The organism is Kibdelosporangium banguiense (genome assembly GCF_017876405.1).
Classification (GTDB): Bacteria; Actinomycetota; Actinomycetes; order Mycobacteriales; family Pseudonocardiaceae; genus Kibdelosporangium; species Kibdelosporangium banguiense.
In genome coordinates this window covers 228,841-459,526 of record NZ_JAGINW010000001.1, presented here as the reverse complement: position 1 = coordinate 459,526, position 230,686 = coordinate 228,841, and the positions used below count along the sequence as shown (strand labels likewise).

Genomic DNA, 230,686 nt, shown 5'->3' with positions numbered 1-230,686 from the left:
ACCCGCACGCCCGGAACAGCGAGCAGCGAGGCGACCAACTCATGCACCGGTGCGGTATCCGACTCCAGATCGGCCTCGATGTCCAGTTCACCGCGGGCAAGCATCACGGTCACGCCGTGCTCACCGATCGGCCCGGAAACCAGAACGGCGTCGCCCGGCTGGACCTCGGACATGCCGAGCCTGCCGGGATACGAGATCACGCCGACTCCGGCGGTGTTGATGTAACAGCCGTCGGCTTTGCCGCGCTGGACCACCTTCGTATCGCCGGTCACGATCTGGACGCCCGCCGCCTGCGCGGCCGCCTTCATCGAGCTGACGATCCTGACCAGGTCCGCGACTGGAAAACCTTCCTCCAGAATGAAACCCGCGGTCAGGTACAACGGCTTCGCGCCGGACACGGCCAGGTCGTTCACGGTCCCGTTGACCGCCAGGTCACCGATGTCGCCACCGGGGAAGAACAATGGCGAGACGACGAACGAGTCTGTGGTCAGTGCCAGCCGCGAGCCGTTGACCGAGAAGGATGCCGCGTCGTCGAGCTGGTCGAGCATCGGATTGCTGAACGCGTCAAGGAAAACGGCTTCGATCAACGTCTGGGTGGCCTTGCCGCCGGAGCCGTGCGCCAGCGTGATCCGATCCTGCGTGACCTTCGGCCGACGCCGTCTGGCACGCTCGATCCGGTCAAGGACCTGTTGCTCCCTGGTGGACACTTCGGTCATGACAGGCTCGCCTCACGCACTCGGGTCCGGGTGAACCGCCCGAAGTTGTAGTAGGCCGCGCACGCGCCTTCGGGCGAGACCATGCATGTGCCGATCGGTGTCTCCGGTGTGCAGGCGGTCCCGAAGACCTTGCATTCCCAGGGTTTCAGCACTCCCTTGAGGACTTCGCCGCACTGGCAGGCTTTCGGGTCGGCCACGCGCACACCCGGGACCTCGTAAGCGAGTTCGGCGTCGAACTTCGCGTACTGCGAGCGGACTTGCAGCGCCGAGTGCGAGATGAATCCGAGGCCACGCCATTCGAAGTACGGCCGCAGCTGCATCGTCTCGCCGATCGCCCGCAGCGCGGTGATATTGCCGTCCCACGGCACCACCCGGGAGTACTGGTTCTCCACTTCGGAGCGACCTTCTTTGAGCTGCAGCATCAGCATGTAGATCGACTGCAGGATGTCCAGCGGCTCGAACCCGGCCACCACGATCGGCTTGTTGTACTGGCCCGCGATGAACTCGTACGGCCGGCAACCGATCACAGTGGACACGTGCCCCGGCCCGATGAACCCGTCCAGCCGTAGATCGGGCGAGTCCAGAATGGCCTTGATGGCCGGGATGATGGTGATGTGGTTGCAGAACACCGAGAAGTTCTCGATGCCTTCCTTGGCCGCACGCAGGATCGTCATCGCGGTGGACGGGGCGGTGGTCTCGAAGCCGATCGCCATGAACACGACCTGCTGGTCCGGGTTCTGCCGGGCGATCTTGAGCGAGTCCAGCGGTGAGTAGACCATCCGGATGTTGGTGCCCTCGGCGTTGGAGTCGAAGAAGTTCCCGTCACTGCCGGGAACCCGCATCATGTCGCCGAACGAGGTCATCAGCACACCGGGCTGGCGCGCGATGTGGATCGCGTCGTCGATGCGGCCCATCGGGATGACGCACACCGGGCAGCCCGGGCCGTGCACAAGCGTGATGTTCTCCGGCAGGTAGTCCTCAAGGCCGTGTTTGTAGATCGTGTGCGTGTGACCGCCGCACACCTCCATGAACTTGTACTCACGGCCGGGCTCGCACAGCCGGGCGATCTTCGCGGCCAACGCCCGTGCGGTGTCGGCGTCACGGAACTCGTCGACGAAACGCATGACACACCCCTTAGATGATCTGGGAATCCCGTAGTGCGGCCATCTCGTCCTCGTAGGCCTTGCCGATGCTCTCCAGGAACTCCATCGCGGCCCTGGCCTCCGCCTCGTCGATCTTCGACAGCGCGAAGCCGACATGGATCAGCACCCAGTCGCCGGGGCCGACCTCCTCCTCGGCCAGCAGCCCGATGTTGATCGCCCGCTTCACCCCGATGACGTCCACTTTGGCCAGATCGGGCCGGTCGGCGATGATCTCGATCACCTCTCCGGGGATGCCAAGGCACATGTCAGCTCCTTCTCCTGCTTGGTGATCAGGGCCCGTACCGTGTCGGTGGCCGGGCTGACGGCGGCGGCCACCGCCGGGCTCAGCCCCATGTGCTCGGCCAGCGAACCGGGCTCGCACCCGACCAGCAGGACGCGTCCGTGCCGTCCGCCCAGCAGGCTGACGATCCGCATCACCGCGTCAGGTTCCATGCCGTGCCCGTCGAGCAGACCAGCATCCGGGTCGCCAGAGGTGTCCAGCTCGATCACCGAGATGGTGCCGGGCGGGTCGTGCAGGGACACCGCGTCCACGATGATCGTCAGGTCGTACCCGGTGTTGGCCAGGTCGTGGGCCAGGTGCATGCCGCGGATGCCGTAGTCGGCTACCCGGACCCACTCCGGCATGTCCTGCTCGCACAGCTTGCGGGCGACTTCGACGCCGAACCCGTCGTCGCCAAGGAAGATGTTGCCGACACCCGCGATCAGTGCCTGGAAACTCATAACGGTTCCACCTCGTCCGGCGTGAAATACCGGTACCGGCCGTGCGCCGCGTACAGCTCGGCACCGGGGTCGTCCTTGAGTGTCACTGCCAGGTGGCAGCCGTCGTCGACGTCCGTCAGCACCGCTTCGACGACAGCCACTCGCCCGGCGAGGAACATGTCATGCGCGTCAGCACGTTTGCGGCCCGGCCGCAGTACTACCCGTGAACCTTTGGTCACGGCGACTCCGGCGACCGTGACGCTGTCGGTCTCCGGTGACACCGATTCGTCGGCGCCGGGATCCCACCACGGAGTGCTGGGCTCGGTCGTGGCTTTGACGTACCGGAGTGTGCCGTGCAGACGTTCGACGAGCTCTGCAGGCAAGTGGTCGACACGGTCGATCACCTCGGCCGCGCGCTCGTCGGTCGCGCGGGCCTCGCGCTTCTCCTCGTCGGTCAACGTCATCGTGCGCAACGTCAGGATCTCGTCGATCTCGGTGCCGTCGAACAGGTTCCCGGCGCTTTCCGGCGCGATCTCGGGCTGGTCGTAGAGGATGATCGGCGAACACAACACTGTGTCGTTCCCGCCGACGAGCACCGGCCATATGCCGTCGTTGACGCACTCGTTCGTCGCCACCGAGGCCCACTCCGGCGGGTCGAGCTGCGACAGGAAGTGCCCATCGGTGATCGACAGCAGCAGGTGTGCCGCGATCATCGCGTGCCGTAACGCCTCCGGCCGCGTGTCGTCGACCTCGTCGGATGTGTTGACGACTTTGACGGTGATCTTGGTGCCGCCGAACGGCCCGGGTAGCGGCATCGCCTTCAGGACGATCTTGCCGTTCAAGGGAAAGCGTTTGCGGACGAGCCGGCCGCCGTCGAGCGGCTCGATGTCCTCGCCCGCGTCGATCGTGAACGGAACGGTCGCTCCGGCAGCCAGATCGGCCACCGGGACGACCGCATCCACCTCGCGCTCGACGGCTTCGTCCCAGGTGGTGAACTCGGTGTCGCCGATCATGACCGACGGCACGTCCCGGAATCCGTCGCCCTCGGCGATCTGCACGACACGGGCCTGCAGCTGCAGGAAGCGCAGACGCACATGCACCGCGGCATCGTCGGCGGGTTCGGCGAGGAGTTCGCTCTGTGCCTGGAAACGCTCGCCGGTGCCACCCGAGGCGAATGCGAGCGGCATCAGCACGCCCCACTGCCAGCGGACCTTGTTCTTGGCGGCGGAGGCCCGGTAGGGATACAGCAGATACCCCTCGTAGAGGACAGCGTCCGCGATCGCCCGGGCCTGATCAGTCATGACTTGGTCTCTCGGCGAGCAATTCGACGGTCAGCTCCCAGAGGGCGTGGTACATCGTGGTCTGTGCTTCCTGGATCCGGTGCACTGACGGTGAGGGAACAACGAACAGGTAGTCGATACTGTCCAGTTCGGACATCCTGCCGCCGTTGTAGCCGGCGATGCCCACGGTGAACATGCCCCGGCGGGCGGCCTCGTCGAAGGCGCGCAGCAGGTTCGTGGAGTCCCCGCTGGTGGACAGGCCCACCGCGATGTCCTTGGCCCGGCCGAACGCGGCGATCTGCCGGGCGAACACCACGTCGAAGCCGACGTCGTTGCACAGTGCGGTGATCACCGCGATGTCGTTGGTCAGCCCGAAGGCGGGCAACGGGCGCGCGTCGCCCGCCGGGCTGAGGAACAGGCTCGCCAGATCCTGGGCATCAGTCGAGCTGCCGCCGTTGCCGAAGGCCATCAGCCGGCCTCCGTCGGCGAACCGTTCGGCCATCTTGCCGGCGCACTCCAGCAGCCGGTCGGCGTCACGTTCCAGCACGCTGGCCCGCAAGTCGATGATCTCCCTGGCCTTGTCCACTGTGGACTGCCGGACGAGTTCCAGTACAGCGTCCATGTTGGATGTATCCGCGTACAGGAACGGGTACAGCGACTCGATGTCGTGGTTCACGACCGGTCACCTACCAGCGCGATCGCCTCACCGGCGTGTACCAGGACGGTATCGCCGACCTGGGCCCGCACCAGCGCCACACTGACTTCCTCCTGGCCCGCGGCCGTCTGGACGATCGCCAGTTCGTCGTCCAGCAAACGAACCACGGTCACCTGGACCGCCGTGTCGGAGCAGGTGATACAGACGTCGCCGTGACACGGCTCAGACATCGAGGACTCCGGGTTGTTCGAAGAAGACGTGCACCAGCTCCCACAGGATGTGGTACATCGTCACGTGCACCTCTTTGATCACACGGGGATCGGTGGACGCCGCGATGAGCACGTGGTCGGCCACCTTGCTCGCGGCGATCTGCCCGCCGTCCCCGCCGACCAGCGCCACCCGCAGCATTCCCATGTCACGCGCGGCTTCCAGGCCGCGCAGCACGTTCTCGCACTGGCCGTCGGCGGACAGGCCCAGTGCGATGTCCGTGGGCTCGGCCAGGAATCTGACCTGGTGGGCGAATGTCTCCGACAGCCCGGCCCGGTTGGCCACGGCGGTCAGCGTCGCCACGTCGGAGGTCAGCGAAATGGCTGGCAGCGCGCGCTTTCCCACGATCACCGGGTGTACGAACTCCACGGCGACGTGCTGTGCGTCGGTGCTCGGACCGCCGTTGCCGAAGACGACCAGCTTGCCCCCGCGATGAAACCGTACGGCCATCGCATGACAGGTCCTTGCCACGTCGGTCGCGTGATCGGCGAGGTCGTTCAACGGCGCGGTCCGGCGTCGCACGAGATCGCCGACCCGCCCGGACGGTGACACCCTTGTCACGTCCACACTTCCTCTGGTGTCGTCGGGCCAGCTCTGTGGTGGGAGAGCAGTCAGTGTTGTGGTGGGACTGACTTTTCTACTGCCTCTTGCGTGCCCATGTGGCGGGCACGTCAGGGCCCAGGATCCCGGACCCCTGGATCGATACCTCTCGCGGTGCGGGTAGTTGCCGTACGGTTGTCGCGTCGACGCCCTTGGTATCCGCGGGATCCCAGGCCGCCGGGTTGGCGGTCAGGCCCAGCAGATAGGTGACTGTGCAGTGCAAGGCTTCCGCGAGCTCCGGCAGCAGGCCCAGATCCAGGCCGCGGCCGTTCTCCATCGAGCTCAGCCCGCGGTTGGTGGTCGAGTTGCCACGCCGTCCGAGCCGGGCCACGACCTCGCGCTGGGTCAGCCCCAGTGCCAGCCTGCGTTCACGTATCCGTTGCGCACACACCCAATGGCGTTCGCGCGCGGGGTTCATGTGTGTGGCCGTCACCTTCGAGGTCGTGTTCGAAACAGTCACCGGACACCTCTGTCCGCCGGGGAGCGACACAAGTGTCCGCTCGTGGAGCGCCCGCGTCAAACACCGCGGGAAAGAATCATGGATTCAACGGATCCGGCATCTCGGCAAGCGGATGAATCTTGTAACGCGCGAAGTTGTACACCGGTGACATCGCGAGCAGCCGCTCGAGTTCCTCATTGGACGCCACTTCGTAGATCCACGCACCACCGTGCTGGCCGACGAGGTGATAACGCGCGATGACCTTGCCGCTCTGTTCCAAAGGGCCTGCGTACTTGGGCATCCGGGCCACCGCCGCGGCCATCTCGGCCGACAGCAGCGACAGTTCCATCCGCCACAGCACGAGGAACTTCACCGCTGGATCCCGGCCAGTTCGACCTCAGCTTCGACAGTCACCGAATCAGTCAGCTTCAGCGCGCCGAGCATCGCGGTGTAGGGCCGGATCCCGTATTCCGACTGGTTGACCGTCCCGGTCGCACGAAAGATTTTTTCACTCGGATGGTGGACAGTCAGATGGAATGGGCGGTCCTGTCCGCGCACGGTCAGTGTGCCGTCCACGGCACCGCTTTCGTCGTTTCCGGTGACCTTGGTGGAGGTGAACGTCGCCTGCGGCTGCCGGTCGGTGTCCAGCAGCCGGCGCGCGGTCAGCCCGATCTCTCGTTTGTCCCGTTCGGACAGTGGCTTGAGCCCGCCGGTGCCTTCCAGCACCCGCAACGAGCCTGTCTCGACAGTCACATGGAGCGTGCTCTCAGTGAGCACGTCGGCGAGCACCAATTCACCCGACCATCGGGTCATCTCGATCGTCAGGTCGTGACCTGCCTGTGCGGCAACGCCTTGCCGCCCGGTGCGGAGCAGCAGCCGGCCGTGCTCCGGTCCGATACGCACACTTGTCGACATGTACGCACGGTAGGACTCCCGGCACTCGTCACGCCAGAGGCAGGTCCCCGAACCGTTCCTGCAGCCTGCGCAGGTCACGCATCCTGGGCTCGGTCTCGCCGCCGACCCACCTGCTCACCGTGCGTACCGAGACGCCCAGTTGCTTGGCGACGTCCTGCGGCGTCAGGCCTTCGCGGCGCAGGACCTCGGTCATCCATTCGGCGAAATTGTTGCTGTCAGCGGTGCGCTGGCCGTTGCCGTCGGTGGTCGGGTCCCTTGGCAGGCCCGAATGCGAGTGCAGGACGTCGATCTCGACATGCTCGGGAAAGATCCGGAACGAGATCTGAATCGTGCCCACCGGGCCGGCCGCGTCCAGCAGCGCGCGAAACACCGTTTGCGTGACTTCGCGGTTGCCTTCTTCGGTCAGCGGTGACTCGTTCAAACTGCCGCGGACGAATTCCTGGATTTCTGGAATCGACGACGGCCGGGCGGGAAATGTTTTGGACACGACAACGAGGGGGAGCACCTCAACCGTCGGTCGGATGGGCTCGGTCAAGTGCATCAACCCCTTTCAAGCTGAGGTAAGACTATGTCTTGCTGCCGCACCCGGCCAGGGCTAACGTTTGTCCGGTCAGCTGGAATTTCTCCCCGGACGCATTTCTGGAGCTCATGATGAGCGGCGACGCGGAAGAACCTGTGGTCCATATCCTGTGGATGAACGGTGGATTGGGATGTGATGGCGATTCGGTCGCACTGACCGCCGCGACCCAGCCGAGCATCGAGGAGATCGTACTCGGCGCGCTGCCCGGACTGCCGAAGGTCGCGGTGCACTGGCCGCTGATCGACTTCGAGTGCGGCCCGGAACAGGGCGCGGACACGTTCATCGAGTGGTGGCACAAGGCCGACCGCGACGAGCTCGATCCGTTCGTCCTGGTGGTGGAGGGTTCGATCCCCAACGAGGAGATCAAGGACGAGGGCTACTGGTGCGGGTTCGGCAACAACCCGGAGACCGGCCAACCGATGACCACCAACGAGTGGCTGGACCGGTTGGCGCCCAAGGCGTTGGCGATTCTCGCGGTGGGCACGTGCGCGACGTACGGTGGCATCCACGCGATGGCCGGCAACCCGACCGGTGCGATGGGCGTGCCCGACTACCTGGGCTGGGACTGGCAGTCCAAGGCAGGTATCCCCATCGTGTGCGTACCCGGCTGCCCGACGCACCCGGACAATCTCTCCGAGACGATCCTGTACCTGCTCTTCCAGGCGGCAGGCCAGGCACCGATGATCCCGTTGGACGAGGCGTTGCGTCCACAGTGGCTGTTCGCGGCGACCGTGCACGAGGGCTGCGACCGCGCCGGCTACTACGAGCAAGGTGAGTTCGCCAAGGAGTACGGTTCGCAGAAGTGCCTGGTCAAACTCGGCTGCTGGGGGCCGGTGGTCAAGTGCAACGTGCCCAAGCGCGGCTGGATCAACGGTGTCGGCGGCTGTCCCAACGTCGGCGGCATCTGCATCGCCTGCACCATGCCGGGATTCCCGGACAAGTTCATGCCGTTCATGGACGAGCCGCTCGGCGCAAGGGTTTCCGCCGCGGCCAGCAGCATGTACGGCACGGTCATCCGCGCGCTGCGCAACTTCACGATGAAAACGGTGGACGAGGAGCCCAAGTGGCGCCAGAAGGGGCAGCAATTGCTGACCGGATACAAAAGCACCTGGTGAGAGGAAGCCATGACCAGCACCAAACGCCAGGAGACCGATCCGACCGAAGGCCGCGAACTCACCGAGATGGCGTGGGACCCGGTCACCAGGATCGTGGGCAGCCTGGGCATCTACACGAAGATCGACTTCAAGGCGAAGGAAGTCGTGGAGTGCCACAGCACCTCGTCGATCTTCCGTGGCTACAGCATCTTCATGAAGGGCAAGGACCCGCGCGACGCGCACTTCATCACCAGCCGGATCTGCGGGATCTGCGGTGACAACCACGCGACGTGCTCGGTCTACAACCAGAACATGGCCTACGGCGTGCGCCCGCCGCACCTCGGCGAGTGGATCATCAACCTCGGTGAGGCCGCCGAGTACATGTTCGACCACAACATCTTCCAGGAGAACCTGGTCGGCGTCGACTACTGCGAGAAGATGGTCGCCGAGACCAATCCCGGTGTGCTGGAACTGGCCAACCGCACCGAGGCCCCGCACGCGGGCGAGCACGGTTTCCGGACGATCGGCGACATCATGCGGTCGCTCAACCCGCTGGAAGGCGAGTTCTACCGCGAGGCACTGCACGTCAGCCGGTACACCCGGGAGATGTTCTGCCTGATGGAAGGCAGGCACGTCCATCCGTCCACTTTGTACCCCGGCGGTGTCGGCACGGTCGCGACCGTCCAGCTGTTCACCGACTACCTGACCAGGCTGATGCGGTACGTGGAGTTCATGAAGCGGGTCGTGCCGATGCACGACGACCTCTTCGACTTCTTCTACGAGGCCCTGCCCGGCTACGAGAAGGTCGGCCAGCGCCGCATCCTGCTGGGCTGCTGGGGCAGTCTCAACAACCCGGAGTACTGCGACTTCACCTACGAGAACATGCAGGCGTGGGGCCGCAAGATGTTCGTCACGCCCGGTGTGGTCGTCGACGGCAAACTCGTGACCACCAGCCTCGTGGACATCAACCTGGGCATCCGGATCCTGTTGGGGCACTCGTTCTACGAGGACTGGGAAGACCAGGAGATGTTCGTGACCCGCGACCCGCTGGGCAACCAGGTGGACCGCAGGCACCCGTGGAACCAGCACACCATCCCGCGGCCGGCCAAGCGCGACTTCGACGACAAGTACTCGTGGACGATGTCGCCGCGCTGGTTCGACGGCAAGGATTACCTGCCGCTGGACACCGGTGGCGGCCCGATCGCGCGCCTGTGGACGACCGCGCTGGCCGGCCTGGTGGACACGCCGAACGTCAAGGCGACCGGCCACAGTGTACTGATCAACCTGCCGCGCACGGCCACCAAGCCGGAAGTGACCTTCGAGTGGAAGATCCCGCAATGGAGCAACGCGCTCGAGCGCAACCGTGCGCGGACGTACTTCCAGGCGTACTCGGCTGCACTGGCATTGCACTTCTGTCAGCAAGCACTCAGTGAGATCCGTGGTGGCAACACCAAGACCTGGGAGCAGTTCAAGGTTCCTGACGAGTCGGTCAGTTGTGGCTTCACCGAGGCGGTCCGCGGTGTGCTGTCGCACCACATGGTGATCCGTGGCGGCAAGATCGCCAACTATCACCCGTACCCGCCGACGCCGTGGAACGGCAGCGTCCGCGATGTCTACGGAACACCAGGGCCGTACGAGGACGCGGTGCAGAACACCCCGATCTTCGAGGAGAACACCCCGGAGAACTTCAAAGGCATCGACATCATGCGGGCTGTGCGCAGCTTCGACCCGTGTCTGCCCTGCGGTGTGCACATGTCCCTCGGAACCGGAAAGGTGCTCAAGAAGCTGCACACACCGCACGCCTTCAACGGCGAGTACGAGTAAGCCATGGCGACCAACCCGCAAGGTGTCGGTGATCAGATCGAGCATCTGCTCGAGTCGTTGCGGCCCGGCAAGGACAAGGAGATCGCCGAGGAACTGGTCCGTCTGCTCGTGCAGATGTATGGCGAAGGGCTGACCAGGATCGCCGGGATGATCTCCGACGAGAAGGACCTGATGGCCAGGCTCGTCAAGGACGACCTGGTGGAGAGTCTGTTCTTGCTGCACGATCTGCATCCGGTCGACGTGGACACCCGGATCCAGCAGGCACTGGACGGCGTGCGGCCGTTTCTCGGTTCGCACGCCGGCGGTGTGGAGTTCCTCGGTGTGGACGACGAAGGCATCGCTCAGCTTCGGCTGGAAGGAAGCTGCGAGGGATGCCCGTCGTCCACGTTGACCGTCAAGACGGCCATCGAGACCGCGATCAGGCAGGCGGCGCCGGATCTCAACGGCATCGAGGTGGCCGGTGCGGTTTCTGATGAGCCGGGCCTGTTGCAGGTACGGATGGGCCCGCCGCCGGACTGGCACGCACCAGGAGTCGTGTGTCCCGCTACCAAGGCAGAGGTGTCGTGACGTCCCGTCTGCGGAGATTCGTCGGCGCTCAGCCTGCTGCGGCTGAACCCGTTGCGGTTCAGCAACAGGTTGAGCGCTGTGAGATGTGCACGGCGCAGGTCGCACCCGAGCACGGGCATGTGGTCGACGTCGAGCACAGGTCCCTGATGTGCGCCTGCCGCCCTTGCTATCTGCTGTTCGTCAAGGGCGACAACGGAAGATACCGTGCTGTGCCTGACCGGTATCTCGTCGGACCAGGCCTGACACCGCAGGAATGGCAGGGCCTCGGCCTGCCGATCAGTACGGCTTTCTTTCTGCGCGGCGATTCCGGGCTCGGAGTGTTCTACCCGAGCCCGGCCGGGGCCACCGAGTGCCTGCTGGACCTGGATGTGTGGAGCGGGCTCACGCGGGCACACCCGATGCTGGGCCAAGCCCGGCCGGAAGTGGAGGCGATCCTGATCCGCCAGGTCGAGTCTGATGTGGAGTGCTACTTGGTCCCGATCGACGCGTGTTATCAACTGGTCGGCACGGTCCGGCTGTACTGGAAGGGATTTGACGGCGGCGAGGAGGCGCGGGAGCGGATAGACGCCTTCTTCGCCGATATCCGGTCCAAGGCGAAGCCGTTCGGACTGGAGGCGTGACGTGACTGATCTGGTCTTCGACTGCGTCGGCGCGCGCGTCGAGCGGTATTCCGCATCGCCCTCGATGACGTTGGAACTGCGTATCACCGAGACCGAGGGCCAGCGCGTGGAAGCGATCGCGTTGCGCTGCCAGATCAGGATCGAGCCGAACCGCAGGCGCTATTCGGCGCAAGAGGCGGAGAATCTCAACGACCTGTTCGGCGAGACGGCCCGCTGGGCGGACACGTTGAAGCCGTTGCAGCTGGCCAACCTGTCGCTGATGGTGCCGGGCTTCTCCGGGAGCACCACGGTCGATCTCCCGCTGCCGGTGACCTACGACCTGGAGATAGCGTCCACAAAGTACTTTCACGGTCTGCAGGACGGCGTTGTCCCGATGCTGTTGCTGTTCAGTGGCACGGTGTTCGGCACGACGGACGGCAAACTCCAGGTGCAACAAGTGCCGTGGCACAAGGAGACGTCGTATCCGCTGCCGGCGAAGGTGTGGCGGGAGACGATCGACGTGCACTTCCCGAACGCGGCCTGGCTTCTGGTGCACCGGGAGACCATGGACGATCTGCGCCGGTTCAAGACCCGCAACGCCTTGCCCACATGGGAAAGCGCTCTTACCGAGCTGCTGAAACGGGCAGGAGAGGACGTGAAGGAGGAGTAAATGGTCATTCGAATGGTCAAGGCAGTCGCGATCGCCATGCTGGTGGCCGCTGTCGTCCAGTCACTGCCGGACATCAAGCGATACCTCGAGATCCGCGAGATGTGACATGGAGACCGTGATCGGGTTCGCGATCGGATTCGTGGTGGGCACGCAACAGGGCCGTGACGGCCTGGCGAAGCTGCGTGACTCATGGAACGCTGTCAGCACCTCCCCAGAAGTCCGTCAGGCGGTCTCTGTCGGGGTGTCGATGGCCGGCAAGGCCGCCCGTCAGCTGATGAACGGCGGTGCCGGGAAAGTACTGAGCGGTGTCTTCGACCGGATCGCCGCGCAGCAGGAACAACAGGCAGCCTGAGAACTCATTTGACGGTGGCGGCGATTACGGCCTGACCGAGACTGATGCCGCCATCGTTGGTGGGTACCCTGGAATGCGTCAGAACCCGGAAACCCTTGCGTGTCAGCAGGTCTACCGCGCGGTCGCGTAGCAGCATGTTCTGGAACACCCCGCCGGACAAGGCCACCGTCGACACGTCGTGCTCGTCACGTGCTCGTGCACACGACTCGGCGATAATTCTGGCGACGGAGTTGTGGAACCTTCCTGCGATCACCGCGGGTGGAACATCGGCGAGCAAATCCTCGGCCACTGACCGGATGATGTCCACACCGGACACCACGCCGTCGAGAATCGCAGCCTGATAGGCCCCTTGTTCTCCCGGGTCTGCGAGCTGTTCGAACTCGATCGCGGCCTGTCCTTCGTAGTTCACCGTGTCCCGGACGCCGACCAGTGCCGCCGCCGCGTCGAACAGCCGCCCCGCACTTGACGTGAGTGGCGAGTTTATTCCGCTGCGGGCCAACGAGATCATCTGTTGTGAGTCCGGGCCCATGAGCCTCTCCGGCGGATTGCCGGAGTACGCGGCATCCAGGTAGGCGGCTGCCATTCGCCAGGGCTGTTTGATCGCCGCTGTCCCGCCGGGCATCGGAATCGGTGCCAGATGCCCGATGCGCTGGAACGAAGTCCGGTCGGCGAGCAGGAACTCACCGCCCCAGATCGTGCCGTCGGTCCCGTAACCCAGGCCGTCGAAGGCGACTCCGATGACAGTTGTGTCAATCCCGTTGTCCGCCAGGCAGGAAACGATATGCGCGTGGTGGTGCTGGACGCCGATCAGATCCACGCCGATGAGCTCCAGCGCGTACTTGGTCGAGAGATACTCCGGATGCAGGTCATGGGCGACCACTTGCGGCCGGATGTCGAACAGCCGGGAGAAGTGCTCGATCCCGCTGGTGAACGACCGGAGTGTCTCGTAGTTCTCCAGATCCCCGATGTGGTGCGACACGAACGCGTGCTGCTCTTTCAACAGGCAGAACGTGTTCTTCAGCTCGGCCCCGCACGCCAGCACCGAACGGTCGGCACGCCAGGGCAGGCTCACTGGCTCTGGCGCGAACCCACGGGACCGCCGGACCACACCCGACGGCCGGATCACGGAGTCGTCGGTACGGATGTGGATCGCCCGGTCGTGGGTCAGGAACGCGTCCGCGATGCCTGCCAATCGGTCGAAGGCGTCGTCGTCCTCGTAGGCGATCGGTTCGTCGGAGACGTTCCCGCTCGTGAGCACGATCGGTGCGGCCACGGCTTCGAGCAGCAGGTGATGCAGCGGGGTGTACGCGAGCATGATCCCGAGATGGCGGTTGCCGGGTGCGACGGCGGCCGCTAGCTCGGTTCGCTTGGGCAGCAGGACAATCGGCCGGGCCCGCTGGGTGAGCAACGCGGGATCGTCCACCTCGCACAGTCGGCGAGCCTCATCCACACTGGACACCATCACCGCGAAAGGCTTGTCCTCACGGTGTTTACGCCGTCTCAACTCGGCTGTCGCGGTCTCGTCGGTGGCCAGTGCGGACAGGTGGTAGCCGCCGAGACCTTTGATCGCCACGATCTTCCCGGCTAGGAGCAACTCGGCGCAGCCGGTGATCGGATCGCCGTTTCGCGGCACCAGGCTCAGCTGTGGACCGCATGCGGGACAACAGGTCGGCTGTGCGTGGAACCGGCGATTGCCGGGGTCGTGGTACTCCTCGGCGCACGCGGCGCACATCTCGAACCCGGCCATTGTCGTGAATGGACGGTCGTAGGGGACGTCCTGGATGATCGTGAACCGGGGGCCGCAGTTGGTGCAGTTGATGAACGCGTACCCGAATCGCCGGTCGCTGGGATCATGTAGTTCCCGTAAGCAGTCAGCGCAGGTCGCGGTGTCCGCGGAGACCAGGGTCCGGCGAACTCCGCCCGCCTCGCTGGGTGCGATCGTGAATCCGGCGGTGCCGCTGACCTCGGCCGTCGCCACTGTGATCCGTTCGATCTCGGCCAGTGGCGGCGCGTCGCGGCGCAGGGCGACCAGGAACGCGTCCACCTGCGGACCGGGGCCCTCGATCTCCACGAACACGCCGTCGACGTCGTTGCCGACCCGTCCGGCCAGGCCGAGACCGGTGGCAAGCGAGTAGACGAACGGCCGGAAGCCGACGCCCTGCACCACGCCTTCGACACGCACATCCCGCCGGATCTGCCGGGTCATCCCCACAGTCTCCTCCGTGGGGCAAGAGGTGGTAACTTGACGCTGACAAGTTGTCGGTGTCAAGGTAGGTCATGGGCAACTTCAAAGAGGCCACGGCCATCCACGCGGCCGGGCCGGGGGAGTTCACGATCGCGCTGGACGCTCAGTGGAGCATCGGCACGAAACTTCACGGCGGCTACCTGCTCGCAGTCGTTGCCCGTGCCGCCGCCGAGCTGGCCGGCCACCCGCACCTGACGGCGATCAGTGCGAGCTTCCCGGCCGCGCCTGAACCGGGTCCGGCGACGCTGCAGGTCGAGGCGCTCAAGGCGGGCCGCAGCATGACCCAGCTGCGCAGCCGGTTGACGCAGAACGGCGTGGTCTGTGTGGAGTCCCTGGTCACGCAGGGAACGCTGACCGAGGACGACGCGTGGTGGACCGGCCCTGCGCACGCGCCACTGCCGCGCGAGGAGGACTGCCTGCGTGTGCCGGTCGAGGCGCCGGGCTTCAAGGTGCCGCTGATGGAGGTGGTCGACAACCGGATCGATCCGGCGGTGGTCGGCTTCACCGTCGCCCAGCCGTCCAGGCAAGGTGCCATCGCGACCTGGCAGCGACTGGCCGACGGCTCCGACTGGGATCCGTTGAGCCTGCTCGTGGCACTGGACCCGGCCCCGCCGGTGAGCTTCGACCTCGGTGTGCCGGGCTGGGCGCCGACCCTGCAGATGTCCGCCTACATCCGCAGGCTGCCCATGCCGGGCTCAGTCGCTGTGCGGATGCACGCCAACGAGCTCGGTGGTGACCGCATGGACGAGACCGCGTTCGCATGGGACAGCAGCGGGCGGCTCGTCGCACAGGCCACCCAGTTCGCTGCCGTCCGCCTTCCCCGGGGCTGATTCTTCCCTGGTCTAGCGGCCGATGTTGATGCCGCCGGTGATGGTCTGAGTCTGGATGACGGGGCCCGAGGCGGTGCCTGACACGGAGTTGATGGTCGTGTTGGTGCTGTGGTCGACGTTCTGCACGGAAGCCCAGCGTTCCCGCAGCTCGGTGCCGAACTCGGGGTCCTCGGCCACGATGGTGGCCAGTTCGCCCGCCAGCGCCTGGACCTCGGGCGACTCCTTGGCCTTGCCGTCGGCCGCCTCCAGCGCGGCCACGGCCTGACGGCGTCCGCTGATCTTGTTGCGGACGAAGTCGTAGAACGATGTGACCGCCTTGCCGGCGAGTGCGGCGGAGATGGCGACCAGGACCGGCTCAGGCATTCGATGTCCCCTTGGGCTGGAAACTGCGACCTCTCGCCATCCTTGTCGCAGGGCTGTTCACGGTCTATTGACAAAATAGATTTGTACGTACAAACTCATTTTTGCGATGAGAGACGTGATCTTCTTGGACCAGGTCGAGCAGGCCGAGACCCTGCTCAAGCCGCAGCGCATCGACGTCCTGCGGCAACTGGCGGAGCCCAGGTCGTGCACCGAGGTGGCCAAAGTGCTGGACCAGACCCCGCAGCGGGTCTACTACCACGTGAAACGCCTGGTGGAAGCCGGTCTGGTGACGCAGGTGAGCGAGCGCAGGGTGCGTGGCATCAACGAAGGCGTCTACCAGGCGAGCGCCCGCTCGTACTGGTTCTCGCCGGGTGTTGTCGGTCGCATCGGGCTGCGCAGGCACACCGACGAGCTGAGCCTCGGCTACCTGCTCGACCTGATGGAGGAGGTACAGGCGGACGTCGCCGCGCTGGACCGGACCCGGCCCGAGCTGCCGTCGATCGGGGTGTCGGGCGAGATCCGGGTCCCGCCGGAGCGCCGCGCGGATTTCATCGCCGACCTCAGGACCGCGTTGCAGGACCTCTTCACCCGCTATGGCGGTGCCGAAGGTGATGCCTTCAAGCTCGCTGTGGCGTGTTACCCGAAAGACATCCCAGGAGCGTAGATGTCAAGCGGCAAGCGACTCGATGTGATGAGACCAGGCGGTTGTTTCGTCGTAGAGGGTGCCGGTTTTGAGGCAGCCGTGGAGGATGCCGACGAGTCGGTTGGCGAGTTGGCGCAGGGCGGCGTTGTGCTCGCAGCCACGGGCTCGTTGCCGGTCGTAGTAGGCGCGGGCGCCGGGAGAGTGTCTCAGTGCGCTGAAGGCTTGGGTCATGAGAGCGTCGATGAGCCGGTCGTTGTGGATGAAGCGGGCCAGGGCGACCTTCTTTTTGCCGGACGCGCGGGTGATCGGGGAGGTGCCGGCGTAGTTCTTGCGGGCTTTGGCGGTGGTGTAGCGGTGCGGGTCGTCGCCGAACTCTGCGAGCACCCGGGCGCCGAGCACCTGTCCCAGGCCGGGCTGGGAGGTGATGATCTCAACGGCCGGGTGCTGGCCAAAATAGGCCTCGACCTGCCCTTGCATGGCGTTGATCTGGGTGTTGAGTACGGTCAGGACCGCGATCAGTGCCTGGACGGAGGCGGCGTAGGCGGCGGTGACGACCTCGGGCTGGCCGAGGTGCTCAGCGCGCAGCGCGGCCTGGATCGCGGCTGCTTTGTCGGCGATGTTCTTGCGGCGGGCGCGTGTGAGCGCGGCGCTGATCTGCGCGGTGGTCAGCCGGGCGGCCTGCGCCGGGGTCGGGGCCTTGGCCAGCAACTGCAGGGTGTCGGCGGCGTCCAAGTCGGTGAACGCGACCAGCGCGGCCGGGAAATAGTCGCGCAACGCGTGACGCAGACGCTGGGTGTGCCGGGTCCGTTCCCAGATCAGGGTTTTGTGGGTGCGGGTCACGACTTTGACGGCCTCGCCCTGCGCGGTGTCCCCGGCGATCGGCCGCAGCTCGTGGGCGTGGGTGCGGACCATGTCGGCCAGCACGTGTGCGTCCCCCGGGTCGCTTTTGGCTCCGGAGACCCCGAGCCGGTCACGAAACCTGGCCGCCTGCAGCGGGTTGACCGCCAGCACGGTGTATCCGGCGGCCACCAGCGCCCGCACCCAGGGGCCGCGGTCGGTCTCGATGCCCACCAGCACCTCGACCTCGTCGGCCTCGTCTCCGGCCAGCCCGCCCAGGATGGTGTGCAGCCGGGCCATTCCCGCCACGCCCTCGGGCAGCCGGGCTTTGGCCAGCCGGCGGCCGGAACTGTCCATCACCTCCACATCGTGATGATCCTCAGCCCAGTCATCACCTACGAACAACCTCAACAAGCTCTCCCGTCTCCACACTGTCGATCACCCGGTGCAGCCTGCGAGAGAACCATCAGCGACCTAATCAAGCAGTGCTCACGCCAACCAGCAGCAGGCACGACATCCCATCAGCGATCAACTCTCTCGGCCATCCGGCAGGGGCACGATCTTTCGTCAGGACTCATACGTCCAGGAGCACAAAGTGCTCACCTGCCGGCGGCTACCACCAGGAGTCTGCCGGATGGCAACTCCCAGAACTGATTAGGAACTCCCGATGACCGAGCCGATGCAGCTGCGAGCGGCGCGGATAGCCGCCACAGCTGACACCGTATGGAATGCACTGACCGATCCCCAGGCATTGCACGTCTGGTTCGCAGAACACGTCGACGTGCACTTGCCGGAGCAATACCAGTTCTGGGGCCGCTACACGATCGAAGGCACCGAGCCGCGGCAACGGCTGTTGCACGCCGACGACCACCTGCTGCGATTCGAATGGCTGGACACCACGGTCGAGATCGAGGTGACCGAGCAGGCGGGGACGGCGTCGGTCACCGTGCGGCAGACAAACCTGCCCAGCATGGCGGACATGCTCGCGCAGGATCACCCGTTGGCGCTGATGCACACCTTCTGGGCGCTGGCCGTGGCCAACCTCGTCGACTACGCCGAAGGCCGCGAGATCGCCTGCCGGGTCGACTACACCGCCACTGACCTGCGTCAGGAGCTGGTGATCGAGGACTCGCCGCAAGCGGTCTTCCACTCGCTGACCGACGAGGACGCGCTGGCCCGATGGTTCGGCGCCAAGATCCAGATGGACCACCACGCCGGCGGGCGCTGGGCGATGGGCGGCTTCGAGGCGGACTCCGCGCCAGCGGAGATCATCACGCTGGAACCTGGTCGTGAGCTGGCCATCAAGTGGCCCGACGGGATCGTCAACACGTGGGAACTCGCAGGCAGCCAGGGCAAGACCCGGTTGACGTTCGTGCAGAGCGGGTTCATGGCCAACGGCGAACGCGGCTACGGCTCGTGGGCCGGCTGGCTGGCCGGATTCGTCGAGCTGTGCCGGATGCACGAAGTCACGGGCTGGCGACCGATGTGGACCCAGGTGCATGTGGACGGCCTGGATCACGACCTGCTGCGGATCGAGAAGCAGGAGGCCTGACCGGCCGGGGGCATCGGCCGGTCAGGCGGGCAGCCACACCAGGGACAAGCCCTAACGTGGCACGACCAGGCAGGACGAGCCGGACTTCTCGATCCGGCGGGCGATCGCCCTGGCGTAGCGGTCCTGGAACGGCACGACCACCGCGTGCACGTCCGTGGTGGCCACGGCTTCCAGCAGGGCCGACATCCCCGGCCCGAAGCCGGGATGCTCGTCGTGGAACACCTTGCTGAGCAACCACCCCTGTTCCCAGGTCCAGCTGGTCAGCAGATCCTGGTGATCGCTCTGGGTGGGACCCCACACGTATCCGTAGACACGGAGTTTGCCGGGGTTCTTGATGGCGCTGGAGAGGACATGAACCCGCAAAGTCTGCCCGACGGGAACAACACGGTCACGGATGGTCACGGGGACTCCAGTACTAGCACTGACAGTGTTGTGGTGACGTCGCGGTCGCGGGCTCATGACGCTGGTCACAAGAAATTTGCACACCGGGATTTGAAGGGGTCGGACGAGCGGCCCGGCTAAGGTTGTGGGTCGTGCCGGTTGTCGGGGAGGTCACGCGGTGAGCATGGGATTCGTCGGGGTGAGTACCGCCGAGTCGTCGATCATGCGGATCTTCCCGCGCTGGGCTGAGATCCTCGGCCTGCCGGCCCGCTCGCTGACCGGCTTCGACCTGCCGCTGGACGCTCGCGCCGAGGACTACCGGCACGTGATCGGGCGGATCGCCGCCGACGAGGACATCCGCGGGGCGTTGATCACCACCCACAAGATCGGCGTCTACCAGGCGGCTGCCGACATGTTCGCCGAGCTGGACGACTTCTCCGCACTGTGCGGCGAGATCTCCTCACTGTCCAAAAGGGACGGCCGGCTGATCGGGCACGCGCTCGACCCGGTCACCGCGGGCCTGGCCATCGAGGAGTTCCTGCCGGACAACCACTTTTCGTCCACCGGCGGTGAGCTGCTGTGCCTGGGCGCGGGTGGCGCGGGGACCGCGATCGTCTGGTACCTCGCGCACCGGGCCGACTCGCCCAGGCGGATCTTCTGCACCGACATCTCCAAGAAACGCCTGACAGCTTTACGTTTCCTGCTGCGTAAGGGCAGCGTGCCCACGCACGTGGACACAGTGCAGGTGCTCGGCCCGGTCGACACCCTCATGTCGCAACTCCCGCCGGGCAGTGTCGTGGTCAACGCGACCGGTCTGGGCAAGGACAAACCCGGCTCGCCGGTTACCGAGGACGCTTGTTTCCCGCGCGGGGGCGTGGCGTGGGAGGTCAACTACCGGGGCAGGCTGGAATTCCTGGCCACCGCCGGTAAACGCCAGGCAGTCGACGACCTCACGGTCGTCGACGGCTGGCGGTATTTCATCCACGGCTGGTCCAAGGTGATCGCGACCGTGTACCGGATCGAGCTGACCCCGGCTCTGCTCGGCGAACTCTCCACGGCCGCCGACGAGTTCCGGCCGCGTCTTTGACCAGGTCACATGCATTGGGCGCACCCGGTGTGGACTCACTGTGCGTGATTTCGTAATCTTGCCGAGATCTTGGCCGCCCGTGTCCGGCCAGCTTGGTGTGCTCGATCGACGACGAAGGAGACACGCACGCCGTGTCGCACAGACTCAAGCGCGGGGCGCTGACCGCCTCCGCGGTGATCACGCTGCTGGCCGCACTCCTGCCGATGCCCGCCTCGGCGCAGCAGGAATCGCCGGCCCTGCAGAAATTCCGTGAACTCAACACGCAGGCCAAAGAGCTCAACGAGGACTTCCTGCAGGCCGAGGAGGACCGCAAGGCCCGCCAGGCCGAAATCGACAAGGCCGGCGTGGACATGGTCGCGGCCAACGCTTCCAAAGCCGAGGCGAAGGTCAAAGAGGACGCCTTCCGCGGCCAGGTGGAGCGGCTGTCGACCGCCGCCTTCCACGGCGCCCGCTTCGACAAGCTGTCGGCGCTGCTCACCGGCACCTCGCCGGAGGACTTCCTGGCCCGTTCGTCGGCCCTCAACGTCCTGGCCACGGACAACAACACAGCGCTGAAGGAACTCACCGGCGCGGTGAACCAGGCCGCGAGCGCGGAGAAGAACGCCTCCGACGCCCAGCGCCGCGCGACCGAAGCCCGTGACGCCGCGGTGAAACTGGGCGAGCAGATCAAGGCCAAGCGGGCCGAGCTGGACAAACAGATCAACGAGATCACGTCCTCGCTCGACAAGCTGTCCGCGGCCGACCGTGCCGCCCTGCAAGGCGAGATCGACAAGGGCGTCTACTTCCCCGGCAACAGCATCGCCGGCAAGGCCGTGACGTCAGCCCTCAGCCGCCGCGGCGACCGCTACGCCCTCGGTGGTACGAAACCGCCGGTCTTCGACTGCTCGGGCCTGATGATGTGGGCATACGCCCAGCACGGCTACAAACTGCCGCGCACAAGCCGTGAGCAGTACAAGGTGGGCCGTCCGGTCTCCAAGAGCGAACTGCAGCCCGGCGACCTGCTCTTCTACGGAAACAGCGCCGCAAGCATCCACCACGTCAGCATGTACATCGGCAACGGCATGATCGTGCACGCCTCGGACTACGGCATCCCGGTCCTGTCCGCGCCGATGGCCAAGGGCGGCAGCGACTTCTTCGGAGCCAAGCGCCCCATCGGCTGAGAACCAGCCCTCGAAAATCCGCACTGCGGACCAGTTCTGTGAACAGGCCCCGGCACCCGCCGGGGCCTGTTTTGTGTCTGCGCGGCCTCCGGCCCCCCGATTTCCACGCTACTCGGTGGGTCTGACAGTTCTGGGGGAGAAGCGTGCCTGTGGGGGTGGGTTGTCCACAGGCAGCCGGTTGTCCACAGCCGGGCGCTGGCTGCGGCGCTGCTGCTAGGGTGACTCTTTACGATGTAAGCTATTGAGGAGAGGCACATGGGGGACCACAAGGCGGATAGTCACGACGTGATCCAGGTTCGCGGTGCGCGGGAGAACAACCTGGCGAACGTGTCTGTCGACATTCCCAAGCGCAGGCTCAGTGTGTTCACCGGGGTGTCGGGCTCGGGCAAGTCGTCGCTTGTCTTCGGGACCATCGCTTCGGAGTCGCAGCGGCTGATCAACGAGACCTACACGGCATTCATCCAGTCGTTCATGCCGAGTCTCGGGCGGCCGGATGTGGACGCGTTGCACAACCTCAGTGCGGCGATCGTGGTCGATCAGGAGCGGATGGGCGCCAACTCGCGGTCCACGGTGGGGACCGCGACCGATGCGTACACAATGCTCCGGATTGTCTTCAGCCGGCTCGGTGAACCCCACGTGGGGACTTCCGGTGCATTCAGCTTCAATCTGCCTGAGGGCATGTGCCCGGAGTGTGAGGGGCTCGGCCGGGTCTCCGCGGTGGATGTGGACGAGCTTGTCGACCGGAACCTGACGTTGCGGGAGGGCGCCGTCACGGTTCCCGGGTTCAATGTGGATGGGTGGTACTGGCAGACGCTCGCGCTCGCCGGTTTTGCCGACCCGGACACCAAACTGAAGGACTTCACCCCGCAGCAGTGGCACGACTTCCTGTACAAACCGGCGACCAAGGTCAAGATCGGCACGATGAACACCACCTATGAGGGCCTGGTGGTGAAGGTGCAGCGGGTCTATCTGGCCAAGGACCGCGAGTCGATGCAGGCACACATTCGGTCCTTCGTGGACCGCGCAGTCACGTTCGACACCTGTGGACTGTGCGGCGGTACGCGGCTCACACAGGCGGCGCTGTCGTCCAAGATTGCCGGTCGGAACATCGCGGATTGCTCCTCGATGCAAATCAATGAGCTCGCTGAGTTCGTTCGGAGCATTACCGACGAGTCGGTGGCGCCCCTGCTCAGTACATTGCGCGAGACGCTGGACTCGCTGGTGGAGATCGGCCTGGGCTACCTGAGCCTGGACCGGGAGTCCGCGACCCTGTCCGGTGGGGAGGCGCAGCGCGTGAAGATGGTGCGGCATCTGGGATCCAGCCTCACCGACGTCACGTACGTCTTCGACGAGCCCACAGTCGGCCTGCACCCGCATGACATCCAGCGGATGAACGACCTGCTGATCCGTCTGCGCGACAAGGGGAACACCGTCCTGGTCGTCGAGCACAAGCCGGAGGTCATCGAGGTCGCCGACCACGTGGTCGACCTGGGTCCCGGCGCGGGCACGTCCGGCGGCACCATCTGTTACTCGGGCGACCTGGCCGGACTGCGCACTTCCGGCACACTGACCGGCCGATACCTGGACCACAAGGCAAAGCTGCGCGACACGGTACGCACGCCCACCGGCCAGCTGTCGATCACCGGCGCGAACCTGCACAACCTCAAGAACGTCGACGTGGACATCCCGCTCGGTGTGCTGACTGTGGTCACCGGCGTCGCCGGATCCGGCAAGAGTTCGCTTGTCCACGGATCGGTCTCGACGCGCAAAGACGTGAGTGTGGCCGATCAGTCCCCGATCCGGGGCTCACGTCGGAGCAATCCGGCGACATACACCGGATTGCTTGACCCGATTCGCACCGAGTTCGCCAAGGCCAACGGAGTCAAAGCGGCGCTTTTCAGCGCCAACTCCGAGGGCGCCTGCCCGAACTGCAAGGGGATCGGCCTGGTTTACACCGACCTCGCGATGATGGCGGGCGTCGCTTCGATCTGCGAGGAATGCGAAGGCAAGCGCTTCACCCCCAAGGTGCTGACATACAAGTTGCGCGGCAAGGACATCAGCGAGGTCCTGGCCATGTCGGTGACCGAGGCGCGGGAGTTCTTCCCGACCGGGCAGGCACGTTCGATCCTTGACCGTCTGGCCGACGTCGGCCTGGGCTACCTCGGCCTCGGCCAACCTCTCACGACCCTGTCGGGCGGCGAACGCCAACGCGTGAAACTCGCCATCTACATGGGGGAGAAGGCAAGCACGTACGTCCTGGACGAGCCCACCACGGGCCTGCACCTCGCCGATGTGGACCAGTTGCTCGGCCTGCTCGACCGGATTGTCGACGACGGCAACACAGTTATCGTGATCGAGCACCACCAGGCGGTGATGGCGCACGCCGACTGGATCATCGACCTCGGCCCTGGTGCCGGCCACGACGGCGGCGAGATCGTCTTCACCGGCACGCCCGCCGAGCTGGTCACCAAAAGCGAGTCACTGACCGCGCAGCACCTGAGGGCCTATGTAGGCTGAGGTCCGAGCGTTGGGACGTACATGACTGATCACTACACGCAGTGGCTCAAGTCCACTGGCCGGGTCGCAGCCGGCATCATGCTGATGCTCGTGGCCGGAATCGCGGTTTTCGGCACGAAACAGTGGGCCGGCCTGGTTTTTGTGGTGATCGGCGCGGTGAGCGTCGGGATGGGCGTCCGAGCAATCCGCCTACGCAGGCGAGACCTGCCCACGGACAGTAAGGGCGCGGACAAGCAAGGCGCGAACAGTCAGCCGGGTCCGTAGCGGGACCACTCGATGGCCGGGCAGCGATCCATCACCATGCGCAGCCCGGCCTCTCCTGCCCGGCCGAAGGCGGCCTCATCGATGACGTCGAGCTGGAACCAGACGGCTTTCGCGCCGATGGCGACTGCTTGGTCGGCGAATGGGCCGGCTTCGGCGGCGCGGCGGAAGACGTCCACACAGTCGACCTCGAAGGGGATGTCGGCGAGGGTGGCGTAGCCCTGCTCGCCCCAGACAGTCTCGGCCAGGGGATGCACCGGCACGATTCGTTTGCCGTGTTGTTTGAGGAACCGGGCCACGCCGTGCGCGGCGCGGCTGGGATTGTCGGCCAGACCGACGATGGCCCAGGTCTGGCAGTTCTCCAGGATCCACCGGATGTCGCCCGGCTCCGCCCACGATCGCATGACCCCGATCATGCCTCAGGACAGTTGTGCTGCGCGCGAGGTCAGGTAGCGTTGTTCGGGCTCGCTGAGTGTTCGGCGCGCGGCGAGTTCGTATTGCGTGCGCGCTGCGGCGGTGTCGCCGGAGATGTCAAGCAAATGTGCGCGGACCGCGTGCACACGGTGGTGACCGGCGAGTGCGGGGTCGGATTCGGCCGCGGACAATTGCGTCAGACCTGTCTCGGCGCCGTGCACCATTGCCACGGCCACAATTCGGTTCAATGCGACCATTGGCCCCGGTGCAATCCGGTGCAATACGTCGTAGAGCCCTAGGATCTGGGGCCAGTCGGTGTCCTCGGTGCACTGAGCCTCGTCGTGCACCGCGGCGATGGCGGCCTGCAGTTGATACGGCCCGATCGGAGCGGTCGGGAGTGTTGAGCTGATCAGTGCGATTCCATCGGCAATAGCCTGGTGGTCCCACAGATTCCGGTCCTGCTCGGCGAGCGGGACCAAAGCGCCGTCCGAACGGGTGCGCGCGGGACGGCGGGCGTCAGTCAACAGCATCAGTGCAAGCAGCCCGGTGACCTCACCATCGTCGGGCAATTGTGCGTGCAATTGATGCGTCAGCCGGATTGCCTCGCTGCTGAGCTCCACGCGATGCAGCGACGAACCGGAACTCGCGGTGTATCCCTCGTTGAACACGAGGTACAACACCTTCAGCACGGCGTCGAAGTCCGACGGCATCTGGAACTCCGCGCCACCGGCCTTGATCTTCTGCTTCGCCCGGCTGATGCGTTGCGCCACAGTCGCCTCCGGCACCAGGAACGCCCGGGCGATCTCCGCCGTCGTCAGCCCGCCAACAGCCCGCAACGTCAGCGCGACCTGCGATGACTCGGTCAGCGACGGGTGACAGCACAGCAAGAACAGGGTGAGCGTGTCGTCGACTCCGGTCACCAACTCGGGATCAGGCGGCGGCAGAGACGCGACGGTTTCCTCTCGCCGCAAGCGCGCTGTCTCGCTGCGCCAGACCTCGATCCGCCGTCGGGAGGCGACCGTGATCAGCCAGCTCTTGGGGTTGTCCGGCGTGCCCTCGACAGGCCATTGCACTGTGGCCGCGAGCAGCGCCTCCTGCACTGCGTCCTCACACGCGTCGAAGTCGCCGTAGCGCCGGACGAGCGCCGCGAGCACTTGCGGCGCGAGTTCCCTGAGCAGGGTGTTCACGTCAGGTCCAGCACCGGCCGCACCTCGATCAGACCATGCTCGGCCTCGGGCAGCCGGGCCGCGTGCTCGATCGCCCGGTCGATGTTCTCGCAGTCGACCAGGTAGAACCCGGCCAGGTACTCCTTGACCTCGGCGAACGGCCCGTCAGTGGTCATCACTGTGCCGTCCTTCACCGTGATCCGCTTGCTGAGCGACACATCGGCCAGTGCCTCGCCCACGATCAGCTCGCCGGACGCGGCCATGGCCTCCCGCACCACCCCATGCTCCTGATAGCCCGCCGCCTGCTCTTCAGCCGACATGCTGTCCCACATCTGCTTGGCCGTCGGGTTGATCTGGATCATGATCAAGTACTTCACGATGCCCCTCCCGGAAAAATTCTCACCGAAGATGTCGAGAACGCCGCACCGGTCTCTACGTCCCGGGTGCAAGGTACCCATCTTTCCGGAGGACAACATCATGACCAGTCAGGGCGAGACACGCATCCGCGAGATCATGGCCGCGAAGGCCGCGGCGATGATCGACGGCGACGCCAAGCGGATCGTCGCGCAGTACGCGCCGGACATCGTGAAGTACGACCTCGCCCCGCCGTTGCGCAACGTCGCACCCCTGGACGCCGAGGCCTTGGCGAGCTGGTTCGCGGCGTTCGACGGACCGGTCGACTACGAGATCCGGGACCTCGAGGTGTTCGCGGGCGAGGACCTGGCCTACTGCCACAGCCTCAACCGGCTCTCGGCAACACCGCACGGCAGCCCCGAGCAGTTCGACCTATGGTTTCGCGTGACGGTCTGCCTGCGCAAGATCGACGGCGACTGGCTGACCGCGCACGAGCACAGCTCCACGCCGTTCTACATGGACGGATCGTTCGGCGCCGCACTCGACCTTCAGCCGTGAAGGAGATGACCATGTTCGCGAACACCAAGGCATTCAGCGGGTTCTCGGTCGACGACATCCCAGCCGCCAAACAGTTCTACGGCGACACCCTGGGCATCCGGGTCTCCGAGGCGAACGGGATGCTCACTCTGCACCTAGCGGGCGACCGGGACACCCTGGTCTATCCCAAGAAGGACCACACACCCGCGACATTCACCATCCTCAACTTCCCAGTCGAGGACATCGACTCTGTTGTGGACGAACTGACCGCAAGGGGAGTCACCTTCGAGAAGTACCCGAACACGGACCCGAAGGGCATCTTCCGGGAAATGGGCCCGCCGATCGCATGGTTCACCGACCCAGCCGGAAACATCCTGTCAGTTCTGCAAAACTGAACAATTCTCGCCTCTTGCGGGCGACCGGTAGACGGTCGCTCACAAGAGGGGCAAGATCGGTCAGAAATGGACAGAGTTTCACTCTTTCGGGCAGATGATCACGCACTGGTGGGGTCGAAACTACTGACTGTGTAGCAAAAGCGCCTCGATAGAGCGGGTGAAGGCGACCCTTAGTGAAAGCGAGTCGTGGGAGGTCTGACAAGATCCTCCATATTCTCGAAGTGTCTCTCGCTAAGGAGGAAACCCGGCATGCGTGGTTTGTCCAAATGGAACCGCGTGGTTGTTCGTGTTGCTTGGGCGGTCGGCATTCTGTGGTATGGGATGACGGCCATGGCCGGAACCATTCCGGCGTAGCGGGGCCGGGGGAGGCGCGGTCGGGTCGCCTCCCTGCTAGTTCTCTTGTGTTGTAGGGATTTCTGCTTCGTCCGGCCGTGGGCCCGGGATGCCGCTCATGGCTCGCCGTAGGTTCTGGATACGAAGTTCGACATCCGCTGTGCGTGGATCACCGAGTGTGTCCAAGCTTCTGAGTGCGAGGTACCAGGTGTCGAGGGCGTTGCCGAGTTCGCCGACCGCCTCATAAGCAGAGGCCAGTACTGTCAACGCGTGCGTGTGCTCATAGGGATCGCTCAGCTCGCGATAGATGACCACGGCCGCGTTGGCTTGGGCGACGGCCTGGTGCGGTGATTGCCGGATGAGGGCGGAAGCCAATGTGCACAGTGCTTTCGCGGTATTGCCCTGATCGGCGGTCTGCCGGTGGATGTTCAGACTCGCCTGGCAGAAGTCCACGGCCGCGGCGATATTGTCCTGCTCCAGGTGCAATTGACCGAGCGCGGTCAGAGTGATCCCACGGCCGCGCTGGTCATTGATCGCGGTTCGCAGCGCCAGTGCCAGCTGGTAGGACTTGTCTGCTGCCGATGCATTGCGGAGATTGCGGTAGCAATCACCCAGGCGGTGATGCACATGCGCCTCGGACCAATCGTGCCCGATTTGGACGAACCGAGCCAATGCCTGTTGGTAGGCGTCAATTGCTCGGTGCGGGTCACCGCGTTCCAGGTAGACAGTGCCAAGATTGTGCCGGCAGACGGCCGCTCCGAAAACGTCGCCGACCTCTTCGAAGATGGGCAGTGCCAGGTCGAGGAATTGCTCCGCCTTGTCGTAGAGGTGCAACCGGATGAACGCCTTGCCCAGATTGTTCAGGCAGCCCGCTGTGGCCTGCCGGTTGTCCAGCCGGGCGGCGGCGTTCCAGCCTGACTGGTGGATCTGGACCTGTACGTGGGTGTCGCCTGACCGGTCCAGCAAGTCCCCGAGACACCCGGCGAACCGCCACACATGTTCATCCAGGCCGTGCTGTGCGGCGAGATGTGTCATGGCGGTCAGGTTCGCGCGTTCGGCCATGCACCACTGCAGAGCTTGGTTCTCCGAGGTGAAGGTCAAGGGGGTGGTGTCTGTCGCGGATGGCAGTTCAGGCACCGGGTGGTCGTCATGGACCAGCAGCTGGTGAGTGTTGCTCAGACTCCGCAGGTACCAGTCGGCCATGCGGGTGACCGCACCTGGTTCGTCGGCGAGGTCGGCGGCGAACGCGTGCAGGGTGTCGTGGATCGAGTACCGGTCAGCCTCATCTTGCTGAACCAGGTGCGCACCGATCAGGCCGTCGAGAGCATGGAGGGTGGCTTCGAGGCTGTACCCAGTGACTGCGGCCGCCGCATGTGAACTGAAGCGTGGTGTCGGGTGCAGGCCGAGTAATCGCAGTAGCCGGGCCTCACTCGGCGACAGAGCGCGGTAGGACCAGGAGAACACCGACCGGAGGCTGACCGTGAGGTCGTCGCCGAGCTGCCCTGCATCGAGCAGGCGAGAGGTCTGCCTGAGGTCGTTGACGAGGTGCGCGATGGGCACCGATGAACGAGCATGCACGTGCTCACCGACGATCAGCAACGCCATCGGAAGCCGGTCGCACAGTTCCGCCAGCTCCGCGATCGCCGCCTCCGGCCGGTCACCGATTCGCTTGCGCAGCAGGGTTTGGGCGTCATCGGCAGGCAGCACCGGGACAGTGATCCGTTCGGCGCCATGGCCGTACGTGAGCTTTGTCAGCTGACGGCGGCTGGTGACGATGACTGGGCAAGGGGAGACCGCGGGCAACAAGGGCAGGACATGCGCCGAGTCGAGAACGTTGTCCAGCACGACGAGCAGTTTCCGTTCGGTGAGCAATTGGCGCAGCGCTGCCGTTCGATGCTCGATGGTGTTCGGGATGTGCTCGGCCGATGTGCCGAGTGCGTTGAGGAATGTGTTCATGACAATCGTCGGCTCGGTCGGCGCGCCCACCGCGTATCCCTGGAGGTTCGCGTACAAAACGCCGTCCGGGAAACGATTTGCCCTGGTGCGTGCCCAATGCGTGACGAGTGCCGTCTTGCCGACGCCGGGATGGCCGTCGACCGTCACAACAGGCGTTCCGGCCAGTTTGGTCCAGCTGTGCCAGCAGATCTTCCCGGCCGGTGAAATAAGGCGTGTCGGCGGGCAGATCCCAGTTGCCGATCACCCGGGGCGCGGGCAGGCCGATGGTTTCCCGCCGGATGGTCAGCTCGTGGTAGAGCTGGACCAGTTCGTCTCTGGGCGGTGTACCGAGCTCGGCTTGCAGGCGGCGGGTGAAGTCCTTGAAGAACGAGTGGATCTCCGCTGACCGGTTCACCGCCGCCAGCGCGCGCATCCATTGCTGGGCAAGCGTCTCGTCATGGCTGTGTTCGCCGAGCAGGGAATGCAGCTTGGTCAGTACGAACTCGTGGTCGCCCAGCTCCAGCTTCGCCTCGAACAGCGTGCTCCACGCGGGTAACAGCTCCCGGGTCGTGAGGGTCTCACGCTGCCGCTCCGCCCAGGATGTCTTCAAGGTCGCCAACGGCGGCCGTCGCCAGAGATCGACTGCGGCCTCGAAGCATTCGGCAGCGCGGGCGTGCTCCGACTGGCTGGATGCCGCGTGGCCTGACCGCACGAGGTCGAGGAACCGGTGGTAGTCGATCGTCCCGGGGTCGACTTCGAGTCGGTAGCCGTCGTCCTCGGTGATCACTGTGGCCGGGTTGCCTGCCTTCTTGAGCACCAGGCGCAGCCTGGAGGCATAGACCTGCAGGGTGCTTTTGGGCACAGGTGGCGGCGCGTCGTCCCACAGTCCGTCCGACAGCAGGCCCGTGCCAACGACTTTGTTGGCCTTCAACAGCAGGATTCCCAGCAGGCCGCGCACCTTCACCGAGCGCAGGTCGACGGCACGGCCGTTGGCGCACATGCCAACCGGTCCGAGAATGTGGAACTCCACCAGCACCACCCCTGGCTGGTTCGGCTGCTCTACACCAGAAAAGTGTGGGCGCCCGGGACGGCGACTTTCGCCATGATCACTCACTGATGCCACATCGTTACCTGGAGTGTTCGCCAGGGTGCAAGCCGATTGCAAGCGAGATGTCCGGTGGGGCCGGGACTCTTCCAGCCGCGGGGGTGCTGTCGGCTGAGGGGAGTCAGGGACAGTGAAGGCATTGCCAATCGGTATCGACGCCGAGAAATGGATCACTCGAGCGGGTTGCCGCAACGTACTGGTCGCCGTGCACACGGTTGTCGCGGGACAGCGGCTGATGGACGTCGTCGACCTGGTCGAGTCCGACCCGAGGGTGCAGCTGGTCTACACCCAGGCACCGGACATGTTCACCCAGGGCGTCAGCGGGTTTCTGCGCTCGGCAGGAGCGCTGGAGATCCCGTGGGCCGACGCCCGGCGCGAACGCTTCGACCTCGCGCTGGCGGCGGCCTACGGCGGGCTCGACCAGTTACACGCGCCCGTGATCGTCATGCCACATGGGGCGGGATACGGAAAACGGGCAGCGGGCCGTGGCGGGGTGTACGGCCTCGATGCCCAGCGACTGATGAAGGACGGCCGGGTGCTGGCCGCCACAATCGTGCTGGCGCACGAATGGGAACGCGAAGTCCTGGCACTGCAATGTCCCGAAGCGCTTCCGGCGGCACTGGTGGCCGGAGATCCGTGTTTCGATCGAATGCTTGTCAGTCAACGGATGCGGGCGGCCTACCGGGAGGCGTTGGGCGTCCCTTCTGGACATCAGCTGCTTGTGGTCACGTCGACCTGGGGCCCGGCGTCCCTGTTCGGCAGGAACATCCAGTTCCTGCAGTCGTTGACCAACGAACTGCGGCGAAGCCAGGTGCACGTCGCGGCGCTGATCCATCCCCAGGTGTGGTGGTGCCACGGCCGGCGGCAGGTCCTGGCGTGGCTGACCGAGCCGAGGGCGGCCGGGATGATTCTGGCCGAACCGGAGATGGACTGGCGAGCGGCGGTGATCGCGGCGGACTTCGTGATCGGCGATCACGGATCGCTGTCGGTGTACGCGGCCGCCCTGGGAAAGCCGGTGGTGTGCACGGATTCCCCGATTGATCAGCTCAATGGCACGTCGGCGCAGGCATTGCTGGCAGCCGATGCACCGAGGTTGCACCGGGAAATGCCGGTATTGCCGCAGATTCGGGCTGCCGTCCCGGTGGATGACAAGGACATGGTGGATCGGCTGACGTCACGGCCGGGGCACGCGCATCGGCTGCTGCGGGCGGAGATCTACCGGCTGCTCAACCTGGACGTGCCGGGACGCCACCGCGCGCCGGAGCCGATCCCGGCACTCGCACCGCAATGGGGGTACCGATATGCGTGACGACACCATGCTGCAGATCGCGGATGTGATTGTGGCTGAACACGTTGACACGGCGGGTGCGGCGCAGTGGACGGCCCGGATCCTGGTGCAATACCCGGGATGTCTCGCGGCTGTGGCTGTCGCGGCCGATCACAGCTGGGTTCTGATCCGGATCCGAGGTGCGGCATGACCCGGGTGGTGGTCGCCGGCGTGGTGAACATTCGCAGCGCTCTTGCGGTGGAACGGTTCCCGGTATCCTTCGTGTCGAGCAGGCGACAGCCGGAGGCGATCAGTGTCCAGCTGTCGGGGTCGGGTTTCGGGGTCGCGCGGACCCTGAAGAACCTGGGCACCGATGTGTCGTTCGCGACCTATGTGGGCATGGATTCCTTGGGGCTGCTCGCAGTCAGCGGACTGCGGGAAGCCGGGATGTACGGGCCGGGTGTGCTCGTTGCCGGTACCCAGCCGCGTTCTGTTGTTCTGTACGACAAACAGGGAACCCGTGCGAACACGACCGATCTCCGGACCGTGCCGTCGTTACGATATCCGCCGGAGATCTTCGAAGGTCTCCTCGCCGGTGGGTGCGATCTGGCAGTACTCACGAACATCGGGTTCACCCGGCCGTTGATCTCGTCCGTTGTGGACAGAGGAATTCCCGTTGCCACCGATCTGCATGTCGTAGCCGACATGGCCAAGCCGCACAACCAGGACTGGATGCGGGTCGCGCACATCCTGGCCTGCTCGCACGAGGAACTTCCGGTGCCACCCGAGCAATGGGTGCGGATGCTCCACTCGGCATATGGCACCGAGTTGTGCCTGGTCGGATGTGGTCCGGCCGGTGCGGTGCTCGGAGTTCGCGGATCGGTCTGGCGGGTTCGCGCCGTTACTCCGCGAGGCGTTCGGTACACGAGTGGTGCGGGCGACACGCTGCTCGGATCGTTTGTGCACCACTACCTGTCGCTGGGTGATCCCGTCGCGGCGGTGCGGCACGCTGTGCTCACGGCGGGCTGGAAGGTCGGCCGCTCGCCGGACGATCCGGATGATCTGTCCAGTGCTGTGATCGCTGGACTGGTCGAAGGGCACGGCCTGCCGGAGATCAGTCGTCTTCGTTAGGTGACGGCGAACGGGTCAGCAATCGGGCGGCGCTGTCGCGGTGATTCTGTGCTTCGGCAGCGTTGCCCATGCTGGCGTGAAGCTCCGCGAGTGCCTGGTGGGTACGGCCCCGGTCGACGTCGAAACCGAGTTCGGTGAGTGCTTCGAGCGCGGTGTGCAGTTCCTGTTGCGCCCGTGTGTGATCGCCGAGATGGACATGGACCAGGCCGAGTGCGGTCGCGGCCCGTGCGGCGTTCAGCCGGTCCGATGTGGACGAATCGGCGAGCAGTCCGTGCGCCTCGCTGAGGTGACGCTCGGCTTCCTCCAGTCGACCGGCTTCCAGCAGTGCGGTACCGAGTTCGATCAGCATCAGGCCTTGTTCCCGGCTGGTTCCCAGCTCGCGCAGGATCTCCAGGGCCGGATGGAAGTACTCGACCGCCCGCTCGAAATGCCCGGTCCTCGCGTGCAGCATGGCCAGGCTCTTCAACCCGCTTGCCTCGGCCCGCCGGTTGCCGTTCGCGCGTGCGTTCTCGAGCACCGAGCTGATCTGCTGGTGTGCTTCCTCGACCCGGCCGAGCTGGATGTACGTGCGGGCCAGACTTTTGCGGACGCTGTTCTCGCCTGCCGGGTTCCCGGTCGCCCGCGCGGATCGCAGTCCGATCGTGCCGATCTCGATCGCGTCCTGATAGTTCTTGTACACCAGGAAAAGCGGCTGCAACGCGTCGGCGAGCAGGTAGGCCAGGTCCGGCCAGCCGTGTTCTTCGGCGGCCCGGACCGCGGCCAGCACATCGACCCGCTGGCGTTCCATCCAGCGCAGTGCCGTCTGCGGGTCGTCCAGCCCGGTGGTCGCGGTGGGTTCGGCGGACGGCTCGAAGGACAGGACGCGTCTGGCCGGTAGTACCGTTCTCCCGGCTGTTTGCATGGCCACCAGGTACCACTCGATCATTCGCCGCCGGATGACGGCCGGGTCGATCTGATCGCTTGTCCCGGCAAGAGTATTCGCGTGGGCTTGGACGAGATCTTGCAGACGGAAGTATCCGTCGCCGAGTTCGTCGACCAGGCTGGCGTCCAGGAGGTGGTCGCCGGCCTGACTTGCCTGGCTGACAGGGGTGTTCGTGGCCGCGGCGACCAGGTCGAGCCGGAACACGGCACCGTGGTGCAGGCCAAGCGCTTGGTACGTGACAGCGGCCGCGGGCGGAAGATCCCGGTACGACAGGTCGAATGTCGATCTCACGGACAGGTCCTCTTCCACCGAAAGCACTTCCAGCCTGCGCTCCTCGTTGACCAGTTCACGTGCCATCCAGGTCAGCGAACGTGTCGGCCGTGACACTGTGAGCGCGGCTGCCACACACAATGCCAACGGTAGGCCCCCGCACAACCGGGCAAGTTGTTGTGCCGGGCCTCGTTCCGTGGCGACGCGCTCGGCGCCGACGTGCCGTTCAAGCAGTTCGATCGCGCCCGCGTCGGTCAACGGGCTGACAGGAATGGTCGTCGCGCCTGCTGCCAGCAGACCGATCAACGGTCGACGGCTGGTGACGACCACGAGGCTGTCCGGAGAAGCAGGTACCAGAACCCGTACTTGTGCGGCAGTCACCGCGTTGTCCAGCAGGACAGCGAGTTTCCGCTCAGCGGTCATCGACCGGAACAGGGCGGTGCGCTCGGCCAGGCTGACCGGAACCTGGTTGGGCGCAATGCCCAGCGCGCGCAGGAACTGACCGAGAATCTCGTCCGGCGCAACGGGTTCGCCCGTTGGATGGCTGAGTTCCGCGTGCAGCTGGCCGTCGGGAAAGCGTTCACGCGCCTGGTCCAGCCAGCGCAAGGCAAGTGCGGTCTTGCCGACCCCGCCTTGCCCCTTGAGCAGCACCACTGCGGGCACGCGCCGATCGGATTGCGTTGCCGCGCTTTCCAGATCTGCCAGTTCCTGATGCCGGTTGGCGAAATGCGCGGGTGGTGCGACAAGCTGACGGGGGATCAGCGCGGCGAGGTCAGGCGAATGAAAGTGCACGTCACCGTGGACCGCACCGGCCTGGAAGACCGGTCCGGTCACAGCGGACGAGACCTCGTTGCGTGTGTCAGCCAACGGCTTCTCCGGATGTCACATAAAACGACCATACGGATTGCCGGCTGGCAAGAGTAGCCCCTGACCAGGGGCACTCACTATTTGTCCACTACATCTGGCTAGCGTCCGGCTAATGAGAGCCGAGGTGCAGCTGCTGGGGCCGGTCCGGATTCTGCGGGACGGCCGTGAGCAGGCGGTGGGATCTGCCCGGCAGCGGGCGGTTCTGGCGGTTCTGGCGATCAACGCGGGCCGGGTGGTCGGCAAGGACGAGTTGTTGTGGGCAGTGTGGGGACAGCCTCGGCCGGCGAGTGCGATGAGCAACTTGTACAGCTATATCGCGGGATTGCGGCGGGTGCTGGATGTGGAGACCGCGCCGGCCGGGTATGTGCTGGGGATTGAGCGGGCCCAGGTGGATGCCCGGCGGTTCGAGCAGTTGTACTGGCGGGGCCAAGTTGCCAAGGACGACCGTCAGGCTGAAGAAACGCTGGTACGGGCGTTGGAGTTGTGGCGGGGCGACGCGCTGTCGAAGGTGCCGGGGCCGTTTGCCGAGGGGGAACGGCCCCGGCTGGCCGAGCGGCGGCTGAAGACGATGGAGGAGCTTTCACGAGTCCGGCTGCGTCGTGGTGCGGCACCGGTTGCCGAGCTCGAGCACATGGTGACCTGCCATCCGCAGCGACCGGTTTTCCGGGAGCTGCTGATGAAGGCGTTGGCGTTGAGCGGCCGCCGCGCTGAGGCGTTGCGGCTGTTCCGCGACACGATGCATCCAGGCCCGGCGCTGCGCCGCATCCAGGCCCAGGTGCTTGCCGGAGAGGACGTCTACGACGAGTCGGCTTGAAGGGAGACAAGTGTGGGAGTCCGTGTGATCAACGGTGTGACGAGCGGAGAGGACAGCTGGCCGGAGTCAGTCGACGGGGACTGCGCCGCCGAGGGGGAGGCGGAGTTCTTCGAAGATGGTCCGGGCTGAGCGCCCGGGTGTCTTGAGTTTGGCGACGACCGCGCTCAGTGGGAAGTGCGGGTTTGCCGCGGCGCGTGCGGCGACGATGGCCAAAGCGAGCGGCAGACGGCGGCACAGCGCGATGATCTCCGCGACCGCGTCCGGCTCGGCGTCCACCTTTTCCTGGCCCAGCCTGCGAACCAGGATCTCCCGAGCGTCCGCATAGGACAGTGTGGTCAGGGTGACGTGGTGCGCGGTCAGGCCGGTCATCCGGTCGCGGCTGGTCACGACCACATGGCAGCCCGCCGTGTGAGGCAGCAAGGGCTGGACTGAAGCCGCATCCCGGACGTTGTCGATCAGTACCAGCACTTGGCGGCCGGACAGCAGACGCCGGTACAAGGCCACCTGATCATCCACAGTGGACGGTATCTGGCCCGGCTGGATGCCCAGTGCGTCAAGGAAACCACGCAATGCCTCGGCTGGTGAAATCTCGGAACCGCGCATGTTCACGTACAGCTGGCCGTCCGGGAACCGATCGGCCACCGAATGCGCCCAGTGCACCGCCAATGTCGTTTTGCCTGTGCCGGGCATCCCGTCGATCGCCACTGTGACCTGGCCTTCTGACGCCAGGGATTTCAGTTCCGCACGCCGTCCAGCGAACGTGGGCAAGTCCGGTGGCAGCTGTGCGGGCAGGACAGCGGGGTCCGGCGGTGCGAGGACCGTCTGGAACGCAGACGCCAGCTCAGGACCAGGAGCAATGCCGAGTTCGTCGGCCAGCCTGTCCCGGATCGTCTCGTAGGTCTTCAACGCCGCAGCCTGATTGCCCGATGCGGCCAGCGCCAGCATCAGCCGTGCCTGCATCGCCTCGTTGAGCTCGTCCATCGCGACGGCCTGACGTGCGTACGGCACCAGATCGGCGGCCAATCCGCAGGTCAGCGCCAGGTCCAAGGCCTCAAGGGTGACCTCGGCACCTTCGCGGTCGATATCGGTGAAAGCCGCTCGGGCGCGGGCAGGCGCGGCGACGCCCTCGACGACGCGACCCTGCCACAGCTGCAACCCGGTGACGTACACGCCGACCGCGCCGGCCGGCTCGCCCGAGCCGGCCAGCTTGCGGGCCTGACTTGTCAGTTCCCGGAATTCGGCCAGGTCACAAGACTGCGGCGGGACGGCCAGCCGGTACGCCCCGCCTTCGCCGAACAGCCACGATCCGGTTGCCCGGGCCGGCAGCGAAGGTTCGAAGATCCGGCGCAACGCCCCGACATACCGGCGCACGACATTGACCGCGCTGCTGGGCGGGTTGTCCTCCCAGAGGACGTCGACCAGCGTGTCCAGGCCGACCGGGCGTCCGGCCTGGGCCAGCAGGACCGCCAGCAGCAGGCGTTGCTGCGGCGGGCCCAGCTCCACCTCGGCCCCGTCACGCCATGCCCGCAAGGGCCCGAGCAGCGTGACCCGGACGGCTGGCCTCACCAGCGCTCTCCCTGCTCCCCAGCGGACGGCTCTGATTTGGCATCATCATGCCATCGAACCGTCCGCGAGCGAGCGTCAGGGAGTCGCGACCTGCGCCTGGGCGCGGCTGAAAGTGTTGCGCAGCACGGCAAGCAACGCGTCACGCACGGAAAGCTTCTCCCGGGCGTCGAACGTCACCAGCGGCACCTCGTCGGAGACCGCCAGCGCCCAGCGCACGTCGTTGAGATCGTGGCTGAGCATGCCGTCGAACTTGTTGACCGCCACCACGAACGGCACGCCCGCCTTCTCGAAGTAGTCGACCGCCGGGTAGCAGTCGTCGAGCCTGCGGGTGTCCACGATGACCAACGCGCCCAGCGCGCCGACCACCAGGTCGTGCCACATGAAGCCGAAGCGGTCCTGGCCGGGCGTGCCGAACAGGTACAGCTTGACGTCGTCGTCGATGGTGATGCAGCCGAAGTCCATCGCCACGGTGGTGGTGGTCTTGGCCGGGGTGTGGCCGGTGCGGTCGATCTCGGCACCGACCGAGGTGATCGCCGCCTCGGTGCGCAGCGGCGGGATCTCGGAGATGGACGCGACCGCGGTGGTCTTGCCGACTCCGAACCCGCCCGCGATGACGATCTTTACCGGTGTGGGCGGCTTCTTGGCACCCGGCTCAGCGGAGGGATTCGAGTCCACGGATGACCCTTTCGATCATGCGGAGGTCTTGGGGCAGTTCGGCTTCCGGACGGCGGATGACGACATAGCCGAGCGCGGCCAGGTCGGCCACCAGCACCCGGGCCACCCCGATGTGCAGCTTGAGCATGGCGGCCACCTCGGCGACCGACATCGTCTTGCGGCACAACGAGATGATGTCGCGCCGCTCGAAGGTGAGATTCGGGTGTGAGGCCGCGCCAAGCTTGCTGGTCATGACCTGTGCCTCGATCTCGAGGGTGTGGTCGACCGGTTTGGTGCGGCCGGACGTCATGAGATATGGCCGCAACAGCGTGACGTCGGGATCGTCGCCTCTGCCGGACATCTCTCCTCCTCACTACCTACTGGCCGACAGAGTTCTTGAGTTCCTCGATCAGCTGCGGGGTCAGCACGGCGCTCGCCCGGTTGGCGAACATCGCCATCTCGTAGGCGATCGTGCCGAGGCTGGCCTGCTTGGAGGCCAGCACACCCAGCGAGCAGCCGATGCTGATCGTGCAGACGAGCAGGTAGCCGCGCTCCAGCTCGATGATGATCTTGTCGGGCTGGCCGAGCGGGTGCGTGTCGGACACACCGTTGGCCAGCCCCAGCATCGCCGAGGAGATCGCCGCCAGCCGGTCCGCGTTCTGCCTGGCCAGATCCGACGACATCGCGATCAGCAGTCCGTCGGCGGACACCGCGATCGCCGCGATCGCACCGGCGGTGCCCTGGGCGAAGCGGCTCACGAGCCAGTTGAAGTTCTGGGCCTCCGTGCTGACTCCGGGGGGCGACATCATGCTCTGCTCTCTTTCATCGGATCAGTGTCAACGGCTTCCTCCGGGACGAGGGCGCGCGCCAGCCCGGTTGCGAACGCGTCGAGGGAAGCCCGTTCGGCTTCCGGGTCGCGCGCCTTGTACTTCTTGGGCGCGGACCTCAGCAGCGGCGGACTCGACGACTTGGTGTTGCGCAGGCCGGGAGCGAGGTTGGCGCCCGGGACCCGCCGGGTCAGGCCGTCTCGCGACAGGGGCGCTGGCAGGGACCCGGAAACCGAAGTAGTGACCGGTTGGGCCGGCTTGGGTGCTGGTTGCTGTGCCTGTGGCTGCTGTACGGCTGGTGGCGCGTCCGGCAGTGGCGGCGGAGGTGTCGCCGACGCCTTGGCGAAGGCACTCTGGAAGCCGTCCATCGCCGCACGGGCCGCAGCCGCGTCGTGCTTCGGTGGGGCAGCCGGTGGCGGAGGCGGAGCCACCGGCCGGGGAGTGACAGCCGCGGGCACACCGAGCTTGTTGGGCGGTGGAATGGAAGCGCCACCCGGAAGCTGAGCACCGGCCACGCGTCGCTTGAGCCCGGCCCGGCTTTCGGATGCGACCTCAGGCGCGGCAGCGGCCTGGGCCGGAGCGGGCTCCTGGACCGGCGGCGGAGTAGGCGCCGGGGGAGCCGGAGCCGGTGTCTCGGTGATCGGAGCGTCCGAACTCGCCACCGCGGCCAGATCATCGGGGAACCAGGAGAATCCCGCGTTGTGCTGGGCCGGCGGGATGCGCATCTCCGGCATGCCGGGCATCTGGACCCGGGGCTGCGCCTGGGCCTGTGCCTGGACCGGTGCCTGTGGCTGGGCCACGGGCCGGGCCGCAGGCGGCGGTACGGCCGGCATCGGACGGCTGAACAGCGCGGGCGGGATCGCCAGCCGCGCGGTGATTCCGCCGCCGTGGGTCGGGATCAGGTCGACGCCGAGCGAGTGCCTGCGGGCCAGGCGGCCGACCACGAACAGACCGAGCACGCTGGTCGGTGCGACGTCCAGGCGTTCACGGTCGACCAGACGCCGGTTCTCCTCAAGCAGCTGCGCGGGTTTCATCCCGATGCCGTGGTCGACGATGCTGACCACGCACGCGCCCTCGTTGGTGAACGTGGTGCTGACTTCGACGAACGAGTCCGGCGGGGAGAACGACGTGGCGTTCTCCATCAGCTCGGCGAACACCAGGATCAGATCCGAGCCGAGCGAGGACGGCAGCGTGACCTCGGGCATGTCGCCCAGCCGGACTCGTTGGTAGTCCTCGATCTCCGCCAGTGCCGACCGCATCGCGTTGGCCAGCAGGGACGGCCCGCCCAGACCCGCGTCGGTCCGGGTACCGGAGACCACCAGCAGGTTGTCGGCGTTACGGCGCAGGCGGGTGGAGAGGTGGTCGAGCTGGTAGAGCCGTTCCAGCAGGCGCGAGTCCTGCTCGTTGCGCTCCAGCTCGTCGACCAGGGCGAGCTGCCGGCCGACCAGGTTCTGCGTGCGCTGGGCGACGTTGGCGAACATCAGACTGACGTTGTGCCGGGTGACGGCCTGACGTTCGACCAGCCGCGCCGCGGTGGACTGCACCTGGTTGAACGCGACCGCCAGCTGGCCGATCTCGTCGCTGGAGGTCACGTTGATCTCGGTCAGTCGTGGCACCTGCTGCTCGACGACCTCGGTGTCGCTGACTCGGACCAGTTCGGACTCGGCCAGCTGGGCGACGTCCGTCGCGGCTTCGGTCAGCTTCTTCAGCGGGTTGGCGATCGAGCGGCTCACGACCACGGTCAGCGCGGCGACCAGAGCGAACAGCGCGGCCGCACCGCCACCGACCAGCCACGCCACACTCTGCGCGCTGTCGGCACGAGCCGTTGCGGCGTCGGTGATCTGGCTGGTGACCCGGTCCTGGACTGTGCGCCGCAGGCCCGACTGGGCACCGACGGTGTTGAGGGCCTCGTTGGCGAACGACTCGACCGCGGTGGTGTTGCGTGAATCGGTGGGCATCTTGGCCGAGAGTGCCTCCACCGCGAGCGCCGACGGGCCTTCAGCCACCTGCACGACCAGACCGGCGTGCTCGAGGTCTGCCTGCTGCACGAAACGCTCGGTGAACATCTTGGCTTGCTGGGTGGCGTCCTCCAGCACGATCTGGCCGGTCGTGCGGTTGACTGCCGTGGCGATCAGGGCCATGCCCTCGAGCTCGCCGTACTCGTTGGACAGCAGCAGCGCCTCGAGAGCGGTCAGCTGCCGGGTGCCCTCGGCGTCACTCGTGAGCTGCGGCACGAGCCGCAGCGAGTCGATGACCGCTTCGACCACGGCGTGATACGTACGCGCCACGGAGTCCACGGAAACGCCTCGTGCCAGGGCACCTTGCCGTAACTCGTTCAGCGAACCGACCCGGACCAGCGCGGACGCCAGTTCCTCGGTCAGGTCGTCACCGAGCGAGGACCGGACCTGGCTGACGGTGTCGTCCACCTTGCGCTGCTGGCGTTCCATCGCCTGGCTGTCGCTGCGCGGGGACGCGAGATAGGCCGCGGTGAGCAGCCGTTCCCGCTGCAGCTCCCAGACCAGGCCACCGACTTCCCTCGTGTAGCGGGCGGAGTCCGCGGTCGATCCCGCGGACGCCGCGCTGTTGGCCTGCACCACCACGAACGGTGTCGCGACCAGCAGCACCGCTGCGAGCGGAAGCAGGAGGAGCAGGTTCAGCTTGCCCCGGATGCCCAGCCGGCCAAGCAGTTTGGTGTTCTTCTTGCCTCGTCTCGACGGCGTCTTCAGGTGCTTCATGCCACCTCCTCCTGCGGGCTTGGCTCAGCTCACTTTTTGGTGCTGGGCGCGGACGAGATCTTCGATGGTCGCGCGCAGCGACAGGAAACCGGGGGTGCGTTTGACCCCGAGGTCGCGCTGCCGGGGCAGATCGACCGTGATGTCGGCGGCCACCCGGCCGGGGTCGCTGGCCAGCACGATGACCCGTTGGCCGAGGAACACCGCTTCCTCCACGTCGTGAGTGACCATCAGCACCGTGGTGCCGGTGTCCTGCCAGACCTGCCTGATCAGCACCTGCATGTCCTCTTTGGTCTGCACGTCCAGCGCGCCGAACGGCTCGTCGAGCAGCAACAGCTCGGGCTCGCACGCCAGGGCCCGGGCGATGGCCACGCGTTGCTGCTGGCCGCCGGAAAGCTGCCGTGGCAGTGACTTGCGGAATCCCGACAGCCCGGTCTCGGCCAGATACCAGTCGACCCGCCTGGCCCGTTCGGCCGAGCTCACCGGCAGCAGCTCTAGTCCAAACGCGACATTGCGCTCGACCGTTCGCCACGGGTACAGGCTGCCCGCCTGCGGGACGAGCCCGCGGTCGGGACCCGGGCCGGTGACCGGCGTGCCGTCGAGCACGACCTCGCCCTCGCTGGGGGTGGCCAGACCGGCCACCAACGAAAGCAGCGTCGACTTGCCCGACCCGCTCGCCCCGCACACGCAGACGAAGTCCCCGCGCGAAACCTTCAGGTCGATCCCGTCGAGTGCACGGACTTCCCGTCCGTGCACCGAGAATGTCTTGCCCACGCCGTGCAGTTCCAGCACGCCGGTCATCCTGTCCACCGCCCGACCTGGTTGCGCAGCAGCCGCAGCAGAAGATCGATCAGCACGCCGATGACCCCGATCAGGATCAGGATCGCGAAGATCCGGTCTGTCTGCAGGAACCGTTGCGCCTGAACGATTCGGCGGCCCAGACCGGTGGTCGAGACCACCAGTTCCGCGACCACCACGAAGTTCCACGCCGCGGCGACGTTGACCCGGGCCGCGTCCACGATGCCCGGCAACGAATGCGGCACGATCACCTTGCGCAGCACCTCGCCACGCCGGGCGCCGAGCGTGTACGACACGTTGATCAACGGCATCGGCACGGAACGGACCACATCGGCGGTCATCATAGTGTTGAAGAAGACCGTGCCGATGAACAACAAGAGGATCTTGGTCCACTCGTCGAGTCCGACCCAGATGATCAGCAGCGGGATGAACGCCGGGGCCGGCAGGTACCGCACAGCACTGATCAGCGGGCCGAACAAGGAGTTCGCGGCCGAGAACGTGCCCATCAGGATACCCAGCGGCACCGACACCAGCACCGCGAGGCCGAATCCGTAGAGGATCCGCTGAACGGTGTCCCACATGTCGGTGAACAGCTCACCGGACTTGGCCATCTCCACCCCGGCGGACCATGTGGCCGCCGGGGAGGGCAGGAACGTCGGTTCGACCACGCCGGCCGCGCTGACGATGAACCAGGCGGCCAGCGGGACGGCGAACGACATCACGATCAGCGTGGTGCGTGCGCCCCGCGAGATCGGAGTCCTGATGCTCAGCAACGACGACGGACGCCCGGGTCTGGAGCGCTGCGGGAGCGCTTGCCAATCCCGTCTGTCCTGCCGTGCGCTCGGTGTGTCCTCAGTCATCGTGCCACCCGTGCTGTCGTGGTCGACAGCGAGCGGTTTCACTCCGGCACCGCCTTGACGAACTGGTCGTTGAACAGGCTGTCGAGCGAAGGCTTTTCCTTGGCCAGCCCGGTGCCGGTGATGAAGTCGACGATCAGCCGCGCCTGGTGGTTGAGGTGCTGCGGCGTGGTACCCGGCGTGAAGGCGTCGAGGTTCTGCTGGCGGGTGAAGATCGTGGTGCCCGCGTCGTAGGACTTGTAGTCGTCAGGAGTCACCGCTCCGCGCTTGGCCATGATGCCGATCGCGGCGTCCTTGTTGTCCTTGATCCACTTCTGCGTGGCGAACCAGGTGTTCACCAGGCCCTGCACCACCTGCGGGCGGTCCTTGACCAGATCCGCCTTGACCACCAGGTGGTCGGGGATGGCGCCGGGGAACTCCGCGGAGGTCGCGATCGCGCGGCTGCCCGGCCGGGTGAGCGCGGTGGTGGTGAACGGTGCGAACGCGGCGACCGCGTCGACCTGCCCGCCGACGAACGCGGCAGCGGCGGCGTCGGTCAGCATCGGGACAAGCTGAATGTCCTTTTCGGTCAGGTTGGCTTCCTTGAGCGCCAGCAGCAGCAGGTAGTGATCCACCGCACCCTGCTCGACCGCGACCTTCTTGCCCTTGAGGTCGGCGACGCTGGTGACGCCCTCCCGCGCGATGATCTTGTCATTGCCGGTGGAGTTGTCGTTGACCAGCACGATGGTCTGCTTGGCGCCACCACTGACCGAGGCCAGTGTGTCGTTGAGCGTCTGGCTGTTGGCGTCGATCGCGCCGGTCGACAGCGCGTTGAGGCTGTCGGTGTAGCTGTCGAAGTACTTCAGCTCGACCTCGACACCGTTCTTGGCGAACAGGCCTTGCTCCTGGGCCACCTGCCAGGGAAACCAGCCGGGCCAGGCCGAGAAGCCGAGGGTGACCTTGGTGGATGTCGACGCGGGGGCTTCGGTACACGCCGAAAGCCCGGCAACGCCAAGCATCCCCACGGCGCACAAGGCCGCGGTCAGTAGACGGGTGAGGGGACGGGATCGCACAACGAACTCCAGGGGGACGGGGTGGGGAGTTCCAATCGAGTTGCAGGCCTACTCAAGCGGCGCCAGGCGATTGGAGATGCGCGTGGCGCATAAAGCGGGAATCGTACGGCCGTGTACGTCCTCAGCGAACGGTGCTTTGAGGAACGCGTTGGTGTGGACGGAGTCCGATGACACGCAGCCCGGCGACGCCGGAACACGGTTGTCCTTGATGGACACCGCCGTCACCGCTGTCGCGGTTCTGGACACGCGCGGCAAGCCACCACAGACCGTAGGCCCGTGGCCGACCTGCAACGGAGCGTCACCAGCCCCGGTCGTCATGAACTACCCTCCACGCCACTTACTGCCGCTGGCGAACGTAGAGGACTCATTGCAACGTACCGGCCGCTCCCTCGTTGATACCTAGCGAACCGTGCGCAGAGCCCGACGCCCTTCGCCTCCCGGCCGATAGCCTAGCGACCAGCGCAAGTGCCTGATCACCCGCTGTCAGACGGATTTGGCCCGGACAGCCGGATTCCCTTCCGGGTGCATTATTGCGACCGGCCGGGCGGCACACCACTCGGCGGACGTCTCACCTGCGACGATGGTGAAATGAGCGACGCGTTCACACTGGCTTTCGATGGCAAAGGAACCGATCTTGTAACAGTAGGCGCAAAAGCCGAGTCGCTGGCCACACTTATGCGTGCGGGGCTACCTGTGCCGGCTGGTTTTTCGGTCACCACCAGGGCGTATGGAGATTTCGTGTCGAATGGCCCGGCAGCTGAGATCACCGCCGCGCTGGCCGGACTGGACTATACCGATCCGGCCGCTGTGGACGTCGCCGCCACGCGGATTGCGCGCTGCTTCAACCGGTTTCCCATACCTACGGCGGTGGCCGATGCCGTCCGTTCGGAGTATTCCGCACTGGACAGTCCGGTCGCAGTGCGTTCGTCTGCGACGGCCGAGGACCTGCCGGACGCGTCATTCGCCGGTCAGTACGACACTTTTCTGAATGTTCAAGGGGTGGGCGCCGTTCTGGCCGCCGTGAAACGGTGCTGGGCCTCGTTGTGGACATCTCGTGCGATGAGTTATCGAGCGCTCAACGGTATTTCTCCGGACGACGTCGCGCTGGCGGTGATCGTGCAGCGATTGGTGCCCGCGACAGCGGCAGGCGTGATGTTCACCGCCGACCCGTTGACAGGTACTCGGAACACAATCGTGATCAACGCGGCGTGGGGACTCGGCGAATCAGTCGTCAGCGGGCAGGTCACGCCGGATACATATGTGTTTGTTAATGGGAAGTTGCGCAGTCAGGTCAATGACAAGACAGTGATGACCATTCGCACCGCGGACGGCGTCGCGCAAGCACCGGTTGCCGAATCGTTGCGGACAGTGCCTGTGTTGTCCGACACGCAGGCGGTGACACTGGCGGAGCTGGGACGGCGAATCGAAGATCTCCACGGCGCGCCGATGGACGTCGAGTGGGCCATCCACGATGGACAGTTCGCGATCCTGCAGGCCCGGCCGATCGCGAACCTGCCGGCCGAGCGCGAGGCCTGGAACGACAGTCTTGGCGGCGACTACTTGTGGACCTGTGCGAACCTGCGCGAAGCGGTGCCCAGTGTGATGACACCCGTCACGTGGTCGCTGGCCCAGGCGCTGGCGATGCCGGACATCGCCGGGCATCCGACGTCCGGCAACATCGGCGGCCGGTTCTATTTGAACATCAGTACTGCCATGGCAGCGCTGACCGCGTTGGGGCTCGGCAGGTTCGCGCTGCGTGCCGGTCGCCAGATCTTCGGCAGGATGCCCGACGGCATGACGATCCCGCCGCTGCCCGTGTCCCGGTTCGCCGTGCTGCGTTCGGTTCTGGCCATGGGCAACCAGGTTCTGCGGGAGTCCAGGCAGTACCGCCGGAACCTGGATGACCTTCTCATCGCGAACCCCGCCCGATGCGCGGATCTGCGCAGGCGGATCGAGTCCACGGCCACAGCCGCCGAGCTGGCCCGGCTATGGCGGTCCGATGTGGACGATCTGTTGACCGGGAGCTGCCGGATCTTCAACGCCGGTGCCCGGCAGGGCGGTGCCGCGAAGTTCGCCTCCGACCTGGCCGGACTTGTGGGGCAGGCGGACGCGAACTCGCTGCTGACCGGGCTGCACAGTGATTCCGGCGTGCTGGAAAGCCTTGGCCCGATGCTCGGTCTCGCGCGGCTGCGGCGTGGTGAGATCACCACCGAGGCGTATGCGGCTGCCTGGGGTCACAGGTCGCATGACGAGTTCGAGATCTCCACACCACGACCTGGCGAGGACCCGTCGTGGATCAGCCGGCTCGACGTCGATGACCCAGCGGAACTGCTTGACCGGCAAGCAAAAGAACGTGCTGCGGCGTGGGAACGACTGCGCACGCGTCATCCGCGCAAGGCCGCGTCCCTCGAACGCCGGCTGGCGAAGGCCGCTGTGGCAGCGCGGACACGAGAGCAGGCTCGCTCTGAGTTCGCCCGTTGTTTCTGGGTTTTCCGGACGTTTGTGCAGCGAGCCGCGGAGCTGACCGGTCAGGACATGTTCTTTCTTCCGGTGTCCGGAATTCTCGCTGTCCTGGACGGGGATTCCGCACCACTGGCGGCGATTCCGGCCCGCCATGCGGCGTACGAGCACTACAGCGCCTTGCCCGCGTACCCGACTTTGATCCGAGGCGCGTTCGAGCCGGAGTCCTGGGCGGCGTCCACATCACGGCGGTCGGACGTTTTCGACGCGACGACCTCGTACGCGCCCCTCGGTGACGCGATCACAGGTTTTCCGGGCGTGCCGGGTGTGGTGGAGGGCATCGCCAGGGTTGTGTCCACAGTGGAGGAAGCGGCGGACCTTCAGCCGGGGGAGATCCTCGTGACCACGGTGACCAACATCGGCTGGACTCCGTTGTTCCCACGCGCTGCGGCCGTGGTCACGGACATCGGGGCACCGCTGTCGCACGCCGCCATCGTCGCCCGCGAACTTGGCATCCCTGCTGTCGTCGGCTGCGGCAACGCGACGGCACGCCTCAAGACCGGTCAGCGGATCCAGGTCGACGGCAGCCGAGGCACTGTCACGATTTTTCCCCGTGAACCAGTTGACTAGTGTCTTAGTTAACTAGAACAATCTCACCCGTGGAGTTCAAGGTTGACCGCGGCGGGGGCCTGCCCGCGTACCTGCAGCTGGTTCGGCAGGTACGCGAGGCGGTCCGGCTGGGATGGCTGGGTCCGGGCGATCGGTTGCCGACTGTGCGCGAGGTCGTGCGCACGAGTGGGGTCAACGCGAACACGGTGCTCAAGGCATATCGGGAACTGGAACTGTCCGGCTTGGTGGAGGCACGCCAGGGATCGGGCACGTACGTCAAGACAGCGTTGGGGTCGGCGAGTGCGGAGAACCTGACCGAGCTGCGCGCGAAGCTGGCGGACTGGGTGACCGAGGCGCGTTCGGCCGGGCTGGAAGACGAGGACATCGACGCGCTCGTCCGCGCGGTGCTCGCGGAAGGGGAGAAATGACAACCGTGACAGGCCTGGGCAAACGGTACCGGGCCAACTGGGCGCTCAGAGACTGCGGGTTCGAGCTCAAACGTGGCCGGGTGACCGCCCTGGTCGGGGCGAACGGCGCGGGCAAGACGACATTGCTGACCTTGCTCGCCGGGCTGATGCCGCCCGACGAGGGCACTGTCCACAGCGAAGGCCGCGTGCGGTTCGTCGCGCAGGACAAGCCGTTGTACAAGCGGTTCACGGTGGCGGAGATGCTCATGCAGGCCGAGCAGCTCAACAACGTCTGGGACCAGCGGAAGGCCGAACGCTGGCTCAGGATGTTCAACGTCCCGCTCGATCGGCAGTGCGGCAGGCTTTCGTCCGGTCAGCACGCCCAGGTCGCGTTCGCCGCGGCCCTTGGTGCCGTGCCCGACGTCTTGCTGCTCGACGAGCCGCTGGCCAACCTGGACCCGTTGGTACGCAAGAAGGTCATGGCCGAACTGCTCGACGAGGTGGCCGACGGCAAGATGTCGCTGGTGCTCTCGACCCACGTGGTCGGCGAGCTCAGCGGGGTCGCCGACGAGATCCTCCTGCTGTCGCGCGGCCACCTGGTACTCGATGGCGAGCTCGACGAGTTGATGACGCAGCACCTGTACTACGTCGGCCCGCGGTCGGACGAGCCGCCCAGCGGTGAGGTCGTCCAAGCCAGGCACCGCCAGCAACAGTCGACTTTCCTCGTGCGTGACCAGAGTGCCGCCGACCTGGACGGTCCGTGGATCACCCGGCCGGTCTCCGTGGAGGACCTTGTGCTCGCCTATCTCGACCGTGAGGACGCCAAATGATCGCGATGACCTTACGCCAGCACAGGTATTCCATCGGCGCGCTGGCGGTGTCCGTCGCGCTGATCACGGTGGTGATCGCGCTGGCGGCTGGTACCGACGAGCCTGTCTGGTGGGAGTCGGCCACCTGGTACCTGCTGCACACGCCCTTGGTGCTGGGCGGTGTTTTCGCGGTGTTCTGGGCGGCTCCCTTGGTCAGCCGTGAATACGAGAACCGCACCCACCTGTTCGCCTGGGGACAGGATGTCAGCCCGGCTCGCTGGCTGGCGGGCAAAGTCGTCGTCCTGGCGGGGATCGCGGCGGGACTCTCGGGGATCCTGGGCGCCTTCGCCCACGCCGCCATGCTCAATCCGAGCGTCCAGGCAGCGGGGTTCGAGCCGTTCGCGCCGCAGGCCTTTGACGCCAGCCCGCAGCTGATGGCCGCTCATGCCCTGTTCGGGTTCGGTCTCGGCCTGCTGGCCAGCGTGGCCATCAGGCTGACGTTGCCCGCGATGGGCCTGACGTTGTTCTTGTTCGCCGGTGTCAGGGTGCTGGTGATGGACTACTTCAGGCCGTACTACCTCACCCCCGTTCGTGCGTTCGAGGACTGGTCGGGGCCTGTCGGCCAGCAGGTGCCGCGCCCGCCGGGAAGCATGTTCGTCGATGGTGGAATCGTCGACGCCACCGGAAACCTGATGGAGGCGCCGAAGGAATGCATCGGGGTGAGCGGCGCCATCGAGTGCGGGCGAGCCCACGGCGTGGCCGGGCTGGTCGAGCGATACCAGCCCGCGGACCGGGTTGCGGCGTTCCAGTGGATCGAGAGCGGGATATACCTGGGTTCGGCCGCGATCCTGTTCGTGATCGCTTTCGTCTGGATCCGGCGCAGGCGCCAGGTTTAAAGGCGTAGCAAAGCCTGTTTCGCCGCCGTGAACTCCTCGTCGGTGAGCACGCCCGAGCGGTGCAGTTCGCCCAGTTCACGCAGTCGCCGCAGCATGGCGTCGGGGTCACCGGCGTCTTGTTGCGGCGACGGCTGCTTCGGCTCGACTGGAGTCGCGAACGGATGCGGCATCCGCGCGACCACGGCCGAGGCGAGCAACACTGTGGTGCCACCCTCTCGTTGGACACCCCAGGCGAGGCAGTTCCGGTCGACCTCCGGGGCCGGTGTGTTGCCGGGGTTCTTGGGCTGGAAACGCAGGTAGCCGTGGCTGAAACCGCTTTGCGGCTGCCACTGCACCGTGGCGATGTCGCCCAGCGCGATCTGTGTCGGCCCGACCGCGGTCTTGCTTTCCTTGGCCATCCAGTTCCACTCCAGCCGCACGTTCTCGCCGTCGAAGTGCGCGGTCCCGTCCCCGGCCGTGGCCGAGATCGGTACGCCAGGCGCGGGGAGCAGGTAGTGGTCGGTGGCGGTCGACGGCACTTGCTGCACAAGCAACGTCGTGCGGACCGATTCGGCGAAGTACTGGCTGGTCGCGGTCTGCTCGGCGGTGATCGCCAACGTGTACGGGTCGACGTTGTCACCGAGCTTGCTCGCAGTGGCCTGCGTCAACGGATCCGCGCCTTCACGCAGGCGCAGGCGTAGCCGGCCGCCCTTGCGCCCAGGCTCGAAGGACATGCCCGCGATGGCCTCCAGCGGGACGGTCACCTCACCGATGGCCTGCCGCAACTTGTGCACACCACGACCGTGGCCGGGGATCAGGCGCACGGCCGCAAGGTCGAAAGTCCACGTCCCGTCTCGCCCCAGAACCTCGTCCATGGTGGAAACACTGCCATGGCCCGGTCCTGGCGCGCACGTGCGGGGGCCGTGTCAGCAGGCTCGCGGACCAGTTGGTCCCTGGTGACGGTGCGTGACCCGGCTCCGGGAAAGGTCTGGTCCAATTCCGCCGAACGCCGGGTTGCCTCCGGGCCGCGGGGGACTTTAGCGTGAAAGGACCCTGCAGATCAGATTCTGGCGGCGCGAACCGGCTCTGACGCTGGTTGCCAGGCTGTGCCCCAGAAGGGAGCCATGATGGCTCGACGATCGCGTCTGCTCGGACTCACCCTGGCAGTTGTGCTGGCAGTTCCCCTTGCTGTGACCACATCCGAGGCCTCGGTACAGGCCGAGGTGTGCGCGGTGAAATCCCGGCCGTCCGGCAAAGTGCTCCAGGGATACTGGGAGAACTGGGACGGCGCGGCCAACGGCGTGCACCCGCCGCTGGGCTGGATTCCCATCACCGACGCCCGGATCCGCAACGCCGGCTACAACGTGATCAACGCGGCGTTCCCGGTCATCCGGTCGGACGGCACGGTGTTGTGGGAGGACGGCATGGACTCGACCGTCAAGGTCGCCACGCCGTCGGAGATGTGCGCGGCGAAGGCCGCCGGTGCGACGATCCTGCTGTCGATCGGCGGCGCCACCGCCGGTATCGACCTCAGTTCGGCCACGGTGGCCAACAAGTTCGTCGCCACGGTCGTGCCGATCCTCAAGAAGTACAACTTCGACGGGATCGACATCGACATCGAGACCGGCCTGGTCGGCAGCGGCAACATCAACTCTCTGTCGCCGTCGCAGGCCAACCTGATCCGGATCATCGACGGCGTGCTCGCCCGGATGCCGTCGAACTTCGGCCTGACCATGGCGCCGGAGACGGCGTACGTCACCGGGGGCAGCATCGTCTACGGCTCGATCTGGGGCGCGTACCTGCCGATCATCAAGAAGTACGCGGACAACGGCCGGCTCTGGTGGCTGAACATGCAGTACTACAACGGAAGCATGTACGGCTGCTCTGGCGACTCGTACCAGGCCGGTACCGTGCAAGGGTTCCGTGCGCAGACCGACTGCCTCAACCGTGGTCTGGTCATCCAGGGCACCACGATCCGGGTGCCTTACGACAAGCAGGCTCCTGGACTGCCCGCGCAGCCCGGCGCCGGTGGCGGTCACATGTCCACCAGCCTGGTCGCGCAGGCCTGGAACGCGTACTCAGGCGGATTGAAGGGCCTGATGACGTGGTCGATCAACTGGGACGGCTCCCGCAACTGGACCTTCGGCAACAACGTGAAGGCCTTGCAGCGCCGGTGAGAAAAGACGTCAGGGTGCCTCGCGCGGCGGTGGGGCACCCTGACCCCGGCGCAGCAGATACGTGTCCATGATCCAGCCTTTGCGTTCGCGCGCCTCGGCACGGGCGGACACGATCTGATCGGCCACTTCGGACAGTCGGCCGCTGATCAGGATCTCGTCGGGGGTTCCGATGTACGCGCCCCAGTAGATCTCCGCGTCCTTCTCGACGTGATTGGCGAACGCCGTCCGGGCGTCCAGCATGACCACCACGTCGTCCACATCGGACGGCCACTCGGCGGCCAGGCGCCTGCCGGTGGTGATCTGTACCGCCCGGCCGACCTGGTTGAGCGAAACCTGGTGGCGCGCGACCAAAGCGGACACGCTGCTGATCCCGGGGATCACCTCGGTCTCGAACTCGAAGCCACGAGAGGCGATGTCGCCGAGGATCGCGAGCGTGCTGTCGTACAGCGTCGGATCGCCCCAGACCAGGAACGCGCCAGTCTGGTCCTCGCCCAGGTTGGCCGTGATCATCTCCTGGCAGACGTCCGCCCGTCGCCTGCGCCAGTCGTCCACGGCCTCGACGTAGGCCTCGGTCGTGCGGTCGCGTTCCGGGTCCTGGCCGTGCACCACCCGGTGGTCGGGCACGTACCGGTCGAGGATCTCCTGGCGCAGGTCCACCAGCTCCTGCTTGACCTCGCCCTTGTCCAGCACGAAGAACACGTCGACCCGGCGTAGCGCGTTGACGGCCTGCATGGTGATGTGGTCCGGGTCACCCGCGCCGATGCCGATAACGATGATCTTCCGCATGCCCTCCATCCTCGCTCATGCCAGATGGTGACGTTGCGCGTACTGCGCGGCCGCGACGCGGTCCCGCGATCCGGTCTTGGCGAAGACGCGGTTGATGTGCGTTTTCACCGTGTTGGTGCTCAGGAAGAGCTCGCTCGCGATCTCCGCGTTCGTCTTGCCGTGCGCGATCAACGTGAGGATCTCGGCTTCCCGGCGGGTCAGGCCGTCGGGAAGCGTCTCCGGTGGTGGCGGCTTCGTGGGGGACGTGGCCGCGAGGAGCGTGGCCTGGACGCTTGGGTCGAGCACAGACAGCCCAGCGACGGCGGCGTGCAGCGTGCGGGCGATGTCCATGCGGTCCGCGTCTTTGGTGAGGTAGCTGCGTGCGCCTGCTCTGAGCGTCGTGAGGATCGAGGTGTCGTCGGCGTACGTGGTGAGGATGACGATCGCGACGTCAGGGTGCTCGGCCGTGAGCCTCCGGGTCGTCTCGATGCCGTCGAGAACCGGCATGTGCAGGTCGAGCAGGATCGCGTCCGGCTGCATCGCCGCGACGAGATCCAGCGCCTGCTTGCCGTCCGCCGCCGCGCCGACCACTTCGATGTCCGGCAGCAGGTCGAGCATCAATGCCAGGCCTTCCCGGACGCTTGCCTGGTCATCGGCGACGACGATGCGCAGAGGACTGGTCATACCGGCACCCGCGCATGCAGTGTCCAACGGCCGTCGTCCGCACCTGCGGTGAGCGTGCCGCGCAGAAGCAGGAGTCGTTCCCGCATGCCGGTCAGGCCGTAGCCGGTGTCGGCCGTGGAGAACTCGCTCGACGTGCCAAGCGGGTTGCTGATGGTCACCTGGACATCATGATCGTCGTACCGCAAGGTGACGTCGACGGGTTGCTGTGTGGCGTGTTTGGCGGCGTTGACCAGCGCTTCTTGCACCGCGCGGACGAGCGCGAGGGCTGTGTCCGGCGGTAGATCGACCGGGTCGCCCAGGACACTCAACGTGACCGGTGTGTGGTGCTGCGCTCGGTGGGTCTCGACAATTGTGGCGAGCTGCTCGTTGAGTGGAGCAGGGTCGACGCGTAGCGCGTGCACGGCACGTCTGGTCTCGTTCAGCCCGTCAGTAGCCATTCGCTGTGCGGTGGACAGGATCGTGAGCGCGCGTTCCGTGTCGCCGTGATCGGTCAGCACCGCTCGTGCCGCCTGGATCTGGATGCCCAGCGCGCCAAGGGAATGCGCGAGCACGTCGTGAATCTCCCTGGCGATCCGGGCCCGCTCGTCGAGGATGGCCACCTGGTTGCGCTGCTCGGCCTCGACCCGGCGGGCGCGCCGGTTCTGCCCGGCGAGCATGCCCGCGAACAGCAGCAACGGGTAGCCCAGCAGCGTGCTGAGGGTGGTACCGGACACCAGGCCGCCGACCTCCACGGCCAGGATGCTGCCGCCGGACACCACCCAGCTGGTCTTCGTGCTGGTCACGTTGCTGGCGTCGAGGACCGCGATCAGGGCCAGGCCGACGAACGAACTCGCGTGTTCGGACGTGCACAGCGCACCCGTCAGGATCGCCAGCGCGACCAGTGAAATGGCCTGCAACCTGGGCAACGACCGGAACTCGGCCACGGCCCAGAGCACCATCAGGGCGCCACTGAGCGCGAATCCGGCGATCTGGGCGGTCAGCAGCCCGCCGGTGACCGGCGAGCCGAGAAAGATACCGAAGCCGATCAGGCCGAACGCGCCGAACCGGGCCAGCCACGACAGCACACGCAGCACAGACGCATCCTAACCGGCTCTCATCTGCGGAACATGTCCCGCAGATCCCCCTTCGCCAGCTTGCTGTGGTCCTGCTCGGAACTTGTCAGTCCACTGAGGAACGACTTGCCGTCCTCCTCCGGGGCGAACGGCACCCCGGCGGCGAACGCCCTCGGCGCGATCACGGCGGCCTGGGCAAGGCGGTTGATGCCCAGCGTCACCAGCAGCGGTGCGGTCGAGGCCGCGACATGCGCGCCGAACCCGTTGGCGACCAGGTTCAGGGCTATCCGGGCCACGATGAAACCCGCCCACAGCCACAGGCTACGGGCCGGCATCTGTCCCCATAGGACACCTTCGCGCGACTCCAGCCGCATCATCGTGCCCTGCCAGACACCGACACCGGCGGCGAGCACCGCGCTGGCCGCGATGAACGCGATATCCACTCCGGCCAGGTGTTGTGTGCTCTTGCCCAGGTCGACGATCCCGATCACGGTGAGTACTGCGGGCATCAGGATCAGCCGTTTGCCCCGCAGTGGTTCGCCGAGCAGCTGGCGGGCGATCACATAGCCGATGATCGCGATGACAGCGACGATTTTCAGCACATCCATGGCAGGGACGGTAGGCAGCGTGCCTGCTCACGGCGTCAACCCGCGCGGTGACTTCCGGGGTGAGACCCGGTACTACCCCTCACCCAGCAGCCTGCCGAGTTTCTGGGGCGCGAGCACGCGATAGCTCTCGGTCAGCAGCTCGGCGACCTCGGCCCAGTCGACGTCGTCCTCGATCGCCATCCCGATCATGTCCGGCGGCCACACAGTCTTGAAGAACGGATGGCCACCGTTGCTCAAGGCGTGCAGCTCCTCTGGTGGCGAGCGGAATGTGAGGATCGTGCCCTCTGCGGTCGCGACTTTGGCGTAGTACTCCGGATGCCCGTCCTCGATGACGAACGTATGCGCGAAGGTCTTCTTACGGATCCGCCAGCGTGTGCCGATCCATGCTTGTTCCTCGTATGTCTCGGGTAGTCCGAGGCACAGTTCCCGCAGGCGCGTGAGGACATCAGCGGGGACAGTCACGGCAGAATCCTGCCGGAAACCTCCAGTCACCGGAAGGGGACACACAGTGCAGCAGGCGATCGTGCTGATCACCGGAATCCAGGCTGCAGGCAAGTCGACCGTCGCGCAACTGCTGGCCGAGCGGCTGCCGCGGTCGGTGCACGTCCGAGGGGACATGTTCCGGCGCATGATCGTCAACGACCGGGCTGACATGTCGCCCGCACCGTCCGACGAGGCACGGCGGCAGTTACGGATGCGCTACCGGATCACCGCGGCGGTCTGCGACGAGTACTTCCAGGAAGGCTTCACGGTCGTCGCCCAGGACGTCATCCTCGGCCCGGCCCTGGCGGACGTCGTGCAGATGATCAAACACCGGCCGCTGCTGGTCGTGGTCCTGGCACCTCGGCCGGAGGCCGTCCACGCTCGTGAACAGGGTCGTGGAAAGGACGCCTACGACGAGTGGACGGTCACCATGCTCGACGACGGGCTGCGCAACGACACACCCCGGCTCGGGCTGTGGCTGGACACCTCAGACCTCAGTCCGGAGCAGACCGTGCAGGAGATCCTCCGCCGAGCCTGGCCGGAGGCCGCCGTCTGACTCAGACTGCGGTCCGAGCCACCTGGGACCCTGGTCGGATGCGCTCCGTGACTCCGCCGTTTACCGTTGCGAGCGTGACCACAGGGGACTCTCGCGTCTGGGTCGCGGACTTGCTGCTGGCAGGGGCCGTGGCCGTGATCAGCGTGGGCTTCGCTCTCACGGACTGGGTGGCGTCGCTGCTGGCGCTTGCGTTGAGTGCTTCGCTGGCGTTCCGCCGGACCTATCCCGTGGTCGCTCTCGTGTGGGCGACCACCGCTGCGGTCGCGCACGCGTTGCTGTTGACCAACCTGACGTTGTCCGTCGTCGTGGTCCCGATGCTTGTCCATGGCCTTGCCCGCTGGTCAGGACGTGGTCTGGCACTGACCGCGTTGGGGATCGGGCTCGCCGGAGCGGTCGCGGGGCCGTTGTGGTCGCTGTCCTGGCGCGCCGAGGCCAAGCTGAGCGACATGCTGGTGCCGGTCGCGGCGTGCGCCGGTGTTGTCATTGCCGCCCATGTCTTCGGGCAACGCGAACGTGAGCGGGCTGACACACTGCTGGTCCGCAGACGCCTTGAGCGCATCGAACACGACCGCGCCGTCCAGGAGGCGGCCGCCGAGGAACGTACCCAGATCGCCCGCGAAGTCCACGACATAGTCGCGCATTCACTCTCCATGATCGCAGTCCAGGCCGAGGGCGGCCGCGCACTCGTGACCCGTGATCCCAGCCGTGCTCCCGAGGTCCTCACCGTGATCGCGGAGGAATCCCGCACGGCGCTCAACGAGATCCGCGACATGGTCAGCCTGCTCCGCGGCGACGCGGCTTACCGGCCCGCGCCCGGTTTGATGGACATCAAGGACCTTGTCGACCGCCTTGGCGACCGTGCCCACCTGGACATCGCCGGCCGCCCGCCGGTCATCGGCCCGGTGCTGACCCTCACCATCTACCGCGTGATCCAGGAATCCCTGACCAACTTCCTCCGCCACGCCGGTCCGAAGGCGAAAGCCGCGATCACCATCACCACGGCCGAGACCTCGACCTCGGTCACCATCCGCGACAACGGCCGCGGCTCAACGGCCCCGACCGACGGAAAAGGCCACGGCCTCAGAACGATGCACGAACGAGTCACCGCCAGCGGCGGCACGATGTCGGCCGGCGCGGTCCCCGATGGCGGCTTCGAGGTCCACGCAGTCTTCCCGTTGGAACGCGTCTCATGACCCTGTCGGTATTCCTGGTGGATGACCAGCGCCTGGTGCGCAACGGGTTCCGGATGATGATCGAGGCCGACGACGGGCTCACGGTCGTCGGTGAGGCCGGTGACGGCGCGGCTGCTTTGCAGGCGCTGCAGTCCGTTGAGGCCGATGTGGTGCTGATGGACATCCGGATGCCCGTGCTGGACGGGGTTTCCGCGACCCGGGAGCTGACCAGGCTCCGTCACCCGGCCAAGGTGCTGATCCTGACCACGTTCGACCTCGACGAGTACGTGTTCGCGGCCCTCAAGGCCGGGGCAGCCGGATTTCTGCTGAAGGACGCCCGGCAGGAGGAGTTGCTGTCCGCCATCCGCGACGTCGCCGACGGTGGCTCGGTCGTCGCGCCCACCGCCACCCGGCGGCTGCTGGCCCACGTCGTGCGTTCGTTGCCCGGCCCGCCCGACCCCCGCCTGGAGTCGCTCACCACACGAGAGCTCGACGTCCTACGCGAGATCGCGGGCGGCGCCAACAACAAGGAGATCTCCGAACGCCTGTTCATGGCCGACGGAACAGTGAAGACCCACATCGGCAACCTCTTGTCCAAACTGGAGTGCCGCGACCGGGTCGGCCTCGTGCTCTTCGCCTTCGAGACCGGGGTCGTCGCCAACTAGGACCCTGCTCCTAGATCAACCGCCTGAAGTTCGGACCGCGGGCCGATCATTTGATCTTGCTCGATCCGTAGCGTCGTCGGCATGCGATTGGCATGTGCGGCAGAGGAATTGAAGAAGACGTACGGTTCGGGGGATACCGCCGTGCCCGCGTTGCGGGGTGTCTCCGCCGGGTTCGAGCGGGGGACATTCACCGCGGTCATGGGGCCGTCCGGGTCCGGCAAGTCGACGCTCATGCACTGTCTCGCCGGGCTCGACCGGGTCGACAGTGGACAGGTCCTCCTGGGTGGCGTGGTGATCTCCGGGCTGGCCGACCGGGCGTTGACCAAGGTCCGGCGCGACCGGGTCGGGTTCGTCTTCCAGTCCTTCAACCTCGTCCCGACTCTCACCGCCCTGCAGAACATCCTGCTGCCGCTGGACCTGGCCGGCCGACGGCCGGATCGGGACCGCCTGGACCTGGTGGTCCAGGCGCTGCGGATCGGGGATCGGCTGGAGCATCGGCCCAGCGAGCTGTCGGGCGGGCAACAGCAGCGGGTTGCCGTCGCGCGCGCGTTGATCACCGAGCCTGACGTGTTGTTCGCCGATGAGCCGACAGGAGCGCTCGATTCGACGACGGCGACGACGCTGCTGTCCTTCTTGCGGAGGTCGTGCCGTGAACTGGGGCAGACGATCGTCATGGTGACGCACGATCCGATGGCGGCGTCGTTCGCCGATCGGGCGTTGCTGCTCAGCGACGGGCTGATCGTGCAGGAGATCCACCAACCGACCCCGGACCTGGTCCTCAATGCCATGCGAGGTTTGGCGGCATGAGCTTTCCCATGGTGCGCAACGCCTTCGCCGAGGTGCGCCGGAATCCGAGGCGAATCGTCGCGGTGGTGGTCGCGATCATGATCAGCGTCGGCTATCTCACGGCGTCGGTCACGGTTCTGGCCAGCGAGAGCGCGACGATGGAGAAGAGCGTCATCGCGCGGACGTCGAAGGCCGATGTTGTTGTCACGCTGACGGATGGCGACAGCGGACTGGTGGAGAGGATTCGGCGGATCGAAGGGGTCACGTCCGCCGACCTCAGCTTCCTGTCCCACGGGAGGGTGACCGGCTCATCGGAATGGGTTCAGCAGCAGTCGGTTCCTGCCAATCCCGCGTTGCGGTGGACCGACATCGCCGAGGGCGCATGGCCCGCCGGGCCAGACGAGATCGCGCTCGGCACGATCACCGCCAAGCAGCTCAACCTGCGCATCGGCGACCAGATCACGATCAACGACGCGAACTCCTCGGCCACTCTCCAGGTCACCGGGCTGACCCACGAGGGCAACTCGCTGCTGTCCGGGCTGGCGCAGAGTTCCTTTGTCGCGCCTGAGTTCTACACCGGGCCGGCGTCGATCAGGCAGTCGCTGCAGACCGAGATCCTGGTGATCGGAACGGCCGATCCGCAGCGGCTCGCCGAGCGGATCAGAGCCGTCGCGGGCACCAACAGCGTCGAGACGTCCGCTGCCTTCGCCCAGCGCAAGATGAAGGACCAAGCCGGTGGGATCTTTGTCTTCCAGCTTCTGCTGCTGGTCTTCGGGGCGATCGCACTGCTGGTCGGCGGAATCATGATCGTCAACACGTTCCTGATCCTGGTCGCACAGCGGCGACGGCAGATCGGGCTGCTGCGAGCCGTCGGGGCCAGTTCCGCGCAGATCCGGCGAAGTCTGCTGGCCGAGGCGCTCGCCATCGGTGTCATCGGCTCGGTGCTGGGCGTGCTGCTGGGCATTGCGGTCTCGGCATTGGTAGCACAGGGAATCGGCGAGGACCTCGTGCTGCCGATGGGACAGATCGGCCTGGTCGTCGCGGTCGGGGTGATCGTCGCGGTCCTGTCTGTCCTGGTTCCCGCCAGACGGGCCACTCGCATCTCGCCGTTGGAGGCGCTCCGGCCGGTCGCCGATCAGCGGACTGAGCGGCGGTCGTCGAGAGTCCGGCTGGTCCTGGCCGGTGTGTTGATGCTCGTCGGCCTGGTGGCGATCTGGCAGGGCTTCGGCGAATCGCCGTACGCGTTGCTGCTGTCGGTCGGCGGGGAGTTCGTGTTCGCGGTCGGGCTGTTGGCCGCGACAGGCATCTATCTGCCGGTCATGCTCCGGACGTCGGGGGCGTTGCTGGGAAGAATGGGGCCGACCGCACGGCTGGCCGCCGCCAATACGATCCGCAATCCAGGGCGCGCCGCCGCGACTTGTGCCGCGTTGATCCTCGCCGTCGGGATCGTGGTCACGCTGCAAGTGGGCGCGGCCAGCATGAAGGCGACAGTGAGCGACAACCTCGAAACCCGCTTCCCAGTCGACGTCACAGTCTCGATGTTCGACGGCCCACTTCCCGCACGCGCCAGAGACGATATTGCCGCGATCACCGGCATAGCCGACGCCACAGCGGTGAAGTCCACCAGGGCGTCAGTCCAGTTGGGATCATCAACAAAGGACCTGCGCGTCCTCGGCCCGGCTGCCGTATCCGACAACGAGGTACTGGCCGACCCCTACCTGCTGCTCGACCCGACAATCACCGAAGTAGGCATCACAGGCAAATCCGGAGCCGTCAGGCTCCCGGTCAAGCCGAACTACCTCGCCCCAGCCGACACCTTGATCGTCTCGCCTGCAGTACTGGCCAAGCTGGACCCCGAAGCAGTCATCGGCACAATCTGGGCAAAAGCCTTGCCAGGAGCCGACATCACAGCGCTGCGGTCACAGCTGCGAGCCGTGGTCGCACCGATCACCGGCGCCGAAGTAGGCGGCGGCCTGTCCGCCAAAGCAAGCTACAACGAGTTCCTCGACCGACTCCTGCTTGTCACAACAATGCTTCTCGCCGTCGCCGTACTCATCGCACTCATCGGCGTGGGCAACACACTAGGTCTGTCCGTCCTGGAACGAACCCGCGAATCCGCACTGCTACGCGCCTTAGGCCTGCAAAGCAGAAACCTCAGAGCCATGCTCGCCATAGAAGCCGTCCTGCTCAGCCTGTCAGCCACAGCAGTAGGCATCCTGTCCGGCATATTCTTCGGCTGGATAGGCACCCACGCAATCAGCGGAGAACTCAACTTCTCCACCGTAACCTTCGCACTATCCATACCGCAGACACTCATCGTGGCCGCCATCGCAACAATCTCCGGAATAGCCGCCTCCATCGTCCCCGGCCAACGCGCCGCAAAATCAGCCCCAGTCAACGCCCTCACCGAGGACTAAAACCCCGTCCCAAGACACGCGATGCGGCCCATCATGATGGCTAACCTGTGCAACACGCTGCGAACCCGTGCTGGCCTGCTCGGCTTGCCGCCCGACCGCCACTGCGCAGTGCACGCCGGGCCCGGCTCAACAAGGTCGAAGTCGCCGAACATCCGCATCAGCTCCGCGAGCGTGTGCGGGAAGATCGAGTCTCGGCTCTTCTTGAAGACGTCAATCCCCGCGCTCATCCCTTCCAGGCCGTTGTCCCAGATGAACGCCGGCAACGCGAAAACGTGACATCGCGGACCTGGACGCGACTGTTGTGGCCGCGAACGAGCCGCTCGACCACAACACCCTGCACTGCCCAAACCTGACGAAGATCCCTGCTGAACCTGGGCCGGACTGCTGAGCATCCGGCGTGACTGCGGCGCGGATGACATCAACTGCGCCGTGGCCCTTGTTCGAGAGGTCATCGCGATCACCGACGCAGATCGTTCAATGAGTCCGCAATACCGTTACACCACAAGCAAAATCCTTCATGATGGGAGGAACCCAGGCATCCCGCGCGGCCAGCCTTCCCGCTCCGCGCTGGCATAACCCGACTATCCCCTTGTGCTGCGGGCAGCCGGAATTGGGTCGAATACAGGTGACCAGGCTGTTGCCTCCCGCAGCTCCTCGATCATGTGCCGTGGCGACCTCTTGGGGAGTCCTCATGGGTGATCTTGTGGTGACCGGGGTCGACACCCAGCGGTACTTCCGCAGCGGAAGCCGTGATGGACGTTTCAGCGGCGCCGCTTGGCTGTCCCGAACAGGCCTCGGGTTATCTCTCGGCCGATCGCGCTGGCCGCCGAGCGCAGGAAGGACTTCACGGGCGCGCTGGACAGGACCTTCTCCAGGGCACCTGGCTCGTCCTTCTCATGTGGAGGCTCCTGTGGGGGAGGGGCGGGAGCGTCCGATGGAGGCGCCATCTTTGCGGCGAGCTTCTCGTATGCCGACTCGCGGTCGATCGTCTCGGCGTATTTGCCGTGCAGGTCGCTGGCGTTCGCGGCTTCCCGGATGGCGTCCACTCCGATGGTGCCCATCAACGAACGTGGGGCTCGCAGCCGTGTCCACGCGACGGGAGTGGGTGCGCCACGCTCGCTCAGCACTGTGACAATCGCCTCACCTGTGCCGAGTGAGGTGAGTGCCTTGTCCAGTTCGTAGTGCTCGGTCGTTGGATATGTCTTCACCGTCTGCGTCAGTGCTTTCTGATCATCCGGCGTGAATGCTCGCAGCGCGTGCTGAATTCGGGCGCCTAGCTGCGACAACACCGCGTTCGGGATGTCGGTGGGCAACTGGGTGCAGAAGAACACCCCGACGCCTTTCGACCGGATCAACTTGACCGTCTGCTCGATCTGTTCAAGGAAGGCCTTGGACGCGTCACTGAACAACAAATGGGCCTCGTCCAGCACGAACACCAGCTTCGGCGCGTCCAGGTCACCGGCCTCCGGCAACTCCTGGAACAGCTCCGCCAGCAGCCACATCAAGAACGTCGAGAACAACGCCGGCTTGTTCCGCAGCTCGCCGACCTCGAGAAGGCTCACCTGACCGGTACGCAGCAGGTCGGCGACCGCCAGCTCAGGTTCGCCGAAGAATTCGTCGCCGCCCTGAGCCTCCAGATTCGACAACGAGCGCAGGATCACACCGGCCGTGCTCGCCGAGACCCCGCCCAGCTGCTTCAGGTCGGCCTTGCCCTCCTCACTGGTCAGATGCCCGATCACCGCCCGCAGGTCCTTGGTGTCCAGCAGCGCCAGGCCCCGCGAGTCAGCCCAGTGGAAGATCAGCCCAAGTGTCGACTCTTGCGTGTCGTTCAACCCCAGCACCTTCGACAACAGGATCGGGCCGAAACTCGTGATCGTCGCCCGCACCGGCACCCCCGGCCCGCCCGTGCCCAGCGACAACGACTGCACCGGGAACGCCGCCGGCTGCCAGTCATCCCCGGTGTCCCTCGCCCGCGCCGCGACCTTCTCGGTGCTCTCACCAGCCCTGGCCAGACCCGACAAATCACCCTTGATGTCCGCGAGCAGCACCGGCACACCCGCCGCCGAACACTGCTCGGCGATCAGCTGCAACGTCTTGGTCTTACCCGTCCCGGTCGCCCCCGCGATCAGGCCGTGCCGGTTCAACGTGGCCATCGGCAGCCGGATCACCGCCGAGGTGTCCACCTGGCCATCGACCACCACTGTGCCCAACTGCACCGCCTGGCCCTCAGTCACATAACCGGCGGCGATCTCCTGCGCGGGACTGGTCACCGAGCCCTCCTTCCGGGGTTCCTACAGCACGGTAGGACCGGGACACGATCGGCGCAGCTCGGCGCGAGGTCACCAGGGCAGCGCAGCTCTCGGGATAGGCTCGGCCGGGTGAGTGACCATCTGGTGTGGATCGACTGTGAGATGACCGGGCTGGACTTAGTCAACGACGCCCTGATCGAAATCGCCGCTCTGGTGACCGACGCCGAGCTCAACATCCTCGGTGACGGCGTCGACGTGGTGATCCACGCAGACGACGACGTCCTGGCCAACATGCCCGACGTCGTCCGCGAAATGCACGCCCGCTCCGGCCTCACCGAGGAAGTCCGCCAATCCACGGTCACCCTCGCCGACGCCGAACGCATGGTCCTCGACTACGTACGCACCCACGTACCCGAAGCCCGCACCGCCCCGCTGGCCGGCAACTCCATCGCCACCGACCGCGGCTTCATCGCCCGCGACATGCAGGAACTCGACGCCCACCTGCACTACCGCATGGTCGACGTCAGCTCCATCAAAGAACTCTGCCGCCGCTGGTACCCCCGCATCTACTACGCACAGCCCGGCAAAGGCCTCGCCCACCGCGCCCTCGCCGACATCCACGAGTCCATCAAAGAGCTCGCCTACTACCGCAACACAGCCTTCGTCCCCCAGCCCGGACCAACCAGCGAAGAGGCCAGAGCAGCCGCCGAACGTGTCCTCAACCCCGACACCTGACCCGAATACCAGCTGCCAAAAAAGGCACGCTAAGCTAACCTCGCTTCCATCAAGAAGCATGGTGGGTGTAGCTCAGTTGGTAGAGCACCTGGTTGTGGTCCAGGAAGTCGCGGGTTCGAGTCCCGTCACTCACCCCATGGGTGAACCCTGCTCGGTGCTTCGCACCTTCGCGGGTGGGGTTCGTCATTAGTTTGGGGGGCCGAGCCCCCCAAACCCCCCACGGTGCCAGCTCCTGTCGAACCAGCGCTGGTCATTTTGGGTTTTCACCAGCGCCTGGGCGCGCTGCGCGCGCCTGGCGCCTTCGGCGCGGGGCTCACACTTTGGGGCTTCGCCACTCATAGGCGCCTCAGTGCTTCGCCAGTCACAGGTGCTTAAGTGCTGGGCCAGTCGCAGGCTTTGAGGGTTCGTGGTTTGGGCTTGGGCGGGGTCAGGGAGAGGGCCGGTTGGCGCCCCCGGGCGGCGCGTGGGACCGGTTGCCGAAGATGAAGGTGCTGGCGGGCGTGGTCAGCGCCCCCGAGCGCGAAAGAGCCTCGGTTGGCGACAACGAGGGGACCCGACGCAACCCACCCGTCCCACAACGGCGATCCCCCACCCCTCCTCCTGGCGGTCTGCCCGCCGGCGAGGCAAACAATCACCAGCAAATACCCAAGGTGAAGCACCCCAGCAGAAACCCGACATGAAGACTGCAGCAACCGGGTTATTGTGGCGGGGTGGCGGTGGAGTTGGTGGTGCTGTCTACTGTGGCGTATCGGGGGCGGGTGGTTACTGCTCCGAGGCTTCGGGCCTTGTTGGTGTTGCTGGCGGGGGATCTGAAGAACGGGTGCGGGGTGCACCGGCTGGTCGAAGGGCTCTGGCCGGACGAGCGGCCTGAGAATCCGGGTAAAGCGGTTCATGTCCTGGTGTCCCGGGTGCGGACGCAACTGGGAGCGGACCTCATTGCCAGTACGCCAACTGGGTACCGGCTGGCGCTGGAGCAGGAGCAGCTTGATGCGACAGCTATCCGGCTGAACGCGAACGCGGCGGACAAGGCAACCCGATCAGGTGATCATGTTGAGGCGTTGGCCTGTGCGGAGGCAGGGCTGCGGATCTGGGATGGGACCGGGGGCGGGGACAGCGATCCGGTCGCGGAGTTCCGCAAAGACCATGTACCGGTCTGGCGGTCCCTCAATCGGGCGAAAGCGTTGGCGTTGGGACGGTTGGGAAGGCATGCCGAAGCAGTAGGGCTACTCGAAGAGTTAGCCGGGCGAGCGGCCTCGTGACGAGGAGTTGTTGGTTGAGCTGCTGCGGGCGCAGGCGGCGACCACGAGCTCAGCAGAGGCCTTGAGCAGGTACGACGCGTACAGGCGGTCGCTAAGGGATGAGCTGGGGACGGACCCTGGAGCCGCGCTTCAAGCGGTGTACCAGGAGCTGCTGCGAGGCGAGACAGCCAAGAGGGGAGTGCTGCACGAGCCAAATGCCTTGCTAGGGCGGGACAACGACGTCTCAGCGGTGCTGGACCTGCTGCGGACGTCGAGAGTTGTCTCGATCACGGGGCCTGGTGGGCTTGGGAAAACGAGGCTTGCGCATGCCGTCGGCAGGGAGATCACAGGCCACAACGTGTACTTCGTCGCGCTGGCAGGAGCCAGTGCAGATGAGGATGTCGCAGGCGAGGTCGCGTCTGTGCTTGGCGCCAGTGGACAGGACCTGGTCAGAGTTGTCGGCGGTATACCCGCAGTGATCGTGCTCGACAACTGTGAGCATGTGCTCGATGGGGCCGCTGAGCTCGCCCGGACGCTGATATCGATGACCAAGGATTTGAGGATTCTCACTACGAGCAGGGCGCCGCTCGGGCTGTCGTCGGAGTCGGTCCATCAGCTTGGGGCGTTGCCGCTCGACATTGCTGTCGAACTGTTCGAGCAGCGGGCGAAGGCCGCTCGTCCGGCGGTGGATCTGCCGATCGGGACTGTTACTGAGGTCTGCGGGCACTTGGATGGGCTTCCGCTGGCGATCGAGCTGGCGGCGGCGCGTGTGCGGGTGATGTCCGTCGCCGAGATCGCGAAGCGGCTTGACGACCGATTCTCCTTGCTGCGCGGTGGATCGAGGGATTCGCCGGAACGGCACCGGACGCTGCACGCCGTGGTGGACTGGAGCTGGAACCTGCTCGGTGAGACCCAGCGAGCGGCGATGGCGACGTTGTCGATCTTCCCCGGCGGGTTCACGGCTGAGGCCGCTGAGCACGTTCTGGGCGCCGAAGCGCTGGGAATCCTGGAGCACCTTGCCGATCATTCGCTGCTGCAGGTGGCCGACACGTCCGCCGGGGCCCGGTTTCGGATGCTGGAGACCGTCCGCGAGTTCAGCGCGAAGCACCGGGACCACGACCAGGCAGTCACGCTTCTGCTGGCGTGGGCCCGGCATTTCGGCCTGGGTAACCACGATCAGGTTCTGGGGCCGGCCGCGTTGCCCGCCACCCAGCGGGTCCTGGCTGAGCAGGACAACCTCGTCCAGGCGGTGAGGTACGCGATCGACCGTGCGGACAGCGCCACAGTCGCCGCAACTGGAGCCGTCCTGGTGGGAGTGTGGCTGGTGGGGTCGAACTACACGCCGATCGCCGCCCTGGCCGACGACTGCGCCTGGGTGCTGACGCATTTCCCGCCCACCCCAGCGTATGTCGAAGTCACGCGGACGATCGCGGCCGTCTGTGCCGTCCACACGTTCATGATCAACGGCCCGCGGGCCGTCAGGTCGCTGGTGATTCTGCGCCGCCTGCCTCCGGCGCCGCCGGACACGTTGCCCCGCGCCGCCGCTGTCCTGCTGACCACGCTCGCCCAACGTCCAGGTATGTCCACTGTGTACGAACTGACACACAGTCAGTACTTGTTGCTGGCAGCGCTGGCCAACTTCGTTGCCAGCTACTTCGAGGAGAGCAGCCTCGACCCGCACGCCGCGCTCGAGTCCGTCCGACAGGTCCCGGATCTGGTGGGTGACCAGGGAAATCCGTGGTTCCGGCAGGCCGTTCACCTGCGGATCGGCGAGCTGGCCATGCATGTCGGCGAGTCCGGGCTCGCATTACGCCACCTGCACGAGGCCCTTGGCATCGTCGAGCCGGACGTGACCGGGATCGGCTACTCGCTCGCCATGGTGAGCCTGACCAAGGGGGACCTTGAATCGGCCGGGAAATGGCTCGAACAGGTCCACGAACCTGGCGGCTACCAGAGTGGTCATCCCTTGCGCCTTGGCATCCAGGCCGAGATCATGCTGGCGCGCGGCGAGATCGACGCGGGTCTGCAGACCTGGCGACGCGCCCTGGCGTATCTCAATCCCAGTGCCGGCACCGAATACCGGGTCGAGCCGCTAGGCATGGATCCTTGGCTCGACGCGATCCGCGCCGTCACGGTCGTCGCGCACGCCCAGCACGACCGGCTGGAAATGGTCGCGGATCTCGTGGCGCTGCTCCCCGCCCGGCTCGTGTGGCTGCTGGAACATCCCACCCCGAACCCTTCGCCATTCCTGATGGAATCCCCGGTCTGGGGCGCGTTGTTGCTGGCAGTCGGGATGACACAGCGGCATCGTGCGCCGGGGTCTGCGGTGCGCATGATCGCCCTGGCAGAGCGTTTTCGGTACGTCCGGGCCTTTCAGCCGACGATGTCGGAGCAACGTGCCCTGGATTACGCCAGGCAGACTGACGGACCGGCGTACGCCGACGCGGTGTCGGAGTACGCCGGCCTTGATCGGGACGAGTTGCGGCTGGCTGCTCTGGCGGTGCTGGCCGACGACCAGTCAGCGGGTTGACATGCGGTGGAAAGCCCGGCGTGCCCAGAGGTAGCCAACGATCGTGATTCCCGTGCACCAGGCGACCGCGAGCCACGCGTTGGTGCCGACCGGCGTGCCCATCAGCAGGCCGCGGAGGGTTTCGTTGATCGGTGTGAACGGCTGGTTCGCGGCGAACCAGCCCAGCGTGTCCGGCATGGAATCCGTTGGTACGAACCCACTTCCGAGCATCGGCAGGAAGGTCATCGGCAACGGCATGTTGCTCGCGCTCTCTGGGCCCTTCGCGACCAGCCCGATCGCGGCGGCCATCCAGGTCAGTGCGAATGCCGTGAGCGCAAGGAAACCTGTGATCGCGAGCCAGTCAACGGCTGTGGCCGACGGCCGGAAACCCATCAGTACCGCCACACCGATCACCAGTGCGACGCTGATGAGCGTCTGGATCACGCCGCCCAGCACATGCCCGGTCATCACCGCCGCGCGGGAGATCGCCATGGTGCGGAAGCGGTTCATGATGCCTTCGCCCTTGTCGATGCTTACGCTCACCGCGGTGCCGATGGTGGCTGTGGTCACCGACATCAGAGTGATTCCCGGTGCGACGTAGTTGATGTAGTCCAGGCCGCCGAGGCCCGGCGACAGCGCACCGCCGAACACACCGACGAACAGCAGCAGCATCACAACCGGCACGGCCACGTTGCTGATCACCAGCGACGGATACCGCAACGAGTGCTTTAGGTTGCGCCGCAACATGGTTCCCGAGTCACGCAAAGCATAGGTGCTCACGCCCGCACCCCCTGACCGGTAAGCGCGAGGAAGACGTCATCAAGATCAGGCGTGTGCACGGTCAGGGTCTCCACCTCGACAGCCGCCTGGTCGAGCCGGTCGAGAACGGCCCGTAACGAATGAACGCTGCCGTCGCTGGGCACCTGGAGAGTGAGTGCGTCGTCGTCACGAACCACCCGATCCAGGGCCCGCGCAGCCATGTCGAGCGTGCCCGTGTCGGCGAACCGCAGTCTGATATGGCCGCCGGGGACCTGGCTCTTGAGCTGGTCGGCGGTGCCCTGCGCGACGATCCTGCCGTGGTCCAGCACGGCGATCCGGTCGGCCAGCTGGTCGGCTTCCTCCAGGTACTGGGTGGTCAGCAGGATGGTCACGCCGTTGGCGACCAGGTCGCGGATGATCTGCCACATCGTGCGCCGGCTGCGTGGGTCCAGCCCGGTCGTCGGCTCGTCCAGGAAGATCAGCCGGGGGTCGCCGACCAGCGTCATCGCCAGGTCGAGCCGGCGGCGCATGCCACCGGAGTACGTCGCCGGCAGCTTGCGCGCCGCGTCTTCCAGGTCGAACTTCGCGAGCAGTTCCGCGGTGAGCTGACGGCCACGTTGCTTGGGCAGGTGCCGCAGATCGGCCATCAGCCGCAGGTTCTCCTCACCGGTCAGCATGTTGTCGATCGCCGCGAACTGCCCGGTGACAGCGATCTTGCCGCGCACGGAGCCGACGTCGTCGTTCAGGTCGTGCCCGGCGACCACGGCCAGCCCTGCGTCCGCCCTGATCAGCGTGGAAAGGATCTCCACAGTGGTCGTCTTGCCCGCGCCGTTGGGTCCCAGCAGGGCGAAGACCGTCCCGGCCGGGACGTCCAGGTCGATGCCGTCGAGCACGACCTTCCCGCCATACGACTTCCGTAAACCGGTAGCCGTCACCATGTTCGTCATGACGACGAGCTTGCGAGAGGGCGGACTTAACCGGGTTTCAACGCGGTTTCAGCCGCTGAAACCGGGTCAGCTGGTGACGTCCTTGGTGGCGAAGTTCGCCCACGCCGCGGCGAAGAACAGGCCGATGTACACCAGTTGGAGCTGGACCCCGCTGTCGATGTTGCGCCAGAGGATCGGGTCGCGGAAGAAGTCGATCCAGGACAACCAGTAGTGCGTCGGCAGATACGGCTTGATCACGGTCGCGGCTTCCAGCGCCTCCAGTACCGAACTGGTCACCAGGACCGAGATCGCGCCCAGTGCCGCGCCGAGGGCGGATTCGGTGAGTGTGGACAGGAACAGTGCGATGGCACCGAATCCGAGCATCGACAGCACGATGTACCCGACCGCGCCGGACAGCCGCAGGACTACGTCCATCGGACCGAGCGACGCACCGGACAACGAAGTCACCGCCGCCCCTGGCTGGCCGCCGACAGCCTCGGCACCGGAGCCGAACAGAGTCGTCCCGATCACCAACGAGGTCAGCACGACGAGCAACACCGCGCCCAGCACGAACACGGCCAGCGCGATCAGCTTGGCGAGCAACAACTTCGTCCGTCCCACCGGCCGGACAAGCAGATACCGCAACGTTCCGGTCGACGCCTCACCCGCGATCGAGTCACCCGCGATGACAGCCACCGCGAGCGGCAGGAAAATCGGGAGTACCAAAGCCAATGCTGCCGCTGGGAACAGCGAACCATTGGTCAGCACAGCTGACAGGAACACGGCGCCTTGCCCCGGCGGCGGCGCGATGTCTGTGGTCGCAAGGAAAACCGCGACGATCGCGGGCAGCGCGCACAACAGTGCCACGCTCAGCCAGACTCGGGGACGCAGCACCAGTTTGTGCAGCTCGACTGTGATCACGACGCGTCCCCGTCGATCCGGTCTGCTCCTGGTCCGGTCGCCGCGAGCACAACCTGCTCGAGCGACAGCCGTTCGGCCGTGATCGACGAGATCCGCAGCCCTTCGCCGACCAGCCACGCGTTCAGCTCAGCCGCGTCGGTGTGCTTGATGAACAGCTGGTCACCGGCACGGTCGGACAGTTGCCCATTGAGCAGTTCGGCGATCTTGTCCGAGTCCGGGCTCTCCACCACGACCCGGCCGGTGGGAGCGCGCAGTGCCGTCAAATCGTCCTCCAGCACGAGGTTGCCACGGTCGACGATGCCGACCCTGGTACAGAGCTGTTCGATCTCCGAGAGCAGGTGGCTGGACAGGAACACCGTTGTGCCTGCTTGGTTCAACGCGATCAGCAGGTCCCTCATCTCGTGGATGCCTTGTGGGTCAAGGCCGTTGGTCGGTTCGTCGAGGATCAGCAGCCGCGGTTTGCGCAGCAGTGCCCCAGCGATGCCCAGCCGTTGACGCATGCCGAGCGAGTACGCCTTCACCGGACGCGCGTCCAGACCGGCGAGCCCGACCTGCTCCAGGACTTCCTCTATCCGCGCCCGACGGGCTTTACGGCTGTCGCGCGACCCGGCGGCGTCCATGAGCGCGAGGTTGCGGCGGCCGGACAGGTACGGATACGCCGCCGGGCCCTCGATCAGCGACCCCACCTGCGGCAGGACACGGGCCGCCCGGCTCGGGATCTTCTCGCCCAGCACCGTGATCTCGCCGCTGGTCGGGTAGACCAGCCCGAGCAGCATCCGCACGAGCGTGGTCTTGCCGGACCCGTTCGGGCCGAGGAATCCATAACGGTCGCCCTCCGCGACCTGCAGATCGACCGCGTTCACCGCGACGATCGAGCCGTAACGCTTGGTCAGCGCCCTGGTGGTGATCATCGCGGGCTCCTTCTGAGTGCGGCCAGTTCCGCGCCTGCCTGATCGAGCACCTTCGTGGCGACCAGGCCCGCGAGCAGGAATGTGCGCCGGCCGGTGGCCGACCGGACTACAGCCAGGGACAAGGGCGGGACCTGCAAAGTCACCGTGTTGCCTACTTGCTTCGCCCCGGCTTTCTTTGCCGCGTCGAAGGCCGATTCGGCGACGTCCCGCGGCAGCTGCACCACCACGAACGACGACAACCCGGTCCCGTACACAGCGGCGATCCCGGCCAGATCCTCGATCCGCAGGTCCCGCCCGGCGAGCCGGTCAGGCGGCGCGACCAGCCCGAACCGGCCGAGCGCCTCGGCGATGTCGGACGCTTCGAGCATGCCGACGCCGACATCGGGGGAGAGGTCGGACGACAGCACGTCGTCGGCTGGCGGGGTCAGGCTGAAGTCGAGAAACCGGGTGATCAGCATCGGGTCCTCGGTGTTCTTCGCGGTCAGCTCCACCCGCAGCGGCACCCCGCTGACCGGATCGGCCCACACGTCGACGTGCCCGATCGTGGTGTCCGGGTCGGTCGGCCGCAGCCGCAGCCCGGCGGCGGAGATACCGGCGATCCGCTGCGCCGGGATGCTGCTGAGGGCGTCACCCGGGGCGGCGTTGAGAATCCGGCGGGCCAGCTCGGGCGGCAGCAGGTCACCTGCGCGGGGCAGACGCATCGGCAGCGTGCCGAACAGGTCGGTGACCTTGTTCTCACCGGACTCGTAGGTCTGCTCGCCGTCGGCCGACCGGTACACATCCGTCTCGCCAGTGGTCGTCACCACGTCGAAGCGTTCGCGGGACGGCGAGGAATACCAGGTCCTGATCCGGGTGGTGCCGGTCAGCAACGAGGTCACGCTCGCGAGTTTGGGCAGCTCAGGCACTGGAAGCCGGCCGCTGCTCTCGGCGTATCCCTGGTGCGGCACATTCGCCGAATGCATGATCAGGTCCCGTAATCGCGCCGGATCGACCGTGCCGGTGCTCACCGGCAGCACGTTCGGGACGAACGGAACCGCGACCGCGACGACTGTCAGCGCCGCGACCACCAGCCAGCGTCCATGTTTTGGCAGTCGCACCCCTCCTACGATCCACGAGCGACGAACAATCGACGTAAAGCGGCATGATGTGGTGTGGACGCACGACAGTGGTGGCGAGGATTAAGCGGTCGACGGCGCACACTGCTTGCCGGTGTCGCAGCGCTTGTCGTCATCGCCGTCGCGGCCGTCGTGATCCCGCGCCTGACTGAGACCCCCGTCACGGTTGACCGCTCCCGGCTGGGCACTGTCCTGCTGATTCCTGGATACGGCGGAAACCAAGGCTCCTTGCAGGAACTGGCCGGCCAGATCCGGGCGACCGGGCGAGAAGCCGTCGTCGTGTCGTTGCCCGGTGATGGCACCGGTGATCTGCTCGAACAGGTTTCCGTGCTGGATCGTGCGGTCTCGCAGGCGTATGAGCGTGGTGCGCCTTCGGTGGACCTGGTCGGCTACTCGGCCGGCGGAGTTGTTGCGCGGCTTTGGGTGTCTCGCAGCTCGTTGGAGGCACGGCGAATCGTCACCCTCGGCTCGCCGTTGCACGGTACGCGTTTGGCGACCGGTGGTAACGCGTTGTTGCCGGACGCGTGCCCCACGGCGTGCCGTCAGCTCGCGACTGGGAGTTCACTGCTGCAGTCCATCGTCAGCGAACCGGTGTCCGTGCCGTGGATGACGATCTGGACGGAACTCGACCAGACCGTCATTCCCCCGGACTCGGCCAGATTGGACGGTGCGGTCAACGTTGCGCTGCAGTCGGTCTGCCCAGCCTCCCGCGTGTCACACTCCCAGCTTCCCTCGGATCCCGTGGTCACCCGGATCGTGTTGCGGGCACTCGGATTGCAGCCGTTGACACAGCCGAGTGCCGCGGATTGCCAGTGACCTCAGATCGGGGTCGCCAGCGTGCTGATGATCCGGTCGATCTCGGTGCGGGCGAACAGGGCGAGTTGTTGTTGGTCGGCTTCGGCGTCGGGGTCGGTTTCCTCGAGGTCGCCAAGGATGACGATGTTCTCGTCGTTGAGGGTCGTGGCCGGCGCGGTGTAGTTGAAGCTGCCGGCGATGACGATGCGGTCGTCGATCGTCATGAGCTTGTGGTGGATCTTGCGGACGCCGGTCCCCGGCTTGTTGTCGAACAGTTCGACGCCTGCCGCGCGCAACATCGGGGTGGCGGCCCATTTCTGGGTGCCCTGGCCGTGGTCGAGCACGCCCCGGATGGGCAACTGGGGGCTGACAAGCCGGACCATGGTGTCGTCGATGCCACTGGACTGGGCGAAGGTGAACATCGCGAAATCGATGCGCCGGGTGGCCTTCAGCATCTGTTTCATGATTTCCATCTCCGGCCCGTGGCGGGGCGCGAAGAGCGGTTTGACCCGGATGTTGCCGATCCGGAACTCGCGTGGCTTGGGCTCGACCCGTTCGTGTAGATCGCCGAATGTGCCGGAACGTAACCGGGTGAACTCGGTGAGATACTGATCGGTGATCTTTTTGCCGTGCAGGACGACGACGTGGTTGAGATTGTTGCCGGCCTGCACGGTGTTTCCGGCCGGATTCGTGCCGGTGTCGGTACGGGTGAAGTTGGCCGATCCGGTCAGCACCGCGGCGTTGTCCGTGCCCGCGTCACGGACCATGAACTTCTGGTGGAAGATCTCGGGATTCAGATCGGTGATGACGTCGACTCCGGCGCGTAACAGCGCGGCGTGCAGAGTGCGGTTGGTCTCGTTGTCGCCGCCTGGCGCGAACGGGTCGGCCAGCGGTTTGTCCTCGGTGAGATAGTTGCCTTCGAGGATCACCTGGACCCGGACCCGGCTTTTGGTCGCCGTCACCGGGACCTTCGGCCGGGCCGCGGCCGCGAGAACGGCCTGCGCGATCGGCAGTGAATCCAGTTCCTGGACCGCCACCAGAACGGATTGTTTCGCGCCACCGATGAAATCCCGGATCACCGCGTCCAGGTCATCGGGACCGCCCAGAACCGGCGGTCCGGCATATAACTCGATCCCGCCCACTCGAATGGCCATGACCCGTCTCCCTCCTCTTTCCCAGCCTGTCGGGCGAGCGGGAGACCGCATTATCGGCCGTGACCGGATCGTGTCCGCAATGGACATGAACATCCGGTGTCAGGGCGCGTAGAGCTCGACCACTTTCGCGATCCGGTCGTCACCATCGACCTGGATGCTGGCGAAGGGGGCGACCGAGTCGTTCAGCTTGCGTACCAATTGGTCCTTGGTGCATGGCTTGTTCGCCTGGCCGCGGCTGTCGGCGGTGAGGCCGTCCGAGCAGATGCTGCTCACGCTGAGGATCTGGGGCGACTTCGTCAACGGCAGGCGGTGCGTGCCCGGGTCTTCGGGGAGAGGCTCGTAGTGGCCGTTGTCCGCGCCACCGCGAACGTACTTCACCAGCTTGAACTCGGCCATGTCCAGCTTGGTGTCGTAGCCGGTCAGCTCGACGGTCAGCGTCTTGCCTGCGAACTTCTTGCCGGTGGAATCGGAATGTCCAGTGTGGAAGGACAGGCCGTCCTTGTCACAGCCGACCGCGCCGCTGCCCTGCGCGCCGGTGTCGGCCATACATTTCCAGCCCCGGACAGTCAAAACGTGGGCGGTACCCTCGGATTTGCTTGGGGCATCGCGATAGTACTCGGTGATCACGGTGAAAGCCTCTGTGCAGCCGATAGTGCCGGCCTTGCCGGCTACGGCGATCAGGTCGGCCTGCTTGCCGCCGACCGGCCCGACCTGGCCGGCGCCGGTCGCGCTGCAGTTGACATCCCCGGCCTTGTCCTGTCCGGCATGAATCTGCTGCTTGGCCTGGTTCTGCTGCTGGGCCTGGTTCTTCGTGGCCGCATCCACTGTGGACGGCGATGTGGTGTTCTGTCCGGAACAGGCCGAAAGCAATGCCATTGCGGCGACTGCGACACCGACGGCCACTGGCTTGAAGGAGCTGAGCCCCATCTTGTTTCCCCCTGCACGTCGTTGGTTGATCTCTGTTCACCAAGACGCGTGGTGCCGTCACGGGTTGCATCGCTGCCCGACGTTCTATGCGCGGACTGTTGGACTCACGGTGACGCCGGCTACCTGTCCGGTGCGGAGGGACTCGTTGGCCGCGACGCCCACGCCCGCGCTGAGCAGGCCGTCGACGACTCCGGCACGACGGCCTAACGGATCTTCGGCGAGCCCTGGCCGGAACACGTCTTCGAGCAGTTGGCTGTCCCCGCCGCCGTGTGCGCCGTCGCCCTCCGGGATCGGGATCTCCTCAGCCACTTCCCAATGCTTTTGCAGCAGCAGCCGTTCGCCTGCGGGCCGCGGGTTCTGCCCGCCTGGCCGATCGGGGGAGACGCTCGGATCGATGGCGCCGGCAGGCAGGACGTGACCGCGTTCCACCACTTCGAGTTCGATCCGGCCCGCCGTGCCGTTCACCGCGACGCGGTACCCCTCCCAGGGCGAATGCGCGTTGAGCGAGTAGCTCATCGTCGCCCCCGAGCGGTAGCCCACGAGCACCGAAAGATTGTCCTCGGTGGTGATCCCGGCGCTGAAGACGTCCAGATCACGCACGTATCCATTGTCCGGCTCGGCTTCCAGATACAACCGGCGCAATTTGTCGTCAGCGGACAGATCAAGAGCGAACGGGTCGGCGGCGGCGCCAGGAGCACCAGTGGATCGCTCCGGACGTGCACCGAGGCCCCGCTCGGCAGCGTTGTCGGCGCCGTAGAAACGCAAACCGCCCAAAGCGAACACAGTCACCGGGACATCGGCCAGCCACCAGTTGACCAAGTCGAAGTGATGACTGGACTTGTGCACAAGCAGGCCCCCAGAGTTGGCCTTGTCCCGATGCCAGCGGCGGAAGTAGTCCGCGCCATGCACGGTGTCGAGCACCCACTCAAAATGCACCGAGGTAACCCTGCCGATCGCACCGTCGGCAATCAGCCTGCGCACCTCACTATTGCGCGGCGAGTACCGATAGTTGAACGTGACGACCAGATCACCGCTCGACTCCCGAACAGCATCGGCAATCGCCTGGGCACCCTCAGCCGTAGTGGTCAGGGGCTTTTCCACCACGACGTCACATCCCGCCCGCAAGGCCGCGACCACATAGTGATGGTGGGTGGCATCCGGCGAAGTCACGACCACAACGTCAGGCCGTTGCTCCCGCAGAAGATCGTCAAACCGGTCAGGCGAGTACCGCGCAGGCGCACGCCCCAGAACCTCGTCGTAGTAGGACATCCGAGTCGGACTCGGATCACACCACGCCACCACCGTCCCAGCGTCCGCGTACTCCGAGGCCAACGCCCCGACATACATGTCAGCCCGGTTCCCCACCCCGACGATCGCGTAACGCCGCACTCCGTGCCCCCTCGCCAGTGACGGGAAACCGCTTTCCCTTCGATTAAAAGGTTTCAACCCGGCGAAGTCAATCAACCCCTGAGACCCAGATCGCCCAGACCAGGCCGATGTCACATCCAGCGAAGGTGTCCCGCCGTGCCCCGGAATGCTCGCCGAAGCCGGCCACCCATCAGAGCCGCCCAGCCCGCGCCGGAACATGGCAGAGGCTTTCCCGGGTCAGCGGGAACCGTCATAGACAGCGAAATAAGTGCCGCGAATACCAAAAAGGGCAGGTCAACTTGGATGTTGACCTGCCCTTTGGGGGTGCGCCGCCAGGGACTCGAACCCCGAACCCGCTGGTTAAGAGCCAGCTGCTCTGCCAGTTGAGCTAGCGGCGCTCGCTCGGTCTCCCGTGCGAACGAGGAAAACCTTAGCATGGGGTGCGGGGTGCCTCGAAATCGGACCCCCGATGATCGACTCGTGCAGCTAGAGGGCACAATCAGGGGGAAACCCCGCAGGTGGGTTCGGGCACGCTGGGGCGCGCGGGGAGTGCACTACAGCATCAGCAGCAGAATCGGGCGGCGACGTATGGGTGGGGTCTTGATGCGACGGTCGGTTGTGGCGATCGCCACGGGGTTGGTCGCGTTGACTGTGGCGAGTTGTTCTTCTGGGGAGCCTTCCGCGCAGCAGCCGACGTCCTCGCAGCCGTCCAGCGGCGGCCAGCAGACGTCCGGCAACAACAGCCCCAGTCCGCAGCCGAAGGCTGTCGCGCTCGCGGTCACTCCCGCGGACAAGGCGGGTGATGTGCCGCCGGGTGACCCGATCACTGTCACGGCCGCCGACGGCAAGCTGACGCAGGTCGCGGTGACCAATCAGGACGGTAAGCCGGTCACCGGCGCGATCTCGCCGGACGGCCTGAAGTGGGAGTCCGCCGAGCCGCTCGGCTACAGCAAGACGTACACCGTGAACGCGTCCGGCCAGGGCACTGACGGCAAGCCGGCCTCGCTCACGTCCAGCTTCAGCACGGTCAAGCCTGGCCGGCAGATCTCGGTCTCGGTCAACCCGACCGACGGCCAGACGGTCGGGGTCGGGCAGCCGTTGGCGTTCTACTTCTCGTCCAACGTGCCGGACAAGGCCGCTGCCGAGAAGGCTCTGAAGATCACCACCGAGCCCAAGGTCGAGGGCGCCTTCTACTGGTTCCGGGACAACGAGGTGCACTGGCGCCCCAAGGACTACTGGAAGTCCGGTACCAAGGTCACGGTCGACGCAGCCGTCTACGGCAAGGCGCTGGGCCCGAATCTGTACGGCAAGGAGGACCGCAAGGCCTCGGTCACGATCGGCAAGAAGGTCGTGGCGGTCGCCGACGGTGCCACGAAGCAAATGACCGTTTCGGTCGACGACCAGGTCGTCAAGACCGTGCCGATCTCGATGGGCAAGCGTGCGCACGAGACGCCGAACGGCACGTACGTCGTGATGACCGAGCAGCAGGACTACACAATGGACTCCGGCACGTACGGCGTCCCCGCCGACTCGCCCGGCGGTTACCGCACCAAGGTCGCGGTCGCCAGCCGCCTGTCCAACAGCGGCATCTTCTACCACTCCGCACCGTGGTCGCTCCGCCAGCAGGGCAACAGCAACGTCAGCCACGGCTGCATCAACATGTCCACCGAGAACGCCCGCTGGATGCAGGAGATCGGCAGCAAGGGCGACATCTTCGTGGTGCAGAACAGCGGCGGCAAGCCGTTGCAGTCCTGGGACGGCCTCGGCGACTGGCAGGTGCCCTGGGAAGAGTGGGTCAAGGGCGGCAAGAAGTAGGCTCTCAGCACCACGAAAGGCCGCGCGGACCGCGCGGCCTTTCGTATATGAAGATCTTCTCATCGGGGTCTCACCCGGCCCTCGGCCCCGCTGCCGAGAGCGGTCGGGGTGGCGGCATTCACCATCATCGTTTTCGCGGTTGCGATCATCCTGTGGCTGTCGCGCGTGATCGAGGACACATATGTGGCTCGCCGTCACGCCGCCGAAGGATCTGGGCGACGCAGTGCAGTCCGTGCCGTGGAATCTCCTGCTGTTCATGGCCGCGACAACGGCGATGGCGACCGCGTTGGTCACGACCGGAGCCGCCAACTGGTTGGCCATAACAGCGTTCGCACCGATTCGGGCCACGGCGCCGTGGGTGTTCCTGCGGTGGTTGTCGTCAGTACGCTGGCGCACTTGGTGATCCAGTCCCGTTCGGCGCGGTCTTCGGTCCTGGTGCCGCTGTGGGTCTGGCCGCTAGTCCAATAGCGATTTAGTTCTTAGGGTGTGCCAATGGACTACAGCGAGTACCGGCGGTTCGATGCGCTCGGCTTGGCTGAGCTGGTGGCGAGGGGCGAGGTGTCGCCCGTGGAGCTGCTGGACGTGGCGATCGGACGGGCCGAGCAGGTCAACGGCCGGCTGAACGCGATCGTGCAGCCGATGAACGAGCTGGCCCGCAAGCGCGCGGCGACTGAGCTGAAAGGGCCGTTCGCCGGTGTGCCGTTCCTGATCAAAGATCTTGGGCAGGACTACGAAGGACTGTCGACCGGCGGCGGTTCGCGGGCGTTGCGTAACCATGTTGCCGCCAGCCACAGCATGGTGGTGGAGCGCTGGCTGGACGCCGGGCTGGTGATCTTCGGCAAGACCAGCACACCCGAGCTGGGCACCAAGGCCGTCACAGAACCGCTGGCGACCGGCCATACCCGCAATCCGTGGGACCTCGACCACACTCCCGGTGGTTCCTCGGGTGGTTCGGCGGCCGCGGTGGCCGCCGGGATCGTGCCGGTGGCGGGCGCCAGCGACGGCGGCGGCTCGATCCGGATTCCGGCCGCGTGCTGCGGGCTTGTCGGGCTCAAGCCGGGCCGCGGACTGCTGCCGACCGGGCCACGCAACGGCGAGCATCTGCAGGGCGCGGCGACCGACGGCGTGATCTCGCGGACCGTCCGGGACACCGCCGCGATGCTGGATGTGCTGACCTCGCAACCAGATCTCGGTGGTCCGTACGTGTCGGTCCGGCCTGATGCCTCCTATGCCGAGCTGGCAAAGCGTGAGCCCGGAAAGCTACGAGTCGGGTACATTGTCGACTCTCCTATCGGGACTGACGTAAGCCGTGAAGCCGTTGCTGCGGTTGAGAACACGGCCACGCTTCTTGCCAAGCTCGGCCATGAGGTGGAACAGGCCGAGCTTGGTGTCGACGGCAGGCAGCTGGCGCAGGACTTCCTGACGATGTGGTCCGCGCAGATCTCCGCCACCATCACCGAGATCCAGAGCCTCACCGGAGCCGGCGCCAAAGAGTTCGAAGTGGACAACCGCCTGTTCGCTGCGGCCGCGCGGTCCATGCCGGCACCCGAGTACATCGCGGCCAACCGCAGGTGGAACGAGCACACGCGTGCTTTGGCCGCGTTCCACGAGAAATACGACCTGCTGCTGACACCGACACTGGCCGGACCGCCGGTGAAGATCGGCGAGCTGGATCCGCCGCGCTGGTTGCTGATGTTCGGCGAGCTGGTGCTCAAGCTCGGGCTCGCGGGCCGGCTGGCCAAGACGAAGATGTGGACGGACACCGTGCTGATGAACCTGGCGCCGGTGCCGTTCACCCAGCTCGCCAACCTCACCGGCCGCCCGGCGATCTCCCTGCCGTTGCACTGGACCGCGCAGAAACTGCCGCTGGGTGTGCAGTTCGTCGCCGGCCTCGGCGGTGAGCCGACGCTGCTCGCGCTGGCCACCCAGCTCGAGGCCGAGGTGAACTGGGCCGGCGACGAACCCTCGCTGTAGTCAGAGTTTGCGCCAGACCAGACGTGTCAGCGTCGCCGCCACCGTGGCCAACGGTGGCTGGCGGCGCGTCCGGGCCTCCGGCGCGGTCTCGGGCATCATCCGGTAGAGCAGGTTCGCCACTCGCCGGGACGTTCGCGGCGCGGCCAGTCTTGCCAGCTCCATCGCGACGCCCTCTGGCCGGCTCTCCACCTCGGGCCGGTCGACCAGCGCGTCGACCACCATCTGAGCGGCCCGCTTCGGGCTCATCGCAGGCATTTCACGATAGGCGTTGGTCGTCTCGATCATGGGTGTCCGGACCAAGGGCATCCGGACGGACGTGAACGTGATGCCGTCGGCCAGCGTCTCACGGCCCGCCACGCGGCCGAATTCCTCAATGGCGGCCTTGGACGCCAGGTACGCCGAGAACCGCGGTGTATCGCTTTGCAGGCCCATCGTGGTCACTGTGACGATGTGACCGAAACGGCGTTCTCGCATATGTGGCAACAGTCCGAGCGTGAGGCGCAAGGGAGCGAAGTAGTTCAGCGCCATCGTGCGCTCGAAGTCGTGCATCCGGTCGACCGACAGGTACACCGAGCGCCGGATCGATCGCCCCGCATTGTTGACGAGCATGTCGACAGCATTGTGGTCGGCCAGAACCTGTTTGATCAGTGCATTCACCGAGGCGCTGTCGGTCAGATCGCACGGATACACCGAGGCCGAGCCGCCGGCGGCCATGATCTCGCGGCGGACGTCGTTGAGCTCGTCCTCACGCCGCGCCACAAGCAGGACTTGAGCACCACGCGTGGCCACCGCGAGTGCCGTTGCCCGGCCGATTCCCGAGGACGCGCCAGTGATCAGGATTCGTCGCCCTGCCAACGGGTCCGCGCGGTCGATACGACGACGGACGCGATACGGGTCCAGATGCTCCGACCAGTACCTGAGCAGGCGCGGCGCGTACGCCGCCAGATCCGGCGCCTCGATCCCGTTTGCTGCCAACGCCTCCTGGGTCGCGGTGGTGTCGAACTTGGGCTCCATCGCCAGATGCGGCAGGACCTGTGGCGGGATTCCGAGTTCGGTGAGCACGGCATCGCGTGCTTCCCGGCCACCAGGAAGCCGGTCGATCGCCTGGCTCGCCAGGTGGCCGGCCATACGGCCACCGCGGACCACGCCCGCAAGCCGCGGGCTGGCAACGATCTTGGGTGCGCCCGCTGGACCGGCGAAGGCGTTGTAGACGTCGGTCAATGTCTGGTTGCGGGGCGCGCCGAGGTGGTAGGTCGCGCCGGATTCGGCCGGCGCGTGGATCAGGTGCGCCATCGCGTCCACGACGTAGTCGACCGGGACGATGTTGGTGGAGCCGAGCTGGGGCACGATGAGAGGAAGGCGCGCGGGCAGCCGGGACAATCGGGTTATCGCGGGCAGGAAGTAGTACGGGCCGTCGATCTTGTCCATCTGCCCGGTCCGGGAATCGCCGACCACGGCGGCGGGCCGGTAGACGCGCCAGGGCACGGTTCGCTGTTCCCGGATGAGTTTCTCGGCAGCGAACTTTGTCGCGTGATAGGGCGACGGCAACTGCTGGCCAAGATCGAAATCGCGTTCGGTGAACCGGCCGTGATGGTCACCGGCCACGGCCACCGAGGAGACGTGATGCAACCAATCCGCGTGCACCTGGCCGGCAAAGTCGATCACGTTCCGGGTACCGGTCACATTGACTTCGCGATTGCTCTGCTCCGATGCGGTGAAATCGTAAATCGCACCGAGGTGCACGACATGATCGATGTCCCCGGGAATGCTCGAAACACCGAGTCCTGGCTCGGTGAGATCACCGATCACCGGGATGGCCCGGTTGGTGTCCCACTGCCGGGCGAGCGCGTCGAACCTCGCCAGCGAACCCGCCCGGACAAGCACGTACACCGCTTGGCAATCGGGCTGTGCCACCAGCCGGGAAATCAGCGCGCGCCCGAGGAATCCGGTCCCGCCCGTCAGGAAATACCTGCTCATCCGCACCTCCTCGGTACGGAACGGGACCATACCTACTCAGTAGTAGGAATGAAAGCTCATGTCTCTGGGATCACCGACGCGTCCACCACGGCGTCCCGGAGCGCCGCGCGCAACCTGCCCACGTCGAGTGGAGTCAGCACGGCGGTCTCCCCTGGTGGTGAGACGAGCACTATCCGTCCACCGCTGACGAACACCGTCAGGTCACGCCGCCGTCCCGCGATGTCCCGGCACGTCACTGACCATTCCTTGCGGGTGTTCACCTCTGTCTGGCCTCCCCGGTCGTCTTGCCAACGCCTTCCCTAACCGTCACGGAGACGGTTTTCGCCCGACGCTATGACGCGTCTACGAAGGGATTTCGCACTTTGGCCTACCGAGCTCGTTTCGTCCAGTAGTTGTCGATCTTGAGCTGACGAGCAGGCAAGTGAGACGTCCGATGAGGGGAACAGTTTGGTATATCCATCATTGCGGACTCGACCAATCGGGTGACGCACTACGATCGATCGTGTTATGTAGTGATCGTCAGTGGCATCCTGTTCCGGTGTTTCACCCTCCCGACTTACAGGGCTCACCAATTGACGGTGCAACCATCGCATATTCGTCGCGCCGGGTGAGACCGCCGGAAGCGAAGCGGTGACCGGCAGGGCACCGAGCCAACCCACGCATCTCCGGTTAGCCGACGAGTTCTTCCTGGTCGCGCACAACCATGACGCGGACACAATTGTGCCGCGGCTGCACGACACCGGGATGGACCTCGGTCTGGCCGGAGCGCTGCTGGCCGAACTCGTGCTTGAACGAAGGCTGGAGATCGCCGACGGCCGGGTGATCGTCTTCGACCCGACTCCGCCGAACGACTCCCTGGCCGCGAGCCTGTTGCGGGAGATCGTGAGCGAGCCTCCGCACAGCATCCGGATCTGGCTGGAATACCTGAGCCAGGACGCGCGCGACAAAGTCGGCAGCAGGCTGCACATCGCCGGCCACCTCGCCCAGGTGCGGCTGCGAAAATGGTGGGGCGGGCCAACTGTGCAGTATCGCGCGGTCAGCGCCGAACGTGCGCTGATCCCCGAGGTCCGGCTGCACGACCTGCTGGCCCGTCCGCACCCCGGACTCGGCCGTACCCGGATAAGTCAAGACCACAAACTGATGCAGGACGCCACCTTGGCCGCGCTCGCGCACTCGACCGGTCTGCTCAGCGCCCTGCTCTGGTTCCACGGCCCGCACCGCGCAAGATCGCAACTGGACGAGCTGCGTCGTGCGTTGCCCGCTCCACTGCTCGAACTGGCCAAGCAGACCGAGGCCGCAGTAGGCGACGCAGTCCTCGGCCGCCGCAGATAGCTGTCGTTGCAAGCGCCCACAAGGTGTCAACGAAGGAGCATGCGTTGGTGGACAACAGGTTAGGTGCACCAGGCACGGCGCTCGTACCCACTGGACCGAGCCGGGTCTCCCGGGCCCTGGCCCGCAACAGGCTCGGCGTCTCATCGGTCGTGTTCTTCATAGTCTCGGCGGCAGCACCCCTGACCGTCATCGGCAGCGGCGCCGTGCTCACGTTCGCCAACACCAAGACCATCGGAATCCCGGTGGCGTACGCGGCGATCGCCATCGTGCTGGGCCTGTTCGCAGTCGGATATGTCGCGATGTCACGACACATCACCAATGCGGGTGCTTTTTATACCTATGTGGCGCAAGGGCTTGGGCGTGTGCCTGGTGTCGGTGCATCCTTTGTTGCTGTTGTGGCGTACAACGCGATGCAGATCGGGCTGTACGGCGGGTTCGGCGCGATCCTGGCGACGCATCTGAAGACATGGTTCGGGTGGAACGTGCAGTGGTGGGTGCTCGCGCTGCTGGCCTGGGTCGTGATCGCGGTTCTGGGCGTGTTGCGGATCGACTTCAACAGCAAGGTGCTCGCTGTCCTGCTGACGGCCGAGTGCCTGATCATGCTGGTGTTCAACGCGGTGGAGCTGACGCATCCGGCTGGTGGTGAGATCGGCTTCGCCGCCCTGTCTCCGTCCAACCTGGTCGCAGCGGGCGTCGGTGCTTTGCTCGTCACAGCGGTGACCGGTTTCGTCGGGTTCGAAGGAGGCGCGGTCTACGCCGAGGAGACCCGCGATCCTAAACGGACAGTCGCGCAGGCCACTTACATTGCTGTCGCCTTTGTCGGTGTGCTGTACGCGGTCTCGTCCTGGGCTCTGACGGTCTACACCGGTCCCGACAAGATCGTCGCGGTAGCGACCGAGCAGCAGGCGGATCTGATCTTCAACATCAACGCGAACTTCCTGGGCGCCTGGATCGTCGACATCGGACGGATTCTGATCGTGACGAGCCTCTTCGCGGCCTTGGTGAGTTTCCACAACACGGTGGCGCGGTATCTTTTCGCTCTGGGGCGTGAGCAGGTTCTGCCCGGCAGGCTCGGTGCGACGCACCGGAAGACCGGATCGCCTTACGTCGGCTCACTGGTCCAGACCGGGCTGGCACTCGTCGTGATCGTGTTGTTCGTGCTGTTCGGGTTGGACCCGTTGATCGACCTCATGTACATCGGAACCACGTTCGGCGGACTCGGCGTGGTGATCCTGATGGCGATCACATCCATCTCGGTGATCGGCTACTTCGCGCGCCGCAAGGTCGCGGAGGAGAACCTTTGGCGGCGCTTGGTTTCGCCCGCCATCGCTGCCGTGTTGTTGCTTGTTGTGCTGGGGCTGACGCTGAATCAGTACTCGGCTTTGCTGGGACTGCCGTCCAGCCATCCGGCTGTGTGGATCCTGCCTTCGGTGTTCGCGGTGGCCGGTCTCGCCGGAATCTGCTGGGGCGTTCACCTGAAGTCGCAACGCCCGGACGTCTACGCCGCGATCGGCTTGGGCGCCAACAGCGTCATCGGCCGTGCGTCCCGGGATCTGCCGGAAGTCAGTTCCGGCTCGATCGCCGGGCTCGTGCCGGAGTCCTCGGATGAGAATGTCGCCGACCGGGACCGTTACGACGTTTTCCGCGTGGGCGGAGATCATCCTGTTGCCCCCGTGAGCAAAGTGCTCAGCGACGCGTTCCTGATCGGGGAGATCGCGGAATGGCTCGTCCCGGACCTGGCGGAACGCCGGCGGATCTACCCGCAATATTGGGCCATGGCTGTGGAGCACGCTTTGGGGGCAGGCGACGTCTTCGCCGGTGGGGAACTTTCGGGGGTGTCTGTCTGGTATCCGGCGGTTTTCGGCCCACCGCACGCGGAACCCAGTGACGTGGAGCGCCGGCTGCGGGCAATCTGCGGGCCTTACGCTTCGCGGTTCCTCGCTTTGCGCCAGGTGATGAGCGAAGCCCACCCGGTCATGCCGCATCACTACCTGGCTTTTGTCGGAGTCCGGCCAGAACAGCAGGGAATGGGCATCGGCACAACCCTGATACAGCACCGTTTGCGCGAACTGGACGAAACCGGAACGCCCACCTACCTGGAGGCCACGAACCGCCGCAACCTGGCGCTGTACGTCCACCTCGGCTTCCAGCCCACCGGCAACCCGATAACCTTGCCGGACGACGGCCCCAGACTATACCCCATGTGGCGCCCAGCCTCAGTCCACAGAGGACTTTGACGTCCGGCCGTGCGGTGCTTGACCTGCCGCTGGGCCACCGGAGTGAATCCCGAGCGAACGGCCCATTCGCGCCGACTCGCCTCTTGAAACCCCCCGATGATCATGCTCCCCCGGTAGACTGGACCAGGGACGCCCCCCGGGTTGGGCGGGGGACTGTCTATGTGGGTATGGGCGGCAGGGTTTCTGTCGAAGGTGATCATTGGTTTGGGTGGAGCCACCGCCCGTGCGAAGAAGAGTTCGCACGGGCGGCAAGCCTTGAGTCAGTTGTTGGTTACGAAGGTATTGGCGCGGCCTTCGCCTACCGTGGTGGCGGCGGAGTTGGATTCGATGGGGGAGACCTTGGAGTTCTTGAAGCAGATGTAGGTCACGGGCCCGTCTGTACCGCCGTTTTCTGGGTCTGGGTTGATGCCTAGGTCGCGGGCGGTCGAGTAGGAGGCCTCGCCGATTATGTCGGTGGGGCCTGTGTCTCCTATGGATGCGTAGAGGACCTTGTTGTTGTAGATCACGGCGCAGGAGCCTGCGCCGGCGAGGCCTGAGGATGAGTAGCGCCAGGTGTTGCTGGGGCTGGGAACCACCACGTAATGCGTCACGTCTGAGATCAGGGGTTTGCCGTCGGAGCGGTGGAAGGCTGTGTCGGGCTGGAACCAGGGGTCTGTGTCCTCGTTGCAGCGGGCGGTGCGTTGCCCGTCGCAGTCGATGTCCATGTCGGCGCGCCACCAGACTGCGCCGTTGGCGTCGCAGACCGGGATTGTGCGGCCGAGTTCGCTGTCGGTCTTGTATTTGCCGCTGGAGATCTGCTTGCAGGACTGGGTTTTCGCCAGGAGCTGGGCGGCTGTGGGCCCGGCGAGTGGAGCGGGGCTCGCGGCCGCGGTCGGGACCAGGGTTCCGGCCGCCAGCAGGGTTGCCGCGAGGAGCAGAAGCTTCCGCATCGGGTCTCCTTTATTAGGAAACTTTCCATACATATTTGGCGGCAGGTCCCACTATGTCTCGCACCGGGGGACAACTCAAGGGCTCGCCCGAAACTTCCGTAATTGTCCGGTTACCGGGTGTGAGGGTGAAAATCGGTTGCAGGCCCGTGGCAGCATCTTGGGTATGACTACGAGCCCGCTTCGAAAGTGTCCTGTCGCGACGGCGACTGGGGCGCGTCGACAGCAGGGCGTGCGGCCGGGGAGGTCCGACCTCACGCCGTCATGAGCGGCGCGTTCTTCGCGGGGGTTGTGGCTGGTTACGGCGTTGCGATCCCCGTGGGGGCGATCGGTGCGTTGATCATCAGCCTGACCGCGCGGACTTCCCTCAAGATCGGTGCTGCCGCGGCGCTCGGCGTCGCGACCGCCGACGGCCTCTACGCATTGGTCGCTGTCCTCAGCGGCGCGGCGCTGGCAAGGCTGATCGAGCCGGTCGCGACCCAGATGCGTTGGGCCGCGGCGATTGTGCTTGTTGTACTGGCCATCAGGACGGCGGTCGCGGCGTTCCGGGAGAGCAAGGCCAGGCAGGAGAAGCCGACCACGGTCCGCGGCGCCTACTTCGGACTGCTCGGCCTGACTGTCCTCAACCCGGCAACCATTGTCTACTTCGGAGCGCTGGTTGTCGGGATGCAGGCGGACACGACGCCAGACCTGTTGTCCGGCATAGTGTTCGTGCTGGGCGCTTGGCTGGCGTCAGCAAGCTGGCAATTGCTGCTCGCCGGTGGCGGCAGTCTCGTCGGCCGGGTGCTGTCCGGTCCGCGTGGCCGGCTGGGCACCGCCCTGGTCTCCAGTGGAGTGATCATCTTTCTGGCGGTCGGCCTTGTCACGGGTTAGCACCGCGTACGTGAGGGTCGAGAGCACGCTCAGAGCGGCCATCACGATCGCCATGGGCAGCGCGCCGCTGCCGGCCCCGACCAGCGGCGCGCTGATCCCGCCGACCAGGAACTGAGTGATGCCGATCAGGGCGGACGCCGCCCCCGCGTTGTCCGCCTGGTCGGCCAGGCCCAGCGCGGTCGCGTTCGGCATGACGATCCCGATACTGGACACGATCAGGAACAACGGCACCAGGATCGCGATCAGCCCGAGCCCAGCCACCGTCATGGCGACCAGTCCGGCGCCGCCGACCAGCGCGATCACCAGGCCGATGGTCACCAGCCGCCGCGATGAGAACCGGCCGACGAGCCAGCCGCTGAGTTGCCCGGCGATCATGATCCCGACCGCGTTGGCCCCGAAGACCAGGCTGAACTGCTGCGGCGTCAGTCCGTAGACCTCCTGCAGCACGAACGTCGACCCCGAGATGTATGCGAACAACGCTGCGAACAGCAGCGCGGCAGTCATGGCGTAGCCGACGAAAACCCGGTCGCGCAGCAGCGATCCGTACGACCGCAGCACGCCGCCGACCCGGGCGGGCTGCCGTCGGGTGGCTGGCAGTGTCTCCGGTAGACCGAGCAGGGTGCTCAGCAGCAGGACAACCCCGAAAACGCTCAGCACCACGAATATCCCGCGCCACGAGGTGAACCGAAGCAGTTCCCCGCCCAGGACCGGGGCCAGAATCGGAGCCAGCCCGGCGACCAGCATCAACCGCGAGAAGAATCGGGCCATCGCGATTCCGGAGAACAAATCGCGTACCACCGCCCGGGCGATTACGATCCCGGCCGCCGCGCCGAGCCCTTGCAGGAAACGAAGCACGACCAATACGTAGGCCGAAGGCGCGAAAGCGCAGGCCACGGAAGCCACCGCGTAAAGAACCAAACCCGCGACCAGCGGCCTGCGCCGGCCGAAACTGTCCGACAACGGCCCGGCGATGGCCTGCCCGATGGCGAGGCTTACCACGAACGTGGTCAGTGTCAGCTGGATTTCCGACGCGGTGGCCGAGAGCTGACCTGTCATTGCCGGAAATGCCGGCAGATACATGTCGATCGACAGTGGTGCGAACGCGGAAAGCGCGCCGAGAATCAAAGCCGCCCGTACTTTGCCCGGTGCGGTCACATGCACGTGCCCTCGACCGGGCCCATCGGGATGAGCCTGCGCAGCATGTCCCGTAACTGGTCCTGCTCGTCCAGGCTCAGCGGCGAGAGCATCCGCTCCTCGACCGACTTGAGCTGCCGATACAGCTTGGCCTGCAACTCGCGGCCGGCCTCGGTGGGCACCGGGATACGGGCCCGCCTGTCGGTGGGGTCGGGCGTGCGCACGACCAGGCCTTGACGCTCGAGTTTGTCGAGCAACGCGGTCATGGTGGTCTTGTCCACGCCCAGCGCGTGGCCGAGCGCCAGCTGGCTGTACGGCCGTGCGCCAGGGCCGTCGTTCTGGACCAGGGCGGTCAGGACGATCTGGCCGCGGATGGTCGTCCCGTGCGCGATCGCTTCGGCGTCCATCGCCTCACGCAGGCCGTGCGCGGCCCGGTTGATCAGCCAGTTCACGTCAAAATGCTGCAGGCACCGCTGGGCCTGCACACCCTCGGTCTTGACGCTTTCGTCCACATGTTCAGTCTACGTGATGGCCCTTACGCCGAACGTTCTTGACTCGGAACATCTCGATTCGTATCTTCTCGGTTATGACGAACTTGCTGCACATCGACTCGAGCATCAACGGCGAACGCTCGCACTCCCGGCCGTTGACGGCCGCTTTCGCGCAGGCGTGGAAGGTCGCCAACCCGGATGGCGGCTACACGTACCGTGACCTGGCCGTCGAGCAGATCCCGCACTTGTCAGGGGAGTACTTCGCGGGCGCCACCATGCCTGCCGACCTGCGGACTCCGGAGCAGACCGCGGCTTATGAGTCGTTCAAGCCGTGGCGCGACGAGCTCGTCGCGGCGGACGTGGTGGTGCTGGGGGTGCCTATGTACAACTTCACGCTGCCGTCGTCGCTCAAGGCGTGGATGGATCACGTCATCGTCCCTGAGATGCTGGTCAACGAGGAGACCGGCGAAGGCCCGCTCGCGCACAAGAAGGTGTTCGTGGTGACCGCGCGAGGCGGTTCGTACGCGCCAGGTACGCCGCGCGAGGGCTGGGACTTCCAGGAGCCGCTGCTGCGCGCGAACTTCAGCAAGGTCGGCCTGGACCAGGACATCACCTTCATCCACAGCGAGATGACGCTGGCCTACGTGAGGGAGCACCTCAAACAGTTCCAGCACATCGCGGACGCCTCCAAGGAAAGTGCGCTCAAGGCGGTCCAGGAGCTCGCAGCTGTCGCATAACGGCTTCTTTACGACAAAAGTAGGCTGACACTCGCATCCGTCTGTGTGAATCTGCACTGTATCGAGCTCAAATGTGCAGATTTGCGCAGGAGGTGTCATGAGCGATCAGGTCTCCCGGCGGGCGTTGCTTCGAACGGGTGCGGCAGCCGGTGCTGCCCTTGGCGTGGGCGCCGGAGCCGAGGCCCAGGCTGCGGAGCAGTGGCCGCGCCGGCAGGGCCGGAGCATGATCAACGTGCCGTTCGAGCGGCATGAAACCGTCCGCGTCGCGATCATCGGTCTGGGTAACCGGGGCGGCGGTATGACCGGTTCTTTCCTCGCCGTGCCTGGCGTGAGGATCACCGCGCTGTGCGACGTGAACGCGACTGCCGCTGCCCGGGCGGCAAAACTGGTCACCGACGCCGGTCAGCCCGCGCCCGCGGTCTTCGCCAAGGGCGTCCACGATTTCGAGAACATGCTGCGCCGCGACGACATCGACTTCGTCTACGTCGCCACGCCCTGGGAATGGCACGTGCCGATGGCGCTCGCGGCATTGCGTGCGGGCAAGCACGTCGGCGTGGAGACCCCGTTCGCGACCACCGTCGATGAGCTGTGGCAGTTGGTCGACGCCTCCGAGCGCTACCAGCGGCACTGCATGCAGCTGGAGAACTGCTGCTACGGCCAGAACGAGATGCGCCTGCTGCGCATGGTGCACGCGGGACTCTTCGGGGAGTTGTTGCATGGCGCGGGTGCGTACATCCACGACTTACGAGAGCTCTTGTTCTCGGACACGTACTACGCCGGTGAATGGCGGCGCGCCTGGCACACGAAGTCGCGGCTGAAGGGCGACTTGTATCCCACGCATGGACTCGGCCCGGTCGCCGGCTACATGGACATCAACCGCGGCGACCGGATCGTGCGCATCTCAGCGATGGGCACGCCCGCGCTCGGCCTGGCCGAGTACCGCAAAGCCCACGAGCAACCCGATGACTCCTCCTGGGGCGAACGCTATGTCGAGTCGGACACGACAATCAGCCTGCTGCAGACCGCCAAAGGTCGGGTGATCCGGCTCCAGCACGATGTGTCCACACCGCACCCTTACAGCCGGCTGAACCACATCGCCGGTACCAAAGGGGTGTTCGAGGACTATCCACCCCGGATCTACCTGGAACCCCGCAACACCAACGATCAGTGGGCGGACTTCGACGAGTACAAATCCTATGACCACTGGTTGTGGACAGACGTCCCACCCGGGCCCGGCGGCCACGGCGGGATGGACTACTACATGGTGTACCGGACCATGCAAACGTTGCGTCTCGGGCTGGTGCCGGACATGGACGTCTACGACGGCGCGGTGTGGAGCGCACCCGTGCCGCTGAGTTCGAGATCCATCGACATGGGCGGCGTGGCAGTGCCGATTCCTGATTTCACCAGGGGAATGTGGCGCGACACGCGGCCCGGAGTGGACTCGCCGAAACCGGTGTAGCACCGGGAGTGCAAGACTGGTCCATCCGCAGACCCGATGCAGGGAGTCAGGATGGGCGAGCCGATCGCGGTCGCGTTACGTCGCGCGGCCGACCTGACCGCCGCCGGAAACCCCGACGCGGCGATCAACTTGTTGCGTGGGGTGCTGGACGAGCACCCCACGCACCCTGAGGCGTGGTGCCAGCTCGGCGCCGCGTACCTGGACGTGGGCGAAGCAGAGTCCTCCCTGGACGCCGCCAAGGAGGCGATCCGGCTCGGCGAGCGCTCGTGGGGCTTCCGTCTGGCGAGCGTCGCGCTGGTGGAACTGGACCGGCGCGACGAGGCCGTAGTGTCCGCGCGTGAGGCGGTGCGCCGTGACCCGGCTGACTGGCGCGGCCATGTCGCGCTCGCCGAAGCCCTGGGCGGCGACAACCCGCAGGAGTCGTTCGCCGCGGCGTGTCGCGGGATCCAGTTGGCCAACAACGAAGCCCGGCCGTTCGAAGTCCTCGGCGACGCGGCATTGCGTGTGCACGACAAGGAAACCGCGAAGCGCGCCTACTTCGAGGCACTCAAGATCGACCCGGCCAACCAGCACGCCCGGGCGAACCTCGTCCGGCTCGGCAGACCGGCGCTGGACACGACCAAGACGCCGGCCACCAACGAGCCGGTGGCGCAGTACACCCATCTCGGCCGGATCGAGGAACTCGGGCTGTGGCTGGCTTTGCGGCGCGCCTCGGTCGCCATCGCGATCGGCAGCCTGGTGCTGCTGCTGATCGGGATCGACACCGCGGGCCGGGTGCTCGGCTGGTTCGGCTTGGTGCTGCTGGTGTTCTCGGGGGTCGTGCTGGGCATGGGGTGGTTCCAGTTCGCGCGGGGAGTGCCGTTGAAAGAGACCATGCGAGGGCACCCCCTGCTCACCGCGGCGACCGGCTTGGTCGGGGTGTCACTGCTTCTGCTCACTGTCTGGACCGTATTGGTCGCGCTTGGTGTACAGACCTTGAGCCCGCTTTCTCTCGTTCTGACAACAAGTGCTCTCGCTGGGGGAATTGTCTTTTTCGCCCTCTGGCGCCGTAACCACCCGAAGCGTTAGGTTGTCCGCCCAGTCGAAGAAGTACCAGGGGGACCAGGTGGGGATTCGGTGCGTGGCACCCATGGTTCGCCAGGGCATTCCGGGAGGGGCACTGTGCGTGCGTTCGGTGGGTTTCTGATTTTCGCGGGGTTCGTCTCCGCGATTCTGCATTACACCGATTTCCAGTTACGGATCCTGATGTGGTCCGAGTCGATGCAGCCGGTGCTGGGAATCGGTCTGGGTGTGGTCGGCTGCGCCATCGTCGGCGCGAGTGTGGCGCTGCAGAAGAACAAGGAGGCCAAGGCGGTTCAGGCCCTTCCGCCGCCTCCGGGATACGGCGCGGCGCCCTATCAGCAGCAGCCATATCAGCAGCAACCCCAGCAGCAGATGCCGTACCCGCCGCAGGCTCAGCCTCCGCAGTACGGACAGCCTCAGCCGGGCCAGCAGCCGTACGGGCAGCAGGGATACGGGCAGCAAGGATTCGGCGAGCGCTGACCTTGCGGCGTTAGAGTGCAGCCGTGAACCAACCTCTCGGCGGCTACCAGAACGAGATCTACCTGCAGGGCCTGGCTGACCAGGTGCCCGCGTTCACCACGGATCCGACCAGGCTGGCGGATTCGGCGCGGGAGATCCTGGCGCCGGGCCCGTTCTGGTACGTGGAGGGCGGTGCGGGTTCCGGGGCGACGGTGCGCGCGAACCGGGCGGCGTTCGACCGCTGGCAGATCGTGCCGCGGATGCTGCGCGACGCGACCGCCCGGGAGACCAGGACGACCGTTCTGGGGACGCCGATGCCCGCTCCGGTGCTGCTCGCGCCGGTCGGCGTGCAGTCGATAGTGCACCCGGACGCCGAGCTGGCGACCGCGCGTGCCGCGAGTGCGCTGGGCGTTCCGATGATCCTGTCCGCCGCTTCGTCGAACACGATCGAAGACGTGGCCGAGGCCAGTGGCGACGGTCCACGCTGGTTCCAGCTCTACTGGCCCAACGACCCGGATGTGTGTATCAGCATCCTCAACCGGGCCGCCAAGGCGGGCTACACGACGCTCGTGGTCACCCTGGACACGTGGACGCTGGCTTGGCGGTCGCGTGACCTGGACAATTCCTATCTGCCGTTCATCCGCGGCACCGGTACCGCGATCCCGTTCTCCGATCCGGTGTTCCGGTCCGGTCTGGCCCAGCCGCCGGAAGAGGACATCGCGGCGGCGGTGCTGAAGTGGGTCCCGATGTTCACCGGCACCGACCGCAGCTGGGACGCGTTGCCGTTCCTGCGGGAACACTGGGACGGACCCATTGTGCTGAAAGGAATCCAGCACGTCGACGACGCCCGCAGGGCCGCCGACGCGGGGATGGACGGCATTGTCGTGTCCAATCACGGCGGCCGTCAGGTGGATGGCGCGATCGCCTCGCTGGATGCCTTGCCCGCCATCGCCAACGCCGTCGGGGACCGGCTCGACGTCCTGTTCGACTCCGGCATCCGTACCGGCGCCGACGTGCTCAAAGCGATCGCGCTGGGTGCCAAGGCGGTTCTGCTTGGCCGCCCGTACGTCTGGGGCCTCGCGCACGACGGCGAGGCAGGTGTCCGGCACGTGGTCCGCAGTGTGCTCGCCGACTTCGACCTCACGTTGGCGCTGTCCGGACATCGCAGCCTCGCCGAGGCCACCCCCGACTCGCTCGTTCGCGTATAGAGGCTCTGGCAATTGAGCGTTTGGGCGAGATCGGGCCCAGGCGGCGCCTCGCTGCCCGGCGGACCGGACCTGGACGGTCCAGTCCAGGCCCGGCCCGCCGGACAGCGATGCATCCACCTGGAACCCGGCTCGCTATTCCAAGACTCAATTGCCAGAGCCTCTTTGGACATTGCGGATATCCGCTTTCATCTCATGGGCGGGCACGTCCTGACGGTCCACACCGAAACTGATGATCCGTTCCGGGTGGATCCGGATGATCGCGCCATCGAGCGGCCCGTCCGGGTTCTCGGCGTCGGGAATCGCCTCGGCGCGGCCCCGGATCTCCAGGCAGCGAACCCGCCATGGATCAACGGAATAGATGTCGTCCACCACAAACGCGACCGGGCTGCCGGCCAGCACGTTGCGGTACTTCCGGCTCTTGGCCATGCCGAAGCCGCGTACGTCGATCGTCTTCGTCGTGGGGTTGTAAGTGAACCCGACCGGGTTGTTCTGCAGCGTGCCACCGGGTTGCGCGGTGGCCAGCCGGCCGAGCTGCTGGCTCGCCAGATAGTCCAGTTCAGCTTGTGTGAAGGGCATGGTTGAGAGCCTGCAATCTCAACCATGGTTGAGGTCAATCGATCGGAGACCTTGACCTTACGTTCATTGGCGGCTACCGGCTCTGCGGCGTTGTAGGCTTCCAGTGGTTGATCACTCTCTCCCCAACAGGAGTGGAAGTGGAAGTCAGTGCCGAGCAGCTGCGCAGCTGGGTCGAGTCATGGTCCTGGCGTATTCCGCGCGGTCCTCAGCACGGCGGAATGTCCGGCGACGTCCGGGAATGGTGGAGCCTGACGATCTGGCGCCGCAACGATCACGCCGAGCTGCAGCTGGATGTCAACCGGCTGCGCCCGACCCGCGGTTCGGAGGTCCAGACCTTCACGCGCACAGTGACCCATCAGGATCTGCGGCCGGCACCGGACTACCGGATGCTGGTCAACCGGCTGAACCTGGAGCTGGGGGAGTTGTTCATCCAGGCCGGGATCAAGCCGCCGCGGCTGCCGGACGGTTCACTGTCCGGTGACGTCCACGATCTGTAGGTTCATGTCGCGTTCGGCCTGAATTCGCTTCCGGCCCGTAGTTTCCGGCCGTGTCAAGCAGACGTTCGTTCCTCCTCAACGCGGGGCTGCTCGGTGCGGCGACCGCCGTGTCCACACCCGTACTGGCCACGCCCGCACTGGCCACCCAGGACTGGCGGCCGGACAGCACCAACCCGCGGTTCACCCTCGCGGTCATCCCGGACACGCAGTACCTGTACGACCGTGACCGTGGTGACTCAGCGCCATTGGAAGCGTCGCTGCGTTACATTGTGGACAGTGCACGTGAGCACAACACGGTTTTCGTGGCGCACCTCGGCGACATCACCGAGAACGGGCTGGCCGACGAGTTCGACAAGGCTAGTCGCACATTCCGGATTCTGGACCGGTTTCCGTACAGTGTGCTGGCCGGCAACCACGACATCGACTCCCGCAAGGACGACCAGCGCGGCCCCAGTCCCTATCTGGACGCGTTCGGGCCGCGCAGATTCCGTAACAGCCCGACCTTCCGTGGTGCGACTCCGGACGGCTACAACACGTATCACGTATTCCGGGCAGCCGGCCGGGAATGGCTTGTGCTGGCACTGGACTGGCGTCCGTCGGCGGGCAGCGTCCAGTGGGCGAAGGACATTCTGCGCAAGCACCCGAAGAGCCCGGTCATCCTGACCACACACGAGTTCGTCCACGCCGACAGTGGTGACGGAAACGCGCAGTTGTCCGATTTCGGACAACGGTTGTGGAATGACCTGGTGAAGGGCAGCGACCAGATCTTCCTGACGCTGAACGGCCATTTCTGGCCACCTGGCAGGGTCGTGTTGCGCAACGACGCGGGCCACGACGTGCACGCGCACATCACGAACTACCAAGACCGTTATTACGGCGGCAGTGCCATGATCCGGCTGTACCACTTCGATCTGGCGCGCAACACGATCGACGTCGAGACCATCTCGCCGTGGCTGCTCGGCCAGTCGGCTGCACGGCTGAACCTGTTGTCCCGTGAGGAGATCGAACGAACCGGCCCGGCCGACTACTTCAGCGTGCCGATCGATTTCGAGCAGCGGTTCTCCGGCTTTGATCCGCATCCCGAGCCGCAGCCGCGTCCCGCTCGCGAACTCGTGATTCCCGGAACCGTGGCGTACTGGCGGTTCGACAAGCAGGAGACACGTGACCTTTCCGGCAACGGAAACCACCTCGTCGCCGAGAAAACTCCGAAGTGGTCAGCCGAGCACCACCGTGGACAGCCCGCGCACGGAAGCGTTTTCCTTGATGGCGCCTACTTGCGAACTGTGCCCGGAGCGCCGATGAACAGGGCGACCTTCCAGCGTGGCTACACCATCGAGGCGTTCTTCAAGCTGCCCAAGGACTTCAGCGGCGCCAACGCCTGGAGCGCCCTGCTGTCGCGCCTCGGCACCGGCCGTGACGCGGGCAAAACCGGCGACGACCCCAGCGAGCCGGTCGCCACGCTCAGCATCTCCGACGGGCACGGGTTGCAATGGGCGACGTTCCCGTTGAACCAGAACGGGATCTCCACCAACTGGGGCCACGAGCTGCCCCTGGACAAGTGGTGGCATGTGGCGGTGGTCAACGACGGCCGGAACACCACGCTCTACGTCGACGGCTCCAAACTGCTGCGCAACCCGTCCACTCCGGCGGTCGGCATCTCGACCGCCGACGACGTATGGCTGCTGGGCGCGTACACCTACGACCGCAAGATCGACAAGACCTTCTACGGGTGGATCGGCGACGTCCGTGTGGTCGACCGCCCGCTCCCGGGCGCCCAGTTCATGGTGCGACCATGAGGGTATGCGCAAATGGCTTCCGATCGTGCTGGGCGTCCTGCTGATCCTCATCGGCGGAGTATGGACAGGTCAAGGGCTCGGCTACATCACCGGCAGCTTCATGACCGGTGAGCGGCTGTGGACCAGCATCGGGCTGCTGTGTGTCGTCGGCGGCCTGGTGCTGATCGTCCTCGGCCTGCGCCGCCGCACTCCCCGCAGCTAGCCCCTCCGACCTCTCAAGGTCCCGGCTTTGCCTCCAATGCCACATTGGTGGCATCCAACGCTACCAACGCCACATTGGGGGCAAAACTGTTAGATTGAGGCGGCGTCAAAGGTCCGATCTTTTCCTCCGCCGTGGACCTGTACGAGCGGATCCGGCAGGAGCGTCCAACCTGGACACTGAGTAACAACAACGAGGACACCCCGATCATGGACATGGTCAGCCATGAACAGAAAGTCGGGATGACGCCGGCCTACGACTACCCGCAGGCCGTGCTCACGCCTCAGCCGCGTCTGACCGAAGGCGAGTGGAAGCTGCCGACAAGAGGCGCGTGGTGGTACGACGGCACCGACGCGCCGGTCGACTATCCGGTCACACTCGGCCGGATCATCAGCAACGCGGGCTCGTCGGTGAAATCGCTGATGGCCGAGACCGCGATGATCAACGGCCGGTTCCCGCCACAACAGGAGGTCTTCAACAACTACGCAGCCCAGTACCTTGCCCCGATCTGGGAATCGATCCACGGTGTGGAAGGCGGTGGCTACCTCTACGGCGGCCTCACACCGGGATTCTGGAACGATGGCGCACACGGCGTGATCACGATGAACCGTGACAACCCGGACCTGCAATACGTGCACGTCCTCACCAAACCTGCGACAGCAAGCTCGATCACCCTACGGGACAACGGGTACCGAGTCCGTAGTGTGCGCGACCTCCGTACCGGCGAGGCCAAGCCGTTCGGCCAGGCGAACGGCTCGCTGACCATCAGTGGGGTCACGGCCTGGGACACCTACGACACGGTGTTCAAGCGCGGATCAAGGATTACACCGTGGAAGCCAGCCAGGATGCGGTGACCTGGACCTCGGTGCAATCCGGTGTCATGCCGAGTGCGCGTGCGGTGCAATTCGTGGACTTTCCTGCGGTCAATGCCCGGTATCTCCGGCTCAATGTCACGAGCACCTGGAGTGCGGCCAATGCACCGAACTACTACAAGAAGCTGCGCATTGACGAGGTCTGGACCGGCGGTGAGTACGCCAGGAGTGCCAACACCGAAGGCGTCTCCTACGAAGCCGAAGCAGGCCTGTTGCCGGACGGGGCAAAGCGCGTCCGGTGTGACAACTGTTCCGGAGGCTTGAAGGTCCAGTTCCCAGGACGGGTCCTGCTGCCGGTTGTCGCGCCACTCGGCGGCGAACGGGTGATCACTGTTGTGGGAACAGCGGAAGGCACGAAGTCCTTTGATGTCAACGTTGTGAACAGCCGCACCACCGAGCGGATCATGCTGACCGGCTGGAGTTCCTCGGCCCCGCTGATCGGCCGCGCCGTCACGGCGAAGCTCAACCCAGGCCTCAACCTGGTCAGCATCACCGGGACGGCGGACCTCGACCGGATAGTGATCAACTAACGCGAGTAGAGCAGCACCTTGGCGGAGCCGTGGAGCTTCAGCACGGTTCCGCCAAAGGCTCCTTGCTTCACCGTCCAGCCCACGCTCCGGCCCTTGAGCTGCGCGGGGGTCGACTGGGGGACAGGCCTGCCGTCGATCAGCACGAACGTCGGGGCGTCGCCAGGGATGGTGACCTGGGTTTCGCGAGCCGAGCCGGTCACATTGAGCTGAAGGAACTTGCCGGTCCGCTGGGTGGTCAGCTCGCCGCCGGTGTGGTTCTTGATGTGCACGCCCGCGTCCGGCGAGACCAGCCAGCCGGTCCGATCCTTCGGGTCGATGTCGTTGAGACCCCACGGCGTCGGCCAGATGCCGGGATCCCGCTGGTTGAAAGCGATACCGCCGCCCATCCGCAGATACAGCGGGAACTCGTCCAGTGTGGACTCCCGGATCACGTGCCTGCCACCGTCGAGGACCTGTCCGTTGTGCAGGTCGATCCATTTGCCCGCAGGCAGGTAGACGTCCACAGGAGTCGGCCTTCCCGCCGCACCGTCGGCTTCGGCGCGGTCGGCTGTCACCGGTGCGGCGAGCAGATCCGGACCGATCATCAGTTGCTGGTCTGCCTGCCACGCCTCTTCGTCCTGCGGATAGGAGAAGGCCATCGCCCTGGTGATCGGAACTCCCGTGACCGACGCCTCCTGCGCCAGCCGGTACAGATAGGGGAACAACTCGTAGTGCAGGATCGCTGACCTGCGGAACCGGTCCACGGTCGCATCGTCGTACACCCAGGGTGTCGCGTTGCGGCCCGGCCCACCGACCTGGAACACCGGCGAGATCGCCGAGAGCTGGGCCCAGCGGGTGAACAGGCTGGCGGAAGGCGAGTCGTCGGCGACCTTGCGGTAGCCGCCGGTGTCCGAGCCCCAGACCGGCTGCCCGGTGAAGGAGTTGTTCACGCCTCGCCGCAACGTGAGCCGCAACCCGTCGAAACTCATGTCCGCGTCGGCCATCCAGGCGCCGCGCAGGATCCTGGGCATCCCGTCGTAGCCGGCCCGGAACAGCGTGGCGAAGTCCTCGCCGTGCACCTTGCGCAGCATGTTGGTGACGGATTCCGCGTACAGCAACGGATACCGGTTGTGGATCAGAGTGCCCGGCCCGCCCGCGAACGTGGACTCCTCGAAGTTGTGCTCCTCGCCGCGGTCACCCTTGACCAGCGAGACACCCATCCGGAAGAGCTTCTCCAGCTTGGCCTCGTAGTGGGCGCGGGCCACGGGGTTGGTGAGGTCGATGTCCCACACGTTCGTCCGGTCGGACTGCACGAACGAACCCGGCGGATAGTCGTGCGGGCACGGCTTGCCGTCGGACTGTTTGCTCAGGAACGGTGCCACCCAGGTGCCGAGGCTGACCCCACCTGCCTTCAGCTGGGCGATCATCCCCTGTGGATCGGGGAACTGCTGGTTGTCGAACGTCAGTGCACCGATGCACGCGTACGTCACGCGACCACCGGCCGGACCCTGCTCCCACGGGTTGTCGATCCAGATCGAGTCCAGCGGGATTCCCCGTTTCTGCAACTCGACCATGTCCTCGATGACCTCGCTCTGCGAGGAGACCTTGTCGCGCCACTTGGTCATCGCGAACTGCCGCGGCGGTGGCAGGACCGGCATGCCGACGCGCTGGAAGTACGACTGGGTCACCGCTGCGGGATCACCGCGGTAGACCTCGTAGTCAAGCCTGTTCGTCTTGAAGCACAACTGGATGCGATCAGGCTTGTTGTACTCCACCGGACACGGGGCCGGAGCGTCGTTGCAGTGCGTGTCCGGTGCGGCGTCGGGGAAAGCAAGACGGCCGATCGCGGTGGTGTCGGGGTAGATACCGTAACCGGCCGAGCTGATGAAAAACGGCGTCGGTGCGCCGTTCTTGTTGCACTTGCCGAAGTTGCTCGCGCCCACGAACACAGCCTTGTTGAGCAATGTCTTGCGGCGCAGGTCGATGAACATCGTGTGCGCACCGCCGCCGAGGAAGTGCTCGTCCAACGAGCCCACGAGGTTCTCGGACACCTGGACGACGTCGGCAGCGGGCTGCAACGTCAGGGAGACACGCAGTCCGCGGCTGGTCCGCTCGACCCGGACGGTCGCTGTGCGGTCAGCTTCGTCGGTGTTGACGGTGTACGTTCCGGCGCTGTGGGTGCGAAGCGTTGTCAGCTGGTGGGAAGAGCCGTCCGTCAGCCGGTACCCCATGCTGCTGGGTGTCTGGGCGGTCAGCTGTCTGCCGTCGTCGGTGTAGACGAGCCGGAACGGTGCCTGTTCCACTCGCCATGACAGCCCTGGATCGGCGGAAGCCGTGTACCCGGGTGACGCACCACCTGAATACACGGCCAGTACCGCCGCGGCCATCGACACTGCGAGAAGCCGCCGCCGCATATGATCAACCCCCGGTTCGCGTCAACTGCTCGTTCATGATCAGGAACGCACCCAGCCCGTGGAAGTCGTTGGTGTTGCGTTTGCGGCCGAAGTAGTAGCTCAGGTTGCCGACGTTCGTGCCCTCGGAGATGTCGCGCAGGTTGGTCCGGTTGTCCGACCCGAGCGAGATCTTGGCCAGCACACCCTGGTATCCCTTGCTGGCAACGGCTTTGTACGCCGGGTCGAGATACCCGCGCTCGACGCCACGCGACAGCATGAACGTGTACATCGCCGACGCCGAGGTCTCCAGCCAGTTGCCCGAGGTCGTACCCCGGTCGACCACCTGCCACCAGCGGCCGGTCGCCGGGTCCTGGAAGCGCTGATAGCCGGTTGCCAGGTGCTTGATGATGTCGATCAGGGCCTGGCGCCGGGGGTGATCGGCCGGCAGCACCTCCAGGATGTCACAGGCGGCCATGCCGAACCAGCCGATCGCCCGCGCCCAGTGATAGGCCGAGTGGCGGTCCGGGTCCGGGGCCCAGGACTCGGACCCGTCCGCGTCGTAGGCGTGGTACAGCAGGCCATTGGTCGCCTTCAGATGCGTGAAGTAGGCGACCATGTTGCGAGTGGACTCGTCGAATCCGTATGTCTGATTGTACTGCTTGGCATAGTCGGCGATGAACGGCTGCGCCATGTAGACGCCGTCGGCCCACAGTTGCCCGACTTTGCTTGTGGCATGGAACATTCCACCGTCGGAAGTACGGGGATAGCTGTTGAACCGGTTGCGCAGCTTGTCTGCTGCCGTTTTGTAACGTTGCTGGCCCGTCTCCCTGTGCAGGATCGGCAGCAGCTGGGCTGACCGCATCGAGTCCAGGTTGTTGAAGCTGTTGCTGATGTTCCCGCTGCCGTCGACGAACCTGTCCACCCAGGACTTGATGTAGGTGAAGTACGACTGGTTACCAGTCCGCTTGAACACCAGGTACTGCCCGTAGAGGTACAGTCCACGCGTATAACCCCAACCGCCTAAAGAGGACGACGTGTACCGGGCCATTGTGGACCGGACGACCTCGACCGACCAGTCGGGCGCGGCCCATGCCGGGCTTGCCGCCGCGTTGACGCCGATTGCTGCCGCGGCGCTGCCGAGCAGGACAGACCTACGGTTCAGACGGGACATTTCCTGACCCCTTCAGTGCAGGGAAAGGCGGCGGTCAGCTAATCCTGGACGGTGCCGTTGACACGGACATTGCGCAGCACGATGTCGTCGGTGTTGCGGATGGTGTTCGGTTCCGCGATGCCGGCGAACTCGCTGTTCGCGATCGTCACGCCGCGGATGTGGCTTTCGGGGAACCCTTCAAAATGGATGGCCTTGCGGCCGCCGGCGATCGTCATGCCGTCGACCGTGACATTGTTGATCTGCGGGAAATGACTGCCCGATCCGCCGCCGCTGTAGTACATGCTGACGAACAGGATCTCGCGTTCGACGTTGCTGCCCTTGATGTTTCGCAGGTGGACGCCGTCGATGACCCCGCCGCGGTCCTTGTTCGTCTTGATGTAGAGCGCATGCTTGATCGGGTAGCGCCCGGGGAAGTCGGGCGCGTTGATCTCGCAGTTGCGGCAGAACGCGTTGCGCACTCCGCCGGACATCTCCGAACCGATGGTGATCCCACCCCACCGGCCGGAGAACTTGCAGCGTTCGACCACCACGTTGGAGGTCGGGATGCCGATCCGCCGCCCGTCGGCATCCCGACCAGATTTGAGGACGACACAGTCGTCATTCGTGTTGAACCGCGAGTTGATGACGTGCGCGTAGCTCGTCGAGTCGAGATCGACGCCGTCGCCCTGCGAGTTCGTGCTGTAGATGTGGACATTGCGCACGGTCACGTTGGTGCAGAAGACCGGGTGCAGTGTCCACATTGCGGGGTTGCGTAGGAACACATCCTGGACCAACAGGTTCCGGCAGTCAATGAACTGAATCATGTTGGGGCGCATGCGTTTGCCCTCGCCCATGATCCGCTGTTCGACCGGGATGCCGTCCTCGCCCATCTTGCGCAGCTCCGGCGTGGACCCGGCGCCCCAGCCCGGCCACGGCCCGTTGGGGGCGTCGCCGTCTATGGTGCCGGAGCCTGTGATCGCCATGTCGCGTTGCTGATAGGCGTAGATGAACGCCTGGTAGTTATAGCAGAGCGTGCCCTCCCAGCGCACCAGCACAAGAGGGAGAAAGTCCTTGGGATCGTTGCTGAACTTGAGCGTGGCGCCTTCGGCCACATGCAGGTCGACTCCGCTGAGCATGCGGATGCCGCCTGTCAGGTAGGTGCCCGCAGGCACGAGTACGCGCCCGCCGCCTGTTCGGCTGCAGTCGTGGATCGCAGCATTTATTGCCGCGGTATTTTTCGTCCGGCCGTCGCCTATGGCGCCGTAGGTCGTGATGTCGAAGACCCGCGCCGGGAAGGTGGGCGGGATGATCCTGGCCAGGATCCGAGGCACCAGTCTCCACTGGTCCGGCGGCATGACTTCGGCAGAAGCCGGTGTCGCGAAACCCGTCCCGGCGAGCAGCCCACCGGCGACGGCGCCGACGCCGCGAAGGACGTCCCGTCGGCTGTGTCGGCTGTTCACCACTGAAAGCTCCCTCGACTGGCACTGGCGAAGGCTTGACTACCCTGCTGCAATGTAACCAAGCGAAAACGGTTACATACGTAGGGTCTACTCCATCTGAGGCGGCCTCGTCAAGCAACAGATCCGACCTTTTGTCATATCTGAACCCATAAAGCGGCATTTGTACCTGTGAGTGGGAACAGACCTCGGAGGGGAAGACTCTTGACGGTCTGCCCGCAAAGGAGTAGACCAATCGCCGGGACCCCGCCGCGCCCAGGCACTGCCATCTGCCCATCGGAGGACCCCGTGTCGCGCAAAGGGATCTTGGCACTACTGACGTCGATCATCGCGGTGGCGGGCCTCGTCACGGCGCCTGTCGCGTCCGCCGAACTGCAACATCCACGTCAGGACTGGCTTCGCGACGCGCAGGCCGGGCTCTTCCTGCACTGGGGGATGCGCACATCGCCCGGTTACACCAGCTGCAGTGCCTGGGAGTCGGCCGTCACCAACGGCGGCTGGACACCGCAGTACTGGGTCAACGAGGCCAAGAAGCTGCATTCGCAGTATCTGGTGTTCGCCTCCTTCCACAGCCGTCTGGGCTACGCGCGGGCGTATCCGTCCAAGATCCCGGGCAGTTGCGCGACCAAGCGTGACTTCCTCGGCGAGCTGATCAAGGCGGCAGGCGAGGGCGGCGTCAAGGTTCTCGTCTATATGACCGACGACCCGCAGTGGCACGACGAAGGCGGCCACGAGTGGCTCGACTCGTCGGGCTACTCCAGCTACAAGGGCCGCAGCATCAGCCTGCAGGGCCGCGACGGGTTCGGCGAGTTCAGCTACGACAACTTCGTCGAAGTCATGCAGCGCTACCCGAAGGCGGACTATCCGGCGCTGTCCGGGTTCTGGATCGACAACGACAACGCCTACTGGGAACGAAACGGGCTTTACGAGAAAATCCGTCAGGACCGGCCGGAGTTCCTGCTCAGCAACAACAACGAAGACACGCCGATCATGGACACGATCAGCAACGAGCAGAAGACCGGCATGTCGCCGAGCTATGACTATCCGCAGGCCGCCTACACCGCCGCGCCGCGTCTGATCGAGGCCTGCTACAAGCTGCCGAGCGGCGGCGCCTGGTGGTACAGCGGTTCGAACTCCAGTGTGGACTACAAGCTCAACATCGGCCGGTACATCACCAACTCGGGCTCGTCGATGAAGTCGAACATGGCCGAGACCGCGATGGTCAACGGCAAGTTCCCGTCCAATCAGGAGGCCTACAACACCTTCCTCAACGGCTACCTCGGCCAGATCTGGGAGTCGATCGACGGCACCGAGGGCGGCGGTTACATGTACGGCGGCCTCAAACCTGGCTTCTTCAACGACGGCGCGCACGGCGTGACCACGATCAAGAAGAACAACCCCAACCTGCACTACATCCACGTCCTGACCCGTCCGTCGGGCAGCACGCTTCGCGTTCGTGACAACGGATACAAGGTCAGCCGGGTCACCAACCTCCGAACCGGCGCCGCGGTCTCGTTCACCCAGAGCGGCGGCAATATCACGTTGACCGGCGTGTCCACCTGGGACCAATACGACACTGTGTTCAAGGTGGAGACCGCCGGACGTGAAGGAATTCTGAGCGGTGCCACGCTGAGTGCAAGCGCCTCGACAAGCGACCATGCGGCCTCGGCGGCAGGCGACGGCAACTATCTGACCTATTGGGACAGCAACAAGACCACGCCGGTGTCCCTGCGATTCGATCTCGGCTCGGCCAAACGGATCCAGTACATCGGCATCAACCAGCGCGAGGACTCGGTGAGCTATGCGCGCTCGTCGACCGAGCAGTCGGCCAGGATCCGGGACTATCGCGTGTTCGTGAGCAGCGACGGGACGAACTGGGGGTCGGCGATCAAGACCGGGACGCTGCCCAGTCATCGCGGTGTGCAGTTCATCGACGTACCGGCGACCACCGCGCGGTACGTTCGCGTGGAAGTCGTGAACACGCACGCGGCGTCGAGCGACAGCACGCGGTACAAGCGTTTGCGCATCGACGAGGCCTGGATTGGCACCGCCTACGCGGGTTCTGATGGCGACCCCGGCCCGCAGCCGACCCGGTACGAGGCCGAGAACGCGACGATCTCCAACGGTGTGGTCGAATCCAACCACACCGGCTTCAGCGGAACCGGTTTTGTCAACTACACCAACGCCGTCGGCGGTTATGTCGAATGGACAGTGACCGCAACCGTAGCGGGTCCTGCGACCCTGCGATTCGGCTACGCCAACGGTACGGCTGACAACCGCCCCGTGAACCTGGCAGTGAACGGGGCGGCTGTCGGCGATGTCGACTTCCCAGGCACAGGCGCGTGGACAAGCTATGCGGGAGTCACAACAACGGTGAACCTCAACGCAGGCACGAACACCGTCCGCGCGACGGCCACAACGGCCAATGGCGGACCGAACGCCGACTACCTTGACGTGGGCTGACTTCGGCTAGCAGTAGGGGGCTGTCCAATTGGATGGCCCCCTTTTCGCATGCCCGGGAACCGGCCGTCCATGCGGTACGTCACACGACAACAGCTATCGAAAGCTACTTGCAGTGAATTACTTTTCCGATCATTGCTCCGTTGTGTCAGTATTAGGCCGTTCGCGGTTTGAGGGAACCGTCGAACCGGGACTCACAGCAACACCCGAGTCCCCGTCTGGCGTAGAGGCGATCAATAGGGGAGGTAGATCAACTTGTCGACGACCACCGAGACCGAGTTCACCGGCGAGGACGACCACACCACGGATGTGGCCACCGGCCTGGCCACCGACGCGGCCACCACTACCCCGGTCATCGAGCCGCCGGTGCAGCCGGAGGAGCCCGAGCACCCGGAAACCACGCACACCCACGAAGACGGCACCACGCACTTCGGCCCGATGTGCAGTGGCGGGTGCCCGAAGTAGTCCTTGCCCGTGTACCGCGCGTGATCGTCCGCCTATCGGGTTCTCCCCGGTAGGCGGGCCCCATTCGGCTACGGACTGTGTTGTCATAGAAGAGTGCCTGTGACGAAGTCCGGTCTGTCCGACATCCTGCGAAAGGCGAGCGAGCTGCACCGCGCCGGCCTGGACGCCGCGTGTTCGTCACGCCAGCGCGAAGGCTCCCGGATACTGCGTCGCGGGATGAACCTGCTGGACTCGGTGCACCCGGTCAGCGGCGAGCACTACGACCAGTGGATGCGTATCCGCATCAGACTGGCCAGTTCACTGGCCTTCGTGGACTCCGAGCTGCGGGGCGCCGCGGAGGGCCTGGCCCGGCTGGACGACGTCCGGCTGCTGATTCAGAGCATCCCGGACAGTGCTGTGCGCGCCGAGCTGATCGAGCCGGTGGACCACAACTACGGACTGCTGCTGATGGGCGCGGGGCGTAACGAGGACAGCATCGCCTACTTCGACGCCTCCATCGCCTATCAGGAGGAGTGCCTGGCCGGCGCCGCCGATCCCAGGCCCCTGGTGGAGTCGTTCCTCAACACCCTGTCCACCCGAGGGCTGGCCTACACCCGTCTGGGTGATGTGCGCCGAGCCCGGGAGGATCTCTCGAGGGCGGTCGAGCTCGCCGAGCGCCACGAGCTGCCGACTCCGGCAGCGGACATCCGACGGCCACTGGGAACGCTGGAGCTGCGGATCGGCGACGTCCCGGCAGCGCTGCACTCCTATCAGGAAAGCGAACAGATCTACCGCGGCATCGGCACCGAGGTGCCCGCCCTGTTGCGGCTCAACCAGGCCCAGGCCCTGCTCACCGCGGGGCTCGCCGACGAGGCCGGCAGCCACCTCGACGAGGTCCTGCCGAGAATGCGCGAACAGCAAAGCGGTTCGCGCGATCTGGCCGACGTGGAGATGTATCGGGCCGCTGCCGCTTTGATGAACGACGAACTCGATCTGGCCCGGGAACTGGCTACTGTGGCCCGGCGGCGGATGCTGAGGTTCGGGTGCGAGACGTGCGTGGCGAACGCCGCGCTCATCGGGCTGCGGGCCGACGTGCGGGATGCCTTGCGCTCGCCTGAGATCCCGGCCGCGTTGCCGGCGCGGGCGTTGCGTATAGCGCGAACGATGTCCGCGCCGCGGCTTGCCGATCAGGCGACTGTGGCCCGGATGCTGGCCGCCCGGCTGGAGATCCGGCGCGGCAAGCTCACCCGGGCGGCTGAACTGGTCGACCAGATTCCGCGGCCCAGGCAGCTCACGCCGATCGACCACCGGATGCTGCGCAGGTTGTGCCGGGCCGAGCTCGCGGCCGCGCAAGGTCACCCCGCCAAGGCGTTGAGCGAGATCAAGACCGGGCTGGCCGAACTGGACGAGGTCCGTGACCGGATGGGTGGCCTGGAGCTGGTCTCGGGCACGGCCGCGCACGGCCAGGAGCTGGGTGACCTGGCGGTACGGCTGGTACTGCGTGGTGCGAACCCGAAACGTCTGTTCGAGTGGCTTGAGCGCACACGAGCGCAGACCTATCGGTACGAGCCGATGGCCGGTGGCGACGATCCGGAGCTGGCCGAGCGAGTTGCCGAGGTCCGAAGCCTGACTCAGTCGATCCACCAGGCACAACACGACGGCCACCCCACTGCCGCACTGACCGCCCGCCGCAACGAACGGCTTCGCGAAGCCCATCGGCTGGGCTGGCACACCGGCCGGTGGGGCAAGCCCCGGCCGGTCGCGGGCCTGGCCGATGTGGGTGAGCAGCTCAACGGCCGGGTGCTGGTGAGCTTCGCGGCGTCCGAGGACGAGCTTGTCGCCGTGGTCCTGGTCGACGGTGACGTTCGGCTGGTGCGTCTGGGATCGGCCACGCGGGCGGCCGAGCAGGCGCGGATGCTGAACGCCGACCTCAACGCACTGGCGCCGGACCATCTGCCGGCGGCCTTGGTACAGGTGGTCTCTGCCTCTGCGCGCAAACAGGCAGACCTGATCGACGAGCAGATCGTGCGGCCGTTGAGGCAGTCGATCGGTGATCGCGACCTCGTGATCGTGCCAACTGGATCGCTCTACGCGGTGCCTTGGGGTGTGCTTCCTTCGTTGCTGTCGCGTCCGACGGTGGTCGCGCCTTCGGCAACGGCATGGCTGGCGGCCGAGCAGGCAGGCACTCGAAGGGGAGGCCGGACAGTCCTTGTCCGGGCGCCGGGACTGCCCGCGGCGGTGGGCGAGATCGACAAACTGGGCGCGCACCACAACACGGCCAAACTGATCTCCGGCCAGCAGGCCACCGTCGCGGCTGTGCTGAAAGCCTTGGACGGAGCCAAGTTGGCGCACATCGCGGCGCACGGCGCACACGAGCCGGAGAACGCGTTGTTCTCCAAGCTGGAGATGGCTGACGGCGCGCTGTTCGCCCACGAGATGGCGGGATTGTCCAAGCCGCCAAGGCAAGTCGTGCTGGCCGCATGCGAGCTGGCGCTCAACCGGATCCGGCCGGGCGACGAGGCTCTGGGCTTCGCAAGTGCTTTGCTGGCCAGCGGATCCCAGACGGTCATCGCGCCGTTGAGCCGTGTCGGCGACCAGGCCGCTGCGGCCGCGATGGACGACTACCACCGCGGCCTCGCCGCGGGCGCGAAACCCGCTGTGGCACTGGCCGACGCGATCGCGATCGATCCGTTGCGCCGCCCGTTCGTCTGTTTGGGAAGCTCGAACTAGCTCGGTCACTTGGCGTCGGCGTAGGTGTCCACTGTGGAGGTCTCGAGCGGGAACTGGACTTCTGTGGAGCCGAAGACGAGGTGGGTGGCCTCGGTGGCCGAAGCGGCGAGTTCGGCGGTGACGAGCGGGGCGGTTTCGGTGGGACAGTGGACCATGAATTCGTCGTGCTGGTAGAAGACGATCTCGGCCTTGGGGGCGAGGTCGGCGAGGCGGCGGCGCAGGACCACGAGCAGGACCAGGGCCCAGTCGGCGGCACTGGCCTGGACGACGAAGTTTCTGGTGAAGCGGCCCCAGTCGCGGGCGGCCTGGCGGGATTTGCGCATGTCCTCTTCGGAGCCCTCGGTCCGCTCCATCAGGGTGCGCCAGCGTTCGGAGGGCAGGGGTGAGGTGCGGCCCAGACGGGAACGGACCATGCGGCCGAGTTCGCCGGCCTGGGCGGCCTGTTCGACGTGGCCCACCGCCTTGGGGAAACGTTTGCGCAGCAGGGCGAGCAGGGGACCGGCGCCGCCCGATGTGCCGCCGTACATCGCGGAGAGCATGGCGATCTTCGCTTTGGCGCGGTCACCGTCGAAAGTGTCCTTCGCCAGGCCTGCGTAGAGGTCGACATCGGCGGAGAACTCGGCGAGCCGTTGATCCGCCGACAACGCGGCGAGCACGCGTGGCTCGAGTTGCGCGGCATCGGCCACGACCAGGGACCAGCCCGGCAAGGCGCGTACGGCTGTCCGCAATGCCTTGGGCAGCTGCAAAGCCGCGCCACCACGCGTGGCCCATCGGCCGGAGACGACCCCGCCGACCACATACTCCGGGCGGAACCGGCCGTCATGTACCCACGACTCAAGCCATGACCAGCCGTGCGCCGTCCACATCCGGGCGAGTTCCTTGTATTCGAGCAACGGCTCCACGGCCGGGTGATCGATCTCCCGCAGGACCCACGCACGAGTCGACGGGATGTCGATCCCGTCCCGGGCGAAGGCCTTCACCACACTCGGTGGGCTGTCCGGGTTCAGCGACCGGCCGTCGAACGCCTCGATGATGCGGTCGGCGAGCTCGGCCAGTTTCAACGGCCGCGCGCCGGGAGCGGGCTTGGGGCCGAGCATGGACGAGAGCAGCTCGCGGTGCACATCCTCGCTCCACGGCAACCCGTGGTGGCTCATCTCCGCGGCCGCCAGCGCGCCGGCGGACTCGGAGGCGACGAGCAGCCGCATCCGGTCTGGATGGGCGGTCGCCATGATCCGGCGTTGCTGCTCGGCGTACACCTCGGCGAGCTGGTCGAGTGTGAAGAACCGCTCGTCGAGCTCGAACAGCGCGGGCTGGGCGTCACGCGCGGGCGGCGGCTTGTCCGGTGGTTCGATCTGGTTGTGCAGCCGGGCCCACGCGGCGCCCGGGTTGCGGTGCGTGCCGTGCCTGCCTTCGTGTGCGAGCAGAAGGCCTTCGGCGAGCGTCAAGTCGTGGCAACGTGACAACCGGATTCCGGCTTTCAGCAGGGCGGGATAGAACTCGTCGACGGCCGGCAGCACCCAGCGGGGTTGTTGTTCGAGCTCGAAGCGGGTCATCCACGAAATCAGGTCGGCACTGATATGGTCAGCTATCGTTTCATATGTGGTGACGTCCATCACCCGGACGCGACCTGCGCCATCGGATTCGGGGGACACCATTGCCAGCACATGGTGATTGTGCACCGGGGGTACGACAGTTACGGTCCAACTTAACTCGCCAGTAGCTTCCTCGCCGTGGAGGTGCCGTGCCCCTGCCGACAGTGCTGACTGGGCTGAATGTGCTGACCAGGATCCCCGAGATGGTGCAGAGCGTCCGGATCCTGCGCCGGGCGGGCCTGGTGCCACTGCCCAGAATCGACGAGGGCATCCGATCGCTGCGTTACGTCAAGCAGATCGGCCCGATCGCGGGCGCGGTGCGCATGTCGGCGCGGCGGGACTCCCGCAAGCTCGGCCTGGTGGACGAGCGCGGCCCGCTGACGTTCCTGCAGCTCGATCGCCGTTCGAACGCCCTGGCGCGAGCCTGGGCCCAGCGAGGGCTGGGCGAGGACTCGGTGATCGGCGTGCTGTGCCGTGACCACCGCGGTCTCGTCGAGGCCATGCTCGCCGCGGGCAAACTCGGCGCGCGGTTACTGCTGATGAACACCGGGTTCGCCAAACCCCAGTTCGTGGACGTGGCAAAGCGCGAGAAGGTCTCCGCGCTGGTCTACGACGAGGAGTTCACCGGCCTGCTGTCCGCGATCGACAGCTCGATCCCGCGTTACCTGGCCTGGGTCGACGACGAATCGACCGGCGGTGAAATCCCCACCCTGGAAGAGATCATCACCAGCGCGGACGACCGGCCGGCTGCCAACCCGTCCAGTCCTGGTGGCATCGTGCTGCTGACCAGCGGCACGACCGGAACGCCCAAGGGTGCGCCCCGGCAGGTCAAGTCGGGCCTGTCGGCGGCCCAGTTCCTCGACCGGATCCCGTTGCGCACCAACGAATGCACCGTGCTCGGGGCGCCGTTGTTCCACGCCACCGGGCTGTCGCAGTTCATCCTGTCGTTCGCGCTGGGCTGCACAGTGGTGCTGCGCCGCAGGTTCGACCCCGAGATGACGCTGAAAGCGGTCCAGGACAACAAGGCGACCGAGCTCGTGCTGGTGCCGACCATGCTGCAGCGCATCGTCGACCTCGGTGAGGACGTGCTGGGCCGCTACGACACCTCGTCGCTGCGGATCATCTTCTGCGCGGGGTCGGCGCTCTCGCCCGAACTCGGCAACCGGGCCACGAAGATCTTCGGTGACGTCATCTACAACCTTTACGGCTCAACAGAAGTATCGGTTGCCACGGTCGCGACGCCGGAGGACTGGCGGGCCGCGCCGGGCACCGTGGGCAAGGTGCCGTGCGGCTGCCGCGTCCGGCTGTACGACGAGCACGGCGCCCGGGTGACCGAGCCTGGCACGATCGGACGGGTGTTCGTCGGCAGCGACCTGGCGTTCGGCGGCTACACCGACGGCCGCAACAAGGAGATCATCGACGGGCTGCTGTCCAGCGGCGACGTCGGCCACTTCGACGCCGAGGGCCGGCTGTTCATCGACGGCCGGGACGACGAGATGATCGTCTCCGGCGGCGAGAACGTCTTCCCGGTCGAGGTGGAGAACCTGCTGGCCGAGCACCCGGGCGTGGTCGAGGCCGCGGTGATCGGGGTGCCGGACGCGGACTTCGGCCAGCGGCTGCGGGCGTTCGTGGTCCGCCGGGAGGGCGCCGAACTGGACGAGGGTGCGCTGAAGGACCACGTCAAGGCCAACCTGGCGCGCTACAAGGTGCCCCGCGACATCCGCTTCCTCGACGTCCTGCCCCGCAACGCCACCGGCAAGCTGCTGCGCAACGAACTGGCCGGGCTGGACTGAACGAAGCCTCTTATTCCCATTCGATCCCGAATAGGCCGGGTCCGAAATCTATCGCCACGGCGTGCACACTTCGGCATGCGTCAAGGGTGAGGTTTCGCATCCGGGGGTGTTTCTGACCGGCCGGTCTGGCGAACTGCTGGCACCGGCCCGGAACGGTCGCGGAATTGAAGTGAATCTCGAGCAGATACTCGCGAATCGGACGGCGGAACTCCCGCCAGTGCGTCCGGTTGCACGTCGGATACGGCGGTCCGGCATTTTCCAGTTCGTACTCGATGAGGTATGTCTCGCCTCGCCTGATCGGCTGGTCGAACATGAGCTCGGCGACCATCAGGCCATTCGCGGTGTCCACCTGATGGCGGCCCAGATGGCAGTTGCGCACGGTGGTCAGCTCGGGCGGCCCGGCCGATGGATCGTCGGAGTTGTAGATCAGCAGCCACCGGTCCTGGCCGTCGGTGCGGGCCTCGAAGACCGCCCGGGTGGTGATCGAGCGCTGGCCGCCGTCCGCGCCGAGCTGGCAGCGATCGTGCAGGCCGACCAGGGTGAGCTGTTGTTCCTGATCAAGGGCCTCGGGTGCGCCGAGCGCGGCGAGCAGGCTCAGTAGCGTGTCGCGTTCGAAACGGACGGTCTCGGTCACCGGCTGGACCGCGGCGGCCTGTTTGCCACGCGGGCGGGGCGGCGGCAGAAGCGCGAGCAGTGAGCCGGCCGGCAGTTTCAGGATGGTTTCCAGTTCACCGAGCGCGGTGAGCGAGTCGGTGCGCTCCGGCTGACGCTTACCGGACTGCCAATAACTGAGCGCGGCAATACTCACCGGGGTACCCCGGGCGCGTAAGCGCGCTTGTATTCGGTCGAGACTCAAGCCGCTGGACCGAATGGCCGAGCGGAGCGCTTCGGCGAACTGACCCTCGCCGCGCGCGTTTTCGATATTGCCCCGTGCTGAGTTCCCCGACATGTGTGACCGACCGGCTAGTGCGAAGCTTTCTGACCCCTGAGTAGACCCGAAAGAGACTATCAGTAGTCATCGGCGTGTCGGCAGGTTCACAACGACCATAATTCGCCGCCATTCAGATGGCGGTCGTTACGCCGAATGGTCCAACACTGTTAAGTTAGTGGGATAGGTTGGGCCGATGCCACTGGTGTATCTGATCCGGCACGGTCAGGCCTCGTTCGGGGCTGACGACTACGACGTGCTGTCCGCGACTGGACATCTGCAGGGCAAGCACGTGGGCGCTGAGCTGCGCCGACGTGGTGTTGTGCCTGACCAGGTGTGGAGTGGCACGCTGCGACGGCAGCGGGAGACGGCGCTGGCCGCCGGGTTCGACGCGCCGCTGCAGGAGGATTCGCGCTGGAACGAGTTCGATCATCTCGGTCTGGTACGGGAAATCGGCGAGCCCGTCACGCCCCGGGATTTTCAGCTGGCGTTGGACAAGGCGTTGCGGGGCTGGATCGGCTCGGACGGCTGGCGGAAGTTCAGTGAAGAGGTCACCACGGCCCTGACCGATCTGCTGGCGAGCCTGGAAGGGACCGCGGTCGTGTTCACGTCCGGCGGCGTGATCGCGGCGGTCTGCGCCAAGCTGTGGGGCCTGGACGGTGAGGGGTTCGTGGCGGTCAACCGGGTCGCGGTCAACGGCGGCATGACCAAGCTCGTGCACGGCCGGTCAGGCACCAGCCTCGTGTCCTACAACGACCACGCCCACTTCGAGGGCGAGCACCGGGAGCTGCTCACTTATCGCTGATCTCGGCGGCCGAGATCAGCATGTCCACGATCTTCACGGCCTTGTCGGTCTCCGGCGGTGCGCCGGTGATCATGTCGCTCCACACGAACGACTCGCAGACCCGCACGATCACGTACGCCAGGTCGGTGACGTCGATGTCGGGCCGCAGGCCGACCTCGGTGCGCAGGAAGTCCGCGGTCCACTCGATCAGCCGGGCCTGCACGACACTCTGCTTGGACGTGATGATCCGCAGCGCGTACTCGGCGTCCTCGGCCACGAACTGCCGCAGCGCCGGGAAGTCGCGGATCTGGGCAAGGGAACGCTGTAGCGTCCTGGTGAACAGCACCCGGCCGGTGCCGCGGGTCTTGGCCCTGGTCTCGCCCAGCGAGCGCTCGTTGATCGACCAGATCACCTCGCCGATCAGCAGCTCACGGCTGCCGCACCAGCGGTACAGGGTCGCCCGGCTGACCCCGAGCTCGGCGGCCAGTTGCTGCATGTCGACCCGCTTGCCGTCCAGGAACCACTTGCGGGCCATGCGGAAGGCGTCGATGGGCGCCGATCGCGGCGCGGGCGACGGTCCGCGCAGGGCCCGGGTGAGCGGTGTGGTCGACATGGGCCCAACCCTACCCGCCGTCACATCGAAGAGACATCTGAAGCAGTTGACCTGTTCTGAGGCAAAGTGCAAACATGTCTCATGGACTTCCGTGACACCGCTGCGGAGGCGTCGTTCCGCGCGCAGCTGCGCGAGTGGTACCAGGCGAACTTCGATCCCTCGTCGGTACCCGCCGCAGGCCGGCCGGACGCAGATCACCTGCGCGCCTGGAGCCGCACGCTGTTCGACGCCGGCTACGTCGGCCTGACCTGGCCGAAAGAGTACGGCGGAAGCGGGCTCTCGCCCAGCTACCAGGCCATCTACTTCGAGGAGATGGTCCGGGCGCAGGCGCCCGAGCACATCGGGATCATCGGCCTGAACATGGCCGGCCCGACCATCATCGCGTGGGGCACCGACGCGCAGAAGGCGCGTTACCTGCCCAAACTGCTGTCCGGTGAGGAGATCTGGTGCCAGGGCTTCTCCGAGCCCGGCAGCGGCTCGGACCTCGCGGGCGCACGCACCCGGGCCGTGCTGGACGGCGACCACTGGGTGGTCAACGGCCAGAAGGTGTGGTCGTCGTACGCGCACCTCGCGGACTGGTGCATCCTCGTGGTGCGCACGGACCCTGACGCGGGCAAGCACGCCGGCCTGTCGTACCTGCTGGTCGACATGCACGCGCCGGGCGTGGAGGTCCGTCCGCTCAAGCAGATCACCGGCGACCCGGAGTTCAACGAGATCTTCTTCACCGACGTCCGCGTGCCCAAGGACTCGATCCTCGGCAAGCCGGGCGACGGCTGGAAAGTCGCCATGACGACTCTGTTGCACGAGCGTGGCACGATGGCGTTCGCCCTGGTCGCGCAGCTGCGGCAGCACTTCACGCGGCTGGTCGAGCTGTCGAGGCAGCCGGCGCCCGACGGCAGCATTCCCGCCGACGACCCGGTCGTCCGTGACGCGATCGCCCGCGAGTGGATCGAGCTGCAGTCGTTGGCGTTCACCAACTACCGCACGCTGACCACCTTGCTCACCAAGGGACAGCCCGGTCCGGAGAGCTCGGTGGTCAAACTCGTGTGGAGCGAGGCGAACCAGCGGCTGACCAAGCTCGCCCGCAGCCTGCAGGGCCTGTCCGGGATGCTGGACGACAAGGGCGGCGTGTGGGACGGCTACTGGCAGTACCGCCAGCTCCGCAGCCGCGGCAACACCATCGAGGCGGGGACTTCCGAGATCCTGCGCAACATTGTCGCCGAGCGCGTTCTCGGACTTCCTAGGAGCCGATGATGGATTTCGCATTCTCCGCCGAACAGGACATGCTGCGTGCGGCCGCACGCGAGTTCCTCGCCGAGCAGCACCCGCTCGAAGGTGTCCCGGCGATCGTCGACGGCGAGCCGGGCTGGCAGCCCGAAAGCTGGAAGCAGCTGGCCGATCTGGGCTGGACGGACGACGACCTGGACCTGCTGGACCACGTCGTGCTGTTCGAGGAGACCGGGGCGGCGCTGCTGCCCGCGCCGCTGTTCAGCACGCTCGCGCTGGCCGTGCCCGCCGTCCGGCACGACAAGGAGCTGCTCGCGTCGGTCGCCTCGGGTGATCTCCGGCTTTCCCTGGCCTGGGCCGAATCCAGTCGTCCGCAGGGCATCACCGACACCGATCTGGCCACGACAGTCGACGCCGACGGCCGGGTGACCGGTCGCAAGGTGCTCGTACCGGACGCGGCGAACACCGATGCGCTCGTCGTGACTGTGGCAGGTCCGCAGCTTCGCTTGGTGCGTACGGCCGACGCGACCGTGACGCCTGTGTCTACTTCGGACCAATCACGCCGGTTGTACGAAGTGGAGTTCGCCGGTGCGCCGTCCCGCGCGCTGGGCGACGGTTCCGTGCTCGCCGAGATCGAGACGCGGGCGTTCGTGCTGGCTGCTGCCGAGGCGCTTGGTGTGGGCAGGCGCGCGGTCGAGGAAGGTGTCGCGCACGCGTCGACCCGTGAGCAGTTCGGCCGCGTGATCGGCATGTATCAGTCCGTGTCCAACCAGCTTGTGGACTCCTACGCGGCGCTTGAGCTCGCCAGGTCACTGACGTACTGGGCGGCGTGGGCCGTGCAGGAGGGCGACGAGCAGGCTGAGGTGGCCGTCGCCGCTGCCAAGTCGGCCGCTGCCGAAGCCGCGGTCAACGCCTGTGAGCATGTGATCCAGGTGCTCGGCGGCGTGGGCATGACCTGGGAGCACATTTTGCACCGGCTTTACAAGCGGGCTCAGTGGCTGGAGGCGTTCGGCGCCGGGGGGCGTGCCCTGCGTGCCCGGATCGCCGACCGTGTGATCGGCTGATAACTACCCGTCGGAAGTGGGTCTGACCAGGCGAAACATGCTCTTGTCGGCGATGGTGTGAACGAAGCGGGTGATTTACCGGCGGGCGGGCTGTCATCATGATGGCGATGTCATGATGATTCGCAAGGAGAATAAAGTGCGGCGCCGGCGATGCTCGATCCGATAGCCGAGGCGCGCAGGCGCCTCGGCTTGGCCCGCCGGTTCTACGACGAGGGACGGGCCGGGGACGCCGTCGCGGTCGCCGAAACCGCTCTCGCGGTCGTCGAACAGGCCGGCGGCCCGAACCACCCTGCCATCGCGGGCGCGTGCGTCGAGCTGAGCCTGTTGCACGAGCGGCTGTCGCAGTTCCAGAAGGCCGAGAAGTACGCCAGGCGTTCCATTGTGATCACCGAGGAGTACTCCCGCAACGACGAGACCCTGGTCCGGCTGCGGGTCAAGGCGCTGGGCTGCCTGGCCTTGGTGGAACGCGTCTACAACCGGTTCGGCGCGGCGGAGGTGCTTTACCGCTCGGCGTTGGACCTCGCCGAGAACGGCACCTGGCCGCAGCCGCAGGAACTGGCCGAGCTGATGTGCGGGCTCGGCGCGGTGTACCTGTTCTCCAGCCGGTTCGGCGAGGCCGAAACGCTCTACCGGGAGGCGTTGACGCTGGTCGGCGCCGATCATCCGGGCGCGGCCGTGGTCTGGCACCACATGGCCGAGCTCGACCTGATGCTCAGCCGGTTCATCACTGGCGAGTCGTACGCGCGCCGCGCGTTGGCCCTGCGTGAGCGTCAGTACGGCGAGTACCACCCGACGGTCGCCAACGCGCGTGCCATGCTCGCCGCGGTACTCGCCCGGCAGGGCAACCTGGAGATGTCGGAGAAGCTGTACCGCAAGGCCATCTCGACCTTCGAGCGCGTACTGCCGGAGCACCACTACGACCTGGCAGTGGCGTGTGCGGACTTCGGGATGCTGATGGCCGCGAAGGGCAATATGGCCGCTGCGGGCCGGCTCGCCCAGCGTGCACTGGACATCAAGCGACGCATCCTCGGCCGTAACCACCCTGAGGTCATACAGGCCATCGAGGACCTGGCCCAGTACAACTGAGATCAGCTGAAAACGAGGCTGGTCTGCTCGACGCCACGCAGTTCGCCGATCCGGTCCGCCTCCTGCGCCAGCACGGTTCGCGCGTCCTGTTCGATCGGGGTGAACTCGGTGATCCGGATTTCCAGCTTCTTGCGGCCGGATGCCCTGGTGCGCCACACCCCGGCCACGTCACCGTCCACGAGCACCGCGCCAGGCTGGCCGATCACCGGCCACATCACCTTGTGATACGCCTTGTCCGGCAACACGAAGGGCTTGTTGCGGTCCTGCAGAAAGGGATCGGACGTCGGCAGCAGGAGGGCCCGGGGCGGCTCCGGCGGATCAAGCAAAAGGTCTATTTCAGACTCCGGCAGCCAGGTGGCCCGGCCGTCGACGTCCACTTCGGCCAGCCCGGCCGGCCAGATCTGTTTGACCTCGGTCTGGGTGGTGGTCAGCCAGGCGGCCACATCGCCGATGCTCGCCGGGCCGACGAACCGCAGATACGTCCTGATCAGCTCGTCTGCGCCGGCCTGCTCGCCGGGGATCCCCGGCCAGTCGTCGATGGGGACCAGCAGCGGCGGCGACTGGTCGAGATCCAGCCGCAGTCCGCCGGGCAGGGCCGCCAGCCGGAACAGTGACTCGAACACGTGCTCGGCCTGGCAGCCACGGCAAAAACTGACCAGCGCCTTCGGCACTACTTTGGACACCGCCGCGCTCGCCACGCCTTTCACCGTGGGGCTCGTGATGCACTCGCGCATCGCCTCGGCGGTGTAGCGCAGCGCCTGCGTGGCCGTGATCCCGCTCTTCTGCATCACCGACCGCTGCCACGCCACTTTGCCGAGCGCGTCGCGTTCACTGTGTGGCCACAGTGCCGCGGCGAGCTTGGGCAGGTCCTGCGGGTGGTGCAGGAACGGCGACGCTCGCAGCGTCCATGCCCGCACCAGACCGTGGTCCGTCAAGCTGGCGTCGGTGCGTACGCCCAACGCCAGCCTGGCCGCGCCGGGCGGAGTGTCCTGAATGCCCAGATCCACTACGTCGAGCTCGCCGGGGGGTGTGTTCGTGCGGTGCAGGCCCTGGCGGGCGATCCGGTACGCCAGCACCTGTGCACGGTCGACGCTCGTCACCGGTCGATCCTGGCACCGTAAGACTGACACCGCCTGACAGGTACCCCGAGAGTGGACCGCTTTTTGCAGCCCGCCTGGTGCCGTCTGGGTGAAGCGGCTCGCACGGTCCGGGCCTCGGAGGTACTTTCGAGAGAACTGGGGGAGTCCGTCACTACCCACTACCCAATACGGGGGTGCGTGGGCGCGAATGTGGGGATTCGATACCCATGTGACGCGGCGTGCCCGCTGCCAGCCTGTTTCCCGTGAGCCAAGCGATTTCGCACCGGGACAACGGGATCAACTCCGGACCATGGTGGACGGGCGCGCTGACCGCCGCCGAGCGCCGCTGGACGGTCCAGGGCCGCCCGCGTTGGGCGGAGTTGATCGACGAGGCAGTGGCCACCGGCCCGGTCAGCGCCGAGGGGGCTGTGCCGTGCGACTGGCCTGACGCGTTCGCGTGGGTCTTCCGTCCACTGCTCCGGCTTGTGCGAGACCGTGTCGCCACCGCGGCAGGCCGGGGCAAGGTCGATGCCGAGTCGGTCGCGGACGCGTTCGACCGGCAGCTTGGCCGCCGTCTGGCCGGCCTGGCCGCCCGCACACTCGTGCTCGAGCTCAACGTCGAGCGCGTCTCCGGGCGGCTCGCTGGCCAGACCGCCGAGCAGCGCTTCGCCGACTTCATCCGGTCGCAGGCCGGCACCGAGCGGCTGACCGCGCTGTTCGCCGAGTACCCAGTGCTCGCCAGGCTGCTGGGCCAGGCAAGCCAGTACGCCGCCGACGCGCACGTGGAGCTGCTCGAGCGGTTCGCCGCCGACCGCCAGCTGATCGTGATGCGGCTGCTGGGCGGTGTCGACCCCGGTGACCTCATGGAGATCCAGACCGGTGGTGGCGACTCGCACCAGCGGGGCCGTTCCGTAGCGATCCTGTCTTTCGCCAACGGCCGCAAGGTCGTCTACAAGCCACGGTCGCTGGACCTGCACCGCCACTTCGGCGGGCTGGTGAGTTGGCTCAACACCAAGGTTCTCGGCCTCGGCCTGCGTACCGTCGAGTCGCTGACCCGGCCCGGCTACGGCTGGCTGGAGTTCGTCGAGCACCGCGCATGCACCCAGGTCGCCGAAGTGGACCGCTTCTACCGCAGGCAAGGCGCGCTGCTGGCGCTGCTGTACGCGGTGGACGGTGCGGACATCCACTACGAGAACCTGATCGCCTGCGGCGACCAGCCGGTGCTCGTCGACGTGGAGACCCTGTTCCACCCCATGATGGAACAGCCCACCGCGACCGGGCCCGACCCCGCGGCGCGCGTGCTGGCGTCCTCTGTGCACCGAATGGCCTTGCTGCCCCAGATGCTGCTCGGCGAGCACGGCGCGGTCGACGTGTCCGGGCTCGGCGGCGACAAGGGCGTGCAGTACCCGAGCGACACCGTGGCGTGGGACGGCGTCGGCACCGACGCGATGCGGCTTGTCCGTCGGCGCGGAGAGTTCCGCGGCGCGGTGAACCGGCCTCGCCTGGGCGCCAGGGATGTCGAGCCGGCGGACTACCGCGCGGCCATGCTGGGCGGCTTCCGCGAGGGCTACGACGCGATCGTGCGGCACCGCTCCGAGCTGATCGGCCTGCTGACCGCGTGCACCAACGACGAGATCCGTATTGTGGCGCGTCCCAGCCAGGTCTACGCGACCCTGCTGGACGAGTCCACGCACCCGGACGTGCTGCGTGACGCCGTGCAGCGCGAGCGCGTGTTCGACGCATTGACCATCGACTCCGCCTGCGACCTGGCGCGTCAGCGGCTGATCCCCAGCGAGCTGACCGACCTGTGGGCCGGCGACCTGCCGATGTTCACCAGCAAGCCCGGCTCCCGCGACCTGTGGGCCGCCGACGGCGAGTGCCTGCCGGACCTGCTGGAAGGCCCCGGCCTGGCCACCGTGGTGCTCAAGATCGCCGCGATGGACGAGGTCGACCGTTACGACCAGGAATGGCTCATCTCCGCGGCGCTGGCCACCCGCGCCCGGCCGTTGGAGCACCGCACCGGCGAGACCCGGCCGCGGGCAAGCACTTCGGCCATCCCCGACCCGCAGCGCCTGCTGTCGGCGGCATGCGGGATAGCCGACGAGATCGGCGCCCGCGCGATGCACGGAGACGGCCGTGCGAACTGGCTCGGCCTCGAGCCGATCATCGACAAGCACTGGGCGGTTCTTCCGATGGGCGCCGGCCTCGCCCACGGATATTGCGGAGTGGCGCTTTTCCTGGCGCAGCTCGCCGACCTGACCGGCGTGCAGCGCTATGCCGAGCTCGCACGCGACGCAGTCCGCCCAGTGCCCCGTCTCATCGACCAGCTGATCACCGAACCCGAACTCGGCGTGACCATCGGCTGCGGCGGCCCGCACGGCCTCGGCGGGATCAGCTACGCGCTGGCCCGCCTGGGCAACCTGCTCGACGACCCGGAGATCCGCAGCTGGCTGCCCGCCGTGGTCGACCTGACCCGCGCGGCCACCGACGACGAGCTCGCCTGCTTCGCCGCGGGCAGCGCAGGCGGCCTCGCCGCAATGCTGGCCGTGCATACCGAAACAGGCCTCCCATCCGCGGGCAGGCTCGCCTGGGACTTTGCCGACCGGCTGCTGGAGCAGGTGCACACCGTGCCCTGCACCTGCCTGGACATCCCCAGCGCGGGCTTTGCCCACGGCCACACCGGAATCGGCTGGGCCCTGCAACGATTCGCCGCCACCGGCGCAGGCGAGCCCTACGCCGAGGCAGGCCAGGCAATCCTGGACGCCGAAGTACCCGACGGCTCAGATCTTTCCTGGTGCGGCGGCCTTTCCGGCTTCGCCATGGCCCGCGGCGACGCACCCGACGAGTGGGCCCGCACCCTCGCCGACCACGCCCCGCTCCGCGACATGAGCCTGTGCCACGGCGAACTGGGCGTCACCGAGGCCCTGATGGTCCTGGGTGAGCGCGGTCACTTCGAGGCAGCCGCGGCCGCCACCCGCCACGCCGGCCTCCTGCTCGGCGCCATCGACCGCGGCGGAGTCCGTTGTGGAACCCCCCAGGGCGTCGTCTCCGCCGGCCTGCTCAACGGCCTCGCCGGCATCGGCTACGGCCTGCTCCGCCTGGGATTCGCCAGCCGAGTCCCCTCAGTCCTCCTGCTCGAACCCTCCCCCTGAGAAACCCCACTGCAAAACCCCACCGCTCAAAAGAAGGACCTCTGTCATGACCACTCTGACTATCCCTGTGCTCGGACCGCTGGCGATCAGGTCGTTCGAAGGCGGTGGCCAGATGCATCGCGAAGTAGCCGGCGCAAGGGCGTTGGCGCTGGCGGGGCACCGGAACTGGTCGAGTTTCTCGGCATGCGTCACAGTCATCACCAGGGTGGAATCGCGTGAGTTGGGTCACTGATCACTAGTGGTGTGATGATTGGGCCAGGTTCGTCTCCCATTTGGTCTTCAATCAAACGAGGGGTACTAGGTACTGTCCGGCCATGTGGTCCCGCTCCCCGCTTGTCATCGGCCGCGACCGCGAGGTGGCCGAGCTGACGAGGGCGATCGCCGCCGCCCGCGCTTCGCGCGGCGGTGCGGTCTTCCTCGTCGGCGAACCGGGGATCGGAAAGTCGAGACTCGCGGCTGAAGCCGCGGGAATAGCCTTTGCAGCCGGAGTTCGTGTGCTGCGTGGGCGGGGCAGCACGATCGGCCCGATCGTTCCGTTCCGTCCACTCACCGAAGCCCTGTTGTCCTTGTATCGGACAGGTTCCCCGCCGGACGATCCGGCATTAGGCCCGTACCGGGCGATTCTGGGTCGGCTGATTCCCGATCTTCAGCAGGATGCCCAGCCCAGCGTGGGTGACTCACTCGTGGTGCTCGGCGAGGCAGTGCTTCGCCTGCTGACCGTCAGCGGCCGAGATGGCGGTTGCCTGCTCGTGCTGGAGGACCTGCAGCACGCCGACGCGGAAACGCTGGCGATCGTCGAATACCTGACCGACAATCTGGCAGATCTGCCGATCTTGCTGCTGGGAACCAGCCGCGACGAGCAGTGCGCCGCACTGGATCTCGCCCGGTCTGCGGCACAACGCAGGTCTGCGTCGGTCGTCCGTCTCGACCGGCTGGCTCATGTGGACATCGCGTTGTTTGCTGCCTCCTGTCTGGAGACCACGACAGAGGAACTGCCCGCCGAGATCACCGGACGGCTGGCGGAATACAGCGCGGGCATCCCCTTCGTCCTGGAGGAGTTGCTCCACCAGCTCGTCCATGACGGGGTCATCACGCGGGGAATCGACGGATGGCGGGTCACCGGCGAAATACGCGCGGAAGTACCCGAAACCGTCACCCGTGGTGTGATCAACCGCGCTGAGCAACTGGGTCCGCAGGGCAGCATGCTGATATCGGTGGCCGCCGTGCTCGGTGACAGATTCCCGCTGTCGGTAGTCGGCCGCGTGACTGACCTCGACGACCGCACCATGCTGGCCCACCTGCGAGCCGGTGTCGCCGCCCAACTCGTGATCCCTGATGAGGCTTCGCCTGATTGGTACGCGTTCCGGCACCCGCTCACAGCGGAAGCGCTGAGATCGGCGCTCAACCCCGCCGACCGTGCCGAGTACTCCCGCCGCGCGGTGGAGGCGGTACAGGAGCTGCACCCAGGTTTGCCTGGTGAGTGGTGTCAGCTTGTCGCGACGATGCAGCTTGACGCTGGTGAGACGGTCAGCGCAGTCGGGCTGTTCGCTGAGGCCGGCCGCCGGGCCCTGGCCGATGGTGCTGCGGGTTCAGCCGTGATGCTGCTGGACCGGGCAAACAAATTGGCCGCCGACACGAGCGCCGAGGTCAAGGCCGAAGTACTTGAGGCCCTGCTGTACGCGCTGGCCGAGGCAGGAGAGCTCGAACGCGCCCGAGCTCTGGTGAACACTCTCGACGAGCTCGGCGGACAGGGCCTGGGACCGGTACAGCGTTCTGCCTTGCACTGCCGGCTCGCATGGGTGGCGTACCTCGCGGGGCAGGGGGGCGAGGGGATGAATCAACTGCAGGCGGCGAGAGCCGCACTGGGGCCCGATGCGCGTGAGGAGCACATTGCCCCGATCGATGCGATCGACGCGAACATCACCTTCTACAGCGGACATGACCAAGGCGCCGCGGCGGAGCGCCTGGCCAGACGTGCCCTACAAGCTGCGGAGCGCGCTGGCTTGCCGATGGTCGCCTGCGACTCGCTGCAGATCCTGGGCGTGATCGTGCGCGAGCGTGACCTCGCTGAGTCGAGCACTTATCTGGAGCGAGCCCGCTCACTCGCCGAACAGCACCGGTCGCCTATCTTGCGCGTGTACGCCTTGGTCCGCTTGGCTGGCAACCACTGGTTGTCGACAGCCGATCCGACGCTGCTCGAACAGGCTGCTGAAGAGGCTCGGCGTGTCGGCGCGGTCAGCGTCGGGTACAACATCGATGCGAACCTCGCGATCCACACCGTGCTGAGTGGTGATTTCGCCAGCGCGGTGCCGATGATCGAGCGGTGTCAGCGTGACGTGGTCAGGCTGAAACTGACGCCGTTGGTGCGATACATGTTGATGGTCGAGGCGACCCTCGCAGCGCACCAGGGCAAGCGCACCGACATGGAACAGATCCTGGCCGAGTTCGTGCGGTGGGACGGCGAGCAGTCTCAGGAGATGCCGCTGGTACTGGGGTTCTCGCGAACCTTCTGTGCCCTTCTGGACGAGGACCGATCGTCGGCACGCGGCGAGCTGCGGAACCTTCTCGACCTCGTCTCGGATTTGCCCCCCATGTTCCACCTTGCCGGCCAGCACGGCATGAACTTGCTGCTCTCCGTGCTGGACGGGGACGCGGGCTGGCCGGATTACGAGCGTGTCGCTGCCACGGTGCCCAGCAAGATGCGCTGGAACCGCCAGTTCGTCGAATGGTCGCGGGCCATCCTGCTCGGCCGTGACGGCGATACCGAAGGTGCGATGGCCGCTGCCGAATCCGCTCTGGATTCGGCCAGTGCGTACGACATGGCCTGCCATCTCGGTCAGCGGCTGGTTGCGGAAGCTGCCATTGAGGACGGCTGGGGCGATCCGGTCGCCTGGCTGCGAACCGCCGAAGAATACTTCCATCAGCTCTCGGTACCGCCAGTGGCGAGTGCTTGCCGGTCACTGCTCCGGCAGATCGGTGCTCCGGTCAAGCAACGGCGGCACGGTATGGACCAGGTTCCCGACGACCTGCGCGCGATCGGTGTGACCGTCCGGGAACACGAGGTACTCCAGTTGCTGGTCGACCGGCTGACGAACAAGGCGATCGCGAACCGGCTGCATATCTCCCCGCGGACGGTCGAGAAGCACGTCGCGAGCCTGATCCTCAAGGCAGAAGTCGCAGATCGCGTCGAGCTGAGCAACTTCGCCGCGTCCGCCTATTCCCAAAGCGGCTAAGCTCTCCCCGTTTGCCGGTCGAACTTCCGGGGGGAAGGTTGGACTTTCGGATTCTGGGGCCGCTCGAGGTCTGCGCGGACGGACAGCGCGTTCACGTCGGGTCTAGGCGGCAGCGTGCGCTGCTCGCAATGCTTCTGTTACGTGCCAACAAGTTTGTTGCCTTCGATGACCTGGTCGAGGTGATCTGGGGTGATTCGACACCGGTTCATCCGCGGGCTGCCGTGCATACGTGCGTGACCCGCCTGCGCAATGCCCTTGATGGTGTGGTGATCGAGGGCGGTGCGGACGGCTACCGGATTGTGCTGGATGAACAGGCTGTCGATCTCTGCCGGTTCGACTCCGCGTTGGCCGCCGCGCGGGCGGCTGGTGATCGTGAGGCTGAGGTTCTTGGCCAGGCCTTGAGCTTGTGGCGTGGTGAGCCGTTGGCGGGTGTTGCGTCGGACTATTTGCAGCGTCATGAGGTTTCGCGGCTGACTGAGCTGCGGTTGCGGGTTCTTGAACGCAAGCTTGAGCTTGATTTGGCTGCGGGTGGGCATGACGTCGTGGTGCCGCAGTTGCAGGTGTTGACTGCGGAACATCCTTTGCGGGAACGGTTCTGGGCGTTGTTGGTCACTGCGTTGTATCGGTGTGGTCGGCAGGCGGACGCGTTGGCGGCGTACGCGACTGTGCGGCAGCACCTCGTTGACGAGTTGGGAGTCGAACCTGGTCAGGAGTTGCGCCAGGCGCACCAACGGGTGCTTGCTGGTGAGGAGGCAAGCGGTTGGCAGGTCGAGTGCCAGCTGCCGATCGACGTCTCGGATTTCACCAATCGGGACGACGAGCTCAGCCAGGTGATCGAGGTGTTGCGGCCGGGTGACGGGGTGCCGATTGTGGCGGTCACGGGTCCGCCTGGGATGGGCAAGTCCGCCTTGGCGGTTCGCGCCGCGCATCGGTTGATTGCGGATTATCCGGATGGGCAATGGTTTCTGCGACTCGATGGGGCCGGTGCGGCACGTGATCCGGGGAATCTGCTGACTGAGGCGCTCAGAAACGCCGGGGTTGATCGTGCGGCGGTTCCGGACCGGGTGGATGAGCGTTCGACGCTCCTGCGGTCGCGGCTTGCCGGCCGGAAAGTGTTGCTGGTACTGGATGACGCGGGTAGTGCCGAGCAGGTAGCGCCACTGCTGCCGGGACGTCCCGGCAGCGCCGTCCTGGTGACCAGCAGGTCCGACCTTGTCGGGCTTTCTGCTTTGTATGGGGCCAACAGGCTTTCGCTCCAGCCGCTCTCGGCTCGGCATGCCCGTGATCTTGTCGCCCGCATCGCTGGTTCTGAGCGCTGTGAACAGGATGAGGCCGCGTCGGTCGAACTGACTGAGCTTTGTGGACGATTGCCTTTAGCGTTGCGGATCGCTGCGGCCAACCTTGCGAGTCGGCCGGGACTGCGGATCAGTCACTATGCGGCTGATCTGCGCACAGGTGACCGGCTCGGCAAACTCAGCACACGCGGCGACAGCGGGATCGCGGTCCGGGCGGCGTTCGATGTCTCGTTCGCCGCGTTGTGGCAAACCGATCAGCGTGCCTTCAGTCTGCTTGGGGTTGTTCCTGGGGCAGACTTCAGTTCCGCCGGTGCCGCCGCCCTGTTCGGCTGTCCGATCGAGGACGCGGTCGGCATCCTGGACCGGTTGGTTGCGGCCAACCTGCTGGAATCACCGGGCACCGACCGGTTCCGCTTCCATGACCTGATCCGTGTCTACGCCGCCGATCGGGCCCAGGAGTACGACAGCGCTGAGGCATTCGAGCGATTGGCCGAGTGGTACCTGCACACCACGCACGCGGCTGTCACCAAAAGCGTGGCTACGCTCTATATCTCGCGGCTCGGCCCGCCGCCTGGCATCGTTCCGCTTGTCTTCCAGGACGATGACGTGGCCGTGAGCTGGCTGGAGACCGAGCGGCTGAACTACCTGGCCGTGATCGAGTACGCGGCTGTGCACGGGCCTGTGCGTTTCACCTGGCAGCTGACCGACGCGGCTCGCCCGGACCTGCAGCATCAGTACCATCAGGCCGAACTGGAGCATGCGGCGGAATTGGGATTGTCGTGTGCCCGGACCACAGGCGACCGCCGGGGCGAGGCCATGATGTTGCTCGCGCTCGGTGCCCTGAAGGCGATCACGGCCCGGTTCGACGGCTCGGTCACCGACTTGAAGGAGTGCCGCCGGATAGCCGTCGAGCTGTCCGAAACGGGAATCCAGGCCACGGCGTTGCTCAGCCTCGCCACGGCGTTGGGTGCGTGGGGGTTCCCACTTGAGTCCGCAAGTGCCGCCGAGGAAGGCCTCGAACTCGTCGAGAACGGCGCCGAGCAGGGCGAGGGGCGCAGGCTGGCCGCCTTGCACATCCTGGGCAATGCCTACGTTGACATGGGCAGGATCGCCGAGACGGTCCGGTCGTTGCGGGCGGCGATACAACAGCTCCCGGACACCGCGCCGATGATGTCGAGAATGGTGATCCACATCGACCTCGGTCGGGCGTTGCGGGAAGCCGGCGAGTACGACGAGGCCATAGTCCATTTCCAGTCGGTGCTCACGTCCGCGATGGCGCCGCTTGTCGCAGTCGACGAGTGTCGCATCGGCCTTGCCGGTGTGTACATCGAGAAGGGCGAGCTGGAGCCGGCACTGCAGTACGCGACCGCAGGTCATGAAAGTGCCAAGAAGCGCGGCTATCCGAGGCACGAGGCCACTTCGAGTGTCACGATCGGCCGGATCCACCTTGCCACCGGTCAGGCCGCGCTGGCGCTGGAGCACTTTCGGCACAGCTATCGGATTGCCCAAGGGAAGAACCCCTTCGTCGAGGTCGAAGCCCTGGCGGGAATTGCGGTGTGCAGCGGCACTGTGGAGCCGGCGGCCGAAGCCGTCGACCTGGCCCGGCGCCGGGGAATGCGGCTGTATGAGGCGAAAGCACTGACCGCGCTGGCTCAGGTCTTGCTCGGCCAGGGCCGGTTGCGGGACGCACGGGAGACCGTCGGCCAAGCCATCGAGATGCACCGGCAATTCGGCTGCGTGCCAGGTCAGAAGCAGGCTTTCGCGGTGGTCGCGCCGATGAAAGGCAAATGAAAGGCCCTCTCGATACGGTTCACCGGCGTTACCTGGAAGGCACGCTCAACTTCCGTGGTGTGGGTGTCGTCGTGGGGTCGGCACCGCTTCTGCATCCGGTGGGAGGGGCGCTTATCTCGGTCACGCCGGAGAATCCCCCGGCTTTCCGGCGTGACTGAGGCCTTTAGCGCATGAGCCAGGCGCGGCAGGCCAGTTGCAGGGCGAGGCGCTGTTCTGGGTCGGCGAGGTCGACGCCGAGCTGTTTGGTGATCTTGTTGAGGCGGTAGTGGACGGTTTGGCGGTGGACGCGCAGGACTTCGGCGGCGCGGGCGGGGGAGTTCTGGTGGTCCAGGTAGGCCTGCAGGGTTCTGATGGCCTCTTCGGCTGCTGCTGGGCCGAGTTCGACGAGGGGGGCGAGCAGGTCGTCGACCGAGGCACGGGTGTTGTCGGAGGCATACCATTCGACGAGCATTCGGTTGAGGCCCAAGGCGTCGATGGCCACGATGTCGCGTTGTGGGCGGGCCTGGCGGGTTACTGCGAGGGCGGCCTTGGCGTCGGTCGCGGATGTTCGCAGGCCTTCTGCCTGACGGTGCACGGCTCCGATTCCGCATCGGACAACGATTCCGGGGAAGCGTTTGCGGGCGGCGGCGAGTGCGGTTGTCGCTGCGAATTGGGCGGTGCGGGCGGAGGAGGGGCCTGGGTCGGCGTCGACGCTGTGTACCAGAAGGGGCTCGCCGCCGATTCGGGTGCTGTGCCACTTGGCGTCTGTCTCGGCGCGCACCGCGTGCAGCATCGATACGCTGATGGCGTCGACCTGATCTGCGCTTACTGTGCTGGCGGAGTCCAAAGAGGACGAAAGTTCGAAGCGGAGCACCTGGTGCCAGCCGTCCACCGGCAGGCCGACTGTCCGGGCGTGCGAGACGAGCTGGACTCGCTCGGAGTCGGGGGCCAGCAACAGTTCGCCGAGCAGCCGGCCCCGGTCGGCAAGCGGCGCCAGTTCGGTGCGGCGCTCGTCTGCGATCACCCGGGCGTATGCGTCCGCGGTCAGGGTGGTCACGATTCGGGCGGCCACCACCCAGGAGCCGCGTGCGTCGGGAAAAACCTCCGCGGTGACGAAAGTATCGACCGAGCCGTCGACCAGGACGGGCGCCGCGGGCTCGCCGTGCGCGGGCTGGCGGGCCATCACGGGTGCGCCCAACGCGTCCGAGGCGGCGAGCAGGATCGCGGCTTTGCGGTCGTGGCTACGCATTTCGGCCGCGGTGATCAACCGGCGGGCCGCGTCGATCCTGGCCAACGCGGCTGTCGCGTCGCCTGCCAGGGCCTGCGACACCGCGACGATCAACCGGGTCGGCTCCAGGCGCACCGGAGCCAGCAACAACGACACGGCGTGACGATTCGCGATCCGGACCGCCGTGGATTCCACCGCAGTCGCGTCGATGCCGTTCAGCACGATCGCGCCGACGCCGCTGGCTGTCGCGTCCCGCATGGCGATGTCGAACAGGTGCCCGCGGGCCTGGGTGGAGGCCGACGCCAGCACCACCACGAAACTGTCGCGGGGCACCGATCGCAGGTCTGTCAGCTTGTCGACGACCCGGATGGAGCTGACTGTGCGATGCGGCGAGGACGTCAGCACGGTGAGCGTGTTCAGATCGGGCCCGGCGAGCAGGTCTCGCAGCGGAACGTGGCTCACGACTCTCCTCGGACTGGACGGACTGTGCGGCGGGGATAGCCGGGGCTTGGATTCTATTGGGCAAGGACAAATACTCAGAGTGGCTGTCTTACTACCATTCACTCGTGCGACTTAACGGGGGTTGCCTGGCCGAGTTCGCCCATGGCTGTGACGTGCTCGCCGCCGGCGGAGGCGGTTACGCAGCCGCGACCGTACCGTTGGCGCAGGTCGCACTCGACACCGTGGGGCCGGTGGAGATCATCGGCTTGATGGACCTTCCGCCGGATGGCCTAGTCATGCCGTGCGCCTATCTCGGTTCGCCGGCTGTCTGGACCGAGCGGATCGGCACCGGCCGGGAAAGCGTCGCGATCCGCCGTCAGGTCGAGGCGCATTTCGGTGCCGAGGTCGTGGCGATGATGTGCACGGAGATCGGCGGCAGCAACGGCCCGGCGTCCGTCGCGCTCGCCGCCTACGCTGACCTGCCCTTGGCCGACGCCGACGGGATGGGCCGGGCGTTCCCGGGGATCGAGCAGGTGGCCATGCAGGTCGCCGGAGTGCACCCCGGCCCGTCGGTGCTCGCCGACGACCATGATCATGTTGTCCTTGTGCAGGCCGATACCGGGGAGTGGCTGGAGCGTCTCGCGCGTAGTGCGGTGACGGCGTTCGGTGACGTCGGCGTGAGCGCCGAGTACGTGATGACGGTCGAACAGGCCAGGCAGAGCGTGGTTTCAGGCTCGGTGAGCCGGGCGTTGCGGATCGGCAAGGTGCTCGCCGAGTACGCCGGTGCGCCGACTTCGGCCGCGGTACGCGGGATCGCGGCGGAGTTCGGCGGCATGTGCCTGATGGAGGGCAAAGTCAGCATGGTGTCGCCGGTCGAGGTCAGGGCTGCCTCGACTTTTGCCGCGAACCTGCGGAGCACCGCGTTGCTGGACGGCATCAACAACGACAGCGGCCGTTGTCTGCGAGTGGAAGTCGGGCACGAGTACCTGGCGATTCTCGAGGACGGCGAAGTCCGCGCCACGACACCGGACATCATCACGTTGTTCGACGTCTACAGCGGCAACCCGGTCACCACGGACTCGTTGCGCTACGGGCAACGTGTGGTCGTGCTGGCGATGCCGTGCCCGGATGTGTGGCGTCAACCGGCCGGGCTGGAGCTGGTGGGACCGAGAGCGTTCGGCCTTGATCTCGACTACCACCCGTTGGGCGCGTGATGACGGGATACAGGCTTGGTGTCGCCCTTCCCGGAAATCGGGCGTCCGCGGCGGTTCTCGATCCTGATGGCCGGTTGGTCGTGGCGCTTGAGCGTGAGATCGACAAGCTCGGCGAGTTTCTCGACGCGGTGCTCGCGGCGGCCGTACCGCACGGCATCACGCCGGCCATGATCGAGCATGTGATCTTCGCGGTCACGGATCTGAGTGTGCTCGACGATCTGGCGGCCGAGACGGGTTCCTGGCGCGGGTGGCCGGGCCGGCTCGCCCGGGTGGCCGCGGTCCGTCTTGGTGCCGCGACCACGTCCATTCCGCCGCTGGCGTTGTGGCCGCAGGATTTGCGTGAGCGGGTCGCTGTCGCGTCCACCTGCCTGTCCGGTGGGGCGATGCTGGACGGCAGCGACTACGAACCGCTTGACATCGAAGGACTTCTGGCGTTTGCCCGGCGGATCTCCGGCACGGTCGGCGCGGTCGCGATCACCGGCGTGTTCTCGTCAGTCACCCCGCGGCACGAGCTCGCGGCCGCGGATGTGCTGCGGGAAGAGCTGGGCCCGGCCACCGCGATCCTGCTGTCGCACGAGTTCGGCGGCATCGGCCTGATCGAGCGGGAGAACGCGACCGTACTGCAAGCGGCCTTGACGTCGCCGACCGCTGAGGAAGCGACCAAGCTGCTGGCCGCGGTGAGCCGGCGCGGAATGGGGTACGCCGAAGTTTTCCTGGCCCGCGGCGACGGCACCATCGCCACGCTCGACAATGCGGTCACGCACCCGTTGTCGCTGCTTGGCGCGACCGACACGACCACCGCGATCGGGGCTTCGGTACTGGCCGGACATCGGGACGCACTCGTCGGTATGACCAATGTGGACGGAACTCTCCGGGCGGTGTGCGCCCTGACTGACGGTGTGCCGAGGATGACCGTCGGGCACACCAAGGTGGCCGGTGTGGCAACGGGTCTGAGCGTGCCCGCGCTGGTCCCGATCTTCGGTGAGATCGAGGACGGCATCGACCGGGCCAAGGACGCTCCCGGTGACCTGCCGTTGGTGCTGGTCGGACCCGGTGCGCGGGACTTCGCGCAGTCGTTGCGGCACAATTTGGCCGGGACGCTCGCGGTCACCTGCCCGTCCGGCGCCGAGGCCGCCGCCGCGGTCGGCGCCGCGGCCGCGCCGGTGGGTGGCGAGGCGCGCCGGATCGTGCCGCTGAACAGCCCACGGCTGGCGGAGATCCGTTCCGCGGTCCGGGAAGCCGCAAGGGCTTCCGCGATGCGTGCGGGCGCGGACCCGCAACGGGTCACGGTCGTGTCCGTGGACGAACAACCACTTGCTTATCTGTCCGAGCCGACCGTTGTCATGCGGGTCCGGGCCTGCGGGCCGCCGCGAGTCGGCTGGATGACCGCCAAGACCAAGGTCGTCGCGACCACCCGAGAGGAAAACCGGTGACTCCCCAAGCCGACGACTACGCCCTGCGCCGGGTTCCGGCCGAAGCCCGCTACGGCTGGTGGTCGGTGGCGTTACAGCAGTTCGGCCAGCTCTCGGACCTGATCACGTTCTCCACCGGGGTGGCGCTGGGCCTCGGGCTGTCGTTCTGGGGCGCGTTCTGGGCCCTGACGCTCGGCTCGGTGGTGCTTGAGCTGGTGGCGGTGTTCGTGGGGATCGCAGGAGTCCGGGAAGGACTGTCCACTTCGGTCTTGGCGCGCTGGGCCGGTTTCGGCCGTTACGGCTCGGCGCTGCTCGGCCTGATCATCTCGATCAGCCTGATCGGCTGGTTCGGCATCCAGAACGGCGTGTTCGCGCTGGGGATGAACTCGCTGGTGCCGCAACTGCCGACGTGGCTGTGGTCGGTGCTGACCGGGTGCGCGATCACCGTGCTGGTGATGTACGGATTCCGGTCCATGCGGTGGATCGCGTTCGTCGCGGTGCCTGCTTTCCAGATCGTCATCGCCTACTCGGTGATCACGGAGTTCGCCAAGGTCGACCTGGGTGAGCTGTTCTCGTCCGGCCCGCTCGGCGAGCCGATGACGATCGCGGCCGGGGCGACGCTCGTGGCCGGCTCCTACATGGCCGGCGCCGTGATCATGCCCGACATGACCAGGTTCAACCGCTCGGCACGGGACGTGATCAAGCAGAGCGTCGTCTCGATCACGTTGGGGCAGTATGTGATGGGCCTGATCGGTGTCCTGCTCGCCTACGCGGTCAAAGGCGCGGACGCCGTCTCGATCCTGACCACCACTGTCGGAGTGGTCGGCGTGATCACGCTCGTCGCCGCGGTCGTGAAGATCAACGACTGGAACCTGTACAGCTCCTCGCTCGGCATCGTGAACTCGATCGCGACGCTGACCGGGATCAAGGTCAACCGCGTCTGGGCCACGCTGGCGATCGGTGTCGCCGGAACCGCGTTGTCCGCGGTGGGCATTCTCGAACGGTTCACCGACTTCCTGATGCTTCTCGGGGTCGCGCTGCCGTCGATCGCAGGGATCTTGGTCGCGGAGTACTACCTGGTCCGCAAGTGGCGGGGACAGCTGGACGAGTCGCGGACGCGTGGTGAACTGCCTGCCACCGAGCCGACGATCGTGCCGGTGACGCTGGTCATCTGGGCGGGTTCGGCGGTGTTCGGCTGGTGGAGCGACAAGGCCGCGCTGGGCATCGGATCGCTGAACTCCTTGCTGCTGGCCGGAATCCTGTACCTGATCGCCGGAAAGCTGGGCCTGGTCAAGGGCCTTCGCGACGTGCCGGTCGAGGAAGGAAAGGAGCAGGCGTGCGAATCGGTATCGACGTAGGCGGCACCAACACCGACGCCGTCCTGCTTTCCGGTGACAATCAACTCCTGGCCTCGGTGAAAACGCCCACAACGCCGGATGTCACCGACGGTGTCGCCTGGGCGGTGACGGACCTGCTCGCCGCGGCGGCCGCTTCCGGTGTGCTGCGACGTATCGGCGACCTGACCGCGGTCATGATCGGCACCACGCACTTCACCAACGCGATCGTCCAGCGCCGGGGCCTGACGCCCACCGCCGTGGTCCGCCTGGCGCTGCCCGCGACCGGAGCGCTGCCGCCGTTGTCCGGCTGGCCGTGGGATCTGCGCAAAACCATTGGCACAGAGCATTATCTGGTGCATGGCGGCTACGAGTACGACGGCACCGAGCTGGCCGCGATGGACCCGGACGAGATCAAACGTGTCGCGGCCGACGTCGCCGAGCGGGGCCTGCGCTCGGTCGCGATCTCGTCGGTGTTCGCCCCGGTCAACAGCGAGATGGAGCTGCGCGCGGCGGAGATCCTGCGAGCGGAGGTGCCCGGCCTGCAGATCTCGTGCTCGCACGAGTTCGGCCGGATCGGCCTGCTGGAACGGGAGAACGCCACCGTCCTGAACGCCTCGCTGACCGACCTGGCCGCCCAGATCGCTGACGCGCTCACCGCGGCGCTCACCGGCGCGGGGATCACGGCTCCGCTGCTGCTCAGCCAGAACGACGGCACCGTGATGGACCTCGAATACGCCCGCCGGTTCCCGGTCGCGACCTTCGCCTCCGGTCCGACGAACTCCATGCGCGGGGCGGCGTTCCTGGCCGGTCTCGGCGACTGCGCGGTGGTCGACGTCGGCGGGACCACTGCTGACATCGGCGTTGTCACCGGCGGATTCCCGCGTGAGGCCGGGGCGGTCACCGAACTGGGCTTCGTACGCACGAACTTCCGGATGCCCGATCTGCTGTCGCTGGGCATCGGCGGTGGAAGTCTCGTACGCGGCAGCGAGTTCGGCCCGGACAGCGTCGGCTACGAGCTGACCGAACGAGCACTTGTTTTCGGCGGGACCGATCTGACGCTCACCGACCTCGCGGTAGCCGCCGGGCTGATCGATCTGGGCAGCCCGGAGCTGGTGGTGGATCTCGACCAGAGCCAGGTCGCGGGCGTGCTGGCGGCGGTGGGGGAGCGGATCGGCGAGGCAGTGGACCGTATGCGCACCTCGTCCGAGCCGCTCCCGGTGGTCGTGGTCGGCGGCGGCAGCGTGCTCGTCCCCGACGTTCTGCCTGGTCTGGACGACATCCGCCGGCCGGAGAACTATGCGGTGGCCAACGCCGTCGGCGCGGCGATCGCCGAGGTCGGCGGCGAGGTGGACCGGGTCGCGCGGATCGGTTCAGGCCGTCGCGAACGGGTACTCGAAGAGGTAAAACAAGAGGCTGTCGAGCGGGCCGAAGCGGCAGGCGCCCGCCCGGACACTGTCCGGGTGGTCGAGGTCGAGGAAGTGCCGCTCGCCTACGTGCCAGGGGGCGCGGTGCGGGTCCGGGTGAAGGCGGTCGGCCAGCTGGATGTCGTTCGGCTGGGGGCGGCCGATGCGTGAGGTCCGGTTGTCCGATGTGGACGATATCGCCCGGGGTGCCGCGATTCTCGGGACCGGCGGCGGTGGGGACCCGTACGTGGGAAAGCTGCTGGCCGAGGCGGCGGTCGAGAAGCACGGCCCGGTGCCGGTCGTGAACATCGCCGATGTCCCGCCGGACGCGGTTGTCGTGCCGATCTCGTCGATGGGCGCCCCGACTGTCGGCACCGAGAAACTCCCCTCCGGCCGCGAGGCGGTCACCGCGCTGCGCGCGCTTGAACGAGTGATGGGCACCAGGGCGACACACCTGGTGCCCATCGAGATCGGCGGCGTCAACTCGGTGATCCCGATCGCCGCGGCTGCCGAGACAGGACTGCCACTGGTCGACGGCGACGCCATGGGCAGGGCATTCCCGGAGGCGCACATGGTGCTGCCGACGCTGATCGGCGTGAGCTGCACGCCCATGGTCATCGTCGACGACAAGGGCAACACCATGGTGCTCGACACGGTCACCAACCAGTACGCCGAACGCTTCGCCCGAGCGGTCTGCACCGAGGCAGGCTGCTCGGTCGTCACGGCCGACACTGTTCTTATAGGCAAGCAACTGCGGGACGGCCTTGTCGACGGGACGTTGAGCCTGGCTCGCAAACTCGGCCGCACAGTCCGCCTGGCCGACGAGCCGGTCGCCAGTGCGGCCGCCCTGCTCGACGGCCGGCTGCTGATCACAGGCAAGGTCACGGACGTGGATCGGGCCACCACCGGCGGTTTCGCTCGTGGGCAAGCCAGAATCGAGGGCATCGGCGCGTACCGCGGCGTGCGGATGCGGTTGTCGTTTCAGAACGAACACCTGCTCGCCGAACGCGACGGCGAGGTCGTGACCAGCACTCCGGACCTGATCTGCGTGCTGGACAACGAAACTGGGGAGCCGGTCACCACCGAGGGGATGCGTTACGGGAACCGGGTCGCTGTCCTGGGCGTCCCATGTGACAGCCGATGGACGACTCCGGAGGGACTGCGGCTGACCGGACCGCGTGCCTTTGGCTACGACCACGACTACGTACCGATAACTGGGGGTACGAAATGACCACCGCGCCAAGCGCATGGAGCATGTCCGGGGAGAAGGCACCGCTGATCCCGTTGCCCAGCCGCAAGAACAGCGGCCTGCAACCCGCGGGTCTGGACCGTTCCAGCCGGGACCAGATCGAGGGAACCCGTTGTGGCACATGCGGTCAGCCGATCGGGTACTGGGCGGTGGACCGGCTCACCGGGCTGCTGGACCGTTGGGGCTGGGACACGTACGCGCCGGAAACCTTGCAACGCGCATACGACCGCCGTCAGCCGCTTGCCTTGCTGCTGCTGGATCTTGACCACTTCAAGGAGATCAACGACCGTTACGGGCACGTTGCCGGCGACATGGTGCTGCACGCCGTCGCCGAAGTGCTGCGGGACTGCTGTCGTGAGAACGACGTGGTCGGCCGGTACGGGGGCCACGGTGGTGACGAGTTCCTTGTCCTGCTGCCTACTACGAACCGTGACCGCGCCATGGCCGTCGCTGAGCGTGTTCTGGACGGCGTGAAGGCACTGCAAGTGGGTGTTCCGGACGTCGATCGGGGTACCCGCACGACGCTGACGGGACTGAGCGTGTCGATAGGCGTGGCGCTTTATGTCCCAGCCCGTGGAATGGAGCCGGCATTGCCGGACCTCGTCCTGGAGGCGGACGCCGCCCTGCTTGTCGCCAAGCGGGAAGGCCGCGACACCGTGCGGATGGGCCGGCCCCGCTGAGGGTGTCGCGGAAATTCGTAGGATAATCAAATACCTGCAGCCGTCCCATCATCCGTTCCCAGTTTTCCCGGCGATCATGGTTGATGTCTTACTCCGTTCAGCGGGTTTTGAACTGTGATAGTCGCGATACGGTTGGTCACCGCCGCGAGTCGTGTGTGGCGCATTTGGAGGTACCTTATGCTTCATATGGTGGCTGCTGTCGGTGTCGCTTTATCGATCGTCGGACAGCCTGTTTCCGTTGCCAGTTGGCCATCCACACCGCCACCTGACAAGATTATTATCGATGTGGCCACGATCAATGGTTCGGGGTGCCGGCCGGGTTCCGCCGCAGTGGCGGTCTCGGCGGACAACGAAGCATTCACCGTGACTTACAGCGAGTTCCTCGCTCAGGTCGGTCTCGGTTCCCAGCCGACCGACTTCCGTAAGAACTGCCAGATCAGCCTGAAGGTGCACGTTCCATCAGGCTTCACCTATGCGATCGCACAGGCGGATTACCGCGGTTTCGCCAGCCTGGCCCGGGGTGCGAACGGGCTTGAGCGCGCGAACTACTACTTCCAGGGGCAGTCGCCTACTGCTTTTGTGAACCATCCGTTCAATGGTCCGCTCGAGGACAACTGGCAGACAACCGATACCACCGATATTTCGGCACTGGTTTACCACCCCTGTGGTGAACTACGCAATTTCAATATCAACACCGAATTGCGGGTCGGTGTGGGTACCTCGGACCCGAAGAAGACGACGAGTTTCATGGCGATGGACTCGACCGACGGAAGCATTAAGACGACCTATCATTTCCACTGGAAGACCTGTCCCCGATAAATTGAACTAACGACTCGCGGCAAATGGCGTGCCGAACGTGGTTTTCAGGCTGCCCTCGCTCTTGAAACCCACGTTCGGTGCGTGACGCAACCCTCACCGCGAGCCGGAATCACCGCGTGCCCACCACGTGTTCTCCCCGATATGCGGGAAACCGACGTGGTGGTGATCGGTGCTGGCCAGGCGGGCCTGTCCAGTGCGTACTACCTGCAGTACTACGGCATGGACGACTACGTCCTGCTCGACGCCGCCGAAGGCCCTGGCGGCGCCTGGCGTCATCGCTGGCCGTCACTGCGGCTGGGCAAAGTCAACGGGATCTACCCGCTGCCCGGGTTCCCGCCGATCGACGAGGACGCCGATCGGCCCGCCTCCGAGGTCGTCACCGAGTACTTCGGCGCATACGAGCGGCAGTACGGCCTGCACATCCAACGGCCGGTCAACGTTGTCTCTGTGAGCGAAGGGCCCAGCGACAGGTTCGTGGTGGCCACTGATGCCGGTGACTGGTCAACGCGTGCGCTCGTCAACGCCACAGGGACGTGGACGCGGCCGTTCTGGCCGTACTACCCCGGGATGGGCAGTTTCCAGGGCAGGCACCTGCACACAGCGGACTTCCGGGATGTCGAGGAGCTACGCGGCCGACGTGTCATCGTTGTCGGCGCGGGATCGTCGGCGACGGGACTCCTGCTGGAGCTGGCGGCCCTCGCCGACGTCACCTGGGTCACGCGCAGGCCACCGGTGATCCGGGACGTCGAGTGGAGCGAGAACATCGGCCGGGAGGTCGTCGCGAAGGTGGACCGTCGCGTCCGGGCCGGACTGCCGCCGGAGAGCGTCGTCAGCGCCACCGGGCTGTGGGTGCCGCCAGGGGCACGCGCTGAGCTGGAAGCCTTGCCCTGGCGGCCGATCTTCAAGGAGGTCACGCCGGACGGCGTCCGCTGGGCGGACGGGACAGAACTGAAAGCGGACGTCATCCTGTGGGCGACCGGGTTCCGTGCGGCACTGGATCACCTTGCGCCGCTGGGACTGCGTGCGCCGGGCGGCGGGATCGTGATGGACGGCACGAGAGTCGTGGCCGAGCCACGGCTGCACCTCGTCGGATACGGACCGTCGGCCAGCACAGTGGGCGCAAACCGTGCCGGCCGACAGGCCGCGCGTGAGCTGCACGCGCTGCTCAGCTCGAAGGAACTTGTTAGCTCTTAGCGGTTTGCGGTGTCGTATACGTCAGAACCGACCGTGCCATTGGCGGTGCCACGGCGAGCGAACAAGGAGTTCACCCGAGCTGCCTCTTGGGCGTTCGGATTCGGGTTGCGGCACGATGTTCCGGCGCTGCCTCCGGACATCAGGTACGAGCAGATGCCGTTGTAGTTGTCAGGCAGGCCGAGCCCGTGCCCGATTTCGTGGGCCACGATCCGCAGGGACGAATGCCCGGCGGCGACGTCGCGCGAGTCGATGTAGATCGTGGCGCAGCCGAGCCCGCACGGGTACGCGCGTGACCCGCCACCCGTGGTGCCGTAGATCCGGATCGTCGCGTTGCCGCCACGGACCATCCGGACATTGGGCGCCCGGGAACTCCAGATCTGGGCGGCTTGGTCCGCCTCGCTGGAGTAGGCAGAGGCGCTGTAGTACACCGTCCTGGCGAGGACGGATGTGTCTGCTGACGCCGGCGCGGCGGTCGCCGTCATGGCGAGCGTGACGGACGCCGCTGCGACCAGCGCAGCACTGAACTTACGCAGGGACACTCGAAATCTCCTTGCGTTGCAGGGGTTGTGCAGGGACTTCGAGTGTATGTACCTATGTGTGGCACGCCATATCAACGACTGTCATAAGGCGGGCTTATCGCCTGCGGCGGATCCCGATGATCAACGCCGCGCCGCTGCCGAGCACCACGATCGTGCCGAGAATGGCCACCCACGTGGGAATCCCGCTTCCATCCGGAGTGGACCCTTGGGCGTGCCCCTCGTGGTTCACCGCTGTCTGCGGCTGTTGTTGCGGCGCCGCGTTTCCCTCGGGCGCGGCACCAGGCTGGCCAAACGCCGCGGTGATGTCGAACTGGACGTCACCGACGATCAGGTGGTTGTCCTGGCCGGTGACCCGGTAGTTGATCGTGTACTTGCCTGCGGGACCTTGCTTGGCGTCGGTGGGGACGGTCACGGTCTTCAGGTCCAACGTCGGCTTGCCCATCGCCCACTGCGTGCCGTTCGGGTCGGTCACTGTGATCGCAGGCGGGTTGCGCAGTGACTCGTCGAACGTCAGCTGGATCGACTGTGGCGGGGTGGCCATGGCCTGGCCTGCTTCCGGGTTGCTGGCCAGGAGCCGGACATGTGCCGCCGCCGGGGCAGCCGTGCCGATCATCACAGCGCCGATCATCGCGACCAGGACCAGCAGCAGGGTCCGCAGGGAAGTCATATGTCCATCTTGCCCGTTCACGCGCCGTGAGCGAAGGACGCGGCACCCGGGCGTTGCTGGCCCCTCAGCGTGGGCAGGAGCCGTTTCAGGTCGGCGACCAGGGCCTCGGCCAGATCGAGGCTGAAGCCGTTGCGCACCACGATCCGCAGGACCGCCAGGTCGGTCCGGTTGGCCGGGAACGTGTACGCCGGCACGAGCCAGCCCTGCGTGCGCAGGGCCGTGGACACGTCGAACACCGAGAACGGCTGGTCACCGGCCACGGTGAAGGCGAACACCGGCAGTTGCGCACCCTTGGTGAGCAGCTGGAACGGGCCCAGCTCGGCGATCTGCCCGGACAGCGTCGTGGCCACGTCCCGGCAGGACTGCTGGACGCGCCGGTAGCCGTCGAAGCCCAGCCGGAGGAAGTTGTAGTACTGCGTCACGACCTGCGATCCCGGCCGGGAGAAGTTCAGCGCGAACGTCGGCATGTCCCCGCCGAGGTAGTTCACCCGGAAGACCAGGTCCTCGGGCAGCGCGGCCGCGTCCCGCCAGACCACCCAGCCGACACCCGGGTACACCAGTCCGTACTTGTGCCCGGAGGTGTTGATCGAGGCGACCCGGGCCAGCCGGAAATCCCACCGCAGCCCGGGATCGCAGAAGGGCGCGATCATCGCGCCGGACGCACCGTCCACATGCACCGGAATGTCCAGGCCGGTGCGCTGCTGCAACTCGTCCAAAGCCGCGCAGATCTGTTCGACCGGCTCGTAGGAACCGTCGAATGTGGACCCCAGGATGGCGACGACCCCGATGGTGTTCTCGTCGCACAGCGCGACGGCCTCCTCGGGCGACAGGTGGAACCGGTCACCCTCCATCGGCACCAGCCTGGCCTCGACATCCCAGTAGTTCGCGAACTTCTCCCAGCAGATCTGGACATTGATGCCCATCACCATGTTCGGCTTGCCAGTGCCGCCCTTGTGCTGCCAGCGGCGTTTGAGCGCGAGCCCGGCCAGCATGCAGGCCTCGCTCGACCCGGTTGTGGAACACCCCGGCGCCTCGGCGACGCTCGGCGCGTTCCACAACCCGGCGAGCATCCGCACACACCGGGCCTCCAGCTCGGCCGTGCGCGGATACTCGTCCTTGTCGATCATGTTCTTGTCGAAGCACTCGGCCATCAGCTTGTCGGCCGTCGGCTCCATCCACGTGGTCACGAACGTGGCCAGGTTCAGCCGCGCGTTGCCGTCCAGCATCAGCTCGTCATGCACCAGCTGATACGCCAGATCCGGGTCCAGGCCGCGGGCGGGCAGCTCGTTTTTCGGGATATGCATGGGAACCCGGGTGTAGAGCGGGTTGATCGAAAGCTCTGCCCGGCCCGGCTCGGGCTGCCTGGAAGGATGCGCTAGCGCCATAGGACCAAGCTAGGCCTTGTTCTGCGCCAACGCAGCCCGAGCATCCATCAGGGCGAATCCCAGCAGGTTCCGGCCCCGCCACCGAGCCGGATCCAGTGCTCGCGGGTTGTCCTTACCCAGCCCGATGCCCCAGATGACATCCCTCGGCGCCGCCTCGACCAGCACTTTCTCCCCGGTCGCGAGCAGAAACGCCCGGTACTCCCCGACTTGGCCGAACTTCGCGACATTCCCACGCACCACGATGTCGTACCGCTGCTTTTCCCAGATGCCCTGATCAAAGCCCCGCACAGCACGGCCCAGTTTCTTGGCGTCCGCCGGAGTCGCGCTGTCCAGGATGCGCTCCCGCATCTCGTCATCACTGAACAACCGGGCCTTCTCGGCCATCATGAAGTGCTCAGCACTCCGGTAGACCTGCCCGTCGACGGTGAAATCCCGCATCAGCCACTGGCTGAGCACCCACCTGCCGACTGTCTGCCCAGGCGCCGGCGTGTGCCCCCAGAAGAACAGGAAGTCCGGCTCCCACCCGGCCGCCATCCGCTCGATCAACTCAGCTCTGTCCATGCCGCGGACCATAGCCGTGACCTCCGACAGTATTGATGGTCCTCGCTCCGCTCGGACGGGCTTTGTCGCCAAAGCCGGTCATTTCCACCCCGCCCCACGCAACCGACAACTTCGCTGTGGGCTCCCGCCCAGCCTGGCTGGGGCGATGTCGGGCGCGTTGCGGCGCGTAAATGACCAGCGCGACAAAGCCGGTGCACCGCAGTTGACCTTCGTCAGGAACTCAGAATCGCTGCGATCAACCCGGGGCCGTAGCGTCGAGGGCGTGACATCGATGACTTCGGCGAAGCAGCGGCCGGTGGGTGAGCTGCTGCGGCAATGGCGTGAGCAGCGCAGACTCAGCCAGCTCGACCTCTCCATCCAGGCGGACATCTCCACCAGGCACCTGAGTTTCGTGGAGACGGGACGGTCCGCGCCGAGCCGGGAGATGGTGTTGCACTTGGCTGAGGAACTGGAGGTGCCGTTGCGGGAGCGTAACCGCCTGTTGCTGGCAGCCGGGTTCGCGCCGGTCTACGGCGAGACGTCGATGGACGCGCCGGAGATGACGGCGGTACGGACCGCGGTACGCCAGATCCTGGCCGGGCACGAGCCGTATCCGGCGGCTGTGGTCGACCGCCGGTGGAACATGGTCGACAGCAACGCCAGCATCGCCCTGTTCACCGCCGGGATCCCGCCGGAGCTGCTGACACCGCCGGTGAACGTGCTGAGGCTGAGCCTGCACCCCGACGGGCTGGCGCCGCGGATCGTCAACCTGGGGGAGTGGCGGGCGCATCTGCTGGGCCGTCTGCGCCGGGAGATCGCGGTGACGGCCGATCAGGGACTGCGGGATCTGTACGAGGAACTCGTTGCGTATCCGTGCTCTGACCCAGAGCCACACCTTGAGAACGAGGTGGTGGTCCCGTTGCGCATCATGCACAACGGGACTGAACTGAAGTTCCTGAGTATGGTCGCGACATTCGGCACGCCCGCCGACATCACGGTCGCCGAGCTGTCGATCGAGTCCTTCTTCCCAGCTGACGCCGTGACCGCCGATTTCCTCCGGGGGATAGGTCTCGACAGATGATCGGGAAAAAGGTCTACTCGGTTCTTGCAGTCGCAACGAGGTGAAGTCGGAGGTCAACGTGGCTGAGGTCCGTGGAGTCGTCGCACGCGCCAAGGGTGAGCCGGTCGAGGTGACGACGATCATCGTCCCCGATCCAGGCCCGGGCGAGGCCGTGGTGAAGGTGCAGGCCTGCGGTGTGTGCCACACGGACTTGCACTACCGCGAGGGCGGCATCAACGACGAGTTCCCGTTCCTGCTGGGCCACGAGGCCGCAGGTGTGGTCGAGTCGGTCGGCGAGGGCGTGACCGGCCTGGAGCCGGGTGACTTCGTGGTGCTCAACTGGCGCGCGGTCTGCGGTGAATGCCGTGCCTGCAAGCGTGGTCGTCCCTGGTACTGCTTCAAGACGCACAACGCCACGCAGAAGATGACGTTGGCGGACGGCACGCCGTTGTCGCCCGCGTTGGGAATCGGTGCGTTCGCCGAGAAGACGCTTGTGCACGCTGGACAGTGCACGAAGGTCGATCCGTCCGCCCGCGCTGCTGCGGTCGGTCTGCTCGGCTGTGGCGTGATGGCAGGTATCGGCGCCGCGATCAACACGGGCAACGTGGGCCGTGGTGACTCCGTGGCCGTCATCGGCTGCGGTGGGGTCGGCAGCGGCGCTGTCGCGGGTGCCCGTCTGGCCGGTGCCGCGAAGATCATCGCGGTGGACATGGACCCGCGCAAACTCGAATGGGCCCGTGGTTTCGGCGCCACAGACGCGGTGAACGCCCGTGAGGTCGACGACGTGGTGACCGCGATCCAGGACCTGACCGACGGTTTCGGCGCCGACGTGGTGATCGACGCGGTCGGCCGCCCGGAGACCTGGAAGCAGGCGTTCTACGCCCGTGACCTGGCCGGCACGGTCGTGCTCGTCGGTGTGCCCACCCCGGAGATGCAGCTGGAGATGCCGCTGATCGACTTCTTCAGCCGGGGCGGGTCGCTGAAGTCGAGCTGGTACGGCGACTGCCTGCCCACCCGCGACTTCCCCCTGCTGGTCGACCTCTACCAGCAGGGCCGCCTCGACCTGGACGCGTTCGTCACCGAGGAGATCGCCCTCGACGGCGTGGAATCGGCGTTCCACAAGATGCACACCGGTGACGTGCTCAGGTCAGTGGTGATGTTCTGACTCGTGGTCCTGGACGCGCCCGGCGAAACTCGCCGGGCGCGTCGGGTGTCGCTAGTCCTCTTCCGGTTCTGCCAGGGCCATCAGCTCGTCGGCGAAGTCGGGATCGGCCACGGCCTGGCGGGCCACCAGGTCCACCAGCTGGTCGAACGTCAGTGACGCGGCGAGTTCGGCGAACCGTTCCTCGTCGTCGTCCTCGTCCTGCTCTGTCACGGATGTGAACGGGATGCCGTCTTCCAAGGCGGCGAGGGTCACCGCGACGGCGTGACTGCAGAGTGGGGCGTCGTCCTCGTCGCAGTCGCATTCGCCGGTGAGGGCGCCGTTGACGACACCGACCCACACGTCGAACTCCTTGCGGGCGGAGTCCAGCACGATCGCCACCACCCCGCCGTCGTCGGTCCCGAGTTCGAAAACCCGGCCCTGATCGAGGTGTTCCCGCCCGATCCGGGCGAGGTCTGGTCCGACCAACGAAGAGACGATGTCGGCATCAAGTCTTACGGCCACCGAGCCATCCAACACTACTGCGCAACCCCCTGTGCGCACGATTTGCTCACAGGGGGCTGAGCTGCGGTTTCACTTGACAACAACGGTATACATGCTGCTCGAGGAGCTGCCGTTCGGGCCGAGCGTGACCGCTCCGGCCGGAACCGGTTTCTGATAGACCTGGAACCTGCGCGCGGTGCCCTCGCTGTTGACCAGCGAGGTCGCGGTGTCGGTCCAGCCGGAGTCCATCCAGGACGGTTTGCCGATCCGGGTGTCCACCGCCACGAAGACCGTGGCAGCGCGGTTGACGGTGAATGTCACCAGCGGGTTCGCCGACGCGGACTTGGAGTCGTTGGCCGTACGGATCCATTGGGAACCAGCAAGAGCAGCGGGGACTCCTGTGAATGTGAACGCCCGGTCGCCGTACTGCGTCGAGCCTGCGGCGAGATTTCTCTGCAGGGACCAGTCGCCGGCGTTGGCGGAGTCGGCGACCGACAGACCGGACAGCACCAGTTCGTCGCTGCCGCCCGTGATGGTGAGCTCGACCGGCACGTTGCGGACCACACCTGCGGCGGTCCCAGTGACCGTGATGTTCGATGTCCCATTTGGACTCGTTGAGGCCGTTGTCACGGTCATCGTCGAGTCCGTTCCGGGTGCGACAGGGTTGGGGCTGAACGAAACCGAGGTTCCCGCAGGCTGGCCGGACGCGCTCAGGGTGACGTCGCCGGGCGAACCGGAGACCGCGGTCGGGCGGACTGTGTAGGTCGCGCTGGACCCCGCGGTCACGGATTGGCTAGGCGGTTGCGCGGCCAGCGAGAAGTCGGCCGACGGACCGCACGGGGGCGGTGTCGATGTGCTGTAGCGCAACGGATTGTTGTTGGTATCGCGGACATTCGTGGCGCAGATCCCGGTCGAGGACTGGATTCCGATGTCATGCGGGCTGTTGCTGCCGCGCTGGGCCACGAAGTTCTCGAACGTCAGCGGTCCCGCGTTGTTGGCGATGATCGCGGGTCTGCCGTCGCCTGCACTGAAGCGAACCGAGCTGTTGAGGAACTTGATGTTGTTGGCGTATCGGATGTACCAGCCGTACGCCGGGCGCGTGCCGATGCTGTTGGGGTTGTAGTTGCTGGGATCGTTGCTCGGCGGGTTCGTCGACATGGTGCCGTTTCCGCCCGGCACGCGGATGTTGACGTTGTCGAACGTGACATCGCTGATCCGGCCGCCGGACTCGCCCCACAGCGTCGGGCTGAACGAAGGTGACGCGCCGGTCGCGGTGATGTTGGTGTAGGTGATGTTGCTGATCGACCCGACGCCGGGATTGTTGCCACACCGCCGTCTTGTGCCGACCTTCTGCATGATCGGCGACCGCACGCCGGTCATCGTGATGTCCCGGTAATGAACGTCGGAGATCTTGGCGCCGTCCATCGACACCAGGCCGAGACCGGACTTGTCGGATCCGTTGATGGTGATCCGGCTGAAGTTGTACCCGGTGAAGTCACCGCAGGTCTCCGAGCCGAACATCAGGGCGTTGCAGCACTCGGCGGACAGCTTGGCGTCCTCGACGGTCACGTTCCCGTTGGGCAGCTTGGCACCCAGCGCGTAGTCGCTCTTGAACGCCAGCGCGTCGTCGTTGGCGGAGATGTCGGCATTGGTGATCTTCACGTTGGTGGTGCTGATGATGTTCCAGCCGTCCCGGTCGCTCGCGGTGTCGATCCGCAGCCGGTCGGAGACGACGTTTTTGCAGCCGTTGATCAGCATCGCGAAGTGCCCGCCGCGGCGCAGGGTGATGCCGCTGACGGTCAGCCCGTCGCACCGGGTCAGCGAAATGATCTTGTCTGCCTGCCCGGAATCCGGGTTGCCGGTGATCAGATGGTCGCCGCCGTCGATCGTGCCGGAGCCCACGAACGCGATGTTGGTCAGCCGGTCGCCCCAGATCATCGCGTTGTGGAAGTGGCTGTGCCCGTAGTCCTGGTAGTCGTCCCACTGGTTGGATTCGGGCGGGTCGTAGTCGTCGGCGTCCGACCCCATGATCGTCGATCCGGCGTCGAGCTGGATGGTGACGTTGCTCTTCATGTGGATCGAGTTGTTCGACCGGTACGTTCCCGGCGGGAACTGGACGATCCCGCCGCCCGCCGAGTTCGCGGCGGTGATCGCGTTGTTGATGGCGGACGTGTCATTGCTCGAGCCGTTGCCCGTCGCCCCGTAGCTCTTGACGTTGAAAACGGCCTGAACAGCCAGAACCGGCTCCCCACCGGCGGTGAGCAACCCCAGCACGGCGGCAGCGGCGAGCCACGCCCTTCTCGAACTTGAGAATCTCAAGGTGACCACCTTATTGTAAACGTTTACATTGCGGCGGCAAGGTCAGCGTAGGAGCGCGCGGCAAACCCGTCAATGCCACTGGATCGGGTGAACTTGGCCGTGTTGGGCTGCGATGGGCTGGCTGTGGCGGTAGCCAGGCGGTAGGAAGTGCGGCCATGTCGAGGTTTCCCCGCTGGTGGTTCTGGGCCGCGGTGCTGGTGCCTGCGTTGATCACCGTGGTGGGGCTGACGCTGCAGGCCGGGAGCATCGAGCGGCAGGTGCAGGCCGAGGCACACAAGGTGCTGCCGGGCGCCGAGCTCGTGGTCAGCGGCCGGGACGTTGTGGTCAGCGGGATTCCGGTCGAGCAGATCACCGCGACCGAGAGCCGGCTGGAAGCCGCGACCGGTGTCCGCAGCGTGTCCGTTGTGGACCCTGAACTCACGTCGATGAGCATGGTGTTCCGCACCGGCGAAGTCGTTGTCACAGGGACGACAGAGCAGCAGTCCTGGCGCGAGCAGTTCATCCGGAAACTGACGCAGCACACCCATGGCCGCGCACTCGTCGACGAGACGAAAACCCAGCGCGGCACCGACTTCCCGATCAAGACCAAGGCCGCCGAGGCCCTGGTCGCGTTGATCACTCAACAGCCCGAGGACATGACCGTCACCATCGAGGCCCGCAAGGTCACGATCGCCGGTGTCGTGCCGGACGACAACCGGCGCAAAGCGATCGTGGCCCTGATGAAACGCCTCTTCGGTGACACAACCGTGGTCGATCAGACAAAAACCAAGGAGTGAACGCAACGTGGCGTGGCTAGCTGGTCAGATCTTCCTGCTGTGCCTGGTGTCCTTCCTCACCGGCGCCGCGATCACCACCCTCGCCCTCCGGCTCAAACCAACGGCCGGCGATGCCCCCAATGCCCCCAATGCCACATTGGGGGCATCCAACGTCCCCAATGTGGCATTGGGGACACAAGAACCACCGGTTGCCGAGCAAGAGATCGTTGAAGAACCCGAAGCAGGCGAGCCCCTGATCGTCAAGGCGTCCAAGAAGTCCATGCGCTACCACACCCCGGACTCGCCGTACTACAACCGCGTGAAGGGCGAGTTGACATTCCCCTCCATCGAGGAAGCCGAACTCGCCGGCTACACGGCTTGGAACAAGACCGTGGTGAAGAGCTGACCGCTCGGCGCAGGCGTGCTACCCCAACGTGAAGAGCTTCGACATCCCTGGCTACCTCGACCCGACCGTCACGATCGAACCTGTGCGTGCGGACCGACGGAGCCGACGTCGTCGCCGAGGCGCACATCTCATGTCGCCAGTGACCGCACGAGATCCTCGTCGACCTCGACGCCGAGTCCTGGCCCCGTGGGCACTGCGGCGGCGCCATTGGCCACCTTGACCGTGTTCCCAGTGGCGTAAACGGAGTCGATGAACTGACGCCCGTTGAGATCGACTGGCGTGGAAATGCCGAATGCGGAGAACAGGTGCAAGGAAGCGGCCAGGCCGAGATCGGAGTCGGTCAGGCCGGAGCCCATCAGGCGGACTCCGCTGTCCTCGGCGAGCTGGCACAAGCGGCGTGACAACGTGAGGCCGCCGCTGCGCTGGACCTTGGCGATCGCCACGTCGACGGCGCCCAACCGGACGAACGTCGCCATGTCGGTGGGGTGGCGCAGGCTTTCATCCAGGGCGACAGGCACCGCGGACAAGTCGCGCAACCGCTGCAACCCGGCGACATCGTTGGCGGGCAAAGGCTGTTCGAAGGCCGTGACGCCTAAACCGTCCAACGCCTTCGAGATGCGTACGGCCTCCGCGACCGAGTAGGCCTGGTTCGCGTCCACCCACAGCGGTGCATCCGGCGCGGCCTTACGCACGGCGGCCACGATGGCCAAGTCCTCGGCTTCGCTGTGCAACCCGATCTTGACCTTGAAAGCCTGATATCCCAACGACTGGCCCTCTGCGACCGCTGCGGCGACCTCGTCGGGGCCTTGGCCGGACACCACCCAGCCGAGCTGGATCTCCTCCAGCCGGCGCTGGCCCCACAACACGCCGAGCGACACGCCCAAAGCGCGTCCCAGCAGATCGTGCAACGCCATGTCGACTGCGCACTTGGCCAGGGGAGCGCCGATGCTGAAGCCGCGGTTGATGGCGCGGTCGAATACTGAGGTGACGCCGTCGAGATCCCAGGCGGGTCTGCCGATGATCGCGGGCGCCAGGTAGCCGTCGATTGTGCTGACGATCGACTCGCGGGTCTCGTAGGTCCACGCGGGGATCGGAGTCGCCTCGCCCCAGCCGAAGTGGTCCCCGGCTGTGACCTTCACCAGGATGCGGATGCTCGGTTTGCCCACGACGGCGATGCTTCCGCCGGCTACGCCGAACGCGCGCAGCGTCGGCAGCGGAACGGCGAATGTCTCGACCCTGTCGATGGTCAGGCCGGCCAACGTCACGACGGCACCCTTCCTGTGCTCTCGCGGATGACGACCTCACCGGCCATCCGCAGGATTCGGCTACGCCGCCCGGAGTTCTCCCGCAGTGCGAGTTCCATCGCCCGTTCGCCCAGTTGCTCCAACGGCAACGCCACCGTGGTGAGCGGTGGCGTCAGGTCGCGGACAATAGGTATGTCGTCGAACCCCGCCATGGATACGTCACCCGGCACCGACAAGCCTTTGTCCCGCAACGCCGTCAAGGCGCCGATCGCCATCACGTCGGTCACCGCGAACACGCAGGTCGCGCGCAGACCGCGGTCGATCAACCGGTTCATCGCGTCGTAGCCGCCGTCGCGGGTGAACCCGCCTTCGACGATGTCCTCTTCAGAAATGTGAACACCGGCGGCCGAAAGCGACTCGCGGAAGCCCGCGATCCGGTCGGACACAGTGGTCAGTCCGCGCGGCCCGGCCAGAACGGCGAATCGGCGATGGCCCATTTCCAGCAACGCGTTGGCCAAAGCGGCGGCACCGGCCCGGTTTTCCGGCAGCACACTGTCCACGCGCAGACTCCGGTGCCGTGACACAACCGCAACCCGGCCGCCGCCACGCAGATAAGGATCCAGTTCGGCGGCCAGGGAACGCTCCCAGGCCTTGTCCTCGAACCCTGATCCGATCAGGAGAATCGCCGGTGCACGCTGGGCGCGGAGCATGGATACGTAGGCGACTTCGCGGTCGGCGTCACGGAAAGTGCTGGCTAGCATGACAAGCAGGCCGTTGTCACCGGCCACACGCATGATTCCTCTTGCGATCACAGCGAAATACGGGTCGCTGACGTCGTGGCAGATCACGCCGACCGTCCGGCGGGACGCGCCCGCGAGCGCCTGTGCGTGCGCATTGGGTGCGTAGGCAAGCCTTCCGGCCGCGTCCTGCACGCGTTCGCGCAGGTCGTCGCGGACTTTGGCGCTTCCGTTGAGCACCCGGGACGCGGTCGCGGGTGACACACTGGCGGCCCGGGCGACGTCCTGCAACGTCACGTGCGTGCGTTCAGGCATCGGTTCTCCACTTCTTGACCGGCCGCGCCGGGCCTGTCTACTCTAGCGCAGAAAGCGCTTTCTGAAAGCGCTTTCTGCAGTACGTGACAAGCGGTACTAGCTGCGAGTAAGCGCTTTCACGTACGAGGATTCCCTGACGGGAAGGCGGAGGGGCATGGCGGTAGAGAGCGCGCAGGTGGCGCCGGCGGGGGTGGCCGAGCGCGACCGCCCCAGCACAGCTGAGCGGGCACTCAAGATCATCCATCAGGCCTGGCGGCCGGTCGCGCTGCTGGCGCTGTTGTTCGTGGCCTGGTGGGTGGTCACCGCGACCGAACTGGTCGAGCCCTATCTGGTCGCCTCGCCCGGCGACACCTTCGCCGTCATCGCCGAGAAGTCCGATTACTTCTGGGACAACACACTTGTCACCGCGTGGGAGACCATCGCGGGCTTCGTGATCTCGATCGTGATCGGTGTGCTGACCGCGGTGATCATGGTGTACTCGACGACCATCGAGCGCACGCTGTATCCGTTGCTGTTGTTCGCACAGGTGATTCCCAAGATCGCGATCGCGCCGCTGTTCGTGGTGTGGCTGGGCACCGACCTCGCGCCCAAGATCGTCGTCGCGGTGCTGATGGCGTTCTTCCCCATTGTGATCTCGATGGTGACCGGACTGAAGTCGGTCGACCCGGAGATGCTGCAGCTGTCGGCGACCATGGGGGCCGGTCCGGCCAAGACCTTCTACAAGATCCGGCTGCCGGCATCGCTGCCGCATCTGTTCTCCGGCTTGAAGATCGGTGCGACGCTCGCGGTCACCGGCGCGGTGGTCGGCGAGTTCGTCGGCGCCAACGAGGGCCTGGGTTACGTGATCCAACAGGCCAACGGCAACTTCGACACGCCGGTGCTGTTCGCCGGCCTGATCATCATGTCGCTGCTCGGCGTTGTGCTGTTCGCACTGGTCGAGCTGCTCGAGTACTTCGTCCTCCCGTGGCACGCCAGCCGCCGTATCGACGCCGCTACGACCAGCCTGTGAAGAGGGAGTTCCCATGAGGTTCCGTACGCTCCTCGCCGCCGCCTTAGTGCCGGTGCTGGCACTGGCCGGCTGCGGTGACGGCGGGGGCAGCACCACGACCAATCCCGAGGGCAAGCAGCTCGACAAGGCGACCCTCACGCTGAACTGGTACCCGTACGGGGAACACGCGCCGTTCTACTACGGCAAGGCGCAGAAGATCTTCGAGAAGCACGGCATCGACCTGACCATCCAGGCCGGACAGGGCTCGCAGAAGACCATCCAGGCCACGGCGGCCGGGCAGACCGACTTCGGCTGGGCGGACACGCCCGCCCTGCTGGCCGGTGTCGGGCAGGGCATGAAGGTCAAGAGCGTCGGTGTCTTCCTGCAGACCACGCCGTCGGCGGTGCAGTTCTTCTCGGAGAAGAACATCAAGACGCCGGCGGACCTCAAGGGCAAGACCATCGCGAGCACCGCCGGTGACGCGCTGAGCAAGACGTTCCCCGCCTTCCTCAAAGTCAACGGCCTCACGCCGGAGGACGTGAAGCTGCAGAACCTCGACGCGGCCGGAAAGATGTCCGCGGTGCTGTCCGGCCAGACCGACGCGCTGCTGGGCTTCGCCACCGACCAGGGCCCGACCATCCAGGAGAAGGGCCGCAAGCCGGTCTCCTACCTGAAGTTCGCCGACCACGGCCTGAGCTTCTTCTCCAACGGCCTGCTCACCTCGCAGAAGAACCTGGCCGAGAAGAAGGACCTTGTCACCCGGATGGTCGCCGCCACGAGCGAGGCATGGACTGCGGCACAAGGCAATGCGACCGCTGCGGTGCAGGCGATGAAGGGCGCGTCCGAGCAGCTTCCCTCTGAGGCTGTGCTGACCGAGCAGTTCAACGCGACGGTCAAGCTGCTGCACACCGACGCGACAACAGGCAAAGCACCCGGCGTCAACGACGAAGCCGACTGGAAGAAGACCATCCAGGTGTTCGCCGATGCCGGTGTGATCACCAACGCCCAGGAGCCTTCGGCATACTGGGACGTCAGTTTCGCGCCGAAGGGATAACAATGGCCGCGAGCAGCACTGCACTGGCGAAGACCGATATGGACACCACAGTAGAGATCGAAGACGTCGCGGTTCGCTTTCGTACCAAGAAGAAGGACGTCGCGGCGCTGCATGACGTCTCGCTGAGCGTCGCCTCGGGTGAGTTCGTCGCCATCGTCGGACCGTCGGGCTGTGGTAAGTCCACTTTGCTCAAGCTGGTGTCCGGGCTGCTGAAGCCGTCCTCCGGCCGGGTGCGGCTGCTCGGCGAGGACGTGCGTGGGCCACGGCGTGACATCGGATATGTGTTCCAACGGGCCGCATTGCTGGAATGGCGGTCGGCCCGCCGCAACATCCTGCTGCAGGCCGAGATGCGCAAGATGCCGGCCGCGCAGGCACGCGAACGTACGGACGAGCTGATCGCGATGACCGGTCTGACCGGCTTCGAGGACGCCTATCCGCACGAACTCTCCGGCGGTATGCAACAGCGTGTGGCGCTTTGCCGCGCGCTGCTGCACAAACCGCCGGTGCTGTTGATGGACGAGCCGTTCGGTGCGCTGGACGCGCTCACCCGTGAGCAGATGAACATCGAACTGCGCCGTATCTGGCGTGAGACGAGCACAACCGTGCTCCTTGTCACCCACTCGATCCCGGAGGCTGTCTATCTGGCCGATCGAGTGGTGGTCATGTCGCCTCGTCCGGGCACTGTGGACGAACTGATCGCGGTCGACCTCCCGGTGGACCGCGATTACGGCAAGACCATGGCCGCGCCTGAGTTCGCCCGGGCCACCGGCCGTATCCGGGATCTGCTGGGCGCCGCCACCAGTGCTGACTGAATTGCCGATAGAACCCGTCGACTGAGCACAAAGCATCTGGAGGAATTCCATGAAGGCTCGTTCCGTTCTGGCCGTCGCGGCCGTTGTGGCTTCGGCGTCCGTCGCCGTCGCGATGCCGGCGAGCGCAGGCTTGACGACCTACTGTGAGGGGGAAGCTGGGGCGGTGAACGTCCCGGGTGACTTAAGAGTCGCCGCGGCCAAGTCCTGTGTCCTGGACGGGACGACCGTGTCCGGAACCGTGACCGTCGAGGCGGGCGCGAACCTGGTGATCACGGGTGGCGCGTTCACCGGTGCGGTCACCGTGCTGGACGACGGTTTCTTCGACGCCAAGGGAACTCAGCTCAAGAGCACGCTGACCGCGACCGACGGTTACGGCTTCTTCCTGTCCGGCACCACTTCCGGTGCAATCCGGGTGACGTCCAGCCAGCACCCGGAGCGTGGGACGTACGCGTACCTCAGCGGCGCGACGGTCAACGGTGACCTGACTTCCGGTGTGGGCGAGGTCTTCGCGCAGGACTCCAAGCTCAACGGGAACGTCAGCGGCACCGGTGTGTCCTATGTGGACCTGGTGAACTCCGTTGTGGACAAGAACCTCTCGGTGTCCGGCGCCGCGCTCGGCTCGGTGTTCTGCGCCAGTGAGGTCTACGGCAACGCCACGTACACCGGCAACCAGGGCTCGCTGCAGCTTGGTGGCAACGGCCCGGTTGTGGGCTGTGACCAGGCCTCCTACTGGAACGGCAACCTGACTGTGTCGGGCAACCACGCCGACGTCCAGGTCAGCAACAACATCGTCCGTGGCAACCTCGGTGGTGTGGACAACGACCCGGCGCCGACCGGGACCAACAACCGCGTCCGGGGAACCACTTCCGGCCAGTTCGTCAACCTCGCGGCTCCTGCCGCCGCACGGTCGGCTGCCGGCGGTGCACACGACCGGGCCGACGTGGACTCGCGTCGCTCCGAGGCGAAGGCTGAGGCCAAGGCCGCAGGACCGGCAGCTCTCTAGGCCAGGTCATGTCAACCGCCGCGCGCCTGCGGGCACTGCTCGTCGCTGTCCTTCTTCTGGTCGGGGCCTTCGGGGTGCCGGCAGCCGCGGCGGCGCCGCGGTTCTCTGTCCTGGTGTTCTCCAAGACGACCAACTTCCGGCACGAGTCGATCGAGGCGGGCAACGCCGCGATCAAGAAGCTGGGCGAGCAGAACAACTTCGCGGTGGAGGCGACCGAGGACGCGGCCGCCTTCACCGACACCAACCTCGCCCGGTTCGCCGCGATCATCTTCAACAACACCAACTCCACGCCGCAGTCCGGCGATCTGCTCAACGCCGAGCAGCGTGCGGCGTTCCAGCGCTACATCCAGCGCGGCGGCGGGTGGACCGGCATCCACGCGGCCACCGCGAGCGAGCGGGACTGGAAGTGGTTCGAGGGCCTGGCGGGCGCGATCTTCGACTTCCACCCGGTGATCCAGCCGGGCCGGGTCAAGGTGCTCGACCACGCCCACCCCTCCACCCAGGCACTGCCGGACCTGTGGGAGCTGGAGGGCGAGGAGTGGTACAACTGGAAGATCAACCCGACCGGGAAGGTGCACACGCTCGCGCAGATCAAACTGCGTGACGGCATCGAAGGTCTCAACCAGGGCGTGGACCATCCGGTCACGTGGTGCCAGAACTACGACGGCGGCCGGTCCTGGTACACCACGATCGGGCACGGCATCCCGCGGTACTCCGACCCGGCGTACCTCAAGCACATCCTCGGTGGGATCGAGTGGTCCGCAGGCGCCAAGCAGGGCGATTGCTCGGCCACCAAGGACAATATGTTCCAGAAGGTCCCGCTGATCACCGAGGGCCTGGCCGACCCGTTCGAGCTCGCGGTCGCGCCGGACCGGCGGGTGTTCTACATCCAGCGCACCGGTGCGCTCAAGATCCTCGACCAGCGCACGCTCAAGATCTCCACCGCGCTGGACTTCGCCTACACCCCGCAGATGACCAGCCAGTCCGACGGCCTGCTGGGCCTGGCGCTGGACAACAACTTCGCCCAGAACAACTGGATCTACCTGCTGTACTCCGACAAGGTGGAGAAACGCCAGAACCTCTCGCGGTTCACCGTTGTCGGCGACAAGGTCGACATGGCCAGCGAGAAGCGGTTGCTGGAGGTTCCGACCTTCCGTGACGAGTTCCGCGCGAACTCGCACATGGGTGGCTCGATCCAGTTCGACAAGCACGGCAACCTCTACATCGCCACCGGTGACAACACCGACCCGTTCAACTCCGACGGCTATGCGCCGATCGACGAACGGCCGGGCCGTCGCGCGTTGGACGCCCAGGGAACCGCGGGCAACACCAACGACTTCCGCGGCAAGGTCCTGCGGATCACTCCGCAGCCCAACGGGACCTACACGATCCCGCCGGGCAACCTGTTCCCGCCCGGCACCGAGAAGACCAAGCCCGAGATCTACGTGATGGGTATGCGCAACCCGTTCCGGATCACCGTCGATCCGGCCACGGACGCGCTGATGGTCGCCGACTACGGCCCGGACGCCCGCTCGGCGAACCCGAACAGGGGGCCGGAAGGGACAGTCGAGTTCGCCCGGATCCCCAAGGCGAGCAACCAGGGCTGGCCGTACTGTATCGGCAACAACACGCCGTTCAACGACTACGACTTCGCGACCGGCACCTCCGGGCCGAAGTTCGACTGCGCCAACCTGGTCAACGACTCGCCGAACAACACGGGTCTGCGCAACCTGCCGAAGGCCGACCCGCCGACGATCTGGTACGCGTACTCCGCGTCGGCCGAGTTCCCTGAGCTCGGAACCGGTGGTGGCGGTCCGATGTCCGGCCCGGTCTACTCCTACGACCCGGCCAACCCGCTGGTGACGAAGTTCCCGGAGTACTACGACGGCAAGTGGTTCGGTTTCGAGCTGACCCGTGGGTACTTCAAGGCCTTCTCGCTGCAACGGCAGGACCAGGCCTTCAACAACCCGAGGTTCCCCGCGGTCAGGCAGGGCGACCTGCAGTCGATCAACAAGGTGTTCACCAACACCAGCTGGACCCAGGCGTTCTCGGCGCACATGGGGCCGGACGGCTCGATGTACGTGATCGACTTCGGTTCCGGCAGCGGGACCGGCCGGGGTGGCACCAACGACGGCTCCGGCATCTACCGGATCGACTACGTCGCCAACGGCCGCAGGCCGATCGCCAAGCTGCGGACCGATGTGGACTCCGGGCGTTATCCGCTGACGGTCAAGTTCTCCAGCGCGGGTTCGGCGGGTGGCGACGGCGAACCGATCGACTACTCCTGGGACTTCGACGGCAACGGGACCATCGACTCGACCGAGGCGAACCCGACGCACACTTACGAGACCCCAGGGCAGTTCGACGCCAGGCTGTCGGTCAAGAGCCGCAAGAACAACCTGGACGGCATCGCGGCCACCGTGATCACCGCGGGCAACACCAGGCCCGAGGTGAAGATCGTGACGCCGCAGAACGGCGGGTTCTTCGAGTGGGGTGACACCATCCCGTTCGAGATCCGGGTGACCGACCGCGAGGACGGCCGGATCGACTGCACGAAGGTCGTTGTGCAGTCCCAGTTGGGACACGACGCGCACCTGCACCCGATGGACAACGTGACGGGCTGCCGGGGTGAGTTCAAGACCGACCAGGGCGCGAGCCACGGTCCGGGGCAGAACCTTTACGTCGGAATGGCCGTGCAGTACGCCGACGGTGGTGGCGCGCGCAGTGTGCCGTCGTTGACCGGTTCCGCACGGCTTGTCCTTGAGCCCAAGCGCAAGGAAGCCGAGCACTACGAGGAGATCGGCGGTGCGCAGGGCGGTCCGGTCGTGATCAGCAACACCGGTGCGTCGGCGGGCAAGCGGCTCGGCGAGATCGAACACGGCGACTGGGTGGCGTACGACCCGGTGAACCTGACGAAGATCAACTCGGTCACGGTCGGGGCCGCGTCCGGCGGGCTCGGCGGCAAGATCGAGTTCCGCGCCGACTCACCGACCGGCCAGTTGCTCGGGTCGGTCACGATCCCGGACACAGGTGGCTTCGGCAACGTCATCTCGCCGACCGTGCCGCTGGCAAACCCTGGGCGGACCGTGAAGCTGTACGCCGTGTTCACGAATCCCGCCTGGTCGCCGGACAAGGCCGACCTGTTGTCGCTGGACTGGTTGCAGTTCAACGGCGAGGGGATGACCAAACCCGGAACCTCTGCCGGGATCGTGATCACAGCGACACCGGCCACCGGTACGGCTCCGCTCAACGTGTCGCTCAGCTCGGCGGTGACGCCACCGCCAGGCCGCACGATCACTGGATATTCATGGGATTTCGGTGACAACACGGCTGCGGGAACGGGTGCGTCGGTCACGCATCAGTACGCCAGGAAGGGCGTTTACACCGCCCGGCTGACCACAACGGACAGTGCAGGCGTGCACAGCACGAACACGGTGTCCATCACTGCTGACTAGGGGTATCGACGATGACTACCTCTCGACGCGGATTCCTCAGGTTCGCCATGGGATCCACGGTTGTGGCGGGTGGTCTGCAGGTCGCGGGTGCGGCGGCTCATGCCGAGCCGCTGCACTCCGTCCCGCCGGACCACATCGGGATCCAGCTGTACACGGTCCGCAACATCATGGCGACCGATCCACAAGGGACACTCGGTGCACTCGGTGACATCGGGTACGCGACTGTCGGGGTGAGCGGTCTTTACGGCCACACGCCGGAGAAGTTCCGGGAAATGATGGACATCGGCGGTGTGCGGGCGGTGCTGACGCACACGAGCTGGGACGCGATGAACGCCAACGTCCAGCGGGAGCTGGAGATCGCCCGAATCCTGGGCGTTCGCTATGTCGTGGTGCCCTCGTTGCCCGGTTCACTGAGGACTGTCGCCGGCTACACGCACGCGGCGGCGAAGTTCCAGGAGTGGGGCATCAAGTGCCGCAGTGCCGGCATGAAGTTCTTGTTCCACAACCATGACGTCGACTTCGTGAAGGCCGACGGCAAGGTGCTGTACGACATCCTTCTCGAGCAGACCGATGCCAGGTTCGTGAACTTCGAGCTGGACCTGTACTGGATCACCAAGCCCGGGTACGACCCGGTGGCGTACTTCGAGCGTCATCCGGGCCGGTTCCCGGTGTTCCACGTCAAGGACATGGCCGCCAACGGGTCCTTTGAGGATCTGGGTTACGGCACGATCGACTTCCCGCGGATCTTCGCCCGGTATGCCCAATCCGGCATCCGGGAGTACGTGGTGGAGCATGATACGCCGAAAGTCGCGTTGGTGACGGCCGCCCGCGGCCACGACTACCTGATGAAGGTCAGGTTCTGATCTCGTCCGCTTGTGGGTGCTCTAGTGTCGTGCTGGGCACCCACAAGGGACGGAGACGGTACGTGAAGATCAACACCTTGGACGGCACGGCCACCACGCTCGAAGAGCTGACCGGTGGAAAGGTCGCGCTGGTTGTCAATGTCGCCTCGAAGTGCGGGCTGACGCCGCAGTACACCGCCCTGGAGCAGCTCCAGCAGCAGTACGGATCGCGTGGGTTCACCGTGATCGGCGTGCCGTGCAACCAGTTCGCCGGCCAGGAGCCCGGGACTGCCGATGACATCCAGACCTTCTGCTCCACCACGTACGGCGTGACCTTTCCGATGACCGAGAAGCTGGAGGTCAACGGTCCGGGCAAGCACCCGCTTTACGCGGAGCTGACAGAGTTCGCCGACGCCGAGGGCAACGCCGGTGACGTGCAGTGGAACTTCGAGAAGTTCCTGCTGTCGGCCAAGGGCGAGGTCGTGGCCCGGTTCCGGCCGACCGTCGAGCCGGCCGACGAGAAGATCACCTCGGCCATCGAGTCGCAGCTGAATGCCTGATCCGGCCGCCACCCGGGTCTACTCGATCCCGATGCGCACCAGGTTTCGCGGGATCACGGTGCGCGAGGGCATGCTGATCGAGGGCCCGGCCGGGTGGGGCGAATTCTGCCCGTTCACCGAATACTCCGACGCGGAGTCGGCAGCCTGGCTGGCCACCGCGATCGAGCAGGCCACCACAGGCTGGCCGGCGCCGGTCCGCACCCGCATCCCGGTCAACTGCACGATTGCGGCCATCGGGCCGGAACGTGCCCACGACATCGCGGTGCGGTCCGGCTGCCAGACCGCGAAGGTCAAGGTCGCCGATCACCCCACCTCCCTGTCCGATGACCTCGACCGGGTGGAGGCGGTCCGGCATGCGCTGGGTCCCAACGGAAAGATCCGGGTCGACGCGAACGCCGCGTGGGACGTGGACACCGCGGTGACCAACATCAGGGCGTTGGCGCAGGCAGCGGGCGGTTTGGAGTACGTCGAACAGCCGTGCCGCACGATCGAGGAACTCGCGCAGGTCCGCCGCCGGGTCGACGTGCCGATCGCGGCCGACGAATCGATCCGCCGCGCCGAGGATCCGCTGAAGGTCGCGGTCGCCGAAGCGGCCGATATCGCCGTCATCAAATGCACTCCGCTCGGCGGTGTGCGGCGTGCACTGCAGGTGGCCGAGGCCTGTGGACTGCCGTGTGTGGTCTCGTCCGCGCTGGAAACAAGCATTGGCTTGGCCGCTCAGGTCGCGCTGGCCGCGGCCCTGCCCGAGCTCGACTTCGCCTGTGGCCTGGGCACATTGACGCTGCTGGCGGGCGATGTGGTCGCCGAGCCGCTGCTCCCGGTCGACGGCTACCTGACTGTGCGCGAGCCAGGGCCGCCCATAGAGGGCTTCGAGGCGTCAGAGGAGCGCTCAGAGTGGTGGCACGACCGCCTCGCCCGGGTAACCCGCCTGCTGAAGTGACTGTTGTGCCCCCAATGTGGCATTGGTGGCATGGGATGTCCCCAATGTGGCATTGGGGGCACACCCGCCACCCGGTGTGAGGCGGGTGTTAACCCGGAGAGGGTTGCGCTGTTCGTGGCAGGCGCAGTCGGCCGATCGGCGGTACCGTCCTTGCGACCGTAAGGAGGAGCCGTGGCCAAGGTGAGTGTTTCCACCTCTATGCCCGTCAACCCGGCCAAAGCCTGGGCGACCGCGTCGGACCTGACCAGGTTCGGTGAGTGGCTCGCGCTGCACGAGGGCTGGCGTTCAGATGTGCCCAGCGAGATCAGGCCGGGCACAGTGCTGACATCAGTCGTGTCGGTCAAAGGCCTGCGCAACCGGATTACCTGGTCGGTCACCTCCTACGACCCGCCGAACGGGATCACGTTGTCCGGCGAGGGCAAGGCAGGTGTGAAGGCCATGCTGGAGTTGAAGTTGCGGCCGGAGGGTGAGGGTGCGACCGGTGAGCTGGACGTGGAGTTCACCGGCCCGGGCATGTTCGGGCCGATCTCCGCGGCGGTCGGCCGGACCCTGCAGGGCGACCTGAGACGCTCGTTGGACAAACTGGTCGAACTAATCGACTGAGATGTCCCGCTGAGCGGTGACAGCGGCCGGCTTGGGCCGGCGGATCACGATCAGCAGCCCGGCCGCGCCGATCACCGCGCACACCGCGGAGATGATCAGGCCGGTCGGGTTGCTGAATCCGGTGAGGGTGTCGCCGATGAGCACGGCGGCGGTCGTGCCCGGAACACTGCCCACCACGGTGCCGAGCAGGAACGGCCACAGCCGCACGGATGAGACCCCGCAGCAGTAGTTCATGGGCGTGAACGGGATCAGCGGGATCATCCGCAGAGACGCGACCGAAAGCCAGCCACCGTCTGCGAGCCGTTCGTCAACGGTCTTTACTGCCGCCTTGTCCAAGTGACGAGCCATCAGCCCGCGACCGACCCACCGTGCGAGCGCGAACCCGAGCACAGCGCTCAACGCCGTCGCGCTCATCGCCACGAGCACACCGACCACCGGGCCGAGCAGAAGTCCTGACGCCAGCGAGAAGACAGTGCGCGGCACGGGCGCGATCGTCGCGACGACATACATCACGAACATCAATAGCGGCGCCGCGGCACCAGCGCTGAGCGCCCACGTCCGCACGTCGCTCGGGCCTGGGATCGGCAGCACGAACGCGGCGGCAACCAACACCGCGAGCAGGCCGAGCGCCAGCGCGGTACGAACTCGCGGCATGCCGCCAGGGTATCCCACCGCCGTTCGGGCGACTGTCGCACTCTGCCGGGTATAGCCGGAACTTATCGGTAACAATTCCTAGATCAGTGCGATGGGGTGACCGAAAGTGTCGATCAGCCGCCCTATGCCCGGGGTTCGCACCTTTCAAACGCGGCCAGACGAGCCATGTTGGATGTTCCTACCACTGCGTACCGCAGCCGGACGTACAGCCTTTTGATGTAATTCACTACTTTCGAAAACAACGAGACCACTGATGGCGGTATGGCGGCGATTGTTTCCACGGGCAAAGTGATAAGCGCGTTGGGAGTCGTGAGCAGGCCGGCCGGGGTGGAATCCGGCGGGCGGGGAACTGTTCGACGGAGTGGACGAAAGGTAAATTCGGGGTGTTATCGGCATCGGGGGATAGCGGGGGTTTAATCGGAGTGGCCGGCGGAATCGCAGAAGCCGAACTCTCCGATCTTCTGGTGGCGCTTGCGCACGCCCATCACGTGCCCGGCGCGCAGTTTGCTCTGTGTCACGACGGCCAGCGGGTCGCCGTGGCGACTGGTGAGGCGGAGTACGGCACTGGCAGGCCGGTCACCGCGGACCTGGCCTTCCCGATCGGGTCCATTACCAAGGCATTCACCGCCACGCTGGCGATGATCCTGGTGGCGGACGGCGATCTGGAGCTGGACGTGCCGATCGGCGAGCTCGTGCCCGAGGTGCGCGGCGGACCGGCCGCGGTGATCACCTTGCGGCAGTTGCTCAGCCACACCGGCGGCCTCGACTCCGGGTCGGCCGGCGCCGGCTCGGTGCGCAAGCTGATCACGCAGGCCCGGCTGATCCTGCCGCCTGGGCAGGCCTTCTCCTATTCGAACACCGGGTACGTGCTGGCCGGACGGCTGATCGAGACCGTCACCGGGATGTCGTGGTGGCAGGCGATCGAATCGATCCTGTTGCGCCCGCTGGGAATCCCGCCCGCGTTCGTGAGCTCGCCGGAGCCTGCCGAGCGGGTGGTCGCGGCCGGTCACTCGGTGAACGCCGACGGCCGCACCAGGCCGGTCGTGCAGGACATCACCCTCGCCGAAGCGTTTGCGGGAGCGCTCGCGGTCAGCGCCACCGACCTCGTCACGTTCGGGTTGATGCACGTGAACGGCTCGCCGGTGCTGCCGGCCGAGTACGTCCGCGAGATGCGCGAGCAGGTCGTCGACGTGTTCGGGCTGGCCGACGGCTGGGGCCTCGGCCTCGCCCGCTACGACGGCTGGGCCGGGCACGACGGCACCGGTGACGGAACCTGGTGCCACCTGCGGTTCGATCCCGGATCGGGCACAGTGGCGGCGCTGACGAGCAACGGCAGCACGGGCGCCGGCCTGTGGAACGACCTGGTCCACGAGCTGGGCCGCCGGGGTTTGCCCATCCCGAGCGGTGCACTCATGGACGTCCCCGAGCAAACCGAGCCGTATCCCCCCGGCTGTGTCGGTCGTTACCTTAGTGGTGACACCGAGTACTCGATCGACGCACGGCTGCGGCTGTCGATCGACGGTGAACCGGTGGCGACGATCGCTTTTCACGAGGGTTTGACATTCTCGCTCCGGGATACCCGGACCGGGCAAACCCTGTATGCCGGCCGATGTCTTGCCTCCCCGGAAACGGGAGCCATCGACCGGATTCAGATCAACGGCAGGCTGGCCCGCCGCACCTGATCTGAACAGCACTCGCACACCGTTTTCGTTGCCCGATTTTCGGCGTGCGGTGAAACACGCGCATGAAAGGTGCCCCTGATCATGCTGATCGACACTGCTTTTTTTGGCGTGGGCGAAAACGTCCCGGTGCCGCTGCGGACTTTTCCGCGGATATTCGAGCACCAGGCCGCGCTCACGCCCGTGTTACCGGCGATCCGGCACGACGACTCCACTGTGAGATTCGCGGAGCTCGACGCGCGGGCCAACCGGCTCGCCCATCTGCTCATCGCCCGTGGCGCTGGCCCGGAGCGCATCGTCGCACTGAAACTGCCGCGTTCGGCCGACATCGTCGTCGCCCAGCTGGCCGTGTTGAAGGCCGGTGCCGCGTTCCTGCCGGTCGACCCGGACTACCCGGCCGACCGGATCGCCATGATGCTGGACGACGCCAAGCCAGTGCTCACCATCACGCAGAAGGTGATGCACGACCCGGCCGTCGCCGCCTTGCTGAACACCATGCCGACCACGCCACCCGAGGTCGAGCTGCGGCTCGACCATCCGGCGTACGTGATCTACACGTCGGGCTCGACAGGCACGCCCAAGGGAGTTGTCGTCACCCATCGAGGGCTGGCCAGCTTCTCTGCCGCTGAGATCGACCGCTTCCAGGTCGAGCCCGGTGACCGGGTCCTGCAGTTCTCGTCACCCAGCTTCGACGCGTCCGTACTCGAGCTGTGCATGTCGCTTCCGGCTGGAGCGTCGCTGGTGGTCCCGCCACCCGGTCCCCTGCTGGGGGAGCAGCTTGCCTCGGTGCTCGGCAGCCAGCGGGTGACGCACGCGCTGATCCCGCCGGTCGCGCTGGCGACCGTGCCTCCCGCGCAGGCCAGGGCCCTGCCGGACTTCAAATGCCTGATCGTCGGCGGTGACGCCTGTGACGCCGAGATGGTCAGGCACTGGGCACCGGGCCGGCGGATGATCAACGCCTACGGCCCGACCGAGTGCACGGTCGTGTCCACGTGGAGTGAACCGCTTGTGCCCGGCCCCAAGCCGCCGCCCATCGGCCGGCCGATCTGGAACATGACCACACACGTGCTGGACTCGTCGATGCGTCCGGTCGCCGCCGGTGTCGCCGGGGAGCTGTACGTATCCGGGATCGGGCTGGCCAGGGGTTATCTCGACCGGCCCGGGCTGACCGCGTCCAGGTTCGTGGCGAACCCGTCCGTGCCGGGCGAGCGGATGTACCGGACCGGAGACGTGGTCCGCTGGAACGCTCGCGGTGAGATCGAGTTCGTCGGCCGGGCGGACCACCAGGTCAAGATCCGCGGGTTCCGGATCGAGCCCGGCGAGATCGAAGCCGCACTGCGCACGCACCCGGAGGTCGACGGGGCCGTCGTGGTCGCCCGCGAGGACCAGGGACTCAAGCGGCTGGTGGCGTACGTGACCTCCGCAGGCGAGCCGAAGCTGCGCGAATGGGTCGCGGCGGTGCTGCCCGAACACATGGTGCCGTCGGCTTTCGTTGTGCTCCGGGAATTCCCGTTGAGCCCCAACGGAAAGCTCGACAGGTCCGCGCTGCCCGCGCCGGTTGTGGCCGGGCCGTCGCATGTCGAGCCGCGGACTCCGGTGGAACGCACGGTGGCCGGGATCTGGGCGGACGTCCTGGGTGTCGATTCGGTGGGTGCCGAGGACGATTTCGGTTCGCTGGGCGGAGACTCGATTCTCAGCAGCCGCGTGCTTTCGCGGATCCGCACCGAACTCGGCGTCGAGCTGCCCGCCCGCGCGGTGTTCGACGCACGGACCGTGGCTGAGCTTGCCCGTCTGGTGCCTGACGCCGAGTCCGCGAAGGCGGTCGAACGCGTTCAGCGAGGAATCGGCTATCCGCTTTCCCCTGCGCAGCAACGTCTCTGGGTGCAGGACGAACTGATCGGCGCCGCCAACAACACCGCCGTCGGCCTCCGGCTGTCCGGACGGCTCGACGTGGACGCGCTGCGATCCGCAGCGGACCAGTTGGCGGCACGCCACGAAGCCCTGCGAACCACCTTCGACATCGCCGGCGATCAACCAGTGCAGATCGTGGCCGGGCAGGGCGAGATTCCGATCCGTCTGGCCGACGACGAAGCCTCCATTGAGGACGAACTGACGCGACCGTTCGACCTGCGACGAGGACCGCTGTCCAAGATCGTCCTCGTACGGCTCGCGCTGGAGGACCACGTACTGGTGCTCTGCCAGCACCACATCGTCACGGACGGCTGGTCGGTACGTGTGCTGCTGGACGAGCTGTGGACCTTGTACTCAGGTGGGCCAGAACTGCCTGAGCTTCCCGTGCAGTACGTGGATTTCGCGGCATGGCAACGTGATCGTGACATCAGCGCACAGCTGGACTACTGGCGGGAGAAGCTGGCCGGTCTGCATCCGCTGCGGCTGCCCACGGATCATCCCCGCTCGGCTCGCCCCGGGACATCGGGCGCCGTGTACCGCAACATGCTGGACGCCGATCTGGTGCAGCGGCTGACGCAGCTGGGGCAGGCGCATGGCGGGACGCTGTTCACCACACTCACGGCCGCCGTCAACGTCCTGCTGTCGAGCTGGACCGGGCAACGCGATGTCGCGCTCGGCAGCGTCAGCTCAGGCCGGACACGGGCGGAGCTGGACGGCGTGGCCGGGTTCTTCGTCAACACCCTGGCCCTGAGGTCCGATGTGGACCCTGGGCTCGGGTTCTCCGACTTCCTGTCCGATGTCCGCGAGACCGTGCTCGGGGCGTTCGCCAATCAGGAGGTTCCGTTCGACCAGCTGGACACCGAGCGGCTGCCGGCCATGGTGGTGCTGCACCACGAGATGGTGCCGGCGCGGGAGGTAGCGGGGCTGAGCATTCGCGAGTACGACCTGCCCCGGCCGTTCGCGCGGTTCGATCTGGTGATCGAGTTCTGGCCGCGCGACGGCGGGCTCATGCTGACCGTCGAGTACGACGCCGACCTGTTCGAACTCGGCACAATCGAATGGCTTTCCCATGCGCTGCACGAACTCCTGACCGCTGTCGTGTGCGACCCGGACCGGCTGATCGCCGAGCTGGGCCCGTGCCCGGCACCCCAGGCCGAAGTGGCACCGCATGCCCACATCCGGCGATCCAGCAGCTACCTCGCGGCGCGCACGCCCACCGAGGCCACCCTGGCCGAGATCTTCGCCGACGTCCTCGGCCTGCCGAAAGTCGGGGTCCGGGACAACTTCTTCGAGCTGGGCGGCGACTCCATCCTCGCCATCCGGGTGGTGACCCGGGCCAAGCAGGACGGCATGTCGTTCACTGCCAAGGACATCTTCGACCGCCAGACGATCGCGTCACTGGCCCCGGTCGTGACCGAGATCCAGACCACCTCCGTGGCCGGACAGGGACCGGTGACCGGGGTGGCACCGCTGACCCCGATCCAGCGCTGGTTCTTCGACAACCACCCCGAGCGGCCCGAGGACTTCACCCAGTCGCTGATCGTGGAACTGGTCGACGACTACGACAGCGCGGCGCTCGAACAGGCCGCGGCTGCGGTGATCGAGCACCACGACGCGCTGCGGATGCGGTTCGAGGTGGCCGACGGGGAGTGGCGTCAGCGCAATGCCGGGACCGAGGAGCGGATCCTGGTCGGCCGCGGGATCGACCTGGCCGAAGGCCCGCTGGTGAAAGCCGTGCTGGTCGACCGGACGACAGTGCTGATCGCGATCCACCACCTCGTGGTCGACGGCGTGTCCTGGCGGATCCTGCTCGAGGACCTGAACACCGCCTACCAGCAGGCCGTCCGCGGCGAGCCGATCGACCTCGGCCCCCGGACCACGTCGTTCCTGGACTGGTCGCACCTGCTCGACGGCCAGGACTTCCGGCAGGACCTCTCCCACTGGAACAGCCTGCCGGGCACCGGGAACGTCCCGGTGGACGGCACGGGACCGAACACCGTGGCCACCACCCGGTCGGTCACCACGAAGCTCACCGAGGCCGAGACCGACACCCTGCTGCGGGAACTGCCCAAGCTGTACCGCACACACGCCAACGACGTGCTGCTCAGCGCGCTCGGCCGCGTGCTGTCCCGGTGGACCGGCCGGGACGAGGTGCTCATCGACCTGGAAGGCCACGGCCGCGAGGAGTTCGGCGGCGCCGACCTGTCCCGGACGGTCGGCTGGTTCACCACGATGTTCCCGGTCGCGCTTCAGGTGCCGGACCGGAGCTGGGGCGACACGCTCAAATCAGTCAAGGAGCAGATGCGGGCCGTGCCGCACAAGGGGTTGTCGTACGGCGTGCTCGGCGACCGGGTCAGCCGGATCCACCCGGAGGTCAGCTTCAACTACCTCGGCAGGCTGGACTGGCCCGGCGGCGGGCTGTACCGCGGAGTCGGCGGCCTGGACCTGGCCGCCAGCCCCACGCACCGCCGGTTCCACATGATCGACCTGGTCGGCAAGGTGGAGCACGGCTGCCTCGAACTCACCTGGTACTACTCGTCGAACGTGCACCGCACGGCGACGATCAGGACGCTGGCCGACGAGCTGGCCCTGGCGCTGCGGCAGATCATCCGCCGGCCCGGCGCGGGCGGTCGGACTCCGTCGGACTTCCCGCTCGCCCGGCTCACCCAGGACCAGATCGACCGTCTCGGCCGCCGGGTCGAGGACGCCTATCCGCTGACGCCGATGCAGGCGGGCATGGTCTTCCACGACCTGTCCGAACCGGACGAGGGCACCTACTTCCAGCAGACCACGTTCGTGCTCGGCGGTGTGTCCGACCCGATGCGGCTGGCCAGAGCGTGGCAGCACGTGGTCGCCCAGACTCCGGTGCTACGCAGCCGCGTGCTGTGGCAGGGAGTCGAGGAGCCGCTGCAAGTCGTTCACGACCGCGTGGTCCTGCCGGTCCACATACTCGACTGGAGCCAGCACTCCACGGTCCGGCGCGACCACGCACTGCGGGCCCTGCTCGCCCGGGACCGGGCTCAGGGGATCGACCTCGGGGCCCCGCCACTGATGCGCGTGACGCTCGCCAGACTGCCGGGCGACGACGTCCGGGTGCTGTGGACGTTCCACCACGTCCTGCTGGACGGTTGGAGCATCTTCCAGGTCCTCAACGACGTGTTCGCCCGGTACGCGGGTAAGGAGATCCCGGACCGCCCGCCGTTCCGGCACTACGTCGAATGGCTGCAGTCGCGTGAGGACACCGCGGCCGAGGAGTACTGGCGTCGCGAACTCGCCGGCTTCACCACACCCACTTCTCTGCCGTACGACCGGGTTTCCGCACGATCGCCCCGCTCGGCGGCGCAGGTTCCATTCGAGTTCGACGAGGACGCGACTGCTCGGCTCTACGAGTTCGCCAAGCACCACAGGCTCACCCTTAACACAGTGATCCAGGGCGTGTGGGCCGTGATGCTGTCGCGTTACAGCGGACAGCGTGATGTCTGTTTCGGTGCAACGGTTTCCGGACGTCCCGTCGACCTGCCGGACGGGATCACCGGCATCATGATCAACACGCTGCCGGTCCGGTCGGAGGTGGACTCGGCCGCGGGCGTGGCCGACTGGCTGCAGGCGCTGCAGGTCGCGCAGACCGTGTCCCGGCAGTTCGAGCACGTGCCTCTGGCCAAGCTGCAGGCGTTCAGCGGAGTGCCAGGTGGGACAGGCCTGTTCGACAGCATCGTGGTGTTCGAGAACTACCCCGTCGAATCGTTGTACGGGCTGCGGATCACCGACCTGACGGCGATCGAGGCCACCAACTACTCGCTGAGCGCGACTGTCTACCCGGGGCCGCGGTTGAAGATCGTGCTCGGCTACGAGCCGGACCGCTTCGACGAGAGCACGATCCAGCGGATGGCCGGGTATCTGAAACTGCTCCTCGACCAGCTTGTCGAAGACCCGAACCGGCTGGTCGGAGGCTTGTCGACGCTGACCGCCGCTGAACACGACCAGTTGCTCGCCTGGAACGAAACAGCAATCGCGATTCCCGAGACCACGCTGCCGGACATGTTCGAGGCGCAGGTCAAGCGAACTCCGGACGCCGTGGCAGTGCACAGCGCGGATGGAAACCTCAGCTACAGCGAGCTGAACGCGCGGGCGAACCGGCTTGCGCGAAGGCTGATCGCCCAAGGTGTTGGTCCTGAAAGGACAGTCGCACTGTCGCTGCCGCGGTCGTCTGACATCGTCATCGCGGCGCTGGCAGTGCTCAAGGCTGGCGGTGGGTACGTGCCGGTCGACCCCGCGTACCCACCCGACCGTCAAGCCCTGATGCTGGACGACGTCCAGCCGGTCTGCGTACTCACCGAGTCCTCTATAGACGATCAACTGTCGGCTGCCGATCAGCCGCCGTCGCACGACGTGACCGATGACGAGCGGATCGAGCCGCTGAGGCCCGGACACCTGGCGTACGTGATCTACACGTCGGGGTCGACAGGGCGGCCCAAGGGCGTCGGCGTCACGCATCGCGGGCTGGCCAGTTTCTCGGCCGCTGAGATCGATCGGTTCGGGGTCCAGTCCAGTGACCGGGTGCTGCAGTACTCCTCGCCCAGTTTCGACGCGTCGGTTCTGGAGCTGTGTATGTCCCTGCCGGCCGGTGCCTCGTTGGTGGTTCCGCCGCCAGGCCCCTTGCTGGGTGAGCAACTCGCGTCGGTACTCGGCGAATGGCGGGTGACCCATGCGCTGATCCCGCCGGTCGCGCTGGCGACGGTGCCCGACGCGTCGGTCAGTTCTTTGCCGGATTTCAAGTGCTTGATCGTGGGCGGGGATGCGTGTGATGCGGAGCTGGTCAGGCGTTGGGCGCCGGGCAGGCGGATGATCAACGCTTATGGCCCGACCGAGTCCACAGTCGTGTCGACGTGGAGTGAGCCACTCGTTCCTGGTTCGCAGCCGCCGCCGATCGGCCGGCCGATCTGGAACACCACAGCGCACGTTCTGGATTCGTCGCTCCAGCTGGTGCCGATCGGTACTGCCGGCGAGCTCTACGTTTCCGGGATCGGCCTGGCTCGTGGTTACCTCAACCAGCCTGGGCTGACCGCCTCGCGGTTCGTGGCGAACCCGTTCAAGCCGGGCGAGCGGATGTATCGGACCGGGGACGTGGTCCGCTGGACCCCAACCGGTGACCTGGAGTTCGTCGGCCGCGCGGACCAGCAGGTCAAGATCCGCGGATTCCGGGTCGAGCTCGGTGAGATCGAAGCCTTGCTCGCCGACCATCCCGGCGTCGGCCAGCTCGTAGTCGTCGCCCGTGAGGACGAGCCTGGTCACAAACGTCTGGTCGCGTACATCGTGCCTGCCGACTGCGATCAGGTGCCGGAGGCACCGGAACTCCGCCGCTTCGCCGCGCAGGCGCTGCCCGACTACATGGTGCCGTCAGCCTTCCTGATACTGGACTCCTTTCCGTTGAGTGCCAACGGAAAGCTGGATCGTGCCGCGCTGCCCGATCCGGGCGTGGCGCCGCCGAAGCAGTATGTGGCACCTCGGACGGACACCGAGAAAGTCCTCGCCGAGATCTGGGCCGAGGCGCTCGACCAGGACCGTGTGGGTGCGCAGGACAACTTCTTCGATCTCGGTGGCGACTCACTGCGCAGCCTGCTCATCACCTCTCGAGCAAAGGCGGCGTTCGATGTCGCTCTCACGCCACGAGACGTGCTGACCACTATCACCGTCGCCGCGTTGGCGGAGTTGGTGGAGGAGAAGGTCCTGCTTGAACTCGAACGAGTTGCCGTCGGTGACGGCAACATTGATCAACTCTGAGGGAGGGACCGACCATGCCGTCATCGCGTGAGAGCCGTATCTCCGCCTTGCCCGGGCATCTGCAGGAGCTGATGCGCCGCAGGCTGGCTGGCCAGGCCGAGGAGTCCGGCGACTCCGACAGGATCCCGCCGGCCGATCGTGATCACCCGTTGCCGCTGTCCTTTCCGCAGCAGCGGCTGTGGTTCCTCAACGATTTCCAGCCCGGCGGCTCGGCTTACAACAGCGCACTGGCGTTGCGCCTGACTGGGCAGCTCGATGTACCCGCGCTGACTGCCGCGTTGCAGGAGTTGCACGCTCGGCACGAGTCGCTGCGGACCACATTCGACGAGGTCGACGGCAAAGGCGTGCAGGTCGTACACCCGACGCATGAACTACTGGTCGCGATCGTCCACTTGAACCGGCCGGACGAACTGGACGGTGTGCTGTTTGACGAGTACTCACGGCCCTTCGATCTGAGACAAGGACCGTTGGCGCGGGCGCTGATGGTCCGCGTCGCCGCTGACGAACACGTGCTGCTGCTCACGGCCCATCACATCGTCACTGATGGGTGGTCCATGGGCGTGCTGACGGATGAGCTGAGCACGCTTTACGGTGCGGCAGTGCGGCACGAGGACATATCGTTGCCGCCGGTTGCCTTGCAGTACGCGGACTTCGCGGCCTGGCAGCGAAACCGGCTTGCCGGTGACGCACTGGCTGACCAGCTCGGCTACTGGAAACAGCGACTCGCTGGCATCAGCCCGCTCGACCTGCCCACGGACCGTCCTCGGCCCCCGGTCCGTACCTCGGCCGGAGCCATCCACCAGTGCACCCTCACTGCCGAGCTCACGGGGAAACTCAACGAGCTTGCCCGGTCGGTGAACACGACCCTGTTCACGGTTCTGACAGCGGCATTTCAGGCGTTGCTGGCCCGCTACACCGGCAAAGACGACATCGCTGTCGGTACTGTCAGCTCAGGCCGGAATCGCCCCGAGCTGAACCGGCTGGTCGGCTTCTTCGTGAACACGGTGGTTCTGCGCTCCAGAGTAGACAAAAGCCGGTCGTTCGCCGATCTTCTCCATCAGGTCAAGCACACTGTGCTGGACGCCTTTGCCTATGACGAGGTGCCGTTCGAGCAACTCGTCAACGCGATACAGCCCGATCGCGACGCAAGCCGTAACCCGCTGTTCGACGTCATGGTGTTGCTACAGAACACCCAGCGGAAACTCCCTGAGTTCGACGGCCTGGAGGTCGAGCCGGTCGGCGTGGCGAGGCAGACCGCCATTTTCGACCTCACTGCCGAATTCCAGGAGTACGGCACAGTCTTGACGGGCTCCTTCGAGTACAACACGGATTTGTTCGACGCGGCCACGATCCAGCGCTTGTCCGATCATCTGGCGGTGCTGTTGGATGCAGTCGCTCATGATCCAGATCAGCGGATCGCCGAGTTGCCGATACTCACGCAAGCCGAGCGCCGGCAGTTGGAGGCGTGGAACGATACCGACCGGGACATCGCGCCGACGACGTTTTCGGAACTGGTGGAAGCGCAAGTCGCCAGAACACCCGATGCTCCAGCCTTGTTGTTCGACGGCGCATCGATCAGCTACGCGGAGCTGAATGCCCGGGCCAATCGGTTGGCGCGCAAGCTGGTCGAACGCGGGGCGGGGCCGGAACGGATCGTCGCGGTCGTGCTCCCGCGCTCGATCGAGATCATCGTCGCGGAGCTGGCCGTTGCCAAGTCTGGTGCGGCATTCCTGCCTGTGGATCCCGCCTACCCACAGGCCCGGATTGACTTCATGCTGTCCGATGCAGATCCGGTGATCGTACTGACCACCGATGACGCAATCGATGTGGATGGTGACGACACCAACCTGGCTGTGGACAGGTGCCCACAACACCCGGCGTACGTCATCTACACGTCCGGCTCGACCGGGCAGCCCAAGGGAGTCGTAGTCACCCACGCGGGCCTGGCGAGTTTCTCCGCCGCCGAGTGTGCGCACTTCGACGTCAGTCCGGGCGACCGGGTGCTCGAGTTCTCGTCGCCCAGCTTCGACGCCTCGGTCCTGGAGCTGTGCATGTCGTTGCCGGTCGGGGCCAGTCTGGTCGTGCCACCACCAGGGCCGCTGCTGGGCGATCAGCTGGTCCAGGTCCTTGTGGACAACAAGGTGACGCACGCGCTGATCCCGCCCGCGGCGATGGCCACGGTTCCGGACGTGTCGCTGCCGGACTTCCGATGTCTGATCGTCGGCGGCGATGCCTGCTCCGCGGAGCTGGTCACCAGGTGGTCCCAGGGCCGGCGGATGATCAACGCCTACGGCCCGACCGAGTCCACGGTGGTCTCCACTTGGAGTGACGCACTGTCGCCCGACGGGACACCGCCGATCGGCCGGCCGATCTGGAACACACGGGCGCACGTACTCGACGGTCACCTGCGGCCAGTGCCGGTCGGCGTGGTGGGAGAGCTTTACGTCTCCGGCGGCGGGCTGGCCCGTGGATACCTGAACCGGCCTGGGCTGACTGCTTCCCGCTTCGTCGCCAACCCGTTCGGCGGCGACACGCGGATGTACCGGACCGGCGACCTGGTCAAGTGGACGACACGCGGCGAACTGGAGTTCCTCGGCCGCGTGGATGAACAGGTCAAGATCCGCGGATTCCGGATCGAGCTCGGTGAAGTCGAGGCCGCGCTGCGGGCCCATCCGACGGTCGATGACGCCGTCGCCATCGTACGGACCGACAACGGCCACAAGCGGCTGGTGGCCTACACAGTCCCGGCCGTGCCCGGGGATATCCGTGACTTCCTGGTCAAGAGCGTGCCCGAGTACATGATCCCGGCCGTCTTCATGGCCTTGGACGCTTTGCCGGTCAGCCCGAACGGCAAAGTCGACCGGCGCCAGTTGCCCGCCCCCGAAGCCAGTCGCGAGACCGGGTTTGTGGCGCCGGAAGGCCCGATCGAGACCGCGCTCGCCAAGATCTGGGCGGACGTGCTGGGCCTGCCCGAAGTCGGCGTTCAGGACAGCTTCTTCGAACTGGGCGGCGATTCGATCCTGAGCATCCAGGTCGTCGCCAAGGCCCGGCAGGCCGGACTGCGGCTGACTTCCCGCGACATCTTCCTGCATCAGACCATCGCCGAACTCGCCCCCAGTGTCCAGGCGGCTCACCTGCCCGAGCCTGAGTTGGAGCAAGTGACCGGCCCCGCGCCGTTGACGCCGATCCAGGAGTGGTTCTTCAGCACGCAGTCCGGCGGCAACCCACATCACTTCACCATGGCGACCCTCGTGGAGCTGGCCGCGAACGTCGATGAGCGAGCCATGGGGACTGCACTCGACGCGATGATGGCGCACCACGAAACATTGCGAATGCGGTTCTCCCGCGACCAGGACCGATGGACACAGGAAGTCGATGCCGTCCCGCCGACCGACGTTCTCGAGACAGCGACGTTTCCATCCACAGTAGACGAGCAGGCTGTGATCGATAGGCTGGCGCTGGCCGCGCAGTCTGGTTTGGATCTGGGCGAAGGGCCGCTGATCCGCGCGGTGCTGGTTCGTATAGGCCAGAAGGCGCGGCTGTTCATGGCCGTCCACCATCTCGTGATGGACGGTGTGTCCTGGCGGATTCTGCTCGGCGACCTCGAAACGGCCTATCATCAGGCTGTCGCCGGGAAACCGGTTGAGCTTCAGCCCGTCGCGACTACCTTCGCCAACTGGGCCCATCGGCTGGCTGAGCATGTGCGAGCCGGTGGTTTCGACGATGATCTGACGTACTGGCAAGGGACGACGGCTCCTGAGGGTCTGCCGGTGGACCTGGCCGGAGACAACACCGTCGAATCGGTCCGGTCGGTTTCCGTACGGCTGGACCACTCGGAGACAGATGCCTTGCTGCACCAGGTACCGGGGGCCTATCGCACCCAGGTCAACGACGTGTTGCTCAGCGCGCTCGGCCGGGCGCTGTCGACGTGGACCGGACATGACAGTGTGCTGATCGACATGGAGGGCCACGGGCGGGAAGAAGTCCTTGGCAATCTTGACATATCCCGTACGGTCGGCTGGTTCACCAGTCAGTTCCCGTTCGCGCTGAGCATGCCTGGCGGTAGCCCAGGCTGGGGCGAGGTCATCAAGTCCGTCAAGGAACAACTACGCGCAGTGCCAAACAAAGGCATGAGCTACGGCGCTTTGCGTTATCTGAGTACTCGTGACCTGAGTGGGTCTGCTGAACCTCAGATCAGCTTCAACTACCATGGCCAGTGGGAGGTGGCGCAGGCCCAGGACGGGTTGTACCGGGCTCGGCACGCTGGGGTTGGCCAGGACATGGATCCACGCAACTCCCGTACCCACTTGCTGGATGTCGTCGGCGTGGTGCAGAACGGAGAGCTGGAGCTCACCTGGCTTTACTCGAGCCAGGTGCATGAGGAGGCCACGGTTCGCCGGCTCGCCGAAGACACGGCCAAAGCGCTCCGTGAGATCGTCACGCATTGCGCCATGCCAGGAGCGGGCGGGCGCACGCCGTCCGACTTCCCCCTCGCCCGGCTCGATCAGGCCATAGTAGACAGTGTCGCAGGCGACGGAACCACGGTCGACGACATAGTTCCGCTGACCGGGCTGCAAGCGGGCATGGTGTTCCACAGTCTGATGGACAAGTCCTTCGGCGCCTACTTCGACCAGGTGCGGCTCCGGCTGTCGGGAGTGTCCGATCCGCTGGCGCTCGGTGCCGCCTGGCAGCGGGTTGTGGATCGAACCCCGGCGCTGCGCAGCTCGTTGATCTGGGAAGGTGTCGCGGAACCCCTGCAGGTCATCCATTCCCGGGTCACTGTGCCGATCGCCTACCACGACTGGCGCCTTCTGTCCGAAAAGGAACAGCAGCTGGAGCTTCCAGGACTCAGCCACACCGCGCTGGATCTGGCCGTGCCCCCGCTGACCCGGATCGCCATCGCGCAACTGCCTGGCGACGATGTGCTGCTCGTTTGGAGCTTCCATCACGTCGTGGTGGACGGCTGGAGTCTCAGCCAAGTTTTCGCTGAAGTGTGTGAACAGTACACCGCCATCACAGATGGGCGGCATCCAGAACTGGTGCCCCGGCGACCCTTCCGCGACTATCTCCTATGGCTGCACAACCAGGACGAGCGCGAGGCCGAGGAGCACTGGCGAACGGTACTGGCAGGTTTCGAGTCGCCCACTCCGCTGCCCTATGACCGTCAACCCATGCAGGCGCATGGCACCGAGTCGTCCAAAACCGTGCACCTCGCGCTGTCGTCCGGGCAATCCGATCAGCTACGCCGGGTTGCCCAGGACAACGGGTTGACTGCGAACACGATTGTGCAAGGTGCGTGGGCGTTGCTGCTGTCCCGGTACAGCGGTGAACACGATGTCGTGTTCGGCACGACAGTCTCCGGTCGGCCCGCGGAGTTGCCCGGCGTGGAGTCGATGATCGGCATGTTCATCAACACTCTGCCCACCCGGGCACGGATGCTTCACGACCAAGACACTCTGTCCTGGCTTCGTGAGCTGCAGACCGCGCAGACGGAGTCGCGCCGGTTCGATTTCGTATCGCTGTCGCAGCTGCGGTCCTGGAGCGACCTGCCTGCGACGAGCAGCTTCTTTGACAGCGCGGTGGTTTTCGAAAACTACCCGCTCAGCGACGTGACGGCGGTCAGCGGCATCCGGGTGACCGAGATCCAGGCCAAGGACACCACCAACTTCCCGCTCACCCTGAGCGCGTACCTCGACGACCGGCTACACCTAGACCTCGCCTACGACCCGGAGCTCTTTGAGCCAGGGACGGCCGAGCAGATCGTGAACCGGCTGCACCTGGTGCTGACGGCCATGATCACGGAACCAGACCGTCCTTTATGGCAGGTTTCATGGCTGTCGCAACAGGAGCGGCAGCAGCTGACGGTGGACTGGAACAACACTGCCGCGGAGCTTCCGCCGGTGACTTTCGCGGAGCTGTTCGAGCAACAGGTCCGGCTGACGCCGGCGGAAACCGCCCTGGTCTTCCGGGACCAAGCGCTGAGCTTCGCCGAGCTGAACTCGCGGGCCAACCAGCTGGCACATCACCTGATCACCCTCGGCGTCGGTCCAGAGCGGTTGGTGGCGCTGGCGTTGCCACGGTCCGCTGAAATGATCGTCGCGATGCTTGCGGTCTTCAAGGCCGGCGGCGTCTACCTGCCGGTCGATCTGAACCAGCCCAGTGACCGGATCGAGTTCCTCCTCGGCGACGCCGATCCAGTGATCCTTGTCGGCATGGCCGGCTTTGCCGTGCCTGGCCGGGCGGTTCTGCTGATCGACGACCCTGAGACCAGCGCCGCGATCGAAGCGTGTGCGGACACCGATCCAGCCGATGCGGACCGGATCGATCCGCTGCGGCCGGCGAACTCGGCATACGTGATCTACACATCCGGGTCCACGGGCAAGCCCAAGGGCGTCGTGGTAGAGCACCGGAGCCTGGTGAACCTGGCCCTCAGCCACCGGGACGATTTCGTCGCGGGAACCGGAGCCGGGCGGTTGCGGGCGGCCCTGAGTGCGGTGTTCTCGTTCGACACGTCGTTGGAAGGCCCGGTGCTGATGGCCGGCGGTCACGAGCTGCACGTGATCGACGAGGATGTTCGCCTCGACCCGGCCGCGCTGGCGGAGTACGTGTCGGCGCAGCGGATCGACTTCCTCGACCTGACGCCCTCCTACGCCCAGCAGTTGATCCCGGCTGGTCTGCTCGACGACGAACGCCATCGGCCACGGATCCTGATGCTCGGTGGTGAGGCGCTCGGAGAGTCGCTCTGGCAGGAGCTGGCCGCGGCCGAAGACACCGCCTGCTACAACTTCTACGGCCCTACCGAGTGCACTGTGGACGCTGTGTCATGCCGGGTCGATGGCGCGCGCCCAGTTATCGGCACTCCACTGCGCAATGTTCGTTCCTATGTTCTGGACGACATGCTGTGCCCGGTGCCGGTAGGTGTGCCGGGAGAGCTGTGCCTGGCAGGTGCCCAGGTGGCCCGTGGCTACCTGAACCGGCCAGGCCTGACAGCCGGACGGTTCGTGGCCGATCCTTTCGGTTCTCCGGGCGCGAGGATGTATCGGACCGGCGACCGGGTTCGCCTGCTTGCAGACGGTCGGCTGGAGTATCTGGGGCGTCAGGACGATCAGGTCAAGATCCGTGGGTTCCGGATCGAGCCCGGCGAGGTCGAGGCGGCGTTGCTGCGCCATTCCGCTGTGGCTGAAGCGGTCGTGGTGGCGCGGGAGGACAGCGGTCACCGTCGGCTCGTTGGCTATGTCGTCCCTGCTGGCGACGCGCCAGGTCAGTCGGAGCTGCGCACCTGGCTGCAACGGGATCTGCCGGAGTACATGGTCCCTTCGGTATTCGTCACACTGGACGCGCTGCCGTTGACCGTCAGCGGCAAGACCGATCGCAGTGCCCTTCCCGCACCGGAGTGGACCGCGAGCCGTGAGCATGTCGAGCCCCGTGACGATATCGAGTGCGCGATCGCGGAGATCTGGACTGAAGTCCTTGGCGTGCCCCGGGTAGGGGCCGAGGACAACTTCTTCGAACTGGGTGGTGATTCCATTCTGAGTATCCGGGTGATATCGCGGGTGCGGGCCGCGTTCGGGGTGGTTCTTTCACCGCGGGTGGTGTTCAGTGCTCCTACGGTTGCCGGGCTGGCCAAGGCGGTCTCTGTGAACGCCGAGCCGGACCAGTCCGTCATCCCGGCCGTGCCGCGGACCGGCGTGTCACCGGTTTCGTTCCCGCTGTCGTTCGCTCAGCAGCGGTTGTGGTTCCTCAACGAGTTCGAACCGGACAGTACGGAGTACGTGTCCCGGTTGGTGGTGCGGCTTCGCGGTGACCTGGATCTTGATGCGTTGAATGGCGCGTTGACTGCACTGGTTGCTCGACATGAGTCGCTGCGTACCACGTTCCGGACCGTGGATGGCCATGGGGAACAGCTTGTGCACGAGCCGTATGCGGTCCGGATATCAGTCACGGACGTGCCGGAGTCAGAGCTGGCGCGAGTATTGGAGCACGAATGTCGGTGCCCGTTTGACCTGGGCCGGGGACCGCTGATGCGACCACGGCTGCTCCGGCTGGCCGAGGACGATCATGTGTTGCTGCTGATGATGCATCACATCATCACCGACGGCTGGTCGACGAGTGTCCTTGCCGAGGACCTGAGCGCGCTGTACAACGGCCGGTCGCTGCCCGACCTTCCAGTCCAGTACGCGGATTTCTCGGCTTGGCAGCGCGAGCGTCTGTCCGAACCGGTCTTGGCCGGTCAGCTCGACTACTGGCGGCGGCAGCTGTCCAGGCAGGAACCGCTGGAGCTGCCGACCGACCGGCCGCGGCCTCCGGTCTTGACTTCGGCCGGTGCGATGCACGAGTTCACCGTGCCTGCGGCGGTCACCGCGCGGCTCAAGGATGTCGCGCGAAATCGGGACAGCACGCTGTTCATGACCCTGATCGCCGCGTGCCAGGTGTTGTTCGCCCGTTACTCCGGTCAAGCCGACGTTTCCGTCGGCACAGTTGCTTCCGGCCGTGAGCGAGCCGAACTGGAACGACTGGTCGGGTTCTTCGTCAACACGCTGGTCATCAGGTCCACAGTGGATCTCGGCCGGACGTTCGACGATCTACTGGCCGAGGTACGGGCGACCGTGCTGGCGGCCTTCGTCAACCAGGAAGTGCCGTTCGAGCGTGTCGTCGACGCCGTCCAGCCCGAGCGCGACACCAGCCGGAACCCGCTGTTCGACGTCATGGTGCTGCTGCAGAACACTCCTGACGAGCTGCCGGAGCTGAGCGGCCTGCGGGCGGCGGAAGTCGCGGTGCCGGTGGTCACGGCTTCGTGTGACCTTACCTTCGAGTTCCAGGAGCGCGAGAACATCCTGCTCGGCGCGGTCGAGTACAACACGGATCTGTTCGACGCCACGACCATTGAGCGGATGGTCGGTCACCTGCTGGACCTGCTGGACGGGATTGCAGCGGACCGCAGACTGGCCGACCTGATGACGGCCGACGATCAGATCCCAGCGACCACACTTCAGGTTCCGGACACGACATATCCCAAGCTGTTCGAGGCCCAGGTGGCTCGGACGCCTGACGACACAGCCCTGGTGTTCCAGGACGAGACGCTGACGTTCGCGGAGCTGAACGCACGGGCGAACGCACTGGCACATTACCTGATCGAGCAGGGTGCCGGCCCGGAGCAGGTCATCGCGTTGGCCTTGCCGAGAACGGCCGATGTGATCGTGGCCATCCTCGCGGTGTTCAAAGCTGGTGCGGCCTATCTGCCGCTTGACCCGGATCTGCCGGCCGATCGCAGGGAATTCGTGCTGCGAGACGCCAACCCCCTGCTGGTGCTGGACCAGGTGCCGGACGGGGGTGAGCCGGCCGATCCGAACACGTCGCCGGAAAGCGACCACGCCGCGTACATCATCTACACGTCCGGTTCGACGGGCCGGCCCAAGGGCGTGGTCGTCGAGCACCGGCATCTGACCAATCTCTTCTTCAATCACCGCAACACCTTCCCGGCGCGCATGCGGGTGGCGTTGACGGCGGCGTTCTCGTTCGACACGTCGCTGGAAGGCCTGGTGCTGCTGGCCGACGGCGGTGAGCTGCACCTGATCGACGATGACGTTCGCCGGGACCCTGAGGCTCTGGTCAGCTATGTGGCCGAGCGGAGGATTGACTTCCTCGACCTGACGCCGTCCTACTTGCGGCAGCTGATCCCAGCGGGCCTGCTGGAGCACGTTCGGGTGCTGATGCTCGGTGGCGAGGCGCTGGACCTGTTGCTGTGGCAGCAGTTGAGTCAAGTCGAGGCCTATAACTTCTACGGGCCGACGGAATGTACGATCGATGCCTTGTCGTGCCGGGTCGGCGGCGACCGGCCGGTGATCGGCCTGCCGCTGCACAACCTGCGGGCGTACATCCTGGACGACTTCCTGTGTCCAGTGCCCGCTGGTGTCCCGGGTGAGCTTTACCTTGCCGGAAAACAGGTTGCTCGTGGATATCTGAACCGGCCAGGGCTGACGGCGGCTCGGTTCATCGCGAATCCGTTTGAGCCGGGCCGGATGTACCGGACGGGCGACCGGGTGCGGTGGACCGACGCGGGCGTGGAGTTTCTGGGCCGCACCGACGACCAGGTGAAGATCCGCGGGTTCCGGATCGAGCCTGGCGAGGTCGAGGCGTGCCTGCTGCGGCACGAAAGCGTCGATGCCGTTGCCGTGATCGCCCGTGACAACCGGTTGGTCGCGTACGTGGTCGGGCCGGTGACCGGGCTGCGGGAGTACCTGAGCGAGACGTTGCCCGACTACCTGGTTCCGTCAGTGTTCATGTCGCTCGACCAGTTGCCCCTGACCATCAGCGGGAAGATCGACCGGAAGGCACTGCCTGATCCAGAGATCAATCCGGAGACCGGCCAGGTGCCGCCGCGAAACCCGGTTGAGGCTCTGCTGGCGAAGATCTGGGCCGAAGTGCTCGGAGTCGCCCGCGTCGGGGTCGAGGACAACTTCTTCGGCCTCGGCGGTGACTCGATTCTCAGCATCCAGGTGGTCTCCCGAGCCCGGCAGGCCGGCCTGAAGCTGACGTCCAAGGACGTCTTCCTGCGCCAGACCATCGCTCGCCTGGCCACGGTGATCACCGCCGTGTCCGAGCAGACGGCCGAGGTGATCAGCGGTCCAGCACCGCTGACTCCGATCCAGCACTGGTTCTTCGAACACGGTGCGCCCAGGCACTTCACGATGTCGATGTTCGTCGAGCTCACCGAGGACCTCGACGAAACGGCACTGCGCCAAGCGATTGCCGCGGTCATGGATCACCACGACGCCCTACGGGCCCGGTTCTCCTCGGCCGACGGTGAGTGGCGCCAGGATGTCGTCCCCGCAGTTGATGTCTTTGGCCACGCCGGGGCGGGGACGTGGGACGACATCGCGCTGAAAGCCCAGAGTAGCTTGGATTTCGAGCAGGGCCAGATGGTGCGCGCGATCCTGTTCCCTGGGCCGAGGCTGTTCCTCGCGGTCCATCACTTGGCGATCGATGGCGTGTCATGGCGGATCCTGCTGGCGGATCTGGAGACCGCCTATCACCAGATCCGTGCGGGACAACCGGCGGATCTCGGGCCGAAGGGCGTCGCGTTCCAGCAGTGGGCGCACCGGCTGGCCGGCCATGTCCGGTCCGGCGGTTTCCGGGAAGATGTCCCGTACTGGATGTCGGCGACCGGAAACCAGGAACTTCCCGTTGACCAAGCCGGATCCAACACGATCGCGTCGGCCCGGAACGTGCGTGTCCGGCTTGGCCGCGATGAGACGGCAGCGTTGCTGCATGACGTTCCAGGCGTATATCGGACCCAGGTCAACGACGTGCTGCTGAGCGCGCTCGGCCGAGTGCTGGCCAGGTGGACCGGGCAGGACGATGTGACGGTGACTCTGGAGGGGCATGGCCGCGAGGAAATCTTCGAGGACATCGACCTGTCCCAGACTGTCGGCTGGTTCACCACGCAGTTCCCGGTGGCGCTGCATGTGTCAGGGCAGGAGTGGGGCCAGATCCTCAAGTCTGTCAAGGAACAGCTGCGCGCGGTACCTAACCGCGGCCTGAGCTATGAAGCCCTGAAGTATCTCGGTGGCCATCCGTTCACGCGCCTGCCGCAGGTGTGCTTCAACTACCACGGTCAGTGGGACATCTCCGAGGCGCGCGGGCTCTTGCGCCGTCTCTGCCCGCGAATCGGATCGGACATGGCGCCCGATCACGACCGGGATTTCCTGCTGGACATCACGGGTGCGATCGAGGATGGCGAGCTGTGCCTCGACTGGGAGTACTCCGAGCAGGTTCATGACGAAAGCACGGTTCGCCGCCTCGCCGAGGACGTCCTCGAGGCGTTGCGCGAGATCATCAACCACTGTGGACAGTCTGCTGGCGGGCGGACGCCGTCCGACTTCCCGCTCGCCCGCCTCGATCAGGATCAGGTGGACGAGATCGTCGGTGACGGGCAGTCGGTGACGGACGTCTACCCGTTGACTCCGCTGCAGACTGGCATGCTGTTCCACTCCTTGGTGGACAGTGATTCCACCGCGTATTTCGACCAGTTGCAGCTGAGGCTTTCGGGTGTGTCCGATCCGCGCGCGCTGGGCGAGGCCTGTCAACGAGTTGTGGACAGAACGCCCGTCTTGCGGAGCAGCCTGGTGTGGGAAGGCCTGGACGAGGTGTTGCAGGTGGTGCATCGTCATGGGCATGTGTGCACGGTGTATCACGACTGGCGCCGGCTATCCGAACAGGACAAGGAAGCCGCGCTCGACCGGCTGATCGCGGCGGACACAGCCGCGGGGATGGACCTGACCAAGCCCTCGCTGATGCGGCTGGCCATCGCCAGGTTGTCCGATGACGAGGTGATGCTGGTCTGGACCGCGCACCACGTGATCCTGGACGGCTGGAGTCTGGCTCAGGTGCTCGCGGAGATGTGCGAGCAGTACACCGCCATCGTCGTGGGCCGGCAGCCGGAGCTGGCGTCCCGGCGCCCGTTCCGGGACTACCTGCAGTGGTTGAGCGACCAGGACAAAGCTGCCGCCGAAAAGCACTGGCGGCGAGTGCTCGACGGTTTTGCCACGCCGACTCCGCTGCCGTACGACAGGCTGCCGGCGGAAGTGCACCGAGCCGAGTCGAGCGAGTCGGTTGTTCTCGAGCTGTCTGCCGAGCAGTCCGCCCGGCTGCACCAGATGGCCAGGCACGGCGGGCTGACCGTGAACACGGTCGTGCAGGGAACCTGGGCGTTGTTGCTTTCCGGTTACAGCTGTGAGAGTGATGTCGCCTTCGGCACCACGGTCTCCGGGCGGCCCGCGGACCTGCCAGGCGTGGAGTCAATGGTCGGGATGTTCATCAACACCGTGCCCGCCCGCGTGAAGGTCCGCAGTGGACTGGACGCATTGTCCTGGTTGCGCTTGCTGCAGAACGAGCAGGCCGAATCGCGGCGGTTCGACTTCGTCTCACTGACCCAGCTGCGCTCCTGGAGCGGTCTGCCCGCGGGGACCAGCATGTTCGACAGCGCTGTGGTCTTCGAGAACTATCCCGTTGACGAACTGGTGAACGCCACCGAGCAGGGGATCCGGGTCCAGGACGTCCAGGGCAGGGACACCACGAACTTCGCCCTCACCCTGACCGCTCACATCAGCGACCGGCTCCGCCTGGAGCTGGACTACGACCCCAAGCTGTTCGATGCGACGACGATCGAACGCATGGTGGGACACCTTCAAGTACTTCTCGCAGGCATCGCGGACAACCCCGGGCGTCCGCTGAGGGACCTGCCGAGGATGACCACGGACGAGTTGCATCGTGTGCTGGTCGAGTGGAACGACACTGTGCTCGACGTGCCGTCGTTGACGTTTCCTGAGGTGTTTCAGGCGCAAGTGGCACGTACACCGCACGAGACCGCGCTCGTGGCCGGCGACACGAGGTTCGACTTCGACGAACTCAACCAGCGTGCGAACCGGCTGGCACGCTATCTGGTATCACGTGGCGCGGGGCCAGAGCGGGTGGTCGCACTCATGTTGCCGCGCTGCGCGGACATGATCGTCGCCATGCTCGCGGTGTTCAAAGCAGGTGCGGTCTACCTGCCAGTCGATCCGGACCTGCCCGCCGGCCGGGTCGAGTTCGTGTTGCGTGACGCGGATCCAGTGCTGGTACTGACCGCTGCCGAGCTTGAGCTGGCCGATGTGGCGGATCTGGCGGCGAGCGATCTGACTGTCCCGTTTGGTCCTGGCAACTCCGCGTACGTGATCTACACATCGGGGTCGACCGGCAGGCCGAAGGGCGTGGTGGTCGAACACCGGAGCCTGGTGAACCTGTTGTTCAACCACCGCAACGACTTCGTGGCCGATGCCGGAAGCAGGCGGTTGCGTGCCGGTCTGTCGGCGGTGTTCTCCTTCGACACTTCGTTGGAGGCGCTGGTGCTGATGGCCGACGGCCACGAGTTGCACCTGCTCGATGACGACACCCGCCTTGACCCCGTCGCGTTCGCCGGTTATGTCGCACAGCGTGAGATCGATTTCCTCGACCTCACGCCGTCCTACGCGCACCAACTGCTCAACGCGGGCCTGCTCGATGCCGGACGTCATCGGCCCGGCCTGCTCATGCTCGGCGGCGAGGCGATCGACGATTCCCTGTGGCGGCGGTTGACCGCGGTCCCGGATGTCGCTAGCTACAACTTCTACGGCCCTACCGAGTGCACTGTGGACGCTGTGTCCTGCAGGTTGACGCATGGCGACCGCCCGGCGATCGGCCGGCCGCTGCGCAATGTCCGGGCGTACGTGCTGGACGACGAGACGCGGCCGGTGCCGGTCGGCGTCGCTGGTGAGCTGTACCTGGCCGGCGACCAGGTGGCCCGTGGTTATCTGAACCGTCCGGGCCTGACGGCTGTCCGGTTCGTCGCGGATCCGTTCGGTGAGCCCGGTTCCCGGATGTACCGGACAGGGGACCGGGTGCGGCTGCGGGCAGACTCGTACCTGGAGTACCTGGGACGCACCGATGAGCAGGTGAAGATCCGGGGGTTCCGGATCGAACCGGGGGAGATCGAGGCCGCGCTGCTGAGCCATTCGGATGTGGCGGAAGCAGTCGTTGTGGCAAGGCAGGACGATGGTCATCGGCGGCTGGTGGCCTATGTGGTGGCAGCGGGCGTGGGTCAGTCGGAGCTGCGATCCCGGTTGCGGCAGAGCCTGCCGGACTACATGGTTCCTTCGGCGTTCGTGATGCTGGAGAAGTTGCCGCTGACCGCGAACGGCAAGGTCGACCGGAAGGCATTGCCCGCACCTGATGCCCAGCCGGACCTGGGCGCGGCGTACGTGGCGCCACATACGCCGGCCGAGAAACGGTTGTGCGAGATTTGGTCTGAGGTGCTTGGTGTGCCGCAGGTGGGAATCGAGGACAACTTCTTCGAACTGGGTGGTGATTCCATCCTGAGCATCCGGGTGATATCGCGGGTACGGGTCGTGTTCGGGATCACCCTCTCGCCCCGGGCGGTGTTCAGCGCTCCCACGGTTGCCGGGCTGGCCAAGGCGGTCTCTGTGAACGCCGAGCCGGACCAGTCCGTCATCCCGGCCGTGCCGCGGACCGGCGTGTCACCGGTTTCGTTCCCGCTGTCGTTCGCTCAGCAGCGGTTGTGGTTCCTCAACGAGTTCGAACCGGACAGTACGGAGTACGTGTCCCCGTTTGTGACCCGGCTTCGTGGTGATTTAGATCTTGATGCGTTGAATGGCGCGTTGACTGCGCTGGTTGCCCGGCATGAGTCGCTGCGTACCACGTTCCTGACGGTGGATGGCCACGGAGAGCAGCTTGTGCATGAGCCGTATGCGGTTCGTATGTCAGTGACGGACGTGTCGGAGTCAGAGTTGGCGCGAGTGTTGGAAGACGAATGTCTGCGGCCGTTCGACCTGGGCCGGGGACCGCTGATGCGACCGCGATTGCTCCGGCTGGCCGAGGACGATCATGTGTTGCTGCTGATGATGCATCACATCATCACCGACGGCTGGTCCGGTGCGGTGCTCGCCGATGAGCTCGGCGTGCTTTACCGCGCCGCACTGTCCGGTATGGATGCTGAACTGCCGAGCCTTCCTGTTCAGTACGCCGATTTCGCGGTGTGGCAACGGAAGTACCTGACTGGGGCCGTGTTGGAGGAGCAACTGGGTTACTGGCACAGTCAGCTCGACGGCGTGCCGGAGCTGGATTTGCCGACCGACCGGTCACGGCCGGCGGTCCGCACGAACCATGGCGCCGAGCACGGGTTCGAGATACCCAACGATGTCGTCGCCCGGCTCAAAGCCCTTGCCCGGCACCAGGACGGCACGTTGTTCATGGCGTTGGTCGCGGCCTGCCAAGCATTGTTCGCGCGTTGGTCGGGACAGGACGACATCGCCGTCGGCACGGTCGTGTCCGGCCGGGAACGTGCCGAGCTGGAGGGCCTGATCGGGTTCTTCGTGAACACGCTGGTGCTGCGTTCCAGTGTGCGCGGCACGTTCCGGGAGTTTCTGACAGCGGTACGCGACACTGCGCTGGACGCGTTCACACACCAGAACGTTCCATTCGAGCGGGTGGTGGACGAGTTGCACCCGGTGCGGGACACCAGCCGGACACCGTTGTTCCAGGTCATGGTGGTACTGCAGAACACCCCGAATGAGGCCATCCAGCTGCCTGGACTGACAGCTGGGGAGGTCGACCTGCCATTCGTGACCGCGAGCTTCGACATCACCATGGAGTTCCTGGAGTCGGACGGCGGCCTGCAGGGGCTCATCACCTACAGCACTGACCTGTTCGACGCGGCCACGATCGAGCGGCTGGCCGAGCATCTGGTGTTGGTGTTCGAAGCTGTCACTGACGACCCGGACCGTCCGCTGACTGGGCTGGCGTTGATGTCGGAGGTTGAGCGGGATCGGGTGCTTGTCGAGTGGAATGGCACTGATTCTGAGATCCCGGGTGGTACGTTGCCGGGTTTGTTCGCTGAGCAGGTCCGGCGGTCTCCTCATGAGACCGCTGTCGCGGCTGATGGTGTGGCCGTCAGTTACGAGGAGCTGGATCGGCGGGCGAATCAGTTTGCGCAGCGGTTGGTGAAGTTGGGTGTGCGGGCCGGGCAGCCGGTGGGGTTGTTGATGGATCGTTCGGTGGAGTTGGTTGTTGCGGTTCTTGGGATTGTCAAGGCGGGGGGTGCGTATGTGCCTTTGGACGTGCGCGCGCCACGCGAGCGGATGAGGTTGGTGCTGGCGGAGGCGGACGCGCAGGTGCTGATTGCCGACGAGGCATGGCAGAGCGTGGCCAGTGATATCCATAATGGACAGATAGTTGTCAGCGCTGCTCTGACGGGTGGGCCGGCGAGTCCGCCGGAGATCGCTCTTCATCCGGACGATCTTGCTTATGTGATGTATACGTCGGGTTCGACTGGGGTGCCGAAGGGTGTGGCGGTTCGGCATTGTGATGTTGTGGGGTTGGCTTTTGATCGCCGGTTCGCTTCTGGTGCGCATGAGCGTGTGTTGTTGCATTCTCCTCAGGCTTTTGATGCGTCGACCTACGAGATGTGGGTTCCGTTGCTCAACGGTGGTGCTGTTGTCGTGGCGCCGGTGGGTGATGTGGACGCGGGCGTGTTGCGCGAAGTGATCGCGGAGCATGGCGTGACGGGACTGTGGTTGACCGCGGGGTTGTTCCGGGTGTTCGTTCAGGATTCGCCGGACTGTCTCACCGGGTTGCGTGAGGTGTGGACCGGTGGTGATGTGGTTCCTGCGGCCGCGGTTCGCCGAGCGTTGGAGGCGTGCCCGGGTTTGACGGTCGTGGATGGTTACGGGCCAACTGAAACCACGACGTTCGCTACCTCGTATCGAATGTCTGATGTGAGGTCGGTTCCGGATGTGGTGCCGATCGGCGGCCCGTTGGACAATATGCGGGTTTATGTTCTTGATGAGTCGTGTGCGCCGGTGCCCATCGGTGTGGCGGGGGAGCTGTTCATCGCCGGGGCTGGTGTGGCTCGCGGTTACCTGGGGCAGCCGGGTCTGACTGCGCGGTGTTTCGTTGCGAATCCGTTTGGGCGACCTGGTGAGCGGATGTATCGCACTGGGGATGTCGTGCGGTGGCGTGCCGGCGGAGTGGTCGAGTTCGTCGGGCGGGCTGATGATCAGGTCAAGATCCGTGGGTTCCGGATTGAGCCGGGTGAGGTCGATGCGGCGCTGACTCGCCATGAGGATGTGGCGCAGGCGGTGACTGTTGTCAGGGCTGGTGATGACGGTCGTAAGCGTTTGCTGGCATACGTCGTGCCTTCCGGTCAAGTCTCGTCGGCTGAGCTACGCACCTGGCTGAAGCATGATCTGCCGGACTACATGGTTCCTTCGGCGATCGTCATGCTGGAAGAGATGCCGCTGACTGCCAACGGCAAGGTGGATCGGCAGGCACTGCCCGCGCCACAAGAACCGGAGTCCCAATCGCGGTATGTGGCCCCGCGCACGCCGATCGAGACCGCGCTCGCGAAGATCTGGGCGGACGTGCTGGGCCTGCCCGAAGTCGGCGTTCAGGACAGCTTCTTCGAGCTCGGCGGCGACTCGATTCTGAGCATCCAGGTCGTGGCCAAGGCTCGGCAGGCGGGCCTGCGAATGGTGACCAAGCACGTGTTCTCCCACCACACGATCGCAGCATTGGCGCCGTTGGTAACAGAGATCGCCGAGGATGTGGACAACCGCGCGCCCGTGACCGGGGACGTCGAATTGGCCCCGATCCAGCGCTGGTTCTTCACCGAACGCCAGGTCAACCCGCACCACTTCAACCAGTCGCATCTGGTCGAGCTGCACCCGGACGTCGACCACGACGCATTGCGCCAGGCATTCGGCGCATTGCTCGTGCACCACGACGCGCTGCGCATGCGGTTCACATTCACTGATGGCCTGTGGATACAGCACAACGCGCCAGCCGAACCTGTGGATGTGCTTCAGGTGCTGGCTGGGGCCGACATGCAAGCCGTCGCCGATGAGGTGCACGCGAGTTTCGATCTGGATCGAGGACCGTTGATCAAGGCTGTGCTGTTCGACGGGCCGGCACCGCATCTGTTCGTGGTGGCCCATCATCTGGTTGTAGACGGTGTGTCGTGGCGGATCCTGCTCGACGACCTCGACACGGCGTATCACCAAGCGCGACAAGGGAAGGCGATCGATCTCAGCTCGAAGACCACGTCGTTCCGGGACTGGTCGGCCCGGCTCAGCTCGCACGCGCGGAGCGGAGGGTTCGACCACGAGCTGGAGTTCTGGACCCACGCGGCGGTGACCGAACTCCCGGTCGCGCACCAGGCAACCGGCCCGGCCGAGTCGGTCTCGTTCCTCCTCGACGCGGCCGACACGGACGCGTTGCTGAGGGGAGCCCCGGCCACGTATCGAACCGGCATCAACGACGTCCTGCTCGCCGCATGCGCGTGGACGCTGTCGCAGTGGTCAAGCGGTGAGCGGGTGTCGATCGACCTGGAAGGGCACGGCCGCGCGGACGTATTCGACGATGTCGATCTTTCCAGGACGGTCGGCTGGTTCACCACGATGTTCCCGGTCTCGCTGGATGTCCCGGCGGGAAGCTGGCGAGATATCGTGAAGTCCGTCCGGCGCCAGCTGAGGTCGATCCCGGGTGACGGACTCGGCTACGGTGCGCTGAGATATTTGACCGACCGGCTACCGTCTGGCCCACGGCCACAGGTGTCGTTCAACTACCTCGGCCAATTCAATTCCGCCAGTGCCATGGAGTCCGGACTGTACCGGGCGGTGCGCACGTCGATCGGACGCGAGCAGGACGAGTCGGCTCCGCCGGAGCACCTGATCGACATCGTCGGTGAGGCAGGCTACGGCAAGCTTGGCTTCTCCTGGTACTTTCCCGGTGATCTCAGGTCGATAGTGGAGGATTTGGCTGATCGGTTCGCCGGGGCGCTGCGGGCAATTGCCGGGGAGTGCCGATGACTGTTCCGTTGAGGCGTAACCGGAACTACACGCTGCTGTGGGCAGGCCAGGCGGTCTCCGAGGTCGGTTTCAGCACGACGATGATCGCCTTTCCGTTGCTGGTCCTGGGGATCACCGGCTCCCCGGCGGCGTCCGGCCTGGTCCTCGGCGCCGACGCCGCGGCTCAGTTGATCGCCGGACTGCCGGCCGGGGCCCTGGTGGATCGCTGGGACCGCAAGCGGATCATGCTGTGGTGCGAGGCTGTGCTGGCGATCGCGGTCGGTAGCCTCGCGCTCGCCTTGTGGTGGAACACCGCCACTTTGGGGCACATGGTCGCCGTCGCAGTGATCATGGGAATCTGCCGAGCGTTGTTCGAACCGGCTGAGGACGCGTCCTTGGTACGGCTGGTCTCTGATGAGCAACTCGCGACAGCGATCTCGCTGAACACCGCCAGATCCTCGATCGGGCAGATGGCAGGTACCGCTCTTGGCGGTGTGCTGTTTGCGATCGGCCGGATGGTTCCGTTCGTTGTGGACATGATCACGCACCTGATCTCGTTGGTGACGCTGGCTTTTCTCCGGATACCGGCTCGAGAGGTCAAGCCCGGGCCGATCGGGAACATCGGCAGGGAGATGGCCGCTGGGTTACGATGGGTGTGGGGTCACCGGCATGTCCGTGTGACAGCGTTGTGTGCGGTCAGCCTGAATTTCTTCTTCAACGCGTTCTATATCGTGATCATTGTGCTGGCCGACAGCCGGGGAGTGCCTGCTGGGCAGATCGGCCTGATGGCGGCCATGCTCGGGGTTGGTGGGGTGCTTGGCGCGTTGATCGCACCGACATTGCACCGAGTGCTCAACCCTTGGGTGTCGATCATGGCGGTCTTCTGGATGGTCACCCTGCTCACCCCGATCACGATCTTCGCGCCCAACGGCTACGTCCTCGGAGCATTGTTCGCGGGTATGGCCTTCCTTGCTCCGACAGCGAATACCACGATCAACACCCACCAGCTGCTGCTGACCCCGGACCATCTGCGTGGCCGGCTCAGCGGCGTGATGAATGTCTTCGTCGGCGCTGCGGCGGCCGCCGGCCCGGCGCTGGGCGGCGTGCTGGTCGAGTTCGTTTCCGGTGACGCCGCGGTGCTTTGGTGCACCGCGGGCATGGCGGCGATCTCGCTGCTGGTCACCTTCAGTCCCGTACTCCGCAACTATCCCATTGAGTCTGGAAAGGACGTATCCGATGGACGAGAACGCCCAGTACCAGGTCCTGCGCAACGATGAGGACCAGTACTCACTCTGGCTGGCCGACCTGGCGATCCCGGCTGGCTGGCACGCGACCGGCAAGCAGGGCAGCAAGCAGGAATGCACCGACTATGTAGACGAGGTGTGGACGGACATGCGGCCGCGCAGTCTCAGGTCCTGACAGCGGCGTTGACCCGCCAGTCCCAGGCGGACTGGTGGGTCACGCTGACCGGGCAACCCCCGGGCCTAGCGCAGCAGGCTGCGGACCTGGTCGTCACTGACCTGCGTGAAGTCCTTGTACGCCCGGCCGACCGCGCTGAACGGCTCCGGTGTCACCAGGCATGCGATCTCGTCGACGATCATCGCGAACTCGCGACGAGTTGACCTCGGTGCAATCGGTACGGCGACCACGATTTTCTTCGGATTGCGCGGACGCAATGCCTGCACTGCGGCACGCATGCTCGCACCGGTCGCGAGCCCGTCATCCACAACGATGACAATCCGGCCTTCGATCTCGGCGACAGGCCGGCCCGAGCGATAGGCCGCGTCACGGCGCCGCAGCTCGGAGGACTCGCGGCGGATCACAGCCGCCACATCGTCCTGCGGGATGTGCCGGACCACGTCCTCATTGAGCACCACATCGCCACCGGCGATCGCGCCCATCGCGAGCTCCTCCTGGCCAGGCATCCCCAGCTTGCGGACAAGAAGGACGTCCATCGGCACGCTCAGGGCCTGGGCCACCTCGTACCCGACCGGCACCCCGCCCCGCGGCAGAGCGAGCACAATCACGTCCGGGTGACCCCGATAGTGTCTGAGCAGGTCAGCCAGACACCGTCCGGCATCCCTGCGGTCACGGAACCGCATGCCATGAGGTACCCAATCCGCCCGGCTTGTGAACAATGAGGGCGTGCACGAGATCGAACTGCCCGGACCGGTCGGGTTCGTACTGGGTGGCGGCGGCAGCCTCGGAGCAGGCCAGGTCGGCATGCTGCGGGCGCTGCGGGACCGGGAGATCAGGCCTGACCTGGTGGTCGGGACGTCGGTCGGCTCGGTCAACGGGGCCCTGCTGGCACTGAACCCCGACGAGGCGACAACCCGGCTGGAGGACATCTGGCACCGAATGACCCGGACGAGGGTCTTCCCGGGTGGACCCATCGCCCAGCTGCGCACGCTGCGTCAGCACCGCAACCATCTCTTCCCGAACACAGGCCTGGCCGAGATCCTGCGGACCGAGCTCGAGGGCGTGGACGACTTCGCGAACCTGAGACTGCCCTTCGGCACGGTCGCCGTCGACGCGGTCACCGGCGAGGCAGTGCTGATGACATCCGGCCCGTTGACACCGGCGATCCTGGCCAGCAGCGCGATCCCAGGCATCTACCCACCGGTCTACCACGACGGCCACGTGCTCTACGACGGTGGCGTGATCGCCAACGTGCCGATCCGCCAGGCACTCGCCCTGGGCGCGAAATCACTGGTGATCCTGGACTGCGCGTTCCCCGGACATTTGCCCCGCGTCCCGGAGACCCTCGCCGACGCTGTCCTTTTCTGGGCCACACTCGGAATGCGAAACCAGGCGGTACTCGAATCCGAACGCGCGTCGGCCGAAGTCCCCATCCTCTATCTGCCAGGCGCCCCGGTCCAGGCGGTCACGCCCCTGGACTTCACCCACACCGACGACCTGATCGCGCACGCCTACACCAGCTCAAGCGAGTTCCTGGCCGGTGTGACGATCAACGGCCCGGGCCTTTACGGAAAGCCCTGAAATCAGTCGGCCGACCGGGTGAGCCGAGGTATCCCAGCCGGGTTTTCCGCCCACCGCAACAATCCCGCGATATCAATCGCATACGGCGGATTGACCTCATAAGGCCAGATATTCTGGGCGCCCCGCTCGATCAAAGCTGCGGCTCCGGTCTCGTTACCCCTCGCAGCATGCGTCATCCCCACTGCGAGCTGTGCCAACCCTCGCCACAACGCCCGCTCCGGCTCATCTGAGGCCTTCCACGCGTCCTCAAGCACCTCATGCGCGTGAAACGGCTTCCCCTCGTCCAGCAACTGCTGCGCCTCGGCCAACGCCTGCTCAGGCGTCCTCGGTACGCCTTCCGGCTGCCGCTCGACCCCTGCCTGCCCATATGGCAACGGCCGCCCCAGCCCATCCCGTGGCCTGGCATTACGCGCCCGCCCAGCGACGTCCCGATCCCGATCCATGTCTTGGATCTTCCCACCAGCGGGATCGTGACGCAGGTCCCTCACCGTTCCGGTCTCGGCTCCTCGCAGCCTGCCGAATATCTTGTCGGACCAAAGTGGACGGGATTGACCTGCCGGGAAAACGGCATCGTGGTCAGGGTGCCGCACGGAAAATGCATCTGTTCCCGCTCGGCTAGGTCACCACGGCCTGTGGTGGGAATCTGCTGGCATGGATGGAAACGCGCGTCGGGAGCACGCGTCGGACCGGAGCCACGCACCAGGTCATGAAGAGGCTGGTCCGGTGGATCCCGGGCCGGATTCGTCCGGTCTCCGGCATCCCGGCGCGGCGTCGCTCCTGGCCTTGCAACGCACTGCGGGAAACGCGGCAGTGAACCGCCTCATGCGGACCCGGTCAGTGCAACGCCTGGTCGAGGAGGTGCCGGACGGCTCGTCGGCACCGACCGGCAAGACGGCCATCACCGCGGAGATCCACTTCAGGAGCGGTGTGACCACGCTTTCCCTGATGTGCGATGCCGGCGACACCGTCGCGAACCTGATCGAGTTCGTGCGCCCGCGGTTGGCAAAGGCCTTTTTCCCTGCTTTCGAGGTGCGCGGCCAGGACGGTGTCCTGCGGACGGATGACGCACTGGGCACTGGCACCTATCGAGTCATGGTCACGTCTCGCGATTGGGCCGACATTTCCGACAGCGACAACGACAGCGAAGACGAACAGCCGGTCCAAGTGCGGAATCCCAGGTTCACGCTGAGGTTGCCGACCGGATTCACCTTCGACGTGACCTGCGACTCCGGGAACGACGTCGCCGCCCTGAAACAGTTCATCGCGGCGCAGACGCTCGCGGATCCGTCGACTGTTCAGGTGTTCATCGGTAGCGCGCCCCTCGGTGACGAGACCGAGCTCGCCGATGGGGCTGCGTATCGCACCGCCTACACCAATCTCAACTGGGCGGATGTGGCCGAGGAAGAGGATCTCCAGCGCGAGCGCGATCGTCTGAGAGCGGAATTCCGTCTCCCGGAGACGGTGGAACAGGTACTCGCCCACGCCCACTATGTCGACCAGGACAATCCTGAGCTGGCCGAGGTTCTCGGCGAGGAAAGCTCCGGCCTCTACTTCATCGGGCGCGAACTGGCCTACACGTACAACCTGAAGACCTGTACTGCGATCACGCTCTACTGTGGTCAGAGTGAGCTGGCGTTTCTCGACCATATCGACGCCAGCGCGGACGTCGATCGGATCGCCGGCCAGATCGGCGAGTTCCTGACGAAGCTGAAGCAGGAGCGCGAAGCGGACGACCAGACGATAATGAACGACCTGACGGTACGGATCTACCATGCGATCGGCGAGTACGAGCAAGAAGGCTCCTACACGAACGCCGTGGAGAGCCTCCGGAAGGCCGGTGTCACCGCCGATGTGGTTCCTGTCGAGGTGAGCGGGACGGAGTTGGTCGTCGTGGGCGGTGGCGAACAGCCCGAGAGTTTCGAGACGGGCGATGTCCATCTGCATGACCGAATAGCGTTACGCGCCTATATCAACGGCGACTACGGCTATCACGTCCTTGGCAAGCCCCTCTATGAGTATCTCAACCGCAATTGGAGTTATGCCCAGCGCTACCGCGAACTCCACTCGCTGCTCGATGTGGCCATCGACGTGGCGGAATCCCGCCAGGACCGCGAGCTCGCCGAGGTCTTCTTCCTCGGGCTGCCCGAGCCCACTGGCGTTCGCCTGATCGGTGGCGGATGAACCGGCCTACCTGGGCTCGGATGTGGCAGTGGCCTGCTCGATGATCTCCAGGGCGGCGATGGCGGACTCAGGGGAGACGGGCACGGGCGCGCCGTCGCGCAGGACGGACACCATGGAGTTGTAGAAGTACTGGTAGCAGCCGTGTTTGGTGGGTACGGAGGCGTCGCCGAGCAGGCCCCAGGAGGACTCGGGTTCCTCGCCGAAGCCGGGATCGCCGGGCCGCAGGCCGGACTTGAGCTGGGATTCCTGCACGTCCAGGCCGTATTTCGTGTAGGCCGTCGTGGTGCCGAGCACACGGAAGCGCGGGGCCGGGTGGGCGGCGAGTGTGCTCGAGCCGAGGTGCGACACAAAGCCGGACTCATGCGTCAGTGCAAGGAAGAAGTCATCGTCGACTTGCACTCCGTCGCGGTGCCGATTGACCTCGGAATGCACCGAGCGCACAGGTCCGAACAATTGGAGCGCCTGGTCGATCACATGCGAGCCGAGGTCGAAGAGCACTCCGCCGGCCTCGCCGCGGCCGGGCTGTTCCTTCCACGTGTCCTTGGGCACCGGGCGCCACCGGTCGAAGTGGGACTCGAACCGCACGACCCGGCCGAGCGGACCTGTCCTGATCAGCTCCTTCACCGTCAGGAAGTCGCCATCCCACCGGCGGTTCTGGAACACCGTCAGTGCCAGATCCCGTTCCGCGGCGAGAGCGGTCAGCGCACGAGCCTCAGCCACGCTCGGAGCAAAGGGCTTGTCGACGACCACAGGCAGACCGGCGTGCAAAGCCTCGGTGGCCAGCGGCACATGGGTCCTGTTCGGGGTGGCCACCACAACCAGGTCGTGGTCCTCCCACAACTGGTCAGGCCGATCCAGGCGCTGCACCCCGGACGGCACCTCCCGCGAGGTGACCACAGACTGCAATGTCATGCCCGGGGTCGTGGCAATCAGTGGTGCGTGGAACACCGCTCCCGCGGTGCCATAACCGATCAACCCGACACGCAGACTCATACCCGCCAACCTACCCCCGCTCGAGTCGCGGCCTCGCCGGATCGGACCTACTGTCCACTTGGGAGGCACCATGGCTGAGCCGGAGACAGTGGGCCGCGGCGCCCGGAAATGCTTGCCGCGTCCGGTGTTCCGCTCACATATGCCCAAGCCTGGATGCTCGTCGCCGTCTTCAAGCACAGCATGGACGACGGCGGCGCGACCCTGCACGAAGTGGCCGAGGGCACGAAGGTCCCCGCCGGAATCTTCGAACCCGTTGCCCGCCAACTGGTCGACGCCCGCTACCTCACCGAGGCCGAGTGCCACTACCGGTTCACACCCAAGGGCGCAGAGGCCTTCAGCAGACTGATCGGCGCCTGCCGGGCCTGGCTGCTGGCCAGGCTCGCCGACTGGCACGAAGGCGACAACCACCAGTTCGCCAAGGCGGTCGACCGGCTCGCCGAAGAGATGATCTCCAGCAGCCGCGACCTCGGTGCAGGCCGCCACGCTGCCAACGTTTAGCTGCCCGGGCGGGACGGCGGGCCCGCCCGGACAAGACTGACAACGTTGTCACGACCGGCGGGTAAGTTTAGGCGCTGGACTAAAACAGGGTCAAGGAAAGTTCAAGGCGTGTACTAAGGCATGGTCACGAGCGGTACAACTCGCTGGCGATGATTGTGCGCTGGATCTCAGACGCGCCTTCGTAGATGCGAGGCGCCCGCACCTCGCGGTAAAGGTGTTCCAACAGGTGGCCGCGTTGCAGCGCGCGGGCACCATGGATTTGGACGGCGGCGTCGACCACGAACTGTGCTGTCTCGGTCGCGAAGAGTTTGGCCATCGCCGAGCGCCCAGCGATCTTCGTTGCGCCAGAGTCGTATGCATCCGCTGCCGAATACACGAGCAGGCGGGCCGCCTCGATCCGTGTGGCCATCTCGGCGAGCGTGTGCGAAACGGTCTGCTGATCCTTCAGCGGCCCCCCGAACGCGATTCGGCTTCCGGCATGCGAAACGGTGGCGTCCAATGCGGCCTGTGCCATGCCGACCGCGAAGGCGCCGACGCTGGGCCGGAACAAGTCGAGCGTCCGCATCGCCACGCGGAAACCCTGGTTCTCGACGCCGAGCAGTTCGTCTCGGTGCACCGGAACGCCGTCGAACACCAGCCGGCCGATCGGATGCGGGCTGACCATGTCCAAATGCTCGCCGGAGAGCCCGGTTCGGTCACCGGGCACCACGAAAGCACTCACACCGCGCGATCCCGCGTCGGAAGTCCGGGCGAACACGGTGTAGAAGTCGGCTTCGGGCGCGTTGGAGATCCAGATCTTCTCGCCTGAAAGCCGCCATCCTTCGCCGTCACGCTCGGCGGCCAGTTGCAGGGCGGCTGCGTCGGACCCGGCGGATGGCTCGGTGAGAGCGAAGGCGGCGACCGCGTCACCGGCCGCCACGGCGGGCAACCAGCGCTCGACCTGAGAGTCCACACCGGACTGTAGGATCGGATAACTTCCGAGGCCTTGCAAGGCAAGCGCGGTCTCAGTCTCGGTGCTCTGCGTGGCAAGCGCCTCACGCAACAGACACAAATCCATTGCCGCGGCGTCCCGCGACGGCTTGCCGGACTCGACGCCGGGGAAAAGTCGCGCCAGCAGGCCGAGTTCGCCCATGGCCTTGATCAGCTCGCGGTTGACCGCACCCGGCTTGCCCGCCTCGGCGATCGGCACCAGCCAGTCCGCCGCGAGTGCTTTGACCTCGTCGGCGAAGTCGCGCTGTCCGGGGCTCAGCATGATCATCCCCTCCATCGCGCGTGCGCGGTCTGCTGTTCGCCGGACCGGATCAGCTCCAGCCTCGGTTTCGGTCCGTCGGTGCGGCCGCTTTGCGGTTTGCGGCTTCCCGCTGCGAACTGCTTGGGCCACGCAATCCCGGTATAGCCTTGTTCCGCGGCGGCATGCAATGTCCAGTGTGGATCGTAGAGATGCGTGCGGCCCAGAGCGCAAAGATCGGCCCGGCCGGCGAGCAGGATTGAATTCACGTCGTCATAGGACGAAACCGCGCCGACCGCGATGACGGCCACACCGTACTTCCGGCCGATCTCATTGCGAATGCGGTCTGCGTAAGGAGTCTGATAGCTGCGTCCGTACGCGGGTTTCTCGGTGCTCACCACCTGCCCGGTCGAGACGTCGATCCCGTCGGTGCCGTGCTCGGCGAAAGCACGTGCGATCTCAACGGATTCCGAGGCGTCGATACCGCCCTCGCACCAGTCGGTCGCCGAGATCCGGACGGTCAGCGGGTCACGCCATACGGCTCGGACCGCGTCGAAGACCTCAAGCGGATACCGCAACCGGTTCTCCAGCGAACCGCCGTACTCGTCCGTGCGCCGGTTGGTCAGCGGGGAAAGGAAAGACGACAGCAGATACCCGTGTGCGCAGTGCAGCTCAAGCAGATCGAACCCGGAGCGGGCGGCGGCTTCGGCGGCGGCCACGAACTGGGCCTTGATCGTGGCCATTTCCCCTGCGGTCAGTTCGCGCGGAGTCTGGTTGGCTGCGGAATACGGGATCGCGGAGGGTCCGCACACTTCCCAGTTGTCCGACGGCAACGGCTCGTCGATGCCGTCCCACATCAGTTTTGTCGAGCCTTTCCGGCCGGAGTGCCCGATCTGGATACCGAGTTTCGCGCCGGACTGGGCGTGCACGAAATCGACGATCCGTTTCCAGGCTGTCTCGTGCTCAGCGGTGTACATCCCGGTGCACCCCGGAGTGATCCGGCCGGTGCCGGACACGCACACCATTTCGGTCATCACCAGCCCGGCGCCGCCGAGCGCTTTGCTGCCGAGGTGCACCAGATGGAAGTCGTTCGGCACGCCGTCCTGTGCGCTGTACATGTCCATCGGGGACACGATCACCCGGTTGGCGAGTTCCAGATCGCCGATCCGGTAAGGCTGGAACATCGGCGGCCGGACTTCTTCGTGATCACGGGCGAACCACGTGTCCAATTCGGCCACGAATTCCGGGTCACGCAGCCGCAGATTGTCGTAAGTGACGCGGCGGCTGCGCGTGACGATGTTGAACGCGAACTGGTGCGGGTCCTGGCCGGCGTACTGGCCGATGTTCTCGAACCACTCCAGGCTGGCCTGCGCGGCACGCTGGGTCGACGTCACGACCGGGCGTCGCTCGGTTTCGTAGGCCGACAACGCGGAGTCCACATCGGACTTCTCGTGTAAACACGCGGCAAGTGCGAGTGCGTCCTCCATCGCGAGCTTGGTGCCTGAGCCGATCGAGAAATGCGCTGTGTGTGCGGCGTCGCCGATCAGGACAACGTTTTCGTGCCGCCAGGTGGCGCACCGGACAGTGCCGAAGTTGACCCATTTCGAGTTGTTGCCGACGATCGCTTGCCCGCCCAGAACATCGGCGCACAGCGACCGGATCATCTCGATCGACTTCTCGTCGTTCTGGCCGGGCGCCAGCCCTTCCGGCGCGGTGAACCCGGCCCGTTCCCAGACGTCGTCGTGCATTTCCAGGATGAACGTGCTCGCGTTGCGGCTGTACGGGTACCCGTGGATCTGCATGATCCCGGCGGGGGTGTCGAGGATGTGGAACTTGAAGGCGTCGAAGACCAGGTCTGTACCCAGCCAGATGTACTTGCACCGCCGGGTTTCCACGCTCGGCTTGAACGTCTCGGCGTACCGCGTGCGGACGGCGGAGTTCGCGCCGTCCGCGGCGACAATGAGGTCGTAGGAGGCCAGATCCGGTGCCTCGGCCTGGAAATTGATCACCACTCCGAGGTCGAGACAGCGTTGCTGCAGGATGTTGAGCAACCGGCGCCGGCTCATCGCGGCGAACCCGTGGCCGCCGGAGGTGAACGTGGTGCCGCGGTAGTGCACGTCGATGTCGTCCCATTGCGCGAACTCCTCGCGCATCGCGGCGAAGATCGCGGTGTCCGCGTGCTCGATGCCGCCGAGCGTCTCGTCGGAGAACACCACGCCGAAGCCGAACGTGTCGTCCGGGGCGTTGCGCTCCCACACGGTGATCTCGTGGCCGGGGCTCAGGGCTTTGGTCAGAGCGGCGAAGTAGAGCCCGCCGGGGCCGCCGCCGGCTACCGCGATTCGCACGTCGCTCACCTCTTCTGTTGCCACCCGTACGACCGTCAAGAGTACAACATATAGCGTTCTGTTGACGATCGTAATGAACATTTGGCACGCTGAACCGGTGTCGATAAGAAACTGCCTGGTCACGGGTGCTAGCCGGGGGATAGGCAGCGTGATCGCAGCCAGGTTGTCCGCAGCAGGTCACCGGGTCGCGCTCACCGCGCGCAGCGCTGACCAGCTCACCGAGGTGGCCGGGAAGCTGTCCGGCCCATCGCTGAGCCTCCCCGCCGACGTGACCGACCCCGACGCCACCAACTCCGTGTTCGACAAGATCGAAGAGGCGTGGGGACCGGTGGAAGTGCTGGTCCTCAACGCGGGCGCGGCGGTGGCCAAGCCGCTCACCAAGGTGACCGACGAGGAGTGGCAGAGTCAGCTCGAGCTCAATCTGACCGCTCCCTTCAGAGCAATGCGCCGGGCAATCCCGGCAATGGTCGAGCGCGGTTGGGGGCGCATTGTCGTGATTGCCTCGACTGCGGGCAAGATCGGCGAACCGAACGTTGGTGCATACACAGCGAGCAAGCACGGTGCAATCGGGCTTGTCCGCACCGCATCGGCCGAGCTGGCGAGGACGGGTGTCACTGTCAATGCGGTGTGCCCGGGCTACGTGGACACCCCGATGACCGACGGCTGGGTCACCAGGATCGCCGCGCGCACGGGCAAACCGGAGGCCGACATCAGGCAGTCGCTGGCGGACAAACAGCCGATCCGCCGGCTGATCGCCCCCGATGAGGTGGCCGACGCGGTGGAGCTCTGCGTGCTCAGTGCGGCGATCACAGGCCAGGCAATCAATGTCGACGGTGGGACGGTCCAGTCATGATCGAACGAGTCAATCCGCCGGAGCTCGGCAAGCCGTCCGGCTACTCGCACGCGGTGGCCGTCGACAAGGCCGACCGGATCGTGTTCCTGGCCGGGCAGACTGCGCTCAACCAGGACAACAAGATCGTCGGCGAGACCGTGGTGGAGCAATTCGAGCAGGCACTGGGCAATCTGCTCACAGCATTGCGCGCGGCAGGCGGACAGCCGAAGGACCTGGTCAGCATCACGATCTACATCGTCGACATGGACGACTACAAGGCGCACGCCCGTGAGATCGGTGCAATCTGGCGCAGGCTCGTGGGAACCGAATACCCGGCGACCGCGGGGATTGGGGTCAGCCGCCTCTGGGACATCGAAGCGCTTGTGGAAGTGCAAGGACACGCCGTGATCTCCACGCAGTGACAGCTACGAGGAACCGAAGCACACGAACGGCATCATCGGCTGGGCAGCGGTGGCATCGGCCAGTGCGTGAGCCGGGCGCAGCCCGTTGACCAGCCCACGGTGGTACGCCGCCATCACACCGACGGCGGCGTCGTCATCCACAGAGGCCACACTGGACACCACAGTCCGGGTGCCGCTGTACAGCAACGCGGCAGTGAACCCCAGGATCTCGTCGCCGTTGCGAACCACGGTCTGGCCGACATCGCACGACGAAAGCACAACATGTGCGGGCGCCGACCGAAGCTGGTGGATGTCGTACGCCATCAGCGGCCCATCACTGAGATCAAGCCGGGAGAACAGCACATTCTCCCGTTCGTGGTGCCCGTGCGTGGCGAAGTGCGCTGTGGTGCAACCGTCGAGCGCCTCGAGGGTCGACTGCACGGTGGCATCCGGGCCGAGCAGGACCGCACCGTCGCCGTACACCTTGGCGAGTTGAAGCACCTCGTCATTGGCGTGCGCCAGATCCGGACCGGCCACAAGCAACCACCGTGACGGCGTCGCCAATCCGGTGTCACTACCAGTCAGCCACGTCGAGGCGCTCGGTGACACTGTGACCGGTCGTCCGGTCATGTCCGGGAGCAATCCCCAGGGAACAGCGGACAATGCGCCAGTAGGGACGATAACGACGTCATTGTCTGCGAGCATTGGCCGGACAGGCTCGAGCAATCCGGCGGTGAGTGCATCGAGCTGACGCCGGATCGATGCCTTGATCACGTTGTCCAGTGCCGCGGGCAATTGCCGGCCGCAGGACGCGTCCAGATCGCTGTGCAACTTGGCCAATGACTCGGAAACCGTTGCCAGATCGGCCAACTCGACCAGCCGGGTCCGGCGCCGAGTGATCACCAGCGCCCACAGCCTGCCGTCGCTCGCCGCGTAACTGATCATGGTGGTGCCGGCGAGCGCGGCCCGGACCTGGGCGAAAGTCGCTTCGGCCCGGTGCTCGCCGACTCCCTCGGCGTGCCAGCCGCGGGCCCGGATCGCCCGTTCCAGCTGGCCGCACCGGCGCCGGGCCTCCTGGTCGGGGTTCCCAGCCAGTTCGGCTGCCCGAACCTGGTGGGCGAGCTGGCGCAGCTCGGCCACGGCCTCGATGGTGGTGTCGTCATCCGGCGGCCGGACCGGCTGGAACCGGAAGGCCTGTGCCCGCGAGCGTTCCATCCAGCCGAACACCACAGGCGCGGCGCCGTGCGCGAGCGCGGCCGCCAGCCCGGTCCTAGCCAGCTCCCGGCCCAATGAAGTGGTGCTCGTCCGCAGGTCAAGGCTGCCGACCCGGCTGCGATGGTCCCGCAACAGCGCCAGCCCTGCCCGTGCATGTGTGAAGGTCGCCCGCCGGTCCCCGGTCGTCGACCCGAGTTCGGCCAGTGCGAGCCGGCGCATCAACCGGGTTTCGAGCAAGGATCTGCTGCCACTGCGTGGCCGGATGTGCTGCCGCGCCTCGTCGGTCCGGCCGCGCGCGATGTACGCACGGGCGGCGACAAGACCAGCGGCTTCAGCGTCGTTGTCCAGTCCCAGCGATGCCAGCCGGTCAGCGAGTGAGGATGCGTGCGCCGCGACGGCTCCCAGCCGTGTGCGGGTCTTGAACTCCGCGCGCAGCCTGGTCGCGGCGGCCACCGCCGCCCAGGTCTCGTTGCCACGTCTTCGAAACCGGCTTTCCGCCCGGCTGGCCCATGTCTTGGCTGTGGTCAGGTCCCCGGCCGCGAGTGCGACCTGGGCCCGGGTCAGCTGTGCCTCGGCGTGCTCCTGGTCCATCCGGATACGCGGGAACTCCCTGAGCGCGAAGTCGAGTTCGGTGGCCGCGTCGCTGTGCAGCCCCGCGGCCAGCAATGCCCTGGCTCGCTCCACAGCGACGACTGCGAGCATTCCGTCCGCATGGGATTGATACACCGAGCGTGCACTGTCGAAATCTCGGAGCGCTGCGGGGATATTGCCGGTCAATAACTGACATGAGCCACGACCGTGCACCGCTTTGGCCACCAGCCGGGGCAGACCGAGGTCCTGCGCCAGCCGTTCGCACCGATCCAGGTCCGCCAGCGCGGGCGTCACCCGTCCCGCGATCTGGTGCAGCATCGCCCGGTTGAGCAAGGTCCGCGCCAGCACGGTCTGTTCCCGGCGCAGCAACGGAATCGCCTGATCGAGGCACGCGAGTGCGTCGTCCATCCGGCCGACGAGCACGAGCAGCAGGCCGCGCTGCTGCAGCAGTAGACCCTTTGTGTCCGCTGTGGCCAGCGCATCGGCCCGATCGAGCAGTGCGAAGCCCTGCTCGGTGTCGCCCAGTGCCGCTTCGGCCGCGGCCAGGCTGTTGAGCAGCCGGACGTCATCCGGCGCGATCCGCAGCCCGGCCCGGAACGCCCGCGCGCCCAGCAGCGGCCTGCCCCGGTTGAGCGCGTTGAGGCCACGCTGGTGCAGCTCGCGTACCCGGCCGGAGTCTTGGGACACCCGCCAAGTATGGACTTGATCTACAGCGAGATCGATGGCGTCGTGACCGTCCGGCTGCTGCCGGTCGGCCGGACGATCAGCTGGGCGAGTCCTGGCTGGATCGTGTCCAGTACGAACCGGCCGTCCTCATCGGACACCGTCGTTGTCTCAGTGGCTGTTCCGCGGTCGGCCGAACGTAGCTCGATCGGGTGACGGCCGGCCGGCGTGAGCCAGCCGTCCACCCGGATCGTGCCGTCCGGATTGGGCCTGATGCTGACCATGATCGTGACCGACTCGCTGTCGAACGTGATCAGCCGCGACTGCTCGTCGCCGCGGGCGGCCGCGGGCTGCACCTCGGTCAGCCGCAGCACCTCGAGGTCCACGTTCTCCAGCTCGATCGCGAACTTGACCCGGTCGAGCAGGCCGGCCGGCATCGGGTCGGCCGCGGTCCACAGATCCTTGACGCCGGCCAGGATCGTGCGGTCGTGCTCGTCGAGCGGCTCGTCCGGGGAGGTCATCTCAGCTCCCTTCAGCGAAATCAGGCGACAGGGTGTCGCGGAGTTTGGCCAGGCACCGGCCACGGGTCGGGCCGATGCTGCCGCGCGGCATGTCGAGCGCGGCACTGACCTCGTCGTAGTCGGGGCGGCGGGTGAAGGCAATGATTCGGAGCAATTGCTGGCATCGCTCGGACAATTGACCGACCGCGGTCCACAGCTGGCGGCGCCGCTCGGTCTCGACGCGCTGTTCCTCCGGCGTCGGCCCGAGGTCGGGCAGTTCGGCGAACAGCACGTCCCGCGCGGGCAGCTCCATCCGGCCAGTGTTGCGCACCTTCCATGCCTCGCGCCGGGTGACCGTGATCAGCCAGCTGGTCAGTGCCATCGGGCTGCGGATGTCCTGCAGTGATCCGAGCAGCTTCAGCCAGGCCGTCTGCACGATGTCACTGCTGGTGTCCCGGTCGAGGCCCTGCGCCCGTGCGACCTGCCAGAGCAATGGTGTGAGCTCGTCGACCAGATCACCGAGGCTGCCCTGATCACCGGCCTGCGCGGCCTGCAGCAGGTCGGCCATCCGGGCGTGGTGCAACGACGTGTCAGGCATTGTGGGCAGCCTTCTTCAGCGCCGCCCAGGCACGTTTGAGCGCCACCGCCTTGTCCACGGACTTCAGCGCGATCGTCGAGTCCGCCGCCGCACATTTGATCATCGCGGTGGTGACCTCGGCCGCGGCCAGCGGCGCGGCGAACGACGTGCCGTCCCAGACCGCGAACCCGGACCGGAAGTTGTCCAGGTCGAGCGCGGCGCGGTCGGCCGCGGGAACGAAGCCCGCCGCCATCGAGCCCTGGGCGTCGATCGGGAACGTGCTCACCACACCGGCGCCGGTCGCCCACGCTCGCACCCATGGTGCCTCGTTGCTGAACAACGCCCTGGTGTCGTTCGGGTTCAGGGCACCGACACTGATCACCTGCGGACCGATTCCCGGCGCCAGCTCCGCGAACGCGGCCGGGTAGAACCGGCGGCTGGTCGCGTCGTTGCCCGCGGCGGCGAACACCAGCACACCGAGCTCGCGCAGCCGGTTGAGCACCGTGAGCAGATGCCCGGTGAAATCACTCGGTGTACCGGCCTCGTCGAAATACCCGAGGGACAACGAGACCACGTCGACCATGTCGTCGGCATTGCCACCCTGCTGCGCCTGCTCGACACGATCGACCAGGCCCCACAACGCAAGCAGCACGTCAGCCTCGTACGCCACGCCGTCGCCGTGCATCACCCGGATGGCGAGGACATCCGCCTCGGGCGCGGACTGGTGCACGACTCCGGCGATGAACGTGCCGTGCCCGGTGTCCCGGTCCAGTACACCGATCAACGGGTTGTCGGTGACCGGCGCGTCCCAGAAGTCCTGCAGCACACGCGTGGGCGACGTCAGCGCGGCTTCCTCGTCCTGGATCCGGATGGCGTCCTGCAGAGCCGGGAACACCTTGATGAAACTGCTCGCGGGCGGCGGCGCGGACCGGTTGAGGAAACCGAACCACGGGTGCGGGCCGATCCCGGTGTCCAGCACGGCGACCACGGGACGGCGGTCCGGGTTGCCGCGCGGGGGAGGGGGCACCGCGAGGGCGACCGGAATCCGGCCACCGGAGTGCCCGCGGACGTAGCCCCCGCCGCCGCTGGCCTCCCAAGGCGCGCCACCGATGCCGCCGCTGGCCTCCCAGGGCGACCCTCCGATGTCGACAGTGCCGAACAGCAGGTGCTCGACGGTGACGCGGTCGACGATGTCCTTGCGTAGCCGGGCGGCGTTGGCGGCCACACGCAGTGTCTGCAGTGCCAGCCACGAGTCGACCTGGGCCGGTACCGGCGTTTTGGCCGCGGGCCGCAGCTGGACCGGGCGTGGCAGGCGGGCCAACCGCTCGCCGTACTCGTTGCGCCTGGGCGGAACCAGCTCCATGTAGACACGGGCGAGTTCCCGGTTGATCGCGGCGAGGACGTCCTTGTCGCGCAGGATGTCGTTCGGGATCAGCAGCGAGCCCGTCCGGTACACCGTGGACCGTGGCGCCGGGTACGGCTCGCCGGCCACCAGCGCGTCGGCTGGATCCAGCACGCGGGCGCCGTGCCTCTCCAGCAGTTGCTGCGGCACTTCCGGCACGCGACTGCGGTCGTCCTCGCCGAACGGCTTGCCTGGATCTGGGACGAACGTGACCACCATTTAGCTCTCCCTGCGTCGGGTCGCCCTGGTAGGAACAGGTGCGCGGACCTGCGTGCCAGATACGTCCCAGCCGGTCACGAAGACGTTACGGCGTGCCTCTCGGCGGGGAGCTCCAGTTGGGCCTGAAGAGTGAAGAAGAGTTCCGCGGCGCGGATTCCGGACCAGTTCTCCGGCAGCAGCTCGGCGGGCAGACCCGGGTCGAGGTAAGGCAATCGCCGCCAGTCGGTCAGTGCACGGACGTAGTCGCCGAAGGCAGCCCGGTCGGTGTGCTCTCGGTGCAATGCGGGGCTGTGCACTCGCACGAACTCCTCATAGAGCTGCTCGAGCTGGTCGAGATCCCACCATTGACGGACTTTGCCGGCCAGGTCGCCGAAAGCCAGGTGCCTGCCGTGGAACAAATCGGCGTAACCATTCAAATCCAGGCGCCGCAACATGTCCTCGGTGGCTTGGGACAAGTGCGCCGGCGCGATCCACACGCCGGGTGCGGTCGTACCGAAGCCCAGCCGGGTGAGCTGGGTGCGCAGGGTGTGTCGTTTGTTGCGTTCGGACTCCGGGACCGAGAACACCGCCAGCAGCCAGCCGTCCTGCAGCGTGGCCCGTTCACGCCGGAAGATCCGATGATCCCCCTCTCTGAGGATGGCTAAGCCCTCTTCGGACAGTTCGTAGCCGGCCGCGCCGTTCTTCCTGCTGGCCCGCAACAGCCCGCGCCGCTTGAGCCTGGAGATCGACGAGCGCACCGCGGCCTGATCGACGCCGAGGTCGGCGAGCAACGTGATCAGCTTCGCGACGGACATCCAGCCGCCCGCGTCGCGGGCGTACAACCCGTAGACGGTCACAATGAGGTGCCGCGGCTGGGCTGTCTCCATTACGACCGTCACCCGCAGACAATAACTCTCATCGGGGGATCGGAATGGTCGGATCTCTGTCCCGTGGGTAGTCGATGATGCTGGCGAGGTCGGCGGGCAGTGACTCGTGGTCGATGTCGACCCGCAGCAGCAGCTCCCTGACCTGGCGGGGTTTCGTGCGGGCGAGGATGTCCAAAATGCCCGCACGCAGCCGGCCGAGCCGTCGCACGAACTGCTGCACATCCAGCTCGCGGCCCGACCGCAGGGCCACCCAGCTTTCCTTGTAGGCGCGGGCCCACGTGGTCAGCTGGACAAGATCGAGCAGGGTCGTGCCGGCGCTTTCCCGTTTGATGTCCACGAACTCACTGCCGTCGAGCACCGGGTGTGGCCACTTCAAGTGGTAGTCCGCGCCCGATCTGGTGCTGTAGGCCCAGATGAAGACCGTCGTCTCGTCGGCCATCGTGCGCACCACGATCGAGTCGGCCGCCAGCCCGTACGCCTCGGTGATCTTCGGCACGGCCTCCACGACCATGCCCGCACGCTGATCGGCGGCCAGTTGCACGTGGCCGCACCAGCCTTGCGGCGTCACCAGCGGATCGAGGGCCGAACCGGGCAGCGGCCCGTCCTCGCCGGCGACCGCGTTCTCCCACACTGTTCGCAGGGCCGCGCAATCCCGCCGGTACGCACTGTCATCCACACCCCAATTATGGCCACGAGCTGGGTGTGGCTGCTCCGAGGCCGGGTGTCGCCGTAGCACGGCCACCGTGGCCAATAGCGGACAGGTCCTGGCCTCAATCGGATCCGGATGGTAGACACTGTCTACAACAACGTGAACCCTAGGTTACCGGGATCTGAATGACATACCAACGCTTCGTCGCCCTCGGCGACAGCTGCACCGAGGGCCTGGACGATCCGTATCCCGGTGGCGCGGTCTACCGGGGCTGGGCCGATCTGGTCGCGGACCGGCTCGCGCGGGAGAACGCCGGCTTCCGGTACGCCAACCTCGGCGTCCGGGGACGACGGCTGGATCAGATCATCGTCGAGCAGATCCCGGCCGCCACCAGCCTGCGTCCTGATCTGATCGCGCTCTTCGGCGGCGGCAACGACATCATGTCGCATGGTTACGACGAACGGACGGTCGCCCGCCGAGTCGATCACGCGGTCCAGGCGCTGACCGAACTGTCGCCGCACGTGGTGGTCTTCACGCTCAGCGACATTTCCCGCCGGATGCCATTCGGCTGGCGCATGGGACCCCGCATCGAGGCATTGAACGCGGCAATCCGCGAAGCCGCGGTGAGCTACGGTGCGATCCTGGTCGACCTCTGGGGCGATCACGCCGCGAATGACTCCCGATACTTCGGTCCGGATCGCCTGCACCTCGCCGAGGCGGGCCACCGCCGCCTCGCCGCGCACATGCTCGCCAGCCTCAAGATCCCCCACGAGGAAAGCTGGCTCGCACCTCTGCTGGGCACTCCCGCCCGGCCGAGCGCGCTCGCCAACGCCCGCTGGCTCTGCAACCAGGTCTGGCCATTGGTCCGTGGCCGAATCCGCAACCGTCTGATCGGCCGCCAGCCCGGCGACGGCATCCAGCCGAAACGGCCGGACCTCCTCCCGGTGACCGAATGGCGACCAGTACGCGAAAGCGCCTGATCGGCTGTGAATCCGGCATGGTTCGGTGGGCGGGTTGTGCCGGCCGGTTGGCGACGGTGGGCTGACTGTGGCTGGTGATCACGTTGTGGTCAGTACTCGCAGGCGCCTCATTTCCTGTGCGCTTGAAGTGCTTGCGAGTGAAGGTGTTGATGCGGTCACTGTCCGGAGGGTCGCGAGGGCCGCGGGGATTTCGCACGGCGCGCCCTTGCGGCATTTCCCCAGCCGGGCTGCGCTTCTGGGCGCGGTCGCGGGGGCCGGGTTCGGGCAGTTGTCGGCACGGTTTGCTGCTTTGCCTGGTGGGACTGCGAACGAGCGGGTGATTGCCGCGTGTGAGTCCTATGTGGAGTTCGCTCGGAGCAATCCCGCATTGTTCGAGTTGATGTTCCGGGCCGAGCTGGCGGCCATGGGACAGGAGGTGTTCGAGCAGTTCCGGGTTCTGGTCACGGCGCTGCCGGCGTCCGACTTGGTGGCCACCTCGTTGTGGGCGGCATTGCGCGGACTGGCGTTGTTGCCGGATGTGGACGCCGTGCTGGCCGTGACCCTGGATGCCTACGTGCGGTAGACCTGGAATGCACCGAAGCTCTGCGCGACCGGCATCAGTTCAATGAGGTTGACATTGACGTGCGCCGGCTGGGTCGCGGCCCAATGCACCGACTCGGCGATGTCCTCCGGGGTCAGTGCCTGCATTCCGGCGTACACCGCGTCTGCCTTGTCCTCGTCGCCGGCGAACCTGACCTTGGAGAACTCGGTCCCGCCGACCATGCCGGGTTCGACACAGGTCACGCGTACGCCCGTGCCGTGCAGGTCGCTGCGCAGGTTCAGGCTGAACTGGTGCACGAACGCCTTGGTGGCGCCGTAGACATTGCCGCCTGGATATGGATATGTCCCCGCGACCGAACCGATGTTGATCACATGCCCCGATCCGCGGGAGACCATGCCGGGCAGGATCGCCCGCGTGCAGGTCACCAGCCCCTTGCAGTTGGTGTCGATCATGCGGTCCCATTCGTCCTGGTCGGCGCGGTGCGCGGGTTCCAGGCCCAGGGCCAGGCCGGCGTTGTTGACCAGCACGTCGATGTTCGCGAACCGCGCGGGCAGGCCCTCGACCGCCGCGTACACGGCGTCCCGGTCCTGCACGTCCAGCTCCAACGGCAACACCTGGTCGCCGAGTTCGTCCGCCAGCTCCTTGAGCTTGTCGGCGCGCCGGGCCGACGCGATGACGTGGGCGCCCTCCGCCGCGAACCGCCGGGTGATCGCGGCACCGAACCCGGTGCTCGCCCCCGTCACGAACGCGATCTTGTCTTTGCTCATGCTCCCACCGTATTCAGTAGCCGCTGGAACGCCTTGTTGAACTCCGCGGGCCGCTCCAGGTTCGGCATGTGAGCGGCGCCCTCGATCACCGCCAAGGTGGAGCCGGGGATCAATGAGTGCATTCGCTCCGCCTCAGCGACCGGTGTGTACTCATCATCGCTCCCCACCGCTATGAGCGTTGGCACTGAGATATCTCGGAGCAATTCGGTGTAGTCGCGGCGCTCTGCGCGGCCGCGAAGTGCCGCCGCCGCGCCCTGGTGCGGAGCGCTCTTCATCATCCGAAGCACATGCTCGGCAGCCTCGGGATTGCCCGGCGCGACCATCTTCCACAGCACCTCTTCGGCGTACGGGCCCATGCCCTCGCGCAGCAGCCGGTCGGCCATGTCGTTGCGGGCCACGCGGCCCACCGGCGTCTCCGCGCCGGGGAAAGTGTCCGCGAGCAGCAAAGCAAGCAGACGCTCCGGGAACTGCCGAGCGAACTCCATCACGATTTGGCCTCCCATTGACAGCCCGCCCAACACGATCAGGTCAATCTCGAGGTGGTCCATCAGGTCGGCGATATCCTTGGCGAACACGTCCAATGTGGTCTTGTCAGACGCAGGCGTGTTCGCGCCGTAGCCCCGCAGGTCGGGAGCGATCACACGGTGGCTCCGGCTGAAGTGCTCGACCTGGGGCCGCCACATCGATCGATCGAACGGGTGACCGTGCACGAGGACGACCGGGAGACCTGAACCCGTGTCGTCGAAGTTGTCGTCAAGTTCAAAGAGCATGCACTCACGCTATCGAGGGCAATATCTCGGTGCAATAGAAACAATGCTCTCAGTACAATATGGTGGTGTAGTGGACGAATATCGATGGATAGCCGACGCCCTGGCCGGGGAGATCGCGGCCGGTCGGCTGCAGCCGGGGGATCAGCTCCCGCCGCAGCGGGAGTTCGCGCGCCGTAACGGCATCGCGAACTCGACAGCGGCTCGCGTGTACAAAGAGCTGGTACGACGTGGCTTGGCTGTCGGTGAGGTCGGCCGGGGGACTTTCATCCGCACGGCCGACCGGCCGATCGAGCCCGCACTGGCGGAGCCGGGCAACGCCAAGATCGACCTGGAGCTGAACTTCTGCATCCTGCCTGGTCAAGCGGCGTTGCTCGCCGAAAGCACCGGCAAACTGCTCCGGTCGGATGTGATGAGCGCGGCACTGCGCCCGGTCGGCGTGTCCGGCACGCCCGGTATCCGGGCCGCGGCGGCGGAGATGATGGCGCGCGAGAAGTGGCGGCCGAATCCTGACGAGATCCTGTGCACAGGCAACGGAAGGCAAGCGATCGCGGCGGCCATCGCCGCGTTGGTCCCGGTGGGTGGACGCCTGGGAGTGGAGGCACTGACGTACCCGGTTGTCAAGGCAATCGCCACCCGCCTGGGGATAACTCTTGTCCCACTGCAGATGGACGACGCCGGAGTGATCCCGGAAGCCCTGAGCGCGGCTCGCGTGCGCACGGTTTATCTGCAGCCCACGCTGCACAATCCGCTCGGCGTGACCATGCCGCTCAGCCGGCGCGACCAGATCAACGAAGTCCTTTGTCAGCAGGAGATGTACGCGATCGAGGACAACATCTACGGGTTCCTCGGCGACGATCTGCCGCCGTTGGCGCCCGGCCGGACGATCATTGTGGACAGTCTGTCCAAACGCCTGGCGCCCGGCCTGACAGTGGGATTCGCGGCCGTGCCACCGCTGTTGCTCGAGCAGGTCGCCTCCGCGGTGCGCTCCGGCGGCTGGACAGCGCAGCACTTCGCGATCGAGGCCGCCACCCGCTGGCTGACCGACGGTACCGCGGCGCAGATCGAGGCCGCCAAGCGTGAAGACGCTTTCCTGCGCCAGAAGATCGCCGACGAACATCTCGGTGTCGTGGCCGGCGAACGTCGGGCGTACCACCGCTGGTGGACATTGCCCGAACCGTGGCGCGCCGAGACTTTCGTCGCCGCCGCTGCCCGCCACGGCATCGCGATCACACCGGCCGCGGCGTTCGCCGTCGGCCCCGGTCATGCACCGAACGCGGTCCGGATCGCACTGTCCGCACCGCACTTGGACACGCTGGCACTTGCACTTGACACCCTCGCTCAAATCGCTCGGAGCGATCCCTACGAAGGCTGGGACATGTGAAGTACCTCGTACCGGTCAGGACCCGTATCCGACCACAGCGTGAAATGCACGAGCTCCCAACGGTGCGGATCGATGGCCAGCGCGGTGGCGCAGACCTCGTCCACCTCCGAGAGCTCCGCCAGGGGTTTGGTCATGTCCTGGACGAACTCGGTCAAATCCACGTCAACGGGTACCGGCGTGACGGTCCGAGTCGCTGAGCGCGCTTTCGAACCCGGCCCGTCCAGTACGGTCACGCCCGTCCAGTGCCGCACCGCAGGACGCCCGAAATCCCGCACGATGCCCTGGAATCCGCCGCCACCCCACAGGAACCGGCCCATCCCGTCGGGCGAGTCCCATACATAGAACGGCGCGTACTCGTTGACCGGTGAACCCGCGGCCTTCTCCCGGATCAGAAAGGCCTTGAACCGCAGGCCGGCGAAGGAATCCATCAGGTGCCCGCGGGTGGCGACCCGAGTCCGGATGATCTCCATGTCGTAGTCGGCGGGCAGCGTGATCTCGTACTGCATGGCGTACACGCGGTCAAAAATAGCGGCTGTCGCCCGGCCTGACCGGGCGACAGCCGCCGAAATGGCAGGTTAGTTGGGATTATTGGCGTGTGTGAGGGTGGGCCAGGCCACAAACAGGTTGTTGGCGCCATGTGGACGCCGCGACTCGGTCCAGGCCTTGGTGTTCGGCATGGTGATGCCGAGCCTGGTGCTGAAATGGTTGAAACCGACCTCGGTGACCGGCCCCAGGCCGCGTTTGACACTGCCGCCGCACAGCCACGCCGGCGGGCCTTCGAGTTCGTACCGGGTATGGAAACCGAGCGCGGTGCGCAGCCGGCCGCCGATCTCCGGATAAAGATCCTGGCCCTGGATCCGGGTCGTCTCGGCGAAAGAGGCGATCGACGCGAGGCCGTATCCGGTGTGTGTGAAGTCGCGGCACGTCTCCTGGCTGAGGCCTTCGGCAAAGGTGCTCTGGCCGTGCCAGTAGTCGACGATCTCCTGGCGGGTGTCGATTCCACTTCCGGGTGGGGTCCGCGGCAGCGCGCCATCGGCTGGCAGATAGATGTAAGCGGGCACCCGGGTACGAAAGATGGACACCGCTTTGTCGTAGACGGCACGGTCCTCAAGGAACACGGCGATTCCCAGGGACGCCTCCATCATGGTCAGCTCCCAGTTCCCATTGGTGCTCTTGCTGCCGTTGACGATCTTGGGCAGGTACACGCCGCGGAGCATGGTGGCGAACCGGGTCGTGTTGGGCCAGCTCGAGTACGTGTACCGGATGATCTCGGCGGCCTTGGCCCAGGACGCCGCCGACCATGCGGTCTGCAGTGGCGCGTTGGAGTTGGTGTGATCGCGGATCGTGTTCGACCACGCGTCCATGATCTGGATGGATTTGGTGGCGTACTGCGAATTCCGCGTGATGTACCACATCAGGGCCAAGGTATACGCGGCAATCGCGTCCTGCCGCTCTTCGGTACATCCGAGATTCGGGTTGGAATACGGCCCGCACTCGACGACCGCGCGGGGCTTGGGCGTGCGGGACAATGACCCGTACGCGCTGCCGGCCATTTGGTTGTAGGCGTTTCGCCATGGCTGGGCGTTGGCATTCACGCGGTCCCGGATGAAGTCGAGCTGGGACCGGCTGACCATAACTCCCGGATGGGTGAAGGCCGCAGGGGCGGCACTTGCCGGGACAGCCGGAACGGCGAATGCGATCAGCAGGGTGAGAGCGGCTGGGAACAGCCTGCTACGGCGACCGGATGCAGGGCGCATCGTTCTCCTTTGAACGTCCGGTGGCGGCGGGGCGCTCACCGTCAGTGTCAGTGGTCTGGACCACATACGTCAATAGCCACCTCCACAGCGAGCTCACAGGTTGCTTACAGCCGGCGTTGTGGCACGGGTGGTCTGGTGGTGGAAAGCCCCGTGAGAGGAGAGCGGCAAAGTGCTGACCCGCCCGAAGATCGTGCTGATCGCCACCGGGATTGTGCTGATCGCACTGGCGGTGCGACTGCCGTGGCTGGACTTCCAATCCCGGGACTATCAGGCCTTTGTCGCGCAGTGGTACGACTTCATCAAGGCCAACGGCGGATTCGCGGCGCTGCGCTACCAGTTCGCCAACTACAACGTGCCGTATCTCTATCTGCTCGCGATCCTGACCTATCTGCCGGTTCCCGTGCTGGCGGGCGTGAAGATGATCTCGGTGTTGTTCGACCTGCTGCTGGCGTTCTACGCGTTCAAGCTCGTCGCGCTGAAATATCCCCGTGGCTGGCAGCCGATTCTCGCGGCCGTCGTGGTCGTGCTACTGCCGACAGTGGTGGTCAACAGTTCGCTGTGGGCTCAGTGCGATTCGATCTACGCCGCGTTCGGGCTGGGCGGCGTGTACTACGCGGTGCGATCCCGGCCGTGGCTCGCGTGCGTGTTCTTCGGCCTGTCGCTGGCATTCAAGATGCAGATCGTGTTCGTTCTGCCGCTGCTGGCGATCCTTGTCCTGCTGCGCAAGGTGCCTTGGCCGGCATTGCTCGTGGTGCCCGGCGTCGTGTTGCTGCTGGACGGCCCGGCCCTGCTGGCCGGCGCCGATCCCGGCGCGCTGCTCTCGGTCTACACCGACCAGGTCGGTGAGTACACGCAGCTGACATTGAACGCGCCCAACATCTATCAATTCCTCGACATCACCACGGCAGCGGACGCATGGCGCACCGGGGGAGTGCTCTTCACAGGTGCCCTCGTGCTGGGGATCATTCTCGTGGCAATCGCCAGGCGCACTCCCATCACAATCGGCCGGGTGATCCTGCTGGCGACCCTGTTCGCGATCATGGTGCCGTTCTTCCTGCCGGCGATGCACGAGCGCTACTTCTACATGGCGGACGTGCTTTCCGTGGTCGCCGCGTTCTACTTCCCGCGCAGGCTCTGGCCGGTGCCGGTGCTCGTCCAGTTCGCGTCGTTCTTCTCGTATCTGCCGTTCCTGTTCGGCGGCCGCGGCGACGACGGGATCATGGTGGACTTCCCGTGGCTGGCGGCGGCGATGCTTGTCGCGCTCCTGCTTGCCGGCTGGGAGACGGCGGTGCGACTCAAACCGGCGAGCGCACCGGCTCCTGCCTTGGTCGCTCTAAAGCAGTGAGCTCGGGTCGGCGGGGACGTCGACGGCGTTCTCCTGCAAAGCCTCCAGTGGCACGACTTCCAGGGCGCGGGCATGCGTCGCGGCGAGCACGACCGGAGCCGCGACGCCGGCCTCATAGGACTGCACCCAGCGTGACGCGCATACGCACCAGCGGTCGCCGGGACGCAGGCCAGCGAATCCCATCTCCGGCCGCGGGGTCGCCAGGTCGTTGCCGATTTCCCGCTGGTGCTGCAGGAACTCGCCCGTCATCACCGCGCACACGGTGTGGTTGGCCACGTCTTCGGGGCCGGTGTTGCAGCAGCCGTCTCGGTAGAAGCCGGTCACCGGGTCAGTGCCGCATTCCTCGAGTGCGCCGCCGAGTACGTTCCGGTCGTCGCTCATGCTGACTAGGGTCGCACAATCACCCGATCATCCGGGAGATGTAGATCTGCCCGAGCCACCCGCGTACGGTGTACAAACCAACTAGTGCGCTGGAGGGACGGGTGCCGGCTGAGCCGCCGTATCTGCGGATCGCCGCGGAGATCAAGGACCGGATCGCCCGGGGAGAGCTGCGGGCCGGCCAGAGGATCCCGTCCACCCGGCGGATCACCCAGGAGTGGGGCGTGGCGATGGCCACCGCCACCAAGGTGATCGCCGCCCTGCGTGACGACGGCATCGTGGACACGAAACCGGGCGCGGGCACCGTCGTCCGATCGTCGCAAGTGGCGCGGGCCGGCAAGCCACCGCCGGAACCGGATCTCAGCCGCGACCGGATCGTGCGGGCCGCGATCGCCGTCGCGGACGCCGAAGGCCTGCCGATGGTCTCGATGCGCCGGGTGGCCACAGACCTCGGCGTCGCCACGATGTCGTTGTACCGCCATGTGTCCAGCAAGGACGACCTGGTGCTCTACATGGCCGACAAGGTGTTCGGCGAGCACCCGTTCCCGCCGGAGAAACCACCCGGCTGGCGCGAGTGCCTCGAACTGGCCCCGCGTCTGATGTGGACTGTGTGCCGCCGTCATCCGTGGACGGCGGAGGCATTGTCGATGACCCGTCCCCGGGTGTCACCGAACCTGCTGGCGTACACCGAATGGGTGCTTGCCGTGCTGCGCCGGTTCGACTTGTCGATGGACGAGATCATGTACACCCATTTGAACCTTTTCGGGCACGTCCGCGGCCTGGCGATCAGCCTGCAGGCGGAAACGCAGGCCCGCCAGGACACCGGTGTGACTCACGAGGAGTGGATCTCGACCGAACAACCGGCCCTGGCGACTCTGCTGGCCACCGGCCGGTACCCGGCCATGGCAGATCTGGTCGGCCGGGACTTCGACTACGACCTGGACAAAGTGTTCGACTATGGCCTGCGATTGCTGCTCGACGGGATTGAGCGGCGATTGCGCGGCCGCAATTACACTGATCAGCCCGCGGACAGAGCAAGGCAGGGCTGATGACCACCCGGGCGGAACGAACCATCCCGATCTCGCCCATGCGGTCAATCGCCGGAGCCGCCGAGGCTGTCGTCGATGATCCCGGATGCCAGCACGTCGGCGGGTGTCAGTGCGGTCGTCGATCGCCGGTTGCGGAGATCGATCACCGTCTCCTGGGCCGCTGTGGACATCACTCCGCTGGGGATGAGTCCTTCCGTGGTGTCCATGAGTGTCGCCAGGTAGCGCGCACTCGCGTTTGCGTCGAGATCGAGACGGTATTGCGCTGCGTCGAGTGCCAGATCGCGGTGCTCGCCGTTGACCAGTTCGGCTGCCGTTGTCAGCAGAACTCCGATCAGGCTGCTCAGCATCTCCCTGTCATGTTCGACGGTTTCGCCCCGAGCTGCCAGCACGGTTCCCACGTACGGCCCGAGTGCGGTCACGCTGGCAATCCGGTGCGCTCCGGCGGCTTCGGCTCGTAGATCGTTGCCGGCATTGAGCACCGTGACCGCGCATTGCCCCGAGAGCAATGCCTCAGTGCGTCGGGGCGTCGAGCCCATTGCTTCGACTGAGAAGTCCGATATCCCCAACTGCTCAAGCAGTGCATAGGCGACGAACGCGAAACCGGATGTCGGGACATCCACACCGAGCAGGCCGCCGTGCAATTCGTCCACAGCCTCGTGGCGGCTGAACAACGACAGGCCAAGCCCGCCGTCGACAGCCGCCAGGATCCGCACGTCCGCCGTCCGGTTCAGCGGGTTGTCCGGCAGACAGCGGTAAGCGACTACGTTGTCCGGGTTCGTCAGCACCGCGTCCAACTCGCCGTCAAGTAAATGGGAGAACTGCGCTGGTGAGGAGGTGGCGGGCATCTCTCGCACGGTCAACCCGGCCGTGGCCAGTGCGCCTGTTCTCGCGGCGACCTCGACGAGGACGGAAGGGCTGAAAGTTCCAAGGTTGACCGTACGCACGTCGCAATCGTTAGCAGATGGGTAGCCCAGGTCAAGCACTTGACGATGGTCGGTACGCCGGGCATCGTGAATGCGAACGATTGCAATCACTGGGAGCGAGGTAATGATGGCGGCGATTCCCGCGGACCGTCCCCGGATCGGCTGGATCGGTGTCGGCCGGATGGGTGCGGCCCTCGCCAAGCGTTTGCTTCGTGCGGGATACGAGGTCGCCGTCTACAACCGCACCCGGGCCAAGGCCGAGACGCTCGTCGAAGCCGGTGCGACCGTGGTCGACCGGCCGGTGGACCTCGCCGACCGGGAGATCGTGTTCAGTATGGTGGCCGCGTCGGTGGACCTGGAGGAAGTGACCTCGGGCAAGGACGGCCTGCTGACCAACCCCGACATCGCCCCCAAGGTGCTCATCGACTCGTCCACGGTTTCCGCCGAGTCATCAGCCGGTGTACGGGTGGCCGCACTCAAACGCGGCACGGAGTTGCTGGCAGCTCCGGTCAGCGGGAATCCGAAGGTGGTCAAGGCAGGCCGGGTGACGCTCGCGGTGTCCGGGCCGCGGGCGGTCTTCGAACAGGTCGAGCCGGTGCTCAACGCGTTGGGCAAGGCGGTCACGTACGTCGGTGAGGACGAGGTCGCCAGGCTGGTCAAGATCTGTCACAACGTTTTCCTCGGCGTGGTGATCCAGTCGCTGGCCGAGATCACCGTGCTGGCCGAGAAAGGGGGCGTGAGCAGGGCATCGTTCCTGGAGTTTCTCAACCAGTCGGTGATGGGCTCGGCCTTCAGCCAGTACAAGACGCCCGCGCTGGTCCGCCTGGACTTCACGCCCACGTTCACGATGCCGTTGCTGCGCAAGGACTTCGACCTGGGGCTGGAGGCCGCGCGGGCGATGGAGGCGCCGATGCCGCTGGCCTCGGCGGCCGCGCAGATCGTCTGCTCGGCGGTCGGTGCCGGGTTCGTCGAGCAGGATTTCGCGGTCCTCGTGCAGGAACAGGCGCGCCGGGCCGGGGTGACGCTGCAGCCGGAGAACGCTGACGTGACCGACGGTCTGGAGGAAGACGATGTTCGGTAGCCGGCCCGTCCCGGCACCGGCCATGGCGCCGTCGACTTCGAGCAGCGTGTCGACTTCGACCGGCTGCGCGACTACCGGATCGAGCGAGCCCGCGCCGCGCTCGACTCCAGTGAGTGCGGTGCGTTCCTGCTCTTCGACTTCTACAACATTCGCTATGTCACGCAGACGTGGATCGGTGGCGCACTCGGCGACAAGATGACTCGCTACGCGCTGCTTACGCGCAATGGCGAGCCGATACTCTGGGACTTCGGGTCGGCGGCGCGGCACCATCAACGCGGTGTCCGGCGAGCGCTGTAACCCGCATCCGCACAATTTCTCCGACCGATTGATCCGACCCGGTGACCAGGCCTTCTTCGACATCATCCAGTCGTACAACGGATATCGCACCTGCTACTACCGCACATTCGGCGTGGGCAGCGCCACCGGCGCACAGCGAGACGCCTACCGGCGCGCCCGCGAGTGGATGGACGCCGCGATCCAGCTTGTGAAGCCAGGCGTAGGCACCGACGAGATCGCGCTGGCCTGGCCGGCGGCAACCGAGTTCGGATTCGCCGACGAGATGGCCGCGTTCGGCCTGCAGTTCGGCCATGGCCTCGGGCTCGGCCTGCACGAACGGCCGATCATCTCGCGGCTCAACAGCCTGGCGCATCCGGTGCAGATCCAGGCCGGGATGGTGTTCGCGCTCGAGACCTACTGTCCTGCCTCGGATGGGTTCTCCGCGGCACGGATCGAGGAAGAGGTCGTGGTGACCGAGCGCGGCGCCGAAGTACTGACCAGGTTCCCGGCGCAGGACTTGTTCATCGCCAATCCGTATTGACACTGACCTATTCGTCGCACGCAAGTGCCGGTGCGTTCCGGATCTTTGTACTCGCCCCGGCAATCGGCTGAGAGATCACCGAAGTAGCCGGCGCAACGAGGGCGGCCCGACGTTCACCGAGGTACTGCCTTCGCGTGGAGGGTCCAATGAGGACTGCCGGGCAACGCTGACGCTTCGGGCAAAGTGGACTCATCGGTGGCTGACGCGGTGTACATCGCGTTGGCCCGGGCCACTCGGCCACTGCGAAATTCGGCGGAAACAGACCAAAGACACTGGTCGGCTGGTGACAGACCGCTAATGTGACCGCCGTGGAAAAACCACCAACCATCAAGGATGTCGCCAACCTGGCGAGGGTGCACGCGGCGACCGCCAGCCGGGCGCTGAACCCGTCGACCAGGGCCAAAGTCAGCACACGGACTGCCAACCGGGTGCTGGAGGCAGCGAAATCCCTGGGCTACGCCCCGAATTCGGCAGCTCGCAGCCTGCGGACCAAGACGTCCTCGGTGGCCGGGGTGATCATTCCAGACCTGCGGAATCCTGTATTTCCTCCTATCGTCCGAGGAATCGAGGATGCTCTGCGCGAAGCCGGCTACATGGCCCTGATGGGCAATACCGACGGCGACGAGGAGCGCGAACGCGAGTTGTTGCTGGCCATGCGCGGTCGGCAGACCGATGGCTTCATCCTCGCGACCGGCCGCCGCAACGATCCGCAGCCCGAAGACCGCGTACCGACGGTGCTTGTGAACAGGCGCACCGACAGCAGCGAAATCCCTTCTGTCACCAACGACAACAACGCAGGTGTGCACGCCACAGTCCAGATGCTTGCCGAACTGGGGCACGAACGAATCGCCCATGTCGCAGGGCCTCAGGCGCTGTCCACCGGCTGGGAGCGTTATCGGGCCTACCTCGATGCAATGGCCGCACATGGTCTGGCGGTAGACCCCGAATGGGTGACGTATTCGGAGGCATTCACCGAGGAAGCCGGGTACGAGGCGGCCAAGCGCTTGCAGGGCGGCGTCACCGCGATTGTCGCGGGCAATGACTTGATTGCACTGGGCTGCTACTCCGCACTGGAGGAGCGCGGCCTGGAGTGCCCCACGGACGTGTCCGTGGTCGGGTTCAACGACATGCCGTTCGCCAACCGGCAACGGCCCGCGCTGACCACGGTCCGGATCCCGCACTACGAAATGGGTCTGGAGGCCGCCCGGCTGTTGCTGGAGCGCATCGCCGACCCGACCGCACCGGCCAAACGGGTGATCCTCCCGGTCGAGTTGATCCGCCGCGCTTCGGTCGCTGCAATCAAGTCAGTGCATTGACAATGTTCTCCGATGTCAGCGGCAGAGCACGGACTCGGACACCGATGGCATTGCTCAGAGCATTCGCGATTGCCGCCGCCGTAGGTCCCTGCGCCGCCTCACCCGCTCCGAGGTACGGCTCGCCGGGTTGATCGAGCAGGGTGATGTCGACCTCGGGTACCTCGGAGAACCGCAGGATCGGATAGCTTTCCCAGCTGGCGCTGGTGACGTGGGTCCGGTCGAAGCGCACTTGTTCCTTCAGTGTCCAGCTGGTGCTTTGGATCGCGCCGCCTTCGATCTGATTGCGTAGTCCGTCCGGGTTCACGATCTGCCCGGCGTCCACGGCGATCGTCAGCCGTTCGACCCGGACTTCGCTCTCCGCCTGGACTTCCGCGACGACCGCGCAGTACGCGCCATGATGACTGTACCGGGCGAACCCGAACCCGAAGCCGTGGTTCTCAGCTGGTTCCCGTTCCCACCAACCGGCCTGGTCGGCCGCGGCCAGCACAGTCATGCGCGCTCGATCGTCCCGGAGATATCGCAGCCGGAACTCGACCGGGTCCACCTCACCGGCCAATTCGTCCATAAAGGACTCGATGGCGAAGACATTGATGAACGCTCCCAGCCCGCGCAACGCGGATGTGCGCAGCGGCATGGTCAGCAGCCGTGACTTGATCACTTTGTGGTGCGCAAACCGGTACAGCGGAACACTGTTGCGTTGCGCCCCACCGCCGCGAGCGGTCGGCGGATCCACGGACACCGGGATGGGCCGGGGAGCCGATATGTACGCCGCCGACAACAAAGAAGGCTCATTGGCGGTGCCTGGCCGCGAAATGTGACCATTGCCGAAGGTTTCGTGCTGCCACGCGACGATACTGCCGTCCTCGGCCAGGCTGGCGGACATCCGGACTGCCATCGCGGTGCCGAACGGCGCCCAGCTCAGCTCGTCCGCACGTGACCACACCACTTGCACCGGCTGGCCAGGGACCGCGCGAGCCAGGAGCACGGCGTCGAAAGCCGCATCGTCCGCGCCATTGTGCCCATAGCAACCAGCGCTTTCGACGTGGTGTACGACCAATTGCTCCTCGGGCAACGTCAGAGCAATCGAGATTGCGTGCCGGAGATTGTAGGCGCCCTGGGTGTGGCTCCAGACTTCGAGATTCGCACCGTCCCAGCGCGCGATTCCGCACGAGGGTGCGATTGACGCGTGCGCGAGATACGGCCGGGAGTAGGTCGCCGTGGCAGTCCGGCCGGGACCGGGAGTGCCGGACTCATCGATGACCATTGTGTCGAACGGCCCGGTGGTCAGGAACTCGTCGAGTGACTCCGGCAACTGCGCGTGCTCGTCCCATTTGGCGTGGGACCGCAACAACTCGGCGCCTGCGATCGCCGTTTCCTCCTGCGTGGCGACCACTCCCAGGAAGCTGCCGTCCTGCACGATCTCGACGACGCCGACCAGGTCCTTCGCCGCTGGCATGTCCAGCTCGCACAAGGTCGCGCCAGGGGAGGGCGGCCGTACGATCCGTCCGTACAGCATGCCGGGCAGGTCGAGGTCGTGGATGTATCTGGGCTTCCCGCTGATCTTGTCCGGTAGGTCCAGGCGCTTGGCCGGGCTCCCGACGACGCGGTATTCGCTTGGTGCCTTGGGCTTTGACTCGCCCGTGGCGTTGATGTCCAGGCTGACGAGGTCGGCGAGCTCCCAGTAGCTGGTGCTGCCGTTGGCCGACGTGATCACGCCGTCGTCGATGGCGAGGTCGGGGCTGCCGAGCCGATCAGCGGCGGCAGCCAGGAAGCAGGCCCGGACCTCGGCGCCGACCTGGCGCAACGCTGTGCCGGAGTCCTCAAGGGAACGGCTGCCCGCGGTGAGGTTCTCGTCCGGGGTGATCGGCGTGATCATCGGGATCATGCGGATCCGGTGCAGCGCCACGTCCAGTTCTTCGGCGACGATCTGCGCGAGCGTGGTGTGGATGTCTTGTCCCAGCTCGACTTTGCCGGACCGGACGCTGACGGTCCCATCTCGGTGCACGGTGACCCATCGGGAAAGCATCGGTGTGGTCCGTAGATTGCCCGGGATCATTCGCTGGCTCGCAGCACTGCTCGCACCATCCGGTTGTGTGCACCGCATCGGCAGAGATTGCCGTCGAGTGCGGCGCGTACGGTCTTCTCGTCAGGCTGTGGATTGCTCTCCAGCAATGCAGTCGAGCTCATGACAATCCCGGAGACGCAATAGCCGCATTGCGCGGGCTTGTTCAGCGATGAACATCTGCTGGACCTTGTTGTCCCCCAGGCTTTCGATCGTGCGCACGCGCTCGCCTGCGATCGACCACAGTGGAGTGTTGCAGGATTGCACCGAGTGGCCGTCGATGATGACATTGCACGCGCCGCACAGTCCGAGACCGCAGCCGAACTTGGTGCCCTTGAGACCCAGGTGGTTTCGTAGCACGAACAGCAACGGGGTGTCGCGGTCGCAGGTCACCTCGACTGGCGTGCCGTTGACGGTCAGTTGGAAGGTCTCAGTCATACCCACCCGCTTGTTTTGCTAACGATTGCACATCGTAGTAAGAGCGCGTGACCAGGTCAATCCAGCAGGCTTGCGTGCAAACGATCTCAGGTAGTGGACCAGGTGTCGAGTAGATCCAGTAAGGTCTGCAGCGCGCGGCTTGGCGGCTTGCCCGCGAGTGTCGCGATGGTCATCAGCCAGGTCATTTCGGGCGCTACCAGCGGCAATCGGACCGTGCCCGGTTCCACGTCCGGGCGTACGTCCGGAATGACCGCGACCCCAAGCCCAGCCCGGACATACGCGGGGACCGAGCTCATGTCGGCGACCTCGACGCCGACGCGCCGGGGTGCGCCCATCGCGTCGAACGCGCGATCGACGCAGATCCGGTTGCCGAACCCGGCCGAAGTGTCCACAAACGACTCACCGGCCAGGTCACGCAGGGAGACCTTCGAACGCCGGGCCAGCTTGTGGCCCTCCGGGAGCAGGGCGACGTATCGCCAGCTGGCCAGCCCTCGCGTGGTCAGCCCGACCAGGTCGGACTCCGGCAGGCCGAGTAGTGCGACGTCCAGGCGGCCGCTGCGCACGTCGTCGGCCATTCCGGTGGATCCGGTCGTGGACACCGTGACATGGATGTCCACCAGCGGATAGCGCTTGTGGAACGCACCGAGCAGGCCGGGCAGGTCAATGACCGAAATGTTCGTCATTGTTCCGACCCGGATGCTGCCGCGCAGTCCGGTCGCGGCCTCCTGTGCGACGGCCATTGCCCGGTCGACGGCCTCGATTGCAGCCTTGGCCTCCGGCAGGAACGCGCTGCCCGCCGCCGACAATGCGACCTTTCTGGTCGAGCGATCGAACAGCGTTGTACCGAGTTCGGCTTCGAGGGACTTTATGGCGGCCGACACAGTGGACTGGACCGCGTACAACCGCTGGGCGGCCTTGGTGAAGCTCAGTTCCTCGGCCACCGCGACGAAGTACTCGAGCTGACGCGTCTCCATGCCCTGAATTATCGTCCAAGGCGATATATCTGGCCAAGATTCTTCGTTGGACTTGATGGTTGCTGCGAGTCACGGTGGAGACATGACATTCACCGCTGTTGCTCGTCCGCAGGTGCCGGCCGCAAGTCGGCGCGTCAGCCATGGTGGTGGCTTCTGGGTGATCGCCACCGCGTTCACCGTGTCGCTCGCGTTCTCTACGTTGCCGACGCCGCTGTACGGCCTCTACCAGCAGCGCGACGGGTTCCCGACCTGGGTGATCACAGTCATTTTCGCCGCGTACGCCGTCGGTGTCGTGGCCAGCCTGTACCTCGTCGGGCACGTGAGCGACTGGCTCGGCCGTCGCCGGGTGATCGTCGGTGCGACACTGGTCGAGGCGCTGTCCGCACTGGTCTTTCTGGCCTGGCCGGATGTGGCGGGATTGATCCTCGCCAGGCTGATCGGTGGTGCGGGGATCGGTGCGCTCGTGGCCACGGCGACCGCACATTTGTCGGAGTTGCGCCTTGTCGCCAAGCCGTCGGCTGACCCGGCCTCGTCGGGGCTGATCTCGAGCGTGGTCAACATGGGCGGGCTCGCCATCGGGCCGCTGATCGGTGGTCTGCTCGTGCAGTACGTGGCCGGGCCGTTGACTGTGCCGTACCTGATCTTCCTGGGGCTGCTGATCGCCAGTGCGATCGCGGTCAGCCTGGTGCCGGAAACCGTTGCGCGCCGGGAAGAGCGCCCGGCTTACCGGCCGCAGCGGATCTCATTGCCGCGCGCTGCCAAACCGCAGTTCTTCGGCGCCGCCACAGCTGCGTTCGCCGCGTTCGCGATCACCGGCTTGTTCACGGCGCTCGCGCCGACTCTGATGAACCTCGCGTTTCACGAGCCGTCCAAGCTTCTGGGCGGTACCGCCACTTTCGCTGTGCTCGCCGCCGCTGCCGTCGCTCAGATCCTGTTCGCCGGCCTGGATACCCGTCCGCAGCTCAAGCTCGGATTCCTGTTCATGGCTGTGGGGCTGGTCGTGCTTCCGGTTGCCGTGCTGACCTCCGGGCTGTGGTTGTTCTTCGCCGGTGCCGTGGTCGCCGGTGCGGGCATCGGACTGGGTTTCCGGGCCGCCGTGGCGACAGCTGCTTCCCTTGCGGAGCCTGCGTTTCGCGGTGAGGTCCTGGCTGCGTTGTTTCTCGGTGCGTACGCCGGGCTGGTGATTCCCGTGCTCGCGATCGGGGCCGCACTGGTGTGGGTGTCCAGTTCGGTGGCGGTGGTGCTGTTCTCCGCGCTGGAACTCGGTCTGCTTTATTGGGCCGCGCGCCGGATTCTGCCGCTGTAGGTTTCGGCAGAACCGATTCCTGAAGTCAATTGTTTTGGCGCAGGTAGCGATCGGTGTGCAATTGCTGAGAGCTACGCTTCAGGGGCTTCGGTGAGGCGGCTCCTTCGGGTATGAAGGCGCGTCCAGCAGGTCGTCGAGTTTGAAGGGGTTCTCGGTGCCTGCCGGGCGCCCCAAGGCCTCGGCCAATCCGCGGACCAGCGGTTCCAGTGATCCCGGTTCCGGCTTCGCCTCGCCGGTCTCCCATCGGGAGATCTGGAATCTCGACAGTCCGCACTTGTCCGCCAGTGCCTGCTGTGTCAATCCGGCCCGTTCCCGCCATATGCGCAGGCGGGCGCCGCTGAACGGTAGGGCGAGCGGACTCCTTGCCATGCCTGAACGCTAGCGCTAGCGAGCGCTTGCATCAAGTCGATTCGCCACACGTTCGGGTGTTGCGCTAGCGTGCGCTCATGAGCGCCCATGAATCCGGCCGTGAACGCCTGACAGCACACGTAAGGCGCTGCCAGGCGCTGCTCGAGGAACTGTGGGAAGTGACCGCCGAGCGCGGCAAGCTGTCCGAGCAGACACTCAGACGTCTTCGCAACCCGCGCTACTACGACAAGGAACTCACGCCGGCCAACAAGACCGGCATCGAGGACGCGTTGTACTGGAATGTGGGCGACGTCGACCGCGTCATGCAGGACCCGGACTTCGTGCCGGTCAGCCGCAAGGTCAATCGCCGGATCGATCTGGCGGCATCCGTCGAGGACATCGCGGGCTACCTGGACGACCTGCGCGCCGGGCGGCCGGCCGACTTCCAGCAAGCCCTGCACCGGCTGGACATCAAGTGGTCGCCGCCGGCCGGCGGATGAGGTCAAGGCCAGGTAGTTGGCTGTTGGCAGACATGAGATGCTCAAGCCCGCGCGAGCCGGCACTCCTCGAGAGGCGACAAGGGTGACCACCTGGACCGAAGTGATCAACTATGTCCGGACCCGGTACGAGGTCCTGGAGGAGACCGACAGCTGGCTGCGTTTCCGCCTTGACACAGCCGAGGACCGCACCCAGCAGGTCTCGGTCCACCACGTGCCCGACGCCCACGGCGCCTGGCTCGAGATCTCCTCGCCCGTCGGCTGGGCGGACAAGATCGACCTGCGTCGGTTCCTGGAGCTGGCCGGGACCTCCACAGTCGGCGGCGGCGCGGTCGTCGACAGAGTCGCGCTGCTCAAGCACACCGTGCCACTCGAAGACCTCAGCGTCCGCGAGGAGTTCGAGCGACCGCTGAAGTTCGTGGTGGCCCGCGCGGACGAGTTCGAGCAGGAACTGACCGACGGCGACCACTTCTGATCGCAGGTCAGTACCCTTTGCGCGTGAGTTCCAGGCGTCCCACGCTCGACACCGTGGCACGTGAGGTCGGCGTGTCGCGGGCGACGGTGTCGAACGCCTACAACCGGCCCGATCAGCTGTCCGAGCGGTTGCGCGAGGAGATCCTCAGCGTCGCGGCCCGCCTGGGCTACGCGGGACCGGACCCGGTCGCGCGGAGCCTGGCGACCCAGCGCGCCGGGGCGGTCGCGGTGATGCTGGACAAGGGATTGTCCGCGGCGTTCTCCGACCCGGCGCTCTCGATCATGCTGGACACGTTGGCGTCGACCGTCGACACCGGCGAACGGTCGCTCGTGCTGATGCCCGGTGGGCCGAACGGCGGAGGCCCCCTTCCGGCAGCTGTCGCACGCGTGCACGCGGATGTCGTGGTGGCGTACTCACTTCCGAACGACGCCCGGGCCATAGCGGCGGTCCAGCAACGAGGTCTGCCCCTCGTCGTAGTGGACCAGCCGGCTGACGCGCACACTGCGAGCGTGCGCGTCAACGACCGCGAAGGCGCCCAAATGGCCGCACACCACGTAGCCGAACTGGGGCATCGCGACATCGGCATCCTCAGCCTCGACCTGATCGCCGACGGCCATCGCGGCCCAGTCAGTCCACAGAGGATCGCCGCGGCCCAGTTCCACGTCACGATCGAGCGCCTGGCGGGCTACCGGGCGCACCCGGCGAAAAATCCACCCATCTGGGAAGCATCGGAAAGCGTGCGCGAATTCGGCCGCGAAGGCGCCCATTGGCTCTTGGCTCAATCTCCTCGGCCAACCGCACTACTCTGCATGTCCGACGAACTGGCAATCGGCGCAATCCGCGCCGCACGTGAGATAGGTCTCGTCGTCCCCGACGACCTCACAATCGTCGGTTTCGACGACACACCGGCCGCCGCCTGGTCCGACCCGCCCCTGACCACAGTCCGCCAAGATCTTCTCCAGAAGGGCAGACAAGCCGGTGAGCTGGTACTTCGCCTTCTGGAAGGCCTCGGCCCAGGCGAACCGGTGATCATCGGCGCCACGCTCGTCACCCGCACCTCCAGCGCCGCGGCCAGACAGAGACGCCTACCCCGGTGATCTTGTTCACCCGGACTGGTGCGATTCAGAAACACCAGAGCACTTCCGAACGATCACACCTCATGAGGCGGCTAACCTGCACCCATCCGACAGGCCTGCCGCCCTCGGCCCCCGTAGCTCAGCGGATAGAGCGAGTGACTTCTAATCACTTGGTCGCAGGTTCGAGTCCTGCCGGGGGCACTCGCTCTGGGTGACCTGTGTTCGCGGAGAGCGCGAGCCGGGTCGCTCGTCGTGTCTTCTGGGGGGCGACCCCCAGACCCCGCGCCCCGGCGCGTCCGCTTGGTTGCATGGGCGCTGTGGGGCGCGCCGGGGGCCACTTGCGCCGGGTTGGTGTGGATGTGGTCGGGGCTTGAATTCTGGTGTTGGAATCTGGCGCTTGCACATTTGGTGCTCGTTCTGTTTCTTGTGCGAAGAGCTGATCTTTGTTGGCGTGGTTGGGTGTCTTTGAGAATCATGTGACAGTGTTTGGCCGGCAATGTGGGGCTTTGGCATTTGGCATGCGGTTGCGGGTCGTGCTGGGCTGCTTGGGTCTGGGGGAGGGGTGCGTCACGGGGCTGGCGGGACGGGGGTTTGCCAAGACTGGGTGCTGAGACGGGTGTGGCGAGGTCAGGGGCTTGGTGGTGAGGGCTGGGTAACGGGGTCTTGCGTCGGGACCATAATGGCGGGCGGGGTGAAGCCGGCATGCGATTTCGGGTCCTGGGTCCGGTTCGGGTCTGGCACGCCGGGGAATGGGTGACCATCCGGGCGGCGCAGCCGAGGGTTGTGCTTGCGATCCTGCTTATCGAGGCTGGGCGGGTGGTCAGTGCGGATCGGCTCGTCGATGAGCTTTGGGGGGATCATCCGCCGCGGACCGCTCTCAACACCGTGCAGGGGTATATCGCGCGGCTACGGAAACTTCTTGGGGATGGTTCGCAGACGCGGCTGCTGACGCGGGGACGGGGTTATGTCCTTGAGGTGGCCGACGGCGAGCTGGATTCGTGGGTGTTCGACCGGCTTGTCGAGGCTGGGCAGCGGGAGCTTGCTGGTGGGCGGCTTTCTGCCGGGGTTGAGCAGCTTGTTGAGGCCTTGGCGTTGTGGCAGGGGGCGGCCATGCACGATGTGCTGGCGTCGCCCATGGTTGCGGCTGAGGCGAATCGGCTTGAGCAGCGTCGGCTGACTGCGCTTGAG

Annotated in this window: 197 protein-coding genes, 3 tRNA genes and 2 pseudogenes (2 of these 202 running past the window's edge); 109 read left to right on the top strand and 93 right to left on the bottom strand. The window is 66.1% G+C overall.

The window, feature by feature from the left end; translation table 11 throughout:
- The 12 genes from hypE to JOF56_RS02050 all read right to left on the bottom strand — a co-directional run.
- Window positions 1-716, bottom strand: partial view of a hydrogenase expression/formation protein HypE gene (hypE, locus tag JOF56_RS02105; protein ID WP_209633827.1) — the 5' portion only. Its footprint begins 364 nt before the window's first position; only the first 716 of its 1,080 coding nucleotides appear in the window; it begins with the start codon at window positions 714-716; its stop codon lies beyond the left edge, outside the window.
- Window positions 713-1,840, bottom strand: a complete 1,128-nt coding sequence (hypD, locus tag JOF56_RS02100) for a hydrogenase formation protein HypD (protein ID WP_209633825.1) — start codon at window positions 1,838-1,840, stop codon at window positions 713-715. Before hypD ends, hypE begins: the two co-directional genes overlap by 4 nt.
- 10 nt (window positions 1,841-1,850) lie before the next feature.
- Window positions 1,851-2,123 (bottom strand): HypC/HybG/HupF family hydrogenase formation chaperone, encoded by a 273-nt coding sequence (locus JOF56_RS02095; protein ID WP_209633823.1) that lies wholly within the window; start codon window positions 2,121-2,123, stop codon window positions 1,851-1,853.
- Window positions 2,096-2,599, bottom strand: coding sequence for a hydrogenase maturation protease (locus tag JOF56_RS02090; RefSeq protein WP_209633821.1), 504 nt, complete (start codon window positions 2,597-2,599; stop codon window positions 2,096-2,098). The genes JOF56_RS02095 and JOF56_RS02090 overlap by 28 nt, the downstream gene beginning before the upstream one ends.
- Window positions 2,596-3,879, bottom strand: a complete 1,284-nt coding sequence (locus JOF56_RS02085) for a hypothetical protein (protein ID WP_209633819.1) — start codon at window positions 3,877-3,879, stop codon at window positions 2,596-2,598. Before JOF56_RS02085 ends, JOF56_RS02090 begins: the two co-directional genes overlap by 4 nt.
- Complete coding sequence (locus JOF56_RS02080; protein ID WP_209647953.1) at window positions 3,872-4,480, bottom strand: D-sedoheptulose-7-phosphate isomerase; 609 nt, start codon at window positions 4,478-4,480, stop codon at window positions 3,872-3,874. Before JOF56_RS02080 ends, JOF56_RS02085 begins: the two co-directional genes overlap by 8 nt.
- Window positions 4,481-4,530: 50 nt before the next feature.
- A complete protein-coding gene (locus JOF56_RS02075; protein ID WP_209633817.1) occupies window positions 4,531-4,743 on the bottom strand; it encodes a HypC/HybG/HupF family hydrogenase formation chaperone in 213 nt (70 codons plus the stop codon).
- A complete protein-coding gene (locus JOF56_RS02070; RefSeq protein ID WP_209633816.1) occupies window positions 4,736-5,341 on the bottom strand; it encodes a D-sedoheptulose-7-phosphate isomerase in 606 nt (201 codons plus the stop codon). Before JOF56_RS02070 ends, JOF56_RS02075 begins: the two co-directional genes overlap by 8 nt.
- A gap of 76 nt (window positions 5,342-5,417) precedes the next feature.
- The gene (locus JOF56_RS02065; protein ID WP_209633814.1) at window positions 5,418-5,840 is read right to left on the bottom strand and encodes a helix-turn-helix domain-containing protein; all 423 of its coding nucleotides are present in this window, start codon (window positions 5,838-5,840) and stop codon (window positions 5,418-5,420) included.
- Between the two features lie 76 nt (window positions 5,841-5,916).
- Window positions 5,917-6,192 (bottom strand): muconolactone Delta-isomerase family protein, encoded by a 276-nt coding sequence (locus JOF56_RS02060; RefSeq protein WP_209633812.1) that lies wholly within the window; start codon window positions 6,190-6,192, stop codon window positions 5,917-5,919.
- The gene (locus tag JOF56_RS02055) at window positions 6,189-6,734 is read right to left on the bottom strand and encodes a YceI family protein (protein ID WP_209633810.1); all 546 of its coding nucleotides are present in this window, start codon (window positions 6,732-6,734) and stop codon (window positions 6,189-6,191) included. The genes JOF56_RS02060 and JOF56_RS02055 overlap by 4 nt, the downstream gene beginning before the upstream one ends.
- 28 nt (window positions 6,735-6,762) lie before the next feature.
- The gene (locus JOF56_RS02050) at window positions 6,763-7,221 is read right to left on the bottom strand and encodes a helix-turn-helix domain-containing protein (RefSeq protein ID WP_307854881.1); all 459 of its coding nucleotides are present in this window, start codon (window positions 7,219-7,221) and stop codon (window positions 6,763-6,765) included.
- Between the two features lie 164 nt (window positions 7,222-7,385).
- On the opposite strand from JOF56_RS02050, the gene JOF56_RS02045 reads away from it, so the two are divergent.
- From JOF56_RS02045 to JOF56_RS02020, 7 genes are read left to right on the top strand one after another with little or no spacing between them, the layout of a single operon-like run.
- A complete protein-coding gene (locus JOF56_RS02045) occupies window positions 7,386-8,429 on the top strand; it encodes an NADH-quinone oxidoreductase subunit B family protein (protein WP_245378118.1) in 1,044 nt (347 codons plus the stop codon).
- Between the two features lie 9 nt (window positions 8,430-8,438).
- The gene (locus tag JOF56_RS02040; protein ID WP_209633804.1) at window positions 8,439-10,232 is read left to right on the top strand and encodes a nickel-dependent hydrogenase large subunit; all 1,794 of its coding nucleotides are present in this window, start codon (window positions 8,439-8,441) and stop codon (window positions 10,230-10,232) included.
- A gap of 3 nt (window positions 10,233-10,235) precedes the next feature.
- Window positions 10,236-10,799 (top strand): NifU family protein, encoded by a 564-nt coding sequence (locus JOF56_RS02035; RefSeq protein ID WP_209633802.1) that lies wholly within the window; start codon window positions 10,236-10,238, stop codon window positions 10,797-10,799.
- Window positions 10,796-11,419: a DUF5947 family protein gene (locus tag JOF56_RS02030; RefSeq protein ID WP_209633800.1), complete on the top strand. Its 624-nt coding sequence runs from the start codon at window positions 10,796-10,798 to the stop codon at window positions 11,417-11,419. Before JOF56_RS02035 ends, JOF56_RS02030 begins: the two co-directional genes overlap by 4 nt.
- Before the next feature lies 1 nt (window position 11,420).
- A complete protein-coding gene (locus JOF56_RS02025) occupies window positions 11,421-12,068 on the top strand; it encodes a DUF6084 family protein (protein ID WP_209633798.1) in 648 nt (215 codons plus the stop codon).
- Entirely contained in the window at window positions 12,069-12,173 is a 105-nt protein-coding gene (locus tag JOF56_RS60645) for a DUF6893 family small protein (RefSeq protein WP_372447817.1), read from the top strand.
- 1 nt (window position 12,174) lies between these two features.
- Window positions 12,175-12,420 (top strand): hypothetical protein, encoded by a 246-nt coding sequence (locus JOF56_RS02020; RefSeq protein ID WP_209633796.1) that lies wholly within the window; start codon window positions 12,175-12,177, stop codon window positions 12,418-12,420.
- Between the two features lie 4 nt (window positions 12,421-12,424).
- On the opposite strand, the gene hypF is transcribed toward JOF56_RS02020, so the two are convergent.
- The gene (gene hypF, locus JOF56_RS02015; protein WP_209633794.1) at window positions 12,425-14,626 is read right to left on the bottom strand and encodes a carbamoyltransferase HypF; all 2,202 of its coding nucleotides are present in this window, start codon (window positions 14,624-14,626) and stop codon (window positions 12,425-12,427) included.
- 71 nt (window positions 14,627-14,697) lie between these two features.
- Between hypF and JOF56_RS02010 the strand changes: the two genes are divergently transcribed.
- A complete protein-coding gene (locus JOF56_RS02010; RefSeq protein ID WP_209633791.1) occupies window positions 14,698-15,495 on the top strand; it encodes a thioesterase family protein in 798 nt (265 codons plus the stop codon).
- 12 nt (window positions 15,496-15,507) lie between these two features.
- Here the strand turns inward: JOF56_RS02010 and JOF56_RS02005 are convergent, their stop codons facing one another.
- A complete protein-coding gene (locus JOF56_RS02005) occupies window positions 15,508-15,858 on the bottom strand; it encodes a hypothetical protein (RefSeq protein ID WP_209633790.1) in 351 nt (116 codons plus the stop codon).
- Window positions 15,859-15,964: 106 nt separating this feature from the next.
- On the opposite strand from JOF56_RS02005, the gene JOF56_RS02000 reads away from it, so the two are divergent.
- Entirely contained in the window at window positions 15,965-16,522 is a 558-nt protein-coding gene (locus tag JOF56_RS02000; RefSeq protein ID WP_209633788.1) for a winged helix-turn-helix domain-containing protein, read from the top strand.
- Window positions 16,523-16,525: 3 nt separating this feature from the next.
- On the opposite strand, the gene JOF56_RS01995 is transcribed toward JOF56_RS02000, so the two are convergent.
- Entirely contained in the window at window positions 16,526-17,749 is a 1,224-nt protein-coding gene (locus JOF56_RS01995; RefSeq protein WP_443667616.1) for an IS110 family RNA-guided transposase, read from the bottom strand.
- Window positions 17,750-18,005: 256 nt separating this feature from the next.
- Here JOF56_RS01995 and JOF56_RS01990 point away from each other — a divergent pair, with 256 nt between their 5' ends.
- Window positions 18,006-18,890: an SRPBCC domain-containing protein gene (locus JOF56_RS01990; RefSeq protein ID WP_209633786.1), complete on the top strand. Its 885-nt coding sequence runs from the start codon at window positions 18,006-18,008 to the stop codon at window positions 18,888-18,890.
- Window positions 18,891-18,941: 51 nt separating this feature from the next.
- Here JOF56_RS01990 and JOF56_RS01985 read toward each other — a convergent pair whose 3' ends face one another.
- Window positions 18,942-19,292, bottom strand: a complete 351-nt coding sequence (locus tag JOF56_RS01985; protein ID WP_209633784.1) for a hypothetical protein — start codon at window positions 19,290-19,292, stop codon at window positions 18,942-18,944.
- A 157-nt stretch (window positions 19,293-19,449) separates the two neighbouring features.
- Between JOF56_RS01985 and JOF56_RS01980 the strand changes: the two genes are divergently transcribed.
- The 4 genes from JOF56_RS01980 (at window position 19,450) to JOF56_RS01965 (ending at window position 24,299) form a co-directional block, all read left to right on the top strand.
- Window positions 19,450-20,358, top strand: a complete 909-nt coding sequence (locus tag JOF56_RS01980; RefSeq protein WP_209633782.1) for a shikimate dehydrogenase family protein — start codon at window positions 19,450-19,452, stop codon at window positions 20,356-20,358.
- A gap of 131 nt (window positions 20,359-20,489) precedes the next feature.
- Entirely contained in the window at window positions 20,490-21,518 is a 1,029-nt protein-coding gene (locus tag JOF56_RS01975; protein ID WP_307854880.1) for an NlpC/P60 family protein, read from the top strand.
- 255 nt (window positions 21,519-21,773) lie between these two features.
- A complete protein-coding gene (locus tag JOF56_RS01970) occupies window positions 21,774-24,035 on the top strand; it encodes an ATP-binding cassette domain-containing protein (RefSeq protein WP_209633780.1) in 2,262 nt (753 codons plus the stop codon).
- Between the two features lie 21 nt (window positions 24,036-24,056).
- Window positions 24,057-24,299 carry a hypothetical protein gene (locus JOF56_RS01965; RefSeq protein WP_209633778.1) on the top strand — a complete coding sequence of 81 codons (243 nt, stop codon included), beginning with the start codon at window positions 24,057-24,059 and terminating at the stop codon, window positions 24,297-24,299.
- On the opposite strand, the gene JOF56_RS01960 is transcribed toward JOF56_RS01965, so the two are convergent.
- Genes JOF56_RS01960 through JOF56_RS01950 form a run of 3 tightly spaced genes read right to left on the bottom strand, consistent with a single transcriptional unit; the run spans window position 24,284 to window position 26,253 of the window.
- A complete protein-coding gene (locus JOF56_RS01960; RefSeq protein WP_209633776.1) occupies window positions 24,284-24,700 on the bottom strand; it encodes a CoA-binding protein in 417 nt (138 codons plus the stop codon). The genes JOF56_RS01965 and JOF56_RS01960 overlap by 16 nt on opposite strands.
- A 15-nt stretch (window positions 24,701-24,715) precedes the next feature.
- Entirely contained in the window at window positions 24,716-25,897 is a 1,182-nt protein-coding gene (locus JOF56_RS01955; RefSeq protein ID WP_209633774.1) for an RNA polymerase sigma factor, read from the bottom strand.
- Complete coding sequence (locus JOF56_RS01950) at window positions 25,894-26,253, bottom strand: YciI family protein (RefSeq protein WP_209633772.1); 360 nt, start codon at window positions 26,251-26,253, stop codon at window positions 25,894-25,896. Before JOF56_RS01950 ends, JOF56_RS01955 begins: the two co-directional genes overlap by 4 nt.
- Window positions 26,254-26,353: 100 nt before the next feature.
- Here JOF56_RS01950 and JOF56_RS01945 point away from each other — a divergent pair, with 100 nt between their 5' ends.
- Together JOF56_RS01945 and JOF56_RS01940 are read left to right on the top strand one after the other, a co-directional pair.
- Complete coding sequence (locus JOF56_RS01945; protein WP_209633771.1) at window positions 26,354-26,788, top strand: YybH family protein; 435 nt, start codon at window positions 26,354-26,356, stop codon at window positions 26,786-26,788.
- Between the two features lie 11 nt (window positions 26,789-26,799).
- Entirely contained in the window at window positions 26,800-27,162 is a 363-nt protein-coding gene (locus JOF56_RS01940; protein WP_209633769.1) for a VOC family protein, read from the top strand.
- Window positions 27,163-27,552: 390 nt separating this feature from the next.
- Here the strand turns inward: JOF56_RS01940 and JOF56_RS01935 are convergent, their stop codons facing one another.
- Window positions 27,553-29,598 (bottom strand): ATP-binding protein, encoded by a 2,046-nt coding sequence (locus JOF56_RS01935; protein ID WP_307854879.1) that lies wholly within the window; start codon window positions 29,596-29,598, stop codon window positions 27,553-27,555.
- Between the two features lie 148 nt (window positions 29,599-29,746).
- A pseudogene (locus JOF56_RS57580) lies at window positions 29,747-30,430 on the bottom strand (AfsR/SARP family transcriptional regulator); the annotation flags it as partial.
- A 235-nt stretch (window positions 30,431-30,665) separates the two neighbouring features.
- On the opposite strand from JOF56_RS57580, the gene JOF56_RS01925 reads away from it, so the two are divergent.
- The 3 genes from JOF56_RS01925 to JOF56_RS01915 are packed head-to-tail and all read left to right on the top strand — an operon-like array spanning window position 30,666 to window position 32,933.
- Window positions 30,666-31,844 carry a hypothetical protein gene (locus tag JOF56_RS01925; protein WP_209633766.1) on the top strand — a complete coding sequence of 393 codons (1,179 nt, stop codon included), beginning with the start codon at window positions 30,666-30,668 and terminating at the stop codon, window positions 31,842-31,844.
- Window positions 31,837-32,013: a hypothetical protein gene (locus tag JOF56_RS01920; RefSeq protein ID WP_209633764.1), complete on the top strand. Its 177-nt coding sequence runs from the start codon at window positions 31,837-31,839 to the stop codon at window positions 32,011-32,013. The genes JOF56_RS01925 and JOF56_RS01920 overlap by 8 nt, the downstream gene beginning before the upstream one ends.
- Window positions 32,010-32,933 carry a carbohydrate kinase family protein gene (locus JOF56_RS01915; protein WP_209633763.1) on the top strand — a complete coding sequence of 308 codons (924 nt, stop codon included), beginning with the start codon at window positions 32,010-32,012 and terminating at the stop codon, window positions 32,931-32,933. Before JOF56_RS01920 ends, JOF56_RS01915 begins: the two co-directional genes overlap by 4 nt.
- Here JOF56_RS01915 and JOF56_RS01910 read toward each other — a convergent pair.
- On the bottom strand, window positions 32,917-34,992 hold the full coding sequence (locus JOF56_RS01910) for a tetratricopeptide repeat protein (protein ID WP_209633761.1): 2,076 nt from the start codon (window positions 34,990-34,992) through the stop codon (window positions 32,917-32,919). The two genes, JOF56_RS01915 and JOF56_RS01910, sit on opposite strands and share 17 nt — an antisense overlap.
- Before the next feature lie 112 nt (window positions 34,993-35,104).
- Between JOF56_RS01910 and JOF56_RS01905 the strand changes: the two genes are divergently transcribed.
- Entirely contained in the window at window positions 35,105-35,806 is a 702-nt protein-coding gene (locus JOF56_RS01905; RefSeq protein WP_209633759.1) for an AfsR/SARP family transcriptional regulator, read from the top strand.
- 66 nt (window positions 35,807-35,872) lie between these two features.
- Here JOF56_RS01905 and JOF56_RS01900 read toward each other — a convergent pair whose 3' ends face one another.
- The 9 genes from JOF56_RS01900 to JOF56_RS01860 form a co-directional block, all read right to left on the bottom strand.
- Window positions 35,873-37,372, bottom strand: a complete 1,500-nt coding sequence (locus JOF56_RS01900) for an AfsR/SARP family transcriptional regulator (protein WP_209633757.1) — start codon at window positions 37,370-37,372, stop codon at window positions 35,873-35,875.
- A gap of 75 nt (window positions 37,373-37,447) precedes the next feature.
- Window positions 37,448-38,047: a GTP-binding protein gene (locus JOF56_RS01895; RefSeq protein WP_209633755.1), complete on the bottom strand. Its 600-nt coding sequence runs from the start codon at window positions 38,045-38,047 to the stop codon at window positions 37,448-37,450.
- Complete coding sequence (locus JOF56_RS01890; protein WP_209633753.1) at window positions 38,025-38,387, bottom strand: DUF742 domain-containing protein; 363 nt, start codon at window positions 38,385-38,387, stop codon at window positions 38,025-38,027. Before JOF56_RS01890 ends, JOF56_RS01895 begins: the two co-directional genes overlap by 23 nt.
- 16 nt (window positions 38,388-38,403) lie before the next feature.
- On the bottom strand, window positions 38,404-38,832 hold the full coding sequence (locus JOF56_RS01885; RefSeq protein ID WP_209633751.1) for a roadblock/LC7 domain-containing protein: 429 nt from the start codon (window positions 38,830-38,832) through the stop codon (window positions 38,404-38,406).
- The gene (locus JOF56_RS01880; protein WP_209633749.1) at window positions 38,832-41,588 is read right to left on the bottom strand and encodes a sensor histidine kinase; all 2,757 of its coding nucleotides are present in this window, start codon (window positions 41,586-41,588) and stop codon (window positions 38,832-38,834) included. The genes JOF56_RS01885 and JOF56_RS01880 overlap by 1 nt, the downstream gene beginning before the upstream one ends.
- A 24-nt stretch (window positions 41,589-41,612) precedes the next feature.
- On the bottom strand, window positions 41,613-42,386 hold the full coding sequence (locus JOF56_RS01875; protein WP_209647949.1) for an ABC transporter ATP-binding protein: 774 nt from the start codon (window positions 42,384-42,386) through the stop codon (window positions 41,613-41,615).
- Complete coding sequence (locus JOF56_RS01870; protein WP_307854878.1) at window positions 42,383-43,285, bottom strand: ABC transporter permease; 903 nt, start codon at window positions 43,283-43,285, stop codon at window positions 42,383-42,385. Before JOF56_RS01870 ends, JOF56_RS01875 begins: the two co-directional genes overlap by 4 nt.
- Window positions 43,282-44,292, bottom strand: coding sequence for an ABC transporter substrate-binding protein (locus JOF56_RS01865; RefSeq protein WP_307854877.1), 1,011 nt, complete (start codon window positions 44,290-44,292; stop codon window positions 43,282-43,284). Before JOF56_RS01865 ends, JOF56_RS01870 begins: the two co-directional genes overlap by 4 nt.
- Before the next feature lie 48 nt (window positions 44,293-44,340).
- The gene (locus JOF56_RS01860; RefSeq protein WP_209633747.1) at window positions 44,341-44,610 is read right to left on the bottom strand and encodes a hypothetical protein; all 270 of its coding nucleotides are present in this window, start codon (window positions 44,608-44,610) and stop codon (window positions 44,341-44,343) included.
- A gap of 270 nt (window positions 44,611-44,880) precedes the next feature.
- On the opposite strand from JOF56_RS01860, the gene JOF56_RS01855 reads away from it, so the two are divergent.
- From JOF56_RS01855 to JOF56_RS01840, 4 genes are read left to right on the top strand one after another with little or no spacing between them, the layout of a single operon-like run.
- Entirely contained in the window at window positions 44,881-47,382 is a 2,502-nt protein-coding gene (locus JOF56_RS01855) for a PEP/pyruvate-binding domain-containing protein (protein ID WP_209633745.1), read from the top strand.
- A 29-nt stretch (window positions 47,383-47,411) separates the two neighbouring features.
- On the top strand, window positions 47,412-47,789 hold the full coding sequence (locus JOF56_RS01850) for a GntR family transcriptional regulator (protein WP_209633743.1): 378 nt from the start codon (window positions 47,412-47,414) through the stop codon (window positions 47,787-47,789).
- Window positions 47,786-48,598, top strand: a complete 813-nt coding sequence (locus JOF56_RS01845) for an ATP-binding cassette domain-containing protein (RefSeq protein WP_209633741.1) — start codon at window positions 47,786-47,788, stop codon at window positions 48,596-48,598. The genes JOF56_RS01850 and JOF56_RS01845 overlap by 4 nt, the downstream gene beginning before the upstream one ends.
- Window positions 48,595-49,473: an ABC-2 membrane transporter-related protein gene (locus JOF56_RS01840; RefSeq protein ID WP_209633739.1), complete on the top strand. Its 879-nt coding sequence runs from the start codon at window positions 48,595-48,597 to the stop codon at window positions 49,471-49,473. Before JOF56_RS01845 ends, JOF56_RS01840 begins: the two co-directional genes overlap by 4 nt.
- On the opposite strand, the gene JOF56_RS01835 is transcribed toward JOF56_RS01840, so the two are convergent.
- The gene (locus tag JOF56_RS01835; protein ID WP_209633737.1) at window positions 49,470-50,327 is read right to left on the bottom strand and encodes a DUF4429 domain-containing protein; all 858 of its coding nucleotides are present in this window, start codon (window positions 50,325-50,327) and stop codon (window positions 49,470-49,472) included. The genes JOF56_RS01840 and JOF56_RS01835 overlap by 4 nt on opposite strands.
- Before the next feature lie 249 nt (window positions 50,328-50,576).
- On the opposite strand from JOF56_RS01835, the gene JOF56_RS01830 reads away from it, so the two are divergent.
- Window positions 50,577-51,629 carry a chitinase gene (locus JOF56_RS01830; protein ID WP_209633735.1) on the top strand — a complete coding sequence of 351 codons (1,053 nt, stop codon included), beginning with the start codon at window positions 50,577-50,579 and terminating at the stop codon, window positions 51,627-51,629.
- 9 nt (window positions 51,630-51,638) lie between these two features.
- Here the strand turns inward: JOF56_RS01830 and cobF are convergent, their stop codons facing one another.
- From cobF to JOF56_RS57575, 5 genes are all read right to left on the bottom strand, one after another.
- Window positions 51,639-52,415 carry a precorrin-6A synthase (deacetylating) gene (cobF, locus tag JOF56_RS01825; protein WP_209633733.1) on the bottom strand — a complete coding sequence of 259 codons (777 nt, stop codon included), beginning with the start codon at window positions 52,413-52,415 and terminating at the stop codon, window positions 51,639-51,641.
- A 15-nt stretch (window positions 52,416-52,430) separates the two neighbouring features.
- Window positions 52,431-53,078 (bottom strand): response regulator, encoded by a 648-nt coding sequence (locus JOF56_RS01820; RefSeq protein WP_209633731.1) that lies wholly within the window; start codon window positions 53,076-53,078, stop codon window positions 52,431-52,433.
- A complete protein-coding gene (locus JOF56_RS01815) occupies window positions 53,075-54,151 on the bottom strand; it encodes a sensor histidine kinase (protein WP_209633729.1) in 1,077 nt (358 codons plus the stop codon). Before JOF56_RS01815 ends, JOF56_RS01820 begins: the two co-directional genes overlap by 4 nt.
- 20 nt (window positions 54,152-54,171) lie before the next feature.
- Complete coding sequence (locus JOF56_RS01810; RefSeq protein ID WP_209633727.1) at window positions 54,172-54,738, bottom strand: hypothetical protein; 567 nt, start codon at window positions 54,736-54,738, stop codon at window positions 54,172-54,174.
- A gap of 72 nt (window positions 54,739-54,810) precedes the next feature.
- Window positions 54,811-55,200, bottom strand: a complete 390-nt coding sequence (locus JOF56_RS57575) for an MmcQ/YjbR family DNA-binding protein (RefSeq protein WP_307854876.1) — start codon at window positions 55,198-55,200, stop codon at window positions 54,811-54,813.
- A gap of 46 nt (window positions 55,201-55,246) precedes the next feature.
- On the opposite strand from JOF56_RS57575, the gene JOF56_RS01805 reads away from it, so the two are divergent.
- The 5 genes from JOF56_RS01805 (at window position 55,247) to JOF56_RS01785 (ending at window position 60,817) form a co-directional block, all read left to right on the top strand.
- Window positions 55,247-55,777 (top strand): AAA family ATPase, encoded by a 531-nt coding sequence (locus JOF56_RS01805; RefSeq protein WP_307854875.1) that lies wholly within the window; start codon window positions 55,247-55,249, stop codon window positions 55,775-55,777.
- A 74-nt stretch (window positions 55,778-55,851) separates the two neighbouring features.
- Entirely contained in the window at window positions 55,852-56,970 is a 1,119-nt protein-coding gene (locus tag JOF56_RS57570; protein ID WP_209633723.1) for a sensor histidine kinase, read from the top strand.
- Window positions 56,967-57,614, top strand: a complete 648-nt coding sequence (locus tag JOF56_RS01795; RefSeq protein ID WP_209633721.1) for a response regulator — start codon at window positions 56,967-56,969, stop codon at window positions 57,612-57,614. The genes JOF56_RS57570 and JOF56_RS01795 overlap by 4 nt, the downstream gene beginning before the upstream one ends.
- Before the next feature lie 81 nt (window positions 57,615-57,695).
- A complete protein-coding gene (locus JOF56_RS01790) occupies window positions 57,696-58,421 on the top strand; it encodes an ABC transporter ATP-binding protein (protein WP_209633719.1) in 726 nt (241 codons plus the stop codon).
- Window positions 58,418-60,817, top strand: a complete 2,400-nt coding sequence (locus tag JOF56_RS01785; RefSeq protein ID WP_209633717.1) for an ABC transporter permease — start codon at window positions 58,418-58,420, stop codon at window positions 60,815-60,817. The genes JOF56_RS01790 and JOF56_RS01785 overlap by 4 nt, the downstream gene beginning before the upstream one ends.
- Here JOF56_RS01785 and JOF56_RS01780 read toward each other — a convergent pair.
- Together JOF56_RS01780 and JOF56_RS01775 are read right to left on the bottom strand one after the other, a co-directional pair.
- Window positions 60,814-61,080: a hypothetical protein gene (locus JOF56_RS01780; RefSeq protein ID WP_209633716.1), complete on the bottom strand. Its 267-nt coding sequence runs from the start codon at window positions 61,078-61,080 to the stop codon at window positions 60,814-60,816. The genes JOF56_RS01785 and JOF56_RS01780 overlap by 4 nt on opposite strands.
- 498 nt (window positions 61,081-61,578) lie before the next feature.
- A complete protein-coding gene (locus JOF56_RS01775) occupies window positions 61,579-63,087 on the bottom strand; it encodes a helicase HerA-like domain-containing protein (protein ID WP_209633714.1) in 1,509 nt (502 codons plus the stop codon).
- Between the two features lie 108 nt (window positions 63,088-63,195).
- Between JOF56_RS01775 and orn the strand changes: the two genes are divergently transcribed.
- The 4 genes from orn (at window position 63,196) to JOF56_RS01760 (ending at window position 67,569) form a co-directional block, all read left to right on the top strand.
- Entirely contained in the window at window positions 63,196-63,801 is a 606-nt protein-coding gene (gene orn / locus JOF56_RS01770; RefSeq protein WP_209633712.1) for an oligoribonuclease, read from the top strand.
- Window positions 63,802-63,862: 61 nt separating this feature from the next.
- Window positions 63,863-63,938, top strand: a tRNA-His gene (locus tag JOF56_RS01765).
- Between the two features lie 573 nt (window positions 63,939-64,511).
- Window positions 64,512-65,060 carry an AfsR/SARP family transcriptional regulator gene (locus tag JOF56_RS59370; RefSeq protein ID WP_307854874.1) on the top strand — a complete coding sequence of 183 codons (549 nt, stop codon included), beginning with the start codon at window positions 64,512-64,514 and terminating at the stop codon, window positions 65,058-65,060.
- A 10-nt stretch (window positions 65,061-65,070) separates the two neighbouring features.
- Window positions 65,071-67,569: an ATP-binding protein gene (locus JOF56_RS01760; RefSeq protein WP_281065413.1), complete on the top strand. Its 2,499-nt coding sequence runs from the start codon at window positions 65,071-65,073 to the stop codon at window positions 67,567-67,569.
- Here JOF56_RS01760 and JOF56_RS01755 read toward each other — a convergent pair.
- The 5 genes from JOF56_RS01755 to JOF56_RS01735 all read right to left on the bottom strand — a co-directional run bounded on the left by JOF56_RS01755 (window position 67,558) and on the right by JOF56_RS01735 (window position 72,162).
- A complete protein-coding gene (locus JOF56_RS01755; protein WP_307854873.1) occupies window positions 67,558-68,328 on the bottom strand; it encodes an ABC transporter permease in 771 nt (256 codons plus the stop codon). The genes JOF56_RS01760 and JOF56_RS01755 overlap by 12 nt on opposite strands.
- Window positions 68,325-69,254, bottom strand: coding sequence for an ATP-binding cassette domain-containing protein (locus JOF56_RS01750; protein ID WP_209633710.1), 930 nt, complete (start codon window positions 69,252-69,254; stop codon window positions 68,325-68,327). The genes JOF56_RS01755 and JOF56_RS01750 overlap by 4 nt, the downstream gene beginning before the upstream one ends.
- 66 nt (window positions 69,255-69,320) lie before the next feature.
- A complete protein-coding gene (locus JOF56_RS01745; RefSeq protein ID WP_209633708.1) occupies window positions 69,321-70,154 on the bottom strand; it encodes an ABC transporter permease in 834 nt (277 codons plus the stop codon).
- Window positions 70,151-71,065: an ABC transporter ATP-binding protein gene (locus JOF56_RS01740; protein WP_209633706.1), complete on the bottom strand. Its 915-nt coding sequence runs from the start codon at window positions 71,063-71,065 to the stop codon at window positions 70,151-70,153. The genes JOF56_RS01745 and JOF56_RS01740 overlap by 4 nt, the downstream gene beginning before the upstream one ends.
- Window positions 71,062-72,162 carry a hypothetical protein gene (locus JOF56_RS01735; RefSeq protein ID WP_307854872.1) on the bottom strand — a complete coding sequence of 367 codons (1,101 nt, stop codon included), beginning with the start codon at window positions 72,160-72,162 and terminating at the stop codon, window positions 71,062-71,064. The genes JOF56_RS01740 and JOF56_RS01735 overlap by 4 nt, the downstream gene beginning before the upstream one ends.
- Window positions 72,163-72,216: 54 nt before the next feature.
- On the opposite strand from JOF56_RS01735, the gene JOF56_RS01730 reads away from it, so the two are divergent.
- Window positions 72,217-72,996 carry an esterase/lipase family protein gene (locus JOF56_RS01730; RefSeq protein WP_307854871.1) on the top strand — a complete coding sequence of 260 codons (780 nt, stop codon included), beginning with the start codon at window positions 72,217-72,219 and terminating at the stop codon, window positions 72,994-72,996.
- Window positions 72,997-72,998: 2 nt separating this feature from the next.
- Here the strand turns inward: JOF56_RS01730 and JOF56_RS01725 are convergent, their stop codons facing one another.
- The 4 genes from JOF56_RS01725 to JOF56_RS01710 all read right to left on the bottom strand — a co-directional run bounded on the left by JOF56_RS01725 (window position 72,999) and on the right by JOF56_RS01710 (window position 76,822).
- Window positions 72,999-74,129 carry a phospholipase D-like domain-containing protein gene (locus tag JOF56_RS01725; RefSeq protein WP_209633705.1) on the bottom strand — a complete coding sequence of 377 codons (1,131 nt, stop codon included), beginning with the start codon at window positions 74,127-74,129 and terminating at the stop codon, window positions 72,999-73,001.
- A 99-nt stretch (window positions 74,130-74,228) separates the two neighbouring features.
- On the bottom strand, window positions 74,229-75,056 hold the full coding sequence (locus JOF56_RS01720; RefSeq protein ID WP_209633703.1) for a hypothetical protein: 828 nt from the start codon (window positions 75,054-75,056) through the stop codon (window positions 74,229-74,231).
- 84 nt (window positions 75,057-75,140) lie between these two features.
- Entirely contained in the window at window positions 75,141-76,445 is a 1,305-nt protein-coding gene (locus tag JOF56_RS01715) for a Gfo/Idh/MocA family protein (protein ID WP_307854870.1), read from the bottom strand.
- 304 nt (window positions 76,446-76,749) lie between these two features.
- Window positions 76,750-76,822, bottom strand: a tRNA-Lys gene (locus JOF56_RS01710).
- A 205-nt stretch (window positions 76,823-77,027) separates the two neighbouring features.
- Between JOF56_RS01710 and JOF56_RS01705 the strand changes: the two genes are divergently transcribed.
- The 3 genes from JOF56_RS01705 (at window position 77,028) to JOF56_RS01695 (ending at window position 80,213) form a co-directional block, all read left to right on the top strand.
- Complete coding sequence (locus JOF56_RS01705) at window positions 77,028-78,239, top strand: L,D-transpeptidase (protein ID WP_209633699.1); 1,212 nt, start codon at window positions 77,028-77,030, stop codon at window positions 78,237-78,239.
- Between the two features lie 181 nt (window positions 78,240-78,420).
- Window positions 78,421-78,642 (top strand): hypothetical protein, encoded by a 222-nt coding sequence (locus JOF56_RS01700; RefSeq protein ID WP_209633697.1) that lies wholly within the window; start codon window positions 78,421-78,423, stop codon window positions 78,640-78,642.
- Window positions 78,643-78,731: 89 nt separating this feature from the next.
- Complete coding sequence (locus tag JOF56_RS01695; RefSeq protein ID WP_209633695.1) at window positions 78,732-80,213, top strand: amidase; 1,482 nt, start codon at window positions 78,732-78,734, stop codon at window positions 80,211-80,213.
- Here the strand turns inward: JOF56_RS01695 and JOF56_RS01690 are convergent, their stop codons facing one another.
- The gene (locus JOF56_RS01690; protein WP_209633693.1) at window positions 80,214-82,190 is read right to left on the bottom strand and encodes an SDR family oxidoreductase; all 1,977 of its coding nucleotides are present in this window, start codon (window positions 82,188-82,190) and stop codon (window positions 80,214-80,216) included.
- Window positions 82,191-82,246: 56 nt separating this feature from the next.
- A complete protein-coding gene (locus JOF56_RS01685) occupies window positions 82,247-82,450 on the bottom strand; it encodes a hypothetical protein (protein ID WP_209633691.1) in 204 nt (67 codons plus the stop codon).
- Window positions 82,451-82,820: 370 nt separating this feature from the next.
- Here JOF56_RS01685 and JOF56_RS01680 point away from each other — a divergent pair, with 370 nt between their 5' ends.
- A complete protein-coding gene (locus JOF56_RS01680; RefSeq protein WP_209633688.1) occupies window positions 82,821-83,522 on the top strand; it encodes a GOLPH3/VPS74 family protein in 702 nt (233 codons plus the stop codon).
- A 47-nt stretch (window positions 83,523-83,569) separates the two neighbouring features.
- Entirely contained in the window at window positions 83,570-85,759 is a 2,190-nt protein-coding gene (locus JOF56_RS01675) for an amino acid permease (RefSeq protein WP_209633686.1), read from the top strand.
- A 260-nt stretch (window positions 85,760-86,019) separates the two neighbouring features.
- On the opposite strand, the gene JOF56_RS01670 is transcribed toward JOF56_RS01675, so the two are convergent.
- On the bottom strand, window positions 86,020-86,688 hold the full coding sequence (locus JOF56_RS01670; RefSeq protein ID WP_209633684.1) for a glycoside hydrolase family 75 protein: 669 nt from the start codon (window positions 86,686-86,688) through the stop codon (window positions 86,020-86,022).
- Window positions 86,689-86,949: 261 nt separating this feature from the next.
- On the opposite strand from JOF56_RS01670, the pseudogene JOF56_RS57565 reads away from it, so the two are divergent.
- A pseudogene (locus JOF56_RS57565) lies at window positions 86,950-87,492 on the top strand (LysE/ArgO family amino acid transporter); the annotation flags it as partial.
- Here JOF56_RS57565 and JOF56_RS01665 read toward each other — a convergent pair.
- Complete coding sequence (locus JOF56_RS01665; protein WP_209633683.1) at window positions 87,418-88,719, bottom strand: multidrug effflux MFS transporter; 1,302 nt, start codon at window positions 88,717-88,719, stop codon at window positions 87,418-87,420. The pseudogene JOF56_RS57565 and the gene JOF56_RS01665 sit on opposite strands and share 75 nt — an antisense overlap.
- The gene (locus JOF56_RS01660) at window positions 88,710-89,204 is read right to left on the bottom strand and encodes a MarR family winged helix-turn-helix transcriptional regulator (RefSeq protein ID WP_209633681.1); all 495 of its coding nucleotides are present in this window, start codon (window positions 89,202-89,204) and stop codon (window positions 88,710-88,712) included. Before JOF56_RS01660 ends, JOF56_RS01665 begins: the two co-directional genes overlap by 10 nt.
- 74 nt (window positions 89,205-89,278) lie before the next feature.
- On the opposite strand from JOF56_RS01660, the gene JOF56_RS01655 reads away from it, so the two are divergent.
- From JOF56_RS01655 to JOF56_RS01635, 5 genes are all read left to right on the top strand, one after another.
- Window positions 89,279-89,920, top strand: a complete 642-nt coding sequence (locus tag JOF56_RS01655) for an FMN-dependent NADH-azoreductase (protein ID WP_209633679.1) — start codon at window positions 89,279-89,281, stop codon at window positions 89,918-89,920.
- Window positions 89,921-90,017: 97 nt separating this feature from the next.
- On the top strand, window positions 90,018-91,382 hold the full coding sequence (locus JOF56_RS01650; protein ID WP_209633677.1) for a Gfo/Idh/MocA family protein: 1,365 nt from the start codon (window positions 90,018-90,020) through the stop codon (window positions 91,380-91,382).
- A 51-nt stretch (window positions 91,383-91,433) separates the two neighbouring features.
- Complete coding sequence (locus tag JOF56_RS01645) at window positions 91,434-92,450, top strand: tetratricopeptide repeat protein (RefSeq protein WP_209633675.1); 1,017 nt, start codon at window positions 91,434-91,436, stop codon at window positions 92,448-92,450.
- A 93-nt stretch (window positions 92,451-92,543) separates the two neighbouring features.
- Window positions 92,544-92,924: a hypothetical protein gene (locus JOF56_RS01640; protein WP_209633673.1), complete on the top strand. Its 381-nt coding sequence runs from the start codon at window positions 92,544-92,546 to the stop codon at window positions 92,922-92,924.
- Window positions 92,925-92,947: 23 nt separating this feature from the next.
- The gene (locus tag JOF56_RS01635; RefSeq protein WP_209633671.1) at window positions 92,948-94,111 is read left to right on the top strand and encodes a lactate 2-monooxygenase; all 1,164 of its coding nucleotides are present in this window, start codon (window positions 92,948-92,950) and stop codon (window positions 94,109-94,111) included.
- Between the two features lie 144 nt (window positions 94,112-94,255).
- Here JOF56_RS01635 and JOF56_RS01630 read toward each other — a convergent pair whose 3' ends face one another.
- The gene (locus tag JOF56_RS01630) at window positions 94,256-94,687 is read right to left on the bottom strand and encodes a PPOX class F420-dependent oxidoreductase (RefSeq protein ID WP_209633669.1); all 432 of its coding nucleotides are present in this window, start codon (window positions 94,685-94,687) and stop codon (window positions 94,256-94,258) included.
- A gap of 137 nt (window positions 94,688-94,824) precedes the next feature.
- Here JOF56_RS01630 and JOF56_RS01625 point away from each other — a divergent pair, with 137 nt between their 5' ends.
- The 5 genes from JOF56_RS01625 (at window position 94,825) to JOF56_RS57555 (ending at window position 98,581) form a co-directional block, all read left to right on the top strand.
- A complete protein-coding gene (locus tag JOF56_RS01625; protein WP_209633667.1) occupies window positions 94,825-95,184 on the top strand; it encodes a hypothetical protein in 360 nt (119 codons plus the stop codon).
- A gap of 50 nt (window positions 95,185-95,234) precedes the next feature.
- Window positions 95,235-96,980, top strand: coding sequence for a LamG-like jellyroll fold domain-containing protein (locus tag JOF56_RS01620; protein WP_209633665.1), 1,746 nt, complete (start codon window positions 95,235-95,237; stop codon window positions 96,978-96,980).
- 4 nt (window positions 96,981-96,984) lie between these two features.
- A complete protein-coding gene (locus tag JOF56_RS01615) occupies window positions 96,985-97,182 on the top strand; it encodes a hypothetical protein (protein ID WP_209633663.1) in 198 nt (65 codons plus the stop codon).
- 131 nt (window positions 97,183-97,313) lie between these two features.
- A complete protein-coding gene (locus JOF56_RS57560) occupies window positions 97,314-98,033 on the top strand; it encodes a hypothetical protein (RefSeq protein ID WP_245378115.1) in 720 nt (239 codons plus the stop codon).
- Window positions 98,009-98,581 (top strand): hypothetical protein, encoded by a 573-nt coding sequence (locus JOF56_RS57555; RefSeq protein ID WP_307854869.1) that lies wholly within the window; start codon window positions 98,009-98,011, stop codon window positions 98,579-98,581. The genes JOF56_RS57560 and JOF56_RS57555 overlap by 25 nt, the downstream gene beginning before the upstream one ends.
- On the opposite strand, the gene JOF56_RS01605 is transcribed toward JOF56_RS57555, so the two are convergent.
- From JOF56_RS01605 to JOF56_RS01595, 3 genes are read right to left on the bottom strand one after another with little or no spacing between them, the layout of a single operon-like run.
- Window positions 98,578-100,974 carry a TIM-barrel domain-containing protein gene (locus JOF56_RS01605; RefSeq protein WP_209633662.1) on the bottom strand — a complete coding sequence of 799 codons (2,397 nt, stop codon included), beginning with the start codon at window positions 100,972-100,974 and terminating at the stop codon, window positions 98,578-98,580. The two genes, JOF56_RS57555 and JOF56_RS01605, sit on opposite strands and share 4 nt — an antisense overlap.
- A 4-nt stretch (window positions 100,975-100,978) precedes the next feature.
- Window positions 100,979-102,124, bottom strand: a complete 1,146-nt coding sequence (locus tag JOF56_RS01600) for a glycoside hydrolase family 88/105 protein (protein ID WP_209633660.1) — start codon at window positions 102,122-102,124, stop codon at window positions 100,979-100,981.
- 38 nt (window positions 102,125-102,162) lie between these two features.
- Window positions 102,163-103,563, bottom strand: a complete 1,401-nt coding sequence (locus JOF56_RS01595; protein ID WP_209633658.1) for a glycoside hydrolase family 28 protein — start codon at window positions 103,561-103,563, stop codon at window positions 102,163-102,165.
- Between the two features lie 285 nt (window positions 103,564-103,848).
- On the opposite strand from JOF56_RS01595, the gene JOF56_RS01590 reads away from it, so the two are divergent.
- From JOF56_RS01590 to JOF56_RS01580, 3 genes are all read left to right on the top strand, one after another.
- Window positions 103,849-106,023: a discoidin domain-containing protein gene (locus tag JOF56_RS01590; protein ID WP_307854868.1), complete on the top strand. Its 2,175-nt coding sequence runs from the start codon at window positions 103,849-103,851 to the stop codon at window positions 106,021-106,023.
- Between the two features lie 252 nt (window positions 106,024-106,275).
- Window positions 106,276-106,485 carry a hypothetical protein gene (locus JOF56_RS01585; RefSeq protein WP_209633657.1) on the top strand — a complete coding sequence of 70 codons (210 nt, stop codon included), beginning with the start codon at window positions 106,276-106,278 and terminating at the stop codon, window positions 106,483-106,485.
- 99 nt (window positions 106,486-106,584) lie between these two features.
- Complete coding sequence (locus JOF56_RS01580; protein ID WP_372448360.1) at window positions 106,585-109,194, top strand: CHAT domain-containing protein; 2,610 nt, start codon at window positions 106,585-106,587, stop codon at window positions 109,192-109,194.
- A 5-nt stretch (window positions 109,195-109,199) separates the two neighbouring features.
- On the opposite strand, the gene JOF56_RS01575 is transcribed toward JOF56_RS01580, so the two are convergent.
- The gene (locus JOF56_RS01575) at window positions 109,200-110,858 is read right to left on the bottom strand and encodes a bifunctional 3'-5' exonuclease/DNA polymerase (protein WP_372447815.1); all 1,659 of its coding nucleotides are present in this window, start codon (window positions 110,856-110,858) and stop codon (window positions 109,200-109,202) included.
- A gap of 131 nt (window positions 110,859-110,989) precedes the next feature.
- On the opposite strand from JOF56_RS01575, the gene JOF56_RS01570 reads away from it, so the two are divergent.
- Window positions 110,990-112,579: an acyl-CoA synthetase gene (locus JOF56_RS01570; RefSeq protein WP_209647941.1), complete on the top strand. Its 1,590-nt coding sequence runs from the start codon at window positions 110,990-110,992 to the stop codon at window positions 112,577-112,579.
- Between the two features lie 10 nt (window positions 112,580-112,589).
- Here the strand turns inward: JOF56_RS01570 and JOF56_RS01565 are convergent, their stop codons facing one another.
- Entirely contained in the window at window positions 112,590-113,528 is a 939-nt protein-coding gene (locus JOF56_RS01565) for a hypothetical protein (protein ID WP_209633655.1), read from the bottom strand.
- A 175-nt stretch (window positions 113,529-113,703) separates the two neighbouring features.
- Between JOF56_RS01565 and JOF56_RS01560 the strand changes: the two genes are divergently transcribed.
- A complete protein-coding gene (locus JOF56_RS01560) occupies window positions 113,704-114,312 on the top strand; it encodes a histidine phosphatase family protein (protein WP_209633653.1) in 609 nt (202 codons plus the stop codon).
- Here the strand turns inward: JOF56_RS01560 and JOF56_RS01555 are convergent.
- Complete coding sequence (locus JOF56_RS01555; RefSeq protein WP_209633652.1) at window positions 114,299-114,904, bottom strand: QsdR family transcriptional regulator; 606 nt, start codon at window positions 114,902-114,904, stop codon at window positions 114,299-114,301. The genes JOF56_RS01560 and JOF56_RS01555 overlap by 14 nt on opposite strands.
- A gap of 81 nt (window positions 114,905-114,985) precedes the next feature.
- Between JOF56_RS01555 and JOF56_RS01550 the strand changes: the two genes are divergently transcribed.
- The 3 genes from JOF56_RS01550 (at window position 114,986) to JOF56_RS01540 (ending at window position 118,281) form a co-directional block, all read left to right on the top strand.
- A complete protein-coding gene (locus tag JOF56_RS01550; protein ID WP_209633648.1) occupies window positions 114,986-116,158 on the top strand; it encodes an acyl-CoA dehydrogenase family protein in 1,173 nt (390 codons plus the stop codon).
- On the top strand, window positions 116,158-117,195 hold the full coding sequence (locus JOF56_RS01545) for an acyl-CoA dehydrogenase family protein (protein ID WP_209633645.1): 1,038 nt from the start codon (window positions 116,158-116,160) through the stop codon (window positions 117,193-117,195). Before JOF56_RS01550 ends, JOF56_RS01545 begins: the two co-directional genes overlap by 1 nt.
- A 150-nt stretch (window positions 117,196-117,345) precedes the next feature.
- Window positions 117,346-118,281 (top strand): tetratricopeptide repeat protein, encoded by a 936-nt coding sequence (locus JOF56_RS01540; protein WP_209633644.1) that lies wholly within the window; start codon window positions 117,346-117,348, stop codon window positions 118,279-118,281.
- Window positions 118,282-118,283: 2 nt separating this feature from the next.
- On the opposite strand, the gene JOF56_RS01535 is transcribed toward JOF56_RS01540, so the two are convergent.
- The gene (locus JOF56_RS01535; RefSeq protein ID WP_209633643.1) at window positions 118,284-119,381 is read right to left on the bottom strand and encodes a winged helix DNA-binding domain-containing protein; all 1,098 of its coding nucleotides are present in this window, start codon (window positions 119,379-119,381) and stop codon (window positions 118,284-118,286) included.
- A gap of 242 nt (window positions 119,382-119,623) precedes the next feature.
- On the opposite strand from JOF56_RS01535, the gene JOF56_RS01530 reads away from it, so the two are divergent.
- From JOF56_RS01530 to JOF56_RS01515, 4 genes are all read left to right on the top strand, one after another.
- Entirely contained in the window at window positions 119,624-122,512 is a 2,889-nt protein-coding gene (locus JOF56_RS01530) for a type 2 lanthipeptide synthetase LanM family protein (RefSeq protein WP_307854867.1), read from the top strand.
- 46 nt (window positions 122,513-122,558) lie between these two features.
- Window positions 122,559-122,744 carry a hypothetical protein gene (locus JOF56_RS01525; protein ID WP_209633642.1) on the top strand — a complete coding sequence of 62 codons (186 nt, stop codon included), beginning with the start codon at window positions 122,559-122,561 and terminating at the stop codon, window positions 122,742-122,744.
- 82 nt (window positions 122,745-122,826) lie between these two features.
- A complete protein-coding gene (locus JOF56_RS01520) occupies window positions 122,827-125,745 on the top strand; it encodes a helix-turn-helix transcriptional regulator (RefSeq protein WP_209633639.1) in 2,919 nt (972 codons plus the stop codon).
- A gap of 11 nt (window positions 125,746-125,756) precedes the next feature.
- Window positions 125,757-128,831: an AfsR/SARP family transcriptional regulator gene (locus JOF56_RS01515; protein ID WP_209633638.1), complete on the top strand. Its 3,075-nt coding sequence runs from the start codon at window positions 125,757-125,759 to the stop codon at window positions 128,829-128,831.
- A gap of 163 nt (window positions 128,832-128,994) precedes the next feature.
- Here JOF56_RS01515 and JOF56_RS01510 read toward each other — a convergent pair whose 3' ends face one another.
- Entirely contained in the window at window positions 128,995-130,500 is a 1,506-nt protein-coding gene (locus JOF56_RS01510) for a PucR family transcriptional regulator (RefSeq protein WP_209633636.1), read from the bottom strand.
- A gap of 104 nt (window positions 130,501-130,604) precedes the next feature.
- Here JOF56_RS01510 and JOF56_RS01505 point away from each other — a divergent pair, with 104 nt between their 5' ends.
- From JOF56_RS01505 to JOF56_RS01470, 8 genes are all read left to right on the top strand, one after another.
- On the top strand, window positions 130,605-131,693 hold the full coding sequence (locus JOF56_RS01505) for an S-methyl thiohydantoin desulfurase family protein (protein WP_209633634.1): 1,089 nt from the start codon (window positions 130,605-130,607) through the stop codon (window positions 131,691-131,693).
- On the top strand, window positions 131,693-133,126 hold the full coding sequence (locus JOF56_RS01500) for a hydantoinase/oxoprolinase family protein (protein ID WP_209633631.1): 1,434 nt from the start codon (window positions 131,693-131,695) through the stop codon (window positions 133,124-133,126). Before JOF56_RS01505 ends, JOF56_RS01500 begins: the two co-directional genes overlap by 1 nt.
- Window positions 133,123-134,463, top strand: coding sequence for a purine-cytosine permease family protein (locus JOF56_RS01495; protein ID WP_209633630.1), 1,341 nt, complete (start codon window positions 133,123-133,125; stop codon window positions 134,461-134,463). Before JOF56_RS01500 ends, JOF56_RS01495 begins: the two co-directional genes overlap by 4 nt.
- Window positions 134,442-136,016, top strand: coding sequence for a hydantoinase/oxoprolinase N-terminal domain-containing protein (locus JOF56_RS01490; RefSeq protein WP_209633628.1), 1,575 nt, complete (start codon window positions 134,442-134,444; stop codon window positions 136,014-136,016). Before JOF56_RS01495 ends, JOF56_RS01490 begins: the two co-directional genes overlap by 22 nt.
- The gene (locus JOF56_RS01485; protein WP_209633626.1) at window positions 136,009-137,076 is read left to right on the top strand and encodes an S-methyl thiohydantoin desulfurase family protein; all 1,068 of its coding nucleotides are present in this window, start codon (window positions 136,009-136,011) and stop codon (window positions 137,074-137,076) included. The genes JOF56_RS01490 and JOF56_RS01485 overlap by 8 nt, the downstream gene beginning before the upstream one ends.
- Window positions 137,073-137,774, top strand: coding sequence for a GGDEF domain-containing protein (locus tag JOF56_RS01480; RefSeq protein ID WP_209633624.1), 702 nt, complete (start codon window positions 137,073-137,075; stop codon window positions 137,772-137,774). Before JOF56_RS01485 ends, JOF56_RS01480 begins: the two co-directional genes overlap by 4 nt.
- A gap of 186 nt (window positions 137,775-137,960) precedes the next feature.
- Window positions 137,961-138,593, top strand: a complete 633-nt coding sequence (locus JOF56_RS01475) for a DUF4360 domain-containing protein (RefSeq protein WP_372448359.1) — start codon at window positions 137,961-137,963, stop codon at window positions 138,591-138,593.
- Between the two features lie 141 nt (window positions 138,594-138,734).
- On the top strand, window positions 138,735-139,787 hold the full coding sequence (locus JOF56_RS01470) for an NAD(P)-binding domain-containing protein (RefSeq protein WP_209633620.1): 1,053 nt from the start codon (window positions 138,735-138,737) through the stop codon (window positions 139,785-139,787).
- Here JOF56_RS01470 and JOF56_RS01465 read toward each other — a convergent pair.
- From JOF56_RS01465 to ybiA, 4 genes are all read right to left on the bottom strand, one after another.
- Window positions 139,784-140,326, bottom strand: a complete 543-nt coding sequence (locus JOF56_RS01465) for a snapalysin family zinc-dependent metalloprotease (protein ID WP_307854866.1) — start codon at window positions 140,324-140,326, stop codon at window positions 139,784-139,786. The genes JOF56_RS01470 and JOF56_RS01465 overlap by 4 nt on opposite strands.
- 94 nt (window positions 140,327-140,420) lie before the next feature.
- Window positions 140,421-140,993, bottom strand: a complete 573-nt coding sequence (locus tag JOF56_RS01460; RefSeq protein WP_209633618.1) for a copper resistance CopC family protein — start codon at window positions 140,991-140,993, stop codon at window positions 140,421-140,423.
- 17 nt (window positions 140,994-141,010) lie between these two features.
- A complete protein-coding gene (gene gad, locus JOF56_RS01455; protein ID WP_209633616.1) occupies window positions 141,011-142,378 on the bottom strand; it encodes a glutamate decarboxylase in 1,368 nt (455 codons plus the stop codon).
- A gap of 9 nt (window positions 142,379-142,387) precedes the next feature.
- The gene (gene ybiA / locus JOF56_RS01450) at window positions 142,388-142,939 is read right to left on the bottom strand and encodes a riboflavin biosynthesis intermediates N-glycosidase (RefSeq protein ID WP_245378113.1); all 552 of its coding nucleotides are present in this window, start codon (window positions 142,937-142,939) and stop codon (window positions 142,388-142,390) included.
- A gap of 271 nt (window positions 142,940-143,210) precedes the next feature.
- Here ybiA and JOF56_RS01445 point away from each other — a divergent pair, with 271 nt between their 5' ends.
- Together JOF56_RS01445 and JOF56_RS01440 are read left to right on the top strand one after the other, a co-directional pair.
- Complete coding sequence (locus JOF56_RS01445) at window positions 143,211-143,999, top strand: helix-turn-helix domain-containing protein (protein WP_209647938.1); 789 nt, start codon at window positions 143,211-143,213, stop codon at window positions 143,997-143,999.
- 58 nt (window positions 144,000-144,057) lie between these two features.
- Complete coding sequence (locus JOF56_RS01440) at window positions 144,058-145,143, top strand: S-(hydroxymethyl)mycothiol dehydrogenase (RefSeq protein WP_209633611.1); 1,086 nt, start codon at window positions 144,058-144,060, stop codon at window positions 145,141-145,143.
- Window positions 145,144-145,194: 51 nt separating this feature from the next.
- Here JOF56_RS01440 and JOF56_RS01435 read toward each other — a convergent pair whose 3' ends face one another.
- Both JOF56_RS01435 and JOF56_RS01430 read right to left on the bottom strand, forming a co-directional pair.
- Entirely contained in the window at window positions 145,195-145,644 is a 450-nt protein-coding gene (locus JOF56_RS01435) for a hypothetical protein (protein WP_209633609.1), read from the bottom strand.
- A gap of 69 nt (window positions 145,645-145,713) precedes the next feature.
- Window positions 145,714-147,942, bottom strand: a complete 2,229-nt coding sequence (locus tag JOF56_RS01430; RefSeq protein ID WP_209633607.1) for a glycosyl hydrolase family 28 protein — start codon at window positions 147,940-147,942, stop codon at window positions 145,714-145,716.
- Between the two features lie 155 nt (window positions 147,943-148,097).
- On the opposite strand from JOF56_RS01430, the gene JOF56_RS01425 reads away from it, so the two are divergent.
- Window positions 148,098-148,718, top strand: coding sequence for a hypothetical protein (locus tag JOF56_RS01425; protein WP_209633605.1), 621 nt, complete (start codon window positions 148,098-148,100; stop codon window positions 148,716-148,718).
- A gap of 7 nt (window positions 148,719-148,725) precedes the next feature.
- Window positions 148,726-149,103 carry a sunset domain-containing protein gene (locus JOF56_RS01420; protein ID WP_209633603.1) on the top strand — a complete coding sequence of 126 codons (378 nt, stop codon included), beginning with the start codon at window positions 148,726-148,728 and terminating at the stop codon, window positions 149,101-149,103.
- A gap of 128 nt (window positions 149,104-149,231) precedes the next feature.
- Here the strand turns inward: JOF56_RS01420 and JOF56_RS01415 are convergent, their stop codons facing one another.
- Both JOF56_RS01415 and JOF56_RS01410 read right to left on the bottom strand, forming a co-directional pair.
- A complete protein-coding gene (locus JOF56_RS01415; protein ID WP_209633601.1) occupies window positions 149,232-150,368 on the bottom strand; it encodes a mandelate racemase/muconate lactonizing enzyme family protein in 1,137 nt (378 codons plus the stop codon).
- The gene (locus tag JOF56_RS01410; RefSeq protein ID WP_209633599.1) at window positions 150,365-151,399 is read right to left on the bottom strand and encodes a LacI family DNA-binding transcriptional regulator; all 1,035 of its coding nucleotides are present in this window, start codon (window positions 151,397-151,399) and stop codon (window positions 150,365-150,367) included. The genes JOF56_RS01415 and JOF56_RS01410 overlap by 4 nt, the downstream gene beginning before the upstream one ends.
- Window positions 151,400-151,553: 154 nt before the next feature.
- Here JOF56_RS01410 and JOF56_RS01405 point away from each other — a divergent pair, with 154 nt between their 5' ends.
- The 9 genes from JOF56_RS01405 to JOF56_RS01365 all read left to right on the top strand — a co-directional run bounded on the left by JOF56_RS01405 (window position 151,554) and on the right by JOF56_RS01365 (window position 161,656).
- Window positions 151,554-152,408 carry an ABC transporter permease gene (locus tag JOF56_RS01405; RefSeq protein ID WP_209633597.1) on the top strand — a complete coding sequence of 285 codons (855 nt, stop codon included), beginning with the start codon at window positions 151,554-151,556 and terminating at the stop codon, window positions 152,406-152,408.
- 13 nt (window positions 152,409-152,421) lie between these two features.
- On the top strand, window positions 152,422-153,441 hold the full coding sequence (locus tag JOF56_RS01400; RefSeq protein WP_209633596.1) for an ABC transporter substrate-binding protein: 1,020 nt from the start codon (window positions 152,422-152,424) through the stop codon (window positions 153,439-153,441).
- Window positions 153,442-153,443: 2 nt separating this feature from the next.
- Window positions 153,444-154,253 carry an ABC transporter ATP-binding protein gene (locus JOF56_RS01395; protein WP_245378112.1) on the top strand — a complete coding sequence of 270 codons (810 nt, stop codon included), beginning with the start codon at window positions 153,444-153,446 and terminating at the stop codon, window positions 154,251-154,253.
- A gap of 49 nt (window positions 154,254-154,302) precedes the next feature.
- Complete coding sequence (locus tag JOF56_RS01390) at window positions 154,303-155,256, top strand: hypothetical protein (RefSeq protein ID WP_209633593.1); 954 nt, start codon at window positions 154,303-154,305, stop codon at window positions 155,254-155,256.
- Between the two features lie 8 nt (window positions 155,257-155,264).
- Window positions 155,265-158,711: a ThuA domain-containing protein gene (locus JOF56_RS01385; RefSeq protein WP_209633591.1), complete on the top strand. Its 3,447-nt coding sequence runs from the start codon at window positions 155,265-155,267 to the stop codon at window positions 158,709-158,711.
- Between the two features lie 11 nt (window positions 158,712-158,722).
- The gene (locus JOF56_RS01380) at window positions 158,723-159,574 is read left to right on the top strand and encodes a sugar phosphate isomerase/epimerase family protein (protein WP_245378111.1); all 852 of its coding nucleotides are present in this window, start codon (window positions 158,723-158,725) and stop codon (window positions 159,572-159,574) included.
- Window positions 159,575-159,606: 32 nt separating this feature from the next.
- A complete protein-coding gene (locus tag JOF56_RS01375) occupies window positions 159,607-160,113 on the top strand; it encodes a glutathione peroxidase (RefSeq protein WP_245378906.1) in 507 nt (168 codons plus the stop codon).
- Entirely contained in the window at window positions 160,106-161,053 is a 948-nt protein-coding gene (locus tag JOF56_RS01370) for an o-succinylbenzoate synthase (protein ID WP_209633587.1), read from the top strand. Before JOF56_RS01375 ends, JOF56_RS01370 begins: the two co-directional genes overlap by 8 nt.
- A 171-nt stretch (window positions 161,054-161,224) precedes the next feature.
- A complete protein-coding gene (locus JOF56_RS01365; protein WP_209633585.1) occupies window positions 161,225-161,656 on the top strand; it encodes a type II toxin-antitoxin system Rv0910 family toxin in 432 nt (143 codons plus the stop codon).
- Here JOF56_RS01365 and JOF56_RS01360 read toward each other — a convergent pair.
- Window positions 161,645-162,310: a TVP38/TMEM64 family protein gene (locus tag JOF56_RS01360; protein WP_209633583.1), complete on the bottom strand. Its 666-nt coding sequence runs from the start codon at window positions 162,308-162,310 to the stop codon at window positions 161,645-161,647. The genes JOF56_RS01365 and JOF56_RS01360 overlap by 12 nt on opposite strands.
- 422 nt (window positions 162,311-162,732) lie before the next feature.
- Between JOF56_RS01360 and JOF56_RS01355 the strand changes: the two genes are divergently transcribed.
- From JOF56_RS01355 to JOF56_RS01335, 5 genes are all read left to right on the top strand, one after another.
- Window positions 162,733-163,992, top strand: coding sequence for a serine hydrolase domain-containing protein (locus JOF56_RS01355; protein WP_307854865.1), 1,260 nt, complete (start codon window positions 162,733-162,735; stop codon window positions 163,990-163,992).
- An 81-nt stretch (window positions 163,993-164,073) separates the two neighbouring features.
- On the top strand, window positions 164,074-171,681 hold the full coding sequence (locus tag JOF56_RS01350) for a non-ribosomal peptide synthetase (protein WP_209633581.1): 7,608 nt from the start codon (window positions 164,074-164,076) through the stop codon (window positions 171,679-171,681).
- 14 nt (window positions 171,682-171,695) lie between these two features.
- Window positions 171,696-191,078, top strand: a complete 19,383-nt coding sequence (locus JOF56_RS01345) for a non-ribosomal peptide synthase/polyketide synthase (RefSeq protein ID WP_209633579.1) — start codon at window positions 171,696-171,698, stop codon at window positions 191,076-191,078.
- Window positions 191,075-192,334 carry an MFS transporter gene (locus tag JOF56_RS01340; RefSeq protein WP_209633577.1) on the top strand — a complete coding sequence of 420 codons (1,260 nt, stop codon included), beginning with the start codon at window positions 191,075-191,077 and terminating at the stop codon, window positions 192,332-192,334. Before JOF56_RS01345 ends, JOF56_RS01340 begins: the two co-directional genes overlap by 4 nt.
- Entirely contained in the window at window positions 192,294-192,476 is a 183-nt protein-coding gene (locus JOF56_RS01335; protein WP_209633575.1) for an MbtH family protein, read from the top strand. Before JOF56_RS01340 ends, JOF56_RS01335 begins: the two co-directional genes overlap by 41 nt.
- A 65-nt stretch (window positions 192,477-192,541) precedes the next feature.
- Here JOF56_RS01335 and JOF56_RS01330 read toward each other — a convergent pair whose 3' ends face one another.
- A complete protein-coding gene (locus JOF56_RS01330) occupies window positions 192,542-193,159 on the bottom strand; it encodes a phosphoribosyltransferase (RefSeq protein WP_209633566.1) in 618 nt (205 codons plus the stop codon).
- 43 nt (window positions 193,160-193,202) lie between these two features.
- Between JOF56_RS01330 and JOF56_RS01325 the strand changes: the two genes are divergently transcribed.
- Entirely contained in the window at window positions 193,203-194,057 is an 855-nt protein-coding gene (locus JOF56_RS01325; RefSeq protein WP_209633563.1) for a patatin-like phospholipase family protein, read from the top strand.
- Between the two features lie 2 nt (window positions 194,058-194,059).
- On the opposite strand, the gene JOF56_RS01320 is transcribed toward JOF56_RS01325, so the two are convergent.
- Window positions 194,060-194,500: a DUF309 domain-containing protein gene (locus JOF56_RS01320; protein ID WP_209633561.1), complete on the bottom strand. Its 441-nt coding sequence runs from the start codon at window positions 194,498-194,500 to the stop codon at window positions 194,060-194,062.
- 280 nt (window positions 194,501-194,780) lie between these two features.
- Here JOF56_RS01320 and JOF56_RS01315 point away from each other — a divergent pair, with 280 nt between their 5' ends.
- On the top strand, window positions 194,781-196,238 hold the full coding sequence (locus JOF56_RS01315; protein ID WP_209633559.1) for a hypothetical protein: 1,458 nt from the start codon (window positions 194,781-194,783) through the stop codon (window positions 196,236-196,238).
- A 6-nt stretch (window positions 196,239-196,244) separates the two neighbouring features.
- Here JOF56_RS01315 and JOF56_RS01310 read toward each other — a convergent pair whose 3' ends face one another.
- The gene (locus JOF56_RS01310; RefSeq protein ID WP_209633557.1) at window positions 196,245-197,231 is read right to left on the bottom strand and encodes a Gfo/Idh/MocA family protein; all 987 of its coding nucleotides are present in this window, start codon (window positions 197,229-197,231) and stop codon (window positions 196,245-196,247) included.
- Between the two features lie 108 nt (window positions 197,232-197,339).
- On the opposite strand from JOF56_RS01310, the gene JOF56_RS01305 reads away from it, so the two are divergent.
- On the top strand, window positions 197,340-197,729 hold the full coding sequence (locus JOF56_RS01305) for a winged helix DNA-binding protein (protein WP_209633555.1): 390 nt from the start codon (window positions 197,340-197,342) through the stop codon (window positions 197,727-197,729).
- Window positions 197,730-197,853: 124 nt separating this feature from the next.
- Here JOF56_RS01305 and JOF56_RS01300 read toward each other — a convergent pair whose 3' ends face one another.
- Window positions 197,854-198,981: an acyl-CoA dehydrogenase family protein gene (locus JOF56_RS01300; protein WP_245378110.1), complete on the bottom strand. Its 1,128-nt coding sequence runs from the start codon at window positions 198,979-198,981 to the stop codon at window positions 197,854-197,856.
- Window positions 198,982-198,983: 2 nt separating this feature from the next.
- Complete coding sequence (locus JOF56_RS01295; protein WP_209633551.1) at window positions 198,984-201,302, bottom strand: bifunctional salicylyl-CoA 5-hydroxylase/oxidoreductase; 2,319 nt, start codon at window positions 201,300-201,302, stop codon at window positions 198,984-198,986.
- Between the two features lie 73 nt (window positions 201,303-201,375).
- Between JOF56_RS01295 and JOF56_RS01290 the strand changes: the two genes are divergently transcribed.
- Entirely contained in the window at window positions 201,376-202,155 is a 780-nt protein-coding gene (locus tag JOF56_RS01290) for an SDR family NAD(P)-dependent oxidoreductase (protein ID WP_209647934.1), read from the top strand.
- Window positions 202,152-202,556, top strand: coding sequence for a RidA family protein (locus JOF56_RS01285; RefSeq protein ID WP_209633549.1), 405 nt, complete (start codon window positions 202,152-202,154; stop codon window positions 202,554-202,556). Before JOF56_RS01290 ends, JOF56_RS01285 begins: the two co-directional genes overlap by 4 nt.
- 3 nt (window positions 202,557-202,559) lie before the next feature.
- On the opposite strand, the gene JOF56_RS01280 is transcribed toward JOF56_RS01285, so the two are convergent.
- The 6 genes from JOF56_RS01280 to JOF56_RS01255 form a co-directional block, all read right to left on the bottom strand.
- A complete protein-coding gene (locus JOF56_RS01280) occupies window positions 202,560-205,028 on the bottom strand; it encodes a CHAT domain-containing protein (protein WP_209633548.1) in 2,469 nt (822 codons plus the stop codon).
- A gap of 20 nt (window positions 205,029-205,048) precedes the next feature.
- Window positions 205,049-205,525 carry a hypothetical protein gene (locus JOF56_RS01275; protein WP_209633546.1) on the bottom strand — a complete coding sequence of 159 codons (477 nt, stop codon included), beginning with the start codon at window positions 205,523-205,525 and terminating at the stop codon, window positions 205,049-205,051.
- Between the two features lies 1 nt (window position 205,526).
- Window positions 205,527-206,102, bottom strand: a complete 576-nt coding sequence (locus JOF56_RS01270; protein ID WP_209633544.1) for an RNA polymerase sigma factor — start codon at window positions 206,100-206,102, stop codon at window positions 205,527-205,529.
- Window positions 206,095-207,702, bottom strand: a complete 1,608-nt coding sequence (locus tag JOF56_RS01265; protein ID WP_209633542.1) for a S8 family serine peptidase — start codon at window positions 207,700-207,702, stop codon at window positions 206,095-206,097. Before JOF56_RS01265 ends, JOF56_RS01270 begins: the two co-directional genes overlap by 8 nt.
- A 74-nt stretch (window positions 207,703-207,776) precedes the next feature.
- A complete protein-coding gene (locus JOF56_RS01260) occupies window positions 207,777-208,568 on the bottom strand; it encodes a PaaX family transcriptional regulator (RefSeq protein WP_209647933.1) in 792 nt (263 codons plus the stop codon).
- Window positions 208,569-208,596: 28 nt separating this feature from the next.
- On the bottom strand, window positions 208,597-209,244 hold the full coding sequence (locus tag JOF56_RS01255) for a hypothetical protein (protein ID WP_209633540.1): 648 nt from the start codon (window positions 209,242-209,244) through the stop codon (window positions 208,597-208,599).
- Window positions 209,245-209,402: 158 nt separating this feature from the next.
- Between JOF56_RS01255 and JOF56_RS01250 the strand changes: the two genes are divergently transcribed.
- Together JOF56_RS01250 and JOF56_RS01245 are read left to right on the top strand one after the other, a co-directional pair.
- Window positions 209,403-210,197, top strand: a complete 795-nt coding sequence (locus JOF56_RS01250) for an SGNH/GDSL hydrolase family protein (RefSeq protein WP_209633538.1) — start codon at window positions 209,403-209,405, stop codon at window positions 210,195-210,197.
- A gap of 85 nt (window positions 210,198-210,282) precedes the next feature.
- The gene (locus tag JOF56_RS01245) at window positions 210,283-210,759 is read left to right on the top strand and encodes a TetR/AcrR family transcriptional regulator (RefSeq protein ID WP_209647932.1); all 477 of its coding nucleotides are present in this window, start codon (window positions 210,283-210,285) and stop codon (window positions 210,757-210,759) included.
- On the opposite strand, the gene JOF56_RS01240 is transcribed toward JOF56_RS01245, so the two are convergent.
- Entirely contained in the window at window positions 210,747-211,505 is a 759-nt protein-coding gene (locus tag JOF56_RS01240) for an SDR family oxidoreductase (RefSeq protein WP_209633536.1), read from the bottom strand. The two genes, JOF56_RS01245 and JOF56_RS01240, sit on opposite strands and share 13 nt — an antisense overlap.
- A complete protein-coding gene (locus JOF56_RS01235) occupies window positions 211,502-212,275 on the bottom strand; it encodes an alpha/beta fold hydrolase (RefSeq protein WP_209633534.1) in 774 nt (257 codons plus the stop codon). The genes JOF56_RS01240 and JOF56_RS01235 overlap by 4 nt, the downstream gene beginning before the upstream one ends.
- Window positions 212,276-212,345: 70 nt before the next feature.
- Between JOF56_RS01235 and JOF56_RS01230 the strand changes: the two genes are divergently transcribed.
- Window positions 212,346-213,656: an aminotransferase-like domain-containing protein gene (locus tag JOF56_RS01230; protein ID WP_209633532.1), complete on the top strand. Its 1,311-nt coding sequence runs from the start codon at window positions 212,346-212,348 to the stop codon at window positions 213,654-213,656.
- Here JOF56_RS01230 and JOF56_RS01225 read toward each other — a convergent pair.
- Both JOF56_RS01225 and JOF56_RS01220 read right to left on the bottom strand, forming a co-directional pair.
- Window positions 213,635-214,162, bottom strand: coding sequence for a DUF4865 family protein (locus JOF56_RS01225; RefSeq protein WP_245378899.1), 528 nt, complete (start codon window positions 214,160-214,162; stop codon window positions 213,635-213,637). The two genes, JOF56_RS01230 and JOF56_RS01225, sit on opposite strands and share 22 nt — an antisense overlap.
- A 69-nt stretch (window positions 214,163-214,231) precedes the next feature.
- Window positions 214,232-215,413, bottom strand: a complete 1,182-nt coding sequence (locus JOF56_RS01220) for an alginate lyase family protein (protein ID WP_209633528.1) — start codon at window positions 215,411-215,413, stop codon at window positions 214,232-214,234.
- Window positions 215,414-215,582: 169 nt separating this feature from the next.
- Here JOF56_RS01220 and JOF56_RS01215 point away from each other — a divergent pair, with 169 nt between their 5' ends.
- Window positions 215,583-216,758, top strand: a complete 1,176-nt coding sequence (locus tag JOF56_RS01215) for a putative hexosyltransferase (RefSeq protein ID WP_209633526.1) — start codon at window positions 215,583-215,585, stop codon at window positions 216,756-216,758.
- On the opposite strand, the gene JOF56_RS01210 is transcribed toward JOF56_RS01215, so the two are convergent.
- The gene (locus JOF56_RS01210) at window positions 216,747-217,139 is read right to left on the bottom strand and encodes a DUF2237 family protein (protein WP_209633524.1); all 393 of its coding nucleotides are present in this window, start codon (window positions 217,137-217,139) and stop codon (window positions 216,747-216,749) included. The two genes, JOF56_RS01215 and JOF56_RS01210, sit on opposite strands and share 12 nt — an antisense overlap.
- Before the next feature lie 101 nt (window positions 217,140-217,240).
- Here JOF56_RS01210 and JOF56_RS01205 point away from each other — a divergent pair, with 101 nt between their 5' ends.
- Complete coding sequence (locus JOF56_RS01205) at window positions 217,241-218,185, top strand: TetR/AcrR family transcriptional regulator C-terminal domain-containing protein (protein WP_209633522.1); 945 nt, start codon at window positions 217,241-217,243, stop codon at window positions 218,183-218,185.
- 44 nt (window positions 218,186-218,229) lie between these two features.
- Here JOF56_RS01205 and JOF56_RS01200 read toward each other — a convergent pair whose 3' ends face one another.
- The gene (locus tag JOF56_RS01200; RefSeq protein WP_209633520.1) at window positions 218,230-219,129 is read right to left on the bottom strand and encodes an ABC transporter substrate-binding protein; all 900 of its coding nucleotides are present in this window, start codon (window positions 219,127-219,129) and stop codon (window positions 218,230-218,232) included.
- A gap of 106 nt (window positions 219,130-219,235) precedes the next feature.
- Between JOF56_RS01200 and JOF56_RS01195 the strand changes: the two genes are divergently transcribed.
- From JOF56_RS01195 to JOF56_RS01185, 4 genes are all read left to right on the top strand, one after another.
- Window positions 219,236-220,189 (top strand): NAD(P)-dependent oxidoreductase, encoded by a 954-nt coding sequence (locus tag JOF56_RS01195; RefSeq protein WP_209633519.1) that lies wholly within the window; start codon window positions 219,236-219,238, stop codon window positions 220,187-220,189.
- Window positions 220,190-220,252: 63 nt separating this feature from the next.
- Window positions 220,253-220,486: an aminopeptidase P family N-terminal domain-containing protein gene (locus JOF56_RS60640; RefSeq protein ID WP_372448358.1), complete on the top strand. Its 234-nt coding sequence runs from the start codon at window positions 220,253-220,255 to the stop codon at window positions 220,484-220,486.
- Window positions 220,467-221,006, top strand: a complete 540-nt coding sequence (locus JOF56_RS01190; RefSeq protein WP_209633517.1) for a M24 family metallopeptidase — start codon at window positions 220,467-220,469, stop codon at window positions 221,004-221,006. The genes JOF56_RS60640 and JOF56_RS01190 overlap by 20 nt, the downstream gene beginning before the upstream one ends.
- A gap of 308 nt (window positions 221,007-221,314) precedes the next feature.
- Complete coding sequence (locus tag JOF56_RS01185) at window positions 221,315-222,322, top strand: LacI family DNA-binding transcriptional regulator (protein WP_209633515.1); 1,008 nt, start codon at window positions 221,315-221,317, stop codon at window positions 222,320-222,322.
- Here the strand turns inward: JOF56_RS01185 and JOF56_RS01180 are convergent.
- The 4 genes from JOF56_RS01180 to JOF56_RS01165 all read right to left on the bottom strand — a co-directional run bounded on the left by JOF56_RS01180 (window position 222,306) and on the right by JOF56_RS01165 (window position 225,796).
- On the bottom strand, window positions 222,306-224,348 hold the full coding sequence (locus JOF56_RS01180; protein ID WP_209633513.1) for a xanthine dehydrogenase family protein molybdopterin-binding subunit: 2,043 nt from the start codon (window positions 224,346-224,348) through the stop codon (window positions 222,306-222,308). The genes JOF56_RS01185 and JOF56_RS01180 overlap by 17 nt on opposite strands.
- 26 nt (window positions 224,349-224,374) lie before the next feature.
- Window positions 224,375-224,509, bottom strand: a complete 135-nt coding sequence (locus JOF56_RS60635; protein ID WP_209633511.1) for a 2Fe-2S iron-sulfur cluster-binding protein — start codon at window positions 224,507-224,509, stop codon at window positions 224,375-224,377.
- Entirely contained in the window at window positions 224,469-224,822 is a 354-nt protein-coding gene (locus JOF56_RS01170; protein WP_209633509.1) for a (2Fe-2S)-binding protein, read from the bottom strand. Before JOF56_RS01170 ends, JOF56_RS60635 begins: the two co-directional genes overlap by 41 nt.
- A gap of 86 nt (window positions 224,823-224,908) precedes the next feature.
- On the bottom strand, window positions 224,909-225,796 hold the full coding sequence (locus JOF56_RS01165; RefSeq protein ID WP_209633507.1) for a LysR family transcriptional regulator: 888 nt from the start codon (window positions 225,794-225,796) through the stop codon (window positions 224,909-224,911).
- Between the two features lie 82 nt (window positions 225,797-225,878).
- On the opposite strand from JOF56_RS01165, the gene JOF56_RS01160 reads away from it, so the two are divergent.
- Window positions 225,879-227,102, top strand: a complete 1,224-nt coding sequence (locus JOF56_RS01160) for an MFS transporter (RefSeq protein ID WP_209633505.1) — start codon at window positions 225,879-225,881, stop codon at window positions 227,100-227,102.
- A 78-nt stretch (window positions 227,103-227,180) separates the two neighbouring features.
- On the opposite strand, the gene JOF56_RS01155 is transcribed toward JOF56_RS01160, so the two are convergent.
- Entirely contained in the window at window positions 227,181-227,471 is a 291-nt protein-coding gene (locus JOF56_RS01155) for a helix-turn-helix domain-containing protein (protein WP_209633503.1), read from the bottom strand.
- A 77-nt stretch (window positions 227,472-227,548) separates the two neighbouring features.
- Between JOF56_RS01155 and JOF56_RS01150 the strand changes: the two genes are divergently transcribed.
- From JOF56_RS01150 to JOF56_RS01130, 5 genes are all read left to right on the top strand, one after another.
- Window positions 227,549-227,950, top strand: a complete 402-nt coding sequence (locus JOF56_RS01150; RefSeq protein WP_209633501.1) for a hypothetical protein — start codon at window positions 227,549-227,551, stop codon at window positions 227,948-227,950.
- An 82-nt stretch (window positions 227,951-228,032) separates the two neighbouring features.
- Window positions 228,033-228,422 carry a hypothetical protein gene (locus JOF56_RS01145; protein ID WP_209633499.1) on the top strand — a complete coding sequence of 130 codons (390 nt, stop codon included), beginning with the start codon at window positions 228,033-228,035 and terminating at the stop codon, window positions 228,420-228,422.
- A 23-nt stretch (window positions 228,423-228,445) separates the two neighbouring features.
- On the top strand, window positions 228,446-229,519 hold the full coding sequence (locus JOF56_RS01140) for a LacI family DNA-binding transcriptional regulator (RefSeq protein WP_209633497.1): 1,074 nt from the start codon (window positions 228,446-228,448) through the stop codon (window positions 229,517-229,519).
- A 107-nt stretch (window positions 229,520-229,626) separates the two neighbouring features.
- Window positions 229,627-229,699 (top strand) — tRNA-Arg (locus JOF56_RS01135).
- Between the two features lie 501 nt (window positions 229,700-230,200).
- Window positions 230,201-230,686 carry the 5' end (the start) of an AfsR/SARP family transcriptional regulator gene (locus JOF56_RS01130; protein WP_209633495.1) on the top strand. It continues 2,739 nt past the right edge of the window, so 486 of the gene's 3,225 nt are visible here — the first part of the coding sequence; its start codon is at window positions 230,201-230,203; its stop codon lies beyond the right edge, outside the window.

Bases quoted from the DNA above. Each gene is read 5' to 3' on its own strand.
- JOF56_RS01310 (WP_209633557.1), bottom strand. From the start codon at position 197,231: ATGAGTCTGCGTGTCGGGTTGATCGGTTATGGCACCGCGGGAGCGGTG.
- JOF56_RS01385 (WP_209633591.1), top strand. From the start codon at position 155,265: ATGTCAACCGCCGCGCGCCTGCGGGCACTGCTCGTCGCTGTCCTTCTT.
- JOF56_RS02035 (WP_209633802.1), top strand. From the start codon at position 10,236: ATGGCGACCAACCCGCAAGGTGTCGGTGATCAGATCGAGCATCTGCTC.
- JOF56_RS01345 (WP_209633579.1), top strand. From the start codon at position 171,696: ATGCCGTCATCGCGTGAGAGCCGTATCTCCGCCTTGCCCGGGCATCTG.
- JOF56_RS01480 (WP_209633624.1), top strand. From the start codon at position 137,073: ATGACCACCGCGCCAAGCGCATGGAGCATGTCCGGGGAGAAGGCACCG.
- JOF56_RS01655 (WP_209633679.1), top strand. From the start codon at position 89,279: ATGACGAACTTGCTGCACATCGACTCGAGCATCAACGGCGAACGCTCG.
- JOF56_RS01845 (WP_209633741.1), top strand. From the start codon at position 47,786: ATGACAACCGTGACAGGCCTGGGCAAACGGTACCGGGCCAACTGGGCG.
- JOF56_RS01990 (WP_209633786.1), top strand. From the start codon at position 18,006: ATGACCGAGCCGATGCAGCTGCGAGCGGCGCGGATAGCCGCCACAGCT.
- JOF56_RS01920 (WP_209633764.1), top strand. From the start codon at position 31,837: ATGCGTGACGACACCATGCTGCAGATCGCGGATGTGATTGTGGCTGAA.
- JOF56_RS01880 (WP_209633749.1), bottom strand. From the start codon at position 41,588: ATGAAGCACCTGAAGACGCCGTCGAGACGAGGCAAGAAGAACACCAAA.
- JOF56_RS01390 (WP_209633593.1), top strand. From the start codon at position 154,303: ATGAAGGCTCGTTCCGTTCTGGCCGTCGCGGCCGTTGTGGCTTCGGCG.
- hypF (WP_209633794.1), bottom strand. From the start codon at position 14,626: ATGACCCGGCAGATCCGGCGGGATGTGCGTGTCGAAGGCGTGGTGCAG.
- JOF56_RS01275 (WP_209633546.1), bottom strand. From the start codon at position 205,525: ATGACCTCCCCGGACGAGCCGCTCGACGAGCACGACCGCACGATCCTG.
- JOF56_RS01970 (WP_209633780.1), top strand. From the start codon at position 21,774: ATGGGGGACCACAAGGCGGATAGTCACGACGTGATCCAGGTTCGCGGT.
- JOF56_RS01425 (WP_209633605.1), top strand. From the start codon at position 148,098: ATGTCGAGGTTTCCCCGCTGGTGGTTCTGGGCCGCGGTGCTGGTGCCT.
- JOF56_RS01605 (WP_209633662.1), bottom strand. From the start codon at position 100,974: ATGCGGCGGCGGCTTCTCGCAGTGTCGATGGCCGCGGCGGTACTGGCC.
- JOF56_RS01835 (WP_209633737.1), bottom strand. From the start codon at position 50,327: ATGGACGAGGTTCTGGGGCGAGACGGGACGTGGACTTTCGACCTTGCG.
- JOF56_RS01840 (WP_209633739.1), top strand. From the start codon at position 48,595: ATGATCGCGATGACCTTACGCCAGCACAGGTATTCCATCGGCGCGCTG.
- JOF56_RS01285 (WP_209633549.1), top strand. From the start codon at position 202,152: ATGATCGAACGAGTCAATCCGCCGGAGCTCGGCAAGCCGTCCGGCTAC.
- hypD (WP_209633825.1), bottom strand. From the start codon at position 1,840: ATGCGTTTCGTCGACGAGTTCCGTGACGCCGACACCGCACGGGCGTTG.
- JOF56_RS01570 (WP_209647941.1), top strand. From the start codon at position 110,990: ATGGTGCAGAGCGTCCGGATCCTGCGCCGGGCGGGCCTGGTGCCACTG.
- JOF56_RS01305 (WP_209633555.1), top strand. From the start codon at position 197,340: ATGCTTGCCGCGTCCGGTGTTCCGCTCACATATGCCCAAGCCTGGATG.
- JOF56_RS01470 (WP_209633620.1), top strand. From the start codon at position 138,735: ATGCGGGAAACCGACGTGGTGGTGATCGGTGCTGGCCAGGCGGGCCTG.
- JOF56_RS01690 (WP_209633693.1), bottom strand. From the start codon at position 82,190: ATGAGCAGGTATTTCCTGACGGGCGGGACCGGATTCCTCGGGCGCGCG.
- JOF56_RS01890 (WP_209633753.1), bottom strand. From the start codon at position 38,387: ATGTCCGGCAGAGGCGACGATCCCGACGTCACGCTGTTGCGGCCATAT.
- JOF56_RS02090 (WP_209633821.1), bottom strand. From the start codon at position 2,599: ATGAGTTTCCAGGCACTGATCGCGGGTGTCGGCAACATCTTCCTTGGC.
- JOF56_RS02040 (WP_209633804.1), top strand. From the start codon at position 8,439: ATGACCAGCACCAAACGCCAGGAGACCGATCCGACCGAAGGCCGCGAA.
- JOF56_RS01195 (WP_209633519.1), top strand. From the start codon at position 219,236: ATGGCGGCGATTCCCGCGGACCGTCCCCGGATCGGCTGGATCGGTGTC.
- JOF56_RS02095 (WP_209633823.1), bottom strand. From the start codon at position 2,123: ATGTGCCTTGGCATCCCCGGAGAGGTGATCGAGATCATCGCCGACCGG.
- JOF56_RS01875 (WP_209647949.1), bottom strand. From the start codon at position 42,386: ATGACCGGCGTGCTGGAACTGCACGGCGTGGGCAAGACATTCTCGGTG.
- JOF56_RS01705 (WP_209633699.1), top strand. From the start codon at position 77,028: ATGCGACGGTCGGTTGTGGCGATCGCCACGGGGTTGGTCGCGTTGACT.
- JOF56_RS02075 (WP_209633817.1), bottom strand. From the start codon at position 4,743: ATGTCTGAGCCGTGTCACGGCGACGTCTGTATCACCTGCTCCGACACG.
- JOF56_RS01380 (WP_245378111.1), top strand. From the start codon at position 158,723: ATGACTACCTCTCGACGCGGATTCCTCAGGTTCGCCATGGGATCCACG.
- JOF56_RS01965 (WP_209633778.1), top strand. From the start codon at position 24,057: ATGACTGATCACTACACGCAGTGGCTCAAGTCCACTGGCCGGGTCGCA.
- JOF56_RS01445 (WP_209647938.1), top strand. From the start codon at position 143,211: ATGACTTCGGCGAAGCAGCGGCCGGTGGGTGAGCTGCTGCGGCAATGG.
- JOF56_RS01335 (WP_209633575.1), top strand. From the start codon at position 192,294: ATGGACGAGAACGCCCAGTACCAGGTCCTGCGCAACGATGAGGACCAG.
- JOF56_RS02010 (WP_209633791.1), top strand. From the start codon at position 14,698: ATGGGCAACTTCAAAGAGGCCACGGCCATCCACGCGGCCGGGCCGGGG.
- JOF56_RS01210 (WP_209633524.1), bottom strand. From the start codon at position 217,139: ATGAGCGACGACCGGAACGTACTCGGCGGCGCACTCGAGGAATGCGGC.
- cobF (WP_209633733.1), bottom strand. From the start codon at position 52,415: ATGCGGAAGATCATCGTTATCGGCATCGGCGCGGGTGACCCGGACCAC.
- JOF56_RS01555 (WP_209633652.1), bottom strand. From the start codon at position 114,904: ATGTCGACCACACCGCTCACCCGGGCCCTGCGCGGACCGTCGCCCGCG.
- JOF56_RS01520 (WP_209633639.1), top strand. From the start codon at position 122,827: ATGTGGTCCCGCTCCCCGCTTGTCATCGGCCGCGACCGCGAGGTGGCC.
- JOF56_RS01905 (WP_209633759.1), top strand. From the start codon at position 35,105: ATGAGAGCCGAGGTGCAGCTGCTGGGGCCGGTCCGGATTCTGCGGGAC.
- JOF56_RS01560 (WP_209633653.1), top strand. From the start codon at position 113,704: ATGCCACTGGTGTATCTGATCCGGCACGGTCAGGCCTCGTTCGGGGCT.
- JOF56_RS01270 (WP_209633544.1), bottom strand. From the start codon at position 206,102: ATGCCTGACACGTCGTTGCACCACGCCCGGATGGCCGACCTGCTGCAG.
- JOF56_RS01475 (WP_372448359.1), top strand. From the start codon at position 137,961: ATGGTGGCTGCTGTCGGTGTCGCTTTATCGATCGTCGGACAGCCTGTT.
- JOF56_RS01940 (WP_209633769.1), top strand. From the start codon at position 26,800: ATGTTCGCGAACACCAAGGCATTCAGCGGGTTCTCGGTCGACGACATC.
- JOF56_RS01150 (WP_209633501.1), top strand. From the start codon at position 227,549: ATGAGCGCCCATGAATCCGGCCGTGAACGCCTGACAGCACACGTAAGG.
- JOF56_RS01250 (WP_209633538.1), top strand. From the start codon at position 209,403: ATGACATACCAACGCTTCGTCGCCCTCGGCGACAGCTGCACCGAGGGC.
- JOF56_RS02005 (WP_209633790.1), bottom strand. From the start codon at position 15,858: ATGCCTGAGCCGGTCCTGGTCGCCATCTCCGCCGCACTCGCCGGCAAG.
- JOF56_RS01650 (WP_209633677.1), top strand. From the start codon at position 90,018: ATGAGCGATCAGGTCTCCCGGCGGGCGTTGCTTCGAACGGGTGCGGCA.
- JOF56_RS01350 (WP_209633581.1), top strand. From the start codon at position 164,074: ATGCTGATCGACACTGCTTTTTTTGGCGTGGGCGAAAACGTCCCGGTG.
- JOF56_RS02080 (WP_209647953.1), bottom strand. From the start codon at position 4,480: ATGGACGCTGTACTGGAACTCGTCCGGCAGTCCACAGTGGACAAGGCC.
- JOF56_RS01630 (WP_209633669.1), bottom strand. From the start codon at position 94,687: ATGCCCTTCACACAAGCTGAACTGGACTATCTGGCGAGCCAGCAGCTC.
- JOF56_RS01170 (WP_209633509.1), bottom strand. From the start codon at position 224,822: ATGACTGAGACCTTCCAACTGACCGTCAACGGCACGCCAGTCGAGGTG.
- JOF56_RS01500 (WP_209633631.1), top strand. From the start codon at position 131,693: ATGACGGGATACAGGCTTGGTGTCGCCCTTCCCGGAAATCGGGCGTCC.
- JOF56_RS01395 (WP_245378112.1), top strand. From the start codon at position 153,444: ATGGCCGCGAGCAGCACTGCACTGGCGAAGACCGATATGGACACCACA.
- JOF56_RS01180 (WP_209633513.1), bottom strand. From the start codon at position 224,348: ATGCTTTCCCGATGGGTCACCGTGCACCGAGATGGGACCGTCAGCGTC.
- JOF56_RS01790 (WP_209633719.1), top strand. From the start codon at position 57,696: ATGCGATTGGCATGTGCGGCAGAGGAATTGAAGAAGACGTACGGTTCG.
- JOF56_RS01340 (WP_209633577.1), top strand. From the start codon at position 191,075: ATGACTGTTCCGTTGAGGCGTAACCGGAACTACACGCTGCTGTGGGCA.
- JOF56_RS01260 (WP_209647933.1), bottom strand. From the start codon at position 208,568: ATGGAGACAGCCCAGCCGCGGCACCTCATTGTGACCGTCTACGGGTTG.
- JOF56_RS01830 (WP_209633735.1), top strand. From the start codon at position 50,577: ATGATGGCTCGACGATCGCGTCTGCTCGGACTCACCCTGGCAGTTGTG.
- JOF56_RS01915 (WP_209633763.1), top strand. From the start codon at position 32,010: ATGACCCGGGTGGTGGTCGCCGGCGTGGTGAACATTCGCAGCGCTCTT.
- JOF56_RS01410 (WP_209633599.1), bottom strand. From the start codon at position 151,399: ATGCCTGAACGCACGCACGTGACGTTGCAGGACGTCGCCCGGGCCGCC.
- gad (WP_209633616.1), bottom strand. From the start codon at position 142,378: ATGGCGCTAGCGCATCCTTCCAGGCAGCCCGAGCCGGGCCGGGCAGAG.
- JOF56_RS01370 (WP_209633587.1), top strand. From the start codon at position 160,106: ATGCCTGATCCGGCCGCCACCCGGGTCTACTCGATCCCGATGCGCACC.
- JOF56_RS01525 (WP_209633642.1), top strand. From the start codon at position 122,559: ATGACCACTCTGACTATCCCTGTGCTCGGACCGCTGGCGATCAGGTCG.
- ybiA (WP_245378113.1), bottom strand. From the start codon at position 142,939: ATGGACAGAGCTGAGTTGATCGAGCGGATGGCGGCCGGGTGGGAGCCG.
- JOF56_RS01220 (WP_209633528.1), bottom strand. From the start codon at position 215,413: ATGCGCCCTGCATCCGGTCGCCGTAGCAGGCTGTTCCCAGCCGCTCTC.
- JOF56_RS02055 (WP_209633810.1), bottom strand. From the start codon at position 6,734: ATGTCGACAAGTGTGCGTATCGGACCGGAGCACGGCCGGCTGCTGCTC.
- JOF56_RS01750 (WP_209633710.1), bottom strand. From the start codon at position 69,254: ATGACGAACATGGTGACGGCTACCGGTTTACGGAAGTCGTATGGCGGG.
- JOF56_RS01460 (WP_209633618.1), bottom strand. From the start codon at position 140,993: ATGACTTCCCTGCGGACCCTGCTGCTGGTCCTGGTCGCGATGATCGGC.
- JOF56_RS01330 (WP_209633566.1), bottom strand. From the start codon at position 193,159: ATGCGGTTCCGTGACCGCAGGGATGCCGGACGGTGTCTGGCTGACCTG.
- JOF56_RS02020 (WP_209633796.1), top strand. From the start codon at position 12,175: ATGGAGACCGTGATCGGGTTCGCGATCGGATTCGTGGTGGGCACGCAA.
- JOF56_RS01885 (WP_209633751.1), bottom strand. From the start codon at position 38,832: ATGTCGCCCCCCGGAGTCAGCACGGAGGCCCAGAACTTCAACTGGCTC.
- JOF56_RS02045 (WP_245378118.1), top strand. From the start codon at position 7,386: ATGAGCGGCGACGCGGAAGAACCTGTGGTCCATATCCTGTGGATGAAC.
- JOF56_RS01545 (WP_209633645.1), top strand. From the start codon at position 116,158: ATGGATTTCGCATTCTCCGCCGAACAGGACATGCTGCGTGCGGCCGCA.
- JOF56_RS01485 (WP_209633626.1), top strand. From the start codon at position 136,009: ATGCGTGAGGTCCGGTTGTCCGATGTGGACGATATCGCCCGGGGTGCC.
- JOF56_RS01820 (WP_209633731.1), bottom strand. From the start codon at position 53,078: ATGACCAGTCCTCTGCGCATCGTCGTCGCCGATGACCAGGCAAGCGTC.
- JOF56_RS01720 (WP_209633703.1), bottom strand. From the start codon at position 75,056: ATGGGGCTCAGCTCCTTCAAGCCAGTGGCCGTCGGTGTCGCAGTCGCC.
- JOF56_RS02085 (WP_209633819.1), bottom strand. From the start codon at position 3,879: ATGACTGATCAGGCCCGGGCGATCGCGGACGCTGTCCTCTACGAGGGG.
- JOF56_RS01615 (WP_209633663.1), top strand. From the start codon at position 96,985: ATGCGCAAATGGCTTCCGATCGTGCTGGGCGTCCTGCTGATCCTCATC.
- JOF56_RS01960 (WP_209633776.1), bottom strand. From the start codon at position 24,700: ATGCGATCGTGGGCGGAGCCGGGCGACATCCGGTGGATCCTGGAGAAC.
- JOF56_RS01165 (WP_209633507.1), bottom strand. From the start codon at position 225,796: ATGGAGACGCGTCAGCTCGAGTACTTCGTCGCGGTGGCCGAGGAACTG.
- JOF56_RS01400 (WP_209633596.1), top strand. From the start codon at position 152,422: ATGAGGTTCCGTACGCTCCTCGCCGCCGCCTTAGTGCCGGTGCTGGCA.
- JOF56_RS01160 (WP_209633505.1), top strand. From the start codon at position 225,879: ATGACATTCACCGCTGTTGCTCGTCCGCAGGTGCCGGCCGCAAGTCGG.
- JOF56_RS02000 (WP_209633788.1), top strand. From the start codon at position 15,965: ATGAGAGACGTGATCTTCTTGGACCAGGTCGAGCAGGCCGAGACCCTG.
- JOF56_RS01320 (WP_209633561.1), bottom strand. From the start codon at position 194,500: ATGGATCGGGATCGGGACGTCGCTGGGCGGGCGCGTAATGCCAGGCCA.
- JOF56_RS01700 (WP_209633697.1), top strand. From the start codon at position 78,421: ATGTGGCTCGCCGTCACGCCGCCGAAGGATCTGGGCGACGCAGTGCAG.
- JOF56_RS01290 (WP_209647934.1), top strand. From the start codon at position 201,376: ATGAACATTTGGCACGCTGAACCGGTGTCGATAAGAAACTGCCTGGTC.
- JOF56_RS01225 (WP_245378899.1), bottom strand. From the start codon at position 214,162: ATGCAGTACGAGATCACGCTGCCCGCCGACTACGACATGGAGATCATC.
- JOF56_RS01945 (WP_209633771.1), top strand. From the start codon at position 26,354: ATGACCAGTCAGGGCGAGACACGCATCCGCGAGATCATGGCCGCGAAG.
- JOF56_RS60635 (WP_209633511.1), bottom strand. From the start codon at position 224,509: ATGAGCTCGACTGCATTGCTGGAGAGCAATCCACAGCCTGACGAGAAG.
- JOF56_RS01405 (WP_209633597.1), top strand. From the start codon at position 151,554: ATGGCGGTAGAGAGCGCGCAGGTGGCGCCGGCGGGGGTGGCCGAGCGC.
- JOF56_RS01855 (WP_209633745.1), top strand. From the start codon at position 44,881: ATGAGCGACGCGTTCACACTGGCTTTCGATGGCAAAGGAACCGATCTT.
- JOF56_RS01300 (WP_245378110.1), bottom strand. From the start codon at position 198,981: ATGCTGAGCCCCGGACAGCGCGACTTCGCCGACGAGGTCAAAGCACTC.
- JOF56_RS01600 (WP_209633660.1), bottom strand. From the start codon at position 102,124: ATGTCCCGTCTGAACCGTAGGTCTGTCCTGCTCGGCAGCGCCGCGGCA.
- JOF56_RS01240 (WP_209633536.1), bottom strand. From the start codon at position 211,505: ATGAGCAAAGACAAGATCGCGTTCGTGACGGGGGCGAGCACCGGGTTC.
- JOF56_RS01540 (WP_209633644.1), top strand. From the start codon at position 117,346: ATGCTCGATCCGATAGCCGAGGCGCGCAGGCGCCTCGGCTTGGCCCGC.
- JOF56_RS01360 (WP_209633583.1), bottom strand. From the start codon at position 162,310: ATGCCGCGAGTTCGTACCGCGCTGGCGCTCGGCCTGCTCGCGGTGTTG.
- JOF56_RS01265 (WP_209633542.1), bottom strand. From the start codon at position 207,702: ATGGTGGTCACGTTCGTCCCAGATCCAGGCAAGCCGTTCGGCGAGGAC.
- JOF56_RS01155 (WP_209633503.1), bottom strand. From the start codon at position 227,471: ATGGCAAGGAGTCCGCTCGCCCTACCGTTCAGCGGCGCCCGCCTGCGC.
- JOF56_RS01550 (WP_209633648.1), top strand. From the start codon at position 114,986: ATGGACTTCCGTGACACCGCTGCGGAGGCGTCGTTCCGCGCGCAGCTG.
- JOF56_RS01725 (WP_209633705.1), bottom strand. From the start codon at position 74,129: ATGGCCATTCGAGTGGGCGGGATCGAGTTATATGCCGGACCGCCGGTT.
- JOF56_RS01695 (WP_209633695.1), top strand. From the start codon at position 78,732: ATGGACTACAGCGAGTACCGGCGGTTCGATGCGCTCGGCTTGGCTGAG.
- JOF56_RS01235 (WP_209633534.1), bottom strand. From the start codon at position 212,275: ATGCTCTTTGAACTTGACGACAACTTCGACGACACGGGTTCAGGTCTC.
- JOF56_RS01740 (WP_209633706.1), bottom strand. From the start codon at position 71,065: ATGATCACCACCAGGGCGCTGACCAAGCGTTACGGCTCGATCGTCGCG.
- JOF56_RS01795 (WP_209633721.1), top strand. From the start codon at position 56,967: ATGACCCTGTCGGTATTCCTGGTGGATGACCAGCGCCTGGTGCGCAAC.
- JOF56_RS01565 (WP_209633655.1), bottom strand. From the start codon at position 113,528: ATGTCGGGGAACTCAGCACGGGGCAATATCGAAAACGCGCGCGGCGAG.
- JOF56_RS01810 (WP_209633727.1), bottom strand. From the start codon at position 54,738: ATGGATGTGCTGAAAATCGTCGCTGTCATCGCGATCATCGGCTATGTG.
- JOF56_RS01670 (WP_209633684.1), bottom strand. From the start codon at position 86,688: ATGCGGAAGCTTCTGCTCCTCGCGGCAACCCTGCTGGCGGCCGGAACC.
- JOF56_RS01645 (WP_209633675.1), top strand. From the start codon at position 91,434: ATGGGCGAGCCGATCGCGGTCGCGTTACGTCGCGCGGCCGACCTGACC.
- JOF56_RS01860 (WP_209633747.1), bottom strand. From the start codon at position 44,610: ATGACGACCGGGGCTGGTGACGCTCCGTTGCAGGTCGGCCACGGGCCT.
- JOF56_RS60645 (WP_372447817.1), top strand. From the start codon at position 12,069: ATGGTCATTCGAATGGTCAAGGCAGTCGCGATCGCCATGCTGGTGGCC.
- JOF56_RS01785 (WP_209633717.1), top strand. From the start codon at position 58,418: ATGAGCTTTCCCATGGTGCGCAACGCCTTCGCCGAGGTGCGCCGGAAT.